Source organism: Alteromonas profundi, assembly GCF_010500865.1.
In the GTDB taxonomy this organism is placed as follows: Bacteria; Pseudomonadota; Gammaproteobacteria; order Enterobacterales; family Alteromonadaceae; genus Alteromonas; species Alteromonas profundi.
Genome location: NZ_JAAAWN010000002.1, coordinates 1 through 230,686, shown reverse-complemented (window position 1 = coordinate 230,686; position 230,686 = coordinate 1). Strand labels below are relative to the sequence as shown.

195 protein-coding genes, 4 tRNA genes and 2 pseudogenes (1 of these 201 cut by a window edge) are annotated in these 230,686 nt (G+C 44.3%); 90 read left to right on the top strand and 111 right to left on the bottom strand.

Annotation, left to right across the window (positions count from 1 at the left end; all coding sequences use genetic code 11):
- Together GTH32_RS02585 and GTH32_RS02580 are read left to right on the top strand one after the other, a co-directional pair.
- On the top strand, positions 1–2,642 hold the 3' portion of the coding sequence (locus tag GTH32_RS02585; protein ID WP_163083664.1) for an efflux RND transporter permease subunit. 670 nt of this gene lie to the left of the window's left edge; only the last 2,642 of its 3,312 coding nucleotides appear in the window; its start codon lies off the left edge, out of view; the stop codon is at positions 2,640–2,642.
- The gene (locus GTH32_RS02580) at positions 2,635–5,700 is read left to right on the top strand and encodes an efflux RND transporter permease subunit (RefSeq protein ID WP_163083663.1); all 3,066 of its coding nucleotides are present in this window, start codon (positions 2,635–2,637) and stop codon (positions 5,698–5,700) included. Before GTH32_RS02585 ends, GTH32_RS02580 begins: the two co-directional genes overlap by 8 nt.
- A 116-nt stretch (positions 5,701–5,816) precedes the next feature.
- Here GTH32_RS02580 and GTH32_RS02575 read toward each other — a convergent pair whose 3' ends face one another.
- Both GTH32_RS02575 and GTH32_RS02570 read right to left on the bottom strand, forming a co-directional pair.
- Positions 5,817–6,137 (bottom strand): DUF3718 domain-containing protein, encoded by a 321-nt coding sequence (locus tag GTH32_RS02575; RefSeq protein WP_163083662.1) that lies wholly within the window; start codon positions 6,135–6,137, stop codon positions 5,817–5,819.
- Between the two features lie 363 nt (positions 6,138–6,500).
- Positions 6,501–7,295, bottom strand: coding sequence for a DUF2189 domain-containing protein (locus GTH32_RS02570; RefSeq protein ID WP_163083661.1), 795 nt, complete (start codon positions 7,293–7,295; stop codon positions 6,501–6,503).
- A gap of 366 nt (positions 7,296–7,661) precedes the next feature.
- Between GTH32_RS02570 and GTH32_RS02565 the strand changes: the two genes are divergently transcribed.
- On the top strand, positions 7,662–8,882 hold the full coding sequence (locus GTH32_RS02565; protein ID WP_163083660.1) for a pyridoxal phosphate-dependent aminotransferase: 1,221 nt from the start codon (positions 7,662–7,664) through the stop codon (positions 8,880–8,882).
- Between the two features lies 1 nt (position 8,883).
- The gene (gene yfbR, locus GTH32_RS02560; protein WP_343033377.1) at positions 8,884–9,504 is read left to right on the top strand and encodes a 5'-deoxynucleotidase; all 621 of its coding nucleotides are present in this window, start codon (positions 8,884–8,886) and stop codon (positions 9,502–9,504) included.
- Between the two features lie 68 nt (positions 9,505–9,572).
- Here yfbR and GTH32_RS02555 read toward each other — a convergent pair whose 3' ends face one another.
- Positions 9,573–12,062: a vitamin K epoxide reductase family protein gene (locus GTH32_RS02555; protein WP_163083659.1), complete on the bottom strand. Its 2,490-nt coding sequence runs from the start codon at positions 12,060–12,062 to the stop codon at positions 9,573–9,575.
- A 370-nt stretch (positions 12,063–12,432) separates the two neighbouring features.
- Between GTH32_RS02555 and coxB the strand changes: the two genes are divergently transcribed.
- The 12 genes from coxB to GTH32_RS02495 all read left to right on the top strand — a co-directional run bounded on the left by coxB (position 12,433) and on the right by GTH32_RS02495 (position 24,631).
- Positions 12,433–13,452, top strand: a complete 1,020-nt coding sequence (gene coxB, locus GTH32_RS02550) for a cytochrome c oxidase subunit II (RefSeq protein WP_163083658.1) — start codon at positions 12,433–12,435, stop codon at positions 13,450–13,452.
- A gap of 68 nt (positions 13,453–13,520) precedes the next feature.
- On the top strand, positions 13,521–15,461 hold the full coding sequence (ctaD, locus tag GTH32_RS02545; protein WP_163083657.1) for a cytochrome c oxidase subunit I: 1,941 nt from the start codon (positions 13,521–13,523) through the stop codon (positions 15,459–15,461).
- Positions 15,461–16,090, top strand: coding sequence for a cytochrome c oxidase subunit 3 (locus GTH32_RS02540; protein WP_163083656.1), 630 nt, complete (start codon positions 15,461–15,463; stop codon positions 16,088–16,090). The genes ctaD and GTH32_RS02540 overlap by 1 nt, the downstream gene beginning before the upstream one ends.
- A 3-nt stretch (positions 16,091–16,093) precedes the next feature.
- Positions 16,094–16,477 carry a hypothetical protein gene (locus tag GTH32_RS02535; RefSeq protein ID WP_163083655.1) on the top strand — a complete coding sequence of 128 codons (384 nt, stop codon included), beginning with the start codon at positions 16,094–16,096 and terminating at the stop codon, positions 16,475–16,477.
- A gap of 2 nt (positions 16,478–16,479) precedes the next feature.
- A complete protein-coding gene (locus GTH32_RS02530; RefSeq protein ID WP_163083654.1) occupies positions 16,480–17,391 on the top strand; it encodes a cytochrome c oxidase assembly protein in 912 nt (303 codons plus the stop codon).
- 66 nt (positions 17,392–17,457) lie between these two features.
- A complete protein-coding gene (locus GTH32_RS02525) occupies positions 17,458–17,823 on the top strand; it encodes a c-type cytochrome (protein ID WP_163083653.1) in 366 nt (121 codons plus the stop codon).
- A 9-nt stretch (positions 17,824–17,832) separates the two neighbouring features.
- Positions 17,833–18,711 (top strand): c-type cytochrome, encoded by an 879-nt coding sequence (locus tag GTH32_RS02520; RefSeq protein WP_163083652.1) that lies wholly within the window; start codon positions 17,833–17,835, stop codon positions 18,709–18,711.
- A gap of 21 nt (positions 18,712–18,732) precedes the next feature.
- Positions 18,733–20,232 (top strand): TonB-dependent receptor domain-containing protein, encoded by a 1,500-nt coding sequence (locus tag GTH32_RS02515; RefSeq protein WP_163083718.1) that lies wholly within the window; start codon positions 18,733–18,735, stop codon positions 20,230–20,232.
- Positions 20,233–20,286: 54 nt separating this feature from the next.
- Positions 20,287–21,234 (top strand): glycerophosphodiester phosphodiesterase family protein, encoded by a 948-nt coding sequence (locus tag GTH32_RS02510; protein WP_163083651.1) that lies wholly within the window; start codon positions 20,287–20,289, stop codon positions 21,232–21,234.
- A gap of 182 nt (positions 21,235–21,416) precedes the next feature.
- The gene (locus GTH32_RS02505) at positions 21,417–22,760 is read left to right on the top strand and encodes an anti-phage deoxyguanosine triphosphatase (protein WP_163083650.1); all 1,344 of its coding nucleotides are present in this window, start codon (positions 21,417–21,419) and stop codon (positions 22,758–22,760) included.
- A gap of 210 nt (positions 22,761–22,970) precedes the next feature.
- Entirely contained in the window at positions 22,971–23,972 is a 1,002-nt protein-coding gene (gene msrP / locus GTH32_RS02500) for a protein-methionine-sulfoxide reductase catalytic subunit MsrP (protein ID WP_163083649.1), read from the top strand.
- Complete coding sequence (locus tag GTH32_RS02495) at positions 23,972–24,631, top strand: protein-methionine-sulfoxide reductase heme-binding subunit MsrQ (protein WP_163083648.1); 660 nt, start codon at positions 23,972–23,974, stop codon at positions 24,629–24,631. The genes msrP and GTH32_RS02495 overlap by 1 nt, the downstream gene beginning before the upstream one ends.
- A gap of 44 nt (positions 24,632–24,675) precedes the next feature.
- Here the strand turns inward: GTH32_RS02495 and GTH32_RS02490 are convergent, their stop codons facing one another.
- Complete coding sequence (locus tag GTH32_RS02490; protein WP_343033376.1) at positions 24,676–25,107, bottom strand: YqaA family protein; 432 nt, start codon at positions 25,105–25,107, stop codon at positions 24,676–24,678.
- A 238-nt stretch (positions 25,108–25,345) separates the two neighbouring features.
- Here GTH32_RS02490 and GTH32_RS02485 point away from each other — a divergent pair, with 238 nt between their 5' ends.
- Together GTH32_RS02485 and GTH32_RS02480 are read left to right on the top strand one after the other, a co-directional pair.
- Positions 25,346–25,738, top strand: coding sequence for a deoxyguanosinetriphosphate triphosphohydrolase (locus tag GTH32_RS02485; protein WP_163083647.1), 393 nt, complete (start codon positions 25,346–25,348; stop codon positions 25,736–25,738).
- Between the two features lie 61 nt (positions 25,739–25,799).
- Positions 25,800–26,348 carry a YchJ family protein gene (locus GTH32_RS02480; RefSeq protein WP_163083646.1) on the top strand — a complete coding sequence of 183 codons (549 nt, stop codon included), beginning with the start codon at positions 25,800–25,802 and terminating at the stop codon, positions 26,346–26,348.
- Positions 26,349–26,452: 104 nt separating this feature from the next.
- Here GTH32_RS02480 and GTH32_RS02475 read toward each other — a convergent pair whose 3' ends face one another.
- The 10 genes from GTH32_RS02475 to GTH32_RS02430 all read right to left on the bottom strand — a co-directional run bounded on the left by GTH32_RS02475 (position 26,453) and on the right by GTH32_RS02430 (position 35,107).
- Positions 26,453–26,773 (bottom strand): hypothetical protein, encoded by a 321-nt coding sequence (locus GTH32_RS02475; protein WP_163083645.1) that lies wholly within the window; start codon positions 26,771–26,773, stop codon positions 26,453–26,455.
- A gap of 185 nt (positions 26,774–26,958) precedes the next feature.
- A complete protein-coding gene (locus GTH32_RS02470) occupies positions 26,959–27,435 on the bottom strand; it encodes a LabA-like NYN domain-containing protein (protein ID WP_163083644.1) in 477 nt (158 codons plus the stop codon).
- A gap of 184 nt (positions 27,436–27,619) precedes the next feature.
- Complete coding sequence (locus GTH32_RS02465) at positions 27,620–28,210, bottom strand: HAD-IB family hydrolase (RefSeq protein ID WP_163083643.1); 591 nt, start codon at positions 28,208–28,210, stop codon at positions 27,620–27,622.
- A gap of 458 nt (positions 28,211–28,668) precedes the next feature.
- A complete protein-coding gene (locus GTH32_RS02460) occupies positions 28,669–29,094 on the bottom strand; it encodes a hypothetical protein (protein WP_163083642.1) in 426 nt (141 codons plus the stop codon).
- A gap of 501 nt (positions 29,095–29,595) precedes the next feature.
- Positions 29,596–30,078, bottom strand: a complete 483-nt coding sequence (locus GTH32_RS02455; protein WP_163083641.1) for a GNAT family N-acetyltransferase — start codon at positions 30,076–30,078, stop codon at positions 29,596–29,598.
- A gap of 198 nt (positions 30,079–30,276) precedes the next feature.
- Positions 30,277–30,810 carry an ankyrin repeat domain-containing protein gene (locus GTH32_RS02450; protein ID WP_246223121.1) on the bottom strand — a complete coding sequence of 178 codons (534 nt, stop codon included), beginning with the start codon at positions 30,808–30,810 and terminating at the stop codon, positions 30,277–30,279.
- A 123-nt stretch (positions 30,811–30,933) separates the two neighbouring features.
- The gene (locus tag GTH32_RS02445; protein WP_281360010.1) at positions 30,934–32,490 is read right to left on the bottom strand and encodes a catalase; all 1,557 of its coding nucleotides are present in this window, start codon (positions 32,488–32,490) and stop codon (positions 30,934–30,936) included.
- Between the two features lie 47 nt (positions 32,491–32,537).
- Positions 32,538–32,714 carry a hypothetical protein gene (locus tag GTH32_RS02440; RefSeq protein ID WP_163083638.1) on the bottom strand — a complete coding sequence of 59 codons (177 nt, stop codon included), beginning with the start codon at positions 32,712–32,714 and terminating at the stop codon, positions 32,538–32,540.
- 289 nt (positions 32,715–33,003) lie between these two features.
- Positions 33,004–34,491, bottom strand: a complete 1,488-nt coding sequence (nhaC, locus tag GTH32_RS02435; RefSeq protein ID WP_163083637.1) for a Na+/H+ antiporter NhaC — start codon at positions 34,489–34,491, stop codon at positions 33,004–33,006.
- 109 nt (positions 34,492–34,600) lie between these two features.
- Positions 34,601–35,107, bottom strand: a complete 507-nt coding sequence (locus GTH32_RS02430) for a M48 metallopeptidase family protein (RefSeq protein ID WP_163083636.1) — start codon at positions 35,105–35,107, stop codon at positions 34,601–34,603.
- A 243-nt stretch (positions 35,108–35,350) separates the two neighbouring features.
- Here GTH32_RS02430 and GTH32_RS02425 point away from each other — a divergent pair, with 243 nt between their 5' ends.
- Positions 35,351–35,986: an SDR family oxidoreductase gene (locus GTH32_RS02425; protein WP_163083635.1), complete on the top strand. Its 636-nt coding sequence runs from the start codon at positions 35,351–35,353 to the stop codon at positions 35,984–35,986.
- Positions 35,987–36,005: 19 nt separating this feature from the next.
- On the opposite strand, the gene GTH32_RS02420 is transcribed toward GTH32_RS02425, so the two are convergent.
- The 14 genes from GTH32_RS02420 to yceD form a co-directional block, all read right to left on the bottom strand.
- Entirely contained in the window at positions 36,006–36,563 is a 558-nt protein-coding gene (locus tag GTH32_RS02420) for a pyridoxamine 5'-phosphate oxidase family protein (RefSeq protein ID WP_163083634.1), read from the bottom strand.
- A 17-nt stretch (positions 36,564–36,580) separates the two neighbouring features.
- Positions 36,581–37,360, bottom strand: coding sequence for a TatD family hydrolase (locus GTH32_RS02415; protein WP_163083633.1), 780 nt, complete (start codon positions 37,358–37,360; stop codon positions 36,581–36,583).
- Positions 37,361–37,399: 39 nt separating this feature from the next.
- On the bottom strand, positions 37,400–38,293 hold the full coding sequence (gene holB / locus GTH32_RS02410; protein WP_246223111.1) for a DNA polymerase III subunit delta': 894 nt from the start codon (positions 38,291–38,293) through the stop codon (positions 37,400–37,402).
- A complete protein-coding gene (gene tmk, locus GTH32_RS02405) occupies positions 38,293–38,910 on the bottom strand; it encodes a dTMP kinase (RefSeq protein WP_163083631.1) in 618 nt (205 codons plus the stop codon). Before tmk ends, holB begins: the two co-directional genes overlap by 1 nt.
- A gap of 16 nt (positions 38,911–38,926) precedes the next feature.
- Positions 38,927–39,940, bottom strand: coding sequence for an endolytic transglycosylase MltG (gene mltG, locus GTH32_RS02400; protein WP_163083630.1), 1,014 nt, complete (start codon positions 39,938–39,940; stop codon positions 38,927–38,929).
- Positions 39,924–40,766, bottom strand: coding sequence for an aminodeoxychorismate lyase (gene pabC, locus GTH32_RS02395; RefSeq protein ID WP_163083629.1), 843 nt, complete (start codon positions 40,764–40,766; stop codon positions 39,924–39,926). Before pabC ends, mltG begins: the two co-directional genes overlap by 17 nt.
- Before the next feature lie 115 nt (positions 40,767–40,881).
- On the bottom strand, positions 40,882–42,120 hold the full coding sequence (gene fabF / locus GTH32_RS02390; protein ID WP_163083628.1) for a beta-ketoacyl-ACP synthase II: 1,239 nt from the start codon (positions 42,118–42,120) through the stop codon (positions 40,882–40,884).
- Between the two features lie 81 nt (positions 42,121–42,201).
- On the bottom strand, positions 42,202–42,441 hold the full coding sequence (gene acpP / locus GTH32_RS02385; RefSeq protein WP_075609221.1) for an acyl carrier protein: 240 nt from the start codon (positions 42,439–42,441) through the stop codon (positions 42,202–42,204).
- A 197-nt stretch (positions 42,442–42,638) separates the two neighbouring features.
- Entirely contained in the window at positions 42,639–43,379 is a 741-nt protein-coding gene (gene fabG, locus GTH32_RS02380) for a 3-oxoacyl-ACP reductase FabG (RefSeq protein WP_163083627.1), read from the bottom strand.
- A gap of 10 nt (positions 43,380–43,389) precedes the next feature.
- Entirely contained in the window at positions 43,390–44,319 is a 930-nt protein-coding gene (gene fabD / locus GTH32_RS02375) for an ACP S-malonyltransferase (RefSeq protein WP_163083626.1), read from the bottom strand.
- Positions 44,320–44,389: 70 nt separating this feature from the next.
- Positions 44,390–45,355 carry a beta-ketoacyl-ACP synthase III gene (locus GTH32_RS02370; RefSeq protein WP_163083625.1) on the bottom strand — a complete coding sequence of 322 codons (966 nt, stop codon included), beginning with the start codon at positions 45,353–45,355 and terminating at the stop codon, positions 44,390–44,392.
- A complete protein-coding gene (plsX, locus tag GTH32_RS02365) occupies positions 45,352–46,377 on the bottom strand; it encodes a phosphate acyltransferase PlsX (RefSeq protein WP_163083624.1) in 1,026 nt (341 codons plus the stop codon). Before plsX ends, GTH32_RS02370 begins: the two co-directional genes overlap by 4 nt.
- A 15-nt stretch (positions 46,378–46,392) precedes the next feature.
- Entirely contained in the window at positions 46,393–46,563 is a 171-nt protein-coding gene (gene rpmF / locus GTH32_RS02360; RefSeq protein ID WP_163083623.1) for a 50S ribosomal protein L32, read from the bottom strand.
- A gap of 3 nt (positions 46,564–46,566) precedes the next feature.
- Complete coding sequence (gene yceD / locus GTH32_RS02355; protein ID WP_163083716.1) at positions 46,567–47,100, bottom strand: 23S rRNA accumulation protein YceD; 534 nt, start codon at positions 47,098–47,100, stop codon at positions 46,567–46,569.
- 379 nt (positions 47,101–47,479) lie between these two features.
- Between yceD and GTH32_RS02350 the strand changes: the two genes are divergently transcribed.
- Positions 47,480–48,115 carry a Maf family protein gene (locus GTH32_RS02350; RefSeq protein ID WP_163083622.1) on the top strand — a complete coding sequence of 212 codons (636 nt, stop codon included), beginning with the start codon at positions 47,480–47,482 and terminating at the stop codon, positions 48,113–48,115.
- Here the strand turns inward: GTH32_RS02350 and GTH32_RS02345 are convergent.
- Together GTH32_RS02345 and rluC are read right to left on the bottom strand one after the other, a co-directional pair.
- Entirely contained in the window at positions 48,101–48,757 is a 657-nt protein-coding gene (locus GTH32_RS02345) for an HAD-IA family hydrolase (protein ID WP_163083621.1), read from the bottom strand. The two genes, GTH32_RS02350 and GTH32_RS02345, sit on opposite strands and share 15 nt — an antisense overlap.
- Positions 48,758–48,775: 18 nt before the next feature.
- Positions 48,776–49,726: a 23S rRNA pseudouridine(955/2504/2580) synthase RluC gene (gene rluC / locus GTH32_RS02340; protein ID WP_163083620.1), complete on the bottom strand. Its 951-nt coding sequence runs from the start codon at positions 49,724–49,726 to the stop codon at positions 48,776–48,778.
- A gap of 753 nt (positions 49,727–50,479) precedes the next feature.
- Here rluC and rne point away from each other — a divergent pair.
- The 3 genes and pseudogenes from rne (at position 50,480) to GTH32_RS02325 (ending at position 55,975) form a co-directional block, all read left to right on the top strand.
- Complete coding sequence (gene rne, locus GTH32_RS02335; RefSeq protein ID WP_203565329.1) at positions 50,480–53,905, top strand: ribonuclease E; 3,426 nt, start codon at positions 50,480–50,482, stop codon at positions 53,903–53,905.
- A 104-nt stretch (positions 53,906–54,009) separates the two neighbouring features.
- Positions 54,010–55,011 carry a phosphotransferase gene (locus tag GTH32_RS02330; RefSeq protein ID WP_163083619.1) on the top strand — a complete coding sequence of 334 codons (1,002 nt, stop codon included), beginning with the start codon at positions 54,010–54,012 and terminating at the stop codon, positions 55,009–55,011.
- A gap of 194 nt (positions 55,012–55,205) precedes the next feature.
- Positions 55,206–55,975, top strand: a pseudogene (locus GTH32_RS02325) (haloacid dehalogenase type II).
- A 47-nt stretch (positions 55,976–56,022) separates the two neighbouring features.
- Here the strand turns inward: GTH32_RS02325 and GTH32_RS02320 are convergent.
- From GTH32_RS02320 to topA, 3 genes are all read right to left on the bottom strand, one after another.
- Entirely contained in the window at positions 56,023–56,481 is a 459-nt protein-coding gene (locus GTH32_RS02320; RefSeq protein ID WP_163083618.1) for a GNAT family N-acetyltransferase, read from the bottom strand.
- Positions 56,482–56,573: 92 nt separating this feature from the next.
- Positions 56,574–57,125 (bottom strand): DUF2058 domain-containing protein, encoded by a 552-nt coding sequence (locus GTH32_RS02315; protein WP_163083617.1) that lies wholly within the window; start codon positions 57,123–57,125, stop codon positions 56,574–56,576.
- Between the two features lie 21 nt (positions 57,126–57,146).
- Positions 57,147–59,807, bottom strand: a complete 2,661-nt coding sequence (gene topA / locus GTH32_RS02310) for a type I DNA topoisomerase (RefSeq protein ID WP_163083616.1) — start codon at positions 59,805–59,807, stop codon at positions 57,147–57,149.
- Between the two features lie 349 nt (positions 59,808–60,156).
- Here topA and astB point away from each other — a divergent pair, with 349 nt between their 5' ends.
- Complete coding sequence (gene astB, locus GTH32_RS02305; protein WP_163083615.1) at positions 60,157–61,497, top strand: N-succinylarginine dihydrolase; 1,341 nt, start codon at positions 60,157–60,159, stop codon at positions 61,495–61,497.
- A gap of 117 nt (positions 61,498–61,614) precedes the next feature.
- On the opposite strand, the gene GTH32_RS02300 is transcribed toward astB, so the two are convergent.
- Positions 61,615–63,888, bottom strand: coding sequence for an Ig-like domain-containing protein (locus tag GTH32_RS02300; protein WP_163083614.1), 2,274 nt, complete (start codon positions 63,886–63,888; stop codon positions 61,615–61,617).
- Between the two features lie 114 nt (positions 63,889–64,002).
- Here GTH32_RS02300 and GTH32_RS02295 point away from each other — a divergent pair, with 114 nt between their 5' ends.
- Positions 64,003–65,349: a dicarboxylate/amino acid:cation symporter gene (locus GTH32_RS02295; RefSeq protein ID WP_163083613.1), complete on the top strand. Its 1,347-nt coding sequence runs from the start codon at positions 64,003–64,005 to the stop codon at positions 65,347–65,349.
- 190 nt (positions 65,350–65,539) lie between these two features.
- Here the strand turns inward: GTH32_RS02295 and GTH32_RS02290 are convergent, their stop codons facing one another.
- From GTH32_RS02290 to dnaQ, 8 genes are all read right to left on the bottom strand, one after another.
- Positions 65,540–66,766, bottom strand: coding sequence for a lipoprotein-releasing ABC transporter permease subunit (locus GTH32_RS02290; protein WP_163083612.1), 1,227 nt, complete (start codon positions 66,764–66,766; stop codon positions 65,540–65,542).
- A gap of 3 nt (positions 66,767–66,769) precedes the next feature.
- Positions 66,770–67,459 carry a lipoprotein-releasing ABC transporter ATP-binding protein LolD gene (gene lolD, locus GTH32_RS02285; RefSeq protein ID WP_163083611.1) on the bottom strand — a complete coding sequence of 230 codons (690 nt, stop codon included), beginning with the start codon at positions 67,457–67,459 and terminating at the stop codon, positions 66,770–66,772.
- 383 nt (positions 67,460–67,842) lie between these two features.
- A tRNA-Asp gene (locus tag GTH32_RS02280) sits at positions 67,843–67,919 on the bottom strand.
- Positions 67,920–67,947: 28 nt separating this feature from the next.
- Positions 67,948–68,024 (bottom strand) — tRNA-Asp (locus GTH32_RS02275).
- Positions 68,025–68,054: 30 nt separating this feature from the next.
- Positions 68,055–68,131 (bottom strand) — tRNA-Asp (locus tag GTH32_RS02270).
- A gap of 28 nt (positions 68,132–68,159) precedes the next feature.
- Positions 68,160–68,236: transfer RNA gene (locus GTH32_RS02265), tRNA-Asp, on the bottom strand.
- A gap of 217 nt (positions 68,237–68,453) precedes the next feature.
- Positions 68,454–69,941, bottom strand: coding sequence for a TIGR03503 family protein (locus GTH32_RS02260; protein WP_163083714.1), 1,488 nt, complete (start codon positions 69,939–69,941; stop codon positions 68,454–68,456).
- Positions 69,942–70,005: 64 nt separating this feature from the next.
- A complete protein-coding gene (gene dnaQ, locus GTH32_RS02255; protein ID WP_163083610.1) occupies positions 70,006–70,725 on the bottom strand; it encodes a DNA polymerase III subunit epsilon in 720 nt (239 codons plus the stop codon).
- Between the two features lie 101 nt (positions 70,726–70,826).
- Between dnaQ and rnhA the strand changes: the two genes are divergently transcribed.
- Positions 70,827–71,297, top strand: coding sequence for a ribonuclease HI (gene rnhA, locus GTH32_RS02250; protein ID WP_163083609.1), 471 nt, complete (start codon positions 70,827–70,829; stop codon positions 71,295–71,297).
- Here rnhA and GTH32_RS02245 read toward each other — a convergent pair.
- Positions 71,294–72,274 (bottom strand): NAD(P)H-quinone oxidoreductase, encoded by a 981-nt coding sequence (locus GTH32_RS02245; RefSeq protein ID WP_163083608.1) that lies wholly within the window; start codon positions 72,272–72,274, stop codon positions 71,294–71,296. The two genes, rnhA and GTH32_RS02245, sit on opposite strands and share 4 nt — an antisense overlap.
- Positions 72,275–72,649: 375 nt before the next feature.
- Between GTH32_RS02245 and GTH32_RS02240 the strand changes: the two genes are divergently transcribed.
- Positions 72,650–73,840 carry a class I SAM-dependent rRNA methyltransferase gene (locus tag GTH32_RS02240; RefSeq protein ID WP_163083607.1) on the top strand — a complete coding sequence of 397 codons (1,191 nt, stop codon included), beginning with the start codon at positions 72,650–72,652 and terminating at the stop codon, positions 73,838–73,840.
- A 27-nt stretch (positions 73,841–73,867) separates the two neighbouring features.
- Here the strand turns inward: GTH32_RS02240 and GTH32_RS02235 are convergent, their stop codons facing one another.
- The 6 genes from GTH32_RS02235 to GTH32_RS02210 form a co-directional block, all read right to left on the bottom strand.
- Positions 73,868–74,089, bottom strand: a complete 222-nt coding sequence (locus GTH32_RS02235) for a DUF2061 domain-containing protein (RefSeq protein ID WP_163083606.1) — start codon at positions 74,087–74,089, stop codon at positions 73,868–73,870.
- 140 nt (positions 74,090–74,229) lie between these two features.
- On the bottom strand, positions 74,230–74,532 hold the full coding sequence (locus GTH32_RS02230; RefSeq protein ID WP_163083713.1) for a PilZ domain-containing protein: 303 nt from the start codon (positions 74,530–74,532) through the stop codon (positions 74,230–74,232).
- 163 nt (positions 74,533–74,695) lie between these two features.
- Positions 74,696–78,601 carry an ATP-dependent RNA helicase HrpA gene (hrpA, locus tag GTH32_RS02225; RefSeq protein ID WP_163083605.1) on the bottom strand — a complete coding sequence of 1,302 codons (3,906 nt, stop codon included), beginning with the start codon at positions 78,599–78,601 and terminating at the stop codon, positions 74,696–74,698.
- A gap of 168 nt (positions 78,602–78,769) precedes the next feature.
- The gene (locus GTH32_RS02220) at positions 78,770–80,128 is read right to left on the bottom strand and encodes a Na+/H+ antiporter NhaC family protein (protein ID WP_163083604.1); all 1,359 of its coding nucleotides are present in this window, start codon (positions 80,126–80,128) and stop codon (positions 78,770–78,772) included.
- A 76-nt stretch (positions 80,129–80,204) separates the two neighbouring features.
- On the bottom strand, positions 80,205–81,260 hold the full coding sequence (locus GTH32_RS02215) for a helix-turn-helix domain-containing protein (RefSeq protein WP_163083603.1): 1,056 nt from the start codon (positions 81,258–81,260) through the stop codon (positions 80,205–80,207).
- The gene (locus GTH32_RS02210; RefSeq protein WP_163083602.1) at positions 81,260–82,171 is read right to left on the bottom strand and encodes a GGDEF domain-containing protein; all 912 of its coding nucleotides are present in this window, start codon (positions 82,169–82,171) and stop codon (positions 81,260–81,262) included. The genes GTH32_RS02215 and GTH32_RS02210 overlap by 1 nt, the downstream gene beginning before the upstream one ends.
- Positions 82,172–82,476: 305 nt before the next feature.
- On the opposite strand from GTH32_RS02210, the gene GTH32_RS02205 reads away from it, so the two are divergent.
- The 3 genes from GTH32_RS02205 (at position 82,477) to GTH32_RS02195 (ending at position 87,995) form a co-directional block, all read left to right on the top strand.
- Positions 82,477–85,176 carry a TonB-dependent receptor gene (locus tag GTH32_RS02205; RefSeq protein WP_163083712.1) on the top strand — a complete coding sequence of 900 codons (2,700 nt, stop codon included), beginning with the start codon at positions 82,477–82,479 and terminating at the stop codon, positions 85,174–85,176.
- A gap of 69 nt (positions 85,177–85,245) precedes the next feature.
- Positions 85,246–86,208, top strand: a complete 963-nt coding sequence (locus GTH32_RS02200; RefSeq protein ID WP_163083601.1) for a metallophosphoesterase — start codon at positions 85,246–85,248, stop codon at positions 86,206–86,208.
- A 2-nt stretch (positions 86,209–86,210) separates the two neighbouring features.
- The gene (locus GTH32_RS02195) at positions 86,211–87,995 is read left to right on the top strand and encodes a phytase (protein WP_163083600.1); all 1,785 of its coding nucleotides are present in this window, start codon (positions 86,211–86,213) and stop codon (positions 87,993–87,995) included.
- A gap of 183 nt (positions 87,996–88,178) precedes the next feature.
- Here GTH32_RS02195 and GTH32_RS02190 read toward each other — a convergent pair whose 3' ends face one another.
- Positions 88,179–88,598 carry a CBS domain-containing protein gene (locus GTH32_RS02190; RefSeq protein WP_163083599.1) on the bottom strand — a complete coding sequence of 140 codons (420 nt, stop codon included), beginning with the start codon at positions 88,596–88,598 and terminating at the stop codon, positions 88,179–88,181.
- A gap of 292 nt (positions 88,599–88,890) precedes the next feature.
- On the opposite strand from GTH32_RS02190, the gene sbcB reads away from it, so the two are divergent.
- Both sbcB and GTH32_RS02180 read left to right on the top strand, forming a co-directional pair.
- Positions 88,891–90,318, top strand: coding sequence for an exodeoxyribonuclease I (gene sbcB / locus GTH32_RS02185; protein ID WP_163083598.1), 1,428 nt, complete (start codon positions 88,891–88,893; stop codon positions 90,316–90,318).
- Between the two features lie 180 nt (positions 90,319–90,498).
- Positions 90,499–92,154 carry a flagellar assembly protein A gene (locus tag GTH32_RS02180; RefSeq protein WP_163083597.1) on the top strand — a complete coding sequence of 552 codons (1,656 nt, stop codon included), beginning with the start codon at positions 90,499–90,501 and terminating at the stop codon, positions 92,152–92,154.
- A 5-nt stretch (positions 92,155–92,159) separates the two neighbouring features.
- Here GTH32_RS02180 and GTH32_RS02175 read toward each other — a convergent pair whose 3' ends face one another.
- The 4 genes from GTH32_RS02175 to GTH32_RS02160 all read right to left on the bottom strand — a co-directional run bounded on the left by GTH32_RS02175 (position 92,160) and on the right by GTH32_RS02160 (position 97,230).
- A complete protein-coding gene (locus tag GTH32_RS02175) occupies positions 92,160–93,614 on the bottom strand; it encodes a diguanylate cyclase (RefSeq protein ID WP_246223110.1) in 1,455 nt (484 codons plus the stop codon).
- A 100-nt stretch (positions 93,615–93,714) separates the two neighbouring features.
- Positions 93,715–94,950 carry a kynureninase gene (gene kynU / locus GTH32_RS02170; protein ID WP_163083596.1) on the bottom strand — a complete coding sequence of 412 codons (1,236 nt, stop codon included), beginning with the start codon at positions 94,948–94,950 and terminating at the stop codon, positions 93,715–93,717.
- A gap of 6 nt (positions 94,951–94,956) precedes the next feature.
- Positions 94,957–95,853: an alpha/beta hydrolase gene (locus tag GTH32_RS02165; protein WP_163083595.1), complete on the bottom strand. Its 897-nt coding sequence runs from the start codon at positions 95,851–95,853 to the stop codon at positions 94,957–94,959.
- Between the two features lie 201 nt (positions 95,854–96,054).
- Positions 96,055–97,230 carry a thiolase family protein gene (locus GTH32_RS02160; protein WP_163083594.1) on the bottom strand — a complete coding sequence of 392 codons (1,176 nt, stop codon included), beginning with the start codon at positions 97,228–97,230 and terminating at the stop codon, positions 96,055–96,057.
- A gap of 254 nt (positions 97,231–97,484) precedes the next feature.
- On the opposite strand from GTH32_RS02160, the gene GTH32_RS02155 reads away from it, so the two are divergent.
- The 6 genes from GTH32_RS02155 (at position 97,485) to GTH32_RS02130 (ending at position 104,528) form a co-directional block, all read left to right on the top strand.
- Positions 97,485–97,892, top strand: a complete 408-nt coding sequence (locus GTH32_RS02155; RefSeq protein ID WP_163083593.1) for a MerR family transcriptional regulator — start codon at positions 97,485–97,487, stop codon at positions 97,890–97,892.
- A complete protein-coding gene (locus tag GTH32_RS02150; RefSeq protein ID WP_163083592.1) occupies positions 97,889–99,058 on the top strand; it encodes an isovaleryl-CoA dehydrogenase in 1,170 nt (389 codons plus the stop codon). The genes GTH32_RS02155 and GTH32_RS02150 overlap by 4 nt, the downstream gene beginning before the upstream one ends.
- Positions 99,059–99,159: 101 nt before the next feature.
- Positions 99,160–100,767 (top strand): carboxyl transferase domain-containing protein, encoded by a 1,608-nt coding sequence (locus GTH32_RS02145; RefSeq protein WP_163083591.1) that lies wholly within the window; start codon positions 99,160–99,162, stop codon positions 100,765–100,767.
- A 15-nt stretch (positions 100,768–100,782) separates the two neighbouring features.
- Complete coding sequence (locus GTH32_RS02140; protein WP_163083590.1) at positions 100,783–101,577, top strand: enoyl-CoA hydratase/isomerase family protein; 795 nt, start codon at positions 100,783–100,785, stop codon at positions 101,575–101,577.
- A complete protein-coding gene (locus tag GTH32_RS02135) occupies positions 101,574–103,610 on the top strand; it encodes an acetyl/propionyl/methylcrotonyl-CoA carboxylase subunit alpha (RefSeq protein ID WP_163083589.1) in 2,037 nt (678 codons plus the stop codon). Before GTH32_RS02140 ends, GTH32_RS02135 begins: the two co-directional genes overlap by 4 nt.
- 12 nt (positions 103,611–103,622) lie before the next feature.
- Entirely contained in the window at positions 103,623–104,528 is a 906-nt protein-coding gene (locus tag GTH32_RS02130) for a hydroxymethylglutaryl-CoA lyase (RefSeq protein WP_163083588.1), read from the top strand.
- A 146-nt stretch (positions 104,529–104,674) separates the two neighbouring features.
- On the opposite strand, the gene GTH32_RS02125 is transcribed toward GTH32_RS02130, so the two are convergent.
- Together GTH32_RS02125 and GTH32_RS02120 are read right to left on the bottom strand one after the other, a co-directional pair.
- Positions 104,675–105,835, bottom strand: a complete 1,161-nt coding sequence (locus GTH32_RS02125) for an MFS transporter (RefSeq protein ID WP_163083587.1) — start codon at positions 105,833–105,835, stop codon at positions 104,675–104,677.
- A gap of 128 nt (positions 105,836–105,963) precedes the next feature.
- Positions 105,964–106,497, bottom strand: a complete 534-nt coding sequence (locus tag GTH32_RS02120) for an SRPBCC family protein (protein WP_163083586.1) — start codon at positions 106,495–106,497, stop codon at positions 105,964–105,966.
- 540 nt (positions 106,498–107,037) lie between these two features.
- Between GTH32_RS02120 and glgC the strand changes: the two genes are divergently transcribed.
- Positions 107,038–108,318 carry a glucose-1-phosphate adenylyltransferase gene (glgC, locus tag GTH32_RS02115; protein WP_163083585.1) on the top strand — a complete coding sequence of 427 codons (1,281 nt, stop codon included), beginning with the start codon at positions 107,038–107,040 and terminating at the stop codon, positions 108,316–108,318.
- A 10-nt stretch (positions 108,319–108,328) separates the two neighbouring features.
- Here glgC and GTH32_RS02110 read toward each other — a convergent pair whose 3' ends face one another.
- Both GTH32_RS02110 and GTH32_RS02105 read right to left on the bottom strand, forming a co-directional pair.
- A complete protein-coding gene (locus GTH32_RS02110) occupies positions 108,329–109,135 on the bottom strand; it encodes an alpha/beta fold hydrolase (protein WP_163083584.1) in 807 nt (268 codons plus the stop codon).
- A gap of 95 nt (positions 109,136–109,230) precedes the next feature.
- Entirely contained in the window at positions 109,231–110,586 is a 1,356-nt protein-coding gene (locus GTH32_RS02105) for a spinster family MFS transporter (RefSeq protein ID WP_163083583.1), read from the bottom strand.
- Positions 110,587–110,757: 171 nt separating this feature from the next.
- On the opposite strand from GTH32_RS02105, the gene GTH32_RS02100 reads away from it, so the two are divergent.
- Positions 110,758–111,573: an acyl-CoA thioesterase gene (locus tag GTH32_RS02100; RefSeq protein ID WP_163083582.1), complete on the top strand. Its 816-nt coding sequence runs from the start codon at positions 110,758–110,760 to the stop codon at positions 111,571–111,573.
- 46 nt (positions 111,574–111,619) lie between these two features.
- Here GTH32_RS02100 and GTH32_RS02095 read toward each other — a convergent pair whose 3' ends face one another.
- The gene (locus GTH32_RS02095) at positions 111,620–112,465 is read right to left on the bottom strand and encodes an HDOD domain-containing protein (protein ID WP_163083581.1); all 846 of its coding nucleotides are present in this window, start codon (positions 112,463–112,465) and stop codon (positions 111,620–111,622) included.
- 211 nt (positions 112,466–112,676) lie between these two features.
- Positions 112,677–113,693: a 2-dehydropantoate 2-reductase gene (locus tag GTH32_RS02090; protein ID WP_163083580.1), complete on the bottom strand. Its 1,017-nt coding sequence runs from the start codon at positions 113,691–113,693 to the stop codon at positions 112,677–112,679.
- A 71-nt stretch (positions 113,694–113,764) separates the two neighbouring features.
- On the opposite strand from GTH32_RS02090, the gene GTH32_RS02085 reads away from it, so the two are divergent.
- On the top strand, positions 113,765–115,009 hold the full coding sequence (locus tag GTH32_RS02085; protein WP_163083710.1) for a glycosyltransferase: 1,245 nt from the start codon (positions 113,765–113,767) through the stop codon (positions 115,007–115,009).
- Positions 115,010–115,056: 47 nt separating this feature from the next.
- On the opposite strand, the gene GTH32_RS02080 is transcribed toward GTH32_RS02085, so the two are convergent.
- Both GTH32_RS02080 and GTH32_RS02075 read right to left on the bottom strand, forming a co-directional pair.
- Entirely contained in the window at positions 115,057–115,509 is a 453-nt protein-coding gene (locus GTH32_RS02080) for a SufE family protein (RefSeq protein WP_163083579.1), read from the bottom strand.
- 10 nt (positions 115,510–115,519) lie between these two features.
- Entirely contained in the window at positions 115,520–115,954 is a 435-nt protein-coding gene (locus tag GTH32_RS02075) for a DUF2750 domain-containing protein (protein ID WP_246223109.1), read from the bottom strand.
- Between the two features lie 180 nt (positions 115,955–116,134).
- Between GTH32_RS02075 and GTH32_RS02070 the strand changes: the two genes are divergently transcribed.
- From GTH32_RS02070 to GTH32_RS02060, 3 genes are all read left to right on the top strand, one after another.
- Positions 116,135–116,863 (top strand): hypothetical protein, encoded by a 729-nt coding sequence (locus tag GTH32_RS02070; RefSeq protein ID WP_163083578.1) that lies wholly within the window; start codon positions 116,135–116,137, stop codon positions 116,861–116,863.
- Between the two features lie 100 nt (positions 116,864–116,963).
- Positions 116,964–117,773: an exodeoxyribonuclease III gene (gene xthA / locus GTH32_RS02065; RefSeq protein WP_163083577.1), complete on the top strand. Its 810-nt coding sequence runs from the start codon at positions 116,964–116,966 to the stop codon at positions 117,771–117,773.
- 19 nt (positions 117,774–117,792) lie between these two features.
- Positions 117,793–118,434, top strand: a complete 642-nt coding sequence (locus tag GTH32_RS02060) for an energy-coupling factor ABC transporter permease (RefSeq protein WP_163083576.1) — start codon at positions 117,793–117,795, stop codon at positions 118,432–118,434.
- Positions 118,435–118,536: 102 nt separating this feature from the next.
- Here the strand turns inward: GTH32_RS02060 and GTH32_RS02055 are convergent, their stop codons facing one another.
- Positions 118,537–119,100: a phosphoribosyltransferase gene (locus GTH32_RS02055; RefSeq protein ID WP_163083575.1), complete on the bottom strand. Its 564-nt coding sequence runs from the start codon at positions 119,098–119,100 to the stop codon at positions 118,537–118,539.
- 76 nt (positions 119,101–119,176) lie between these two features.
- On the bottom strand, positions 119,177–120,391 hold the full coding sequence (locus tag GTH32_RS02050; protein ID WP_163083574.1) for a lipoprotein-releasing ABC transporter permease subunit: 1,215 nt from the start codon (positions 120,389–120,391) through the stop codon (positions 119,177–119,179).
- A 161-nt stretch (positions 120,392–120,552) separates the two neighbouring features.
- On the opposite strand from GTH32_RS02050, the gene GTH32_RS02045 reads away from it, so the two are divergent.
- The 4 genes from GTH32_RS02045 to GTH32_RS02030 are packed head-to-tail and all read left to right on the top strand — an operon-like array spanning position 120,553 to position 126,666.
- Positions 120,553–121,152 carry a PilZ domain-containing protein gene (locus GTH32_RS02045; RefSeq protein ID WP_163083573.1) on the top strand — a complete coding sequence of 200 codons (600 nt, stop codon included), beginning with the start codon at positions 120,553–120,555 and terminating at the stop codon, positions 121,150–121,152.
- Positions 121,153–121,193: 41 nt separating this feature from the next.
- Positions 121,194–124,685 (top strand): transcription-repair coupling factor, encoded by a 3,492-nt coding sequence (gene mfd, locus GTH32_RS02040; RefSeq protein WP_163083572.1) that lies wholly within the window; start codon positions 121,194–121,196, stop codon positions 124,683–124,685.
- A 1-nt stretch (position 124,686) separates the two neighbouring features.
- Positions 124,687–126,105: a CsiV family protein gene (locus GTH32_RS02035; RefSeq protein WP_163083571.1), complete on the top strand. Its 1,419-nt coding sequence runs from the start codon at positions 124,687–124,689 to the stop codon at positions 126,103–126,105.
- Positions 126,106–126,150: 45 nt separating this feature from the next.
- Positions 126,151–126,666 carry a cob(I)yrinic acid a,c-diamide adenosyltransferase gene (locus GTH32_RS02030; protein ID WP_163083570.1) on the top strand — a complete coding sequence of 172 codons (516 nt, stop codon included), beginning with the start codon at positions 126,151–126,153 and terminating at the stop codon, positions 126,664–126,666.
- Between the two features lie 150 nt (positions 126,667–126,816).
- Here GTH32_RS02030 and nagZ read toward each other — a convergent pair whose 3' ends face one another.
- The gene (nagZ, locus tag GTH32_RS02025; protein WP_246223108.1) at positions 126,817–127,848 is read right to left on the bottom strand and encodes a beta-N-acetylhexosaminidase; all 1,032 of its coding nucleotides are present in this window, start codon (positions 127,846–127,848) and stop codon (positions 126,817–126,819) included.
- An 86-nt stretch (positions 127,849–127,934) separates the two neighbouring features.
- On the opposite strand from nagZ, the gene GTH32_RS02020 reads away from it, so the two are divergent.
- Both GTH32_RS02020 and ybaK read left to right on the top strand, forming a co-directional pair.
- Entirely contained in the window at positions 127,935–130,301 is a 2,367-nt protein-coding gene (locus tag GTH32_RS02020) for a penicillin acylase family protein (protein WP_163083569.1), read from the top strand.
- Entirely contained in the window at positions 130,301–130,768 is a 468-nt protein-coding gene (ybaK, locus tag GTH32_RS02015) for a Cys-tRNA(Pro) deacylase (protein WP_163083568.1), read from the top strand. Before GTH32_RS02020 ends, ybaK begins: the two co-directional genes overlap by 1 nt.
- 63 nt (positions 130,769–130,831) lie before the next feature.
- Here the strand turns inward: ybaK and GTH32_RS02010 are convergent, their stop codons facing one another.
- The 4 genes from GTH32_RS02010 to pheS form a co-directional block, all read right to left on the bottom strand.
- The gene (locus tag GTH32_RS02010; RefSeq protein ID WP_246223107.1) at positions 130,832–131,467 is read right to left on the bottom strand and encodes a hypothetical protein; all 636 of its coding nucleotides are present in this window, start codon (positions 131,465–131,467) and stop codon (positions 130,832–130,834) included.
- A 108-nt stretch (positions 131,468–131,575) separates the two neighbouring features.
- Positions 131,576–131,875: an integration host factor subunit alpha gene (ihfA, locus tag GTH32_RS02005; protein ID WP_163083567.1), complete on the bottom strand. Its 300-nt coding sequence runs from the start codon at positions 131,873–131,875 to the stop codon at positions 131,576–131,578.
- A gap of 3 nt (positions 131,876–131,878) precedes the next feature.
- The gene (gene pheT / locus GTH32_RS02000; protein WP_163083566.1) at positions 131,879–134,266 is read right to left on the bottom strand and encodes a phenylalanine--tRNA ligase subunit beta; all 2,388 of its coding nucleotides are present in this window, start codon (positions 134,264–134,266) and stop codon (positions 131,879–131,881) included.
- Positions 134,267–134,280: 14 nt separating this feature from the next.
- Positions 134,281–135,261, bottom strand: a complete 981-nt coding sequence (gene pheS / locus GTH32_RS01995) for a phenylalanine--tRNA ligase subunit alpha (RefSeq protein WP_163083707.1) — start codon at positions 135,259–135,261, stop codon at positions 134,281–134,283.
- 301 nt (positions 135,262–135,562) lie between these two features.
- Here pheS and GTH32_RS01990 point away from each other — a divergent pair, with 301 nt between their 5' ends.
- From GTH32_RS01990 to GTH32_RS01980, 3 genes are all read left to right on the top strand, one after another.
- On the top strand, positions 135,563–137,401 hold the full coding sequence (locus GTH32_RS01990) for an acyltransferase family protein (protein WP_163083565.1): 1,839 nt from the start codon (positions 135,563–135,565) through the stop codon (positions 137,399–137,401).
- A 278-nt stretch (positions 137,402–137,679) separates the two neighbouring features.
- On the top strand, positions 137,680–138,381 hold the full coding sequence (locus tag GTH32_RS01985) for a hypothetical protein (RefSeq protein WP_163083564.1): 702 nt from the start codon (positions 137,680–137,682) through the stop codon (positions 138,379–138,381).
- Between the two features lie 469 nt (positions 138,382–138,850).
- A complete protein-coding gene (locus tag GTH32_RS01980; protein ID WP_163083563.1) occupies positions 138,851–139,555 on the top strand; it encodes a sulfotransferase family 2 domain-containing protein in 705 nt (234 codons plus the stop codon).
- Between the two features lie 156 nt (positions 139,556–139,711).
- On the opposite strand, the gene GTH32_RS01975 is transcribed toward GTH32_RS01980, so the two are convergent.
- From GTH32_RS01975 to GTH32_RS01930, 10 genes are all read right to left on the bottom strand, one after another.
- Entirely contained in the window at positions 139,712–141,172 is a 1,461-nt protein-coding gene (locus GTH32_RS01975; protein ID WP_163083562.1) for a lipopolysaccharide biosynthesis protein, read from the bottom strand.
- Between the two features lie 245 nt (positions 141,173–141,417).
- On the bottom strand, positions 141,418–143,265 hold the full coding sequence (locus GTH32_RS01970) for a hypothetical protein (RefSeq protein WP_163083561.1): 1,848 nt from the start codon (positions 143,263–143,265) through the stop codon (positions 141,418–141,420).
- Positions 143,266–143,355: 90 nt separating this feature from the next.
- Positions 143,356–145,233, bottom strand: coding sequence for an acyltransferase family protein (locus GTH32_RS19700; RefSeq protein ID WP_163083560.1), 1,878 nt, complete (start codon positions 145,231–145,233; stop codon positions 143,356–143,358).
- 65 nt (positions 145,234–145,298) lie between these two features.
- A complete protein-coding gene (locus tag GTH32_RS01960; RefSeq protein WP_163083559.1) occupies positions 145,299–146,378 on the bottom strand; it encodes a glycosyltransferase family 4 protein in 1,080 nt (359 codons plus the stop codon).
- 544 nt (positions 146,379–146,922) lie between these two features.
- Positions 146,923–147,801 carry a glycosyltransferase family 2 protein gene (locus GTH32_RS01955; RefSeq protein WP_163083558.1) on the bottom strand — a complete coding sequence of 293 codons (879 nt, stop codon included), beginning with the start codon at positions 147,799–147,801 and terminating at the stop codon, positions 146,923–146,925.
- Positions 147,802–147,916: 115 nt separating this feature from the next.
- Complete coding sequence (locus GTH32_RS01950) at positions 147,917–149,155, bottom strand: glycosyltransferase (RefSeq protein WP_163083557.1); 1,239 nt, start codon at positions 149,153–149,155, stop codon at positions 147,917–147,919.
- A gap of 40 nt (positions 149,156–149,195) precedes the next feature.
- A complete protein-coding gene (locus tag GTH32_RS01945) occupies positions 149,196–150,299 on the bottom strand; it encodes an acyltransferase family protein (RefSeq protein ID WP_163083556.1) in 1,104 nt (367 codons plus the stop codon).
- 30 nt (positions 150,300–150,329) lie between these two features.
- Positions 150,330–151,556 (bottom strand): hypothetical protein, encoded by a 1,227-nt coding sequence (locus tag GTH32_RS01940; protein ID WP_163083555.1) that lies wholly within the window; start codon positions 151,554–151,556, stop codon positions 150,330–150,332.
- Positions 151,546–152,523 carry a glycosyltransferase gene (locus GTH32_RS01935; protein WP_163083554.1) on the bottom strand — a complete coding sequence of 326 codons (978 nt, stop codon included), beginning with the start codon at positions 152,521–152,523 and terminating at the stop codon, positions 151,546–151,548. The genes GTH32_RS01940 and GTH32_RS01935 overlap by 11 nt, the downstream gene beginning before the upstream one ends.
- A complete protein-coding gene (locus tag GTH32_RS01930) occupies positions 152,516–153,583 on the bottom strand; it encodes a glycosyltransferase (RefSeq protein WP_163083553.1) in 1,068 nt (355 codons plus the stop codon). The genes GTH32_RS01935 and GTH32_RS01930 overlap by 8 nt, the downstream gene beginning before the upstream one ends.
- A gap of 365 nt (positions 153,584–153,948) precedes the next feature.
- Here GTH32_RS01930 and GTH32_RS01925 point away from each other — a divergent pair, with 365 nt between their 5' ends.
- From GTH32_RS01925 to GTH32_RS19455, 4 genes are all read left to right on the top strand, one after another.
- Complete coding sequence (locus GTH32_RS01925) at positions 153,949–154,608, top strand: transglutaminase-like cysteine peptidase (RefSeq protein ID WP_425482353.1); 660 nt, start codon at positions 153,949–153,951, stop codon at positions 154,606–154,608.
- Positions 154,595–156,550 (top strand): bifunctional diguanylate cyclase/phosphodiesterase, encoded by a 1,956-nt coding sequence (locus GTH32_RS01920; protein ID WP_246223106.1) that lies wholly within the window; start codon positions 154,595–154,597, stop codon positions 156,548–156,550. Before GTH32_RS01925 ends, GTH32_RS01920 begins: the two co-directional genes overlap by 14 nt.
- 100 nt (positions 156,551–156,650) lie before the next feature.
- Entirely contained in the window at positions 156,651–157,277 is a 627-nt protein-coding gene (locus GTH32_RS01915) for a hypothetical protein (RefSeq protein WP_163083551.1), read from the top strand.
- Between the two features lie 601 nt (positions 157,278–157,878).
- Positions 157,879–158,691 carry an O-antigen ligase family protein gene (locus tag GTH32_RS19455; protein WP_343033374.1) on the top strand — a complete coding sequence of 271 codons (813 nt, stop codon included), beginning with the start codon at positions 157,879–157,881 and terminating at the stop codon, positions 158,689–158,691.
- A 27-nt stretch (positions 158,692–158,718) separates the two neighbouring features.
- Here GTH32_RS19455 and GTH32_RS01905 read toward each other — a convergent pair whose 3' ends face one another.
- From GTH32_RS01905 to GTH32_RS01885, 5 genes are read right to left on the bottom strand one after another with little or no spacing between them, the layout of a single operon-like run.
- Positions 158,719–159,396, bottom strand: a complete 678-nt coding sequence (locus GTH32_RS01905; protein ID WP_203565327.1) for a VpsP family polysaccharide biosynthesis protein — start codon at positions 159,394–159,396, stop codon at positions 158,719–158,721.
- The gene (locus tag GTH32_RS01900) at positions 159,396–160,124 is read right to left on the bottom strand and encodes a tyrosine-protein phosphatase (protein ID WP_163083549.1); all 729 of its coding nucleotides are present in this window, start codon (positions 160,122–160,124) and stop codon (positions 159,396–159,398) included. The genes GTH32_RS01905 and GTH32_RS01900 overlap by 1 nt, the downstream gene beginning before the upstream one ends.
- Before the next feature lie 14 nt (positions 160,125–160,138).
- Entirely contained in the window at positions 160,139–162,352 is a 2,214-nt protein-coding gene (locus tag GTH32_RS01895) for a GumC family protein (RefSeq protein WP_425482352.1), read from the bottom strand.
- 16 nt (positions 162,353–162,368) lie between these two features.
- Positions 162,369–162,908, bottom strand: coding sequence for a polysaccharide biosynthesis/export family protein (locus GTH32_RS01890; RefSeq protein ID WP_343033378.1), 540 nt, complete (start codon positions 162,906–162,908; stop codon positions 162,369–162,371).
- 2 nt (positions 162,909–162,910) lie between these two features.
- Positions 162,911–164,122 carry an outer membrane beta-barrel protein gene (locus GTH32_RS01885; RefSeq protein ID WP_163083547.1) on the bottom strand — a complete coding sequence of 404 codons (1,212 nt, stop codon included), beginning with the start codon at positions 164,120–164,122 and terminating at the stop codon, positions 162,911–162,913.
- Positions 164,123–164,700: 578 nt separating this feature from the next.
- Here GTH32_RS01885 and GTH32_RS01880 point away from each other — a divergent pair.
- Positions 164,701–166,152 (top strand): undecaprenyl-phosphate glucose phosphotransferase, encoded by a 1,452-nt coding sequence (locus GTH32_RS01880; protein WP_163083546.1) that lies wholly within the window; start codon positions 164,701–164,703, stop codon positions 166,150–166,152.
- Between the two features lie 133 nt (positions 166,153–166,285).
- On the opposite strand, the gene rplT is transcribed toward GTH32_RS01880, so the two are convergent.
- From rplT to thrS, 4 genes are all read right to left on the bottom strand, one after another.
- Positions 166,286–166,642 carry a 50S ribosomal protein L20 gene (rplT, locus tag GTH32_RS01875; protein ID WP_012518092.1) on the bottom strand — a complete coding sequence of 119 codons (357 nt, stop codon included), beginning with the start codon at positions 166,640–166,642 and terminating at the stop codon, positions 166,286–166,288.
- Positions 166,643–166,660: 18 nt separating this feature from the next.
- Positions 166,661–166,858, bottom strand: a complete 198-nt coding sequence (gene rpmI / locus GTH32_RS01870; protein WP_044056810.1) for a 50S ribosomal protein L35 — start codon at positions 166,856–166,858, stop codon at positions 166,661–166,663.
- Between the two features lie 117 nt (positions 166,859–166,975).
- Complete coding sequence (gene infC, locus GTH32_RS01865; protein WP_163083703.1) at positions 166,976–167,515, bottom strand: translation initiation factor IF-3; 540 nt, start codon at positions 167,513–167,515, stop codon at positions 166,976–166,978.
- A gap of 96 nt (positions 167,516–167,611) precedes the next feature.
- Positions 167,612–169,528: a threonine--tRNA ligase gene (thrS, locus tag GTH32_RS01860; protein WP_163083545.1), complete on the bottom strand. Its 1,917-nt coding sequence runs from the start codon at positions 169,526–169,528 to the stop codon at positions 167,612–167,614.
- A gap of 275 nt (positions 169,529–169,803) precedes the next feature.
- Here thrS and GTH32_RS01855 point away from each other — a divergent pair, with 275 nt between their 5' ends.
- The 4 genes from GTH32_RS01855 (at position 169,804) to zapE (ending at position 173,917) form a co-directional block, all read left to right on the top strand.
- A complete protein-coding gene (locus GTH32_RS01855) occupies positions 169,804–170,679 on the top strand; it encodes a fructosamine kinase family protein (RefSeq protein WP_163083544.1) in 876 nt (291 codons plus the stop codon).
- 17 nt (positions 170,680–170,696) lie between these two features.
- Positions 170,697–171,452 carry a pteridine reductase gene (locus GTH32_RS01850; RefSeq protein WP_163083543.1) on the top strand — a complete coding sequence of 252 codons (756 nt, stop codon included), beginning with the start codon at positions 170,697–170,699 and terminating at the stop codon, positions 171,450–171,452.
- Positions 171,453–171,578: 126 nt separating this feature from the next.
- Complete coding sequence (locus GTH32_RS01845; protein ID WP_163083542.1) at positions 171,579–172,646, top strand: DUF3080 family protein; 1,068 nt, start codon at positions 171,579–171,581, stop codon at positions 172,644–172,646.
- 50 nt (positions 172,647–172,696) lie between these two features.
- Positions 172,697–173,917, top strand: a complete 1,221-nt coding sequence (zapE, locus tag GTH32_RS01840) for a cell division protein ZapE (protein WP_163083541.1) — start codon at positions 172,697–172,699, stop codon at positions 173,915–173,917.
- Between the two features lie 59 nt (positions 173,918–173,976).
- Here the strand turns inward: zapE and GTH32_RS01835 are convergent, their stop codons facing one another.
- From GTH32_RS01835 to GTH32_RS01825, 3 genes are all read right to left on the bottom strand, one after another.
- On the bottom strand, positions 173,977–175,005 hold the full coding sequence (locus GTH32_RS01835; RefSeq protein WP_163083540.1) for a GGDEF domain-containing protein: 1,029 nt from the start codon (positions 175,003–175,005) through the stop codon (positions 173,977–173,979).
- A 281-nt stretch (positions 175,006–175,286) separates the two neighbouring features.
- Positions 175,287–176,471, bottom strand: coding sequence for a mechanosensitive ion channel family protein (locus tag GTH32_RS01830; RefSeq protein ID WP_163083539.1), 1,185 nt, complete (start codon positions 176,469–176,471; stop codon positions 175,287–175,289).
- Positions 176,472–176,513: 42 nt separating this feature from the next.
- Positions 176,514–177,155, bottom strand: a complete 642-nt coding sequence (locus tag GTH32_RS01825) for a CPBP family glutamic-type intramembrane protease (RefSeq protein WP_163083538.1) — start codon at positions 177,153–177,155, stop codon at positions 176,514–176,516.
- Between the two features lie 300 nt (positions 177,156–177,455).
- Between GTH32_RS01825 and GTH32_RS01820 the strand changes: the two genes are divergently transcribed.
- The 11 genes from GTH32_RS01820 to GTH32_RS01770 all read left to right on the top strand — a co-directional run bounded on the left by GTH32_RS01820 (position 177,456) and on the right by GTH32_RS01770 (position 191,878).
- Entirely contained in the window at positions 177,456–178,286 is an 831-nt protein-coding gene (locus tag GTH32_RS01820) for a MurR/RpiR family transcriptional regulator (RefSeq protein WP_163083537.1), read from the top strand.
- Between the two features lie 109 nt (positions 178,287–178,395).
- Positions 178,396–179,583: an amidase gene (locus GTH32_RS01815; RefSeq protein ID WP_163083536.1), complete on the top strand. Its 1,188-nt coding sequence runs from the start codon at positions 178,396–178,398 to the stop codon at positions 179,581–179,583.
- 60 nt (positions 179,584–179,643) lie between these two features.
- Positions 179,644–181,230 carry a gamma-glutamyltransferase family protein gene (locus tag GTH32_RS01810; RefSeq protein ID WP_163083535.1) on the top strand — a complete coding sequence of 529 codons (1,587 nt, stop codon included), beginning with the start codon at positions 179,644–179,646 and terminating at the stop codon, positions 181,228–181,230.
- A gap of 28 nt (positions 181,231–181,258) precedes the next feature.
- The gene (locus GTH32_RS01805; RefSeq protein WP_163083534.1) at positions 181,259–182,077 is read left to right on the top strand and encodes a sulfite exporter TauE/SafE family protein; all 819 of its coding nucleotides are present in this window, start codon (positions 181,259–181,261) and stop codon (positions 182,075–182,077) included.
- A gap of 10 nt (positions 182,078–182,087) precedes the next feature.
- Positions 182,088–183,323, top strand: coding sequence for a pyridoxal-phosphate-dependent aminotransferase family protein (locus tag GTH32_RS01800; protein ID WP_163083533.1), 1,236 nt, complete (start codon positions 182,088–182,090; stop codon positions 183,321–183,323).
- Complete coding sequence (locus GTH32_RS01795; RefSeq protein WP_163083532.1) at positions 183,316–184,551, top strand: allantoate amidohydrolase; 1,236 nt, start codon at positions 183,316–183,318, stop codon at positions 184,549–184,551. The genes GTH32_RS01800 and GTH32_RS01795 overlap by 8 nt, the downstream gene beginning before the upstream one ends.
- Before the next feature lie 29 nt (positions 184,552–184,580).
- Positions 184,581–184,946 (top strand): cupin domain-containing protein, encoded by a 366-nt coding sequence (locus GTH32_RS01790; RefSeq protein WP_163083531.1) that lies wholly within the window; start codon positions 184,581–184,583, stop codon positions 184,944–184,946.
- Between the two features lie 216 nt (positions 184,947–185,162).
- On the top strand, positions 185,163–186,617 hold the full coding sequence (locus GTH32_RS01785; protein ID WP_163083530.1) for an amidohydrolase family protein: 1,455 nt from the start codon (positions 185,163–185,165) through the stop codon (positions 186,615–186,617).
- 2 nt (positions 186,618–186,619) lie between these two features.
- The gene (locus GTH32_RS01780; protein ID WP_163083529.1) at positions 186,620–188,023 is read left to right on the top strand and encodes a uracil-xanthine permease family protein; all 1,404 of its coding nucleotides are present in this window, start codon (positions 186,620–186,622) and stop codon (positions 188,021–188,023) included.
- A 260-nt stretch (positions 188,024–188,283) separates the two neighbouring features.
- On the top strand, positions 188,284–190,704 hold the full coding sequence (locus GTH32_RS01775; RefSeq protein WP_163083528.1) for a TonB-dependent siderophore receptor: 2,421 nt from the start codon (positions 188,284–188,286) through the stop codon (positions 190,702–190,704).
- An 82-nt stretch (positions 190,705–190,786) separates the two neighbouring features.
- Complete coding sequence (locus GTH32_RS01770; RefSeq protein WP_163083527.1) at positions 190,787–191,878, top strand: purine nucleoside permease; 1,092 nt, start codon at positions 190,787–190,789, stop codon at positions 191,876–191,878.
- 17 nt (positions 191,879–191,895) lie between these two features.
- Here the strand turns inward: GTH32_RS01770 and GTH32_RS01765 are convergent, their stop codons facing one another.
- Together GTH32_RS01765 and GTH32_RS01760 are read right to left on the bottom strand one after the other, a co-directional pair.
- A complete protein-coding gene (locus GTH32_RS01765; RefSeq protein WP_163083526.1) occupies positions 191,896–193,908 on the bottom strand; it encodes an ATP-binding protein in 2,013 nt (670 codons plus the stop codon).
- A 122-nt stretch (positions 193,909–194,030) separates the two neighbouring features.
- Entirely contained in the window at positions 194,031–194,948 is a 918-nt protein-coding gene (locus GTH32_RS01760) for a GGDEF domain-containing response regulator (protein WP_163083525.1), read from the bottom strand.
- A gap of 421 nt (positions 194,949–195,369) precedes the next feature.
- Between GTH32_RS01760 and GTH32_RS01755 the strand changes: the two genes are divergently transcribed.
- On the top strand, positions 195,370–195,759 hold the full coding sequence (locus GTH32_RS01755) for an Hpt domain-containing protein (RefSeq protein WP_163083524.1): 390 nt from the start codon (positions 195,370–195,372) through the stop codon (positions 195,757–195,759).
- Positions 195,760–195,785: 26 nt separating this feature from the next.
- On the opposite strand, the gene GTH32_RS01750 is transcribed toward GTH32_RS01755, so the two are convergent.
- Positions 195,786–196,784, bottom strand: a complete 999-nt coding sequence (locus tag GTH32_RS01750) for an adenosine deaminase (protein WP_163083523.1) — start codon at positions 196,782–196,784, stop codon at positions 195,786–195,788.
- A gap of 358 nt (positions 196,785–197,142) precedes the next feature.
- On the opposite strand from GTH32_RS01750, the gene GTH32_RS01745 reads away from it, so the two are divergent.
- A complete protein-coding gene (locus tag GTH32_RS01745) occupies positions 197,143–198,474 on the top strand; it encodes an NCS2 family permease (protein WP_163083522.1) in 1,332 nt (443 codons plus the stop codon).
- Between the two features lie 111 nt (positions 198,475–198,585).
- On the opposite strand, the gene GTH32_RS01740 is transcribed toward GTH32_RS01745, so the two are convergent.
- The 3 genes from GTH32_RS01740 to GTH32_RS01730 are packed head-to-tail and all read right to left on the bottom strand — an operon-like array spanning position 198,586 to position 200,430.
- Positions 198,586–198,843: a DUF3862 domain-containing protein gene (locus GTH32_RS01740; protein WP_163083521.1), complete on the bottom strand. Its 258-nt coding sequence runs from the start codon at positions 198,841–198,843 to the stop codon at positions 198,586–198,588.
- Positions 198,844–198,845: 2 nt separating this feature from the next.
- Positions 198,846–199,781, bottom strand: coding sequence for an allantoinase PuuE (gene puuE, locus GTH32_RS01735; RefSeq protein ID WP_163083520.1), 936 nt, complete (start codon positions 199,779–199,781; stop codon positions 198,846–198,848).
- Complete coding sequence (locus GTH32_RS01730; protein ID WP_163083519.1) at positions 199,768–200,430, bottom strand: TetR family transcriptional regulator C-terminal domain-containing protein; 663 nt, start codon at positions 200,428–200,430, stop codon at positions 199,768–199,770. Before GTH32_RS01730 ends, puuE begins: the two co-directional genes overlap by 14 nt.
- A gap of 364 nt (positions 200,431–200,794) precedes the next feature.
- On the opposite strand from GTH32_RS01730, the gene xdhA reads away from it, so the two are divergent.
- Genes xdhA through GTH32_RS01695 form a run of 7 tightly spaced genes read left to right on the top strand, consistent with a single transcriptional unit; the run spans position 200,795 to position 208,820 of the window.
- Positions 200,795–202,243 carry a xanthine dehydrogenase small subunit gene (gene xdhA / locus GTH32_RS01725; RefSeq protein ID WP_163083518.1) on the top strand — a complete coding sequence of 483 codons (1,449 nt, stop codon included), beginning with the start codon at positions 200,795–200,797 and terminating at the stop codon, positions 202,241–202,243.
- Complete coding sequence (xdhB, locus tag GTH32_RS01720) at positions 202,236–204,590, top strand: xanthine dehydrogenase molybdopterin binding subunit (protein ID WP_163083517.1); 2,355 nt, start codon at positions 202,236–202,238, stop codon at positions 204,588–204,590. Before xdhA ends, xdhB begins: the two co-directional genes overlap by 8 nt.
- Complete coding sequence (xdhC, locus tag GTH32_RS01715) at positions 204,590–205,450, top strand: xanthine dehydrogenase accessory protein XdhC (RefSeq protein WP_163083516.1); 861 nt, start codon at positions 204,590–204,592, stop codon at positions 205,448–205,450. Before xdhB ends, xdhC begins: the two co-directional genes overlap by 1 nt.
- Positions 205,451–205,455: 5 nt before the next feature.
- Positions 205,456–205,995 carry a 2-oxo-4-hydroxy-4-carboxy-5-ureidoimidazoline decarboxylase gene (gene uraD, locus GTH32_RS01710; RefSeq protein ID WP_163083515.1) on the top strand — a complete coding sequence of 180 codons (540 nt, stop codon included), beginning with the start codon at positions 205,456–205,458 and terminating at the stop codon, positions 205,993–205,995.
- Positions 205,992–206,312, top strand: coding sequence for a hydroxyisourate hydrolase (uraH, locus tag GTH32_RS01705; RefSeq protein WP_163083514.1), 321 nt, complete (start codon positions 205,992–205,994; stop codon positions 206,310–206,312). The genes uraD and uraH overlap by 4 nt, the downstream gene beginning before the upstream one ends.
- 5 nt (positions 206,313–206,317) lie before the next feature.
- Entirely contained in the window at positions 206,318–207,625 is a 1,308-nt protein-coding gene (gene guaD / locus GTH32_RS01700) for a guanine deaminase (RefSeq protein WP_163083513.1), read from the top strand.
- Positions 207,612–208,820, top strand: coding sequence for a urate hydroxylase PuuD (locus GTH32_RS01695; RefSeq protein WP_163083512.1), 1,209 nt, complete (start codon positions 207,612–207,614; stop codon positions 208,818–208,820). Before guaD ends, GTH32_RS01695 begins: the two co-directional genes overlap by 14 nt.
- 45 nt (positions 208,821–208,865) lie before the next feature.
- Here GTH32_RS01695 and GTH32_RS01690 read toward each other — a convergent pair whose 3' ends face one another.
- Both GTH32_RS01690 and GTH32_RS19340 read right to left on the bottom strand, forming a co-directional pair.
- Positions 208,866–210,170, bottom strand: coding sequence for a diguanylate cyclase domain-containing protein (locus GTH32_RS01690; RefSeq protein WP_246223105.1), 1,305 nt, complete (start codon positions 210,168–210,170; stop codon positions 208,866–208,868).
- Between the two features lie 326 nt (positions 210,171–210,496).
- Entirely contained in the window at positions 210,497–210,661 is a 165-nt protein-coding gene (locus GTH32_RS19340; protein ID WP_203565325.1) for a hypothetical protein, read from the bottom strand.
- Positions 210,662–211,245: 584 nt separating this feature from the next.
- Here GTH32_RS19340 and gntA point away from each other — a divergent pair.
- Positions 211,246–211,914, top strand: coding sequence for a guanitoxin biosynthesis heme-dependent pre-guanitoxin N-hydroxylase GntA (gene gntA, locus GTH32_RS01685; RefSeq protein WP_163083511.1), 669 nt, complete (start codon positions 211,246–211,248; stop codon positions 211,912–211,914).
- 7 nt (positions 211,915–211,921) lie between these two features.
- Positions 211,922–212,524 carry a DUF1989 domain-containing protein gene (locus tag GTH32_RS01680; protein ID WP_163083510.1) on the top strand — a complete coding sequence of 201 codons (603 nt, stop codon included), beginning with the start codon at positions 211,922–211,924 and terminating at the stop codon, positions 212,522–212,524.
- Positions 212,525–212,579: 55 nt separating this feature from the next.
- Here the strand turns inward: GTH32_RS01680 and GTH32_RS01675 are convergent, their stop codons facing one another.
- The 4 genes from GTH32_RS01675 to GTH32_RS01660 are packed head-to-tail and all read right to left on the bottom strand — an operon-like array spanning position 212,580 to position 214,620.
- Positions 212,580–212,873: an ArsR/SmtB family transcription factor gene (locus GTH32_RS01675; RefSeq protein WP_163083509.1), complete on the bottom strand. Its 294-nt coding sequence runs from the start codon at positions 212,871–212,873 to the stop codon at positions 212,580–212,582.
- Between the two features lie 12 nt (positions 212,874–212,885).
- On the bottom strand, positions 212,886–213,305 hold the full coding sequence (locus tag GTH32_RS01670) for a YeeE/YedE family protein (protein WP_163083508.1): 420 nt from the start codon (positions 213,303–213,305) through the stop codon (positions 212,886–212,888).
- An 11-nt stretch (positions 213,306–213,316) separates the two neighbouring features.
- On the bottom strand, positions 213,317–213,730 hold the full coding sequence (locus GTH32_RS01665; protein ID WP_163083507.1) for a YeeE/YedE family protein: 414 nt from the start codon (positions 213,728–213,730) through the stop codon (positions 213,317–213,319).
- A 2-nt stretch (positions 213,731–213,732) separates the two neighbouring features.
- Positions 213,733–214,620: an MBL fold metallo-hydrolase gene (locus tag GTH32_RS01660; RefSeq protein ID WP_246223104.1), complete on the bottom strand. Its 888-nt coding sequence runs from the start codon at positions 214,618–214,620 to the stop codon at positions 213,733–213,735.
- A 57-nt stretch (positions 214,621–214,677) separates the two neighbouring features.
- Between GTH32_RS01660 and GTH32_RS01655 the strand changes: the two genes are divergently transcribed.
- The 3 genes from GTH32_RS01655 to GTH32_RS01645 all read left to right on the top strand — a co-directional run bounded on the left by GTH32_RS01655 (position 214,678) and on the right by GTH32_RS01645 (position 217,232).
- Positions 214,678–215,418 (top strand): sulfite exporter TauE/SafE family protein, encoded by a 741-nt coding sequence (locus GTH32_RS01655; RefSeq protein ID WP_163083506.1) that lies wholly within the window; start codon positions 214,678–214,680, stop codon positions 215,416–215,418.
- A gap of 10 nt (positions 215,419–215,428) precedes the next feature.
- Positions 215,429–215,791: a rhodanese-like domain-containing protein gene (locus GTH32_RS01650; RefSeq protein WP_163083505.1), complete on the top strand. Its 363-nt coding sequence runs from the start codon at positions 215,429–215,431 to the stop codon at positions 215,789–215,791.
- Between the two features lie 427 nt (positions 215,792–216,218).
- Entirely contained in the window at positions 216,219–217,232 is a 1,014-nt protein-coding gene (locus GTH32_RS01645; RefSeq protein ID WP_163083504.1) for a helix-turn-helix transcriptional regulator, read from the top strand.
- A gap of 165 nt (positions 217,233–217,397) precedes the next feature.
- Here the strand turns inward: GTH32_RS01645 and GTH32_RS01640 are convergent, their stop codons facing one another.
- The 7 genes from GTH32_RS01640 to GTH32_RS01610 form a co-directional block, all read right to left on the bottom strand.
- Entirely contained in the window at positions 217,398–218,477 is a 1,080-nt protein-coding gene (locus GTH32_RS01640) for a cell division protein FtsZ (protein WP_163083503.1), read from the bottom strand.
- Between the two features lie 145 nt (positions 218,478–218,622).
- Positions 218,623–219,435, bottom strand: a complete 813-nt coding sequence (locus GTH32_RS01635) for a DUF3307 domain-containing protein (RefSeq protein ID WP_163083502.1) — start codon at positions 219,433–219,435, stop codon at positions 218,623–218,625.
- 2 nt (positions 219,436–219,437) lie between these two features.
- Positions 219,438–220,076, bottom strand: coding sequence for a hypothetical protein (locus GTH32_RS01630; RefSeq protein WP_163083501.1), 639 nt, complete (start codon positions 220,074–220,076; stop codon positions 219,438–219,440).
- A gap of 509 nt (positions 220,077–220,585) precedes the next feature.
- Complete coding sequence (locus tag GTH32_RS01625) at positions 220,586–221,767, bottom strand: ROK family transcriptional regulator (RefSeq protein WP_163083500.1); 1,182 nt, start codon at positions 221,765–221,767, stop codon at positions 220,586–220,588.
- 74 nt (positions 221,768–221,841) lie between these two features.
- Positions 221,842–223,071, bottom strand: a complete 1,230-nt coding sequence (locus tag GTH32_RS01620) for a glycerate kinase type-2 family protein (RefSeq protein ID WP_163083499.1) — start codon at positions 223,069–223,071, stop codon at positions 221,842–221,844.
- 11 nt (positions 223,072–223,082) lie between these two features.
- Positions 223,083–224,657 (bottom strand): sodium:solute symporter family protein, encoded by a 1,575-nt coding sequence (locus GTH32_RS01615; RefSeq protein ID WP_163083498.1) that lies wholly within the window; start codon positions 224,655–224,657, stop codon positions 223,083–223,085.
- Positions 224,658–224,741: 84 nt separating this feature from the next.
- Positions 224,742–227,195: a TonB-dependent receptor domain-containing protein gene (locus GTH32_RS01610; RefSeq protein ID WP_163083497.1), complete on the bottom strand. Its 2,454-nt coding sequence runs from the start codon at positions 227,193–227,195 to the stop codon at positions 224,742–224,744.
- A 189-nt stretch (positions 227,196–227,384) separates the two neighbouring features.
- Here GTH32_RS01610 and GTH32_RS01605 point away from each other — a divergent pair, with 189 nt between their 5' ends.
- On the top strand, positions 227,385–228,692 hold the full coding sequence (locus tag GTH32_RS01605; protein ID WP_246223103.1) for an MGH1-like glycoside hydrolase domain-containing protein: 1,308 nt from the start codon (positions 227,385–227,387) through the stop codon (positions 228,690–228,692).
- A gap of 16 nt (positions 228,693–228,708) precedes the next feature.
- Positions 228,709–229,938: an AGE family epimerase/isomerase gene (locus GTH32_RS01600; RefSeq protein WP_163083495.1), complete on the top strand. Its 1,230-nt coding sequence runs from the start codon at positions 228,709–228,711 to the stop codon at positions 229,936–229,938.
- 132 nt (positions 229,939–230,070) lie between these two features.
- Here the strand turns inward: GTH32_RS01600 and GTH32_RS01595 are convergent, their stop codons facing one another.
- The gene (locus GTH32_RS01595) at positions 230,071–230,388 is read right to left on the bottom strand and encodes a hypothetical protein (RefSeq protein ID WP_163083494.1); all 318 of its coding nucleotides are present in this window, start codon (positions 230,386–230,388) and stop codon (positions 230,071–230,073) included.
- Positions 230,389–230,583: 195 nt separating this feature from the next.
- Here GTH32_RS01595 and GTH32_RS19450 point away from each other — a divergent pair.
- A pseudogene (locus tag GTH32_RS19450) lies at positions 230,584–230,686 on the top strand (transposase); the annotation flags it as partial.

Sequence of the window (230,686 nt, the reverse complement as noted above, 5' to 3'; positions counted from 1 at the left end):
CCAGTGATGAACACGCGTATTTGGTAAGAACACTCAACCAGTTTGAAAGCCTTGAAGACATAGAAACCCTATTTATTGGTCGTTTCGAAGGTAAGAACATTCAATTAAAAGACGTTGCTGAAATTCGAAACGCATACAAAGATCGTGATGTGGTTACCCGCTTTGACAACGAAGAAGGTATCGAAATCGCCCTCTATAAGGAAGGCGATGCCAACGCGGTAGATGTGGCGCGAAAAATAGATATTCGCTTACAAGAAATACAACAAAATCTGCCCGCCCAATACCGTTTAAGCCAAATTTATGACCAAAGCGTTTTTATTAAACAGGCAATTGATAATGTAACCTCGGCAGCTGCCATTGGCGGTCTATTGGCCATGTTCATATTGTATCTATTTTTGCGGGACTTTCGGGCGACTCTAATTATTTCAGTGTCTATCCCCGTTTCGGTCATCGCCACCTTTAATCTTATGTACGCTAATAATATCAGTCTTAATATGATGAGCTTAGGGGGTATTGCCTTAGCGGTAGGTTTGCTGGTGGATAACAGTATCGTGGTCCTCGAAAATATAGACCGACATAAAAGACGTCAGGGCGGAAACCTGGCACTTTCTGACACCAATATATCTGCCTCTTCATCACCGGCAGCCACAGGGACCCGTGAGGTTTCAGGCGCCATAATTGCGTCCACGTTAACCACCATGGCGGTGTTTGTTCCCCTCATTTTCGTGGAAGGCATAGCTGGCCAACTTTTCCGTGACCAAGCATTAACTGTTTCCTTCGCACTTGCGGCGTCGTTAATAGTAGCACTTACCCTTATCCCAGCAATGGCGCGCACTAAAACGAGTAAGCAACGTCAGCATTACAGCGCTTTTGAACATGCCCCGTCAACAAAGCCGAATAGCCGTTGGCAGTGGGCCTTGTACTATCTCAGTTGGCCGATAAAAATGCTACTGCGAACCCTATTTGTCTATCTCCCTGCGGCACTTATTACGCTTATAGTCGGAGGCTGGCACATAATGGCTAAAACATTACTGTTATTTTTCCGCCCGCTAACGCGCATGTTCAACGCAGGGTTTACCCTTCTTGCCAACGGGTACCAAGCCCTCTTAGTACTTAGTTTAAAGGCCCGTACAGTGGTGATAGCGTTAACCCTTGCAGCCAGCGCTGGCGCGGTAGTCTTAGTACCTAAGCTTGGCATGGAACTCATTCCAGTATTATCTCAAGGCGAGTTTTCAGTAGACGTAACACTGCCAGCGGGTACCCCGCTTTCAACAACCGATGCCACCATTAGCGCACTTGCACATGTCGCCCACGGAGACACCACGGTTAAACGTACGTATGCCATGGCGGGAACAGGCAGCTTAATTAGCGCTTCGCCTAATCAGGGGGGCGACCATTGGGGCCGGTTAAACATTGTAACCCGTGTCGGAACCAGCGACGCGCAAATAGATGCGTTAAAACAGCAGATCCGCGAGGCGCTTAAGCAATTTCCTGAAGCACAAGCACAGTTTTCTGAACCCGCCTTATTCACCTTTGCAGCGCCTTTGCAAATAGAGCTTAGAGGCTATGACCTTACTGACCTGCGTAGAAGTGGTGAACAGGTGGCCGGGGCATTAAAGAAATCAGCCCGTTTTACTGACATTACGACGAGTATCCGTGAAGGTAACCCTGAATTAAAGATTGCATTCCATCACGGCAAACTGGCGCGACTGGGTTTAAGCGCCGCTGATGTGTCAGCCCTGGTTACCGCCAAAATAGGCGGGCAAGTCGCAACGCAATACAGCTTACAAGACCGCAAAATTGATGTGTTGGTACGCAGCCAAGACAGTCAGCGCAATAATGCCGCCGATGTGCGCGGTATTATCATAAACCCAGGTGGTTCCCAGCCTATTCCCTTAAGCGCCGTGGCCGATGTTTACATGAGTGTGGGTCCAAGCGAAATTACCCGCATTGGCCAGCAGCGGGTAGCAATTATTACCACCAATATCGCCACCGGAAATTTAGATGAAGCGGTGGCTGAAGCATCGCGATTACTTAGCAATATTGATCTGCCAATAACGATTAGGGCGAACATCAGTGGACAAAGTGAAGATATGCAGCATAGCTTTCGGTCACTACAACTTGCGTTGGCCTTAGCTGTATTTATGGTGTATCTCGTCATGGCTTCGCAGTTTGAATCTTTGCTACATCCGCTGTTAATTCTATTTGCTGTGCCCCTAGCCGGAGCGGGGTCGATCTATGGCCTTTGGATAACAAATACGCCTCTTAATGTGGTGGTATTTATAGGGCTTATCATGCTTTGCGGCATAGTGGTGAATAATGCGATCGTCTTGGTGGATAGAATAAATCAGATGCGCAGACAGGGCATGGAAAAAACTGATGCTATTTTTGATGCGTGCCAGTCCCGTTTACGTCCTATCACTATGACAACCCTTACCACCATTTTAGGTTTAGCGCCCATGGCTATGGGAGTAGGCGAAGGCGCCGAAATTAGAACCCCTATGGCTATCACCGTAATTTTTGGCCTACTGTTCGCAAGCTTACTCACCTTAGTATTGCTTCCTGTGCTTTATAGCTTATTAGACACCAAGGTTATGACCACGGCGGTAAATGATGCCGCTTGGGAGGCCCCCCATGAATAAGGTTCAAGGAATAGGCGCCGCGCTTGCTCGTTTTGCGCTTAACCGCCCTACTACCATTGGTATGTTATTCTTTTCACTGCTGATATTTGGCATTGCAGCAGGACGTCTGCTCCCGTTGGAGAAATTTCCTGGTATTGATATTCCCGAAATGGTCATTGAGATCCCCTACCCTGACGCCACGCCAGTAGAAATTGAGACTATGATCACCCGGCCTGTTGAAGAGACCATCGCAACGATGTCGGGGATAAAGCACTTACGGGCCAGAAGTTTCGATAATAGAGCAGAGATTGTGGTGGAGTTTGATTGGAATGAGAACTTAAAAGCCAAAAGTATTGAAGCACGAGAGAAAATAGACGCCATCCGTCATTTACTGCCAGACGATGTAGAACGTATTCTCGTGTACAAGTTTAATACCAGTGACATGCCTATCTTTCAGCTTAGAGTTTCAAGCGATAGAGATTTATCGAACGCCTATGACTTACTTGAACGTAATTTAAAGCGCCCATTAGAGCGGGTGGAAGGCGTTTCGAAAGTAGAATTGTATGGCACCATGAAACGCCAAATCACCGTGCGTTTAGACGCAAAGAAGCTAGCTGCCCACCGTGTAGATGTCGCAGCGCTTCGCGCGCGGTTAAAAGCAGCTAATTTTTCTCAAACTGCTGGCTATATGTATGGCGATAGTCAAAAGACGCTAGTGAATCCGCAAGGTGAGTTCACACACCTTGCCGACTTTAAAGATATGCCAGTGGGCCCCAATCTGCGCTTATCGGATATCGCAGAGGTGAGATATGAACTCCCTAAGCGCAGTGAAGGCCGACATCTTGACAGAACATTTGCGGTAGGCTTCAACGTATTTCGAGAATCTAACAGCAACTTAGTTGAAGTATCAGCTGCGGTAATGAAGGTTATCGAGTCAGCAAAATCAGATCCTGCGTTCCAAGGGATCAGTTTATTTGTTATGGACGACACCGCCGAAAGTGTTACATCGTCATTATCTGATCTGTTAAACGCGGGCTTATTAGGCGCGTTGCTATCTTTAGTTGTGCTTTATCTATTCTTGCGCCAGTTTACCACCACCTTAATCGTCGTATTATCCGTGCCTTTTTCTATTTGCATTACTTTAGGGGTAATGTACATGCTGGGGTACACACTTAACATTCTTTCGCTAATGGGTCTTATGCTGGCTGTTGGCATGCTGGTGGATAACGCCGTAGTGGTAACAGAAAGTATCGCGCAGGAACGCGCTACCAACCCACACATTACTACGGCCACACTACAAGGCGTAAATAAGGTGAGTCTGGCGGTCATCGCTGGCACAGCCACCACCGCCATCGTATTTTTACCCAATATTGTGGGGGTAAAAATAGATGTCACCGTATTTTTAGAGCACGTGGCCATTGCTATTTGTATTTCGCTTTTTGCATCACTCCTTATCGCCAAAACCCTTATTCCGCTGCTCACCACAAAGATAGCAATTGGCCAGCGTAGCCCCTTGAAGCCATCAGGCTATCTGCGCAGATATGAAAAAGCACTCACTTGGGTGACCAAGAACCAAGGTAAGACCAGCATCGTGGCTATCCTTGTCTTGTTGTCTACCGCTATCCCTATGCAGGTTGTAAGTTCAGATGATGAAGGCAATAACAATGAGGAAAGGGTATGGCTTAACTATCATATGACCCAGAATTTCAGCTTAGATGAAGTTGAACAAACGGTAAATAAGATGGAAGCTTTCTTATACGAAAACCAACAACGTTTCCACATTAAACAAGTTTACAGTTACTTTAGACCCGGCTATGCAGTAAGCGGCATTACCCTTAATGAAGACCTTCCTATTAGTATTTCAGCCCTTAAGGAAGATATACGAAACGCCATGCCCGCGTTTGTGCGCGCCCGTCCCTCGTTCGAGTGGGACAGTGGAAATGGCGGCGGTGTGCGACTCACCTTACTTGGCGAATCATCGGCACAATTGAATACCTTATCCAAACAGCTTATCCCTATTTTACAAAACATCGATGGTTTAACTGATGTTAAAGCCGACACCGGCGCTACCCGCGACGAAGTGCAAGTAAAAATAGACAGAGAAAAAGCGAATAGGTTGGGTATTAGCATCGATGCTATAAGTGAATTGGTTGCAACCGCATTGCGAGGCGATAACCTTCGCTCGTTTCGCTATGGGGCTGCAGGTGAAATTAACGTACAACTTAAATATAGCGATGCCCTTCAGGCTTCACTTAACGAACTGAAAAATCTCACTATTGGGATAAATAATAATCGCACTATAACCTTATCAATGGTGGCAAGCTTTAAGACCGTTCAGCAGCTGTCACAAATTAACCGGCGTTATCGCCAAACGGCCCTTGAAATTGGCGCCAATTTAAATGAAGACACGACTATAGGACAAGCACGGGAACGTATCGAACAAGCCTTAGCTCATGTAAGTCTACCGGCTGGCTATAGTTGGACCTTAGACGGTAGTTTTACCCGTCAAGATGAAGCGAGCAGCGTGATGCAAATGAACATGTTATTAGCGGTATGTATGATTTATGTGGTTATGGCGGCCCTATTTGAGTCTTTGATATTACCCACCTCTGTTATTACGTCGTTGTTATTTTCATTTACGGGGGTCTTTTGGGCCTTCATGATAACTGGTACGCCGATGTCAGTTATGGGCATGATTGGCATGCTGGTGCTTATGGGAATTGTGGTGAATAACGGCATTGTATTGGTCGATAGAATCAACCAATTTGTCGATCAAGGATTTGATTTATATACCGCGGTGGTACAAGGGTCAGTTTCAAGAATTCGACCTATTCTAATGACAGTGGCAACCACCGTCTTAGGCTTAGTGCCACTTGCTATGGGGGCAACTAGAATAGGCGGTGATGGCCCGCCATATGCGCCTATGGCCATTGCTATTATCGGCGGCTTACTTTTTTCTACGTTGACGAGTTTATTTTTAGTTCCGCTTGCCTATATATTGCTGCTTAAGCTGCGGTTTCATACGCAAGGGATGGTGTTACGAAGTCGTGCTCGGGTACAGAGGTGGGCAAAAATATAACGAGCGTGTAATGGGTTAACGCTGTTCTTTTAATACGTATTCTAAGATAAACAGGCTAAAGCGGGGGGTTGTGTTGAACACACGATACCGCCCGCTTGTTTAGGCAACCCATTAAACTAACTACGTGAAGTTAGGTATTCACGCACTTCATTGGCTTCTCGTTTTACTGCGAAGTCCAATAGATTAACGCCGTTACACGTTAAACCGTCTTCAGACGTTACCATACGAAGTACTTCACGTTGGCTACTACCAATTCGGCCTACACCTCGTGAAAGACTAGAGCGAAGCACTTTAATATCATCAAGTACAATAGCCTTACAAAAACCCGCATATTGAGTGTCGCCAACAAAGCGAACATTCTTTTGTGGACCAGCAGCATTTGCGTTTAGTGCGCAAGCAATAGTTGCAGTAGCAAAAAGCGTTTTAAGCAGTTTCATTTTTCAATCCCCATGAGTGGAACAAGCAAAGGTTTCGCGCTCTGATTAATTCAGAACGCCCTTTAGTTATGCACCAAACATAAGAATTTTTCTGTTGAAAGATTGTATCGGCAAGGTAAATTAGCGGTAAAGGGAGATGTTACTAACTTCTTAACACGCCAAGCTACTGATTTGTAAAGATAATGCAAATCTTATTATTACTTACAGGTATAGAACAATCAGTTTTAAAGAAAAGTTGTTCTAATACTTTAGTCGAAATGGCGGTTAAAAATGCTGCCATTAATGAAAGTTTTACAAAAAAATTATTATCCTTCACCATATTTGACATTAAAAATGTCAAATATGGTGTAATAAAACTACAGTTTAAACGAACTTTCTTGCCCGTTTCGTTGAAATTGCGTCTATATAGGCGTGCCACGAAGCATAGCCAATTAGGGGCATTAGCACAATAAAGCCTACAAAGCCGGTGATGTAACCAATGGCTACCGCACTAAATATAATTGCCCCCCAAATAAGCATAGGTACCTTGTTTACCCATACTGCATTAACACTAGTAAGCACAGCGGTGGCTAGGTCTACTTTTCGCTCCATTAGTATTGGTTGTGTAAAGGCGGTAATAAATAACATACCTATACTAAACACCGCCCCTACTATTGAACCTAAAAACAAGAAAGGTAATAAGGTTTCTAAAGTGTTTTCAGAGTACGGGGGATAGAGCGCATGGATAAGCGAGGCCACCCGCAGCCAAAAAATCATCATCACCATAAGTAAAATACCAAACCCCCATTCATTTACAGCGTTTCGGCGCATGGCACGAAGCGAGTGCATAAAAGTAGGCTTGTGCCCTTTTTCGAGTTCCCAGCTTATATCGTAAAGACCGGCAGCGAGAAATGGCCCTAACAGCATAAAACACACTATGGCGGGTAAAATAACCAGATGCCACCCTGTCATTTCTACAAGATACATAATAAACCACGGAATGATAGCGAATATAACTCCATAAATAGCGGTAAGTACGGGGGTACGTAACGCATCTCGCAGCGCTAAGGAAAGCCACTTAATTGGATCCCCTACTTCTAGCTCTTTGCAAGGTATTACACGGGCAATACCGCTTTGGGTAATTGCATTTTCGGGGGTTTCTTTAAATTGGTGCGACATATCTCTATGACCTCTAATCCTAAACCGTAAATAGTGGGCGTAAAAACATTACGCCTTATTATTACGATAGGCACAGAATGCCAACTTCACAAATTTTTAACAGCAATTTTAAACTTTAGTAGCATAGATGGCGGGTAGATAGCGTGACGTCACGGAAAAACCGTTAACGCTAAAAAATATAAATCGATATTTGGCCCCATTTTACGCAATAATTTTGCACTAGATGCCTGGTTGAGGTCATATTCTGCACGAAAGTGTTGATATATTATACAAGTGGGGAATTTTTCTCTTTTAGCGGCAAATAAGGCTTAGCAACCCTATACACTTTGCGATACTCTCATGGTACGTAAATCAACCAGATAGACCATGAAAACTGTATCACGCTCTCACAAATTAGATAACGTTTGTTATGACATTCGCGGCCCTATTGCGGCACAAGCGAGAAAAATGGAAGATGAAGGCCATCGTATTTTAAAGCTTAACATAGGCAACCCTGCCCCGTTTGGCTTTGAAGCCCCCGATGACATAGTAAAAGACGTTATTCATAACTTACCCACGTCACAAGGTTACTCGGATTCAACGGGTATATACGCGGCGCGAGTAGCAGTGATGCAGTACTACCAACAGCAGAACATCAGCGATATCCGAGTGGACGATGTTTATATCGGCAACGGCGTAAGCGAAATGATTATGATGGCGATGCAAGCCTTACTTAATCATGGTGACGAAGTGCTTATACCTAGCCCAGACTACCCGCTTTGGACTGCGGCTGTTAGCCTATCCTCTGGCTCTCCTGTTCATTACCGCTGCGACGAACAAGCAGGATGGTTTCCTGACTTAGATGACATAAAAAGTAAAATCACCAGTAAAACACGTGCAATTGTGCTTATAAACCCGAATAACCCCACTGGCGCAGTTTACGACAAAGCGCTGTTACAAGGTGTGGTAGAAATAGCGCGGGAACACGGGTTGGTGGTATTTAGCGACGAGATATACGATAAAATTTTGTACGATGATGCTAAGCACACCTGCATTGCATCGCTTGCCGATGATGTATTCTTTGTTACTTTTGGTGGTTTATCTAAAAATTACCGTATCGCCGGATTTCGTTCTGGTTGGCTAGTGGTCAGCGGCAATAAACGGCTTGCTAATGACTATATTGAAGGGCTAAATATTCTTTCCTCCATGCGTATGTGCGCGAACGTACCTTGCCAAAGTGCCATTCAAACTGCTTTAGGGGGATACCAGAGTATTAACGATTTAGTACAAGAAAATGGCAGACTTCGCATTCAGCGTGACGTGGCCACCAATATGCTAAACGGAATTGAAGGGATCCACTGTGTAAAACCAAAAGGAGCTATGTATTGCTTCGCCCGGGTAGATGAAAAGAAATTTAATATTCATAACGATGAGCAAATGATTTTAGACTTACTCAGTGAGGAAAAAATTCTACTGGTTCATGGGCGCGCGTTTAATTTAACCGATGGCGTATATTTTAGGTTGGTATTTTTACCTCATAGCGATGTGCTAGTTCCCGCGCTTCACCGTATTGGTAACTTCTTCCATCATTACCAACAGGGAGCATAAGGTGTCGGAAAACCAAGAGCCTCGTCAACAAACCAGTACATTTTTAGCATGGATAACGAGAATGCCGTTGTTAGAACGATGGGCATTAATGCATTGCTTTCAAGAAGAAAATGTATCGGAGCATTGCCATCAAGTGGCAGTTATTGCGCATTTGCTTACGGTGATTAGAAATAAACGCTTCAATGGCAATTTAAACCCTGAAAGGGCGGCAACCTTGGCGTTATATCATGAAGTGTCAGAAACCAAACTCCAGGATATTAATACTAACACCAAGTACCATAACCCTGAGTTTACCAAAGCGTTTAAGACCCTTGAGAATTTAGCTGAGAAAGAGTGCTTGGCTACCTTGCCTGAAGATTTACGCGATGAAATGGAATCGCTGATTGTACAGTCGAAAGTAGACCCCGAATACAAGGCTATTGTCAAAGCTGCCGATCTTCTTCAAGCTTATGTGAAAACAAAAAACGAACTGCGCTTCAATAACGATGAATTTTGTCATGTTGAAGAGCACCTTACCAGCAAGCTAAAAGCGTTAGAAACGAGTATGCCAGAGGTAAAGTGCTTTATGGATATATTTCTCGACAGTTGCACAACAACATTGGACAAATTGTCGGAAACCTAACCACCGTCAATATGACTGCCATAGCGCCTTTAGGTTGTTAATTGACTAAAGGCGCTAATTGTTATTGTTTAAACTATGGCTTTATCCCATAAGCCATAACTGTTGTGTATATTCCCCTTACGTAGGCTTAACCCGATAAGTAACGCACTACAAATAATACTGGCGGCAATAGAAATACCGCCCGCCCCATAAACAAACGGTGTTACCAGAAGTGCCGCGCCTAAAGGCATTAACGCAAACCTTGCCGCACGCCCTGTTTCGGCTAGCGCGATAACCACCACCGTAATGACTAACGAGCCAATGATATGATCGGCATTCGCCATGCCCCCCTCGGCCCCAAGAGTAATTCGGGTAAACATTAACCATATACCTATGGGTAAACATAAAATCAAATTAACTGGGAAGGTTACCCCACCACCCACTACGTCTTTTATTATGGTGCCCACAGGACGCTCAAACTCTGTCGTATTCAACTTTTCTGCAGCGCCTTCATCAGTATCGCCGGTAAAGAAAATTCTCAGTAGAGGCCGCCCTTGTTTTTTGCGTCTATATAAGAATGCTGATGTCGCTACCAGTTCATCTAATGAATAAGGAATTTGAATTAGCATGGCCGCCGCGGCAATGAGGCATAACGTACACCAGGTGCCCATTAAAATAGGCTGAATGATAATAAAGAAAATAGAAATAGCCCCTAAGGGCACTATCATAATGCCAAATAGCATAACTAGCCAAGGCATAGTGCGCCAGCGGCGGGTAGAGCCGATAAGACCTGTAAGAATTTCCAACGCATAGGTCATTGCGCCTAACCCAGCATCAGGGACTGGCCACGCCTTTGAAAACGACGAAGTAATAATTTCCTCGGTGCCATTTTGTGGGTCTGATGCTAAGCCACTAAAAAAAGGGTCCCAGACAGCGTCGATATGACCAAGTTGATAAGCGCACAAATAACGAGAAATAAAGAACCCAACGAAAGCTAATACAATAATGGGTATTCGCTGCACCCACTCAGAAGGGTTGAAATCCCAACCGTCCGGTATAGCCGGCCCTGTTTCTGCGGCCACATTCGACACCCCAGGTGTCGGTCTAGTACATACGGCGAAGCCAATTATTAGCATACCTACCAACGTATCGTTTAAGTACCCCGCAGCGCTTGAAGTCCAAAAGAAAAGAGGTGCGCATAGAAGCCAGATACCTACTAACGCGGCGCCCCATCGCGCCCATCCCATACGCCAAGATAACGCTAAACTTGAAAAGACAAATAGTGCAATTGCGCTTATATAATTACTCACACTCATGGCTTGAGACACATAGCCTAAAATGGTGGGTGCACTTAAAAGCCAAAAAGCAATTCCCATATTTAAAAAGTGCGCCCACAAAGAGCCTTGATGCTGGGAACGATAATGTTTCTCGTATTGTTTTCGTATCTTGTGAGAATTTTTATTCTTTTCACTACTAATTTCTACCCAGTCAGGCCGCGTAATGCCGTTCTTCTTATACCAAGTAGAAGGGTCTGATTTCAGGTTACTGGTTAGTGTTTTTAATTTGTCATATATTCTATGCTTTGGTTGCCAATCTAACTGTGCTTTCGCTCGGGAAATATCAAGGTGGTAATGTTGTGATGCCAAATCGATCATAAAAGGTTTAATAAAGGGCTTTTCACCATGGTCGATAGCATCTGGCACCGCGGGTTCTGCTTTAACTTGCATCCACGCACCTGCTTTAGCAAAAGCGTCTGGAACATTAATAGTATTCCATTCTGATTCTTTGAATAATAACTTGCCCAAACGGTTTTGAAGCGCCTGATAGCTCATTACCTCTTCTTCACCGGCAAGCAGGGTATGGGCTTTGGGTAGTGCGCTACGAAGGGCAATAACTTTATCGAATACGTCTATCATATCTTCTTGATGGATAAACGCTTGGCCGGCCATAAGATCCCCTGCGTACACATGACTTTTAAAGTCTCGTTCGTACACTCTTGCCATTTGATGCGATAAGGTGGGCACAGCGGTTTCATCATCATACAAACCCGCTAACCGGAGTATACTGTAAGGCATATCCCCGCTGTTTTCTTTTATCACCTGTTCTGTTTTTGCTTTCGATTTAGGGTATTCCCATGCGGGAGCTATGGGGGAGTTTTCATCAACTTTTTGGCCTGGTACGCCAGCTTCATGCACCAACATGGTCGAAGAATAAATAAATCGCTCTACGCTAAACTTTGATAGGCCTTTTAAAAGCCGTTTAGTACCTTGAACATTCACCTCGTCATACAAGGGGTTAGGCTCACCTGTAAAGTCAAAGTACGCGGCTAAATGCACCACCGCCGCAATCCGCTTGCCGTGATTTTCGCGGATCTTATACATCGCGAGTTCGATAGAATCATCTGAGGTTAAATCGCAACTGTAACTTTCATCTGCGCTCTCACTCTTTTCTCTGTCTAGCCCAATAGTGGTGTACTTTTCACTAAGACGCCGGCAAATCTGCGTACCTATATTTCCAGAGGCACCTGTGATTAACACGATAGGACGGCCACTTTCATCAGAGTTTATTTCATTATCCATTACGAAATTCCCGCGACATGCCAAAATAGAACTGTAGTTCTATCAGTGCTTGCAGTTACTCTGCCAGTTGCGCTATCTCTTTGCGCCTATCCAGCCTTACGCCCCTGTGAAATACAGAAAAATTTCGTAACACCGTAATATTTGGCGAGAATCATGCAGCGTGCAGATTGCGAAGCCAAGCCCAGCGCTATACACAGGTATTGAAGGTAACGTGGGTAATTATTACAAGGCGCTTGGGTAAGTTTTACCGAAGCGTATAACGCGAATTTACGTGGCGTAGGGTCAGAACGACGAATCGAAAACACTAAGACAAGATACCAATGTGGTATCAAACTAGGATAGAGCCCCCAATGGAAATAGGTTAGTAAACATGAATTTAGGGATAAAACTTCGTGATAAAGCCATTTACATAGGAATGCTGTTAACAGTCAACTTTCCTATGGCGTATGCCCAAAGCCAGTCGGCCATCCAGCCCGCCAGCGACCAAGCGCGAGGTATCAGCTATATTTGGTGGAGCATGTTTTGGGTGGCGCTTATTGTGTTTGTTGCGGTAATGATCCTCTTGGCATGGGGACTATGGCGCGGAAAATCGAACAACCCCTCTCAATTAAGCTACTTAGCCAGTCGAAATTTAGTCATCATTGCGGGTATCGCAGTGCCTCTTATCACCGTTATATGTTTGGTGGGAGGTAGTTTGTTTTTAGGCCGTTCTTTATCACAACAGTCCCCTGACAACGCCCTTGAAGTGCGCGTTACTGGATGGATGTGGTGGTGGCAAATAGAATATCTTGATGACAACGGCAATACCATCGCTACCACCGCTAACGAGCTACATGTACCGGTAGACCGGCCGGTCATGCTTTATTTAGAAAGTGGTGATGTTATTCACAGCTTCTGGGTACCTCAATTACACGGTAAAACTGACTTAATTCCGGGGCGCACCAATACCAGTTGGTTTCAGGTGGATGGGCCGGGAGCGTTTCGTGGACAGTGCGCCGAGTTTTGTGGGTTGCAGCATGCGCTAATGGGCTTTTTGGTCGTATCTGAACCTAAAGCCAAATTTGACGCTTGGTTGGCAAACCAACAAGCCCCCGCACCTTCACCCTCTGATAGTAAAACGTTAGCAGGACAACAGGTGTTTTTTGAATCGGGCTGCCAACAGTGCCATACCATTAGAGGTACAGAAGCAAGGGGTACAGCCGGGCCTGATTTAACGCACCTTGCATCTCGACAATCAATCGCCTCGGTAACGAGAAAAAATAGTCGGGCCCATTTAGGCGGCTGGGTTGCCGATCCTAACGGGATAAAGCCCGGTGCGAAAATGCCCATGGCACAGTTAAGTCCAAAGCAGCTTTCTAACCTGCTCGATTATTTGCAAAGTCTTCAATGACCGAACTGAAGCAGAAAAGACAAACCACTAAGTCGTGTGTATGAACCCAAGATAAAAAGGAATTAGGCTTGAAAAACCATTCACAAACTGAACAAGCTATGTTTGATGACCAAGAAGGTTCAGAACCTATATTGGATAAAACCTGGTTGTCCCCTCCCGGTTTCTTTGGGTGGTTTACCCATGTTAACCAACGGCAAATTGGCTTTCGCTTTGTAGTTACCTCCTTAATCTTTTTTGCCCTAGGTGGCCTGTTAGCGCTACTAATGCGCTTACAATTAGTACAGCCAGAAAATACCCTCATGGGGGCTGACTTTTACCACCAAATAATGACCATGCATGGTACCACGATGATGTTTTTCTTCGCAGTTCCCGCGATGGAAGGTTTGGGCATTTATTTGGTTCCCTTGATGCTAGGTACCCGGGACATGTCATTTCCACGGCTAAATGCCTTTGGTTACTATGTTTACCTAATAGCGGGGATCACCCTTTATATAGCGCTGTTTTTAGGAATGGCCCCTGACACGGGATGGTTTAGCTATGTCCCGTTGGCGGGTATCGACTATTCACCCGGACAAGGGGTGAGCTTTTGGACCACCATGATCACGTTCATCGAAATTTCGGCGCTTACCGCTGCGGTTGAGTTAATTGTAACCATACTTAAGCAACGCGCACCGGGGATGACATTAGATCGAATGCCTATCTTTGTATGGTCCATTTTAGTTATGTCTTTTATGATCGTTTTTGCCATGCCCACGGTCATGGTAGGAAGCGTACTGCTTGCCCTAGATCGCACGTTCGAAACCCAGTTTTTCGTTGCCGCTGGTGGCGGTGATCCCCTGCTATGGCAACACTTGTTTTGGTTTTTCGGACACCCTGAAGTGTACATTATTGTGGTACCTGCCCTTGGTATTGTGTCTACGGTTATTTCCACCTTCTGCCAGCGTGAAGTATTTGGTTACACCGCCGTTGTGCTTTCTATGGTAACTATCGGCTTCGTGTCATTCGGCTTGTGGGTACACCATATGTTTACTACAGGTTTACCCCATCTTGGGTTGAGCTTTTTTACCGCGGCCAGCGCTATGATAGCGATCCCCAGTGGCGTACAAATTTTCTGCTGGATAGCCACGCTATGGGGCGCGAAAATCAAATTCAACACACCCATGCTATTTATAATGGGCTTTTTTGCAGTGTTCGTAATTGGCGGTTTAACGGGTGTAATGGCCGCCTCTATCCCATTTGATATGCAAGCCCACGATAGCTACTTTGTGGTGGCGCACTTGCACTACGTATTAATTGGTGGCGCCGTATTGCCCTTTTTTGCGGGACTGTATTATTGGTACCCGAAAATGACAGGTTCTATGCTCAGTGAACGGCTGGGGCGTTGGAGCTTTTGGCTTATATTCATTGGGTTAAATTTAACGTTTTTCCCGATGCATCAATTAGGGCTCGATGGCATGCCCAGACGGGTTTATACCTATTTACATAATATGGGTTGGGGTGAAATTAATTTCTTTGTCACCTGCGCCGCCTTTTTAATGGCCTTTGGTTTCCTACTCACTTTTATCAATGCATTGATAAGCCCTTATCAATCTAGATCGGCTGGGAATAACCCCTGGCATGCCGATACCCTGGAATGGTGGGCAGAATCGCCCCCTCGTAACTTTAATTTTAGACATCTTCCGGTTATCAACAGCCGCACACCGCTTTGGCAAAAAGCGCCATTGCAAAAAGTAACGGGGATCCGCGCAGATAGACGGGAAATCATTATCACGACCCTTCTTGATGCTAAGCCTCAAGGGGTATGTATTATGCCTACTCCCACCTACTGGCCGTTCATTCTTGCACTCACCGTGGGGTTTGGCTTTTTAGGCTTTATGTTTAAACCTATCTTATTTGTGGTTGGTTTCTTTTTAAGCTTTTTTGCAATTGTTGGTTGGCTATGGCCGGCGCGTCCTTGGTTGCACGAGCAGCCGCCCGAAGACGGACATCCAGTAAGGGGGCTACAGTAATGCGCTCACCGAGGAATAATGAACGTAAAACCGCCTATGAAGATGTGGACGTATCTAATTATTCGCGCCATTTAAATGGCCACAATGCGCCAATTTGGTGGGGAATAATTGGGTTGATTTTAATTGAACTGAGTGTGGTTTCCGCATTTACCGTTACCTATCTGTATTTGTATATGCAACATGGCCAATGGCCTCCTGCAGATATCCCGGCTCCCCCCTTGCTTATACCTACCTGGTCCATGCTTTTAATGTTGTTTAGTTGCGTGACTATGTATCTTGCAGGCAAATCAATTGAGAAAAACCAATCTTGGCACTTTGTCATCTATACCTTCGCTTCTGTCATTATGGCGTCGTCAGTACTTTGGATACGCTGGCTACAGTTCGACAACTTTGATATGCGCTGGGATGAACATGTCTATGGGTCTTTATTATGGACCATCTCAGGTTTCCACTTTATCCATATCGTGTCGGCAGCTATCGGAACAGCCGCCATTGGTTGTTTCGGTATGGCGGGTTTTTACACCAAGCAACGACAAATTGGCGTGGTGGTCGATACCATGTATTGGAATTTTGTCGCGTTTGCATGGTTGCCGTTTTATTTAGTGCTCTATTTCTTCCCTAGGTTATAAATAATGACGAAACATGTTTCTGTTAACAAAACGGGTTCTGGTTACCTATGGCGATTTTGGTTTGTGGCTATTGCGGCGTGGGCAGTACAGCTATTTATAAGCTATGCGTTAGTAGAATGGTACTGCGCCCGACCCCACGCGTTTAGCGAGCAAACTGTGCAGTGGATTGTGGGATTGATTACTGTGGCGTGTTTAGCCACCGCACTGATCAACTTGTTCTATGCTCTCCTTTACTATCGTGGCCTTAAGCAACATAAAAGCGATCAATCTCGTCAAATTTTTATGGCCGCGGGCGCATGTTTAATGAGCGGCTTTCTTGCCGTAACAATTGTGATGCAAGGCTTACCAAGCTTACTCCTTGCAGCGTGTAGCAGTGCAGGAGGTTAGTTATGACAATTAGGTTAGTATGTTTGTTGTTAACAGTGGTGCCCTATAGCGCTTTTGCCCACGTAGTTAACATGCCTTTATCTTCACAATACGGCTTTCTAGCGATCGATCCCGTATCTGCGTTGTTATTGCTGATTATTGCCATCTGCTATTTTCGGGGCAGTCGAAAAATAGGTAAGCGTTTAGTATCAAAACAGCAGCAGTACCGTCGACAAACGCGTTGGTTTTGGGGGGGCTGGCTAACCCTTGCCATCGCGCTAGTCTCACCTATCGATACTATCGGAGAGCAGCTTTTTTCAGTCCACATGGTGCAGCATGAAATGCTTATGATGATTGCGGCACCTTTGTTGGTTTTATCCCGGCCAGAACAAACCATATTGCTAGGTGGGCAAGGGTTTATCACGCCTATTATTCACGCTTTTACCGGGCGTTCGTCTCGTATGCTCGGGTTCTACCGAAAATTAGCCAGCCCATTGTGGGGTTGGCTGATACATTTTTTCGGCCTTTGGTTGTGGCATCTGCCCTTTTTATTAAACGCCAGCTTAACTAACTCTTGGGTTCACAGCCTACAACATGCAACGTTCCTACTGATTGCTTGGGTCTTTTGGTATTCCATATTCAGACTTGATAAGTCAAATTCCATGTCGGCAGTTATTTCACTCTTTACCACGGGTATACACGCAAGCTTATTAGGGGCTTTGCTGACATTTTCACCCTCAATTTGGTATAGCCCCTATGCTCACACTACTCAGCAGTGGGGGCTATCTCCTATTGAAGATCAGCAATTAGGTGGACTTATTATGTGGATGCCTGCCGGTATTATTTTCATCCTTGCTGCGCTTGTTACCTTAGCGCGGTTATTACAGTCAACAACTGAGAGAAGTGGAATGCGTGAGGGGGTAAGCGATGAGTAAGGGCCAAACATACCCCACTGCTACTATGCCACGGTTAATCAAGGTAACCGTTAAAGGAGCCGTGAAATGAACAATAAGAATATTTCAAAGGCAGTATTCATCGCCTTAATCGGTATAGGCTTAGCCTCTACCCCTAGCTATGGACGTGCGCTAACTGCGTTCGAAAAAGACGGCAAAAAACTCATGATTACCAAGGGCTGTAGTAGTTGCCATCAACTTACTAAGTTACCTGCAGCCAAAGGCCTTGTAGGGCCGCCCTTAGATAATATGGCCGCGCAAAATTATATTGCTGGCGTGTTACCCAATTCGCGGGAAAATTTAATTCAATTTTTGCTCAACCCGCAAGCGTTTCACCCCGACACAGCGATGCCAACGCCTAACCTTTCAAAGCAAGAGGCTCAACGCATCACGGATTATCTGTGGAAAGAGTAACTTATACCCATGACTAAAAAGATTATTATTAAGCTCAACAAGCGTTTCTACTCTATTGCAGCATTAGTATTGCTTCTAATTAGCGCAGGTGCATTTAGTTTGGTTTATTTTGGTGTTTATAACGTTTCTGCTTTAACCGGCCACACAACGCTGGTGTACAAATTCTTAGAGCATGCACGTATTCAGGCAGTAGACGCACGCATAGACAAAAAGGTGCCGGAACTTTCTGGCTTTGACTGGAAAAATTCCGCGCTAGAAAATTACCAAAGACACTGTATTTCATGTCATGGCGCCCCTGGCGTGGCGCCCGAACCTTTTTCCCTTGGAATGATGCCGCCGCCCAGTGCCATTGTTCGTGTTGCCCGCCAGCGTTCACCCGCGGAACTCTATTGGGTAATAGAAAACGGTATAAAAATGTCGGGAATGCCCGCCTGGAAATATCGACTAAGTAAAGCTGAGATATGGGAGTTAGTTGCACTTATTAAAGTACTCCCTACCCTGTCGAAAGCGCAATACGCTCAGTTAACCGAAAGCCATAGAGACCTTGAGGCAAATGTTACTCAAACGCCACTAGAAAAAAGATTTTCACAGCCAAGAGCAAGACAGGAAATATCGGGGCGGGTGGCGCTGCAACAGTATAATTGTTCAAGTTGCCATGTCATCGATGGTATTGCTTCAGCGAGTTATCACGTAGGCCCACCATTAAATAATATGGTAAACCGACGTTATATAGCGGGTACGTTGCCCACTACACGTGAAAACCTTGTTAAGTGGATCATGAACCCCACCCAATATAAACCGCAAAGCCTAATGCCAGACTTAAACGTAACACGGCCACATGCCGAAGCAATGGTAGATTACTTATACGAAATTTCTGATGCAAGGTAGCTATAGCGCCGTTTTTAGGGTATAACAACGCGCGTTCAATCTCGTCCATTTACACAAATTAACGCGCTAGCATCAGGCGGAACATTTAGTTATGACCTTAGTGAAGGCTTAGGTTACAGTTCTAGCGCCGCTAACTTTTACAACCAAGCCGATGCGTTCACCATTGCTAATGTTTATCAGTCAGACAATACTGGCAAAAGTGATCAACTCGACACTGAGCTGAATTTTGTGGGCTCTTACTATTCAGAATATGTAAATCAGATTAGATTTGGTGTACGTTACTCCCAACGTGATTCTGAAGTATCCGAGCCGTTTTTCGGCATGCTTAACTTTAGTGCCTCCCCCCTACTATCAGATTTCGATATAGGCGTTAACGAAGGCTTCTACTTCACTAATATTCCTGCGTTAGCTAGCACGCTTTTAAATGGCCAGTATCTTCTTGATAGCAACTTTGACCCGGCGGATACTCAGTTTGCCAGTGGCCTGAAAATTGGTTCAGATGACAGCAATCGCCTTGCAGAGTCCAGTGTGGGTGAAGATACCACGGCATTTTATGTAGAAGGTGATTTTGTTTATAGAAATATTGATATCAACGCTGGCGTACGATACGTAAAAACAGATGTAACAGCAGAAGGCGCAGCAAACGTAGATGGCGTCGTCAATGGGGTATCAGAACGTAACAGTTATCATTATTTCTTACCTGCTATCAATATAAAGTATCACTTCACCGATGATCTTTTCTTGCGCGGCGCCTACTCTAAAGCGCTAAGTCGCCCATCGCTCGCAGCCCTTGCACCACGTGAAACGTTTAACTTCACTACCTTAGAAGGTTCTCGAGGTAACCCATCACTAGATCCGTTCCGTGTGGACCAATATGATATCGGCGTTGAATGGTACTTCCACGAACAGGGCTTGATCGCATTAACTTATTTCAATAAAGACTTCTCGAGTTTAGTTGGCTCTGAACGTGTATTTTTATCACGTGAAGTAAGTAACGAGACGGGTACGAGTATGGAGGAGGTCGAATTTACTCAACCTTTTAATACCGGGGAAGGCAGTGTAGATGGCTATGAGCTAACTTTACAGTCGTCACTTTACTTTCTTGGCGAAGAGTTTGAAAATTTTGGATTCACTGTTAACTACACTGACCTCGACTCAGAAGCAGAACTTACTACTCAAAACAGTACGCAGGCGCAACCGTTTCCTAACCTGTCACCCTCAAGCTACAACGCCAGTTTGTACTATGATAACGGTGTTTTTGATGCCAAGCTTAGCTACGCGTGGCGAGATGGTTTCCTTCAAGACGGACTTGATCCTGAAGATAACTTTCCCTTTCAAGAGGATTACGGTCAACTTGATATGACAATGAATTACAACATAACATCGGCAATAAGCCTACAAATGCAAGTGTCTAACTTAACAGATGAAGCGTTGGAATATTCCAGTAGCGTGGTTGACGCCCTCTCATCAAGTATAGATACAGAGCGACGTGTGCTCGTTGGCGTGCGTTATAAATACTAATGTACTAACAAGAAGGCGCACGGCATTTGCTGTGCGCTAAACTGATGGAAAGTCATGACAAATACACGTACTCTTTTGCCAGAATGCAAAAAACACTTATCAATAATCATCTTGTTGTGTATGAATATTATACCCTTCTCTCTTACCGCTGAGCCCCTACAAAACACTTCGCCACTGAGCGAAGTATTTAGTTGTCTAAAGGAGCAAAGAAAGGGGTTATATAGTGCTCACCGGGGCGGAGGGCTAGACCTTAAACTACCCGAAAATTCGTTGAATGCATTTACTCAGATTGATAGCAACAGCATTTATATGGCAGAAACGGATATCGCGCAATCAAAAGAGGGTGTGTTATTCCTTCATCACGACGATACGTTAGACAGAACCACCACTGCAAAAGGTGTCGTCGCTGATGTCTCATGGAGTGAAATTAAACGCAGTTACCTGAAGCTCGATAATGGCGAAGTAACATCATATTCCCCTGTAACATTAGATGAACTGCTTTCTTCTTTACCTAGCAATATCATCATGCAGTTGGATATTAAAAAGGGCGTAGATCTTCATCGTGTCATTGAAAAGGTAATAACGCACAATGTTGAGAAACAGGTTGTTTTTTTGTTGTTTAACAATCGCGATATTGAAAAGCTGTTAACGCGTTTACCTAACGCTACTATAACCACTGTTATCGATTCACGCGCTCGCCTAGCCGAATTACAAAGATTAGGCGCTAAACCGCAACAGCTACACGCTATTTCATATGCCTCCGACACCCCGCCAGCAATGTGGAAAACCCTTAAGCAAAAAGGGATCACTATCGTGGCATCAGTGTTTCCTTTTGAAGAGGCAGAAATGAAAAATTCAGGTCAATTAAGTAAGGTACCCTATGAGGCGCTATTTAATGCTGGCGCTACAATTATTGTGACAAACTACCCGAAGCAGGCTAAAAAAATCTATTCGCCTGACGCCGCGTGTGACTGTACTTGTATAGATAATAACAGCCTTTAAGTTTAGATTGACTTAGCATCTCCGTTCAAAGCTGTACCTTAAGAGCTATACCTTAAAAGCTATGCCTTATGCACTATCCGTTAAAACCTTGCAATTACCAGTGAGTTTAGTAATTATTGATGAAGTTACAATAGTTTATGTAATACAGCCATACATAACAAAAAGGTATTAGGAATAGTACAATGCCCTTACCTGAGTGGGAACAAGCATTACACGTTCGTCGTTTACCTCGCAGTGTTGCTAGAGATGGCGACCACAGAAACCCTTATCAACGTGACAAAGCGCGGGTGCTTCATAGTGCCGCCTTTCGTCGATTACAAGCAAAGACGCAGGTATTAGGCGTAGGGCTGAGTGACTTCTACAGAACACGGCTCACCCACTCCTTAGAAGCTGCGCAAATTGGCACAGGTATAACAGCACAACTGTGTGGCAAATTCTCATCTATTACTGATGCTTTGTGTTTGGATGCTACGTTAATCGAGACCTTATGTTTAGCTCACGACATCGGCCACCCACCCTTTGGTCATGGTGGCGAAGTGGCACTTAATTATATGATGCATGAACATGGTGGTTTCGAAGGCAATGGTCAAACCTTTAGGATCATTACCCAACTTGAACCCTATACTGCTCAGCATGGCATGAACCTTTGCCGCCGAAGTATTCTAGGTTTGGTAAAATACCCCAACTTTTTAGATACCCTTAGTGTCCCACACGTAAATGGATCACGCCCACCATCGCTACGCCAAGTGAAAGCATCACAATGGCACCCTCCTAAAGGGCTATTTCGCTGCGATGAGTCTTTATTTGATTGGCTGCTAGCGCCTTTCAATGCGCATGACAAAGCAATGTTCATGTCTTATAACGAAGTGAACGACAAGCACCATAAAACTCAGTATAAATCATTTGATTGCTCGATAATGGAGTTAGCCGATGATATTGCCTATGGTATTCATGACTTAGAAGATGCCATTGTAATGGATATGGTTAATAAAGCTGATTTTATACACTCGGTAACCACCCCCCTTATTGATTTACAAATACACTGGCTTTCCGAGCATATCGAAGAATTAACCCAGAAGTTATTCAGTTCTGCTCATCATGAGCGAAAAAATGCCATCGGCGCGCTGGTGAATAGCTTTATTACCGCTATTGAAATTGTGCCGGTAGAAGGGTTCTCCCACCCGCTGCTAGCCTACAACGCTAAAATGCCTGATGATTTTCATGAAGCATTAGAACTGTTCAAACGTTTTGTATTGAACAAGGTTATCTGCCGTCCTGATGTGCAGCTTTTAGAGTATAAAGGTCAATTAGTAGTCATGGAGTTATTCGAAGCCTTTAGCTCTGACCCCGAACGATTATTACCTGAAAACACGCAGGAGCGCTGGGTTAAAGCTGCCGAGAATGGCAATGGTATGCGAGTGCTGGCCGACTATATTTCGGGTATGACCGATGAATTTGCTTCACGCTTATACGCCACTATGTTTGCGCCAAAACATGGCGGTATACAAGACGGATTCCACATTTAATTGATAGTTATTTCATCTACCGTGCACTACTTTAGCCTGCGCCCGGGTACTTGACCTCGCCTATTTAATATCACGTACTGAAATTATTATTGGCATAGCGCGGTCTTGTGTTATTACCAAGATACCGCATTACAACGAACTAACACGCGATACCAAGCGTATTACGTAGTTATAATCGGTATTACGATAATATTTTGTCTAGGTCATGTTATGTCTAAACCTTTTAAGCCTTCGGTATCACTTACCGATAATGATGTCACCGCCCAGTCGGTATACCTTAACCGTAGGCAATTACTGAAAACAATGGGATTTTTAGGTGCTTCCACGTTACTTGCACCCTCTGCCTCTGCGTCAATATGGCCGTGGAGCGATGACAAGCCACACGCAAAACGCACTGCCTTGTCGTATTCCCAACCCAGCCAATATCAACTTGCCGACACCAAAACACCAGAGCAAAAGGTGGTGTCGTATAATAATTTTTATGAATTTGGTACATCTAAAGACGCTCCGGTTGAAAACGCATCAACGTTTAAAACCAACCCTTGGACATTAAAAATTGATGGGTTAGTTAACAAGCCTATCGAACTCGACCATGATGCTCTTACCCAACGATTTCCGCTGGAAGAGCGAATTTACCGCCTTCGCTGTGTAGAAGCCTGGTCGATGGTAGTACCTTGGATTGGTTTTGAACTGGCCAGTTTATTGAAATTAGCTGAGCCTTTGTCGTCGGCCAAATATGTGGCATTTGAAACTCTCTACGACCCAGAAGAAATGCCGGGGCAAAAGAATCGATTTGTGGGGGGTGGTATAGCATACCCGTATGTAGAAGGGCTAAGGCTAGATGAGGCCATGCACCCTCTTACATTAATGTCGGTGGGACTTTATGGGAAAACGCTTCCCCCGCAAAATGGCGCGCCTATACGCTTAGTTGTACCGTGGAAATATGGCTTTAAGAGCATTAAGTCAATTGTGCGTATTCGCCTTACCAATAAACAACCTCCTACTACGTGGAATAGGCTAGCAGCGAATGAATATGGTTTTTATGCAAATGTGAATCCAAAGGTCGCCCATCCCCGTTGGAGCCAAGCCAGTGAACGTAGGATCACCACTGGGGGTTTATTAGCAAAAAACCGGATACCTACCCAAATGTTCAATGGGTATAGCGAAGTGGCTTCACTATACAAAGATATGAACTTAACAAGATTCTACTGATGACAGTACGCCGTACCCCACCTCTTCGCTTTTCTACTTTCACCCGCCGTGGGCTGAAAGCCATGATACACCTTTTAGCCAGTGGCTATTTAGGGTTACTTTTTTATGCTGGCATTAAGGGGCAGTTAGGCCCAGATCCTGTTGAAACCTTACTCAATGAAACTGGCATATGGGCCATCCATATACTTATTATTACTTTGTTTCTCAGCCCACTAGCCAAATGGTTACCCAGTCCTGAGCCAATAAAATTCAGGCGTATGCTAGGCATTTATGTGTTTGTTTATGCTTTGGCGCATTTTTCTACTTACATATTATTTGAGCTACAGCTAGATATGGCACTAGTAGTAGGTGAACTAACTAAGCGCCCTTATATAATGGTGGGAATGGTTGCGCTACTTTTACTGCTAGCGCTTACCCTAACCTCAATACAGGCTTTACGGCGCAAGATGGGCAAAAACTGGCAACGTCTACACAACCTTATCTATTTAATATTACCCTTAGCGGTACTCCATTTTACCTGGTCCCAAAAGACCTTCTGGCAAGAGCCCGTTTTCTATTGGATAGTAACGGCTATTATTCTTAGCATGCGCTTAAAAGAGAAAAGGATATTCCAACGCGTCCGAGTGCCCCCCCGCACGGAGGGGAGTAGGACAAGATGAGGTTGTAGACGAGCCAAAAAGTAAAGCGAAACCTAGCGGGTATTTTATGTAAGCCAATAAATAATCGCTGCGTAGCGAAGGGTCTTTACGATGCTCACCACACAGACAAAAAACACTTTATTTATACGTAATACACCACTTAATAAGGTTAACGGGTCGCCAATTACAGGCACCCAGCACAAAATTAAGCTCCACTTACCCCATCTTTCAAATATCGTTTGGCTACGCGCAAACTGCTTTGGCGACATTCGAAGTACAGACAAGGCGATGCTTTTTCCAAAGCGATAACCTAGCAAGTAATTAATAATAGCGCCTAAAATGTTTCCTATGCTGGCATAAAGAAGTAAAAGCGATGGCATCATCCCGATGGTTAATAAGCCCGCTAACACCACCTCTGAGCTAAAAGGTAATATTGTTGCGGCAAGCATCGCCGCCAAAAACATTCCCCAATAACCCCATTCGATAAAGTAAGACACAAGAATCACGCTCGTTTAGTACGGCTTTTTGACAGCGACCAATAGTACGCAATTTGTCGACAAAAGAAACACTTGCCCAGTTCATAGGCAATAACAAAGCAATATCTGCTGCGTATTGCTTGAAAAAAACACAATTTATACTTGCAATAGCAGCCAACTCAAACTACTGTATATGCATACATACTGTATGTGAAAACAGTTACCCGGCACTTTTGTTTAAAGATAAAGAGGCAAACCAATGAATATATCATCACTTGAAAGGCTTAACGCATTGCGCGCTTGCGCGTCTAATCTAGTGCAGTTGCCCTTACCGTTTGAAGGCTATCCAGGTGAAGGAAATAGTCATGGCGGCAAAGGCTGGAGTTATTTATTGTCTAGTTCTGTTTCTTTTAAAAAAGATGTCCATCACGCTATACGTATCCAAAAGCCAGAAAAAGAAAAGATGCCAGAGTGGATAAGTCGCTTAATCACTGGGGGCCAGTGCAAAACCCTCTATGTTGAGGATCTCGACCTTGACTTGCAGCCCACAGATAGTGAAATGATCAGAAAACTATGTACGCTGTATTCGGTTTCACTTATTAACGTACGTATTGAATCTGACAGTGCAAAAGTAGCCGTAGGGCCGTGGTAATTTGAATAATTTCTCGTTAGCATAGCCGCCCTCAAAAGCGTTGTTAACTAGGTCTTATTATATGCGTTGTTATTGTTGTTCTGCGTTGCCCTATTCGGCATGTTGCGAGCCCTTTCTAACTAACCGTGAGCTTCCCAGCACACCTGAGCAACTTATGCGCAGTCGATTTTCTGCTTATGCGGTACGCAATTTTGGGTATGTACTTGCTACCTATAGTCGAGAAAAACGAGGCGGATTAACTATTGATCAGTTAACGAAGAGTGCGGGAGAGGCAAAATGGTTTGCCTTGCAGGTTGTAGATAGCACATATGTTCAGCCTACATCGTCTGAAAGCAGCAGACTTTCTACCTTGCCAGGCAGTGTAGAAGCCAACGCTCAAAAAAACACCCCCATGCAAGGTACAGTGGAGTTCACTGCCTATTACTTTGAAGAGAGAAGTCTATTTCAACTTCATGAGACATCAAACTTCGTAATGGAAAATGGCCAATGGTACTATCACGATGGTTTACTTCATGGTGATTGCGGTAAATTAAAATATGGCAGAAACCTTCCCTGTTTATGTAATAGCGGCAAAAAATTTAAACAATGTTGCGCAACTAAATTACGCTAATTTAGGCAAAAGCGCTTTTAAAACATAGCTTTTAAATACATAGAATGTAAACATAAAGTATTTAGAAGCGGAGAAAATACTGCGCATAGATTCACACTAAAATGCTATTGCGGCTGGGGATATACCGGTATATTCAATGCTGCGCCAATGCTATCTACCACGCGAGCAATGCCTACGACTTCGCCCTGCACGTTCTTTCTCCAAATACAGGAAAGTACTGTACTTCCTTTTCTTAATTTGCACTGCCACTTGCTGCATTCAGGTTTGAGTGGATGATAGTCGCTTTCTATTTCCCAGCCGTTTTCAACGTAATCATTAATAAGAGTTTCAAACGCATTAAAAGGAATATGTTGAATTATATGCCAATCTTTTGAACGGAATTTACGGGCAATAAAGCGGCATTTAAGTGTTATAAAAAAGTCCATTTCTCACAACCTAGTGTAGTGCATAGAGCGCGTAGTTATTGAAAGTAAGCACGATAGCGGTGCGCCGTATAAATTATAGCTTAGCACAAGGCTTGGCAGAAGGTATGTAATAGGATGGGGAAAATATGCTCCATAAATTGCACGTTGCATAGTGCGGCCCTTCCACGTTACCCGCCGAGCCTGCTTTATGCGAGTAGCAATGACTCATCTATGGGGTAGTAGAAAGAAGCGGCATTTACCAATGACGCCGCGGTAAGTGCGGGTACTCCATACACCTCCACCCGCTTCTTTTTATCTTGCACGAGTTTATTCACCAGAATATCGAAGTCGCCGTCCCCTGATACAAGAATAATAACATCGGCGTTAGGGGCTGTATCCATGATATCTATGGTAATGCCCACGTCCCAATCTCCTTTCGCAGACCCATCTGCGCGTTGAATAAAGGGTTTTAATTTCACATTGAAACCAATCGCTCGAAGGATATTCTGAAACTCTAATTGTTTTTTATCGCCCCTATCGGTGGCATAGGCATTAGCGCAAATTACTTCTCTTTCGTGGGTAGCCTTACGCCAGAAGTGGTTGTAATCAAAATTTTTCTTGTAGGTTTGACGAGAGGTGTAATAAACGTTTTGGATATCGACAAAAATAGCGACCTTTTCCATAGCACTAGAGACTCTTGGGGGCGTTTAAAGTAGCAATAGTACCATGGGATGCTCGTACCCTTCACTTTTCTCGCTTATGTATTTTGCATATGACCGCCATAGGAGCTTATTGCAAAGGCCCGTCATAGTGCAGACTCGTTTAGTTCATTACCAACGCCTAAACTGTAATTGTGCTACACAGTAGTTAAAAAGGTTTACCTTTATAGAAGCGCGTGGTGGCAATATTAAGCATTGGATAATCTTCTTCTGTATCGCCATAGGCAATAATATTGTGATAGTGCTGGAGATTTAGCCGCTGTTTGATATGGATGACTTTTCTTATTCCGCTGCAATCGCCCTTTACGTAAGAGCCGGTTAGCTTCCCCTTACGCACTGCTAATTCACTACAAATTACTTCTACACCCAAACCCTGGCACCAAATATTCAGGTACGGTGAAAGTGACGCCGATACCACGATAACGCGATCTCCCTTTTCTTTGTGCTGCGCTATTTTATCGAGAACCGGCTTGCGCATAACAGTGGGAAGGTAGTGGCAAACAAACCCTTGTGCTTTGGCGTTTATATGCTTTTCACAAACCCCGGCAAACGCCACTTTTGAAACTAGAGGCCGCATACGCGACGCCGGTAACACGCCCAACTTATATAGTATAAAAGCGGGTAGAATAAATATCCCCCCCACAATTAGCCTTGCGGGGCTTGCGCTTGACACTATAAATTTAGTAAACGTATCTTTATTTGTAATGGTTCCGTCAAAATCAAAAAGTACAAGGTTCATAATAAAACGCCACTTTCAAAAAAGTTAACTATTATTCTGTTTCATTTTCTAAGTAAATTAGCTTTTCGCGTTTTAAATGCGTTGTTTTTAACGTTTTCTTACACGCTCACTTCAAGCACTATACTTCGCATTTTATAGAGCTTTTTCTAGCTGTTCATTGGCTTCGCGCTCATCGGCTACACTATCATACGTATCCGCTTTATTCGGGTAATTTTTACCATTTAATGTAAAGGTTTCGAGGATCGATTCAACGTCCCTTTTTTGTCAAGCGAACCTGTTAGCAATGAGAACGCAGCATTTGCGTGTATAGACGTAGTAAATAGCCGTATTTGTTTAGCAATTGAGAAGCGAGATTATCTATAGAGGTAAGAATATAACCCGCTACCGCATCGCTATTGATGATATGTATGTATAAGACCGTTAATTTTATATAGCGGATAAGTGAAGAGGCGTCTATTTCATGAACGTACTAGCCAACGTCTATCTTCAATGATACCCAGGATAGCAGTAGCAACCGTTTCGTTTTCATAGTCCTTCTTTTTTCGATGAGCCATTGCTGCCATCTCAGCACGGGTATTAAGTTGCTGTACTAAGGTTTCACTTAATAGCTTAAGTTGCACATCATTGAGCTCGTTCAACGGAAGCTTACCGTGGGTGTATAAAGCGAGTATAACTTCACTGCAGGCTTCTCGTTTCGCCTGAAACGAGGCCTTTTGCCACGCTTGCATATTGGCCTCGTGCAATGGGCTTGTATAACCCTCTCCGTTAAATACTAAAGTAGCAGAACGCCCTTCGTTTGTAGAAGCATGGGCAGTAGCCACCGCGTTATCATTGCCACATGCCGATAGCACAGCAACAACGCTAAACAGAATACAATATTTCATTATCAGTCCTTGATAAAGTTACTTAAAAGTAAAGGATAGAACGAACCTATAGCAATGCGTAATTTCTTCTGTTCACTCTGTAGGTAAATGGGTAAACCAATAACAACCATCCCATTGACGTCAAACACGTTGACGTTAAAGAAAATGCATAGATTATACCAATGGAGGCCCAAGCGAGGGCATTAAGACAACAGGTTCTAGTTCTCAAGTTATTCTTGAATGCCTACCCCCTTATTCTCACTTCCCGAATATACAGTTTTCGCCCTTGCGCCTAAGGCTAATTGCGGATGTTTTCGGGGGACCTACGGGACGCTTCTCATGTTTGCGTTAATTGATTGTACGCAGCAACATTAATGGCAATATTAGTTTAGATAATGCCATTAATGGCATGTTTCGATGCAGTTTGTACAGTACTCTGCTCACTCATAGTGCATGTGACTGCATTGATAGTGGCAAAAGCTTCCTTATTTTCAGACCCTGTGAAGATTTTTCACAAAGCGATTATAATTTTTTTTGCCAAAAGACTGCACTTCCGGCGCTAGGATCGAGTTCATAGTCAGAAAAACCAAACTTTTGATACGCCGCTTTTGCAACGTGATTACAGGTTAAAACTTCCAAGGTGATTTTGCAACACCCTTTCCCATTAGCAATTTCTTCAACTTTTTCAAGTAGTTTTTGACTTAAGCCCATTCCCCTATAGCTTGCTATTACACCCATATCGTGAATATTCACCAGCGGTTTACATGCAAAGGTAGAAAAGCCTTCAAAGCAATTGGCGAGGCCCGCTGGTTTACCATCAACGTAGGCTAAAACCGTGAATGCGTGGGGTAGTTTTGCCAAATGTGACACCAGATTGCTGTATACCTCGGTATCTAATGCGCTATTCCCTCCCATGGGATCTTTCGCATATTCATTCAATAAAAAAGGAATATCTTGCTGATGATGACTATTTTGGTAGTCGGCTTGAATAATATCTATCTTCATTGCTATTGCTTATCGTGATCATCTTGGCGTTACACACTAGCGAAGTGGTGGGAGTATTTCAATTTCAAAGTAAAAAGAAGACGTTGGCAAGAACGGTAAAAAAAGGCGCAAGTGTTAACGATTACACCAGCGCATCTTGTATACCTACGCGTTAACCTTATGGCCTAAACCGGATTCTAACAGCGTGATTCGTCGTACCTAGTTTGCTTTAGTGAGCGTCTCGGCAAGCGCATAATTACCTTGCGACAACGCGATATCGGCCACGGAATTTCCCGATTTATCTTTATGTAGAGGGTTAGCGCCTTTAGCAAGTAGGGACTGTACAATATCAGTACGGTCAAACAAACTGGCAAACATTAAGGCTGTTTGGCCTTGCGCGTTAGTTTCGTCAACGTCGCAATCGGCAAACACAAGTTGCTTTGCTACCTGCACATGCCCTTTGAATATGGCCCCCATCAGCGCCGTATTACCACGGGCATCTTCTTGGCATGGGTTCGCGTGAGCGTGTTTTATTAAATATGTTACCGTATCGTTATGGCCATGATAAGCAGCAAGGATAAGCGCTGTATAGCCTTTTTCATCGGCTACGTTTACATTTAACCCCGCCTCATAGAATGTTTGCAATACTGCTTGATTACCGGTTCGAGCGGCATCGAAATAGCGCGTTTTTAGGCTATCTAGCGTGCTATCAGCGTAGCTATGGAAGCTGATAATTAACATTGCACCTAGCATCGAAATCGTTTTCATTAACCCCATCTTTAGTTCTCTCCTGCTGGATGACTTACATAAAATGATAAAACTACGTAATTAAGAGGAAAGCGTGTTCAGATTGAACACGCCTTCGTTTTACATCGGTTATTGCATTAGCGCTGTAAGGCTTTCAGCTACTTTTTTAGCTTTTGCCGCACGTTCAGCTTGTTGCTGCATTAATGCTTTGGCTGTTTCACGTACTCGCGACATAGGTGCCTTAGCTATCTTTGCAACACCTTTTCCGTAGTCTTTATCCGCGTTGTACATAAAGGCACTGATAATGACACGAATTTCTTCTTCAGGTACGGAAGCTAATGCGCCCCCTAAGTTACTTATTAAATGTTGCTGTCCTTCCCTCGACAGGCCTCTGAAAAACTCGCCCGCTTGTTTGAAGTTTTGCTCTTTGTAATAAGGTATTTGTTGCGTCATACCCGCTAGTGGTTTGCTTGAATAACGAAACGCTGGGTCTTCATTAAGATCAAGACGACGGCTTGGTTGATAGTTAACGTCGCGCGCCGAACTTGTAGTACGTAGCTTTCCGTGTTGCTCATGATTGTCTATCTGGGCGTTTTTCGGTGAGTTAACCGGGATCCGATAGGCATTCACACCAAGACGATAACGCTGTGTATCAGCATACGAGAACAAACGCCCCTGCAACATACGATCTTCAGATGGCTCAATACCAGGTATCAAGTTACTTGGTGCAAATGCTGCTTGCTCTGTTTCCTCAAAGAAATTATCCGGTACACGGTTTAATACTAAGCGACCAATTTTACGCGCTGGCACAAGTGATTCAGGCCAAATTTTCGTGGTATCAAGGGGATTAAACTCAAAATCGTCTAGCTGCTCAGGCGCTAATTCTTGTAAATAGAGATCCCATGATGCTGTTTCACCTTTCTCACCAATACGTGTATAAACATCCGTGGTGTGAGGCTGCATATCTACGCCCTGCATCTTCATCGCTTCTTCATTAGTAAAGTTCTTAATAGGCTGATTAGCTTTCCAAGTAAACTTCACATACTTGTAGTTACCCTCTTCATCCACAAACTTAAAGGCATGCACCCCTGAACCATCCATATTTAAGTAACTTGCCGGCGTACCGTAATCAGAAAACAACATACTTAGCGTATGCGTCGACTCTGGAACATGAGAAAAGAAATCGAAAATACGTTTTGCTTCTTGCTTATTTGTAACCGGTGAAGGTTTAAATGCGTGAACCATATCTGGGAATTTAATCGCATCGCGAATAAAGAACACAGGGAAATTATTACCCACCAGATCCCAGTTGCCTTGTTCAGTATAAAACTTCACCGCAAATCCACGTGGATCTCGTAATGTCTCAGGAGACAAGTGACCGTGAACAACGGATGAGAAACGTACAAACACTTCTGTTTTTTTGCCTTCGGATTGAAAAGGTGCAGCAACAGTATCGTCAGACAAATCTACGTAGTTTTCATAATAACCATGAATACCAACACCGCGAGCATGAACCACCCTCTCCGGGATACGCTCACGGTCAAACGCTGCCAGCTTTTCAATTAAATGTGAGTCTTGCAGTAAAACAGGGCCCCAAGGGCCTGCAGTTTGTGAATTTTGGTTGTCGCCTACTGGCGCTCCATTTTGTCGTGTAAGGGTATCGGCGCCTGCGCCCATAGACAACATTCCCGCGGTAACGCAGCCTAATATAATTTTAGATAAGGTGGTTTTCATTATGCAGCTCCTAACTGACTAGACAGACTATTTACTTCACTATTAGGGGTGGTTTTCACCGCAACGCAGACCTGATCGCCATAATAATTGTTGGCGTAGTTGCATTTCGTTTGAATGGGGGTCGTGGACGCACTATGGCCATTTGGCATTGTTAGCTTTTTAAGTAGTGTGCTCATTTCATTCTCCTTTTTAGATTGTGTGCATTATTCACAATTCACAAAAGCTATTAAAACGAGTAAATCTGATATAGGTGATAGCTTTTATAGATGGTAAAAACTCTAGCTAATAGGAAAAAAGTATGTTTGAAAGAGGACGGTATTTAATTCCCTCCACCCTGCTGATAGTTGAAAAGAATTAATGTGGGAACTGCGAGTTTAATCAAGCGATAAGTGTGGGCATTGGGGCGGTCAGTAAAGGGCTAACGCCAAACGAGGCTCAACATTTCTGCCAAGCCTCCTGTTCTAATTAGTCGATTTTTGGCGAGCCATCTTTATTAAACTTAGCGATAGTCTCGCCCGATTCTTTCCACCTTGCACGTTCTTCGTCGCTGGCCTTAGGCGAATACAGCCCAGTGAACGCATAGAAAATACCGATAAGAGGCGCCGTCCAGCAGGCAAAGGCAAGAGGTATGTATAATAGATTTTGTAAGTTATCCCCAGAGACCCCAAGACCAAGCGCCGAAATAACAAACGCGCCCCCAGCATTCCACGGGATAAGGGGCGACATAAGCGTTCCTCCTTCTTCAATACCGCGAGAAAGATTTAACGTAGAGTACCCCATCCCCCTATATACAGGGGAGTACATACGCCCAGGTAAGGCTACAGATAAATAGGGGTCGCCGGCCACCAAGTTAGTGGCGAAAGCCGTTCCAACGGCAGCCGTCTGGGTACCGGCAAATGTGGTTGCTTTGCTCTTTATAGCATTAATAATACTTCTCAAGCAGCCTGTGGTTTCTAGCGCGCCACCAAAACCTAATGCAATTAATACTAACGAAATGGTCCACATCATAGACTGGATACCGCCTCGATTTAGCAAGCTGTCTATCTCTGCTATTCCTGTTTCAATCGCATAGCCGTTATTCGCAAAATCAAATACCGACTGTAAGCTTTGACCTTGTGTAACCATCGCCATTGCGCTACCCACTACTACGCCAGCAAAAAGAGAAGGTAGCGGCGGGCACTTTTTAAGCGCCAGTGCCATAACTACTAATGCGGGCACAAGGGCCCATGGGGAAATATAGAAGTTATTTTCTAACGCCGTGGTAATACCTGAAATTTTCGCAAACGAAACGCTTTGTGTATCTATAACGAAGAACCCCACCGCGATGTAGATAACCAGCGCAATTACCATAGCTGGAATCGTTGTGGCCATCATATTTTTAATGTGAGAAAACACATCTGTACCCGTAACCGCAGGCGCTAAGTTAGTCGTATCAGACAGCGGCGATACTTTATCCCCGAAAAATGCACCTGAAACCACCGCCCCGGCAGTCCAATACATAGGAATATCGAACCCCTCGCCAATGCCCATTAACGCTAACCCTACCGTGCCAACGCTACCCCAACTTGTGCCCAAAGAAACCGAAACAACGGCACATATCACCATACCTGCGGCTAAGAATATTTGCGGAGAAAGCGCGTTGAGCCCATAGTAAATAATTGTAGGCACCGTGCCACTAGCAATCCAAACACCAATAATCATGCCTACTGTTATAAGTACCGAAACCGAGGGGAGTGCAACATGAATAACGTGGAAAATTCCTTCACGAATATCCTCCCACGTTAACCCTAAATACACCCCCAACAGGCTGGTTAGCGCTAAGCCGATTACAAGGGGAATATGGGGCTCAAACACCCCAAAATAAAAAATCTGGGTACCTAAAATAAGCAGCGTTAACACCACAGGCGTAAGCGCAACGGCTAGGCCAGGGGTGACAAGTTCCTTTTTTTCCATGTTAGTGCCCGAAGTCCATAGTTATACTTATGAAAAAGATACGTGCACTAATGCTCAACAGATCGGTTTATAGGAATGGAACTGCTCTTGTTAAGAAACGTTGATTCGGTTATTTTTTCCGGCTGTAAGGGTTATCCCCTAACGAGAGAGAGGCACAAAAGAGTCGTAAGTCTAGCTCTAACTGGTGATAGTCAGGCGCCATGTAGCAGCAAAGTCGATAGAAGCCTTTATTGTGCTCTTTCTCCCTAAAATGTGCCAGTTCATGCACTACCAACGCTCTTAATAAGGGTTCTGGCGCATACATCAAATCGCTACTTATTGCTAAATCGTGCTTGCGCGTTTTCCCCTGCATACGGTACGTATGAGTACCGAGGGCATTGGTGATCATATCGCCTTGCTTTTTAAACCCTGCACGTCCAAAAGGAGGTTCGTTTTTCAAATACTGCTTTTTTAACGAAGTCGCGTACGTATAAAGTAGTTTATCAGAGGTAACATCGTGGGCATTGGGGTACTTGCTAATAAGATAATCCCTTACTTTGTTATTCTCAATCAAACGAAGTGCTTGTTCAACGATGTCTTTGGGGTAGCCGGTAAAGTACCGCGCATAATGGCTCATGGTGCATTCTCTATACAGTGTAAAACATAGCCTTGTTACTACGATTGGGCCGATGCAGTAGTAAATACTACCACAGAGTATATTGTTGCTAACCTTGCCTCTTAGCAACAACATACGTTTACCCTGCTTTATTACTATTCACCGCATAAACATGTAATTTACCCTGCCCTGACCAGCCCCCCGTGATCTAAATACTGGTTTAACACTATCTACCAATACATTCATTTCAAGGAGTAGTTACATATGTCTACTATTTTAGTTATAGGCGCCACCGGGCAAATTGGTAAACAAGCTACTAAAAAATTGCTCGATGCCGGGCACAAAGTCGTTGCTTTGACTAAAAGCCCTGAAAAGTTGAGTGACGTTGAAAATGCCAACCTTACCATTGCCGAACAAAACCTTGAGGGCGATTTTTCGTCTGCATTTGAAGGCGTTGATAATGTGGTATTTGCAGCAGGAAGCGGCGGCAACACGGGGGCTGACAAGACACTGCTTATCGACTTATGGGGAGCGAGAAACGCGGTAAACTATGCTAAGCAGGCGAACGTTTCGCAATTTATTATGGTTAGCTCTATTGGCGCGGGCAACCCTGACGAGGTTGACGGTGATATTAAGCCTTATCTAGTAGCAAAACATATGGCAGATGAACACCTAATAAATAGCGGCGTACCTTACGTTATTTTACGCCCCGGCAGCTTGCTCAATGAACCAGGGACGCACTTAGTTACCACAGATATGCCCAATAATAGAGATGATGCAGTTATTCCACGGGAAGATGTGGCAACAACGATTGTTGAAAGCCTAAATCGCTCGAGTGATGACAATCTAATTGTGCATTTATTTAAAGGCGATACGCCTATCTCTAAGGTGTTTGAATAACCCGCTTAAAGCGGCGCCATCAAGGTACAACTGATTGGCTTAGCCAATTCCCTTGCCCGTCGAGATAGTGTAATTCTCGGTACTGTGGGCTACCGCGTAAATTTAGGTAGTCCACTTTTGTTACATTCAATAGCAACACGCAAAAATGCGCGGGTACCTCATCGAAACTACCGGTAACGCTTAAGGCTGCACCGTCATTTCTAGGGGTGGTTGGCTCTCCCCACAAGAACTGCTTTTTCCCCGCATCAGATAATCGTTCCCAATGCGATCTTACTAACACAGGCGCGTGCGCTGTGGTTACCGAATGGGCCGTTACCGAAAAGCGGTACTGCTCACGGGTCTTCGCGAAATACCAACAGACTTGTGCTTTATTTTGCTCGCACAGTTGCGCGTACTTACCCGTTCGCGTATCGGATATTACGACTAAGTCGTTGTCTTCGGTTAACCCACGATACACCACCGTTCTACAGTAAGGCGTACCCTCTTCATCTGCGGTAGCTAGCTGAAAATAACGACTTTCCGGTACACTACGGGTTTTATGTAAACTTTTGGTCAATCCTTGTCGCCATTGAGGCATAAGGTACTCCTGCTATTTTAGTTACCTTTACGTGCAGTTAGCGAAAAAAGGTTATAAAAGTTTTCAGTAGTACAGCGGGCTAACTCTTCTACGGTGACCCCCTTTAACTCAGCAATAAATTCTGCCACTTCAACCACATAGCCGGGCTGATTTTGTTTACCACGGTGAGGAACTGGCGCCAGCCAAGGCGAATCCGTTTCTATTAATAAACGTGATAATGGAATGGCTTTTACTACCTCACGTAACTCATCAGCGGAATTAAAGGTAACGATGCCGGATATAGAAATATAAAAATCCATTTCTATCGCAGCTTGCGCCATTTCAAATGTTTCGGTAAAGCAATGCAAAACACCCTTGGTATGAGGTGCTTTATGCGCTTTCAGTAAGTTAATGGTGTCTTCGCGTGCATCACGGGTGTGAATGATAAGCGGCTTGCGCGTTTCGTTCGCCACTTTAATATGATCAACAAAGGAGGTAAGTTGTACTTCTTTACTTTCTGGGCTGTAAAAATAATCTAAGCCCGTTTCCCCTATTGCCACCACTTCGTCACGTTGCGCTTTTTCAAGCAGCTCAGCGTAGCTACATGCTTCATCTTGATGAAGCGGATGTACCCCACAGGAAACAGATACATCGCTAAAACCTTTCACTGTTTCAAGCATGCTATCGTAGTCGTTTACCGACACACACACGCAAAGAAAATGTTCTACCCCTCGGGTTCGCGCGAACTGTAAGGTTTCTGCCAACGCTTCGGGCGACTGCTTTAATCTATCTAGATGACAATGAGAATCTACGAACAAAATACACCTGTTTCGTTTAGGTTAACGCGACCTTGCGCATTAACATTGAAATTGTTGCAATACACCTACCAGCACGAGAGATTTATTCACGCCTGGGTGTTGCAGCGTTCTAAGCGCATCCACACAATGTTGATAGCGCGCATAGTCTCGTGGTTGGCCACCATTACGATACGCTTTTTGCGCTTCTTGCTGGCACCACTGAGTTACTTGTATCGCGTGAGCTTGCCACTTGCTAGCCAAACTTAATACCTGCTGCTTTTGCCCTCCATTATTTGAACTTGCAAGGAGAGCGCCAAAGCCGTCAGAAAAACGTCTGTATGAGAATTCATCTTCACTTTTCATCGCCGCCTCTACTCTAAGGGGCGCGTGTCCATAAGCTTGTAATAGCGCTTCACTGGCATCGTCGATACCCTTTGAATTAAGGTACTGCAAGCTACTTTGAGTATCGGGAAGCGACAACGTATGTTTCTCACACCGGCTTAAAATGGTCGGCATCAATCGGTTAAGACTGTCGCTTATCAATAACAAGTAGGTGTTATTTGTGGGCTCTTCTAATGTTTTCAACAAGGCATTGGCCGCGGCCTCAGTCATACTGTCGGCTTGCGGAATAATAAGTACTTTACTGCCCCCCATTTGTGCCGTGCCACTAAGCTTTGTAATGCCCGTTCGAATAGCATCTACCCCTAACTGCTTCTCGCTCTCAAGTACATGATAATCAGGGTGGTTACCCGCTTGGCGCAAGTGACAACTTTGACATTGCCCGCATGCCCCGCCATGGGTAGGCTGTTTGCACAGCATATCGAATGCAAGCGTCTCTGCTAGCTGCTGCTTTCCAATACCCGCTGGACCGCTAAATAACAACGCATGATGTAGCGTTTTATTGATATAGCGATTAACCAACTGGGTATACGTTGCCTGCAACCAAGGAAGCATTAGGACAAGTACTCCTTTAATACATTGCATACATCATCATGAACGATAGCCATCTCGTTCATCGCATTGACAACAACAATGCTGTCGTCTTGGCTGGCAAGGGCCAAATAGCGCGCCCGTGTTCGCTCAAAAAACGCCAAGCCAGCCTGCTCTATTCTGTCTAGTTCGCCACGCCCTCGGGCACGTTGTAAGCCAACAGCTGGCTCTACATCAAGATAAATAGTGAGGTCGGGCTTAAAGCCATTTAGGGCGATGGCACTGATTTCTTTCATCGTGTTAGCGTTCATTTGTCGACCGCCACCTTGATATGCTTGTGAGGATAAGTCGTGTCTATCTCCCACTACCCATATGCCCTTTTCTAAAGCGGGAAGTATTTTATTTTTTAGAAGCTGAACTCGCGCCGCATACATAAGAAGTAGTTCGGTCTCTTGTGCTACCGTTTCTTCCCAATCGTGTTTTACACACTCTCGAATTGCTTCGGCCATAGGTGTGCCGCCGGGCTCACGGGTTTGTTCTACACCTATCCCGGCCTTTTCAATATACGCCTTAATCAGCCCAATGACTGAACTTTTCCCAGCCCCTTCAAGGCCTTCTACAACAATAAATTTTCCGTTCATAATGTGCTGCGTTTATCTATCTCTTGTTTAGCTGGTATTTTCGTACCGCGTTATTGTGCGCTTCTAGTGTGGTTGAAAACGCATGGCTTCCATCCCCCCGTGCGACGAAATAAAGTGCCTCTGTCGTTTGAGGGTGCAGTGCAGCCATAATGGCCTCTTTTCCTGCCATGGCGATAGGTGTTGGAGGCAGACCTTTAATTACATAAGTATTGTACGCGGTGGCTGTACGTAAATGCTTGCGCGTAATATTGCCATCGAAGTCCTCACCAATGCCGTATATAACTGTGGGGTCGGTTTGCAGGCGCATATTTTTACGCAATCTATTCACAAACACCCCCGCTATTAGGCTTCGTTCTGCTGGTACTGCTGTTTCTTTTTCAATAATGCTGGCTAATATTAGCGCTTCAAAGGGACTATCTATAGGCAAATCGTCTTGTCTTTTTTGCCATTCTACACTGATAAATTCATGCATGGCGGAAAGCGCGCGGGATAAAATAACGCTGGCCTTGGTATTTGCGGTATAAAAATAAGTGTCTGCGAGAAATAAACCTTCTGGTTGATCGTGATACTTTGCCCATGGGGAATTTTTTACTAATTCACTAATACGATTAGCATCAATATCAAAAACAAGGTGCTCTTGGTGTTGGCGTAGTGTATCTAGCCACTGGGTTAAGGTTAACCCCTCTACCAAGCTCACAGAAAAATAATGCTCTTCACCGCGGGTTAACTTCGCCATTAAAGAGGTTAACGTCATGCCTTCGTCAAGCGCATAAGTGCCCGACTTAATATCGGTATCAGTAGCAAATACCCGTAACCATACTTTTGCAACAAAAGGCGAAATGCGGGTAAGTGACCGTTGACGAAGATCTTTCACAACCCTATATGCACTGCTCCCCCGCTCAACGGTATACAGTTGCGGTTCTGTAATCATAAGTGGTTGTTCAACACGTTGTTTTATGTAAATTATTCCAGCCCCTATGGCACCTATAAATAACGCGAGTACCACGCCTATACTAAGTAAAATTCGCATTCTCTTCCTGATACTTCTTTAATAGTAAGCTGTCTAACCATTGCCCATCGGTGCCGTTAAATGACAGCTGACCTGCATCGCCAAGGTGTATTATAGTTACTGGCATAACGCCCATTAACGCATTGGTAATAACTAAGGCGTGAGCAGACGCAATATCTTCGATTGTGTAACTCCCCTGCTCAATCGGCTTTTCCGCTTTGTTTGCAGCATCAAGTAAATATTGACGCACCACACCGTTTACACCACATCCACCTAATTCAGGGGTACACCAATGTACGCCGTTATGAAAAAACACATTTCCTGCACTGGCTTCGATAACATGATTGTTGGTGTCGAACACGAGTGCATCGTCGGCATCACGGTTTATCACCTCTTGCTTAATTAGCACCTGCTCTAAACGGTTCATATGCTTTATACCCGCAAGGGCAGGCTGAATGGCTAACCGCGTGTCGGCACAAATAAGTTTTGCCCCACGCTGTTTTACATTGGCGTAGTGCACAGGGTAATCGTGAACAGAAAAGCGAACGAGGGAAGGCTTTTTAGGATCGCGGGCATAGCCCCGGCCGCCTTCACCAGCGCAAACATGCACTTTTAGTACATATTGCTCGCTCCCGTGGCCTGCGACAAATTGGTTAATGGCAGTGGCAAGCTCAACACAATTAAGTGCGATACCGAGTGCTTGTGCGTCATGATTTACCCGTCGAAGATGATAGTCGAGTAATCGCACCTGCCTACCTACCACATGCATAGTGGTAAAAACCCCATCACCATAATTAAATGCTCTATCAGACGGCGATATGGCGGCATTATTGGCTAGTATGTACACAAAACACCCACGGTTACTTAAACAGCGCTAAAGTATACCAAGTTAGTATGTGTAAACAAGAAAAGGCAGCCATTAGGCTGCCTTGATAAACGTACATATTCTTTTTGCTGGTACGCTAAGGTCGCTTGAATATCAGCGAGCCATTCGTTCCGCCAAAGCCAAATGAATTACACAGCGCATAATCTGAGGTAAACATTTTCGCTTTGTTTGCTACAAAGTCTAAGTCGCACCCTTCACCTGGCGTATCTAAGTTAATGGTAGGCGGCGCCATTCTATCTCGCAAAGCAAGAATAGTGAATATTGCTTCTACCGAACCCGCCGCGCCAAGAAGGTGACCTGTCATCGATTTCGTGGAGCTAACCAACACCTCGTAAGCATGCTCATTGAAAACACGTTTAACCGCCGCAACTTCCGCCACATCTCCCGCCGGGGTAGACGTTCCGTGAGCGTTTATATAGCCGATGTCTTTACCTTCAATATTGGCATCGCGTAATGCGTTTTCCATCGACGCTGCAGCACCTTCACCATCAGCTGGCGGTGACGTCATGTGATAAGCATCACCGCTCATACCAAAGCCGACTAATTCGGCATAGATAGTTGCACCACGGGCTTGCGCTGCTTCATACTCTTCAAGCATTACAACGCCAGCACCTTCGCCCATTACAAACCCGTCACGATCCTTGTCCCATGGGCGGCTAGCCGCTTGAGGATCATCGTTGCGCGCAGAGAGAGCACGAGCAGCTGCAAAACCGGCAATACCTAGAGGGGTAATAGAGGCTTCCGCCCCCCCTGCCAGCATTGCGTCGGCATCGCCATAAGCAATGGTACGCGCCGCTATCCCTATATTGTGTACACCCGTAGTACAGGCTGTAACAACATTAATATTTGGCCCTTTCAACCCTTCCATGATAGACAGGAAACCTGAGATCATATTGGTAATGGTTGAGGGTACAAAAAAGGGTGATACACGCTTAGGACTGCCATTTAACAGCTTAAGGTGGTTTTGCTCAATTTGTTCTAAACCTCCAATACCCGAACCAATTGCCACACCTACACGATGTGCATTGTCTTCAGTAATACTAAGGCCTGAGTTCACTAAGGCTTGTTTACCCGCCGCTATACCTAGCTGGATAAACCGGTCCATTTTTTTCGTTTCTTTTTTCTCAATATATTCCAACGGATCAAAATCATTGATTTGACCAGCGAAACGAGTGGAATAATTACTGCTGTCGAAATGAGTGATTTCACCAATGCCACTTTCGCCTGCAAGCAGCCGGCGCCAAGTCTCATCACTATTGAGACCTAAAGGTGAAAGCATTCCAAGACCAGTAACCACGACGCGACGTTTTGTCACAATAAGTCCTCGCATTGGAACCAAAGGGGGAGATACAGAAAACGGCTCTAAAAAGAGCCGTTTTTACATATAACGAAAGACTTAAGCGTCTTTGTTTGCGTTGATGTAATCAACAGCTGACTGAACAGTAGTAATTTTTTCTGCTTCTTCGTCAGGAATTTCTGTATCGAACTCTTCTTCTAACGCCATTACCAATTCAACGGTGTCAAGTGAGTCAGCGCCTAAGTCGTCAACGAATGAAGCTTCTGATTTTACTTCTTCTTCTTTCACGCCAAGCTGTTCAACGATGATTTTCTTAACGCGTTCTTCAATGTTACTCATATTCTAGGTTTCCCTTAAACGTCACTAGATAGTAAAAGTGTCGCTAGTTTATTTTGCAAGGTGCGCCCTTGCAAGCACCAGTTTAAACTTATTGTCTGGTCAAACCAGCGACATCCCAAATTCTTAATACTCTATTTTTACATCCTAGTTGGGGGAAATACTACCCCTAACTAAGTTAAATTCGCAAAAAATGCGAATTAGCCCATATACATACCGCCATTCACATGAATGGTTTCGCCTGTAATATAAGCAGCACCGTTACTCACTAAAAAGGCAACAGTGGCGGCAATTTCATCAGGATCACCCAAGCGATTAGCCGGAATATCTTTAAAAATTGCCTCACGCTGATCGTCACTCAGCGCCTTGGTCATGTCTGTATCGATGAAGCCGGGTGCGACCACATTTACAGTGATCCCCCGAGAGGCGACTTCACGCGCCATTGATTTAGAAAAACCAATAACACCCGCTTTTGCCGCTGCATAATTCGCTTGTCCAGCGTTACCTGCACACCCTACAACAGAACCAATATTAACGATACGTCCAAAACGCTTCTTCATCATACCGCGAAGTACCGCTTTTGACAGCGTAAATATTGCGGTTAAGTTCGTATCTATAATATCCTGCCATTCGTCATCTTTCATACGCATAAGCAGATTATCACGAGTAATACCGGCATTATTGACTAAAATATCAATGCCTCCGAAATCACTAGTAATTGCTTTAAGTGAAGCTTCAACACTCGCTTTGTCAGTTACATTAAGCGCAAGCCCTTTACCACCTTGTGCTGACAAATAATCAGTAATGGCAGTGGCGCCAGTATCACTTGTAGCCGTGCCGATTACCGTAGCACCCTGCGAAGCCAACTCGGTAGCGATTGCTTTACCAATCCCCCTGGTTGCTCCCGTTACCAGTGCTACTTTGCCTTCTAATTGACTCATAGCCTTTCCTTTATTGTTTTAGTGCTTCCACACCTTCAGGTGTATTAACCGAAAGATAGGTTAATCCCTTACTAATACGTTTATTTAAGCCTGTTAATACCTTACCAGGCCCAACTTCAATTATTCGTTCAACCCCTGCGTCAGCGAGATATTGAACCGTACGCGTCCACTGAACAGGGCAATGCAATTGGCGAACTAGCGCATTTTTTATGCTTTGCTCATCTGTCTCTATGGTGACATCGACATTATTAACAATATTAATTTTTGGCGTTTCTACCTTTAGGGTAGCCAGCATTTCTTCAAGCTTGTCAGCAGCTGGACGCATTAGTTCACAATGAGAAGGTACACTTACCGCTAATGGCAGCGCACGTTTTGCGCCCGCTTCTTTACAAGCTTCACCGGCTTTCTCGGTTGCATTTTTCTCACCGGCGATGACAACCTGACCAGGCGAATTAAAATTAACCGGCGCAACAACATCACCCGTGGCAATCGCCGTTTGGTGGCAAATATCAGCAATAGTATTATCGTCTAAACCAATAATGGCATACATAGCACCGGCACCCGCAGGCACGGCTTGTTGCATATATTGACCCCGGGCTTCAACAAGCTTTACCGCATCAGTAAAGCTTAACGCACCGCCGCATACTAGCGCAGAATACTCTCCTAAGCTATGACCGGCCAAATAATCAACATCAATACCCTGCTCTCGCATTACTCGCCACACTGCCACACTTGCAGTAAGTAACGCAGGCTGGGTTACATGGGTTTCGTTTAGCTTGCCATTGGCATCATTTTGTACCAACTCCCACAAATCGTACCCTAGCGCCTCTGACGCCTCTTTAAAGGTATCGATGACAGCTGGGTAGCTGTCGGCTAACTCATTAAGCATACCCACTGCTTGTGAGCCCTGACCTGGGAATACGCAGGCTGTTTTTGTCATATTTATTCCTTATTATTCTTAAATACTTGTTATTAGCCAGAAAAGGAAGACAAGTTTAGTGGCGTACTCATTAATAGCGTACTAGGGCTGATGCCCAAGCGAAGCCGCCACCAAAGGCTTCTAACAATAAGTGTTGCCCACGCTTAATACGGCCATCTCGAATAGCGGTATCTAACGCAGTAGGTACAGTTGCTGCCGAGGTGTTGCCATACTTTTCAAGAGTAAGCACCACTTGGTCAAGCGACATATCGAGCTTCTTGGCTGTCGCTTTAATAATTCTGAAATTTGCTTGATGAGGTACTAACCAGTCTAGATCAGACTTTTCCATATCATTGGCAGCTAAGGTTTGCTCCACCACTTCTGAAAGCTTATTTACCGCAACTTTGAATACTTCATTGCCACGCATCACCCCCCAATTTTCGTGGACAGATTGCTCGTCACCACGGGTGGGATTACCTACGTACAATAAGTCGCCGTATGAACCTGCTGCATGAATATGTGTGGATAAAATGCCCGGCTCGTCGCTCGCTTCAATAATGGTCGCCCCTGCCGCATCACCGAAAAGAATAACCATGGTGCGATCAGCGGGATCGATAAGGCGGCTTAAACAGTCGGTGCCAATAACCAATATGCGTTTGGCCATGCCCGACTTTATATATTGATCGGCAACGCTAAGCGCGTAACAGTAACCAGCGCACGCTGCGGCTACGTCAAACGCAGGAATACCATCTATGTCTAATAAGCGCTGAATTTCGCAGGCGGTACTTGGCAATGCGTATCGCCCACTGGTCGTGGCACAGACAATCATATCGATGGATTTCGGGTCGATACCAGCCATCTCTATCGCTTTTTTACTGGCTTCATACCCCATAGTTGCAGCGGTTTCATCTGCACCTATGATACGTCTTTCTTTTATTCCTGTACGGTCGGTGATCCATTCGTCACTGGTATCTACCATAACCTCAAGGTCGGCATTGGTACGCACATCCGTTGGATAATAACTGCCCGTACCAATAAATCGTGAATATTTGCTCAAAGCTGCTCCAACAATACCGTTTCTATTTTGGTTTTTATTTTGTCTGGAACTTGCATACGTGCTTCCGTAATCGCCTGTACAATGGCGTAATAAAAAGCGTCTTTAGATGCGTTTCCATGACTCTTAATAACAATGCCGCGCAATCCTATCAGACTCGCGCCGTTATACTGGTCGGGGTTCACACTGTTATAGATAGATTTCAGTAGCGGAAAGGCTATTTTAGCCATCAGGCGGCTATAAAAATTACGTTGAGAGTGGCGTTTTACTTCGTTTATCACAAGCTTAGCCAAGCCTTCACTCGATTTTAACGCTACATTCCCAGTAAAACCGTCAGTGACCACCACATCAGCGTGGTCGGTAAATATATCATCGCCTTCTACATAACCAATATAGTTTATACCTGGCGCGTCTTTAAAAAGCTGGTCAGCTGATTTAACTTGCGCATTACCTTTAATGTCTTCTTCACCCACGTTTAGTAGGGCTACGCGGGGGCGTTCGATGTCTGCCAGTTGTTGCGCTAGTACAGAGCCCATTACCCCATACTGAAATAAAATATCGGGTGTGCAGTTAACATTAGCACCCAAATCGAGCAAGACTACTTTATGGTGGCTAGCCGTAGGCATCATGCCAACTAAGGCCGGCCTATCTATACCCGATAAAGTTTTAAGTAGATACAAAGATAAGGTAAGAAGTGCCCCTGTATTTCCGGCACTCACGCATGCATCAGCCTGCTTTTGTTCGACTAATTCAATAACACGGCGCATGGATGAACGTTTTTTATGACGTAAGGCCGAGGTAGGCGCTTCGCCCATCTCAACGACTTGCTCGCAATGGGTTATTTCCACACGATCTCGCGCACTTGGCGTTAATCGGCTAAGAATAGGAGAAATAACGGCTTCATCGCCGCACAAATTGAAATTTACGTCGGGGTAATTTTGGATAGCCTTTACGGCTGCAGATAGGATAACAGGGGGACCATGATCGCCCCCCATGATATCTAACGCGATGGTTAGCTTAGACAAAATGTAGTCGCCGTGTTACTCGCCGATTACTTTTTTGCCTTTATAGTAACCGTCTGCGGTTACGTGGTGACGACGGTGTGTTTCACCCGACGTTGAATCGACAGACAAAGTCGCGCCTGTCAATGCATCGTGTGAACGACGCATACCACGCTTTGAACGCGTTTTACGATTTTGTTGTACTGCCATAACTTACTCCTGGTCTCGCTTAAGTTCTTTCAAAACCGCGAATGGGTTTTTTCGCTCTTGTTCCGGTTCAATCTTTCCGAACGTCATATCGTCCCGTTTAACCGTACACTCCGACTCTGCATGACGGGGCGCAATAGGCAGGGATAACAAAATTTCGTCTTCAAAAATTTGAAGCAGACTGACTTCTCCGTGGTCGTTGACCTCTACCGGTTCGTAAGCCTCGGGAATGCTGTCCTCATTTTCCTGTCTTTCTCCCTGCACTGGAGTAAAACAGAAATCCACATCAACTGGATAATCAAGTTCACCATTACACCGCTGACAGATAAGTGTCACCTGCATGCCTAAATGACCGTGAAAAACAGTAAGACCCTGCGCGTCTTTTTCAAACTGTACTTCAACGTCCACGTCGTCGCTGCATTTGACCACTGCCTCGCTCAATCGTTCCATATCTTTAGACGCCATGATGCCCCGATAATCGGAACGTTTCATAGCACTTTTAGTCGGTTCAACCGAATGAGGGAGTTTCACTTTCTGCATAGGGCGCGCATGATATAGCCTCATCCCGCGAGTGTCAAAGCATTAATCACTATTACCGGTAAATTTTAAGCTAAAAAACTAACTAAGAAAAATAAATTTAGTCCCTTTATTGGTAAACCAGCGGGTTGTCGTAAATACTGTACAATGGGAAACGCAATAATCACTCTCGATGTACTGGTGATGTTATAAGGAAAATGACCAAAGGAAAACACGTATTAGTAGTGTACTATTGCGTGATATTATTAGACCAGATTTAGGGTGACTTAGTGTAAGTCGTGAGTCCTTTGAATGACGGGTCTTTATGTATTTGGCTATGGATATTCTGGTGCGGGGAGGTCTCTCGTGTTGCGTATTCATAGTGTTGTAGAAGGGTTGTAGTATGACCAAACTTGTTTTAGCTTCATCCTCTGCTTATCGTAAGCAGTTACTCGCCAATATAGGCATACCCGTTGAAACCTATGCCCCCGCTATTGATGAAACACCCCTACCCGACGAATCGCCTATTGATCTCGCCACCCGGTTAGCGTCTGCTAAGGCACAAAAAGTTGCCCATCGTTATCCTGAGCATATTGTTATTGGAAGCGATCAGGTCGCTTTAGTTGAAACATCTACCGGAAAACATTTGTTAGGCAAACCCGGTACGGTAGAAAACGCAGTAGCGCAGCTTAAGATGTGCCAAAATAAAACCGTTTCATTTTATACTGCGTTAACCGTATGTCGTTTTGCACAAACTGATAGCGAAGCGAGGTGTGTAACTCAAGTAGAAGAAACCAGCGTATTCTTTCGTCAACACAGCGAAGCCCAACTGCGGGCCTATGTAGAAGCCGAACGGCCTTTAGACTGTGCGGGCAGCTTTAAATGTGAAGGAATGGGGGTACTTTTATTCGAGCGCATAACCAGTCGCGATCCTAACACCCTGATTGGTTTGCCCATCATGTTGTTACACAACCTACTGGACAAACACTTTGATATCGATTTACTGGATATCGCAACCTCAAGGTTAGCGTGCGTTTAGGTAATCTTGTAATTCAATAATGCTGTGGACAATGGTTTTTGGCGATAGCGCCTCTAAGTGAACTTGGGCGTGTACGCCATAAGACACACCGATACGATCCATGCCTATAGATTTTGCCATTTGCATGTCGTAGGTAGTGTCGCCTACCATTACCGCGTCAGAAGCACGAATGTTTAGCTCATCAAGAATCTGCAACAACATATCCGGTGAGGGTTTCGACTCAGCATCGTCAGCGCATCGTGAGGTGGTAAAAAAGTGCCCAGTGTCGGTTTGCTGCCATGCACGGTTTAATCCCCGTCTGGCTTTTCCCGTTGCAACAGCAAGCACACACCCTTGTTCTTTCAGCGAGGTCAATAAACCATTTACACCTTCAAACAAGGGACAAGGCGTATCGTCTTTTGAAACAAATGCTTCTTTGTACGCCAATACTAGCCGCTCGGCCAACCCTTCATCTTGTATATTAAATAGCTGTTTAATGGCAGGCTTTAAGCTTATTCCTATTATATGCCCTACTTCGGCGGCTGTGGGAACAGGCATAGCGCACTCACGTGCCGCTATTTGCATACAGCTAATAATTTTCGCTGCTGAGTCCATTAAGGTGCCGTCCCAGTCAAAAATAACAAGTTTGTACTTGGGTTGCATAACTGCTTTGTCTATCCTTTATTTTACCGTCAACGCATTTAGCGTTGCGGTTAATGTTGCATCTAGCGGTGCGCTAAACTTTATTCGTTCTTCGCTGCCCGGATGAATTAGCGAAATGCTATGAGCATGAAGAAACAAGCGACTAAGACCTATTTGACGCATTTTATTGTCAAACTCGGCATCACCGTATTTAGGATCACCGCCAATAGGATGTCCTGCATGTAAACAGTGAACGCGAATTTGATGGGTACGCCCGGTAATAGGTGAAGCTTCAACGAGGCTTGCACCATTATATTCTTGTAATATGCGGTAGCGCGTTTCTGAGGGTTTGCCGTCGTCGGAAACACTGACCATACGCTCACCAGACTGCAGTACATTTTTTCGTAACGGCGCCTTTACCTTAAAGCGTGTACTAGGCCACTGCCCTGCGACCAACGCCTGGTACCGTTTATCCATTTTCCCAGTACGTAACTGCTCATGCATATGCCGCAAAGCAGAACGTTTTTTGGCTATAAGGATACACCCGGAAGTTTCACGGTCTAAACGATGCACTAACTCCATAAATTTAGCCTGTGGGCGCAGCGCCCTTAGCCCTTCAATTAAGCCGAAGCTTAGTCCGCTCCCTCCGTGTACGGCAATACCAGAAGGCTTGTTGATAACAATCAAACGCTCATCTTCAAATAAAATTTGCGACTCTAAGGCCGCTATTTTATCTAGTTTTGGAGATGGCGCAGGGGCGCCTTCAGAAACACGAACCGGCGGAATACGAACGATATCCTCAGCGGCGAGTTTATATTCAGGCTTAACCCTGCCTTTGTTGACCCGTACTTCACCTTTGCGCAAAATACGATAAATCATGCTTTTGGGCACACCTTTTAACTGGGTGCGCAGAAAATTGTCTATTCGTTGCCCTGCCATGTCGGCATCTATGGTAACAAATTGTACTTTTTGAGATGTTTGTTCTTTCATAGCGGCCAGTATAACGCATAGCAAAAGGCCACTGATACAGAAAACTGAGGACAAACGAAAAATAATTTAAAACGTGATAATTTTGGCAAAATTTTGCTTAAACTGAGCGTAGACTGCAAAACCTAGCAATAAAAGCACCAATTAGGGGGCTTATTTAAGTTACAAACCTTGCTTAAATGCAACCATTGGTGCGATAATCAGGTGTGTTTTTGGCGGGCTACAACCCCGTAAAAACAAAAATCCCGTAGGGTTGCACACATCATTCGGTTTAAAAATACCGCTTTTACGCCTCCCTACGATCAAAGGAGCGTCGTCACTTTCCGGTTGCGTTTTTCAATGGATAAGCTCAATAAACAAGCTCAACGAACACGCAATTATATATCGGAAAATCGAGTTATAGAGGCAACGACTACACTGCCGTTAGATAACTCAAGTGCCGCTCGCGAGCACATAATAAGTTCGCCGTTTAGCAAACAGAATTGAATTGACAAAACAAGCACTACGCCAATGCGATGCTTGTTAACAGTAAGTAAGAAATAAGGGCATGTCGCTCCCGACATCCATTTGAACATTTAGATGCGTGAAGCCTTTGGGCTGTCTATTATAATGGCAACCTATCAGCGCCGAAAGTTCGAGGATAATGCGACGTTACAACAAGGTCCCCGTCCAGCCGTGAGGTTGCGCGGTGAGGGTTTGCACATGTCACTTTAATTTTGTGTCTAAATGGCTGTATATAAAACAGAGTTAGATACAATGAAAAGAATGTTAATTAATGCAACTCAACAAGAAGAGTTGCGTGTTGCCCTCGTTGATGGGCAACGTTTATACGATTTAGATATTGAAAGTCCTGGGCACGAACAAAAGAAAGCAAACATATACAAAGGTAAAATTACCCGCGTAGAACCAAGCCTAGAAGCTGCGTTCGTTGACTATGGCGCAGAGCGTCACGGCTTCCTTCCTCTTAAAGAAATAGCACGCACATACTTCCCTAAAGGTTACAGATTTGAAGGCCGCCCTAACATCAAAGATGTTATTAAAGAAGGCCAAGAAGTCATTATCCAAATAGATAAAGAAGAACGTGGCCAAAAGGGTGCAGCGCTAACAACGTTTCTTTCGTTAGCGGGAAGTTATTTAGTACTTATGCCGAATAACCCTCGTGCAGGCGGTATTTCTCGCCGCATCGAAGGTGATGAGCGTACAGAGCTTAAAGAATCATTAAGCAAACTTGATCTTCCTGATGGCATGGGCTTAATCGTTCGTACTGCGGGTGTAGGCAAGTCTTTTGAAGAACTTGAGTGGGATCTTAAAGTGCTATTGAAGCACTGGGATGCCATTTCTGGTGTGGCAGCTGAGCGTGAAGCTCCCTTCCTTATTCACCAAGAAAGTAATGTTATTGTCCGTGCTATTCGTGACTACTTACGTCGCGACATTGGCGAAATCCTTATCGACAAAACCAGCATATATGAACAAGCATTACAGCACATTCAATTGGTACGTCCTGACTTCGCAAACCGCGTAAAACTTTACCGTGGTGAAGTCCCTCTATTCAGCCACTATCAAATTGAAAGCCAAATTGAGTCGGCCTTCCAACGTGAAGTACGCTTACCTTCAGGTGGCTCAATTGTTATCGACCCTACCGAAGCATTAACGTCTATCGACATTAACTCGGCCCGCGCGACTAAGGGCGGCGATATTGAAGAAACGGCACTTAATACAAACCTTGAAGCGGCCGATGAAATTGCTCGACAGTTGCGTCTGCGCGACCTCGGTGGCTTAGTCGTTATCGACTTTATTGATATGACGCCAGTGCGCCATCAGCGTGAAGTTGAAAACCGAATGAAAGACGCGGTACGCAGTGATAGAGCGCGTGTTCAACTTGGTCGAATTTCACGCTTTGGGCTACTGGAAATGTCGCGCCAACGCCTACGTCCATCTCTTGGTGAGTCAGCGCATCATGTTTGCCCTCGCTGTTCAGGCCATGGCACCATTCGCGGTACTGAATCACTTGCATTGTCTATCTTGCGTATACTTGAAGAAGAAAGCATTAAAGAAAATACAGGCCAGATAGAAGCGCAGCTTCCAGTTCCTGTAGCAACGTATTTGCTTAATGAAAAACGTAAATCAATTCAAACGCTAGAAAAACGTCATGGCGTTGACCTTATACTTATTCCTAACGCGAATTTAGAAACGCCGCACTATCAAGTAATGCGCCGTCGCCCAGATGATGCGTTAACAGATGCAAGCTACGAAGTTGAGCTTATGCCTGCTGTAGAAGCTGAAACCGAAGCCGCTACTATGGCGCCGGTTAAACGAGAAGAACCCGCTCTTAAAGGTTTAGTGGCACCAACAGCGGCGCCTGTAGTAGCACCTAAAGAAGAGAAAGAATCAGCCGATGCGGTTTCCTTGTTCAGCCGCATAGGAAAATGGCTAAGTAACCTTTTCGCTTCTGAAGATGAAACATCACAAGAGCAGCAAAAACAACAGCAAGATGCTCAGCGCAAAGGAAATCAATCGCGTAACCGCAACAACGATGATCGTCGTCGCAAACCGCGTAGAAATAACCGTCGTAACAACCAAGCTCAAGGCAAAGATGGCGAGCAAGAACAACGCAAGCCACGCCAAGAGCAAGATGAGAAGCGGAACAATCGCAATCGTAAGCCGCGTAAAGCACAACAGCCCCGCGATGAGCAGCAAAAAGCAAAACCAGCTGCGCCTGCTGAGACCAAAGACAATCAAGGTCAAGAAACTCAGACGCAGAAAAAACGTGAAGTTGCAGAACGTCGTAAGCGCAGAGATACGCGTCGAAGCGTTCGCGTAAGCAAAGACGAAACGAGCAATAAGGCTGACGCGCCAGCGAAAACGCAAAAGCAACAAAAGCCAGTAAAAGCAATGGCGGCTAAAGACGATGCTAAGCGTGATAGCAGCAAAACTGAAACCCAGTCTGATAAGCCTATTGAGTCGAACAAGGCACCAAAAACCAAGCCTGAGACTAAACCTGCAACTAAATCAGAAACTAAGCCAGTAGTGACACAGGCGCCAGATACGGCTAATGATGCAGCGCAAAATGTTGAGCAGCAGACAAGCCCGGTTAGTCATGGCGAGAACACGGTCAGCGAACAAGACGACAATGGCCAGAAACGTGAAAGCCGTGGTCGCTCTCGTCGTTCTCCACGTCATGTGCGTGCTGCTGGTCAGCGTCGTAAAAAGGAGTCTCAGAACCAAGGTGATGAGCCTACTACTGCGCAAACCCAAGCAGAGATGCCTGGAAAACTAGAGCCAGAGAATACATCTGAGGCAAACGTGGAAACCAAGGTTGAAACGAACGCTGACGCCGCTGTAGCGAATACAGCGAAGCCAGCCCCTGTTGAGGTATCTGATGCGCCACAAGCGACAGCAGATAACGCTAATGTGCAAAGCGATGCAAGTCAAAGCGATGATGCACAAAGCACTGGGGTTAACGTGGAAGAAACTCAGGCAGCCAAGCCTGGTCCACTCGAAGCTGAAGATGCGCCAGCAGAAACCACGCCTAAAATTAACGCTGAAGCTAAAACCGAAGTTAAGAGTGAAGATACGTCTAGTGAGAAGGCAGAGCCGGCCTCAGATAAGCCTGAGCAAAGTGCACCAGCTGCGGTACAAGATGAGCTTCAGTTTGACGCTGCTTCACATAGCGATACAGACACTGAAACTGCTAAGGCCCCTGTTGATACATCTGCTCCAAAGGCAGAGGCGTCGCCAGAACAAGTTGAGATTGACTTAGGCGATAGTGAGCCATCTAGTGATGATGAACCATCAACTGGCAAGGAAGTAGAAACGGCTAAAGAAGCGGCTAACGCGGAAGAAACTACCCCTGCACCAGTAGAGACAAACGTTAAGCCTACGGTAATTGCTGAGACGCCTGTTGCCAATAAGCCGCTAAATACGGCACTAGCAGCAACGAGCCGCGGTAAAATTCGTGCATCTCATCCTATGGCCACACCGGCCTCTGTAGATGATGTATTTGCAGAATTGAGCCTACAGGCAAAAACCAATGACGCTCGCCCTGCTCTTGCTAATTGCGGTAAGTCAGCGGTAATAAGTCAGGCTTCAGCTAGAGCGTCTGCGCCAGCAACACTCCCAGAGAGTGTCGATGATGCAGCAGCGGATCATGAAGCATCACAGGACGGTTCAGCGAATAGTTAACCGATACGTCTGCTTCTCCCGTGAAGTCAACACCTTAAAAAGCCGCTTGTTAGCGGCTTTTTTGTCTGAAAAAACAGCATTTAAAACTATGTGTAAGGCACGCTATGATTTCTCAGGTTAATCCCCAGTTTATCGCTTGGGTGGAACAATGTTGTAACCAGAAGGTAGCAAGTACCTCGCTTATCCAGGAGCTTTGGAGCGGTTACGGGGCCTGCTTTCGGGCTTGTTTCGGTGAAACAAAACAAGCCGTAGTAGTTAAGTGTGCTAAGCCAGAGGCGCGCTCAACCCACCCCCGTGGGTGGCACACAAAAGTGAGTCATGCAAGAAAGTGCGCCTCCTTTGCTATCGAACGCGACTTTTACCTAAATTTGCAACCTTTGAGTAATAACCATTGTTTTATCCCTCGGTGTATCGCTACTGATAGTGACGGCGATAACACATTATTGGTAATGGAAGATCTCATGCATTACGGCTTTTCTGCTACCGCGAGTTCGTTGAGTGTGGAGCATGCCCAAACAGTACTAAAATGGTTAGCCGCCTTTCATGCCTGCTTTTTTCAAACCAATAGTGACTATGTATGGCGTCAAGGTACCTATTGGCATCTTGCTACGCGCCAAGAAGAACTAAATGTCATGGCAGATAGCCCGTTAAAGCGAAAAGCCGCAGAAATTGATGAAAAGTTACGTAATGCAAACTATCAAACCTTAGTACATGGCGATGCAAAAGTAGCAAATTTTTGTTTCAGCGAAAATTTTGCGCGCTGCGCAGCTATTGATTTTCAATATGTGGGCCATGGTGTGGGTATAAAAGACGTTGCATATTTCTTAGGTAGCGCGATAAATGAAGCTGAACAAAGCCGTTACCGCGAATCGCTACTCACTGTGTACTTCAATGAACTCGAGCGACACCTTTACGCAGTTAAAGACATCAAGTCGCTGAGCTGCCGCGACATTGCCAATGTTGTGCAAGAGTGGCGTGCCCTCTATCCTTTTGCTTGCGCTGATTTTCATCGTTTTTTAGCCGGCTGGAGCCCGTCTCACTGGAAGATAAATAAAGAACTCTGCGCCCAAACCCATATTGCTCTTAGCACGCTATCGGCGCTATAGAGTATTTTCACCATCACCTTAACCTCCTATTAAACCATTCGCCTAAAACCTTGCTTATTACCCACAAAGCGGCCCCTCGTTCATGGGCGGTTATATGTTGTTTATCGCGCTATAACGCTGTTAGCCGAAGCGGTATTGGCAGTTAGAAGAAAGCAGCATACCTTGAACACTCGTTCAAAATTTAAAGGTCTTTTATGAAAAGGTTACTGGTTATCTTATGTAGTTTTTTAACGCTGACAGTGTCGGCGCACGAGCATGAGAGCGCAGCTAAGCCTGCTTCCTCGTTGGTTGCCCCTAAAGTTATTTTTTCGATGTTAATGAAACATTGCTCGATTTAAGTGCTATGCGCACATCGGTAGGCGAAGCACTAGGCGGTCGCAACGACTTACTCCCACTGTGGTTTTCCACCATGTTACATCACTCACTGGTAGACTCCACAACCCAACGTTTTCATACCTTCGGAGAAATTGGGGTGGCGTCGTTGATGATGGTTGCAGAGATAGAAGACATTGCGCTGACTACAGAGGAGGCAAAAAAAGCTATCGTAACGCCTCTGCGCAGTTTACCGCCCCATTCTGATGTGGTTGAAGGGCTTAAAGCCCTAAAAGCCAAAGGCTATACTTTGGTAAGTTTAACTAACTCTTCAAATAAAGGGGTATACACGCAATTTAAGAATGCAAACTTGTTGGATTATTTTGATCAACGCTTAAGCGTGGAAGATATTGATTTGTACAAACCCGATTTACGCACCTACGCATGGGCTGCTGAGAAAATGGGGATTGAGCCTAAGGATGCCATGCTGGTAGCTGCCCACGGCTGGGATATTGCGGGTGCTAAGCAAGCCGGATGGCAAGCGGCCTTTATTAAGCGCCCCGGTAAAGTACTTTACCCCCTCGCACTTGCGCCAGATACAGTGGTTTCGGGGTTGGATGAATTGGTTAAGCAGCTACCTAATGCCCACTAACCCCTTTCTCCTATTAACTAACTAAAAACAACGATCAAAAAGAGCGCCTACTGAGTAGGCGCTCTTTTCATATCTACATGGGGGATACCGTCTTCTAAGTACATCGATGACGTTGTCTCAAACCCAAAGGCCTGATAAAAATCGAGCAAATACGCCTGTGCACCAATTTCGATAGCCTGATTAGGCCATAATAGGGCGCATTTTGCGATAGCCTGCGCTATCAGCGCCTTCCCTGCTCCTTTCTTACGATTTGCACCACTAATGACAACCCGCCCTATACTCACTGACGGATAGCTCAGGCCGGGGGGCAGTAACCTTGCATAGGCCACCAGTTTGTCATTCTCCCAGCCCAACAAATGGTGGGTATCGCTGTGACGATCTTTTTCGTCCAGCTCAGGGTAAGCACATTCTTGCTCTACCACAAACACATCCACCCGAAGCTTGAGTAACTCAAACAATTGATGGGTATTTAACGCTTCAAATCTCAGCGACTGCCAAGTGATCATGTATTCTCTCAAACGATAGCTATTGCACAATGGAAACAAAAAGAGGGGCCGATAGGTTTACGGTACGTAATGTACCCTAGGCCCCTGCATTTTTACCACGTTAAATCGTCTGGAATTTCGTAATCAGCATACCAGTCATCTTCGTCTTGATCTTTACCATCATTGCCGCTTTTGTCTAAATCGGCACGATAGACAATCACACTTTCATCACGTTGCGCAATTTTGTCTGCCACGGGGGTAGGCACAAGTTCGTAAGCGTCATCAAGTAACACCACCGTTAAGCGCCCTTTTGTTACTTGTTTGTGTATTTCATCACTTACGTACATACGCTTAACCACATTGTCGTGGGTAAAATTCAATACGGTATCGCCCTTGCGCGCTTGCTTATTCGTAATAATAAGCTGACGAACTTGAGCGACAATTGAGCGCTTTTCCCGTTCTTGTTGCTGCAACTGATTTAACTCACGAGAACGTGCTTTTTTCTCTTCAGCGGCTTTCTGCGCCGCAATGGTAGCTTCATCTACCACTGGTTGCTTTTGCTTCGTTTTCTGCTTTTGCTTTTTACGCTTGTCCGCGCGCGCCTGCTTAGCCGACGCTTTGTCTGCTAAGCCTGCTTTTAGTAATTGATCCTGTAACGAGGCCATTATCTATACTCTTACCTTATGTTACTTCTTTTTGGCTTTTGCTTTCGCAGCTGGTTTTTTGGCGGCTTGCTCTTGCCATTTACCATTTTCGTACCACGCTGACCAACCCGTTGCTTTGCCACTTTCGTTTTCTGACATCACATATTGCTGCTTAGTCTTACGGCTGTAACGCACTATAGCTAAGTTACCGTCAGGATCTTTTTGTGGTGCATCGGCAAGATAATAGAATTTCGGCGAAATTCTATCTCTAAAACGAGCAAGTTCTTCAACTTTCGGCGCACGCGTCTCCCTTGACTTAGGGAAATTGTGGGCGGCTAAGAAGATACCCGAAGCCCCATCACGCAACATAAAGTGGGCGTCAGATTTTTCACACGGTAACTCTGGTAAGTCTACCGGATCTTCTTTGGGTGGCGCAGCTTCGCCATTGCGTAATAGCTTACGGGTATTTTTGCATTCTTCGTTCGTGCACCCGAAATATTTACCGAAGCGGCCGTTTTTCAGTTCCATATCGCTGCCACACTTGTCGCACTCGATAATAGGACCATCGTAACCTTTAATTTTAAAGGTACCGGTTTCAATCAGCGTACCATCGCAGGTTGGCGTGTTACCGCACACATGAAGTTTGCGAGTTTCATCCACCAAATAGCTGTCCATGGCAGTGCTGCAAACCGGGCAACGTTTTTTAGACCTTAAGGCTTCGGTTTCCATTTCATCATCATCATCCACCTTAACTACGTCTTCACCGGGCACCAAATTCATGGTGTTGGTGCAACGTTCTTTAGGCGGAAGATTATAACCTGAACACCCTAAGAATACGCCGGTAGACGCGGTGCGCACGTTCATTTCACGGCCACACTTATCGCACTCGATACCCGCAGGTATAGCTTGGTTAGGGCGCATACCCCCTTCTTCAGGGGCTTTTTCTGCGTTTAATAGTTTGCCGTAAAAACCACTATAAAACTCGTTAAGTACATCCTTCCAGTTTTTATTTCCTTCGGCAATGTCATCGAGCTGTTGTTCCATATTGGCGGTAAAATCGAAGCTCATTAGATCATCGAAATTCTCTAGCAACCTATCGTTAACTATCTCACCCATTTTTTCAGCATAAAAACGTTTATTCTCTAAACGAACGTAGCCTCTATCTTGAATGGTAGAGATGATACTGGCGTAGGTAGAAGGGCGACCAATACCGCGTTTCTCAAGTTCTTTTACCAGTGACGCTTCATTAAAACGCGCCACCGGCTTGGTAAAGTGTTGCTTAGGCTCGAGAGCTTTAAGATTTAACACATCGCCTTTTTGTACGTCGGGCAACATTAACTCTTCGTCGCCTTTCTTACGCAATTGTTGTTGTACTCGTGTCCAACCGTCAAATTTTAACACGCGGCCTTTCGCAGTGAGCTCATAGTCACCTGCAGCCACTTTTATCGTAGTGGCATCATATTTAGCCGGAGTCATCTGACACGCTAAGAACTGGCGCCAAATAAGCTCATACAGGCGCTGTGCATCGCGTTCCATATCCCCGAGTGTTGCTGCACTCACTTTTACGTTTGAAGGTCTTATGGCTTCGTGCGCTTCTTGTGCGCCTTCTTTGCTACCATAGCGAATGGCAGAATCGGGGAGATATTTGTCGCCAAAGTTTTCAGCAATATAGTTACGCGCACTGTCTACGGCTTCTTGGCTCAAGTTTGTAGAGTCGGTACGCATATACGTTATGTAACCGGCTTCGTACAAGCGTTGTGCCATCATCATGGTTTTCTTTACCCCAAAGCCCAAGCGGGTACTCGCCGCTTGCTGCAAGGTTGAGGTGATAAAAGGCGCAGAAGGACGACTTTGCGTTGGTTTCGACTCGCGGCTTTCAACCACATAAGAGGCATCGTTTAACTGTGCTAATGCTTTGTCGGTATCGGCCTTGTTTTTGGGTTTAAACGCGCTGCCGTTATGTTTTGCCACCAACATGCGAAGCGCATCTTTTTGGGCGCTGGTTAAATCGGCATGTACATCCCAAAACTCTTCTGGCACAAACGCTTTAATCTCGCGTTCACGCTCCACCACAAGACGCACCGCAACCGACTGTACACGGCCCGCTGATAAGCCACGGGCTATTTTTTTCCACAATAGAGGTGACACCATAAAGCCAACAACACGATCAAGAAAACGACGTGCTTGCTGAGCGTTCACTCGTGCTATATTCAACTCTCCAGGATGGGAAAAGGCATCTTGAATCGCGTTTTTGGTAATTTCGTTAAACACCACCCGTTGATAGGTTTTGCCCTTACTGCCTAGCAGTTCTTGCAAATGCCAAGCAATGGCCTCTCCTTCGCGGTCCAAATCCGTCGCGAGATAGATAGTGTCGGCGTCTTTAGCAAGCTTTTTTAGCTCATTAACCACCTTTTCTTTGCCCTGTAACACCTGATAATGTGCTTTCCAGTCTTGTTCTGGGTCGACACCCATACGGTCTACAAGTTTTAAATATTCATGGCGACGAAGGTATTCTTGTTTCTCTTCATCGCTCAGCGTTTTGAGTTCCTTAGCTGGCTTTTTTGGTTCGACTTTGCCCAATGCCTTAGTGGGCAGATCGCGAACATGGCCTACCGAACTTTTTACGATAAAATCTTTACCAAGATATTTATTTATCGTTTTCGCTTTAGCTGGTGACTCGACTATGACTAGAGATTTTGCCATATAATTGAATTAAACCTATTGATTTTAATAGACTATTTTAGTCATTTTCAAAATAAAAGGGCGACCTAACTGTGCCCTTACGACGCCCGTGCTTTTTTAACATATATCTACAAAGTGAATGGAAAACAAGATCTTCTTCATAGTTATTCTTTCTATTGCGCTAATCACGAGCAAAACCCGCTCACTTTTTAACCGCCCGCATTGGCAACCGGTATAAAAGCCGTATAATGCCAGCCATTCCACACCTAACTGCCGTGTTAGACACGCATTTAACGTGGGGCGAGTTAACTACCTACTATTTACTCATAGGGTAGCGTTCAACCGCCCAAATACCAAATAGAGGGAAAGTATGAAGCAATTTGAAGTGAATTTTGATGGCCTTGTTGGCCCCACCCACAACTATGCCGGTTTGTCTTTCGGTAATGTTGCTTCCCTAAATAATGCTAATGCAGTAAGCAGCCCCAAAGAGGCGGCCAAACAAGGCCTAGCAAAAATGAAGGCTTTGTCAGACATGGGAATGATGCAAGGCGTACTTGCTCCACAAGAACGCCCCGACATTGCCGCCTTACGTCGTCTTGGCTTTACTGGTTCTGACGCGAGAGTGCTAGAAAGCGCTGCAAAGCAATCTCGCGAGATTTTCTTAGCCTGTTGCTCTGCCAGTAGCATGTGGACGGCAAATGCCGCCACCGTATCTCCAAGCGCCGATACAGCCGACGGCCGCGTGCATTTTACACCTGCTAATCTAACAAACAAGTTCCATCGTTCATTAGAGCCGCAAGTTACCGGTAGAATACTCAAAGGCACCTTTGCCAACGACAAGCATTTTGCCCACCATACCCATTTACCTGACAACGACCATTTTGGCGATGAAGGCGCCGCGAACCATACCCGCCTATGCAGCGATTATGGCCACGCGGGTATCGAGCTGTTTGTTTATGGTCGCCATGCGTTTGACCCAAGCAAGCCAGCGCCAACGAAGTACCCAGCGCGCCAAACGTTAGAGGCCTGTCAGGCCGTCGCGCGTTTACACGGGCTAAGTGACGAAAGCGTGGTGTATATTCAACAAAACCCCGATGTTATCGACCAGGGTGTATTTCATAACGACGTAATTGCCGTGGGCAACCAAAACGTTTTATTTTTTCATCAACAAGCGTTCTTCGATACACAGCGGGTGTTAGATGAAGTACAGGCGAAATATGGCGACTCACCGCTGCATTTTATCGAAGTGCCAACCAATGAAGTCTCTGTTCAAGATGCGGTGAAAACCTACTTGTTCAACACCCAAATCATTACTCTACCTAGTGGCGAAATGACCATAATTGCCCCTACCGATTGTCAAGAAAACGACGCCGTAAAACGCTATCTTGATAAGCTTGTTACCCTTGGTACACCTATTAAGTCAGTAAACTATTTCGACGTTAAACAAAGTATGCGAAATGGCGGCGGTCCTGCATGTTTGCGCTTACGGGTTGCAATGAACGACCAAGAATTAGCTGCCCTAAACCAGGCTACACTTATCAATGATACCCAGTTCGCACGCTTAAATGCGTGGGTCGATAAACATTATCGCGATCAATTAAGCGAAGACGATTTGCGCGACCCTCAATTATTAATTGAATCACGCACCGCCTTAGATGAACTAACCCAACTGCTTAAAATCGGCTCAGTTTACCCCTTCCAGCAAGGCTAAGGAGGCTCGGTAACGGCTTGCCGCCCTCTACCAAGCCCTCGTGCGCAGTAGTGCGTACTTTGCGCTGATGTCTATTTTGCCGTAACGCCTGCTACAGGGCGCTACGGCATCTTATTATTAGTATTGCGTTCTACAGTGTAAGTATGGGTCAGCAGCCGTCCTCTCGGTATCTACCCCGAAAGGGCTTGCCGGCGGTTTAACCGCCTCTTCGGTTAAGTCGTCGCTTAATACACCTAGCCCATAAATCATTTTCGCTGAAGCCTCGCTCCCCGTAGATTGACCATATATTTCGATGACCATAGACACCCACCCGCCGTAATTTTTCGGATAGCGATAGGCCAGTGTAGCTTGGCCATTTTCATCGCTCACAGAACTCGATAAAAAGTTAAGGGCACCGATTATGCCTGGCGTTAGCTCATTGTCGTTATTCGTGTCTTCATTATAATCATCTGGGTCGACCGCGATATCTAAAATGCCATTGTCGTTCTGATCTTCATTTTCGCAAAATGCGCGGTTGCCTGAATTAGTATAGATAGTGCCATTCCAACTCCAATCGCCCTTGTAATAGCCTCCATTTTCAGCGTATTTTACGGGGCTTAGTGAAGCAGTGAGCTCGACACCACTGACCGGCTGACCAGCACTGTCAGAGACAAATACGGCAAACTCTTTAAGGTAACTGCTGTCATCGGCATCGGTAATAATATTTCCTGTACCAATTGAAATATCAAACGCCCGGTTTGCCACAGTAACAAGCACTTGATCCTGTACTGCCGGGGCATTTACCGATTGTGCCGTAATGACTACCGATTCATGACTGGATACCGCCCCTGATGTATACACAGTTGATGCTACACCATTGCTATTGGTGGTTGCCTGTGAGGGTGAAATTGTGCCGGTAGACGGATCGTCAACGCTAAAGGAAACCACAGTATCTTTGACTAAATTGTCGTTTTCATCCCGTACAATGGCGGTAATAGTGCTAGTTTGTCCGTCGGGCCCCAAAATATCTTGCGATGCATCGGCCTGTAAATAGTAAGGGGTGGTAGCGATAAACTCTAACGCTTCAGTAATGACTACTTCTTCTTCGCCCTCGGCGTTTAAGCCAGATGCGGTAATCGATGAGAAACCTGCATTATTTGAGCTTATGCTGAACGTAAACTCACCGTTTTGGTTCGTAATAATCGGGTCTGCTGTTACTAGGGTCCCCCGTGATGCCGTAACCCTTATTGTATTTCCAACTACCGGGGCATTATCTTTTCTCCATCTACCGGTAATTTGCGCTACGTCTAATAAAGCAACTTCCTCGGCGGGAAAAGCCGTAAATTCAAATTCATCTTGTTGGACTTGTATGTTTTTCGCTAAGCTATCGCCTAGCGCTTCGGCGATAAAAGTATCTTCGCCGGAAGCGGTAGCGGTATATTGCACCGCAATTTGACCATCAGCTGCTGTGGTCACTTCAAGTGTACCGTCAGCGCCCGGAACTGAATTATCCGCGCTTAAAGTTCCAACGCCTGGCGTTAACGTTATAGCTTGGTTGGGTATAGCATTACCGTCTGAGTCTTGTACCCTTAACGTATACTCTACTGTGTCATTAATGGTTACCGAAGAAGGGCCGTTAATAGTCACCTCAGTTCCAGAAACCTCAATAGTCACCTTTTCAGTTAACGCACCTGTTTGCGCGGTTACCGTTACAAAACGATTCGAGGCGTCGTTCACCGTAGACACCAACGCCCGCGCCGTTCCGTCTGCGGCCGTGATGGCTTGAGTTATTTGTAACTCTACGCCGGCGTTATTGTTTGCCGAGAAGCTTACATCGACCCCTTCCATTAACACGCTTTGCTCATTTTTTACGAGTGCTATCAATTCCACTTCATCAGAGCCGCTTGACGCCAATTGAACCGCACCGGTATACAACTGCAACGAGGCTGGCTGTACACTTGCGCTACCGCTACCTGTCGATGTAAAAGTGGTAGTGCCGCTTTCCCCGGAGGAAAGGCTTGCCGTTATTTCACCATCGCCTGACGCTGAACCTACAGTAAGGGTTATAGTAGCAATGCCTTGTGAGTTGGTGCGGGCAGTGGCAGTATCATTCCCGAAGTTGGCCAAGCTGGGTTCACTAATAGCAAACGTAAGTAAACGATCGGCTTGTGCTTCGCCAGAGGTATTTTGAACACTCGCGACTAAGGTAAGTGGATTATCGATGGTGAGGTTTTTATCTGCTTCGCCACTGCTATTTTGTAATGACAAAGACACTTCTACGGTTGCAGTGGTTCCACTTCCTGTGTCGCCTGTATCAGTGCTATCGTCTCGAGAGACAGAACCGCCTCCACCGCATGCCATTAGCACAAAAATTGTGCTAAATAGACAAAATGTCTTGATCATTGATTGCATAATCCGTTCCTGAACCTCTATAAATGACAATTGTGTCGTTTTTTACGTTTAAAAATCAAAAGAATCTGGCACACTAACTATGACTAAAAATATAAAAATGCACAGGGAATATAGATGTCTCAATCCGCACATAAATATAGTTTAACCGCTCGAATATTTTTCGGTATGGCGGCAGGCTTCATCGTTGGCTTGCTTCTTCAGTTCTTATTCGATGATAGCGGAGATTTTCAATTTTCGATATTCGGTTTCGAATTCTCCACGTATGACATTTTTGTCGAAGGTATATTTTCTACTCTAGGCCAAATTTTCATCGCCAGTTTAAAGATGCTTGTGGTGCCGCTGGTATTCGTTTCCTTAGTATGCGGAACCAGCACCCTATCCGACCCCAGTAAGCTAGGGCGCCTAGGTTTAAAGTCTGTCGGGCTTTACATTGTCACAACCGCAATCGCAATAACACTGGCTATGAGTATGGCTTTGCTGGTCTCGCCAGGTGAAGGGATAAACCTCGCCACCGAAACCACCTACCAAGCAAAAGAAGCGCCTAGCCTTTCCGATGTTATTGTAAATATGGTGCCTAGCAACCCTGTTAATTCGATGGCGCAGGGTAATATGCTACAAATCATTGTTTTCGCTGTTTTATTCGGTATCGCAATGGCAATGACAGGCGAGGCTGGGAAAAGAGTAAGCGCCTTTTTTGAAGATATTAATACCGTTATAATGCGTTTAGTCACGATTATTATGAATCTGGCACCCTATGGCGTATTCGTATTAATGGCAAAGCTTTTCGCTTCTATCGGCGCCGACACCATATTAAGTCTTGCGAAGTATTTCTTCTTAGTATTTGGTGTCCTTATCTTACATGGCCTTCTAACTTACTCTGTGCTACTTAAAGCGCTGAGTGGTTTAAGCCCACTCATGTTATTGAGAAAAATGCGTGATGCAGCAATTTTCGCCTTTAGTACCTCAAGCAGCAGTGCCACTTTACCTGTCACTATGGAAACGGCGCGTAATAAACTGGGCATTGGTAACTCTGTATCGTCGTTCACCTTACCGTTAGGTGCAACCATTAACATGGACGGTACTGCCATTATGCAGGGCGTTGCCACGGTATTTATCGCGCAAGTTTACGGCGTAGATTTAAGCTTAAGCGATTATATGATGGTCGTTCTCACAGCAACACTGGCATCTATTGGTACCGCTGGCGTACCCGGCGTAGGGCTTATTATGCTGGCAATGGTGTTGCAACAGGTGAACCTACCAGTAGAAGGTATTGCACTGATTATCGGTGTTGACCGCCTATTAGACATGACACGTACCGCTGTTAACATTACCGGTGACTGTATGGTGTCATGTGTGGTGGCAAAAAGTGAAGGAGCCTTAGATGAAACGGTTTACAACGACCCTAATGCAGGGCAAAAAGAAGAAGATGTAGACTTCGAACACTTCGACAGAAACAGCTAGTTAGCGCACTGTTATGCCTTACACCACCATAAAAAGGGGATATTAATCCCCTTTTTCGTGTCTTATCGAAGCCTTGTAGCTGCCTTGCCCCTAGATAACGAACAAATTGTACTGGGTAATACGGGCAGTTTCTCGCCAGCTAAAAGGCTGTCTCAAACTCATTGTCTATATTGAATTCAACTAGCATGAACTAATGAAGCGACTGAGACGGTGACACTTTTGCCGCCTTGTAGGCAGGGTAAATAGTCGCAAGTACAGATAGCACAATAGCCATCACTACGGTTACCGCCACGTCTTGCCACATAAGTTCAGAGGGTAAAAAATCAATAAAATAAATATCTCCAGAGAGTAAGTGAATACCTAAGATATTTTCAATACTTTGCACTATGCGCGAGAGATTGGGCGCAATCAACAATGCAAGCCCTACCCCCACACTCATGCCTATTACACCGTTTAGTGCGCCTTGCAGCATAAACGTGTGACGAATAAGGCTGTCTGTTGCCCCCATGGTTTTTAAAATAGCAATGGCGGGCTGTTTTTCTCTTACCGACATTACTAATGAGGACACAATATTAAAACATGCCACTGCAATAACGAGCGCTAAGGCGATATACACCACAGTGCGCACTAATTGAATATCGTTATACAAATGCCCTTGCGTGCGGGTCCAGTCTGACATATAAACCGCTTGCGGATAAGTGTAGCCAATATCACGCATAGTAGCGTAAGCGGAAAAGGGATCCTCTAGGGTGAATCTTAGCCCCATGGCCTGCCCTGTGATGCCTGAGGCTGCAGAGGCTTTGCTTAAATGCAACAAGCCAAGTTGATTATCAAGTTCGCCGCCTACACTAATTAACCCAGCGACAGTTAAGGTTATTGTAGTGGGCGCGGAAAAACGTAAATCTTTGGTCGTCACCGGGATAAGGGCTCGGACAGTGTCGCCAATCTGTAAACCTAAGTTCTTCGCAATGGCTTTACCAATTAGCACACTGTCTTCATCACGGCTAAATCTTTGCCAGTCTGCGTTGCTCACTTGCTCAGCAAAGCGCGGGTTATCGTCAATGAGGATCCCCGTTAAGGCAACGGCTTTTAGCGTGCCTTTATACTGCAACATGCCGGTAAGTTCTGTATAGGGCTCTACTTTTTTAACCCTAGGATCAGCATTAAGGCGATACAGCTGCGCATCGAGGTTTTCAATGCCCCGATTATCTACACTGTAAATCTCCCCATGGGGCACAATAGCTAAAATACGGTGGGTTAATTCACGCTCAAAACCATTCATAACACTTAATAGAATAATAAGAACGAAGCACCCCAGTGCGATCCCTACTGTGGATGATAGCGATATAAATGAGATAAAACGGTTTTGCGCCTTCGTAGTTCTAAAGCGTCTGGCTAATTGCCAAGAAAGCGACATGGGCTACCTACCTGTTTGATTGGCAAGCAACTCGCCATCTTTAATACTAAGAACGCGATCCATACGCGCAGCCAAAGAGGTATCATGAGTTACCACAACAAATGCGGTTTGCTTCTCTTTACTAAGCTTTTTCAATAATTGGTAAATTTGCTCACCGGTAGAATCGTCAAGATTACCCGTAGGTTCGTCTGCAAGTACAACCGTAGGGTTATTTACCAATGCACGTGCAATGGCCACCCTTTGGCGCTCGCCGCCTGAAAGCGCACTTGGCATATGTTCCCTACGATGTGATAAACCTACATCGTTTAGCAACTGCGCGGCTTTCTCGTTGGCTTTCTCGGCAGACATACCACCAATACGTAATGGCATAGCAACGTTTTCTAAGGCGGTAAACTCAGCTAACAAGTGGTGGAACTGATAAATAAAGCCCATTTTTTTATTTCTAAGTTCAGCAAGTTGGCTGGGCGAAAGCGATGCCAAATTTTCACCTAAAAAATAAACGTCTCCCTCGCTTGGGCTATCAAGCCCGGCAAGTAAATGCAGCAAGGTACTTTTCCCCGACCCCGAACTTCCTAGAATAGCAACATGTTCACCGCCATGAATGGCCAACGAAATATCATGTAATACGGGGGTGGTGTTTCCAGCGTCGTTATAAGTTTTACTGATATGTTGGCAATATAGTACGTCTTGCATGATACCTGTCTATTAAACATATTTTGGCTTCGCATGTTAGCGCGTAATTTCTTCCGCGCCAATAGCTTATCTACAATCGCGCTTTGCTTTTCCGCAGACAGGAAAAAGAGCGGTTAAAAATGAGAATTAGCCGTGCAAAATAGTAGTGGCCTATAAGGCGCATAAGCGTTAATGCTAGCGGCCTAAAAGCATAACAATGAATATTTAAATACGCCATAGTAAATAGCATAGCGCAATACGAAAACACATTGGCTAAAAGGCATTACTACAAGACAAAAGGAGACTTAACGATGATTTAAAAATACTGCAGGTGTGCTGTGGTAAGGCTAAACGCCGAAATTACATTTCGAACATCTAACTAGCACAAGGACTGTAAACATAAATGGCGGAGCGGACGGGACTCGAACCCGCGACCCCCGGCGTGACAGGCCGGTATTCTAACCAACTGAACTACCGCTCCGCATTATGGGAACACGCTTTTCGATTAGTGGCGGAGCGGACGGGACTCGAACCCGCGACCCCCGGCGTGACAGGCCGGTATTCTAACCAACTGAACTACCGCTCCACATAATCGAGATTGCGTTGTATAACTAAATGGCGGAGCGGACGGGACTCGAACCCGCGACCCCCGGCGTGACAGGCCGGTATTCTAACCAACTGAACTACCGCTCCGAAGACATTTTAGTTATACCATTGAAAGTGGCGGAGCGGACGGGACTCGAACCCGCGACCCCCGGCGTGACAGGCCGGTATTCTAACCAACTGAACTACCGCTCCACATTTTCAATGTTATCAGTGAGTTGATTGGGTTGCTGTAACCCCGTGCCCTCACTGCGGCGCAGATAATACGTATTCCCCAATGTGGAGTCAACGCTTTTTATTAATAAAATTGTCATCTGCGCACTGTTTGGCTGTTAAATAAACATAATGACGAAATAAAATTCAGTAGTGAACAACAAAGCATCATATTGCTGGCGCTACGATTAACTCTCGCTCACTTCTTTTTAAACACGCTAAGCCACTTTTTCAAACCACTTGGTTCATTGTCTAAAGACAAGTCTTCTTCTGTGATGGCTTTTTTGGGCCGCTTAGTTGGCGTAGGTGCTGTCTTTAGCGATATCGCGCGTTTTTTGCGCATTACAATAATGATAACCGCAGCTATAAGGCCTAAAAGTAAAATACTACCGTTTGCCACAATAAGTATTGTGGTGAAGGTATCTGCATCTATTGCCTCTTGTCGCTTCGTTTCGCCCACATCAGTATCACTAAAACCTGGCTTCGAAGCGGCGTTTTCACCGTCTACACCAAAGCGTAAGGTAGGTTCGCTGCCATCAACAATGGGGTCTTCACCGTTTATAAGCGGGTCAATAACTTCAGGCTCTGGCGCCGTGGCGACAAAGTTAAACTCTGGAACATCTAAAATAAAGTCGCGCCCGTCCATCGTTGTACCATACGCGGTAAGTTTTACCCGATACACGCCTTCCTCATAGGCAACAATCAAATGTTCTCTCGCGTCACTTGTACTTTCGGTAATAGAAAAATTCTGCACGTCTGTATTGGGAAACCGTATTTTCCCGTCTACGATGAGGGAATTAATGTCCACAAGTTCACGGTCAACGTCAATGGTTATCTTATGGTAGCCCTCTCCACCGCCATCTACCTCTGCAGAAATCGTCACTGGGTTAGGATGAAGAATAATAGGGTCGCCTCGTTGCTCCCGGCTAAACAAGGGTGTCGTCACACTAAATACTGGCAACCATTCTCCTGGTGCTATATTTAAATTGAACTGGCCGGTGAAAACGCCATCATAGGGCTGTTCGTCCATTCCCCGGCCATTGTCTTCAAAACGGGCAATTTCTTGATCAGGCGTGCCGAAATTATCGAAGTTTGAATCGTTGGTGCTAATAAAATCGATACGTAGGTCAACAACATCACTAAATAGGTTGATGTCTATAGCCTCGTTGCCGTTGGTAAGATAAGCCGACGACTTGAGAATTTCACCAGAAAAAAGCGTTGTAGGAAGCGGCTCAGCAATAAGCTGTAAATCTGAAACCACCATCAACCGACTTTCGGGGAGAACCTGCCCCACCGCTTGCCAAGGCCCTGGCATAGGGTTTTTAATCCTCACCATGTCGTAGGTTGCATCATCGTGCCATTCAACCTTTTCTTCGTTGTGGCGGCCCTGAAATATTTTGGAACCATCGGGGCGCACTAACACCACAGGTGAGGAGCCGTATTCGCGAAAGAACACCATGGTAAGTTCTTTGACGTTATAATCTACGCGAAAACGGTTTTGCAGTAGCTTTATAGAGTTCTCATACGCATCGCCTAACTCGGTGAGTGGCGACGCTGAAGGTTCTGATCGCGCTGAAAGCTCTGATTCCGCTGAAGGCTCTGATTCCGCTTGCGGCGAAGACGTTGCAGGCGGCTGATTATTCTCCGCCGACGTTTGAGCAGTAACGGGCGCGGCTAACAGCACCATGATATAGGCTAAAAACCACACTATTCCCTTCCCCTTCACGCACATTACTCCCGTTGATTATTTTTTAAGAGGCATCGCTGTTATCTGCCCGCCATAAACACGTGCCCCCTGCATTTTGCACAATATCCAAACGGGCCTCATGTTGTTGTAATTCATCGGCGGTAGCTTTGATAACCTTTAATTTATTTATGGTACGCTGAATAGGTCTTACTGCATTTGCGTCGGCGTCGGTACTGCCGCTTGAGGCCAACTTTAATTTAGTCTGACCACCTGTCATCAACAAATAAACATCGGCGAGAATTTCTGCATCGAGCAAAGCGCCGTGTAATTCACGGTGACTGTTATCTATACCATAGCGTTTACACAACGCATCTAGGTTATTTTTCTGCCCTGGGTGCATTTGGCGCGCTAGCACCAAAGTATCAAGAACGTCACACATATTCTTAGTAACCACAGACGACGTAGACGCATTCATGGCAAATTCGTGATCCATAAAGCCCACATCGAATGGCGCGTTATGAATAACCAGTTGTGCACCCCGAATAAAGTTGACGAAATCTTGCGCGACATCGGCGAAAATAGGCTTATCTTGTAAGAACTCATTGGTAATGCCGTGTACTTCAATCGCCTCTTGCTCTATCTGGCGGCCCGGATTGATATAAACATGGAAGTGGTTGCCGGTAAGTTTTCGGTTGACCACTTCTACACACCCTATCTCGATGATTCGATGGCCTTCTTTAGGATCGATACCGGTAGTTTCTGTATCTAAAACAATCTGACGCATGATACTCCTGCTGTTGCGGCTGTTTTTTGGTAGTATATCAACCCCTTCGCCCTAGGCTAAGAGAAAAGCGGTTCAAGTATAAAATTAATTAAGGATAGGTAGTGTCTAAGAAAACCATACAAATATATACCGATGGATCATGTTTAGGAAATCCAGGTCCTGGCGGGTATGGTGCAGTGTTAATTTACAAAGGTCACCGAAAAGAACTTAGTGGTGGTTTCGCCCATACCACCAATAATCGTATGGAACTACTTGCGCCTATCGAAGCATTAAATAGTTTAACTGAGTCCTGCCAGGTTGATTTAACCACAGATAGCCAATACGTAAAGAACGGCATCAACCAGTGGATCCATAATTGGCGCAAAAATGGCTGGCGCACGGCCAGTAAAAAACCCGTGAAAAACGCTGACTTATGGCGACGGCTAGACGAAGCTGTTAAAGCCCATCAAGTGCAATGGCACTGGGTGAAAGGCCATTCAGGCCACCCAGAGAACGAACGCTGTGATGAATTAGCCCGTACCGCCGCTGAGGCAAAACCTAAAACGGTGGATGAGGGCTTTAAAGAGAGCTAGCGCCAAGTAACGACTATCTTTCCTTGTGTGTCGTTAGCTTCTAACCGCGCATGGGATTGTGCCACCTCGTCAATAGTATAAACCGTATCAATATTGACCTTCAGTTCACCACGTGCAAAAGCAGGCAAACATGTGGTGGCAAAGTCTTCAATTAACGTGCTTTTATACGCATCACTACGGCTACGCAACGTAGTACCTTGAATAGTCGCTCGCTTTCCAATCAGTAAAGCCATGTCAAGTTTATCTGCGTAGCGCCCTGCTAGCATGGCTAAGTACACCACTATGCCGTCTTGTTTGAGTACCTTTAAATTCCGATTAAGATAATCTCCGCCCACCATATCAAGTACCATATCCACGCCTTCTGGCCATGCTTGTTTTACTTCCTCAGCAAAATCTTGGTGACGATAATTGATCCCCAGTTTCGCCCCTTGTTGGGCACAGTAATCTAGCTTTGCTTCACTTGACGCTGTCACCGCCGCCTCTACCCCCCAATAGCGACATAGTTGGGTTGCTGCAAGGCCGACACCGCTCGCTCCGCCATGAAGTAATACACGCTGCGCCGGTTTTACGTGGCTTATGGTACGTAAACACTGAAATGCAGTAAGAAACACCTCGGCGAGACCCGCCGCTTCTGTGTCGCTTAAACTATCGGGGATAGCCATTAAATGCGAGGCTAATACGGCAACTTCTTCTGCATAGCCACCTCCCGCTACCAGCCCAAACACACGGTCGCCCACCTGCCATTGGGAAACATCCTCGGCAACACCAATTACTTCTCCCGCCATTTCAAGACCAAGAATTTCACTTTCTCCTGCAGGCGCAGGATAATGCCCTTGCCTTTGCAAGGTATCGGCCCGGTTTACACCAAAGGCATGAACTTTAACTAACACTTTGCCTTGTGTAAGTTGGGGAGACGACGTTTGCGCAATAACGAGCTCTGTGGGTTTACACCCTTCTGTGAAGTCTACAAATCGCATTAATATTCCTTTGTGTTACACTTTTTCAACATGGCTACAGGCCTACTATCGCTTTTATCTGGTTGGTACATAAACGCCGTATGCTAAGCCAAACTAGTGCCTATTATTGTACAAATAAGTTTTTCTTTTACTCACATAAATAGCATACGATGAGAGCGTTAATTAGGGGCATTTTTTCATATTTTTCGAGGCATTCAAAAGCCAAAGGTTCGCATCGCCCTGCAATAGTCGTTATACTTTACCCACTGCAAAAGCGAATTAATTTCTCGAATTCGCTTTTTACGTTGAGTTTTTAATTGCCTAGACGTTAACAAAAACCACTACCCTAACCGAATACGGCCTTTTTACACAAATTTCCCAGATACAGAGTACCTCATGTCAGCACAAGTCGTTTTAAATAGTAATCGTGACAAATCACTTCGCCGTCGACACCCCTGGGTGTTCGCCAGTACTATCGCCGAAGTAAAAGGTAGAGCCAAAAGTGGTGATACTGTGGATGTGATAGACGATAAGGGCGACTGGCTAGGTAGAGGGGCGTATTCGCCTGAATCTCAAATGCGTGTTCGTATTTGGACATTTGAAAAAGAAGAAAGTATAGATAACGGTTTTTTCCTGCGCAAAATGGCCTCGGCCCTTGCCCTACGCCAACGGTTATTTGATCCGCAGCAAACGAATGCGTTTCGCTGGGTGGCGTCGGAAAGCGATGGCTTACCCGGCGTAACTATCGACTTATACGACAATGTGGCCGTTGTACAGTTGTTAAGCGCAGGCGCAGAAAAGCATCGAAGTAAAATTGTTTGGGCAATTACTAAATTGCTGCCCGGTACTCACGTCTATGAACGCAGCGACGTCGATGTACGTAAAAAAGAGGGGTTAGAACCCGTTACCGGCGTTTTAGCGGGTGACCCTCCAAGCCAGGTGACAATAAAAGAAAACGGCTTATCCATTGTGGTAGATATAGTAAATGGCCATAAAACCGGTTTTTACCTCGACCAAAGAGATAGCCGAGCGGCTGCAGGGCATTTCGCCAAAGATGCCCACGTGCTTAATTGCTTTAGCTACACGGGCACATTTTCTTGCTATGCCCTTGCCGGAGGCGCAGCATCCGTCACCAATGTCGATGTATCTCAACCCGCCCTTGATTTAGCAAAACACCATATTCAGCTAAATGGGCTTGATGAAAGCAAGAGCCATTACGTAAATAAAGATGTATTTAAAGCACTACGTGCCTACCACGACGACCGCCAGCAATTTGATATGGTCATTCTCGACCCACCTAAATTTGTTGACAGCAAAGCCTCATTAAATCGCGCTTCTCGGGGCTATAAAGACATTAACATGTACGGCATTCATGCTGTTAAGTCAGGGGGCTTGCTACTTACCTTTAGCTGTTCTGGCCTTATGCCTGCCGATTTATTCCAAAAGATAGTCGCCGATGCAGCACTTGATGCCAAAAGAACCATTAAAATTATTGGGCGACTAAGCCAAGCGTCAGATCACCCAATTATCGGCAGCTACCCCGAAGGCTACTATCTGAAAGGGCTTATTTGCGAAGTAACCGATTAGCCTTTTTAGGTATCCCCCTCTTTAACGCTAAGACAGAAGCGCCATTTCCTGCCCTGCAGTAGGCGCTTCATTTTCCTTGCGCGCTTCTAGCTTTTTCCATATTAGTTCGTGGAAATAAAATGCCACCGTGTTTATAGCGGGCTCTACAAGGGCTACCGCGCCACCTACTACTAAGCTACCGGTAAGCAGATAGGCCACAGTAAAGGCTACAGAAAAGTGCATAACTGCGAAGGTAATTGTCTTTTTCATGATCTCTCTTCCAATAACTCAAAAACGATAATGAGAATTATTATCAATAACGAGGTAAAAAGACAATGTTTTTTTTCAATGAGGGTGATTAATTTTCTCGATGAAGCGGTATGGGGCTATACCGCTTTATCTCAATACCGCTACTTCATTTCAGAGATTTCTACCCCGATAATACAATTAGCGTCAGATTCTGGCACACACCGAACAACCGTAGCAATAGCAGATAACGAAGGTACCTGAGAGCTTGGTGAGTCGATTGAAACGTTTACCTGAGTACCAATCTCAATGGAAGGTTCGTCTACTTCTAACGACATTCCCGTCGCACTTATATCTTTACACATGGCCTGCATAGTACGACTAGACTCGTCGTCCGTCACCTGTATCTGACAAGGCGAATTAACCATCATTCGGAAAAAATTGCGCTTATCGTCGTATCCCAACATCTCTACTTCTCCTGCTACTTCACTGTAAAACCACAATCGCTTTCATTGTTATAGGGCGATGGGATGCCATTGTCAATCAAGGGGGCTAACTATTCACTAGCAATTCCGGCATTTTCATTAGCCTGTAGCCATAAAGCTACTTGTATTCATAGAGTTATCTGGGTCAAAAATCCGCTAAAAAATTTGTTATCCGTTTTGCAGAAATCGGATAAGCCGTGCCGAGTTGTTGAGCGAATAGAGAAATACGCAGTTCCTCTATCATCCATCGTGCGTCAAGTAAGGCATCAGGAACTTTCCCTTTTGGGTACTTGGCACAGGCTTTTTGCCACTCTGCACTCGCTTTTTCTACTGTCATTTGGTGCATTCTGTCTTTATTTGGATCGATAGGTAACTTCTCTAAGCGGCGGAACAGCCCTTTAATATACCGGTTCCAGTCGCTTAATCTGGCCTCACCTATAGCAGAAACAAAACCAGGAAAGACGAGCGAGGCCAAATGTGCTTTACAATCACCCAACGCATTTATCATGGTAAGGGGGACATTTCCTTTCATTTGTTTTTGGCACTGATGGGCTAAGGTTAAGCCCTGCTCTACTTGCTGGGCAATTTCAAGCACCTTCTCGTTAATATTGCCGCGTACGTAATCAACACATAATTCAAAGGTTTGCTTGCTACGGATATCGGTTTTATTATGGGCTGAAAAGTCAGCGACAAGGGCATCGATACCAGCGAAAATGCAATCATCTATCAATGCTTTAATCTGACCAAATGGGTTAAAATATAAGCCAAGTTTTGCTTTGTTCGGTAATTTACTTTGCAAGTAATTTAGCGGTGAAGGCATGGCATTTTTGATCAGCACATTTACCCCCTGACGGTGTAATTGCTGCGCCTTTTCGTGTTCATCTACCAACACAATATCCACGGTATCACCACGTTCCACAAGAGCCGGGAACGCTTGCACCTCAAAGCCTCCCACTTTTTGGGTAAACGTATTTGGCAAGCTATCAAAGTCCCATTGGGCAATATCACTGCGCTCTAAGTCAGGAGTAGCCGCCTTTTCGAAAGTTTGTTTTACTTGCCCAGCGCATTGCTGTTTAAGCGTATGCAAATCGTCATTCAGCGCTATCACTTTTCCGTTATCGTTTACCACCGCAAAGTGCATAATCAAATGTCTATCAAGTAACGCAACATTCCACTCTTCTGGCTCTACACGAATGCCTGTCATTTTTAGAAGCTTGTTTGCTATTGCGTCTATCAGGGCGACCGGCCGCCCGTTTTTATCCGTTTCGCTAATATCTGCTAAGCAGGCATCGGCAAAGTTGGGGGCTGGGACAAAGTTTCGACGCAACCGTTTCGGCAAAGACTTTATCATCGCCACTATAAGCTCGTGGCGTAAACCTGGCACCTGCCAGTCAAAGCCCACGCTTTCAACTTGATTGAGCACAGGTAAAGGTATTAGCACCGTAACCCCATCATCATCGGCGTTAGGTTCAAAATGATATTGAAGTGGTAAGGTAATATTGCCCTGTCGCCATACATCGGGGAACGCATTTTCGATAGCTTGGCCTGGCTGCTGACGATAAACATCCTCTTCGGTAAAGGTAAGTGCCTCATTACTACCGTACTGCTTAAACCATTTTTTAAACGCCGCTTCGTTATTTGCTTCAGCGGGGATGCGCGTAGCGTAGAAGCTTTCTAGCGCCTCATCATCTACCATTAAATCCCGTCGCCGGGTCTTTTGTTCAAATTCGTCCGCTTGGGCTAATAGCGCGTTATTCTCTTCTAAAAACGTATAATTTAGCTTGGTATTACCCGCTACTAAGGCTTCACGAATAAATAATTCGTGACACACTACAGGGTCAATCTGACTATACACTTTCGCCCTTTTCATGACGATGGGTAAACCAAATAGGGTAACTTTTTCAAACGCAATAACAGCCCCTCGTTTTTTCGACCAATGGGGCTCTGAATAACTCTGCTGAGTTACGTGTTTCGCTAACGGCTCTATCCATGTGGGGTCAATGCGCGCCACCATACGGGCAAATAACTTAGAGGTTTCCACTAATTCCGCCGCCATTACCCATTTGGGTTGTTTCTTGGCTAATCCTGAACCGGGGAAAATCATAAAGCGGGTATTACGAGAACCTAAATATTCCCGCTCTTTATCTTTAAAGCCAATATGCGAAAGCAAGCCTGCGGCGATTGCTTCATGAATGGCCTGATAATCGGCTGCATTTTTAACGATACCAAAACCTAATTCAGCAATAGATTTTTTCAACTGACTAACGATGTCTTGCCACTCACGCATGCGCAAATAATTTATAAACTGGCCTTTACACCACTTACGCAACTGGTTTTGGCTAAGCGCATTTTGCTGTTCGCGAAACGCACTCCATAGATTGAAAAGGCTTATAAAATCGGAATCAGGATCAGCATATTCACGGTGTTTTTCGTCGGCCTGCTGGCGCTTCTCTTGGGGCCGCTCGCGAGGATCTTGAATAGATAAACCGGCAGCGATCACCATCACTTCATTCACCGCATTGGTACGCTGTGCTTCAACCACCATACGGGCATAGCGCGGATCAATAGGGAGCCTTGCAATTTGACGCCCTAAGGGGGTAAGTTGCATGCGCCCTTTTTGCTTCTTAATAGCCTGAATTTCTTCTAACAGCCTAAAACCATCATTGATATTGCGGTTATCTGGCGGCTGTACGAAGGGAAAGGCAGCAATATCGCCTAACCCGAGTGCCAACATCTGTAAGATTACTGAGGCTAAGTTGGTGCGTAAAATTTCAGGGTCGGTAAACGCCGGCCGCCCTAGATAATCTTCCTCGCTGTACAATCGAATACAAATACCGTCAGACACACGACCGCAACGCCCGGCACGCTGATTTGCCGAGGCTTGTGAGATAGCTTCAATAGGCAAACGTTGTACTTTACTGCGCGCACTGTAGCGAGAAATTCGCGCTGTACCTGGGTCGATAACGTATTTGATACCAGGAACAGTGAGCGAGGTTTCTGCAACGTTAGTGGCCAACACAATCCTACGGCCACTGTGTGTTTGAAATATGCGATTTTGCTCTGTAGCTGAAAGCCTAGCGTAAAGGGGCACTATTTCCGTGTTACGGTATTGCTGGCGGCTCAAAGCCTCTTGAGTATCTCTAATTTCCCGCTCACCACTTAAAAACACCAATATGTCGCCAGGTGCTTCACCCATAAGCTCATCTACGGCCTCTACAATGGCGTCACTTTGATCTTGGTCATTTTCTTTGTCTTCTACCCCTCGGTAACGAATTTCAACCGGATAGGTTCTCCCGCTTACTTCGATAATAGGGGCGTAGTTAAAATGACGAGAAAAGCGCTGGGGATCTATCGTAGCAGAGGTAATAATAAGCTTTAAGTCGGGTCGTTTGCTTAACAGCTGCGTTAAGTAGCCAAGTAAAAAGTCGATATTTAGGCTGCGTTCATGCGCTTCGTCAATAATGATGGTGTCGTATTGATTCAAGAACTTGTCTTGCTGCATCTCGGCTAACAACATACCGTCGGTCATGAGCTTGACATAACTACGCTCACTTACCTGATCGCTGAAGCGTATTTTAAAACCCACCTTTTCACCTAAAGGCGTATCGAGTTCTTCTGCTATTCGCGTTGCCACACTTCGCGCAGCTAATCTTCTTGGTTGTGTATGCGCAATGAGACCTTTAACCCCACGTCCCAGCTCAAGACAGATTTTAGGGATTTGCGTGGTTTTGCCTGAGCCCGTTTCACCCGCAATTATAACCACTTGGTTATTTGCAATGGCTTCTTTTATATCGTCTTTTTTGTCACTTACAGGAAGCGCAGGATAATCGACAGACGGCAGGTTCTCTCTACGCCACTGGCATTTCGCCACTGAGGCGTCAATATGCTCTTCTAGGGTAAGATATTTGTTTACCGTATTCTCATCAATCTCCTTTTTGCCCTGCACCTGCTTAGACAACTGCTGAATTCGGCGTTTAAGCCTAAATTTATCGGCCAACAAACAATGGTCGAGTTTTTCATAAAGCGGTTTAATCGCGATGGTTGCAGACAAAATAACTTCCTAATGACTATAAAAACAGAAACCCAATGAGGGCATTGCAATTTGGGGCGTTGATCCTAGAAGAAGCGAATCAAAATTTCCAGCGTAATTGCGGCAGAATAAAACAGCGCCCTGCATGTGCAGGGCGCGTCACAAAAGTACCAATACGTAAACCTAAACCTATTGGGTTAAACCGTCCTGACTCTTTTGCCTAAATTTAGGGACATTTAGCGCTATCGCAATAAGGCCAAATACAAAAATGAGCATGGGGTACCAACAATAAGGGGTAATGGCCAAAGGTGATATACCGACTACAGCCGCAGCACTTAAAAGCTGGGCTCCGTAAGGCACCAGCCCTTGAAAGCTACAGGAAAAAATATCTAACAAGGAGGCGGTACGACGGGGATCTACGCCATACTTCTCATTCAAATCCTTTGCGATGGGTCCGGCGGTAACAATGGCTATTGTGTTGTTCGCGGTAGTAATATCAAGAAAGCTAACCAGGCCTGCAATACTAAATTCAGCCCCTTTTTTCGTGCTGACTTTTCGGGTTAAACGATGGATTAACCATGCTATCCCTCCATTGGCATGCATTAGCGCCACAATGCCACCAATGGTAATAGCTATCATGGCCAAATCCTGCATCCAGCCCATACCTTTTTGAATGCTATGCATCATAGATAGCAGTGTGAAACTGTCCTGCCAAAGGCCTACGGCGCAGGCGGTTACTATTCCCACAGCAAGCACCGCAATAACGTTAAACCCGCTAAGTGAAAAGCCGATAATAAACAGATAAGGAAGTATACGCCACGCATTGTAATCGCCCCCCTCGACTAAATCCGAGGTATCCACGTCGATGCCTAACAACAGTAACATAGTCACTAAGCAAGCCGGCAAGGCCACCACGAGGTTTGCTTTGAATTTATCCTTTAGTTGTACACCTTGAGTTCGGGTAGCGGCAATTGTCGTATCTGATACAAAAGATAAGTTATCGCCAAACATGGCCCCCCCCACCACAATGCCCAACGCCATTTCTACCGGTAAGCCAAGGCTTTCGGCCAGCCCCGCCCCAATAGGCGAAAGGGCAGTAATGGTGCCCATAGAGGTGCCCATTGCAAAAGAAATAAAACAGCATATGAGGAAAAGCCCCGGTAAAATCATGGCACTAGGTACAAACTGCAGCGCCATATTAACCGTGGCATCACGAGCACCTATATCTATTGTAACGGCATAAAATGCCCCCGCTAATAAGAAAATAAGCACCAATAGAATAATGTTACTGTCGCCCCCGCCTCTACAGAAAATCTGAATTTTATCTGCAAAGCTTTGCTTATGATGTTTGGGGTTTAAACACAATCCATACCCCGCACTAATAAAAAACGCCACCAAGATTGGCATAGCCGTAATATCATTAGTAAGTAGGCCTGTTACTACTACCAGCACTACAAACAACAAAATGGGGGTTAAGCCCAGTAAATTAGGGGCTAAAGGCGTAGTATTTTGAGAGGACAAATCGTTAGGTGACGTAGATGACTGCACAGCGCTCACTTAGGTAGTTTATGGTTTGCAAAATAAGCCTAAGAGGATAAAAGGTTTTTTGGCTAAAGCAAAGTAATTAAAGCGCCCTTAGTTCACTTGGCGTATGGCCCGTCAGTCGCTTAACTGCCCGCCTAAAGTTAGTCAAATCGGAAAATGCCATTTGTGAGGCACTTTGTTCATTATTGAGCTTTTTCATTGCCAACAATACGATTGCCTGCTCTCGCCTTACTTCTTCTGTAAGCGCACGATAACTGTATTCGTGCTCTTTTAGTTTACGCTTAAAGGTAGCAGCACTCATTGAAAACTCGGCGGCCGCATCGGGCAAGCTGGCGTGCAAATTATGCGCAGTAAGTAATCTCACCTTATCGAGTATACTCAGTGTAGCGTCACTGCTGGTTTGGGTGTCAATTCGAAGGTCTATTTGAGGGAAAGTTTGAGGCTCAACGAGAGAGCCATGCTGGGCTTCCCCACCCACATTCCCGCGTTCAATGGGGGCCAGCACACTTCCTTTAGGCAGCATCAACGACATAAAAGGGGCATTAAAATTTAATCGCAGCCCTAAATAGGTTTCAAAATCTTCAATATTACGTGGCCGAGATGCCGTCATGCCAAAATGAAACGGCAGGCGGGTTTTACTGCTCGCTTTCGCAAATGCCACTAACATAGATAGGCTAATTTGCATTACAAATGGCCAAATTTTGCTGCACCCCATGGCATCCCTTGCTACCCACAGGCTATTCTCATTCACTTCATAGCGCGCAAAAGACACTAACGGTAAACACAGCCAACGCTGTGTGGAGACCAGCCGTATCACCTGATTTAGGCTGCCCGCGTCTTTGATGGACGAAAATTCACGGTTTAGCAAGGCATTGGCCAAATGCTTACCAATAAGAAAACTGGCGTCTTTCGCTTTACAATAGCTTTGTACATTGCCTATTAAGGCGATAAGTTGTTTACCACTTACCCGTAAATTAGGGGTTATCGCATCGTCAAATATCCCTGTGCCTCTCAATAACTTATGCACAGACACGCCCCGAGGTTCAGCAATAGCTAACACGGCGCACACAAAGTGATAACCGGGGATCACCTTATCGTGTTTGCTAATTGGCAACGGTGGCGACGTCCATGCCATTAGGCAGCAGTCCTCTGGCCTTTCTCTAATTTACCCAACATACCTTTAAGAATTTTAGGTAAATGGGATACTGGCGTAAGCTGAGCCACTTCGGCGCGGGCACTGGTATAAATTGCCTCTGCACTTGCTTGATGTCTATAGGCGACATGCTCAATGCTGATGCAAATTTGTTTTACAATATTATAGGCTTGGGTTTCACAGACGTCGGGCAATAAAAGCGCGAATCTGTCTCCTGCATACCGACAGGCCAAATCTTGCTGCCGTAAATTCATAATAAGTAATTGTGCCACTTCATGCAGGTATCGGTCACCTTCAGCTTGCCCGTAGCGCTCGTTAAAGTAAGAAAAATCATTGATATCTATAATCGCAACATAACCGTTCCCCCCACTTTCCTGAAACGCTGCCGCGCGGGCTTGCCAATACTCCCCGCGATAAAGCTGCGTAATGGGGTCTATTTCACCATGATCGCGATAATCCCATTCTCTTCGTCGCAGCTGAATATTAATCGCCCGCTGTTCGTGGTGCCATAAATACAAGGCTGTGGTCATCACCAACATTCCAAATACAGCAGGAAAAGATTCAATCATACTGAGCCAATGGGACGCAGGGGGATAACGCAGAAATTCATCGAGTAAATCGAGGCTGGCCGAAAATAAAATACACCCTAGGCCAATCACAATATAGCGCGTCACTTTGCCCGGCGGCCGGCTTGCTAACGCAGATAAGATCCACGCCAACGTCAGTAAAACAATGCTGCCTTCCCCGAGTATGTCTAACCATGAAATGTCGGAAAATGGCTTAGGGTTACCCGCATTAAGACTTAACACCAGTGCCAGGGATAACACGGCGACGGTAAATGCTAGCCACCCTTTATGGTGGCCAAATTGGGTGTGATTACGTAATTTAAACATGTAGAACTCACGGTTTAATTTTTTGTGAAATATCCCACTTTCACAGGTATTGTCGAGGGTCACTTTGGCTCACGAATATGACATGCGGATGTCAACATGAGGAAAACCTGCGGAAAAAAACAATTATTTCATTTAAATTCATAAGCTTAATAACGGGTCATTTTAGCTCACTGTTTTTTATCTAAAGCTGAAATCCATCTTTCCTTGGTTTTTTATCTCCCCTACGTCACAGAAATGTCACATGCGCTTTCTACTTTAGCCGTGCATCGCACTCTTCATACTTAGAAAATGGATAAATAATGAAAATGAATAATCGTCTTAAACCGTTAACGATTGCTTGTATCGCTGCGTTAGGCATGTCTATTTCTCAGCAAGCCCTTGCTGGGGATGGCGCTATTGCCGGACAAATTAATGACAGCGCCGAAGCGCGGGTTTACGTTGGCGCAAAAATTAAAATCAAAGAATTAAATTTGGTGACAGAGTCTCGTCGCGACGGTTCATTCCGTTTTCCTTCTGTCCCTGCGGGCAACTATACCCTTGAAGTGAGTTACCTTGGTGAGCAAACCAAGCGTATTCCTATTACGGTTTCTGATGACCAAACCATTACGCCGGTTGTCGTATTAGGTGAAGACGATACGTTAGAAGAGCTACTGGTGCTGGGCCAACGTAGTAGTCAAGCCAGCGCAATCAACCAGCAACGTGTGTCAAATAGAATTTCAAATGTGGTTTCTGCTGACGCCATTGGTCAATTCCCCGATCAAAATGCTGCAGAGTCCCTCCAACGTTTGCCTGGCCTCACCATAGAACGGGATCAAGGTGAAGGACGCTTTGTTGGCATTCGCGGTATCGATCCTAACCTGAATAATGTGGTAATTAACGGGTTAAACATTCCATCACCAGAATCTGGCGTGCGTTCTGTGGCGCTAGACGTTATTCCTTCAGAACTCATTCAAACGCTAGAAGTGTCTAAATCTGTCACGCCAGATATGGACGGTGATGCCATTGGCGGCTCTGTGTCTGTAAAGAGCGTTAGCGCATTTGATAAGCAGCAAGACACCGCCAGCGTGACCGTTCAAGCCAGTCAAAATGACCTGCGCGACGAAACTAGCCCTAAAATCTCTGGCACGTTTACGCAAAAAATCACCCCCGACTTTGGCGTGGCCGCGGCCCTGTCCTACTTCGACCGTGAGTTTGGGTCTGACAACATAGAAAGCAATGGCGATGATGAAGTTGAACAACGTCATTATTCTATTACCCGCGAACGTTTGGGTGCAGCGGTAAACTTTGATTACCGTCCCGATTTTAATAACCAATACTTCTTGCGCACTTTGTACAGTGAGTTTTCAGACGATGAGTACCGTATGGCGAATGCCTTTACCTTCGACGGTGAAGACTCAGAAATTGTTCGTTCAAGCAAAGACAGATACGAAAGCCAAAGTATATTTACTGTAGCCTTAGGCGGTGAGCATCAACTCGACACGTGGCAGGCAGATTGGCAAGTTGGCTATGCAATGTCGGATGAAGATGAACCTAATGCGCTCTATTACGATTTCGTCACCGAAAACGACAGCATTGAAAGTAACTTGGAAACCATGATCCCACAGGTCACCCAAGATGCTGACGCCATGGATTTGTCTACCTATGAACTGGATGAAATCGCGTTTGAAGATAACTACACAAAAGATACGGAAACCAGCTTCAAACTTGATTTAACTCGCCCTATCACCTTAGGTGACTATAAAGGTGAGTTAAAAATGGGGACTAAGTATCGCACCAGAGAAAAAGACAGAGATAGCCAAATCTTCATTTATGATGGTGATTTTGACGATATTGCCCCCGCTGATTTTGCGGGTGCGTCGCCAGACTACAGCCTAGGTGACTTTGGCCCAAGTTTAGATCGTACTGGACTGCGGGATTTCTTTAACACTAACCGCAGTAACCTAGAGTTGGCTGAACTCGATTCAGAAATTGAATCTAATGGCGCAACCTATGTTAACCAAGAAGATATTTTTGCCGCCTACGTCATGGGCAGTGTGGATATTAACAACTGGCACATTGTGGCAGGTGTACGCTATGAAAGCACAGATTTTTCCACCGAGGGAATGCGTGTTGAGCTAATCGAAAATGAAGAAACTGATGTTGAAGAAGTGGTTAACACCCCTTGGGCTTCTGACAAAGATTACGACCATTGGCTGCCAAGCATCAACGTGCGTTACAGCTTTTCTGAAAAGCTTCAACTTAGAGGCGCCTATACACAAACCATTTCTCGCCCTAAATTCGAAGATGTGGCGGCCTTTCAAATCATTGAAAGTAAAACCGAAGAAGATGATGGCGAATTTGTTACTGAGCGCGAAGCTGAAGTGGGTAATCCTGAGCTAAATCCGTATGAAGCACAGAACATCGACATTGCATTGGAATACTACCCAGGCGACATTGGCGTATTATCAGCAGGTTACTTCTACAAAGATATCGACAACTTTGTTGTATTTGCCGATGTAGCGGGCACAGAAGGCTGGGAAGGTTACGACGAGGTAATACAAGCTATTAATGGTGACACCGCCACCTTACACGGCTTAGAGCTATCGTGGGTGAAGGCATTTAATAACGGTTTCTTAGTGGCCGCCAATGCCACCTTTACCGACTCAGAAGCCACCACTTATCTGGAAGGTGAAACCTACGAAACGCAATTGCCGAACCAGTCAGATCGGGTGGGTAACCTCACGTTCGGCTACGAAGCTAACGCCTTTAGTTTACGCTTAGCCATGACCTATAAGAGCGAAAACTTTGAAGAAATTGACGGCGATATGCTGCGCTTTGAAGATGATCACACCCAGGTAGACTTCATGGCTAAGTACTTTATCAACGACGACATGCAATTGTACTTCAATGCCGTTAACCTCACCGATGAACCATTCTACAATTACTTCGATACGCGCAACAAAAATGCGCAATATGAAGAATATGGCCGCACTTTCCAAGTTGGCTTTACGTGGCAGCTACGCTAATTATTTGCCCTATACCAAGCTAAGCGGGTGCGCGTGAGCGCACCCTATCGATACAACAGAGACAACTTCATGCGACTATTTTTACTAGGTTGGTTATTGGCCTGTTCACTATGTTCAGCGCAAACCACTTCATTAGACTATTACAAACAACATGCTATTAAAGGCGTACCCACAGAAGCCCAAGGGGTTTCCTTTCTGGTACTGGGCGATTGGGGCAGAAATGGCCATTTTTATCAAAAAGAGGTGGCGAAATGGTTAGATATCGCCAGTTATCAGTTGGATGCCGAGTTTATTGTGACCACGGGCGACAATTTCTACGACAATGGTGTTGCATCAATACACGACCCCTATTGGATAACCTCCTTTGAAAACATCTATCACTATCCACATTTGTTTATTGACTGGTACCCAGTGCTAGGCAACCATGATTATCGAGGAAATTGGCAAGCGCAAATCGATTACAGCCAGGTTAGCCGTCGCTGGCAAATGCCTTCGCAGTATTATGAAAAGTACATCACATTGGACAACCAGCAACAGGTTCAGTTGCTGTTTATCGACACCAGCCCGCTAAACCCTGACTATGCGTTTGAAGAAAAATATCGCAACGCCTATTCACAGGGGCATGAAGAACAATTGGCGTGGATTAACGACAAATTGTCTAACAGCCAGGCCACATGGAAAATTGTTATAGGGCACCATCCTCTTTATTCCAGCGGTAAGCGCTATGGAAAAACGGATGCCATTAAAGACGTGCTTGAACCTATTTTTGAAAAATATCAGGTGAATGCCTATATCGCAGGGCATGAGCACGATTTACAACATAATCAAATTGCGGGCAGCGAACTGGTGCATATTGTCTCTGGCGGCGGCTCTGAAGTGCGCCCTGTGGGGCAATACGACTTTACCCAATTTGCAAAATCTACCGGTGGCTTCGTTGCCGTAAGCCTTAATAATGCGTTATTAACCTTTCGCTTTATTGACCACAACGGCCAACTTATTTATACCCACCACATCAAGAAATTAGAGAAATAATAATGACAGCGCTATCCATACCCACGCTTCTTCCTACTCCCCTTCGTTGGGCTTTATCCCTTTTCGTTGCACTCGGTTGCAGTGCCTGCGCCACCAACATAGAAAACGCAACGCCCCCACTTGCGCTGCAAGCCGTTGAACATGAGTTGGCGGAATACCCGCTGCCTAGCGACATACGTTCAGCGTCACATTCACATGTAGACACACTGTTTAGCAAGGGCGTTGAAGCGCTTTGTGCAGGAAAAATCGGCGCCTATTATCACATGATTAATGTTGATGCCGAAAACATGCTGCACCACTACGAATGGCGGGGCAATACCCCCACTCTATTGCGTTCTTTCGCCATCGGCCCTGGCATAAAAAGCTGTGCGATAACGGAAGCAGAAAACACGCAGCTAAAAAGCGCCACCTTCTACCTTGCCGATGAATTTTCGGGTCTTTGGGCCATGCCATTGCACCCAGAACATGAAGTATCGAAATCATTGCAATTCTATCAGCCTGACACCCCAGTAGAAGGGGTGGCAACAGGCTATTCACCCGCTACTGGCCCGTTAGTGGCGTGGGTAAGCCCAGCGCACAGCGGTGTGTGGCTGCAAACCCAATGTGCCCGTCATTACGTTTCTTTTGATAAGGACATTGCTCCTGAATTAGTCCGTTTTTCATCACCAGATTCGCCCGATACCCCAGTGCCCATGCTGTATGTTAACGATGACGAAACGGGCGCGGTTTATGCGGCAAGCCTTACCGATAAACTCAGCGCCTGTGATGCCCCACCAGCGTCTTCGCAACCTAAAGCAATACCTTTACTCGCCGTGTACGAAACCACACCCGTGGATAACTATGGCGACGCGGCTGACGACCCCGCTATTTGGTATAACAATCAGTCTCCAGCGCAAAGCCTGATTATTGGCACCGACAAAAAAGGCGCGCTAAACACGTATAGCCTGCAAGGAAAGCGCATGGCTAGCCACCCCATTGGTAAGGTGAATAATGTGGAAGTCGTCGCCATATCGTCAGGGGGCGTAACGCCTACTGGTACGCCCATTAACGCGCTCGCTATTGCGAGTAATAGAACCCACAATAGCCTGTCTGTTTTATCTGTGGCACAAGGCAGCGGCGAATTGGCTTTATTGTCAGATATACCCACACCACTTTCAGACATATACGGCCTCTGTGCGTTTAATCACAACGGCAATATTGATGTGTTGGTGAACAGTACCAGTGGCGAATATTTACGTTATCAGCTTAGTTTGAACCCTGATAGCGGTAACATTGATGCAAGCATGGTGCACGCCTTCACCTTGCCTTCGCAACCAGAAGGCTGTGTGGTTGATACACAAAAGGGGGTGGCATACCTTGGGGAAGAAAGCACCGGTGTATGGACACTAGATGTAAATCAAACACAGGCCAGCCCACAGCTTGCCATCACCATTGCTGCGCCCGTAGAAAGTGATGTTGAAGGGTTAAGTTTGTTTGATGTGGATGGTGTGCGCTATTTGATTGCATCCAGCCAAGGAAACAATCAATACGCTGTCTATTCCACCGATCACACCTTTTCGTTGATTGGCATGGTTGAAGTTGCCGCGAATCGAGAAAAAAGCATTGATGGCGCATCGGAAACCGATGGCTTAGCGACCTCTAATTATAATTTTGGTGGCGAATTTAGTGAGGGAATATTCGTGGTTCAGGATGGCAGAAACATTATGCCCAGTGAAAGACAAAATTTTAAAATAGTAACCGGGGCATCACTGGCTAACGCCATACGTAGCCTAAATGCCGCTAACTAAGGGTTTCAAGCAATGTAGACCTACACGCCGTGGGCAGAATAATGACAAAAATAAAAACTAAAACGTAAAAGTGCACAAATAAAAAATAAGGTAAATTAGGCCGCGTAAAGCGGCCTTTTTATTGATAACGTTTATAGCGTATAAGCACGGTTTACAACTTTTGGCATAACATACCAAGGCACGCTAGCTGGCCCATTGATAGCCTGACCGCAATTGAATATCAATGGCCTTTAACACAGCTGTGCGGTTAATGGTGCCTAGTAACACACCGTCGTCATCAACAACCGGATAAACCCTTGGTTTATTTTTAATTAATAATTCAGCAAGTTCAATCACCGACATATAAGGCTTAATAGATAATACAGGCGTTCGCATGATTTCAACTACCCGACAAATTTGCTCACGGTAATAACTCGAAGCAATCATATTCGCGATACAATCTTGTTCAGAGAGAAAGCCAACTACCTTCCCCTTATTGTCAATAACAGGGCTACCGCTTTGACCGCTAATTAACAGCGCTTCAACCGCTTCGGCCACCGTCATCTCTGTCGTTAGCTTTACCGGATGAGTATTCATATAGTCACTGACTTGCAACGATTCCATGGTGTTCTCCTCGTCACTACGCTCGGTATGTACTTACAGCAAGTGGTAGGGCATTTACGGCGCGGCGACTTAACTAAGCAGGCTGTAAGTGATATTTTTGCCCCTTAATTAATAGCGTAGTCTTAGAACCCAAAATCAGCTACTTTTGCGGCAATAAATTTCGCCAAACACCATCCATTGGTTTTCAAAAACAACATTTGAAGGCGGGTTGGCGGGCTAGGTTTGGTATTCAAACCTAGCCAGTGTACACTGCGCCCAACACTGATTCCTTTACTAGTGAAGTTTACCCATAATGCACGAACCTTCTTTTCTTTGGTACGACTTTGAGACTTTCGGCACGCGCCCGCAAAAAGACCTTCCCTGTCAGTTTGCCGCCATAAGAACAGACGCCGATTTAAATATCATTGGCAAGCCAATAAATATCATGAGCGCTATTGCGAATGACTACCTCCCCCACCCCGAAGCCTGTTTGATAACGGGGATCACGCCACAGCAAACCCTGCGTGATGGGATGAATGAAGCTGATTTTGCCAAACGTATTTTTGAGGAAATGGCGACGCCAAATACGTGCAGTGTCGGGTTTAATAGTATTCGTTTCGATGACGAGGTGGCCCGCTACCTGTTTTACCGCAATTTCTTCGACCCATACGCTCGCGAGTGGCGTAACGGTAATAGTCGCTGGGATATTATTGATTTAGCGAGAGCCTGTTATGCACTGCGTCCAGAAGGCATAAACTGGCCTACCAAAAGCGACGGTTCCCCTAGTTTTAAACTTGAAGACCTTGCAAAAGCCAACAATATAATTCATGAAAACGCCCACGATGCGCTTAGTGACGTGTACGCCACCATAGGGCTTGCTAAGTTAATTAAACAAAAGCAACCCAAGTTATTTAACTATGCCTATTCGCTACGTAGTAAACATGCGGTATCGCAGCAGATAGATTTAACAAAGCCGTCGGTGATACTCCATATTTCTTCAAAACTACCGGCCAGTCAGGGGTGTTGTACGTGGGTTATGCCTATTGCCAAGCACCCTAGCAACCCTAACGCTGTTATAGCCATCGACTTATCTAAACCCATCGATAGCGTGCTAAATGACAACGTTGAAGAGATCCAAAGAAAACTCTATGCAAAACAAGATGAGTTAAATGGTGAGTCCCGTCCGGGGCTTAAGTTGCTGCACATAAATAAGTCGCCTTTTGTTACCACAGCTAAGGCAATGACAGAAGAAAATGCCCTACGTTTAGGGCTTGATAGAGAGACATGTTTAGACAATTACCGGGTTTTGTCGCAACAATCTAACTTGGCATTAAAACTCTCAAACGTATATGAAGCAAAAGACTACGACGAAGAAGTAGACATTGACCATGCACTCTACAGCGGGGGCTTTCTTAATAACGAAGAGCGTTCATGGTGTGACCGCGTTATCGCCGCTGATGCTGAAAATTTAGCTTCGTTAAGCGATGAAATTCAACATCCAGGCTTAAAAAGCCTTCTGTTTCGCTATCGCGCCAGAAACTATCCACAAACCCTAACCCATGATGAAACGATGCGTTGGCAACGCCACCGCCAAGCAAGGCTTTCTGATCCAACATCGCCCGCACCGCTCACCCTTGAACCTTTTATGCTTAAGTTGGAGCAGTTGGCCCACGAAAATGCAGACAATCCTGAAAAACAGGCGATTTTACGGGCCCTTTACCAATATGCACAAAATCTTTGACCTATAGCCTCTAGCCGATTAAATTAAACTTTCGTCTAACAAGGAAGTGGTATTCGGTGAATTCGCTTTACAGATTTTAATGAAAAAGTAGCAATATTAACCTATATTGTTCAGCGAATAGATTTTCAGCCGATAATAAAATAATAACAGACGTATGCTGCGCAGAGGAATCAAGTAGTCATGAACGGCGTTAAAATTAGCTTTGATAATACAAGAACTTACATAAACCTTACGCTTTCGCCCGCCGAATTCGACAAAGAAATCGATATGCGTGAAATTCAGTCTGAATTAAATAAGGGCGAAACAAAACGCGTATACATATCTGAATCTGCCTTAAAATCCGCCTGTGATACCGCCAATCATTATTTTAAAACTGCCGATGATAGCGTAGTAACAGAACGCATCGGTGAGCGCAAAAATGCTGAAGTAACCTTTCGCGTTAGTGAAGATGCTATGTCAGCGCAGCTTGTACTTACTACACCCTACGGCGGCAAAATGCCCAGTAAAAGTACAATTGCATCCTTAGCGGCGAAAAATAACATCCAACGTGGGTTAAGCAGCAAAGTTATAACCCAAGTAATAAAAGAAGCGAAAACTGCCCCGCCCGGTACAACGATAGAACGGGTGGTAGCGAAAGGCTTACCACCAAGAAATGGCCGTTCATCTCGCTTCATCCCTCTTGTTCCTAATGCGCTAGAACGGGTACTTAAGCCCCAGTCTGATGACGGCGAAAGGGTTGATATGCGTAACCTTGGCGAAGTGGTGTGTGTAAAAGCCAATGTGCCTGTATTACGCAGAACGGAACCTACTCGGGGGCGAACAGGTTTTACGGTTCGCGGCACAATAATTCCACCTATAGCCGGAGATTGGGTAGAGTTTAAAAAAGGCCACGGTACTGTTATCTCAGATTACGACCAAAATATTTTAGTTTCTAAAATTGCCGGTATGCCCAAGTACCAAAACCAAATTATGAACATTGACGATACTTATATTTGTAGTGGCGTTAATGTGGGTACTGGGCACGTTAACTACGAAGGCGCGGTATTGGTAAACGGTGATGTTACCGAAAAAATGGAAATTAAGGCGGCCGGCGATATAACCATTAACGGTTTTGTTGAGTCGGCCCGCATTGAGTCTGATGGGGATATTATTATTACCGAAGGCGCAATGGGTAAAGTCTTCGATAAGGGAAACGAGTTCAATTGTCAGCTTATTGCTGGTGGCAGTATCCATATACAACATGGTCAGGGTATCGATATACACTGTTCGGGTAACATCACCATAGGTAGACAATTGGCCTATAGTCGCCTGCGCTGTGGCGGAACAGTTACCGTTGGAAAGCTTGATAATCCAATGGGGAATTTGTTCGCATGTGAAATTATAAGCCATGGAAAAGTAGAAGCAGGCACCCTTGGGGCTATCTCAGGAAGCACCTTAAAGGTAGACTTCAGTCAGGGCTTCAACTTGTTGTTAGAACGAAAAGATAGCTTAGATGAATTATTAAAACAGTTGCGTGAAAACAACTCAAAGCACAAAGAAAAAATTGATATTTTAAAAAGTAAAAAGATACCTAAAGAACTCAGGCCAAAATTAGCCGATGCATTAGAGATGTTTAACAACGAAAATGCATTGCTACAGTGGATTGAAGCAAAAGTATCGGAAGTGAAACAGGCAAAAGTAGATTATCAGAATGAAATTAGACTGGTAGCCAATAAACGCCTTTATTCTGGCGTATCTGCGAAGCTTAATACCCGAACCTGGCGCTCAGAAAGAGAGTACGATCGCGCCATGGTTTACTTTGCCGAGCATCAATGGCACTACAACCCCATTACCTGATGGGGTTAGTCGGCAACCGCCACACGGTTCGCTCTTTGGCGTTTTGCCTGATATAACGCTTTGGTGGCACGCTCAATCCAATCAGAGAAGTTTTCTCCCTCTTTTAATTGCGCCAAGCCGATAGAGGCAACCATTTGCATGTCCGCCAATTCAGTATTTTTGTCAATGGCAGATAACAAACGATCGGCTAAAATTTGGCCTTCATCAAGATTGGTTTGCGGACATAACACCACTATTTGCCCCTCGGTATAACGGGAAACCACGTCAACTTCACGCACCGTTGCTAAGCATACCGATGCTAACGCTTTAAGGTACTGTTTTTTATGCGCATCATGGTTGTCTAGTCGGGGGTCTATACCTTGATACAGCTCTACTATAATCATAGAGGGCACTGTATGAAAGCGACGAAAGCGATATATCTCTTCTTCCGACTTTTGAATCATATGATTGCGATTGTACAGCCCGGTTAGCGTATCGTGGGCAGATAAAAATTCCAGTGTTCTATTCCGATCTAATAGGCTGGTTTGCAGCGATTCTATTTCGGCATTTTTTTGCCCCATTAACCGACCATGCGTATGCAAGGTGCGGTGTCGCCATACGAGAGTAAGAATAACGAAAATAATAAATAACAGCGTTACCGTTAACTTAAAATAGTCTTTGTGATAACGCACCTTAACGTTGTTCCATTGCCGATATATTTCCACCCTTTTCGACTCAGGTATTTGGTTAATGGCTTCATTTAAAATCGGAATGAGATGAGAGAAAGATTTTCTCACCCCAAAACTAAGGGAATCAAAAGGCTCTGCATAGCCTACAATATTCAAATTATTGATTTGTTGGTTGTTTAGGTGCGTGTTTACACTAAGTAGCGAGCCTACCATAACATCGAATTCACCCCGGGCTAATTGGGCTAAACCCTCACGCTCTGAGCGGATAAGTTTTAACCTTACGTCGGGGTAGTAACGACGGATATACTCAATCTGTCGATACCCCTTAACGATACCCACCAGGCGATTGCCTATACCCGCATAACCTTGCAATATAGGTGTACCCTCACGCGCCACTAAAATATTCGGCGCTGCAAAGTAAGGGATACTGAAATCAAGAAATTGCTTGCGGTAGTCAGATACGTTTAGCATAGATATCATCTGACACTTACCCGCTTGCACGTACTCCAAACTTTGTTGCCAACTTTCTGTGGGCACTAACTGGAAAGTTAACCCGGTTAGTTCTGCGACAATCTGCATATAATCGGCAGATATGCCTACGTGACTGCCGTTTCGAATAGCTTCATAAGGGGTCCATAGTGGGTCAATGCAATAGGTTATCGGAGCGTCGGTAGTATCTGCGTGGTGCGGGGTCTCCGTTTGGGCGCTCATTTGTGGATGTGCAGATGCCACACCCACTGAAAGAGCGAAAATGGCACTCACCAAAAAACCCAAATGCTTGAAAAAGTTCAAAAAAGTACCACCTGAAGCAATTATTAACCAAAAAACACTAAACCGTGTAGCAGTATCTTTGGTTATCCTTAAAAAAGCAATATGAACGGCCCTCAAATACTCATGTTACTTGCAATTTACTTTGGAATTCAGTGTTTAAGTACTGCTTTCCCGTCATAATCGCTGCAAGTTTTTCTACCGCTTGTTGCATATCAGTAAAACTAAGGTAAAGAGGCGCAAAACCAACTCTTAAAATATCTGGCGCTCTAAAGTCTGCTATAACGCCTTCACTGATCCACGCTTGGCAAATGGCATAAGCTTCATTGTGCCTAAATGCTAATTGGCTACCGCGCTCATCCTCTAAAGGACTAGCAAGGGGCAGAAGGTGCGCAATCTCACTACTCTCCAGTAAACTCAAAAACACCTGTTGCAACTTTTTCGACTTTATATCTAGCTCGCTCATAGACACATTATCAAATACACTCAGTGCCGCATCTAACACACTCATCGCAATAACACTGGGCGTACCACACAAGTTTTGCGCTACCGACGGATGTGGCTCATAGTCTGGCGTAAAGGCAAAGGGTGTCTTATGCCCCATCCAGCCAGATAAAGGTTGAGTGTAGTTGGCTTGATGGCGTTGGGCCACATAAATAAATGCGGGCGCCCCTGGCCCACCATTTAGGTATTTGTATGAGCACCCTACCGCAAAATCTACCTCGCACTCATCGAGCTTGACCTCAAACGCACCAGCACTGTGGGCGAGGTCCCACACTGTAAGTATGTCTTTTTCATGGGCAGCTGCGGTAATTGCTTGCATGTCTAGTTTACGCCCTGTACGAAAATTAACTTGGGTGAGCATCAAAGCCGCAATATCGTCAGTTAATTGACCTGCGATATTTTCTTCATCTAGGTAGCGAATTTCATATTCGCCCCCTAACTGCTTAACTAGCCCTTGGGCCATATAAATATCTGTGGGGAAGTTATCTTGCGTGGTGGCAATGACGAACCGTGAAGGTCGCATTGCTAACGCACCACTGAGTAACTTAAATACGTTCACCGATATAGTGTCACAGCACACCACTTGGTTTTCTTTTGCTCCTACTAGCCTTGCTATTTTATCACCCACACGGGCAGGCAAACTTATCCAATCATGTTGGTTCCAACTCGTTATAAGCCCTTTACCCCATTGCTGTTCTACCACTTCTCCGGCTCGTCGTTGCGCAACTTTAGGTAAAGGACCCAGTGAGTTACCGTCTAAATAAATGGTATTTTCAGGTAGCAAAAAAGCTTCACGGTACGACGCTAGCGTATCTTGTGAATCAAGGCGGGAAATAGTAGATTTTATTTGGTTCATAGCACACTAGTCTGTAAAAATTTGGTTTAAAAATACGGCAAAAGAAGGCGTTTGTGGGTGCAGCCAGTCAAAGTGACCGCCGCCGTTCACAATAATAATGGCCCCATCATAGCTTGCAGCCTGAGACACCGGCACTATCGCGTCTGTATCGCCTTGCAATAAAGTGATATTCAATGTATTAACCGCGTTTGCGGCCCGTGGCGTAGCGTCTTGATAAGCGTGTCTAATCTCTTTTGGCATTCCCCCCATAAAGCGCAAAGTGGCGGTTTGACAGCTATTGTCGCCAGCGGCATAGGCAGTAACATCGGTAATAGCTGCAAGACCAACGACCTTGTCTATGTTCGTCATGGCGGTGCTATCTTGCGCTGCCAATAGTGCTAGGTGGCCGCCGGCCGAATGTCCTACCAAGCTCACCTGAGTGGGGCTATTGTGCTGTTGCCAATAGGTATTTAACCGCGTAAGCGCTTGTTTTACGTCCTGCAAGCTGCCTGGCCACCCTCCTCCTAATTCTCCCACTCGCCTGTATTCAATAACATACGTATCAATACCTTGTTCTGCTAATGCCAAATAAAGCCCATTACCATGGGTATAATCATAGGCGTCGAGCCAACAACCGCCATGTATGTACACCACCGCTTTTTGACTATGGTTTGCTTTATTCTCCTGTAAATCAGCGGCGCTCTTTACATGGGCGGAGCTAGCGGCGCCTTTAGCGGGCATAGCTACCGCCTTCCATACAGAAATAAACTGTGACGGATGGGCGCCGTAGGTTAACGAGAAATTTGCCTTTTTAGAAGGCAGTGAAAGAAGATCTTGATAAGCGATGTTAGCAGGTGGTGAGGTTTCACTTGCCATCACAGGAAAAACTAAAGCCATTAAGCACAAACGAACCAGCGCAATCATTGAATAAGTAAACCTTGCTTGGGGTTGGGGTATTTAACCATAAATGGCACCCTTGCAGGTGCCATTTTTTTGTAGTGCTATTTTTCTACGACCTACTTTAATCATGCCATTTGTAACTAGAGGCCGTTATTTCGTCTATATCGTTCATTTTGTGCGCTAACTTTTTTTCGCGCTCGCTTTAAGAATATAAACACGTTGCCATTAGGCTAATTCAACCGCTAAGGCAACGCCTTCGCCGCCCCCAATACATAATGACGCAATACCTTTTTTACCCCCTTGCTGCTTCAAAGCGTGAAGCAAGGTGACTAAGATCCTGGCGCCCGATGCTCCAATAGGATGGCCAAGGGCGCAGGCTCCCCCTTTAACATTCACCTTTTTCTCATCAAGGCCCAAGTGGCGAATGGCCATCATAGTAACCATGGCAAACGCCTCATTAATCTCAAATAAATCGACTTCATCTTTGTCCCAGCCGGCTTTTTCTAGCACTTTTTGCATAGCCCCTACTGGGGCAACCGTAAAGTTTTCAGGCTCTATTGAATGTGTAGCGTGAGCAACTACCTTCGCTAGTGGCGTCAACCCTAATGACGAAGCCTTAGACTCACTCATCACCAATAAGGCAGCGGCACCATCAGAGATTGAGCTAGAATTTGCGGCTGTAACCGTGCCATCTTTTTTAAATGCTGGGCGAAGAGAAGGTATTTTTTCCGGTCGGGCGTTACTTGGGCCTTCATCGGTATCAACAATAACGTCACCTTTACGGGTTGTTATTTTTACTTCTACAATTTCGTCGCTAAACCCGCCACTATTTATTGCTTCATTCGCTTTTGACAAAGAGCTAAGTGCAAAATCATCCATTTCGCCACGGCTAATATTTTGTTCATCTGCCGTAGCTTGGGCAAAACAGCCCATAGCCTTTCCGTCATAGGCATTTTCAAGCCCATCTAGCATCATGTGATCAAGTACTTGCCCATGGCCCATACGGTATCCGCTGCGTGCCTTAGGTAACAAATAAGGCGCATTACTCATACTTTCCATACCCCCAGCTACAACGGCTTGTGCGCTACCTGCCTTAATTAGATCGCTGGCGAGCATGACAGCTTTTAAGCCTGAGCCGCACACTTTATTGATAGTGGTTACACCTGCACCTAGCGGCAACCCAGCGGCTAGCGATGCCTGACGCGCGGGCGATTGACCGAGCCCCGCGGGTAAAACGCAGCCCATGATAACTTCATCGATGTGCTCGCCCTCAACACCTTCGCAGCAAGATTTTATAGCAGAAGCCCCTAAGTCTGTGGCTGAAACCGCCGCAAGGCTACCGTTAAACCCACCCATAGGGGTGCGTTTCGCTGACACTATAACAATTGATTCATTACTCATACCGTATCCCTTAACTATCAAAAACAATGATTTAGAACCCGTAAACCCGCTTCGCGTATACAAAAGTAGACACCCATTTACCGGCAAAACTTTTACCATCAACGTGAAAAATTGACGTTAGCAAAATGTTACTTTACCTTAACGTAAAATGTAATTAACGTTAACGTAAACCTCTATGTTACGAGTGTCAACATTCGCTGCCAGCCGAGTTCAAAAACGGCGCTGTGGTGAAAAACAACAATAAGGTAGGTGTAATGAGTACCCCCAATAACGATCCCACCTATGCAATTGGTGAATTAGCTCGCGAGTTCGATATTACTCCTCGTACCATTCGATTTTACGAGGAACAAGGTTTATTAAGCCCCACCCGTACTGGACAAAACCGCGTTTACGATAATAAAGATCGCGTACGGTTAAAACTTATTTTACGGGGCAAACGCTTAGGCTTTTCGTTAGCAGAAGTAAAAACCCTTTTCGACATGTATGACAGCAACCCAAATTCTGCCGTACAGCTTGAGGCCATGCTGGCTATGACCGAGCAAAAGCGTGCCGTGCTAAACCAACAACTCGAAGATATAAAAATGCTAATGACAGAGTTAGACGACGTTGAGGCACGCTGTATTGAGGAACTAGAACAACTAAAACGAGGAACTATTGCATGAACACGTCTTACCCTACATTAAATTTTGGTCTTGGCGAAGACATCGATATGTTGCGCGACCAAGTGTATCAATTTGCCCAAAACGAAATAGCGCCGCTGGCCGAGCACGCCGACAATGACAATCAGTTTCCCAATGCCCTTTGGCCGAAATTAGGTGAAATGGGCCTATTAGGGGTAACAGTGTCAGAACAGTATGGGGGGTCAGACATGGGCTACCTTGCCCATACAGTGGCAATGGAAGAAGTAAGCCGCGCGTCTGCCGGTATCGGTTTAAGCTACGGTGCTCACTCTAATTTATGTGTGAATCAAATTTACAGTAACGGTAATGACGCTCAGCGGGAAAAGTACCTCCCTAAACTGGTATCAGGGGAACATATCGGTGCGCTTGCCATGAGCGAACCGAACGCCGGTTCAGATGTGGTTAGTATGAAGTTGCGCGCAGAAAAACGTGGCGATAAATACATTTTAAACGGCAACAAAATGTGGATCACAAACGGCCCGGACGCACACACTTTTGTCATTTACGCGAAAACCGCCCCCTCAGCAGGTGCTCGTGGCATTACCGCCTTTATTGTAGAGCATGATTTTCCCGGCTTTAGTCGTGCTCAAAAGCTCGACAAACTCGGCATGCGTTCATCAAATACCTGCGAACTGGTATTTGAAGACTGTGAAGTGCCCGTTGAAAACATTCTTGGCCGAGAAGGCGAAGGCGTACGCGTTCTTATGAGCGGGCTCGACTACGAACGTCTTGTACTTTCTGGCGGGCCTTTAGGCATTATGCAAGCCTGTATGGATGTGGTAGTGCCTTATATCCATGACCGTGAACAGTTTGGACAGTCAATTGGGCAATTCCAGTTAGTACAAGGCAAAGTAGCCGATATGTATACCCAAATGAATGCCGCTCGTGCTTACGTTTATACGGTGGCTAAGTCGTGCGATCGCGGTGAAACCACACGCAAGGATGCTGCCGGTGCAATTTTGTACTCTGCTGAACTGGCCACAAAAATGGCGCTTGATGCGATACAACTATTAGGCGGCAACGGGTATATCAATGAATACCCTACCGGTCGACTACTGCGCGATGCCAAGTTGTACGAAATTGGCGCAGGCACCTCGGAAATTCGCCGGATGCTCATTGGCCGCGAGCTATTTAACGAGTCAAAGTAGGCGCTTCAATTTTAGCGGCGCAAAAGGTAGCCATTAGTGGCCACCCAAACGACAGAAATTATCAAAGGCGCCTAAATGGTGCTGAACATTCAGGAGGGGGTATGCCCGTTCTACGTTCGAAAATAAATACCAAAGCAGAGGCGTTCGAAGTAAACGCTAAGCACATGCAATCGTTGGTAGATGACCTAGCCGAAAAAGTAAAACAAATTGCATTAGGCGGCGGTGAAAAAGCAGCCCAGCGCCATGTTTCGCGGGGAAAACTTCTCCCCCGTGATCGTATTAATGCGTTACTTGACGCAGATACCCCGTTTTTAGAAATTGGCCAGTTGGCGGCACTCGATGTGTACGATGATTATGTTCCCTGTGCAGGGGTTATCGCTGGTATCGGCCGCGTTTCTGGCATTGAATGTATGATTGTGGCGAACGATGCCACAGTGAAAGGGGGCACCTATTATCCCCTTACGGTTAAAAAGCACCTGCGTGCTCAAACCATCGCCGAACAAAACCACTTACCATGTATCTATTTAGTCGATTCTGGGGGGGCTAACCTCCCCCGCCAAGATGACGTTTTCCCAGATAGAGAACATTTCGGCCGCATCTTTTTTAACCAAGCGAATATGTCGGCCAAAAATATTCCGCAGATTGCCGTGGTTATGGGCTCATGTACAGCCGGTGGTGCCTATGTTCCGGCCATGGCCGATGAAAGTATTATCGTAAAAGAACAAGCAACTATCTTTTTAGGGGGGCCACCGTTAGTAAAAGCGGCCACGGGGGAAGTGGTTTCAGCAGAAGACCTAGGAGGCGGAGATGTCCATACCCGTATTTCGGGTGTTGCCGATCATCTTGCGAATAATGATCACCATGCCCTATCGCTGGCACGCAATGCTGTATCCCGCCTTAACCGCCCAACAATAAACAAAGTTGCAGCCCAAGAGATAAAACCTCCGCGCTATGCCAGTGAAGAAATTTACGGCATTGTTCCGGCTGACAGCAAACAAACCTACGATGTGCGTGAAATTATCGCACGTATTGTTGATGACTCTGATTTTGACGAGTTTAAGTCATTATATGGCACCACCTTGGTATGTGGGTTTGCCAAAATTTTTGGTTACCCGGTAGGTATCGTGGCTAACAACGGTATCTTATTTGGCGAGAGCGCGCTAAAAGGCGCCCATTTCGTTGAGCTTTGTGCAAAACGCAAAATTCCTTTGGTGTTCCTGCAAAATATTACTGGCTTTATGGTGGGTAAACAGTATGAACACGGAGGTATTGCTAAACACGGTGCTAAAATGGTGACTGCCGTAGCGTGTGCCAACGTCCCTAAACTTACTGTTCTTATCGGGGGCAGTTTTGGCGCAGGTAACTATGGTATGTGTGGTCGTGCTTACGACCCTAGGTTCTTATTTATGTGGCCCAATGCGCGTATTTCGGTAATGGGCGGCGAACAAGCGGCAGGCGTACTTGCCCAAGTGAAACGCGACCAAAAAAACCGCGCGGGTGAAAGCTGGAACGAAGCCGAAGAACAAGCGTTTAAGCAACCGGTTATCGATACCTACGAAAAACAAGGCCACCCTTATTATGCCTCGGCCCGCTTATGGGACGATGGCGTCATCGACCCCGCTGACACCCGTTTAGTGTTAGGACTTTCCCTTTCTGCCTCACTTAATAAACCAATTGAAGACACCACCTTTGGTGTGTTCCGCATGTAAACAAGGAGTTGAATAATGGAACAAGCCGTAACCTATAATGTGGACCATCGGGGTGTGGCGTTTGTCACACTAAGTCGTGCTGATAAACATAACGCCTTTAATGACGACATGATAAATACGTTAAGTACGTATTTTAACCAAGCGGGCAACGATAGCAACGTTCGTGCTGTGGTACTTCAGGCCGAAGGAAAAAGCTTTAGTGCCGGCGCCGATCTTAACTGGATGAAACAAATGGCCAGTTTTAGTGAAACGCAGAATCATCGTGATGCAATGAACCTTGCCACTATGCTGAACACCTTGTACACCTTGCCTAAACCGACGATAGCGCGGGTACAAGGTGCCGCGTTTGGCGGTGCGGTGGGTCTTATCGCCTGCTGTGACATTGCCATTGGTAGTAAGCTAAGTAAGTTTTGTCTTAGCGAAGTACGAATTGGTCTTATCCCCGCCACAATCAGCCCGTATGTTATTGAAGCAATGGGCGCTCGGGTATGTCGTCGCTACTTCCAAACAGCAGAGGTATTTTCTGCTCGACGAGCGCGCCGCTTAGGTCTACTCAGTGAAGCCGTAACTGAGGACGAACTGGACAGTACTATTGATGAGATACTTACTCAAATACTTAAAAATGGCCCGCAGGCTGTCGCGCAAGCAAAATCCTTAGTGCAAGAGGTGGCAGCCAAACCTATCACTGCTACCTTACTTGATGAAACAAGCCGCAGTATTGCGCAAATTCGCGTATCGCCCGAAGGCCAAGAAGGCTTGTCAGCCTTTTTGGAGCGACGGTTAGCGAAGTGGCAGGAGACGACCCAATGATTTCAAAACTTTTAATTGCTAATCGCGGCGAAATAGCCTGCCGAGTTATTGAAACGGCAAAAAAGTTAGGTATACAAACCGTTGCCGTGTATTCCGAGGCTGACGCTAATGCCCGTCATGTGGCCATGGCCGATGAAGCCGTGTTACTTGGCCCTGCGCCGTCAAAAGACAGTTATTTAAAAGGCGATAAAATTTTAGCCAAAGCAAAAGCATTAAACGTAGATGCCATTCACCCTGGCTATGGATTTTTATCAGAAAATGCGGAATTCGCGAAAGCATGCCAACAACAGGGCGTTATTTTTGTCGGCCCCCCTGCCAGTGCTATTGAAGCTATGGGGTCTAAATCTGCTGCCAAACGGATTATGCAAGAGGCAGGTGTTCCCTTAGTTCCTGGCTATCATGGTGACGACCAAGACGAAGCCACACTTAAAGCATCTGCAGATGAAATGGGCTACCCCGTATTGTTGAAAGCCGCCGCGGGCGGTGGTGGTAAAGGTATGCGCCAGGTGTGGAGTGAAAAAGCGTTTACGCAAGCCTTAAATGCGGCGAAGCGCGAGTCTATGGCGAGTTTTGGTGATGACCATATGTTGGTTGAAAAGTACCTTACCCGCCCCCGACATGTGGAAATTCAAGTATTCTGCGACAGCCTGGGGAATGGGGTGTATTTATTTGAACGAGATTGTTCCGTTCAGCGTCGCCATCAAAAAATTATAGAAGAAGCCCCTGCTCCAAATATGCCCGAAGGCACCCGAGAAAAGATGGGGGAAGCCGCCTTAAAAGCCGCCAAGGCAATTAATTACGAAGGTGCAGGTACGGTTGAATTTTTACTGGATGAAGATGGTTCATTCTATTTCATGGAAATGAATACTCGCCTTCAGGTAGAGCACCCTGTAACTGAAATGATTACCGGTGAAGATTTAGTAGAGTGGCAACTCGCCGTAGCCGAAGGCAAGCCCTTACCCAAACAGCAAAATGAACTTAAACTCAAAGGACATGCCTTTGAAGCGCGTATTTATGCCGAAGATCCGGACAATGACTTTCTTCCGTCTACCGGTAATTTAGCCCTACTTAGCCCTCCGCCCACCAGCAACCTAGTGCGGGTAGATACCGGCGTTCTACAAGGTGACGATGTAACGGTTTACTACGACCCTATGATTGCCAAGCTTGTGGTTTGGGGTGAACACCGAGATAGTGCGCTACAGCGGCTTTATCGCGCATTGGGCGATTATCACATTAGTGGGGTAACCACGAATATCAATTTCCTAAAAAAAGTGGCCAACTGTGAGCCGTTTAAGCGCGCGCAGTTAACCACCACCTTTATTGAGCAAAATAGCCAAGTACTCAATATGAATGTGGGCGTTGATGTTTCAGCACAGCTACCGGCAATGGCACTACTTAGTGTGCTTTCCCGCCGTGAAGGTCACAACAACACGATAGCAACTAATGCCGCAGACACACACCAAGATACGGTGTCTGTATGGGATTTAGCGGGTTCATGGCGAGTAAATAGTTACTACAGTGAGACGCTTAACTTTTTAGTTGAAGAGCGCGAATACACGGTGGTCGTTACTCACCTTGTAGCTAAAAACAGCCATGAGAGCCCCCGCTATCGCGTTTCTACCGCTACCGGCGAATACACAGTAAGTGGCAGCTTAAATAACCATGTACTTATTGCCTACATTAACGACGAACGAAGCCGCTTTAGTGTGTCTCATGTTGGCAATGAATATGGCCTATATAGCCAAAACACCCAAGTTAGCTATAGCTTACAGCATCCCGATTTAGGAGGCGATCATAGCGCTCATGGCGATAGCGAATTAACTGCGCCCATGAACGGTACTATTGTTGCGCATTTAGTGGCTAAGGGCGACAAGGTTGGTGCAGGCGATCCGCTTTTGGTTATGGAGGCGATGAAGATGGAGCACAGTATTTGCGCACCGTCTAATGGCTCGGTAACTGAGTTCTTCTATCAACCTGGCGAACTGGTTGATGGCGGCGCTGTGTTATTTGAGTTTGAACCCGATAGCGAATAACAGGTAAAAACGATGGCATTACCGAAAAAAGTCAGGCTGGTTGAAGTAGGGCCTAGAGACGGCTTACAAAACGAAAAGGCCGTGTTGTCAGTCGATAACAAGGTAACCTTGGTGGAGCTGCTTGCTAAAAGCGGCTTAAGCTATATCGAAGCAGGCAGCTTCGTGTCGCCCAAATGGGTTCCACAAATGGCAAATTCCAACGAGGTATTTGACAAAATAGAACGCCAGCCGCATACCACGTACACAGCGCTTACGCCTAATATGAAGGGGCTTGAGGCCGCGCTAGAAAGTGGCGTAGATGAAGTGGCCATTTTTGGTTCGGCTTCTGAATCGTTTTCACAGAAAAACATTAACTGCTCAATTGATGAGAGCTTAGCCCGGTTTGACGATGTTACGCGGGCGGCGCTAGAAAAAGGCATGAAAGTGCGAGGGTATGTATCCTGCGTAATGGGGTGCCCTTATGAAGGGCAAATAGCCCCCCAAGCTGTGCTTAATGTATCGCGTAAGCTTTTAGATATGGGCTGTTATGAAGTTTCTTTAGGTGACACCATAGGAGTGGGAACGCCCTATCATACCAAACAGCTACTTGAGGTTATTACCCCTCATATCGATGCTAATGCCATAGGTGTGCACTTCCATGATACCTATGGGCAAGCGCTGGCCAATATTTACGCCGCATTAGAATTTGGTATTGCCAGTATCGATAGTGCTATTGCCGGGCTTGGCGGCTGCCCTTATGCTAAAGGCGCGAGTGGCAATGTAGCCAGCGAAGATGTACTTTACATGCTTGACGGTATGGGCATCGAAACGGGGGTGGACATGCAAGGGCTGCTGCGCGCTAGCCACTACATTACAAAGGTCATTGGCCGCCCACCTATGTCAAAAGTGGCTAATGCGCTGATGGTAAAAAATCCATAGCGAAGGAATAATATCCCCCCTATAGGCCTGCTTGAAACATATGAATTTTGATAGCGTTTATGTGTGTGGTAGGCAGGCCTATCATTGCGCCCTGCCTGCGCCTTCGTTAATAAGCTTATTTATAGGCGTATGTGCTCTAAATACGGTTACTTTTCCTTTGGTAACAGTAATGTCGCAGCTATAGCAACCACCAGCATAGTGGTCATTACGTAGACCACCGAAAAATTAATGAACGATGAAAGTACAGCGTATAAGCTACCAAAGCCAAGTAAAATTACGCCAATCGCCGTATTTGAAAAGCCTACTAGTTCAGTTCTATCTTGCCCTTCTTTAACATCTAAGCTATAGGTTTGCCGGCCTGTACGTACCCCCGCATGCGCGATAGAAAGTAATAAAAATAGCCCAGATGAGAGCCACAAAGAGTGTTGACTAAAGGTTAATAACCCCACGCAGGCACTAAGTGCTATAGCACCGGCAATTTGCAGGGTAAGCCGCGCACTTTTATCAGCAACCGCCCCCCACAAAAAAGAAGATAACAAGGTAGCTGTTGCCTGAGCGGCTAAATACATAGGCAGCAATGCCTTCGCATCTTCGCCACTTTCTAACATAAAATAGGGCGCGACAAGCGCGGTATGTACATAAAGCCCGCGCACGAAAACAAAGGTGTAGACTGTCCTGTCGAATCGCCAATGCAGCAAGCCTTTTGCTTCGCTGGTGTCAGAATCTACATAGGTTTTTTGCGGCCATAGACAAACTAACGTGATGATAAATGCGAGCGCGGCGGCGGCAATTAATCCATAAACGGCATATTCTTGTTGCTCTGGTTTAAAATAACTAAGGGGAACCGCTATACCCAGAGTCATTAACCCTGAGGCAGTAGACGCCATACCCACAAGCCGCCCTCGTTCGCCCTTTTGTGCAACATCAGCTTGTATATCTTTTACCGTAAGCGAACAGGCAGAACGTCCTAGGCTCAATAAAACAAGGGCAGCTATTACAACCGCGCCTGCTGCCACTGGGGGAGATATAAACGCGGCGGCCAATATGCTACATACTGCGGCTATTTGCACAGCCATGCCCAAACGCCACACGTTATGACGGCTTCGTTGTTTGCGTAAATAAGCGCTGATTAATACTTGAGGAAGGAGCGCGCCTGATTCTCGAATGGGTACTAACCAAGCAATCATCCAAGCCGGCGCACCTAAGGTAATTAATAACGCAGGTAAGGTGGTTTTTGCCGATGCGAGTATATCTGCGAGCTTGTTAAATGCCAGTGCTGCAATAAGTCTACGTTTGTTGTTCGCCATCTAGGTGGTTTTACTCTACGAATTCGCTCTAAACGCAGGCCTTAGCCTGCGCATCAATAAACCTAAAAAGCATAGCATTAGTGCTAGGTTTGGGAAATATTTCCCCTGTTACCCGCGATTAGAAGGCGTTAGTGCTGATTCTCCACAACGGTTTTCAGGTTTTCTAATCCCAATTCGAAATCTGGGCCAATAAGATCATCCATAAAGAGCACAAAATAGCGATCAATGGGGTTATTGCCTACACCACCCTCATCTTTCCACGAAACTACAGTGCCATTTTGATCTGGCGTAAGCGTTAGCGTTCCCGTTGAACCCATATCAAATTCGGGAAAATAGAGGCGATAGACAACTTGTTTATTATGGTCAAGTTGAGTAATCTCCATTTCACCACTGCCTTCACTCACACTTTGCCATTGAGAACGCATTCCTATGGCTCTATCAGGGCCCTGATAACTAATAACCATGTCTGGGTCTCGGGTGAACCACACGCCCCATTGCTGCCATGCCTTAAGGTCAACAATATGAGGGTAAATGTCTTTAGGGTGGGCGTCTATAACCACAGTACGTTCTACACTAAATTCTTTAGGGAGAAAAAAACCTGCGATAATCACTAGCGCAATTAACACACCTATACCTGCCAATAGCTTCTTTAAAACACCCATCTTCACCTCCATTTTTTATGCACATGGCGTTATGTACATGGTTTTATGTATTTGGCTATATCTATCTGAATCTATCTATTTGGCTTTATCTCTTTGAGCAAGATAACATTTATTTAACAATTCGTGCTAGTGTTATCATCTCTTACGCCAACTCATTCACCAATGGAATAAAATATTTCTGTTTAGGCTAAGAACATAAAATGTGCAAAAATTACCCTATAGGCCCCCCTCGATTTCCGGCACATTGGCTACAATAAGCATAAAAATACCCCTCTTTCGCTGCAAAATTAATAAAAAGCAAAGAATTAACTTTATTCGCTAATGTTGATCTAAACTAACAAATATTACTATTTTTTAACAAGCTTGCTTAAATCCTCGTGGCAATCTATTTATTCTTGTGTAATATGGACTTAGGTGATTACACAAATCGTTTTTCTTAGCCTAGAAATACGATTTCTGCCCCTTTATCGGATTACTTTAGTCCTTAATATACACTCACCGACACTGCAGTTTTGTGTCTCACTTACGGAGAAATAAGATATGGCAGATAACAGTTCACGCTATATCAGTAACCTGACTCGCGATACCTATGCACTTATTCTTGCTGGCGGTAAAGGGTCTAGACTGCATGAACTGACAACATGGCGCGCAAAACCTGCGCTTTATTTTGGCGGTAAATTTCGCATCATCGACTTCCCCCTTTCAAATTGTATTAATTCAGGTATAAGGCGGGTTGGCGTAGTTACTCAGTATAAATCTCACTCACTCATTCGTCATTTAGTTCGTGGTTGGGGACACTTTAGAAAAGAACTAGGCGAATCCATCGAAATTCTTCCCGCGTCACAGCGCTTTTCAGACAATTGGTATGAAGGGACAGCAGACGCCGTATTCCAAAATATAGATATCATCCGTGATGAGCTTCCCAAGTACGTCATGATCTTATCTGGCGATCATATTTATCGAATGGATTACGGTACCATGCTAGCTCACCATAAAGAGTCTGGCGCGAAGATGACAGTGTCGTGCATGTCAGTTCCCATTGAAGAAGCGGCAGGCGCCTTTGGCGTAATGTCCGTAGATGAAGACTACCGAATTAAGGGGTTCGAAGAAAAGCCTGAGCACCCTACCCCATTGCCCAATGACAGCACACGCTGCTTAGCATCGATGGGGAATTATGTATTTGATACCGAGTTCTTATTCGAACAATTGCGCCGTGATGCTGAGCAGTCGGGTTCACAGCGCGATTTCGGTAAAGATATTATCCCTTCAATTATCGAAGAACATCCGGTGTATGCGTTTCCGTTTGAAAGTGGCGAAAACGAAGAAAAAGTTTATTGGCGTGATGTGGGCACAATAGACTCTTTTTGGGAAGCTAACATGGAAATGGTAGCCCCGGTGCCACAGTTAAATCTTTACGACCAAAAATGGCCAATTTGGACGTATCAGGAACAACTCCCCCCCGCTAAATTTGTATGGGAAGATAACGATAGGCGGGGTGAAGCCATTAACTCTGTTGTCTCTGGTGGCTGTATTATTTCTGGGTCCACGTTACGTCGTTCAATTTGTTTTTCTAATGTAAGAGTTCACTCTTTTGGTACAGTAGAGGACGCAGTACTGCTTCCCGATGTTGAAATTAAACGCAACTGCAAACTGCGCAAAGTGGTGATAGATCGCGGCTGCGTCGTGCCCGAAGGGTCAATCATTGGTTTTAACCACGATGAAGATAGAGCACGTGGTTTTAGGGTATCAGAGAAAGGAGTAGTGCTAGTTACCCGAGAAATGTTAGGGCAACCGGTAGGTGGCCTAAATCCGAGCGCTTGAAGCAAGGCAACTAGCCATTACTCCATGATGACAAGGTGGTTGTGATCAATTCAGCCACTTTGTCAGGGTGCTCTAAGGGAAACATATGGCCCCCAGCAACCGTTTGATGGGTCATTTTATTCTGCTTCATTAGTCTTTTATACATAGCAGGTTTACATACCAAACTTTGCTGTCCGGTAGCAATAACGGCAGGGCACTGTAACTTGCCCGCAAACTTGCCTAGGTTATGCGGTACATTCCTAAATAGCGCAGCTTCTACATCGGCCTTAAAGGTCAGCGATGCTACCTCTCCTTTTTGTTGTATTACCGCATTCACATAGTCGCGTATGCAACGTTTATCCATACTACGAAAAAGGCCTTTGTTTTTAAAATAAGCATCCATATCCGTACCCGCTGGCCATTGGGTTTTTCGTCCTTCTGCCAACTTTGCTGGCGTAAGTTTATCTATGAGCGGGGTTTTCTTAGCAAACCTGAAAAAGTGACTCATTGGCCCTACCACTAATGGCGGGTCGAGCATTATAAGCCCACGAAATAAATGCGGCGCTTCACACGCTGCCATATAGGATATGACGGCACCAAAAGAGTGGCCCACCGCAAACACGCCTTTCGGGTCGGTATTGGTGCGTTCCACATGCTCAATTAACTCGTTCACCTGATTACGCCAGTTTTTATTCACCGGTAACCGGGGATCATGCCCAAACTTCTCTACGTGTATACGATGAAACGATTCAGGCAAATAAGAAAATAGCGTGTTATAGCTGGCAGCTGGAAACCCGTTTGCATGGGCAAAATGAAAACTCAACGATGGGGTGGACAAGGGTGAACTCCTTTCACTGACGTGAACCGCCTTTAAAATAAAATAACAAAAAAGGGCCGTTCAACCAGCCCTTTTACCACTGTGCGAAGATAATACTACAGGCCTCGAGACTCTGCCATTTTCCAATCTTTCACTATTTTAGTACTCGTCCATAAAAACACCGCGATGGATAAACCATAGGGAATTAACAAATAAAGTAGCGCAGTGCGCAGTGCTTCAACTTCCCCTAACGAGGGCACCAACGCTTGGCTAATAATGCCAGTAAGAGTAGGCCCGCCACCAAGCGCAATAATATTTAGCACGAAAAAGAACAGCGCAGTAGACATAGCCCTTACGTTAATGGGAGCAAGGGTTTGTGCCATTGCAAAACTAGGCCCTAAATAAGAACCGCTGGTAAACAGTAAAAAGCCCATAAGCCCTACTGATAACCATAGCTCTTCTACTTGTAACGAGAAGTAGAATGCCGGCATGCCAATAATTAATGCGAAAGCCGGCAGTAAGGCATAGGCTTTTTTATTCACTTTGCCCCATCTATCGGCAATATACCCACCTAACCATACACCCAAGGCATAAGCGGTACCGTTGATAATACCAAATACAATAAGTAGCAAGGTAATATCTAAGCCAGCAAAAGCACGTACATAATAATCGATGATCCAGGTGGAAATAGCATAGTTACCAAAAGAGCCAAATGAAATGCCTAGCGCCATTCCCCACCACGTGGGTATTTTAAGTAACGACTTCAATGACGAGGTTACACTAGGCTTATTTTTTTCAGCAACGCCGAGCGCTGCGCCAGGCTCTGTAGCAGGGGCTATGGATGTTGTACGCGTAGGTTCCTTAATAGTAAATTTAAGCAAAAGTGCTAACAGCACCCCAGGTAAGCCAACGCTTAACATTACCGTGCGCCAATCGGCGGAGCCTCCTTGTAGAAAGAATGCCGAGGCGAAAAACGCCAACATAACGCCAAACGGAATGCCCAGCGAATAAATAGCCAAGGCCCCTGCCCGTTTCTCTTTAGGGAACAGGTCTGAAATAATGCTGTGCGAAGGAGGGCTACCGCCTGCTTCACCAATACCTACGCCTATGCGGGCAATGGCTAATTGTAAGTAGTTTCCTGCCAAACCCGACGCTGCGGTAAACCCACTCCATAGGGTTAATGATATGGCGATGATATTTACTCTACTGTAGCGGTCGGCAAGCCACGCGATAGGAATACCCATCACGGTATACAGTAGCGCAAAATAAATGCCTTTAAGCCAGCCTAACTGGGCATCGTCTAACCCTAAGTCTGCTTTAATGAATGGCGATAAAATACCGATGATTTGCCTATCAATAAAGTTAAAGGCGTACACCAGCGTAAGCACAAACAATACGTAGTTTCTGTAACCGCGCGAAGGGCTGCTGCTGTGCTGCGCTATTTCAATCGCGTCAACCTGAGTTTGAGCCATACCAATCCCTTTTAAGTGTAATGAATCATCAGTTTACGCAGCAGGTTAATCGAATAACAACTTATTGTTAGTTATTTGTTAACATAAAGAGAAGTGTTAACCCACGCTTTGTGTTCACTTTGGGATGCGGTAGGATAGAGTCACCCTAACTGATCAGACCAGAAGAATGTAATGACCGTAGATGAGCTTTTAAATTTACCTGAACTTAAGGCCAATTCAGACAATAGCTGGAACATAGACAATCTAATTATTCCTAAGCAATGGGGTCAGGGACGCACTGCCTTTGGCGGCATATCAGCGGGTATGCTCTACAGTGCTATTAGGCAGCATGTTGAAGACGTGCGTGTGTTGCGATCTTACACCACTAACTTCGTAGGCCCCTTGGCCCTTGATGAGCCTTTCTCTATAGAAGTAACTAAGTTGCGCGAAGGCAAAAACGTTTCGCAGTACATTGCCCACGCCACGCAAAACGGTAAAAGTTGTGTTTTTGTACAAGCCTGTTTTGGGGTAGGAAGAAAATCGGGCATTCGCGTGGAAAATAACGAAACCCACACTATGCCTGAACCAACAAAAGGCAAGTTCATCCCGCAAATTCCTAAAGTAACGCCTAAATTTCTGCGTCATTTCGATTTAGCTATTGATGCTGGCGGTATCCCTTTTACCCGCAAAAAAGAAAGTATCTACCATGGATTCATGCGGTTTAAGCGTGCGCCCGAAAAAATCAACGATGCCCACATCATTACGTTAATCGACGCCTGGCCACCTACGCTATTGCAAATGATGAAACTACCAGCGCCCGCCAGCACGGTAAGTTGGAACATTGAGTTTCTTCATCCGCATAAACCTGTATCACCAACCGATTGGTTTGCCTATCAGGCCCACACGCGACAGGCGGCCGATGGCTATGGGCACGTAGAAGCAACAATTTGGGACAAGCATAAAGAAGTTATTGCGATTAGCCGTCAAACGGTAGCTGTTTTCGACTAACCCTAGCCCTTATCTTATAAAAGTGGGTACACAGCTACCCACCTTTTTAAAACAGCATAAAGGCGCTTGGGTTAAACAAAGAAATAACAGAAATACATTGGAGATTGGTGATATCTAGCGCGTCTTCTAAATCTGTTTGTTCTAATGAGAGGGCTTGGGGCAAGTGTGCCTCTAAGTTATTATAACTAGGATAAATTTCGGGGTTTACGTTATCTAATGCCAACACATAGGAAAGCTGAAGAATATTAATCTCAACATTGTTTACCGCAGTATCTGTTTGGTGAATGTGCGCAATGGGTTCGGCGATACCATCAGGTATTCCCCACTTTCTAATAAGTGCGGCACTCAGTTCAGTATAAGTAAAGCCCAGTACACTTCGCTGCAATTGAGCAGGCGATACACGCACATTAAACTCTTGGCAGCGGGTTGCGGCATCTGGGTATAAACTTACCACCGCTAATTCGCCAATATTGTGCAATAGGCCTGCCACAAAAAGACGTTCAGGCTCTTTTATTTTACGCATTTCGGTAAAATATTTGGCCAATAGCCCGCACGACACGCTCTGCTCCCAAAACTTATCTAAGTCGATAATTTTTGCATCTATATCGTTAAAGGCGTGACTTACCCCGTAGGCAAGCGCTAAGTCGTAAGTGGCGCGGGTTCCTACTACCTGTAATGCTTTGGTAATAGTATCAATTCGATTGGGAAAGCGGTATAGCGCCGAGTTAGCTATACGCAATAATTGAGTAGCCAAGGCGGGATCATAAGCAATAATTTCTGCAACATCATCAATGCTAGATGAACCATCGTCCATGCACGCTTTTAGGCGCGTGACGGCGTCAGGAAGAACAAAAAGTTCATTTGCCTGCTCTACTACTTCTTGTAAATTCATACCTGTGATTACTCCCACTGTAACCGCATTAGTAAAAAGAATGCCTTGTAGGCCTTTTACTTCGCCATTAGTTCCACTGACGCGCAATTAAACTTACATTGCGCACCGCGGTAACGTTATGTCAATTGCGTTACCGTTTTAAGAATATAGTCGCTAACCACAAAAACACCTACTGTGAAGGTCATAACATCGAAAAATTATGCAACATTTGTCACATTTGTTCTCGTACACGCGCCTCCAGCGTTTCGGGGCTTAAAGCCCGATAACGATGTTGTTTGTTGCCCTGCTCTTCTGCTTCGCGCAGTAATGAAATTATAGCGCGGTTATAGGGAACCGCGACATTCAATTCCTCGGCCTTACTTACTACCGCCCCATATAAAAAGGTTTTTTCTGTGGTTTTCCCGTTATTTAGATCCCACCACATCGACGTTTTTACACTTGGGTCTATGGCTAGCATTTGTTTGGCGAGCAGGGTAAACAACCCGTTGGGCAATCGAAGTACACGTGGGATCCATCGCCCGTGAATATTGGCCACCTTTGGCAAGGCGATACCCGCAGCCCCAGTTACGTTTAGTAATTCGTCCATTAAAGAGGCGATAACCCGACGGTATGGACGTTGTTGCAGCATAGCTTTAACCGGCATATCTGCCAGGGCGTTTACCCCATTTCCCAAGTTAAGCTGCAGCTTGGCCCACTGCACAGGTTCAATATCATCACTTATGTGAGCTTCAAGTAAATTGTGCCTTACAGTGGACAACAGCCGTTGATTAAGCGTTTTATCCCCACTGTCTTCAATAACCAATTCGCCTTGCGATCCCTTGTGTAAGTGTTGCCCCTGCACCACTACGTTAAACGGCACCATGGCTCTTAACACTTGATGATGGGGAAAAGCCCGTAACATAATATGGTGGCTACCCACCCCATTTTGACAGCATATTATTATCGACCTAGGGTGTAGCAAAGGTGAAAGTACGTTGGCCATATCTTTTAGTGCGGTACATTTCACCGTAAGCCAAATTACATCATATTTTTCTGTAACGTTGGGGGAGTGAATATTCGCCGCAGGTACGTTAGCTTTATGACCTTTATAATCGGTTAAGGTAAGGGGTTGTTGTAATCGCGCCAACCATTCGCCCCGCGCAACAAACTTAATATCGCCGCCATTTAGCGCAATAACCGAGCCTAAAAAACTCCCAATTAAACCACTGCCTACAATACACTGTTTCATTATTTTTATTGTCCACTGTGCTACTATCTCACCCGCTAACTCACCATCTTACCCTTGTTATGTCAAATAAGCTGCTTCACATTGTTGTTATTGGTTATGTCTGGCCTGAGCCAAATTCATCGGCGGCGGGTCAAAATATGCTGTCTATTATAAAACGCTTCGTTAATAAAAATCATAAAGTTACATTTGTTACCGCTGCTACCGACAGTGTGCATAAAGCTGATTTAGATAACCTTGGCGTAAGTTGCGAGTCGATTGAATTAAATAGCAATAGTTTTGACCATAGAATTGCAGCGCTAGCCCCCGACATTGTCATATTCGACCGCTACATGAGTGAAGAGCAATTTGCTTGGCGAGTGAAAGAAAACTGCCCGAACGCGCTGCGCGTGCTTAATACCGAAGATTTGCACAGTTTACGACAAGCACGCCACGAGGCCGTTAAACGAACCGGAGATGCCGCCGACGCAGACTTATCTTCGCTATTGGCACAACGAGAAGTGGCGGCTATATTACGCAGCGATATTACCCTTATTCTTTCCAAAGCAGAAATGCGGCTACTTACCGACTTTTATCGGGTACCCAAACAACAACTTTACTATCTCCCCCTTGATGTAGGTGAGGTTCTTGCGAACACGCCCTCATTCCATCAGCGTCAAGATATCGTAACCATAGGTAACTTTAGACACGCGCCTAATTGGGATGCAGTTTTACAGTTAAAGCAAACCATTTGGCCTAAAATTAGACAGGCACTACCCCATGTAAATCTTCGTATTTATGGTGCGTATCCGCCCAAAAAAGCCACTCAGTTGCACAACCCTAAACAAGGATTTTTTGTAGAAGGATGGGCTGAAGAAGCAACCACAGTAATCAGTAATGCTAAAATTCTTATTGCGCCAGTGCGCTTTGGCGCAGGAATTAAAGGGAAGTTACTTGATGCGATGCGCTGTGCTACCCCAAGCCTTACCACTTGGATTGGCGCAGAAGGACTGGGTGAACTAATTGCCGAAGAAAACGCGCAAAACCTATGGGGCGGCGCCATATGCGCAACCCCAGAAGAATTCGCCCACCACGCTAAACATCTTTACACCAATGAAGAAGCGTGGACACAGGCGGCTAGTCAGGGCATGCAGATTTTTTCTGCCTATCAAAAAGAAACGAATAGTGGCCATGTTATTAACACTTTAGAGCAGTTGGTAACCACGCGCGATGCCCATCGCCAAGGCTTGTTTTTACAAAGCCTGCTATGGCACCAAACACTTAATGCCAGTAAGTATATGTCGCAATGGATTGAAGCAAAAAACAAGCACCCTTCTTAACCTTTGCATTGGCCACTACAACTGCCGGCAAGTCTCGCCTGAAACAGTTAGAGCGTAGACAAACGCGTAAGAACACCGGCGATACCATTACTGCGTGATTGACTAAGGTGTCGCTCTAGCTTGTTATCTTTTAAATAGCGCTGGAAATCGAAGCTCTCTCGCTCCTCTTCCGTTAACGTATTCGCCTTTTCTAACAATACTGCCAATACACCACGAATTATTTTACTCGGTGAATAAGCGGCAAGGCTCTCACTACTGTCAGGGCACTGGCTATCTTGCGCTAAACGCACGTGGGAGTCTGACTCATATGCGATACGGGCAAGCCATACAGGGCTTTCACAACCCGGTACTTGAGTATCATCTTTGCGCAAGTGCTCAGGTAAAACGGGCAGATGCTTACCGGCCAACATTATTGCTCTTGTGGCGCCATCCCAACCATTCGCCTTAGCCACCGATGCGGCCAATGGCAAAGCCTTGTTTGATGAAGAGGTCGAGTTCATATATCGGTACTTACCCTTTAGCCAGCGCGGCCAGCTCGTTAGCAAACTCTTGTGCCGTCATCACTAAGTTTTCTTCATCACTTTTACTAGGGAACATTACAAGCTCAACGCTATTTTTGGTTAGCCCGGGTAGCCAGGTATCGGTGAATTCACTGAGTGTTATATCAACACACTCACTGTTAAGTTCGTTTTCATTGATCCAATCTTGCGCTAAGTCGTGGTGAGGAAATACCGGTAATCTAACCTGTTCATTATCTTCTAACATGACAAAGCCATCTTGCCCTTTAACCAACCAAATTTGCTTGGCCTTAGGAACATAGCTAATCACCAGCATTTGTCTGTCTTCTGCTGACAGTGTTTTCGCTTGCGCCAATGTAGCCTCGTTTAATTCTTTTGTAACCGTATCTGGAAACACCTGTTCTACCTCACCAATAATTTGCCGCAAGTATACCTGCTGAAACTGCCATCGCAATCTTGTGCGGGCAAAATACCCTCAAAAATAGCGTTAAACGCCCATCTAACCCGGCTTTTAGCAAATATAGTAAACAGGACGTTGGTCATCCTAACCTTCCCTGTTACCATGCTCGACTCACAATGCTTAGGGTCTTTTTACTGTTGGTATGGCATGGATAACTTATTTACTCAATTAAAATCGGGCACCTTTCAGCAACACCGAAAATTAGAACATAGTGCGCCTTTTGCTGTGTTTCATAACGAGGCCCCTATACCGCTTACAAGCTACAAAACGATACTTACAACAATGTATGGTTTTCACCGACAAGTAAGTAACGTAGCACACCTATGTATAAATGAGATGGAAATAAACAATAGCGCAGACATAGAAGATATGAAGGCCTTAATAGCGCTATTAAATATTGAAGGCGTGGTTAGCGCTTTAAAAGCCGATATGACAGCGCTTGAGGATTCTGCATCTAATTTTCACGTTGCCAAGCCCTGTGAAGCTAAGTGCTATTCAGCCAAATACGGCATAACTAATTCTGCGCTGGCCACCGCAGACTTCACTAAGTTAGTAGCGCCGCCCCCTACTTTTAGCGGCATGACATCATCGTGTATTGCAGGGCTTTATGTGTGGATGGGGTCTTCAATGGGCGCCAACCTAATCTCACGGCGTTTGCATAAGCAGAAAAGCTTTTGTGATACGTCGTTAACATTGCCAACCTATTACTACGACACAATGGCGTTAATCGCCAAGGATTGGGTAACCTTCAAACAGCAAACCATAATAGCAATCGATGCATTTACAAAGGATGCCAACGCCTTGTGTGATGCCACCGTAAAAGACGCAAACCTCTGGTTTAGCTATTTAATCGGTCTTAACAGCAACGCGACCTAAACGGGGTACGTGTATACATATTTTGTGTATAAGGGAAGCGTTAAGTTCGCCGCTACATTCTGATAAACTAGCGCCACGTTTATATTCTTAAGATTCGCAAATGAAAGTTATCTCTTTTAACATCAACGGTATCCGCGCGCGCCTACATCAATTGCAAGCGCTTATTGATACCCACCAGCCCGACATCATAGGCCTACAGGAAATTAAAGTTCATGACGAACAATTCCCTGTTGCGGCCGTAGAAGCCATGGGGTACAAGGTGTATTTTCATGGGCAAAAAAGCCATTACGGCGTTGCTTTCCTCGCTAAAAATGAACCTATCGAGGTGCAAAAAGGCTTCCCTACCGATGATGACGATGCTCAGCGTCGAATGATCATGCTAAAAACCCTTAACGCTAAGGGTGAACCTGTAACCATCTTAAATGGCTATTTCCCGCAAGGTGAAAACGAAAAGCACGAAACCAAGTATCCTGCCAAGCGCAAATTTTACAAAGATTTGATGCATTATTTAGATACCCACCACACGCCTGACGACAATATCATTGTTATGGGCGATGTGAATATTTCGCACACCGATTTAGATATAGGTATTGGCGAAGAAAACAAAAAACGTTGGTTGCGCACCGGAAAATGTAGCTTCTTGCCCGAAGAAAGAGAATGGCTAAATACGCTGTTTAACTGGGGGTTTGAAGATAGTTTCCGCACGCTCTACCCCGAAGTATACGATAAATATTCGTGGTTCGACTACCGTTCGAAGGGGTTCAACGATAACCGCGGCTTACGCATCGACTTGATTTTAGCCACGGCTAACATGCATGCGCAATTAACCGATGCGGGGATTGATTACGACTTACGTGGAATAGAAAAGCCCTCTGACCATGCGCCAATTTGGGCCACGTATAGCAAGTAATAAATAGGGGCAGCAGTTAATGACGTCACTTCAATGGGTAGGGCTAATAGGCTTTGTGGGCGTTTTGGCCATAGCCATAAAAAACATTTCACTTAGCGGACTCTCTAAAGATAGGCATCAACAGCATTTAGTGTTTGGCAGTGCTGCCACCCTTTTTACCTTGTGGATGTTGCGTGTTGGAATATACGATGACTTGTACGTGCACGTAATGGGCTTAAGTGCCCTTACGCTTATGTTGGGTTTTCGCTACGCCATAATTACTGGCGCCCTTGCATTGCTTGGCGCTACAGCCGCAGGCTACAGTAGTTGGCAAAGTTTCGGCATTCAGGGGTTGCTTGGCATCGTATTACCGATAGGGTTAACGTACCTTATTTTTATGCTTGCCTTCCACCGTATCTCACGCCACCTTTTCGTGTATATCTTTATCTGTGCGTTTTTCCCAGGCGCCTTAACTGCTGCTGTGAAAACCTTTGCCCTTGGTGGTTACTTTTATCTCGACGGAATCTATCAATGGGACATTATCGTTGATAATTACCTTTTGCTTATTCCACTACTGGTGTTTCCAGAGGCTTTCTTCAATGGCTTGGCGATTACCATGTTAGTAATTTACCAGCCCTCTTGGGTATACACCTTTCACGATAAATTTTATTTAGATAAATAATAAATGTCTGCCACGCACGTTATTTTAAACAACAAGCTTACAAAAAACAGGCATAAAAAAGCCGCGTCAATTTGAAGCGGCTTTTTTCAACAATACTCAGGCTTACTTATCGAACAAGATGTCCATAACATCAGAAAGTTCGCTTTTGCCTTCACGAATTTCTTGTTCCGATAAGCCAGCAATTTCGTGAGGAAATACTAACCATTCGTCACTTTCGTTCACATAATAATCTGGCACAATATCGGTAGTATTGTTTTGTGGTTTGTACCACGGGCACGCTATGCGAATGTCTTTAGGCATATTCAAACGCATAAGCTTATTAATTTGATTAATTAGCGCATCTACACTGCGACCGGAATCAAATACGTCGTCCACAATAAGTAACTTGTCGTTAGCGTTAGCGTTCTCAACTAAGTAATGCAAGCCGTGCACGCGAATTTCTTTCGACTGCTTATTAATACCGTAATAAGACGAGGTACGAACAGCAATGTGATCGGTAGAAGTATCTTTAAACTCAAAAAACTCTTGTACCGCGATACCTATGGGTGCGCCGCCACGCCAAATACCGATGATAAAGTCGGGACGAAACCCATCTTCATAAACCTTTGCGGCTAAGCGAAAGGAATCCTGTAACAGCGATTGCGAGGTAATAAAATTCTTGTTCATGACGTCCACTGACCCAAGTTGAAAAGACCGCGAGTATAGAGAATTTCGCCGCTATTTGCACGGCATATTCGTTCACTTATTCATTTTGTAAGGCGTGAGATGGGTGTACTTTCATAGCTTTACGCGCAGGATACAAACTTGCACAAAGGCACAATAGTAGCGATAAACAGGCCACTACCACAATTTGCACCGCATCCATTTCTATCGGCAACCCCTGCCCACCAGCGGCTAGCGCGATAGGCGAACCTATTAGTGATAAAAGTGTGTTTAACTGCAGCGTAAGTATAACACCAGCAACTAAGCCAATACTGGCCCCTTTCATGCCATTGAATAACCCGTTAAACACAAATATCCACATAATACTGCTAGGTGTCATACCTTGGGTTTGCAGTACCGCAATGTCGCCTTGTTTTTCAGACACCACCATCACCAACGCAGAAACAATATTAAACGCCGCCACAGCAATAATAAGCAACAGCATAAGAAACATCATGTTCTTTTCCATTTTGACTGCATCAAACAAGGGGCCTTTTTTATCTCGCCACGTTATATAGTTTACGCCTAAAGGCGCTAGAGCGGCTTCGGTAGATGCATAGGCAAAGGCGTCATCCAGAAATAACCGAGTAGCTTGCCCCTCGCCCTTAATATCTCGTAGCAAACGGTTACTATCGTCCAAATGCATATAGATAACTTTATCATCCATTTGCGAGCCCATATCAAACACGCCACTTACCGTAACAAGGCGTTGACTAGGCATTCTGCCAAAGGGCGTATAAACACTGGCGCCCGCAACCATCACCCTAAGGTTATCGCCTACCCTAACATCTAACTGCAGCGCCAAAGCTCTACCTATTATTACGTTGAAGCTGCCGCTTTTAAGGTTTTCAAAACGGCCTTGGGTCATTTGCTTAGCCACCATGGCGTGTGCGATCATCGCATCGGGGGCTACGCCGTGAACTTGTACGCCCCGTAAATCGGTAAACGATTGCACCACGGCTTCTGCCTCTCTAAAAGGCATGCTTGCTACCACGTGAGGAAGCGCTTTTACGCTACTTTCTTGTATAGGGTCTATAATTTCAATATGTGGCACTATGCCCAAAATTCGTTGCTTTAGTTGTGCTTCAAAACCATTCATCACCGACAACACAACAATTAACGCAGTAAGGCCTAAGGCTATGCCCGCCACTGAAAACCGATTTATAAATGAAATAAAGCTATTGCCACCGGCAGATTTACCGACAGACGACTTCGCATAGCGATAAGCGATAAAGGCAGAAAGAGGATAAAACAAAACTGCGCCCTATTTGTGGTGCTGAATTCATCCTTCGTCTATCACCTAGCTAAGCATAAGCAGAGAATGACGCAAAGATGACGAGTTAATTGCAAAATAGTAAAGTGAGTAGTCTACGTGTAAGCTACTGGCTGTACAAGAATAAGTGGTGGGAGAAAAAAGTGGAAAACCTAAGTCTGGAACAAAAAAAGACGCAGTTCGACGAGTATTTTTCGATTGCCCATGAGATTAATATAAATGTAACGCCAGTAAGTAAGGGCGCGGTGCCCGCCACAGAAGCGCAGCTAGAAAGTGCGATGCCTTATGCGTTTCGCATAGCCAGCGAAATGGCCAGTTTAGAAGCGCAAGCGCTACGCCCCTTACGTCATTTAAGTGATCACGCTGAATCGCTTACTGAATACCTTAACCATCAAGCAAAAAAAATTGACTTGATGATGTCGTTTATTTTACATCAGCAAGATGAACCAAATGCGCGTTTTAAGACAATAAAGTTTGGTGGTGGTGGCATTATTATACAAAGTGACACGCCTATGGATATTGGGACATATGCTGAACTTAAGCTGTTTTTAGACTCGGAAGCTGCCGCCATATTTTGTTTCGGTGAAGTTATTACTTGCGAGAATGTTGAGGATGATTACCATATAGCCTTTATATTCAGTACCATCAGAGAACAAGATCAAGAGCTTCTTGTACGCGCCAGTTTGCATTTGCAAACACAACAGCTGCGTAAACGTGCTCAACAGAAGAAATCAGGCGACTAATACCGCCTCATCGCGAACGTATTGTTAGTTAACAGGACACCATGACTGCCAGCCTCTTATCACTGCCCATACCAGCGCAGAAAAAATCTACCACATCTCAAGATCACAAGCATTGGGGGCAGCTGCAAGGCAGTAGCCCTGCGTTGTGTATCACCCAAGCACAGGCTCAGTATGCTGGCCCTATCGTGCTGGTCACGGCAGATACTCCTTCGGCACTAAAGTTGGAAAAAGAGCTGGCATTTTTCATGTCAGAGAAACCCATTCCTATTACCCTATTTCCCGACTGGGAAACCTTGCCGTACGATACCTTTTCTCCTCATCAAGATATTGTTTCTCAGCGTTTAGAAACCTTGTATCGGTTTACCCAACAACGGGACGGCATATTTATTGTTCCTGTTAACACGCTAATGCAACGCTTAGCGCCCACCAATTATTTAGCCAAGTATTTGTTAATGCTAAATAAAGGCGACACGATTGACCGAGACCAATTTAGGCGAAATTTAGAGCAAGCTGGTTATCTGCATGTAAGTCAGGTAATGAGTCACAGCGAATTTTCGGTACGCGGCAGCATTATCGATTTGTTCCCAATGGGCAGCGATAAGCCGTTTCGTATTGACCTGTTCGATGATGAAGTTGACTCAATTCGCTTTTTCGACACAGATACCCAGCGCTCGGGAGAGTCGGTAAATAAAATTCGCTTACTCCCCGCGCGCGAGTTTCCCACCGACAAGGCGGCAATCACGTTATTTAGGCAGCAATTTTTAGAAAAATTCGATGCCAGCAACGCGTCTGAATCTGTTTTTGCGCAAGTAAGCAAGGGTACTATGCCAAGCGGTGTAGAGTATTACTTACCGCTATTTTTCGAAACCTCGGCAACACTTTTTGACTACCTACATCCCGACTCGTTGTTATTGATGCATGGCGATGTAAAAGATGCCAGTGAATTCTTCTGGGCCGATGTGCAAGAACGCTATGAACAATATCGCTACAACCCAGCACGCCCTTTATTGCCACCGGAAGATTTGTTTCTTCCCATCAATGAGTTATTTGGGTCGATTAAACAGTGGCCAAGAGTGTCGCTTAGCCCACAAACGCTAGAAGATAGCGCGGGGGCGTTTAACCTAGGCTGCGAAAAGCTTGATGATATTGCTATTAACTCTCAGAAAAAAGTGCCTGCCCAGCAGCTTATAAACACCGTTAAAGACGCAAAGAAGCGCGGCGCTAAAGTACTGTTTTGTGCTGAGACACAAGGCCGTAAAGAAGGCTTGTTAACCTTACTTAAAAAGGCTGACATTAAACCCGCTGCCACAGAATCATTTGCCACTTTCTTAACCGCCCACGACGACATTGGCATTACGGTTGGCATGGTTGAACACAGCTTTCGCTGGCATAGCCCTGAAGGCGAGTTATTGTTTATTACCGAAACTGAGTTACTTGGTCACAAAGTAAGTCAGCGTAGGCGTAGAGATAAGCGAACCGCCACCGATGAAAGTGCCATTATTCGAAACTTGGCGGAATTGTCTATTGGGCAGCCAGTGGTACACCTTGACCATGGTGTGGGGCGTTACCTCGGGTTGCAAACCTTAGACGCAGGCGGGGTTACCACAGAGTACTTGTGTATTGAATATGCCAAGCAGTCTAAGCTGTATGTGCCCGTTGCTTCATTACACCTTATTTCACGCTATACAGGTGGAGATGCGGATACTGCACCGGTTAATGCACTTGGTTCCGATGCATGGAGCAAAGCGAAACAAAAAGCGGCTGAAAAAGTGCGTGATGTGGCAGCCGAATTACTGGATGTTTACGCAAGACGAGCAGCTAAACCGGGCTTTGCCTATCCCATTAACTGGGAAGATTATCAAGCCTTTGCTGATAGCTTTCCGTTTGAAGAAACCCCCGATCAGGCACAAGCCATCGCTGCTGTTATTCATGACATGGGCCGCCCCCAAGCGATGGATAGGCTGGTGTGCGGTGACGTAGGCTTTGGTAAAACCGAAGTGGCCATGCGGGCAGCCTTTTTAGCCGCGAATCAAGGTAAACAGGTTGCGATTTTAGTGCCTACCACCCTGTTAGCCCAGCAGCACTACGAAAACTTTAAAGATCGCTTTGCCGCGTGGCCGTTTGAAATTGAAGTAATGAGCCGCTTTGTTAGTGGCAAAATGCAAAAAGACGTAATAGAACGCATTAGTGAAGGTAAAGTAGATATTGTGGTTGGCACCCATAAACTGCTTTCCAGCGACATTAAATTTAGCGATCTGGGTTTGGTTATTATTGATGAAGAACATCGCTTCGGTGTGCGTCAAAAAGAAAAGCTGAAGTCGCTTCGCGCCGATGTGGATATTCTTACTTTAACCGCAACGCCAATTCCGCGCACCTTAAATATGGCGTTATCCGGCATGCGCGACCTGTCAATTATAGCCACGGCGCCAGCGCGACGCTTGTCTATTAAAACCTTTGTACAACAACGTAACAAAGCGGTTATTCGAGAAGCCATCATGCGTGAAATATTACGCGGAGGCCAAGTATATTTTCTGCATAACGAAGTAAGCACCATTGCCCGAACCGTAGAAGAAATTGCTGAAATTGTGCCCGAAGCGCGTATTGCTATGGGTCATGGGCAAATGCGCGAACGTGAACTAGAAAGCGTAATGAGCGATTTCTATCATCAACGCTATAATGTGTTGGTTTGCACCACTATTATTGAAACGGGCATAGATGTGCCCACCGCTAACACCATAATAATGGACCGTGCCGATCATTTAGGCCTGGCGCAGTTACACCAACTTCGGGGGCGCGTTGGCCGCTCTCATCATCAAGCTTATGCTTACTTACTAACGCCACATCCAAAACGCATGACTAAAGATGCGGCGAAACGACTGGACGCTATTTCTCAGTTAGAAGACTTGGGCGCCGGGTTTGCCCTTGCTACCCACGATTTAGAAATACGGGGTGCTGGGGAATTATTAGGTGATGATCAATCGGGACAAATTGCGAGTATTGGCTTTAGTTTGTATATGGATATGTTAGATAAAGCCGTAACGGCCCTTAAAAATGGAAAAGAGCCATCTTTAGATGACGCTATGGCTGGGCATACCGAAATTGAACTGCGCATCCCGGCATTGCTTCCTGAGGATTATATAAGCGATGTAAATACACGATTATCTTTATACAAACGCCTTGCGGGTTGCAGTTCTCAAGAAGATATTGATGAATTCCAAGTAGAGTGCATCGACCGCTTTGGGTTGTTACCAGATGCTGCGAAGAATTTAGTGCAAGTGGCTGAACTAAAATTAAAAGCACAAGAATTAGGTATCCTAAAAGTAGACTTGTCTGCCCAAGGCGGTACCATAGAATTTAAAGAAACCACCAAAGTTGACCCTGGCTTTATTATTCAACTAGTCCAAAGCAAGCCGGATAAATTTAAGTTTGAAGGCAGCCAAAAACTAAGAGTGGTTAACACAACAGAGACCGCCGAGCAGCGTATTGCGCTAATTAGCGGTATCATTGCCGATTTTGCAAAGGAGTCGCGATAACATGAAGGTTTCTCGCTGGTGCCCGCTTTTGTCGTTAACCATGGTTTGTTTACTTACCGCGGCACCAACTAAGGCAAATGATGACTGGTGGTTTGACGTAGAAGTTATTGTTTTTGAAAGAAAGCTCGATTTGACAGAGCTTGACGAGCAGTTTGAATTTGCAGATTCTTTAGCCCCGCCCTTGGTGGAAGCGGATGTTATCGGCGATGCCATTGTTCCTAATATTAGTTGGCTAAAGCAAGGGCTTCCTAACTGTAACCAAGCGCTTACCCCCCAGTGGCCTGAAGATATTGCCTATGTAAGCGATACCGCGTTATTCGATGGTGAGACAGCGGATGCTACCGTGGACGCGTTAGATGCAGTAAAAACAATGGATGTAGTAGAAGCAGTAGACACAGTGAAAAGTGCCGGCGCTGCTGATACCGACCCCCTCGCTCACGTTGATTCCCTCCCCCTTGAAAATGAGCAAGCGGCACGTAGTTTTGCCCTTGAGATGTTATTAAAAGACAGTGAATTAACAGAAGAAATTTCGGTTCCTGAAGTCACAGCCTGTAAAACTGTGCAACCATGGATGACCTATCAAAGGGGACAATGGCACACCCATAGGCCCGATAACCGCATTCCAGCCCCTAACGAATTACCCATAACGCCGGAAGGCTTCGACTGGCCTCGCGCCGGCCATGCGCATTTATTGCCGGCCTCTTCGCAGCAATTAACCAGCTTGTCTCGGCAAATACGTCAAAATCGCGATTTAACTCGATTGCTACATGTAACATGGCGTCAGCCAGTGTTATTCGGCAAAGACAACGCCTTTAATGTTCGCTTATTTGCAGGCCAAAATTTTGCTGATCGTTTTACTTTATCCGGCGATCCAATAGTAACACCGGCGGTTAATGACGATGAGTTATTACCCAGTTTATCGAATTTAAGTGGCCAAAGTGATAACCCAAACACCTCTGCTGATCAGTTTTTTGACCACTTAGAACAAAAACTCTCGGCCCCAGCCCCGGTAGATTTTTCGTATTTTAGTGACACCATTATAAATAAACTGGGTACGCCTTTACCGAACGATGAAAGTGAAATAGTTCAACAAGCGCCTACTACTCCTATATGGCAATTAGACGGTAGCCTTAAGGTATTTTTAAAATACATTAATCGCGTACCTTACCTACATATAGACAGTGCGCTTTTTTACCGCCAACCTATACCGCTTAAAGCGCTAAAGCCCATAGATGAAATCGCGGGTATGGATAGCGCAATGTCGCCATCAGAGGCGCAGGCTGATTATCGTCTGGTATCTGTACCCTTTAGTGAGCAGCGCCGCGTGATCAGTAAGCAACTGCATTATTTTGACCACCCCTTATTCGGTATGGTGGTAGAAATTCGCCGTTATAAGCGCCCCGCTCCGGCTGAGCAGTAGTTAACCGTTAGCAGGTTAGCGGAATAAGGTTTACAGGAAAGCACAATGAAAATTTACACACGTACCGGCGATAAAGGCACTACGCAGGTTTACGCAGATAAGCCGTTACGGGTAGACAAAGACGATGCGGTAGTAAATAGCTACGGTGACATTGACGAACTAAACAGCCAACTAGGACTGCTGGCTGCCGTAGCCGCTGCAGAGTTTCGCCCGCATTTACATAGTATTCAGCGTAACTTGTTTCAAGCAGGGTTCGCAATTTCCGCAAACACGTCTTTATCTGAGGCAGATATTAAAGCGCTGGAAGATGAGATTGATGCGCTTAGTAAAGTAATGCCGCCTCAAACACAGTTTGTATTACCCGGAGGTTGTACAGCTGCTGCGCAAAGCCATGTGTGTAGAGCGGTGTGTAGACGGGCAGAGCGTGCGGTTATATCGCTACGTCGTCATTACGATGTGCCTGAGGTTGTACCAGCATACCTTAATCGTTTATCAGATTATTTGTTTACCCTAGCCCGCTACCTTAATTTTCAAGCTAAGGTTAATGACGTAACAGTTTAACCTTAGCCTGAACTTTCTTATTTACCATAGCCACATGTTTCTTGTGGCTAACGCTTTGTTTAGCGCTCTTTATCGGGCCCTTTCATTAAAGCCTACGAACAAACATGGCCATTATCTACGCCGATTAATTAGCGTAAATAATAAAAACAATTACGTAATCTGGTAGTTTTGCAGCAAGGCTTTCCCGTCTTTATAGGCTTGATGAGCATGACCAGGTAATGGCCGAGCGTATAAATTGGTAAGGGCGCTATTGGTATTGTTAGTATGTTTGGCTGCCTTCTTTTTTTGCTCTACATAGTGAACTAAGCTGTCTAATATTGCCTCTGCGCCTTGGGTATTGTTACACGCAAGTACCATGTCACAGCCCGCGTCTAGCGCAGCTTGTGCTCGTTCTGGATACCCGCCTGCCACACTGGCACCATGCATTGACAGATCGTCAGAGAACACCACGCCGTTAAACCCTAGTGTCTGCTTTAACTGTGTTTGCAGCCACGTGGAAGAAAAACCAGCAGGGCTGTCGTCTACCTGTGAGTAAATAACATGGGCTGGCATTACCCCGTCCAGTAATCCCGCCTCAATAAGTGTTTTAAATACCACCATATCCGTCGCCAAAATTTCTTCAAATTCCCGTGAATCAACAGGAAGCGCAACATGAGAATCGGGGGCCACGCTACCATGACCCGGAAAGTGCTTGCCAATAGCGGGCATAGCACATTGAGCTAACCCCGTTATTAACCCCGTAGCCAAAGCAATAACATCGCTACTATCGGGGGCGAATGCCCTGTCGCCTATTACCTCAGAAACCCCATTTATATCCAGCACAGGGGCAAAGCTAAAATCGATGTTATGTTGCTTTAATTCATAGGCAAACACACTACCGCAGGCTTGCGCCAATTCAATGGCTTGCTCGAAGGTAGGGGCAATCTCGGTAAGTTTGCCCATTGCCGGAATAGCCGTAAAACCTTCACGAAACCGTTGCACATGCCCGCCTTCATGATCTACTGCGATAAGCAAAGGCTTGTTTGCCGCATCTCGTATTTCTTTTATTAGTTGGTTTAGCTGCGCTTTATCATAATAATTGCGACTAAATAAAATAACCCCGCCGGTTACCGGGTGCGCTAACTTTTCTTTTTCTTCAGCCAACAAACGTTCAGCACAACAATCTAGCATTAGTGGGCCCATAACTGCCCCTTTTTACTCTTCATAAAACATCACTTCAATTTTACGGTATCTGTGGTTAGGATAGAGAAAAAAAGGGAGTAATTCACGTGTTAACTTGGATCAAGTGGTTGGTGTTAGGTGCGGTAGTGCTCGTGCTTGTGAGTGTAGGTGCTATTTACGCCACTCTCTTTATGAGTTTACCCACCCTTGATGGAAACGATGTTAGCCAATATATCGACGCTCCCTCTTCGCTAGAGCGCGACGAACTAGGTCACGCTATAGTAACCACACAGTCGAAATTTGATGCTGCGTTTGTATTGGGCTTTGCTCATGCCCAAGACCGTTACTTTCAAATGGACTTACAACGAAGAACCGCCGCCGGCGAATTAGCACAATGGGTAGGCGAGCCTGCCCTAGCCCTTGATAAACGCCATCGCTTTCATCAGTTTTCGCAGCGAGCAAAAAAAGTATTTGAAAACTTGCCCGTTGAGCAGCAAGAGATGTTAGTGCGATACGCCCACGGGGTAAATACAGCACTTAGCGAAAATAGTGTGCCACCGTTTGAGTATATTGCAGCAGGCGTAACCTTAAAACCCTGGCGCCCTACCGACAGTATACTGGTAGCCTACAGCATGTATCTTGACTTACAGGGCACACAAATAGAGCTAGACTTGGCGCGCACTGCGTTAAAAGATAACTTTGGTGAGCAGGTATACCGCTTTATTACCCAGCCAAGTAACTACCAAGCCGCCTTAGATGGCAGCGAAATTCCCCTTTCAGATGCAGACATTCCCACCTACCCCCATGAGGCGACCATAAAGAACACCGGCACAAATGAGGCTAGCTCTAACAATATTAGTAGTAATAACGCTAGCGCAGGCGAAACAGCCCGTAATTACAACGCAGTGCCACCCGCCGACATAGGCAGTAACAATTACGCGGTGACAGGCGAACTAACCCCTACCGGTAGTGGGTTATTAGCCAATGATATGCATCTAGGTTTACGGGTACCTATTATTTGGTATCGCACCCAATTAAACTACCTAGATAAAGGCGAGAATATACAGGTTACCGGCGTTTCTTTGCCTGGGTTACCCGGTGTTATAGTAGGTACTAATAATCATATTGCCTGGGGTTTCACCAACGCTAACCTAGATAACGTAGACTGGATAGCGCTAAAGGATGATGTTGTAACAACCCAAATAGAAAGCACCATAACCGTAGGTGAAGAAGCGGTTACCTATTCGTTTGAACACAGCGACTACGGGCCAGTAACTACATTAGGTGAACAGCGCTATGCCCTTAACTGGGTAGCACATCACCCGTTCGCCGTTAATTTGTCGGTAATAGATTTAGCCAGCGCACGCACAATTGATGACGCTATACGTAGCGCAAGACGTATTGCCATGCCCGTGCAAAACCTAGTAATAGTAGATAAAGAAGGCAGCGCAGCATGGACGCCAGCAGGCGCGGTTATGGCACGTAACAAAGCCACTGAAACAGCTATTACTCAAACGGCTCTGCCGTTACAAAAGAGTAGAAAGACCAGTAACTTACCTGTTGTTAAAAACCCCGACAGTAAGCGAATTTGGACTGCAAACGCCCGTGTGATAACGGCCAGCGACATGCCAAGGCTGGGTGACGGTGGCTATGCCCTCGGCGCTCGCGCACGGCAAATTCGCGACCGTTTATTTGAAAAAGATACCTTTACCGAAGAAGATTTTTACGCTATTCAGCTAGACAACCACGCCCAATTTCTCATTCCTTGGCATCATTTGTTAAGTGGCTTACTCACCGCCCACGACGTAGAGTTTAAAGTAGACCTTGCGTATTTGGGGCAATGGCAGGAATGCGCGTGTGAAGATTCGGTAGGCTACACACTTGTTAAACACTTTAGACGCCATGTAATACAAAAGCTATTCGGACGGTTATTACACTCGCTAGACGAAAAAGGTGTGAATAGCCGTACATTATTACGGGGGATTGAACCTGCCACGTGGGAGCTTATACACACGCAACCTAATGATTGGCTACCGCCAAATACAGAAACATTTGATGAATTATTGGTGGATGCATATCGCGAAGCTAAGCACGAATTGTTAAACCGCTACTCGCCACAAGAAGCCGATATGGCAACCCTGCGTTGGGGAGAGGTAAACAAGCTAACTATTACCCATCCATTCGCCGCACAAATACCAGGGGTTGGACACTTATTGAATATGGATACAGTAGAAGGGTTTGGTGATACCTTCATGCCCTCGGTACAAGCCCCTAACTTTGGTGCATCACAACGCTTTTTTGTAAGCCCCGGACATTTAGATAGGGCTATATTAACCCTTCCAGGCGGGCAATCGGGTCATCCGCTATCTCCGTTTTATGCCAAAGGATTTAACGATTACGCAAGTCATGGTGCTACTCCCCTGCTTCCAGGGCAGAGTGTTCATAAGCGGCAATGGTACAAACAGGAAGAATAATGACACCCGCTATAACCTTACTGAAAAAACATAAAATACCCTATGAGTTACTTCAATATGACCACGATAGCCGGGCAGCGTCGTATGGCGCCGAAGCGGCCGAAAAGCTATCGTTAGACGCAAACGATGTTTTTAAAACTTTGGTGGTACGTGATGAAAGCGCTACATTAGCCGTGGCTATTGTGCCGGTAAACGCGCGCTTAAGTGAAAAGAAAATAGCAAAAGCGCTAAAGGTAAAAAAGGTGTCGATGGCCGATGCCGAGCAAGTTATCGCCTCTACCGGATATGTACTTGGCGGGGTAAGCCCCTTAGGGCAAAAGAAAAGATTACGCACGGTAATTCATGAAAGCGCTACGAACAAAAACTGTATATATGTAAGCGCCGGAAAACGCGGCCTAGAAGTGGCGATAGCGCCTAACGCGCTCGCCAAATTACTTGGTGCTACCTTTGCCGATATCCACGCTTAGTAAACGCCTATATTGACATGGCGCATGCTACATAAACAGGTTAATCGGTAACCAATGCTGCCGTTAGTTGCCTTGACTGGCATCGCGGGTATCGCTATCTCGCGCTTCGCCACGGGGGCTGGATAATTCGCCACGGGGACTGGATAACTCGCCACGGGCGTTTGCTTGTGCTAACCACTGCGCCTGTGCCTCTTTTATAGCAGCCTCACTTGGCGAGCTATCACCTGAAATAGCCACGGCTATCTGGCGTATAATATTATCGCGCTTTTCAAGCAATGCATCAGCGCGAGGGAATAAGTCGTTAGCTTCAGGATATTGCGCTTTTAACCCTTGTATGTCTTTTAACGCATAATAACGTGCTTCAAATGCTTCATTAAACAACTGCCGTTTAGCATTGAAGATCACATACTCTCTCGCGTGTTGCGAATCTAAGTAAGCTTTATCTTGTGAAGACAACGACGCGGCTTCTGCCACCGATTTCGCCTGCGACATCCACTCGTCTATAGCTGCATCATCATCAGTTGCCACGGCCTGTTTTACACCCGCTTGCAAATCTGACGCATGGAGTATTTCCATTACCGTGATAACAGGAGCTTGAGCGGCCTCATCGGCTTTTTCAGCAGCATCATAAGAAAGAAAAACAAACCATCCTGCCACAGCAATAACCACTATGGAAAGAACCACTAGCGCTTTCTTCACACTTTCCTCCAAACACAATAAAAAGTTAGCGCCTTTAAAAAGGGCTAACTTAAAAACATACAAAAAGAGCGAGTTACCCCGCTCTTTTTCATGCTAACAACAAGTTTATTACTCGTCGATAGGTGAAGAGTTCTCTACCCGGCTCTTCAATTTCTGACCCGGGCGAAAAGTCACTACACGACGCGCTTTAATTGGAATGTCTTCACCGGTTTTAGGGTTTCGGCCCGGACGTTCGTTCTTATCACGCAAGTCAAAGTTGCCAAAACCTGACAGTTTTACTTGCTCACCAGCTTCTAGTGCACTTTTAATTTCTTCAAAGAAAAGTTCCACTAAATCTTTTGCATCACGTTTGTTAATGCCAAGTTTTTCAAAAAGGTGTTCAGCCATCTCGGCTTTGGTCAATGCCATAGTTTACTCTCTTAACGCGGCCCCAAATTCAGTCTCCAGACCCTTAACTACAGTATCTACAGCCTGCTGAATTTCAGCCTCTTCCAAGGTTTTGTCCGGATCTTGTAAGTGAAGTGACAATGCAAGGCTCTTGTAACCAGGTTCAATACCCTTGCCTTTGTACTCGTCAAACAAGTTTAGGCCAACTAGTTGATTTACGCCAATTTTTTCTATGTAGGAAAGGATATTCCCTACCCGCACATCATCTTTAACCGTAATAGCTATATCACGACGGTTTGATGGGAAGCGCGAAACCGGTACCGCTGACGGTAGCTTGCGTGCCGTTATTGCTTCAACTTCAAGCTCGAACACAAATACACGACCGTTCACACCCAGCATTTTAGTAAATTGCGGGTGTATAGCACCAATATAGCCAACTTCTTCATCATTAAGCAAAATTTTTGCCGTCATACCGGGATGCAGAGCATGATGCGTAGCAGTTTCAAAACTAAACTCGCCGACTTTACCCGTAAGAGCCAGTAATGCCTCTACATCAGCTTTTGCATCAAAGAAGTCTACTGGGCTGTCTTCTCTGTCCCAATGTTCTTCATGACGACGTCCTGCTACTACACCACCTATTACCTGCTGTTGCAATACACCATTAGGCGTATCTGCTTGAGGAATAAAGCGTAATCCAGTTTCAAACATGCGAATACGACTTTGCTGACGTTTCTGGTTATACGCAGTAGCGCCTAACAAACCAGGCCACAAACTCACGCGCATAATCGACATATCAGAGGATATTGGATGCGGTAGTACTAAGCCCTTCGACTCAGGGAATAGCGCGTTTTGCACCTTAGGATCGACAAAAGAATACGTAATGGCTTCGTTATAGCCACGACTTACCAGCAGCGATTTCAAGCTATTCACGTTTAGCTTTGCTTCTTGAGAAGGCAGCATCGCTAACGTTGCTTTAGGAGCAACATTAGGAATGTTGTTGTAACCGTAAACGCGAGCGATCTCTTCTATCAAATCTTCTTCTATTGCAATATCAAAACGATAGCTTGGTGCTACTGCACTCCAGCCTTCGCTTACCTCAGAAACTGTCAGCCCTAAGCGTGTTAGCATTTCAGTCACTTTAGCGTCTTCGATACTGATACCTAATACACGGCGTAATCGATCACGACGAAGTACAACGGTAGCTTGTTTGGGTAATTTATCTTCTGATACAGCTTCAACCACCGGGCCTGCTTCCCCGCCACAAATCTCAAGCACTAGTGCACTAGCACGTTCCATGGCTTTGCGTTGTAGCTTAGGGTCGACACCGCGTTCGTAGCGGTGGGAAGCATCGGTATGCAAACCGTATTGACGCGCACGCCCCATGATCGCATCGCGGCTAAAAAACGCACTTTCTAGTAAAATATCTTTCGTGTCGGTATTTACACCCGAGTGCAACCCACCGAAAATTCCCGCCATCGCCAAGGCTTTTTCATCATCAGCAATAACAAGGGTATTGTCATGAAGTTTAGCTTCGCTTTCATCAAGCAACGTAAGAGTTTCACCCTCATTCGCCATACGTACGTTAATGTTGCCCTTAATCGCAGCAAGATTAAACGCATGCATAGGTTGGCCAAGTTCCAACAATACAAAGTTGGTAACATCTACGATGGGGTCTATGCTGCGAATACCGCTACGGCGAAGCTTTTCAACCAGCCAAAGTGGCGAGGTTGCAGTAACATCAACACCTTTTATTACGCGGCCTAAATAACGTGGACACGCACTATCCGCGCTAAGGGTAATAGTAAGGGCATCTTCTATTGTAGGCTGAACATCGTCAATTGAAGGTTCATTTACATCAAGATTGTTAAGCACACCCACTTCGCGAGCAATACCACGAATACCCAAACAGTCCGCTCGGTTAGGGGTTAAATCTACTTCAACGCTGGTATCATCTAAACTTAAGTAGTTGCGAATATCGGCGCCCACAGGCGCATCAGACGGCAACTCGATAATGCCATCGTGATCATCACTAATGCCTAGTTCAGAAAAACTACACAGCATGCCAAAGGAAGGCTCACCACGAAGTTTCGCTTTTTTGATTTTAAAGTTACCCGGCAGTACAGCACCAACACACGCCACCGCCACTTTAATACCTTGACGACAATTCGGCGCACCACAAACGATATCTAGTAGCTCATCACTACCTACATTAATTTTGGTAACGCGAAGTTTATCGGCATTAGGATGCTGACCGCACTCAACGACCTCACCCACTAGCACGCCAGAAAACTCGCCCGCCACAGGTTCTACACCGTCAACTTCAAGGCCAGCCATACTCAACTGTTCAGACAGCTCATGTGCCGACAGCGATGGGTTAACCCACTCTCTTAACCATTTTTCACTGAATTTCATGTGTACTCTCTGCCTTAGTTGAACTGCTTAAGGAAACGTAAATCGTTCTCAAAGAACGCACGTAAGTCATTCACGCCATAGCGCAACATGGTCAAACGCTCTACGCCCATACCAAAGGCAAAGCCAGTATACTGTTCAGGATCGATACCCACCGACTTCAATACATTAGGGTGAACCATGCCACAACCCAGTACTTCCAGCCACTGACCGTTTTTACCCATCACATCCACTTCAGCAGAAGGTTCAGTAAACGGGAAATACGAAGGACGGAAGCGAATTTCTAACGATTCTTCGAAGAAGTGATGAAGGAAGTCGTGCAAAATACCTTTTAAATCGGTAAAGCTAACATCTTTATCAACCATTAAGCCTTCCACTTGGTGGAACATAGGCGTATGGGTTTGGTCGTAATCATTACGATAAACACGCCCTGGCGAAATGATACGTAGCGGCGGTTGCTCAGCTTCCATGGTGCGAATTTGCACACCAGAGGTTTGCGTACGAAGCATCATATCAGGGTTGAAATAGAAGGTATCGTGATCAGCACGCGCAGGGTGATTCGCAGGAATATTCAACGCGTCGAAGTTATGAAAACCATCTTCAATTTCAGGGCCTGTTTTAACCGCGAAGCCAAGCTCGCCAAAAAACGACTCAATACGCGCAATAGTGCGACTAACTGGGTGCAAGTTGCCCGGTTGTTCTACCCTACCCGGTTTAGTGACATCTACAGCTTCTTCAGACAACTTTCGGTTCAATTCTTCAGTACGTAAAAAATCGCCTTTTGCTGAAATAGCTTGTTGAATAACCTGTTTCGCTTGGTTAATTTTTTGACCGGCAGCAGGACGTTCTTGTGCTGACAACTTGCCGAGCCCTTTTAATAAGTCGGTAAGTTTACCTTTCTTACCCATGAATTCGACCCTAACTTGGTCTAGAGTGGCTGCATCTTGTGCAGCGTCAATCTGGCTTTGTGCCTGATTGATAATAGCGTCAAGCTCCATGTTTTCCTCAATTGACATGATGACTGGATAACCACGGCGAAACGGCACACAGCCAAAAAAGCGCCTGAATATGTGGTTTGCCTAGTATAAAGGCGTTAGTTTACACGAGAGTACGATGAAACCGCTACCCTATATGGCTGATATTGGCAGAATTTTCATGGGTGAAATATAACTTTTAAAGGCTTCCGCCACTTTTGCAGCGTCAAAATAGCGAAAATACTGACAGAGTACTATGCACACCCATGATTTCTGTGTATAAAAATAAATACATTTAGTAAAAGCACCACAGGTTATTAAAGAGATGAAATTCAGGGAAGACATCCAAGGTTTACGCGCACTAGCCGTATTAAGTGTAGTGATATATCACATAAGCCCTTTCCATCTTCCCGGTGGGTTTATTGGCGTAGACATTTTCTTCGTTATATCCGGCTACCTTATTATGGGCCAAATATACGGTAAGATACACGCTAACAACTTCAGTTTTTCAGATTTTTATGTGAGACGCTTTAAACGGTTATTCCCAGCCTATATAGCTACAGTAGCAATAACGTCAATCTTTGCTTTTGTTTATTTTCTTCCTGGGGAATTTAACAAATATGCTTGGAGTCTAGTAGCTTCATGCCTATATGTTTCTAACTTTTATTTTTATACTAAATCAGGATATTTTGACAGTGAATTGCAGGGGTCCCCCCTATTGCACACGTGGTCACTTTCTGTAGAAGAACAATTCTACGCTATAATGCCTGTTTTTTTAATATTTGCGTACGGCATGTGTAAAAAATACTCAGCACTAATGCTTGGGTGTATTTTTACTGTAAGCTTTATACTTTGTATCTACCTAACTAACAACGATCTAAGCTTTGCATTTTTCGCTTCCTTTACTCGCTTTTGGCAATTTATTGCGGGAGGCATAATCGCTATTTACGGTTTACATGTTAAAAAGACCCGCATCACATCCGAGATACTTTCTAGTATGGGGGTATTGATTTTGTTAGCGAGTTGCGTGTTACTAACACATGACGAGTTCCCGGGTATTAAAGCCCTCATACCTACATTAGCCACGGTAGTCGTTCTTTCGTTTTCTAGCTCAGGGCTTATTCTTTATAAATTACTATCTTTAAAACCAGCGATATTCGTAGGCAATATTTCTTACTCCCTTTATTTGTGGCATTGGCCTGTAATCATATTTTACCAACTTCACTTTGAAACTGAGTTGCGAGCTACAGATAAAGTAATTGTATTCCTACTCTCATTTATTTTAGGTACAGCATCATATTATCTAATTGAAGAAAAGTTTAGAAAACACTCTAAGATTCTCGAAAGACCTGGCCGGAAAGTATACCTTAGCGTAGTAGCAACAAGTACCGCACTATGTGCCATAGTATTTTTCCTTACCTTTCTAATGCCCTCAAGATTTTCAGAAAAGCAAATAGCGTATGAGCAATTCATGGAAATTCATGAAGCGGACTATTTTAGGCCCGGAGTGTGTTTTCTAACAAGTAAGCACCCGGATATTTCTTATTTCAATCAAGAGCAATGCTTAATAGCGGAGAAAGGGAAGGAAAATATCTTGTTAGTAGGTGATAGTCACGCTGCGCATTGGTATATCGGACTTAACGCTAATAAAAAACCTAACCAAACAGTAAGTCAAGTCACGGCAAGCGGATGTAAGCCTACAATAAGCTATAAAGGCGAAAGACGCTGTACAGAACTAATGCGCTATGCGTTTGAACAAGTCATTCCAACAGAGAAATACGATAAAATTATTATTTCAGCTAGATGGAAAATGAATGACCTGCCATGGTTATTAAAAACCTTGCAGATACTTGAGGAATTTAACACAGAGGTGACTATCTTTGGTCCGATTATTGAGTATACACAACCGCTACCACGTATCCTTGCCCACGCCGATTTTGATGAAAAATTACTACGGACTCGCAAGTATGATTTCATAGAATCGATTGATACTGAGTTTAACAAAGAGCTAAGTGAAAAAGAGATTCGTTATATTTCTATCCTACATAATGTTTGCGCTACAAAAGAAGATTGCACCATTTTAGTAGAAGATGAGCCTCTTCAGTTCGATTATGGCCATGTAACTGAAAAAGCTTCAGTAATGTTATTGAAGGACCATACCTAATTATTCGTTTAATAACTAGAAAGGTCACGTTCACATTATACACAACGGATAAATCAATAACATGGAACCCGATAGACTAATGCTTTTATGAAAATATGGTAAAAATTTCTTCATAGTTAGAAAAAATAGCAAAGGCATTCCGGATGTCAGTTTTTTTTACAAAAATGAGAACGCTCATTGTGAAAAAGCTACAAGCTATTGATTTAGATGAACTTTAAATTGTGGCGCACTTTGTGCTTATTTTAGTTAGACTAGAAATCCAACTCTTAGGAGCTGTTATGTTAAAAAATTTCTTCAAGGTTTCACTCGCAGTAATGGCGCTGTCTTCTGCGTTACCTTCCAGTGCAAGCGTTATTTTATCGTCTGATTTTACTGGCACATCTGGCGACCCAGCAAATGTAACCTGGACAGAAAATGATGTTAGCGTGACGAACACGCTAGATCCTAAAGATCTCAGCCTTTCGTCTTTAGATTTGTTTACCAACTCAACTAACATGTTCGCAGTTGATCACAACATCCACAAACAGGGGAGTTGGTTTGTCGATATATTGGTTTCTGCAAGCTCGTTGATTGCAGGTATAGATCTAGACGTTTTGTCACTAGATGCCTCCATCTATAATAAAAATGGTGTCCTGCAACCTGCGCAGCGTGATCTTAGTTTCTCTCTTGAATTATTAGATGGACTAAGTTCGATATTTTCTGACACTGTGAATGTGTTTGCGGGCGACAACAATGACCCAGGCTTTACTCCTACAGAAACAATTGAATTCGACCTTAGTGGTATTTTTCTGGACGGTGGTGATGATTACACGTTTCGCCTAACGGTATCGGGAACTGGTGGCGGTAATAACGCAGGGTTCGATAATTTACTACTAACGGGAACATCCAACTCGTTAACACCTTTAAGTGTTTCTGCTCCGGGTACCTTAATTATTTTGATAATGTCGCTATCTATGTTGATTTTTCGATCTCGAAAATAGATCTCTTGCATACGAATGCTTAAAGGCTCTTTTTATCAAAGAGCCTTTTTTATGCTTCATCTATTAATCTACAATTACAAGACATTTCCCAATTCTAATGAGACGGGGCAAACTTAGCGTTTCCTAGCTTGGCCTTGTGTATTGGCGTTAATTCGTTTAACGAGTAAATTAAATATTAGACCTGCTTCACTTATGGGCTCAATACAAACGACTATACGGCTTGGTTTCTCCAGCACTTACTATCAAGATTTTTTATTAAATGCTTTACTATTGATATCTTGAGAACTTTAATAGAAAAAGTAAGCCAAATACTTTTATTTAGAAGTAAACCTTGTGATACTCCTATTATTTATTTAGCATTAATACTTCCACTCTCTAGACCATTAATTCAATGACTTAGTAGAACTTTTATGCCTACTCTGATCAATAAAGTCACTCATTTAAATACCTTAATAAAATAGGTCTCTATATGCCTCTATACTTAAATGAACAACAATCTGTATTATTTTTACACATACCAAAAACAGGTGGTACGACTATAGAGTCATGGTTAGCCGATTCAGGAAAATATGAACAACTACTATTTTCACAAAAGAAACTAGATGATTTAAAGGTAACACCCCAACACTTTGGCTATGAAACGTTAATTAAAATCACGAACGGTTTAGTTCGTCCACACGAATATAAATTTGCGATAGTGAGAAATCCATTCGATAGAATAGTTAGTGAGTTTTTCTATAGAGTAAAATTGAACAATATTGACCTTGGTAGAAAACCAGAGGAATTATTCTCTTCGTGGGTCATTCACAACCTAACCAAATACAAAAGGAATAATGCAATTTTCGATAATCATCTACGCCCCCAATCGTACTTTGTTAGTAAAGGGGTTGAAGTGTTTAGGTTCGAAGACGGAATACAGAATGCTATTAACACTATCGGTGAAAAATTAGGAATTGAAGTTATAGGGGAAGTTAAAGCAAAGAAGGTCAGTTGTAGAAAAGAAATCCTATGGAGCGAAGCATCGGCTAAGTTAGTCTTAGAAATTTATGCAGAGGATTTTAAAAAATTCAAATATCCACGCGACACCTATAAAAATCATTTAAACTGTTCATATCTAAAAAATATAAAAAACAATGCTATATATATATATCATGGCTTAAAGCGTAAGATTTGAGGAAGTTATAAACCATTTTACCTATTCAGAATTTGAATACGCTGGCATTTTCTGATTTGGTTCCATTAGTTACAGTCTCATTAATTTTTTTGATATATTTTTATATGAATAAAAATCACCACATATCAATCGTTACTTTTTATATCTATCTTAAAATTAGCAATTTCTAAACTTAATTTTCTTCAATAGTAAGCTTTCCAGTTCTAAGTAGGAAGCATCTTTAAAAAGACGCATAAATAGTAGGTAAGAAATTGCACCTGTAGCACCAAAAAAGAAAATAGACATAAATGGACTATTTAAATCCATCCAGATTTTGGATAGTACCAATATGGCGTACATGAGAACACTTGCTAATAAAGGTTTAAATAAAGCAAGAAAAACAGAGCTTATGTTGCTCTTCAAAACTACTCTAGTGAGTATCAAAAGAGGGGTAAAAAAGCTTACAAGAGTAGAAAAAATGTATGCAAGTAAGATCCCTTCGATCCCCCATTGTATACCGATAATTAATAATAAAATTCTTGCGGGCTGCGTGAATAAGTTAATTTTAAGTAGCAGGTCTGCTCGACCTTGGGATAGAAAGAATGAACTACAAAGCTGACCAATAGTTGAAAATATATTCACTAGGCTAAATACTACAAAGAACTTTGTCATCGGCAACCATCTTTCACCTAGCAGAAGCAAAATTATATCTTCAGCTAAAAAAGCCATGCCAATCAAAATCGGAAATGTTAAGACAGCAATCATTCCAACTAACCGGAAATATACCTCCTTAACTTTACTTATGTCCTCTTTGAACTGACTAAGCACTGGAAACATTACATCGCTAACTACTCTAGTAATATTTGTAATTGGAAAGGCAGTCAGATAGTAAGCTCTCGAGTAAAACCCGAGGGTAGCTGCCCCAGCAAATTTCCCGACCAGAACTTTATCTGTTTGTTGGGCCACTTGTTGAATAACTTTTGTAGTAAACACACTAGCGCTAAATCTTAAAAGTGGCTTAACTGATGATAGCCGAAACGCTGAAACCTTAAAATTCGATACTTTTAAAAGTAACATAGCTCTAAGAAGTGCTGTTACATACTGTTGAACTACAAGGCTCCAAACACCAAACTCCAATATCGCGCACACTATTGCAAACAGTGAACCCAACAATACTGAAGAGAGTTGTATTACTGAAATTTTCTTATGCGATAGCTCGCGTGACAATAGTGCTGTTGGCACACTACAGGTACTGTTAATGAGAAATAAAGGCGCAATAGCTAACGCAAGCACTTCAACAAATGGCTCCCCATAGAACTGAGCTAAGGATGAGTTGGCTAAAATCAGGCAAATAGCGAATATCGTTCCTATTAAACAGTTAACAACAAAACAAGAGAAGGACTCTTCGCTAGTGACTTCTTTTTTCTGAATTAAACTAGCACTAAAACCGAAGTCGCTCAGTAATTGAGAAACAATTGAGAATACTAGTAACATTGCCATCAGACCAAATACTTCCGGAGCAAGTAGCCGAGCGAGTACAATACCAAAAACGAAATTCAGGACTTGTGAGGAAATTTGTATTGAGCCGGACCAAGCGATCGAAGACAATGCCTTTTTTTTCAGTGAACTTCTATTCATTAGGTATTATAATTTCCTTTTATTAAAACATTGATTTTAAACGCTGTCCGCGTTTCTGATTATTGAATAAACAGCTATACAATTGCAAAAAAAATAACTTTTTATTGTCGCGTAGATGGTTTGAGTACGCCTCCCCTCCCCCCTAAAAATAGATTTTTAAATACTCGAAAGATTATACTTTGCTTTAGTTCGAGCCGAGTATATTCCACCTAGTTTTTTATGTAAGATTATATTCAACCTATCTGCTATATTAAGTTAACGATTGAAGAGTCGATAGAGGCAGCAACGTTATTTGCTCCTATAGTGCCATTTGAATTGAGCAATAATCTTATCAACACATTATTTGCGCCTGCCGGAACAATCTTATAAATATGGGCCATATTCCAGTTCATTGTTTTCCCATCAGTGTGATCGCTTAAACCTTTCAATTTACGGCGTGAACTAATAACCTCAGATGAATCTCTCTCTCTAAACTCAACTTCAATAGAAATAAATGAGTTCGCGGCGTCATGTGGTTCGGTTTCCCAACGATACTTCATAGTAAGCATAAGTAAACTGCTAGCTCTGCAGTCTATTTCTTGATAAACGCCATTAGTTCTAAACATTTCACTGTCGCAATCAATTCTGAGAGTTTTATTGTTCCCGATATTTACGATACGAACTTTTCCAGCGTCCTCTAACACCCTCCATCCTGAAAGAACATTAGATTGGTTTAATTGGCTAAAGTCACTGTTGATCAAACTCCTACCGACTAGATTTCTCGATATAGGAATCGGACTATTGGAGTAAAAAAGCGAATTAATATGTGCGCCCCCTTCTAAATAAACGCGTCCCCCTCCGCCTACGAGTTCTAGATATCCATCACTTTCATATTCGATGTCGTCATCTTGAAAGGGGGCTAAATCAGGTCGGTAGTTAGAAGCTGCATTATAGCTAGGAGAGATAAACACTAATCCGCCCGCATAAGGGTGACGGTTTTTAGTTGTTCCTGCTTTACAGTAAAACAAGTTGCTATATATAGGCGTATCTCTAATAACTATCTGAGGCTTATCTAATACACAGTATGCATGTGAACCTACCACTTCCAGAAATCGCTTATTTTTGGCCTTTGATTGAGGATTTTCGAAATGGGGACAATTCATCTTAACAACGGCATCACCGTTTACAACAACACGCATGTTATTAAATGAGCTACCGTATACGATAAATTCACCTGTATTGAAGTTTACCTTTCCGAGTTCGTTATCAACCACTCTTCGGTGATTATCGGCTATGAAGCAATTGGTTAGTTTTATACTTTCGCCAAAATCTAACCCATTAAAATAGAAAGGTGTTTGCCACGAGCCCCCCATAGTATTAACTTGATGTAACTCGCAAGCCCACACCCCTGGGTAAAAAACGATAACATCATCAAAGTCGAATACGGAAACTCGCTTGATAGTAAACTTACTCGTTACCACAGCTGAATTCATTGAGCTTAGAGACACAGAACTCCCAATGCATAAGCCAATACCAGACAGCATCTGGTTGTAATTACCAATATTGAAACCCTCTAACGGGCAGTAATTTGAGTTATTGACCAAGGATGCGTAGTGATGCCCGTAAGCAAAGCGACCCAACACCTTAATGGCATATCCGGCTTTTGGAGCTCCTTTCCATACGAGCCTACAGTTGCCGCTACAATACCAGCCACCGGATTCGACGTAAATATTGAACGAAGTGTCGTGAGAAAATTCGTAGGTAATATCTGCATCAAAAACTAAGCGATTCCCTGTACTCTGTGCCATACAAAAATCATTCGCTAGGGATACATATTCCGATTGGCTCATCTTGCCGTCATTAAAGTCTTCTACAAATACGTCGCCAATAGCTTTTAAATAAAGGCTATTGTTTACTTCAAAAGGAGTTGGTTCGGTACAAACAATCCACTGTGTTCTTCCTGTCGAAAGTACATCACCTACCCGATGCTTACGAAAGGTGAGCAAACTAGAAACGTTTTTGAAATTCACTAAATTAAAAGCTTGTAAAAGTGTTTGAGCCAGTTCTTCGATACTAGAAATTTTGTTCTGTAAAAGCACCTTAAGGTCGATCATTCAGCCCCCTTATTTTAGCTTCCTGAAACTAGACATATATTGCAGTGTGCCATTAAGCTAATTTGTTGCCGCTATCTATAGCTTGATAACTCAGGGTAACTCACTAGCTATATATTCCCACATTACTTGAGAACCAAACTGAGACAAATGTCCTTCATCGAAAAATAAATTTTTATCGTTGATTACCGTTGTACAGACTGGCTGGTCATTACAAACTGCTTGAAATGGGTCAATAAAGTGCACATTTGAAAAACGTGTAGAAAAGTTTTCAAGCAATCTGTTTATTTCGATGCGCTCTGGTGAAAATGCGCTTGATTTTCGTTCGCAGTCAGAATTGAAAATTTTCTTCATACAAGTTACTACTGAGTTAGCTGGAGCGGGTACAAAACCTACAATATAAAGATTTCTATTAGTCCCTACTATAGACACTAATTTTTCTAGTTGGTTGAGGAGAAAATCATTGTAGGTAACAAGGCTCAAATTTAAGCTACACTCTTCTGAAACACAGATTACTCCATTTTTCTTGTACCAATGCTGCGCTAAAATCACATCCAGCTCGTCATAGTCATAAAGCGTTTTGTAATTGTTTTGGCATTGTTTCAACCACTTTTTGTCCATCCAGTCAGCATACGGCTTTGTAGTATAATCGGGGAAATTTAAACAAGATGATATCCATGAAAGTAGATAGTGTCGGTCATCTACTTCAGCCATTCCGTAAGCGTAGTGAGCTGCGTTACTGTCTCCTATCATCAGGTAGCTAGGGGCATTGTCGTTAGCCTTGTTTATATGAACTACTTTTCCTTTATCCGGATACCGTTGTATTCCATTCTCGTAAAAATGTAGTCCCATAATATAAGGTTTAACTTTTTCAGGATAAAGTTTTGAATAGTGCTTACCTGATACATAGGCTCCAACAATAACTACACATAGACTAATTGTGACAATAGGCGCTGTTAATTTATTCGTTATAAAAAATATTGAGTATGAAAATATATCTTTTTTTTCTACAAAGGTATAGCTAAGCCACCCTAGTATAACTGACACTATCAATCCAAAAAAAGTCCAATAGGGTACATCAAAAAATTGTCCTAGAACCACAACTGGCCAATGCCATAAATATATAGAATAAGACCAAAGACCCATTCGTTGAAATATTCTATTTCCTGTTATATGGCTTGTATAACGCTGAGAAAAAAGGACTAAACAGGTTCCTAGTACAGGTAAAATTGCCATATAGCCGGGCCAGGGAGTTGCTTCGTTAACAAAGAAAACAGATCCTAAAATTAGTAATAGACCTAAATACTCCGTAAATTTTGATCTTTCTTCGCTATTTTTAAGACTTAGAAAGTAGACGACCCCTCCTGCAAGTAACTCCCAAGCGCGAGTTACTAACATAAAGTATCCAAAGCTACTATTGGTATACGAATAAAAAATGCCAAGCGCGAAACTTGCGATTATCGCTATTAAAAAGCACCAAATAAATTTGTTCGTGGTCATAAATCTATTTAAGGCTACAACGATAATGGGGAATAATAAATAAAACTGCCACTCTACAGACAAAGACCATGTATGAAGCAACCAGTTAAACTGCGAGTTAGCTTCAAAGTACCCTCCCTGACTATAGAAATAGTTGTTAGAAACAAATAAGACGGCAGATACTGCACGTTTTGTAAACTCTAAGTAATCTGGGATGGGGATAACCAATGGCAATACTATTGTCAATAGAAGCACTAATACTAGTAGCGCTGGGATTATCCGGTTAGCACGGGATACGTAAAATGAGGTGATACTGAACGTTTTTGCGTCTAGTTTAGTAAGTACTATTCTGGTCATAAGAAAGCCAGAAATAACAAAAAAAATATCTACCCCTACGAACCCTCCTTGAATAAGTTCAGGCTCAAAGTGAAAAAGCACCACCGCCAAAACAGCTATAGCTCTTAGTCCGTTAATATCTTGTCTAAATTTCACTGACTATTCCTTTATTAATTATAGTTCGCCAAGGCTAATTCATTAAATTGTAATTTCAGAGACACTTAATTTTTATATATTTCGTTCAGCTCCTCAGCTAGGTTCTTTACCGTATAGGTAAGCTTAAAAACCTTACTGAGTTGCCTTTTCCTTTCGACGAGCATTCTTTTACTCGTTCTATCAAATAGCTTTTGAATCGACTCAACCATTGGCGCAGCTAACTGAGTAGAGTATTCGCTATTAGGTAAAATCTCTGGTAAGCCCCCTGCCCCACTATGAAAAACGGGACACCCGCAAACTAAAGCTTCCAGTGCCACTAAGCCGAACCCTTCCCATCTTGAGGGCACAATAAGTGCTTCGCAACCTTTCATGTACCGCAATACTTCGTTCTTTGGTTTCCAACCTAACGCTATGAGGCGAGGGTCTTCAAAGCACTGGGCTGTATCTGTACTAGACACTACAGCTCCGCCTATACAATAAACACGAAAATTTCTATTTTCGCTTGCGTGAACTGCATCTGATAAAATATCAAAACCTTTTTGCTCATCGAACCTACCAACATACAAGTAATTAATAAGGTTAGGATCTAAGTCCACCGGAGTAATTTTCTTATCTGCGAGTTCAACTGTATTTTTAACTACTTTTAACTTTTTTGTGCTGATTCCGAAGGACGCCGCAAGCTTTTTATCATGCTCGCTTATACACACTACGTTATCAGTACAATGCAAAAGTGCCTTTTCAGCGAAGGCAAATATATGCTTAATCCACATAGGCTTTTGCATATCAAATGCCCACCCGTGACTACAGTAAACTACTTTGTAGGGCTTCTTCTTTTTCCACAGTAACGGCAATCTAAACCAAAGCCCGGCAAACGTACTATGAACGTGAACCACAGAAGGCTGGAAATCTTTAACCTGTTTAAAGTACGTTTGCGACATTCGATATTGGGCAACCAAACTAGATCTACTAAGTTGTTCGAACGTAACAATAACTCTACTGGGTAAGATGATTTCCTTCGCCTGCTCTCTCGCAACTATCAACCTAACGTTTTCTATACCATACAGACTAATTTGATGAGGTATGAGTTCATTCAGGTAAGTGGCTATGCCGCCGGTAACAGATTCGCAAACGTGCAGAACTTTCATTGTATTACATACTCAGGAGAAATTAATTTGAATTAAGCAAGGTTAGTGCCGCGCACTAACATTTTTTAATTAGTTAGACAACATAACATTTCCAATAGGATACCTCTCTACTTATACAGAAAAGTGACACCTGAATATCTATCGATAAAGTTCTGAAGCTAAAACGAAAAGAAGCGTTCGAGCATTGCTACCAAAACTTCAACGAAAGTACGTTTATTAATCGCTTTATAACAGTCTATGATAAATAGAGACGTTATCACTTCAGATGCTAGAGTGTTAAATACACAACCGATAAAAACATAGAAACCTTATGAATAGAATAAGTAGGCGAACCTTTCTGAAGGCATTTTTTGCATCTACCTTGTGTCATGGTTGTGCAGGTGTGCCCTTTAATAATGCATATAACTCTTTAAAAGTATCAAGCAGTCAATTTTCAGGAACTATAAATTTTGGCGCTCATTACTTAAATTGGGCTGGCGATATAATAGTTTGGGCACACCCATGAGCAAGTGTTCTCATCTCTATATATTTTCTGATATAAACCCTACTTTCTTGACGGTTGAGCTAAATTGAGAGCCAGTAACCAAATATTTATGGATGTGTAAACTTTGAGCATATAAAATAACAGGAAAAGGATAATAGCACTTTTCGTGCTGTTCAATCTCGCTTGGACAATGGTCTTATAGGCTCCTGTGGGTGGCAATATACCTCGAGTAAATGACCACTTTATTGCTTGAAACCTTTCCTTTTTATACCGCCCACCGGCCACCCTTTTGGCCTTAACTAATAACTCGTTAAGCGTATCTCGGGCGGGATGTTGAACGACAACATTCGAGCAATATCGCATCAAAAAGCCAGCTTCTGTGGCTTTTAAATTCCACTCAACATCCCCTCCAGACATTAAATCAGCGTTAAATATCCCTACATTTTCAAAGCATCGTCTACGGACGGCTAAGTTTGCAGTTACTGCGAAACCACTCTTGACGTAATCACACTGCTGAAAAGCGAATACGGAATCGTATAACTCAATCAGCTTAAAATTTTCATGTGCAGAAAATACTTTTACTCTACCGGCCACGCGTTCAACATCTGGTTTCTCTTTAAATACGGCTACTGCGTTTTCAATCCAGTCATTTGCTGGTTTGCAATCGGAGTCGGTAAAAAAGATAATTTCACCAGTTGATTTAGCAAGACCTAAATTTCTAGCAGCATAAGAACCAGGCTTACTCTCAGCCAAAATAGTTACATTTTCCGCTAACGATAATGCGGGTGGAACATCGCATGGATCATTATTAACGACTAATATCTCAACTAAATGTGCGTCATAAGTTTGAAGTTTTAGGGCATCTAAGCATGCTGTGAGCCGTTCCCAATCATGATAAGTAGGAATGATCACAGTAACTCGAGGGTCATTTTCAATCATAGTGCTTTCCGTAGTATGATTCACAGAATTAATCGCAAATAGCTTCAACTTTATATCTATATAATAACCACCGTTGACATTTTTCTATCTGCATCGTTTGTTTATTTAAATGCTACTACTGTTCTATGAAATTTATAAGCTGTTTGGTTAAGTTATCAGAATTGAACTCATCTTCAACTTTCTTTCTAGCCTTCAACTGAATATCGCTAATATTGTCACTAGTGAACACTTCATTAAGAATACGATTGAGTGCAGAAGCATCTTTCTCTGGAGCGAGAAAACCCGTGACGCCATCTTCAATTAGTTCAGGTATACCGCTATGGCGCGTTGAAATAACTAGTATTCCAGCAGCCATTGCTTCCATAAGCGAAACTGGGATACCCTCCATATCGCCAAGTGAGTCTGTTACTGAGGGAAGTAAAAAGATATCCGCGTTATTGAGATAGCTTTTTACTTCTGAGTGTGAACGAGCGCCGAGGAAATTGATTTTATCTACATTATCGTAGTATGAGACTTGTTCTTTAAGTTCATCTTCAAGTTCACCTCCCCCTATATAATTATAGGTAAAGTCAAACCCCAAGCCCAAAGATACCGCTTTAAACGCGTATGAAAGCCCTTTCTTTTCAGTAGCTCTAGCAACAGTGAGAATATTAACTTTTTCTTGTAAAGGTTGAGGTGTAAAAGGTATAGAAGATATATCCACCCCCATATGTAGTACATCAATATATTCTGGAGTTCCCCCCCATGCTATAAGACGTTCTCGCCAGAAATCACTAATTGGCAGTAGTCTGTTTTCTCCTTTGCATAGCTGAATATATCTATCTTTCCATATCTCGATTTGTTTATATTCACTCATTTCATAACCATGAAAAACCGTAAGAAGCTTTCCGGATAACGTCTCTGCGTCGATCATAGCCTGTGTTATTACCCCAAACTGGCCAAAATGTGCGACAAATACGCCGTTTCTGTGCTGCTCAGAAAGCGAACTACTGGTCTTTAGATAATGGTATAAACGGACTATAGTCAGACCGCTTTTTAAATCACCGCTCTTTACTAAGTGCATAAAGAGCTCTAATACAGGCCTAGTTTTTACTATATTTTTTAGACAAGTAAAGGACGCGTTTAACAATGAAATAATTTTCGAAATCTTAGAGCCTTTTGCGCACACATAATCCGTTCTCGACAGAAGATCATACTTTGCTACGCTGCTTTCCAATTTTGAATCTATTTTTTCGGGAAATAACGAAACTATTTGAACATCATACCCATTCTCAATAAGGTTATTTATCTGATCTATTACAAATGTCTGTGATAGCACTGGGAACGACTTTAAAATATATGTAACCTTTTTCATTTAAAAACCTCTAACCCCAAAATCTACGTATTTATTACTTTTATTTTCTTCTTCGTTTACCTAGAGCAATTCCTTTGAGTTCTACGTAACGATAGGTAATAGAAGATATTCCAACGACAACGATAATGATAGCGATAGCAAGTGTATTATTTAACGCAGGCTTACCGAGGTCAATATACCTAATCGAATCAACCATTGGGGCAATAGGATGTCCTAATATCTTTTGAAAAATAATGCCGATAGATATAACTACAAATAAAATGGCAGCATGAGTCATATATATAGAATAAGAAAGCATACCTAGCCATTGAAACCCGTGCCACCTAAAAAATTTAGAAAAAAACCCTGATTCAAAAGAATAAAAAAACAAAACAAGAGAAAATAAAAAAGGAACGATTAAAGGCTTAAGTGCGAAGTTCATGGAAATTGCAACTATCGTTAGAAAAAGTACTGTAAACTCTAACACCGATGAAAATAAAAAATTGAATTTCACCCTTCTATTATATGTAACATAAACTTTGTATATTAAAGCGCCGGTAAAAAAGCAAAATATTCCTTTTAAAGCCGGAATAGGTAGGTAAAGGCTAGATCCTATCAACATCCCAATAGCACCTAGTGATAAAACTATCCAACTTGCCGTTTTATACTTTACAAACCCAGAAATTGTCACAAAAAATATAGCATATACGTAAAACTCGACGCTAATACTCCAAGAGGGATAATTGAACGACAAGTGATCGAATTGCGGAAACCATGACTGAATAAGTAAAACATTCGGAATTAACTCATCAGGCGATGAAGCGCCAGAGAAAGGAGTATTTGTGAACGAAAAACCAATGAAACGAAAAGCAAAGTACTTACCAGTTTCAATTATTAGAAAAATTCCCAGCATTAAAATATGAAGGGGGTACAATCGATAGAAACGGATTTTCATAAATGAGAAGAAATCTATATCTTTTTTCGAAGCATAGCCGTGCGCCAAAACAAAGCCGCTTAAGAAAAAGAAAAACTCAACGAAATATTCACTACTTCTGAAAAAGGTAAATTCTGTAAAAGAGCCCGCAAATCTCATATGGAAAACTACTACGCACAGAGCACAGAGACCTCTAAATGAATCTAAAACTTCAAACCTTTTCTTTTCCATATCTTAATTCACTTTCATTTAAGGTTAATATTATTTAACTTTTCCAATCGTTCTTGATGCCTTAATAATAAAAGCTAAAGAAATTGGCGCTATATACCTACCGTCTAGTGGCATATAGAAAAAAGTAGCGATAACTAAGAATAGAAATATTGTGTATAAATAAAAATCCTTACTTTTATTTAGAGTTTTTATTAATCCTTTTATTGATTTTGCATAAAAGTACAAGAAAACCATTCCCCCAATAATGAGCCAATCCATAAAAAACGTTTTTGTACCTACGCCTTTTACTTGCCCTACAACAAAATATTTCATCACTTCGCTGTAGTTAAATGTATTAGGGAAGAGGCTGTCTAATATCTCCATGGCAATTGGTCCACAGTTATAGATGCTTGGTAAGAAACCAAAAAATCCAGCTCCAATAGGGTAATGGAACAACGAAACTATTGCCGTAAGCGATATGGTAGAGCGCGTTGCTACACTAGTATATTTTTGAATATCAGTAGCAAACATTGCTGCTATTGAATCTTGCGACGCTAACAATATTAATGGAATTAGCAACGCGGAGCTTAGATATTTCACTTTGGTCGAAACTTTAAATAAACAAATAATATAAGAAAGTAGAAAAGCGGCTATAAAACCTAGAGCTCCCCCCTTTGATGTGGTCAAAAATGCAAGAATGCTTATCACAATAAAACTATAAAGCGGTCTTATACTCTTTATTCTAGCGAATAATAAGCATGCTAAAACAAACTGAAAAGCAAAAGTACTTGCTTCTAATGTGAACCCCCTCATACGATGAGGCGAAAAGGCTGCGTTATACTGTAAGAAAGAAGGGTTATTTACTATACTGGGGGCTATAAAATTAATGATATAGGATGCAGCAACTATAGTAAAAATAATTAAACAGCCTGTATTTATTGTTTGCATACTTTGCCGCATAGTGAACAGAAAAACCGTAAAAGTAGGTATAACAATTAGGATAAATCTCGACCCCCTATCAATAAGAAAAAGCGTATCGAAATCTACAAAGAAAACTAGACTAACAAAAGATAAACCTAACGTTAAAAAGAAAAATTTTATTACTTTAACGTCAAGGGCTGATAACCGTCTAATATCAATAAGTATTAGCACAAGCATTAGGGGCAACAATATGATAGCTAAAGGCGCAGTAAAAACACCTCCTATAGCTGCTAGCGAAGAGTTTTCAAACGGCGCTAATAAACATAGCAAATAAAAAACTGCTTTTTTAATATTCATGGCGTCTTAAACAAACTTTCGACAATAATAACTTCAAAAAAGAAGATGGAAGATAACTAACCAATTTAAAACCTAACGTTACAGCGTACCTTATAGAAAATTTACTTTTTAAACTTTCTTGTAAAAAATTTCTATTTCTTATTGTTTTTACTATTACTTTCTCACTACTCGTTTTATTGGAAATTAGCTTTAATAGAAAATTGAGATACATAGTGGCAATAAAGTAGTTTCTATATGGAATTATGTCATAAGGTACACCAACGTTATTAATCACTTTGAAAGCTTCGAAATGATTAAGTACTTTTTCAGTCGCGACAACATTTGTAACCGACCCCTTATGAATGACGTAGCTGAAATAACTACGCCGTTCCACGTGAACCCGCGGCGCATAATAGATACATTCAATCGCAAAAAGAACATCTTCTGAAAGTGCTAAGTTTTGATTAAAGAGGATAGCGTTTTTTATCAAAAATTTCCGATTTATAACGATACTGCAAATGTGGCTAAATATTTGTTTTTCAAAGTAATATTTAAGTGCATCACTACCACTGTATAAGCCCGAGCCACATTTATGTGTTTGATAAAATATCTTATTATTTATTCTATCGCATATTCTATATTCAAATACGAATACTGATGCATCAGTACTTTGCTTTGTGACTTCATCCCAAACGTTTAGCACTTTTGTATCATAGCTATCGTCTGAATCAAGAAATGAAACGTAGGTACCTTTTGCTGCTTTAATACCATGGTTTCTTGCGCCAGAAACCCCTGTATTGGGTTGGCGAATCAGCCTGACCCAATCGGATTCATTCACAGCTATCGGTATGGTGGACCCATCATCTACAATTATAAGTTCTGCTTTTTCGCCAAAGCCCTCTATCGAATGCAAAGCTTCAATTATCTGGTCAACACCTGACTGGTTGTTAAATACTGGTACAATTATGGAATATTTGATGCTACTCATACGTTAATGCACTCGACCAAATTCTATTAATGTTTTCTTTTTCTGTCTCTTTCGCGTAACGCAATGCGTTTGTTGCCATACTCTCAAATATCGCGTCACTTTCTAAAATGTTCACAATAGCATCAGCGAATGCACTAGTATCATAAGCGCTTATAATTTTGCCGTTACTATCTTCTTTTATAATCCAAGACAGAGCATCAAATGTCCGAAATGCAACAATCGGGAGCCCCTGACTTCGCGCTTCAATCAGGGTTTGACCAAACCCTTCATAATGAGACGACATTACGAATAGCGAATGTTCGCGGAGAGCTTCTGTAACGTCAGAAGTAGAGCCGTGGAACTTTATATTTGGTACCGTTTTAATTAAATGTTTAAGATTGTTAACTTCCTCTGTAGGCCCGTCTCCATAAATTGAAAGCGTGTAGTCAGATGGAAGTTTTTTTACCACCTCTACAAGCCCCTTAAAGTTTTTCTGATGCTCGTGAATACGCGCTATTGTAATAAGCTTTTTTTTCCTAGAGGGAATTGATTTTGCAGTTTTTAATTTACAACCCCTAGGGATGACCGATATTGCGCGAAACCATTTTCCATAAAATTCATCTACAGCATGCTTATCCGCAACTGTATATACTGTAAATAGGTCTACGTACCTAGCGAGTAGGTGCATCACCAGCGTTTCCAGCTTTGCAAAATAGATATCTAACCTATTGGTTTGCACAAGTATTATTCTTGCGCTTTTACGCACTTTATGGGGCATATAAAGCAGATCATTTGGATGGAAAATTACAATGGTATTGGCATCATATTTTTCGTTTACTGAAGATATTTTATCCCGCTGGTTAAGCTTCGTTAACACTTTATAGAAAATAGAAGGGCTTCCCGCTCTTCCATAACTTAGGTAGTCTACTTTTGGGTTTTCAGGGAATTTCTCCTCACGGGGGGAATCTTGGTATAACTCAATAACGTCTACTTCGCGATAGCTAGACTGAATTTCACGTATGAGTGTTTCTACGCCACCTATCGTTGTAGACTTCATAGGGTTTATTGTAATCAGCGCCATATTCAAAATCCCTTTGGGTTGTCATTACTACACCCGCCTTGAAAATAGGTTAGCAAATGAATGAGTCTTTAACTTAGGGTTGGTGAGGGCGGGTCGCCCATACTTCAAATGTATTGCGAACAATCGTTACTGTATATACCTTATACTCTCTTGGCTTTCACTTAAACAAAATTATCATTTACTTTTTATTGCAAAGGTCGCACGAGTAAGTTGTTTATATACGTCGAAAAGTTTTGTGATAACCGCTCTACTCATTTCATTTTATGATACATTTCAAACTAAACGCGTTTCGTACAAAGACACAGAGTTTGACTCGACCACTTAACCACCCTGTAAAAACCCGTAAATTATATCCGCGATTCAATATTGCGGCATATTGGGTATGGTTGGTTGCCATAGTAGGTGTTGCGTTCCTTCCAGTTTCATTTGCCTCATTAAAAGATATTTTCACTCAGGAAATATATGCACTCATTTCTGAGCGATATGGTGAACCCGCTAGAAGAGATATTTTGAAGTGGAATAAACTTTTAGTCGAGTTAGAGAGCGAAGATGTAGACGAGAAACTCTTTGAGGTAAATCGTTTCTTTAATCGTTTTGAATTTGTAAGCGACATACAACACTGGCGTAAAGCTGACTATTGGGCCACGCCCATAGAATTTATAGCCACTGGTGCTGGAGACTGCGAAGACTACGTAATAGCTAAATATTTTTCTTTGCTAGAACTTGGTGTACCCGAGTCGAAGCTGCGCCTTATGTATGTAACGGCGTTAAAGTTAAAGCAACCGCATATGGTATTAGCTTACTACAATACGCCAACCTCTGTACCTTTAGTACTCGATAATATAAACAAACGAATTCTCCCTGCCAGCAAGAGGCGTGATTTAGCGCCAATATATAGCTTTAACGGCCAAGGGTTGTGGACAGCAAAGTCAATGGGTAAAGGTCGCAAACTTAGGGGTAAAGGTTCTATGAAAATGTGGGATGATATGATTGCCCGATTAGATGAAGTGATTGAAGGGAAATAAAACAAATATGAAACTCTCAAGTCAACTTAGTGTAAGCCTTCTTGTTTTTTTGATAGCTGTATTTTTAGGCTCCTTCCTTATAAATATAAAGCTTACGCAAGAATATGTTCATGAACAGTTAGCAACGCATGCGCAAGATACTGCTACATCATTGGGCTTATCAATTACTCCGTACGTTTCGGAAGACGGCGGCCTACCAATCGCGGAAACTATGATTAATGCCATATTTGATAGGGGATATTATCAAAGCATCCTTCTATCAGACCTGGACGGTAATCAGTTGGTTATTAGAGAAAACCCTAACAAAATAGACACTGTCCCAGAATGGTTTACCGATATCATTGAAGTAGATCCTCCTGTTAAAGAAACAGAGTTGTCTAACGGCTGGAATATGGCGGGGTATTTAGCGGTTAAGAGTCACCCAGGTCTCGCGAATGAAAAGCTCTGGGAGAGTATAAAACAAAGCGCAGCAATGTTTTCTTTCGCATTCGCTATTGCCTATGTAGCTCTATTTTTTATCATACGCGCCATAACGAAACCACTTAGCATTGTAACTACGAAAATATCCGATATTCAGCGACTTGAATTTTCCCAAATTGAATATAAGCCCTTTACGAAGGAGCTTTCGTTCATCGTTTTGGCGATAAACAAACTCTCGGCTTCGGTAGAAGCTATGTTTAAAGAACTATCTGAAAAAGCAGAACAATTTAAGTCAATAGCATTTGAAGATAATGTTACAGGCCTTATGAACCGAAACGCCTTCAAACGACATTTAAATGCCCTACTCAGTTCATCAGCGGCTGGCGAGCGCGGCTATTTAATTATTGTCCGGCTTGCCCAGCTTTCTCACGTAAACAACATGCAGGGGGCTGCTCAAGGCGATGAATATTTAAAGCGTGCCGTAAGCGTTCTTCAGAGCTTAGTTTCCGATTACCATGATAAAGCAAATTGTTTTAGAGTATCCGGAGCAGATTTTGCAATTTGTATGGAAGGTATTCCGCAGAATGAATGCGCATTACGCGTAGAAGAGTTGGCCCAAAAACTGTCGACTGTAGACATGCTAAAAGATGGGAGCAAAGTTGTCTGGGTCGGAGGAACCGAATTTACCAGTGGAGATTCTTTTTCTGAGGTTATGGAGAAAGCTGATAGTGCTTTACTTGCATCCACACGACTTGATAGATGCTGGCAATTGGCTTCGAAACTTTCATACATTCAAAGCAATACTGAATGGAGAACTAGATTAAATCGTATTATTTCCCATCAGCATGCAGATATATTTCTACAGCCTATTATAAACGTGGAAACCTCTTCTGCAATTTATCATGAAGGGTTTGCAAGGTTTAAAGACGTTGCTACCAATGAGTACATCCCAATGTCTCAACTTATCCCAGCATCAGAACGCTTAAACCTTATCCCCAAAGTAGATACCCTTGTTACAACGCTAATTTCTCGAAAGTTGCACGGTAGCAACCTTTCAATCGCAGTCAACTTGTCTACTGCATCTATTTGTGACCCAGAGTTTACTTCGTGGCTAAGCGCCTTTTTAAACGATAATAAAGAGATAGGACCACAATTGGTTTTTGAGATTGAGGATGATTCACTCATTCACAATAAACAAAGCGTAATCGCATTCACAAACCTAGTACGTTCATTCAAAGCGAGGATAACTATAGAACACTTTGGCGCTAACCTAGCTTCTCTTACTGGTTTACGCGCAATACATCCGGACTATGTCAAGATTTCCGGAAATTTAACCAAGGACATAAATGAAAGCGGCGACAACCAACTATTTATAAGCAGTCTCGTAAGTATAGCAACCAGTCTTCAAATATCGGTTATAAGTGAACTAGTCGAAAGTGAAGAGGAAAGCTCAACGTTAAAGAACCTCAAAGTGATAAACCAGCAAGGCTATTATCATGCGCGTCCGGAATTATGGAAATGATATACCTAAACCGCCCATTTATTTTGTCTGTTGCGTATACAATTATCATAGATTGGGATAACATTCAGGCTTATAAAGCAATATTTTTAGGGATGCTTTTATGAAAAATTCGCGCGTAGTACTTTTATTCACTTGCCTGATGTTAGCGGTAGCGCCATCGTTTGCCCAGGTAGACAATGATTCAGGTGAAAGTGTCGTTGCTGCAGGTGGTGTGCCAGGCGAGCAGGCTAAAGATTTACTTGCTAGGCTTCAGTTAGATAGCACGACTGATGATGGTGTTAGTATTGATACCATCAATGAGGTAGTTCGTGCACTATTGGCCGGTGAGATAACAGGCCTATCGATCGAATCTAGAAATTTTTTAGAAGCTAATGAATCTCTTTTAACCCAACTTGTTACTCTTTTTGATGAGAGCACAAATGGTTTTGATTTAACGATAGCGGGTATGTCTCTTTACCCCGATCAAGCAGACTCTGTAGCAATTATTGCGATTATTCTATTCCCAGGTGAGAGCCAAGAAATATATAATGTCGCTCTTCAAACTGGTGCCTTTTCGTCTCAAGACGATGCTTTATTAGCACTGGCTAATGCCGGTGTTGACGTTTCGGAGTTGAGTGCTACCGCTGCTGGTGGGGACGATACTCTCGTCGCTGGAGCTCCTGATTTACCTGTAACTACTAATGATACAACCCCCGGGGGCGGCGGCGATACAGTTTCAGGTAACTAATTTAATTGGAGTCCCCTCTTTTAAACCGCAGATGTTTAACCTAAAGATCAAAGCAGCTGAAGCGCCCATCTTTGGCTGCTTTCTTTTCTTACTAGTGTGGCTCCCCATTCCTCTGGGATCAAATAGGCCATGGGCGTGGGCTTTAGTTGAGTTCATTACATTTGCATTGCTTCTTGCACTACTAACCTTTAACGCTAGCGGCATATATAACTGCCTTAAACAGTACAAGCTTGCTTTTATATTGGCTACTTTGTTTTGTGTATTCCAACTTCTTTTGATAATTCCTCTGCCCTATGAAGTAATAGCAGTTATTAGGCCCGATAGGTTAATGTCTATTAATTCCGAAGAAGGCCCCCTTATGGCTTTGAGCTATGATGCAGCTCAAAGCAAAATTACACTTTTAAAAACCCTAGCGTACGTGTCGCTGTTTCTAATTACCCTAACGCTAGTAAAAACGTCGAAACGTATTAGGTTACTACTTTTAACAATATGTTTAGCAGGCAGTATTCAGGCTATATATGGCGCATTCGAAGTATTGCTAAACATTCAAAAAAGCATAATTTTCAAATACAACGTTACACACATAGCTACTGGTAGTTTCGTGTACAAAAATCACTTCGCTAACTATTTAGTATTAACATTGAGTGCTGCTTTGGGGTATTTAATTGCTTGCCGTAATCCACAGAGGAAACTAGTAAGACGTCGGGACATATTGAGGTACTGTTTAGACTTTCTATTAAGCAAAAAAGCGCTGGTGCGTATAAGTATTATTATTATGGTGATCGCATTAATTATGTCGCGTTCTCGCATGGGTAATACAGCCTTTTTTGCTGCAATGACTATAACCTCAATGCTAGGTTTAGTTTTATTTAAAACTAAAACAAAATCGTTTACCGCTTTATTTATAAGCTTGTTAGTAATAGACCTCTTTTTGGTAAGCAGTGTATTCGGTCTATCGGAGGTCAAGCAGAGAATTGAACAAACGAATTTTGAAAAAGAGACTAGAGATGAAGTAATTCAAGATACATTACCACTCCTCAGTAGATTTAAGCTACTTGGTAGCGGCGGAGGAACTTTCTATACACTTTATCCTCACGTGCAGAGCGATAAAGTACAGCACTTCTACGACCACGCCCACAACGAATATCTGCAATTCACTTTAGAGTTTGGATGGATCGCTACCTTCATTTTATCAATCCTAGGTATGACTTGCTTTATTGCCGCGGTAATATCGTTGCGAACCAGAGAACGGCCCGCATATTTAGGTGCAGCCTTTGCAAGTGTTATGGCATTCATTGGAATGGGTATGCACAGCACCGTAGATTTTCCGCTGCAAGCGCCGGCGAATGCCGCCACTTTTGTTGTTATATTGGCTCTCGGCCTTATAAGCAAGAAGCGTAAAAGTTCACAGTAATATTTCACTTTTATATCAAATAGATGTTTACCTGCATCCTGGTATCTTTTTACGCAGCCTTAAAGGTTCGCTTTTTAAGAGTCGGCAAGCTAGTTCAGACGCGTTTCTCTCTTTAATTGCTTTTAAAACGTTTCTTTCACTCAGCGGATTTTGTAGCCCCATTTTGAGGTGCAAAGGTAATAGTTTATATACTAATAAGTATTTGGCAGACTTTAGATTGTACTGAGCAAATGCAAAATCTACTATAAAATAATGAACTGACGCTTGTTGAGCCCCTGTTTTTAATGCATTGGCTAAGTATAATTCGAAGTCTTCGTCCAACTCATTTAATCGCCACTTCACCCACGCCAAATTTATCCATGTGGGAGCCCAATAAGGGCGGTAGACCAAGCTTTTCTTATATTCTGAAGTGGCGTTTTTTAAGTGAAAGCGTTTATCTAACGGTGAAATATAACTTTTCCACTCGTGAAGTTGCCCTCTAAGCTGGTAGTAAAGCGCGTTATCTGAAGATAGTGATATCGCCTTATCTATGCGCACCATACTTTTTTCAATACTTTCTAAATCAGCGCTAGTAGGATCTTTTCTCCAACGTTCTACATTATTTTTCACATTATAATAATGCAAGTCGGCAATATAGAATTTAAACGTGAAAAACAGAGCCACAATTACTATGCTTGCCAAACCTAAAATACGTAGCTGTCTCATTAATAGATATTATCTGATCTAATAACAATTGATGCAGGACGGGAATAAAACACTTCCTTGGCATAATCTTCATTTAACATAGCAACAACTTCGTAAGCCTTCGCCATATCGTTTGGACGTTTAGTTAAATTATGCGTATCGGAAGCCACAACTTGAATTTTTCGCTCTTGAATTAACTTTAACGCAAACTCATTCACTTTGGCCCCAAATCGGCCTACCAAAGCCCCAGCAGTTAGTTGGAAAATAACATTTGTTCTGCGCAGCCATTCAAACTTTCCGTTGTCGGCTAATAGCTCTCTATTTCTCTCGGGGTGGGCAATCAAAGGCTGTATGTTATTTTCTAATAGCCACTTTATCAGCATTTCTATACCCACTGGAACGTGGCTATGAGGCATTTCAAGTAGGAGAACCTTACGTGAGGCAAACTTTCCAATAAATGGAATTTCATTGTGTAAAATCCAAGAGGGAATTTGTTCAGATACTCTAACTTCAGCACCAAAAGATAGCTGAAGTGGTATCTGCTCAGAGTCCAACCGAGCTTTTAGCAATATATACGATTGCTCTATCGCCTTAAAGGTATTATCAAAATATCCCGCGTGTATATGAGGGGTACACACCATGTGCGTGATCCCGTTTTCCACGGCCTGCCTAGCCATATCGAGAGACATGTCCATTGAACGAGCACCATCATCGATATCAGGCAAAATATGGCTATGTAAATCAATCAACGTTAAACAACCTGCTATGAGTTCTCGCTAGTATAGCCATATTGATCATAAAAACCGGCATATTTTTGAGATACATCAGACTTGCGTAAATCGACTTGATTTAATACCACACCGTCAACCCTGTGGCCGACCTGTAATAATCTGCCTATACCACTATTAATTACCTTGTCGCTTGTTGCGTCTGCCCGAACTACATACACGATTGAATCTGCACATTCTGCTACTATCATAGAATCACTTACAGCTTGTGTGGGCGCTGTATCCAATACTACAAAATCGTATGTCTTTTTTAACTTTTCGATTAATGTCGCAAATTCGGTATCGGCCAATAATTCCTGTGGGTTAGATGGGACAGTGCCGGCGGTAATTACGTCAATGCCTGATTCCTCATCTGTTACAACGCACTCGTCTACCGTGTGTGTTTTGAGGATTAAATTAGCTACTCCTGGCTGGTATACGGGTATATTGAACATTTTTCCTATACTGGGCCTCCGAAGGTCTGCATCTACCACAACAGTCTTTTTCAATTGGCCAAAAGCGAAAGCCAAATTAAGTGAAACGGTAGTTTTACCTTCTTTTGGTACGCTAGAGGTAACCATTACTGCCTGCTTTTCTTTATTTAGGTTCAATAAAGAAAGGCTTGTTCTCAGCGTTCTTAATGCTTCAGAAAACTGATGCTTTGAAGAATCAAAATAGGACCTAACCGGCAAGTCCGTCTTTTTCTTGTGGGGAAGCCAAGGAATTAAGCCCAGCATCCTTTGTCCTAACTTTTTCTCAACATCATCAACTGAGTTTATACCACTATTTAGGGTGTCCATAAGGATTGCTACAAACACACCGAAGCCTATACTAAAAATAAATGCCATAGCTATTAATAGCTTTTTGTTTGGTTTAGAAGGGACCGAGGGCACTATAGCTTTATCAAGAATTCTAGCATTGGCCGTTTCAAAACCGCCTAGCTCATCTGTTTCTTTTAATCTTGTAAAGAAGGAATCATACAATTGCTGGTTTATATCAACTTCTCTTTGTAAAGTAAGGCGTTCATTTTCAAGGGTAGAGAGCCTGCGATAATTAGCTTTCGCTTGCTCCACTTGCGCTTTAAGTAGCTCTACTCGTTCCTTAGAGAGCAAATATTGTTTGTTTATACTCGACACCAAATCGCGGGTTTGAGTTGCTAAGGTTTCGCGTATTGAATTTAATTCAGCATTGGCTGCAATCATATTAGGGTGTTTGGGGCCATACACCTTACTAAGCTCAGACACCCGAGTCATAGCTTTTGCTTCGTCCCTTCTCACGCCTTGGATAGTAGGGTGATTCAATACTTCGGGCAGGCTAGCAATACCTTCAATCGAATTGTTAGTTTGCGTTTGTCTATAAATCGTTTCGTTTAGTTTTAACGCATTTTGAGCATCTAGTAGCTGCTCGCTTAAACCTTCTAACTCGTCGGCAGCAAGGCCAACAACACCATGAAGATTAACTACTTGGTTTCGCTCAAAGAAGTCTGCTAGTCTATTTTCAGAAATGATAAGCTTGCGCTTAAGTCCATCTAAGCTTTCCGTTAAAAACTCTGTGGCCTTAGATGTCATCTCTAACTTCGATAGTAAATAGTTATCAATGTACTCATCTGCAACTGCGTTCGCTATCATAGCCGATAACTTAGGGATGTCAGAATTAACTGTTACAACCATAACCTGTGTTTTGCTAATTAAGGATAAATTTAGCGACCTCATCAGCTTATTGGTTGCAATACGCACATCTAATTCTTCTTGCTCCTCCTCCGTACGCTCTATTTCTTTTTCTTGAGGGAAAAAAGGAAGTGCATCTTTTAACGCTTCTTTTAAAAGCGTAATCCCGTCTTTATCATTCTCATCGGGCATAAAACTAGCGTTCTTATGCAGCGCTAATTTCCGTACCGTACGCTCTGCGATTTGACGAGAACGCAATATCTCAAATTGCGTTTGCATATAGTCTTTTCGATTGCTGTCGAAACCATAAACTTCTTCAATAGAAACTAGGTTTGTATTTTCAGAATCGACTAAAATTGTGGCCGATGATGAGTATATCGGCGTCATTCTAAAAACAAATAACGCGACTAAAATAGTGAATGCGACCGCTAAAAGTAATATCCTTAAGGAGTTGCGCTTTACGATTGTAAAGTAATGGGCAACATCTATCGTATCCATATCTGTTGCTTTTGATTTAGTTTCGTCCATTTTTTCTACTGCCACCTTTACTCTCGTATTCTCAAAAGAAACGCTGCTTAATAGTGATTATATCTCCCGGCTGTATCATATCCGACACATTCACGTTTAGCTCTCGAGTTACACCATCTTTTTCTCGAACTACTATCACCTCATCCTTAGACGCTCTGTCAGTATATCCTCCCGCTAGGGCAGCCGCTTTATTCACTGACAAACCTGGCTGGTAGGGATACCCCCCTGGCCTTTTAACCTCGCCGTCTATAAAAAAGGGCCTATACTCTAGAAAGGTTACGGAGACGGAAGGCTCAACCAAATAATCTCCTTTCAGCCCGTTGTAAATCAATTCTTCAACTTGAGCAGTTGTCAAACCTACAATTTTTATCTCGCCTAAAAAAGGGTAGTTCACCGTTCCTACGTCGGGTAGTCTTATTTCCATAGACAAATCTTCTTGCCCAAAAACGGTAATGTTAATCTTGTCGCCAGAGCCCAACTGATATTGACTCATACTCAGGTTTCCTTGTTGAGCCCAGCTAGACTGAAAATAAAACAATAAAACAACGCATAATGCCAATTTTGCTAGTATTCTCACAAAGTAACCTCAAATGCCACACCCACAGTATTTGTATCGTAACCTAGTGTATCGCGGTTGCTTGCAAGATCTGTGTACTCATAAAAGACTGATATATTTAGCCAACGCCGTGCACTATAGTCTGCAGATAAGCTCAAAATAGTGAAGTCATCATTACGTTCAGCGACATCTTGGCCACTCAAAGTATATGTATTATCTTGAAAAGTTACCCCGGCAGATGTTGACAAGTAGTCGTACCAATCGTGATTCCATGAAGCCGAATAATTCCGGCTTCTTATGAAGTTCCCCTCGCCGTTTGTTTCTCTAGTGTCGGCACTTGTGGACAAGCGGAAGGTTGTATATTCCAAAGGTCGCCAGTCTACACCGACTTCCCAATCAGTTCCGTAAAAATTATCTCTATCTTGAGATTCAAAATCCTTTTCCTGGTACCCCACTTTGGCAAAACCTGTAGTGGCGGCTGTACTTTCCCACCTAGCACCTACTAGAATACGGATACCATCACTATCTCGACTGGCGTCATCTGCTGGTTGGTAATCATAGCGAACGTATGATTTAGCCACGTCGAATACCAAAAAAGTAGATGGAGCAACCCTATAGCTAAATTCACCGCCAAATTTATTAATAAAGCGGTCTCTAATTAGGTAACTCTCTTCTTCTCGGTCGTAATCCAGTGTATTTCTTGAAACTGAAAACGTAAGCATGCCATCTGAAGTCAGGCTTCCATAGCTATAATTCACATCAATCAAGCTACTCTTATATGTATCGGGAGAACTGAGATTTTCACCCGTACCTATAGATAAGCCGGTACCACGAGCTTCATGGCCATCCTCATACAGCGCAGAGGCATCTAAGCGATGACGACTGTTTAATTCAAAATCACCGCTTGCTGTAATAAAATGATCAGTATAGTCATCATCTGTACTTGTTAAAAATTCACCACGCGCGATACGATAGCCAATTTCAACGGGGTTATTGTTTACTTGGGTAGCTAATACAACCTTTGGTGCAAATACCGCTCTCCAACTGTTAATCTTGGCGTCTTCATCGGTAGTTCTGGTAATATTGTCTAAATAACTAAGTGAAGTATTGAAAGTCGGTATAATGTCGAAACTTCCATATTCAATCCGCCCTGCTTCTTGTTGCGCTGATGCGCTAAACATTACAAAAGTTGCTGAAACAGCCAAGTAAATTTTCTTCCGTATAAACATTTTCTCTCCTTCGATTAACATCAAAGTCATTAAGTCTATCGCAAAATAACATGCGATGATGACTTCAGAAATAAGGTTGACTCCCAAACATACTTCTTAATTTGCAATATAGCTTATAGTTACATTACAAATGCTGCTAAAGAAAATTGAAGAAGACCCGCTCTTGTTGTGGTTTCTTACCATGCTTGAATGCGATTAATGTGCCAAACATAGCGATAGATAACTCTTAACCTACCGCTAGATTATTTCAAGTTTGTGTACATGGTCGCAAAATGTCTCACAAAATAAAAGCTCGTACACATACTACAAGGAATTAGCTATTTTACTATAACGAATTATCTAAATTACGGCTTCTTCGTGTAATAAAATTACAACAATAGTGCATTATCGTTTAACACTTAACCAATTCTCTTAAAGCGATTGGGTGGCGAAGTCAATAGTTTAGACTAAAGGATAACAAGGGTATATTTCTTGCTTTAGTAAATCTGCGTTTCGCATACTATCGCTCCAACTCTTATATGTCTAATCAAAGGGTGAATAGTAACTTATTCCCATATTTACACTTAGAGATACATAAAATGGACAATCGAATAGAATCGAGCAAAGTTATCAAATCACACCCTATTGAGTCGAAACGAAGTGGGTTGGCGGTAAAAAATAAAACCGGTTTTTCAACACTTTACCGATTAACTGACCTTTCGCTTGTTACCCTTCTTTACTATTCATGCGCAATGATTTTCGGAGCCTTAATAGACACTACAAGCCTAGTATTTCTGCTGGTTAATGTTATCTGCTTTCTTATAGCTGCAGAGGGTATGGAGCTCTATCGGTCATGGCGGGGATATGCGACATTTGAAATGCTACGAGCGGCAGCGGTTACTTGGGTGCTAAGTGCATTTGGTACGCTAACCATAGGCTACTTTTTCGTAGAAGAAATTACAACCCCACCCTTGGTTGTACTGGTTTGGTTAGCGACATCCTTTGTTGCCTTATTAGCCTGGCGCTTTGTAATGCGTAAGTTTCTCTTTTTAATTAGAAAAAGCGGGTTAAATTCGCGACGTTCTATTGTTATAGGTGCTACCGCGCTAGGGTCTAACGTGGCCACGCAAATTTGCGAAAATGAACATTTGGGTATTCGCTTTAATGGTATGTTTGATGATAGAGAGCCGAGTCGCTTAAATCATAAATTCCAAAATTCCGTACTAGGAAATATTGAAGCAGCCATTGAAATGGCCAAGCGAAATGAAGTGGATTACATATATATTGCACTACCTATGAGCGCAGAAAACAGAATTCGCTCGATTTTAGAGCAATGCAGCGACACAACAGCCAACGTTTACGTTGTTCCAAACTTCTTTATGTTTAATTTATTAAACGCGCGCTGGCAAACCATTGGAAATATGCAAACCCTGAGCGTTTACGATACACCATTTCAGGGTGCTAACGATATTCTCAAGCGTTTCGAAGATATTATATTAAGCAGTTTAATTCTTACAATGATTTCAATTCCAATGCTGTGTATTGCCGCAGCGGTCAAAATGACCTCGAGGGGGCCGGTAATTTTTAAACAAAAGCGCTATGGTCTAGATGGTAAGCAAATTACTATTTATAAATTTCGTAGTATGACTACTCAAGATAACGGCGCCATTGTAAAGCAAGCGACGAAGAACGACGCTCGCTTAACGAAAATTGGTGGCTTTCTTCGACGTACTTCCCTCGATGAGTTACCCCAATTTATAAATGTTCTCCAAGGGCGAATGTCTATAGTTGGCCCCCGCCCTCACGCCGTTGCGCATAACGAAGAATATAGAAAAATTATTACCGGCTACATGCTACGCCATAAAGTAAAGCCCGGTATTACCGGCTGGGCTCAGGTTAACGGTTTGCGGGGTGAAACTGAAACTACGAACAAGATGGTAAAACGTGTAGAGTACGATCTCGACTACATACATCAATGGTCGCTTTGGTTCGACCTAAAGATTGTGTTTATGACCATTTTTAACGGATTTATAAACAAGAACGCATATTAAATTTTGAATACGGGACGCCTTCTGTCCGACGGGAAGGCAATTTCCAATAGCGTTTATTGAGCATTAAAAACGAAAAAAGGCGAGCATCCTGCTCGCCTTTTTCCGAAAGAACTTAAACTTAATTAGTTAATAATTAAGCTAATGCGCCTTTAGCCGCTTCGACTAGTGCGCTGAAAGCTGCTTTGTCATGTACTGCGATGTCGGCAAGGATCTTACGATCGATTTCAACAGACGCTTTTTTCAAACCGTTAATGAAACGGCTGTATGACATACCATTTTGACGTGCCGCAGCGTTAATACGTGCAATCCATAGTTGACGGAATTGACGTTTACGTTGACGACGGTCACGGTAAGCATATTGACCAGCTTTAGTTACGGCTTGTACCGCTACGCGATAAACACGTGAACGAGCACCGTAATAACCTTTTGCCTGCTTGAGGACTTTTTTGTGACGAGCACGTGCGATAGTGCCGCGTTTTACTCTAGCCATTTATCAGTCTCCTAAGTCTTAAACGTAAGGCAACATGCGCTGAACTAATTTAGTATCAGAGTCATGAACCAATTTTTTGCCACGTAGGTGACGTTTACGCTTAGTGCTCTTCTTAGTCAGAATGTGACGTAAGTGAGACTGTTTGCTTTTAAAGCGGCCAGAACCCGTTTTCTTGAAACGTTTGGCGGCACCGCTTACAGTTTTCATTTTAGGCATTGCTAAAACTCCGCATTGTTAAGTATCGACATAATTAGCGTGCAGTTGCTTAATGTCGGTTAATGTTTAGCAGCAAGGTGTTTCAGGGTGCAGATTCCTGAAAACTTTAGACCGTTACTACTTCTTGTTTGGGGCGAGCACCATGATCATTTGGCGACCTTCCACACGACGAGGGAATGATTCGCAAGTTGCAATTTCTTCCAAATCGTTCTTAACGCGGGTAAGTAGGTCTATACCAATGTCTTGGTGCGCCATTTCACGTCCGCGGAAACGGATTGTGACTTTGGCTTTATCACCACCTTCTAGAAAGCGACGCAGGTTGCGCAGTTTGACCTGGTAATCGCCTTCATCAGTGCCAGGGCGAAATTTAATCTCCTTGACCTGAATTTGCTTTTGTTTTTTCTTCTGCTCTTTTTGAGCTTTACTTTTTTCGAAGAGGAACTTGCCATAGTCCATAACTTTACAGACTGGCGGCTCGGCATTCGGACTGATTTCCACAAGATCCAGGCTCGCTTCTTCAGCGTGTCGGGTTGCTTCAGCAAGTGAAACCACACCAACCTGTTCCCCATCTTTGCCAATTAATCGTACTTCTCTGGCTTTAATCTCATCGTTTATGCGGGCTTTGTCGCCCTGAGCCTTGTTATTAGCGCCTTTAATGTGCTATTCCTCCAAACATTTAATTCTTCTGCTTGTCCCTGCTGTTATTTCGTCAGCGACAAGCACCGCCGTGTAGTATACACGAAAACCCTCAAATTACTTAATGGTCTTTTCTGCCACTTCCGCATTGGCCATTGCGATAAAGTCTTCTAGGCTCATTTTACCTAGGTCATCGCCACGACGTGAACGTACTGCCACTTCGCCAGCTTCCATTTCTTTATCGCCCACAACCAACATATACGGAACACGTTTGAGAGTGTGCTCGCGGATTTTAAAGCCTATCTTCTCATTTCTCAAGTCAGACTTTGCTCTAAATCCACTTTCTTGCAGTTTTTTTACACATTTTTGCGCATATTCGCCTTGGCTGTCAGTAATATTCATAATTACCACTTGCTGTGGGGCAAGCCAAAGCGGATAAAAACCTGCAAATTCTTCAGTCAAAATACCAATGAAACGTTCTAACGAGCCCAAAATGGCACGGTGAATCATAACAGGTACTTTGCGCTCGCCATCTTCTGCCACGTAGGTAGAACCTAAACGTCCCGGCATTGAAAAGTCGAGCTGTACTGTACCGCACTGCCACGCACGATCTAAACAGTCATGTAAAGTAAACTCAATTTTAGGGCCATAGAAGGCGCCTTCGCCTGGCTGGTACTCAAAATCAATATCGTTGGCTTTAAGTGCTTCAGCTAGTGCGGCTTCCGATTTATCCCAAATTTCGTCTGCGCCTACACGTTTTTCAGGTCGTGTAGACAATTTTACCGCTATTTTTTCAAACCCAAACGCGGCATAGGTTTCATACACCATCTTTATACAGCCGCTAACCTCTTCTAGGATCTGCTCTTCTGTACAAAAAATGTGGGCGTCGTCTTGGGTAAACCCACGTACTCGCATTAACCCGTGTAGCGCGCCAGAAGGCTCATTACGGTGACAGCAACCAAACTCGGCCATACGTAGCGGTAGGTCGCGGTATGATTTTAGCCCTTGATTGAAAATTTGTACGTGGCCTGGGCAGTTCATGGGTTTCACTGCATATTCACGCTTCTCAGACTCTGTGGTGAACATGTTTTCAGCGTATTTGTCCCAATGCCCCGATTTTTCCCACAACGAACGGTCCATCATTAATGGGCCTTTTACTTCGTCATATCCGTATTCACGCAATTTTTTACGAATAAAGCTTTCTAGCTCGGTATAAATAGACCAACCGTCGTTGTGCCAGAACACCATGCCAGGCGCTTCTTCTTGCCAATGGAACAGGTTTAATGCTTTACCAATTTTGCGATGGTCACGCTTTTCTGCTTCTTCAAGTCTTTGAAGGTACGCTTTTAGCTGCTTTTTATCTGCCCAAGCGGTGCCATAAATACGTTGCAACATTTTATTGTCGCTATCGCCGCGCCAGTACGCGCCGGCAACTTTCATAAGCTTGAAGTGGTGGCAGAACTTCATGTTAGGTACGTGTGGACCACGACACATATCAGTGTATTCTTCGTGGTGATAAAGCGCGGGCTTATCGTCTTTACTGATGTTTTCATCAAGAATTTCGATTTTATAGCTTTCGCCGCGCGCTTCAAACGCATCGCGTGCTTCTTGCCAGCTTACTTTGTTTTTAACCACTTGGTAGTTGGTTTTCGCCAGCTCTAGCATACGCTTTTCTAGCTTGGCTAAGTCTTCCTGAGTGAGGCTTTGTTCCATATCAACGTCATAGTAAAAACCATTGTCGATAACAGGGCCGATAGCCATTTTCGTATTCGGCCATAATTGCTTAATTGCATGGCCTAATAAGTGAGCGCAGCTATGGCGAAGAATTTCTAAGCCCGCTTCGTCTTTTGCGGTAATTATTTGTAGTTGCGCATCTGACTCAATTAGGTCGACTGCGTCAACTAGCTCACCATTCACTTTTCCCGCGATGGTTGCCTTGGCTAAACCAGGGCCAATATCATTTGCAACATCGAGTACGGAAACAGCATTATCGAAAGCGCGTTGGCTTCCATCAGGAAGGGTAATAACAGGCATTTGAATTCCTTGACAGTGGTGACGCCTACTCTGCGCCACTTGCGTATTTATAAAATAAATGAGTGCATTAATTGCACTTCAACGGCAGTTTTTAACACCTTTAAGGCGTTTTAAGATAAATAAAACTGAAGCGGATTATAACGGCTCAAAAGCCAACTGCAATGGGCAAAGGCGGAAATTGCGTTGGCTAATAGCGACATTTTCACTTTTTTAGGCGTTTTCACCATTTTCGCCCATACTTATCAGTGAATTAACCCTACGGAGCGCGTCTACGTATGTGGCATTTTATTAGCGAGCATATTTCTGAAACCATTGGCGAGTTATTTGTTTGTGAACACGTGCACATGGCGCAAGGGGGCGACTCTCATACTTGCTATGTGATGCGCGACCATAAACATCGGTATTTCGTAAAAACTCGTCAGTATGACGATACTCAACAATTAAACCACGAAGCCGAAGGGCTTGTAGAGCTTGAAAAAACGAACACAGTACATACCCCAAAGGTTATATGCCATGGCATGACAAAGGGGGAACACCCTGTAATGGAATATCTGGTATTGCATTACATCCACTTTGTAGAAGGCAGCACGTCTGACTATTTTAAACTGGGTGAACAGTTAGCTGCGCTACACAATGTAAACGCCTATACAAGTTACGGCTGGTCTCACGACAATTATATAGGTCGTAGTATTCAGTCAAACGGTCGAAGCGCTGATTGGAGTTCATTTTTTGCCGAGTACCGTATCGGCAGTATGCTGGAAAGATTAGCGGAAAACGGAGTGATAGTTACTGATATCGACCAATTTGTTCACATTGTGCAGCAGGCGCTGCATTTGCATCAGCCTCACCCTTCGTTGCTGCACGGCGATTTATGGCACGGCAATATAGGTTTTAGCAAAAAAAGTCCTATGGTTTTCGACCCTGCTGTTTATGTGGGCGACCGAGAAACCGATATCGCCATGGCAGAACTCTTTGGCGGCTTCCCGCCCTCATTTTATAAAGGTTACACTAGCCTATTACCGCAAAATAGCGAATATCCGCAAAGAAAACTGATTTATCAGTTGTACCATATCCTCAATCACGCGTTATTATTTGGGGCGCACTATGAGGCGCAAGCCAAAGATATGATAGCAAGGGTTAAATCCCAGTAACGGAGTTTTCTTTTTAAATGCCTTCATCAATTCATCCTCCTGTGGCCCTAGTTACGGGCGCGGCTAAACGTATTGGTTTAGCAATGGCAACACATTTACATCGGCTGGGCTATAACCTCATTATTCACTATGGTCAATCTGAAGCCTTGGCCACCAGCCAAGTAACGCGGTTTAACCACCTACGCGCTAATAGCGCTGTAGCTATCAGCGCCAACCTTACAGATATTGAAGACGTACACCGCCTAGCGAAGCAAAGCATCAAAGAATGGGGGCAAATTGATGTACTCATTAATAACGCCTCTAGCTTTTACCCCACCCCATTTGGCCACATTCAGCAAGAAGACTGGACATCGTTGGTGGGAAGTAATGTGCAAGGCCCCTTATTTCTTTCTCAAGCCCTAGCTGACACGCTTAAAAAGCAGCAAGGCTGTATTATTAATATGGTTGATATGCATATTGACCGACCTCTTCCTAAACATAGTGTATATAGCTTGGCGAAAGGGGCGCTTGCCACGCTAACTAAATCGCTTGCTATTGAAATGGCACCGGATGTGAGGGTAAATGGTATAGCCCCTGGGGCAATTTTGTGGCCCGAACGCCCGTTAAGCGAACAGGACAAACTCACGATGCTAGATAGCATTCCAATGGGTACTTTAGGCAGTTGCGAGGACATCACACATGCCATGGAATACTTATTAGGGGCATCTTACGTAACTGGCCAAATTCTGTACGTGGATGGTGGCCGAGGTTTACATACGGGTACACCGGCTTAATAGGCTATGTATAATAAAGGTAGGGGTATTTTAGCGCTTTAAATAATCCGTAGAGGGGGTGAAAATTTTAACCGCTACAATTATAACGGCTACAATTTTAACGGCTAAGGAAAAGGGTGAAACTACATGGTAGCGCCACATAGTAAGCGGCTTCAATTTCAATGGAAAGCCAGCGTGGTGCTGATGGGCCTTGTTTTGCTTTCGGGGTGCTTTGGTCACACAGGGCTAAAGGCGAATATTAACGAATACCGAACTCGACTGGCGCGCGTGCTCGATTCCCCTATTGCTCCTGCTGATGCTGATAAACATACGCTTCGTTACCCTAGCGTATCTGAGCGTGTGGTTAATGTAACACCGGTAAATATTAACCTACGTAATTTTTATGCTATTCAAGATTGTGAACTAGGCCGCATAGTTGCCCAGCGCAATACAGTGCTAGGTAAAACACAACTTCCTTCACAACGGTTCGCGTATGAGCAAAAGCTAGGTACCGTATTAGCTAATTGTGAAGAAAAAGTGAGCAAAAATAATAAACAACTCGCTGCCCTGATAAACAATTGGCGCGAACAAAAACGCGCCCAATGGCCGCAAATTTGGGCGCAGCTTATCCAAAATAGCAGCGAAATGAAGCAGGGGCTAAGCCTCGCTAGCTCGCTCCTAGAGGTAGAATCATCTTCACAAATAAGTAGCAGTGTAAACGCACTATATTACTTAGATAGCCTTGCTCATCGAAGCGATAAGGTAGGTGCGTTTAACAGTAACCATTTAGAAGCGCAGCTACGTACACTCTCAAACTCGCGCTTACCCGCAAAACTATGGCTTACCCAACAGCTGTTAACCAATGAATTAACCACACTTACTGGCGCGCTTAAACGCCCCTTAGCCTCAGTTAATTGCCCCAAGGGTAGAGCCAGTGAGAAAGCGAAGGTGCTGCGAAATGTATTTTATTTGTTTTTTATTGAAAAAATTCAGCCGGTGGGCAGTAAGCTAAACCAAATTCATTACCAGCTAGCGCCATTATGGCAACGCTGGGTTGCCTCAGATGCCCTAAGCCCCGCATTCAAACAATTTATTGCAACCCACGCGCATGAAGGTTTTAGCGAATACCAAGATGCTATGCACGAGCACGTGCGCTTATGGCAAGACTTTCTCGGGCGCTGTAATTTAGCGCCCGTAGCGGTTTCACGCCTCTAGACGCCACTAAATTTTTGGCTAAATTATTATTTATATTGAGGTTATTTACCATGCCTAACGGGCAAAACCTGGGTACCACTTTGGCGTCACCAATGGCTGTTTATCAGTCTCAAATAGGTAAAACCCTATGTGAAGACGCCTGTCAGCTAGAAGCGATCAAAGCACTAGACCGGCTTTACCACCAACTCATCGCATCAAATCTCGCTCCCTCTACGCCTGTAAAAGGGCTTTATTTTTGGGGCGATGTAGGCCGTGGAAAAACGTTTTTAATGGATTTGTTTTACGATTGCTTAGGCAGAAAAGGCAAAATGCGGCTACATTTCCATCGTTTTATGGCGCAAATACATCAGTCGCTCAACGCGTATAGTGGGCAGCAAAACCCTTTACCTAAGATAGCAAAAGAACTGGCTGCATCATTAGGCGATGGGTATCGTGTACTATGTTTTGATGAATTTTTCGTATCAGATATTGGCGATGCTATGCTTTTATCGGGCTTGTTTGAATGTTTGTTTGAAGAAGGGGTAGTGTTGGTTGCTACTTCCAATATCCCCATCGAACGCTTGTATGAAAATGGCTTGGCCCGACATAAGTTTTTACCTTGTATAGAATTATTGCAGCGCCACACACAGATGATTCATCTAAACGGCCAGGTGGACCATCGCTTACACGATATGGGGCACGCGAACAATACCGCTTGCACTGAACCTTCTACATATATCGGGCTCAGTGCCCAGGTGAATATTGCCAAGCAATTTAATCAACTTACCTGCAAGCACGCTTTAACGTGGCAAAGCGATACGCAAATTAAAATATGTCAGCGTCACATTGATGTGATCAAGGTTACCCTCGCAAGCGAAAAATCTCTTCACAGTATTGTCTGGTTCGATTTTCATGCTCTGTGCGATGGGCCGCGCTCTCAGTTAGATTACATGGAAATAGCCCAACGTTTTGCCATCGTGATGATAAGCAATGTGCCAGCGCTTGGCGCCGAGCCACGCAATTGGATAAAAGCAAGAGGCACGGAAGACGGTGTGGGTAACGATCAAGCAACAACAACTGGGGAGCGGGTTGTGAATTACTCAATAAACGATAATAAAGCCAGGCGTTTCATAAGTCTTATTGATGAGCTTTATGATCAAAATGTTACGCTGTATTTAAGTTGCGATGTGCCTCTGGAAAAGTTGTATTTAGACGGCGCATTGACCTTTGAATTTCGGCGAACCTATAGCCGTTTAATTGAAATGAGCCGAGCAAAAAACGAAATGTATTAATGAAAGCATGGGTTAAAATACAGAAGAATTAACCACACTAAACCCTCCCGTCCCCATCTTTACTCGGGATCGCGAGCAATTACTTTATTTCGGCCGTTTTTCTTGCCTTCGTATAAGCGATTGTCTGCCACTTTATACAGTTGGTTTAACGTCTTCCCATCTGCAGGCCAATGAGAAACACCGATAGTCACGGTAATATTGATGGCAACGCCATCAATCGGTATAGTTTTTTCTATTGCCGAGCGAATGCGCTCAGCAATTTGTATGCCTTGACACTCGCTCGTATCTGGAATGAGCATGCAAAATTCTTCTCCCCCTAGCCGAAACGCCCAGTCGTTGCGTCTACGCACATCGTTAATAAGGCTAGACACGTTTATCAGTACCTTATCGCCAACATCGTGCCCGTATTTGTCGTTTACCGTTTTAAAGTGGTCTAAATCGATAAGTAACATAGAAACGCTTTTTTGTTTTTCAGGCAAACTCTCACAAAGCATGTCGAAAATAGACTCAAGCAGCAAGCGGTTATTTAAGCCGGTTAGTGGGTCGATAGCGGCCATTTGCTGTAGGCGTTTAACTACGGCTGCACGCTTATATTCATAGGTGTACGACAACGCCCAGATGGCCGATAAACATAGGCCAATGTTGGCCACTGAGATGGGGGGCATAGCAGGAGAAGCAGAAAACTGATCGTTGAAAAGAATAGCGACACCTGCCACAACAAACACACTGGTAAACACATTACCCAAAGCAATACCAAGAAGCAGGTATGAGAGTACAGGAATTAAGAATAACCATGTAAAAAGCGCGGCAATAAATGGTACTAAATATATACCAACCAAAATAACCGCATATACAGAAAATAAAAACACTGAAGCCCAAAAGGTTAAATGAGGCGTTTTTCTGTGGATACAAAGAATACCAATTGAAAGTAGCACTACTGCTAGCTCAATCAACGCTAAAACTTTTAAGCCTTCGAACCAGTTATTAATTACAAAGACGGAGCCTGAGAATATGATGACCCGCAACACAACGTTTAACACTGTGCGACGATATTCAAGCTCCTTCGCCCACAGGTGAGATTTGCTCATTAAATGAATATTCCTCTGCCACTTTCTCAATGATAAAAATGGATTAATATTTCATTTTTAATAAATGAGCTTGGTACCGGTTATTATTATTTTCGGTCGCTATACGAATAAAAATGATAGCTTACCGAATGCCATTAGGTGCAATGAAATGGGGTAGAAGATTTTATACTATTGCAGAAAGCCTGATGCAGCAACCCCCTATTGTTTTTTGAATATCTATTAAATATTGGTAGGAGGCGAAGTGCAATTTCGTTAGGTTCGGAAGTGATTGTTTTCGTTGACTACATTATGTTTTCGCCGCTTTCAGGATCTCTTGCTCGTTGAGCCTGCTCTCTAATTTCATTAGCCTCGCTAGAAACGTCATCGTTGGCGTGTTCCTGTTTTGATGCGCTATTAAGAGAAAACGCACTTTCGTTATCCGTTTGCGCTTTGTTGATTTCCCGTTCGCTGGGCTGCTTCTCCTTAGCATTCGACGCTGGCTGTTGTTCCTGTTTAGCAGGCGTCTGCTTTTCTTGCTCTGCCATAGGCTCCTGCGAAGGCGTAATTAACGGTAAGCCTTGGGGAAATACGCGCTCTCTTGCATCGTCAGGCATACTAATTCCGTTTTCTGTATATTTGCGTACCAGCTCCCTCATTAATACCGATGACATTTTAAGTACACTGGTTTCTTCCACGTTTACCCAAAAATAAACCTTCACGTTGTAGGTAGAAGCACCGAGATTATCAATTAATACCTGCGGCTCAGGGTCTTCAAGTACATTAGGGTGGGCGTTAACTAACGCTAACGCTAGCGTTTGCGCATGTTGAATATTGGCGTCATAACCCACCCCTAACACAAAATGTCCGCGCATAAGTGGGTTTGCGGTTAGGTTTTTAATTACCCCTTTATAAATAGTGGCGTTGGGAATTTGTATATGATTACCGTCAAAGTCCACAATAGTGGTAGCACGTGCGGTAACTTTCTGAATAATGCCTGTGAAATCGTTAATTTGTACTATGTCACCAATTCTAAAAGGGCGTTGTACTGTAAGCAGTAAGCTCGAAATAAAGTTCTCTGCAATATCGCGAAATGCAAAGCCTAGTATTAACCCTACTACGCCGGTTCCGCTTACTACAGCCACGGCAAACCCCGTTAGGCCTGCCAAGTATAAAAATAGGTAAATGCCCAATAAAATGATGAACAAGCTTACACTTCGTTGGGCAACAGACTTTATTAAAGGCGTTAACGATGATGCGGCCGTCGGCTTTAATAGCAACCTAGATACAGGTCCGGCGAGCAGAATAAATACCAACATAACCACCAGCCCTATGGCCAGCCCAGGTAAGCGGTATAGAAAATTATGCCAAAGCTCTACCACCAAAGATTGTGCTTCTGTGATGCTTTCAACGCCCCCAACATCTTGCTGTAGCGCAAAGGATGTGGGCAATGTATTAAGCCCTTCAATTGCTGCTGTAATCAAAAACATACCGTGAAGTTCTCCTTGGCCAGCGGCCACCTCATATAAACATTAACCTGCAATAACCAAATACGACCCTAGCCCAACGGTAAACAGAAAACTGCCCCATAACGCGTGCTCTATAACTACTACAGGCGTTGAGTTAGTTTGCATGTATCGGTAACCAAAAATGGCTCCGCCTATCCAAGAAATAATAACTGCTACCCAATTACCATACACCAAATGTGCTAATCCAAACACGAAGGTACTCGCGCCCCAGCGGGCATAGCGAGATGGTAAAATGCGTTTATAGCGATGAAAGAAAAACGTTCTAAAAATAATTTCTTGAGGGATAACCGACACAATAGGATAAATTAGTAAGGTTAACACCCACATCCAAGGTTGGTTCAACGGCCAATGTAAAAACAAATCAGGCTTAACCAGGTAAACCACAAGCGCTAGCAAACTCGCCCAAGGCACAAATAGCTTCAAGGCCTGCTTAAGATGGGTTTTACCGTCTTGCCAATGCCATAACCGCACGCGATGAAACTGTTTATCGGCCAAAAGTACAGCCAAGCACCCTAAGCCTAACATGCCTAAAATTGGCATTAACCAATCAGCAAAATGATTAATCCAGTAAAATATTGCAAAGGGAAGCGCAACAAATAACAAGACTAACTCAGACCACAGCTTTAAAACGGTAGACTTCGACACTATTACCAACCGATGACAGTTTGATGAATTTAACGATGAATGTAACTATGAAAGTGTAGTGCCAAATTTGACAATATAGACATATTTCTGTGTTACTCTTTTTCACTAATGCTAAGTCATTGGATACACTTATGTTTTTAGTTAAGTGTAAAAATGAGTAAACTAGCTAACATTCATATATGCTTAGCCAAAATGGCGTACAAACATAAAAATGTGTAGGTCTAACAGAGTTAAGGCAATTTTTACTGGCCTTTTTACGTCCTAAATTGGCGTTTTTTAAGCGAAGAGCACCTGATCACTATGACGAGTGAAAAAACGAATAATGTGTTAAAACAAATTGAAAAACACTATGCCTCGTTATCCCCGGCAGGAAAGCGTATAGCTCAATATCTGCAACAAGCACCCTTGGCAGTAATTTCTCAATCTACCGCACAAATTGCTGAAAAAACGCACACATCCAAAGCCACCGTCAGTCGTTTTTTTCGCCAGCTGGGGTTTAACTCGCATCAGCAAGCAAAAGACACCCATTTGTCGTTGCGTGAGCAAGGTGTACCCGTACACACCCCTACTTCATTCACTAGCCATCAAGAGCACGAATTTAATAATTTATCGCAAACTTTTGCCCACGTACAAGAAGAGGTACTGCACGATATTGCTACGCGTTTAGCGAACGCCAAGCAGGTAACCCTTATCGGTTTTCGAAACGCTTATCCCTTAGCATTGCATTTCAGGCAACAGTTAAAGCAAATTAGAACGTCGGTACGACTGCTCCCCCAACCCGGCCAAACCTTGGGAGAGGACATTGTCGATTTAGGTGAGGATGATGTGGTGGTGCTGCTAGGGTTTCGAAGGCGTACTCGGCAGTTTAAATTTGTCTTGGATACCATACAACACGCGCAGGTAATTTTAATCACCGACCCTACCGGACAAGTGTACCGCAACCAAGTCACACAATTATTAGTGTGTCACTTAGGTAATAACGCGCCTTTTGATAGTTACGCAGCGCCGATGAGTTTAATATCTGCTATATGCAACCATACATACGCGTTACTAGGGAATGAAGCGAGCGAACGGGTTAGTGCTATTACCCGCACTTATGCCTCGCTTGATGAGCTTGAAAAGAGCAAATAAAAGACACCGATGAAACGGCAAACCCCAACAAGAAACAAACGTTTCACTTGACAAACAATAGAAACGATTGTTTCATGGTAGCATTAATAACTTAACCAATTAGTCTACTGTGTCTTCTCCATTTGTAAGCGTACCTACATCCGATGCTTTTACGTCAGCCAGTACATCTACTGCGCCCGTTGAATCTGCCCCGTTGACGGGCTATACCCTTGCGGTAAAAGATCTTTTTCATATGGCAGGCTTACCTACCGCTGCGGGTAACCCCGACTGGTTAGCAAGCCATTCTACACCCACGACAACGAATTCCACCGTAACTGCCCTACTTGATGCAGGGGCACAATTTGTCGGCAAAACCATTACCGACGAATTAGCGTACAGCTTAAATGGCAAAAACAAGCACTACAATACTCTGGTAAACCCAGCAGCGCCCGAGCATATACCTGGCGGCTCTTCATCAGGGTCGGCTGTTGCGGTAAGTACTGACCAAGCGGATGTCGGGCTAGGTACTGATACCGGCGGCTCTATTCGAGTACCTGCTAGCTATCAGGGTTTATGGGGTATTCGCACCACCCATGGGGCTATTCCTTGCGACAATATGGTAGCGTTAGCGCCTTCTTTTGACACCGTTGGCTGGATGACAAAAGAAATAGATACCCTCTTAGCAGTAGCCAAGGTGTGTTTAGCTAAAAATAGCCAACAACGCGCCTACAACACCCCTACGTTTGCTATAGCTAGAAGCTTGTTTGAGACGGTGGCGCACAAAAAGGCATGTGATGAATGGTTAGCGCAACTCGCACTCACGTACCATTGTATAGAACTGGCGCCAGATCAGCTTGATATTAAGCAATTAGCCACCGCCGACACCTTTAGAGTATTACAAGGGGGCGAAATTTGGCAGCAACATGGCCATTGGCTAAATCAACAACAACCGGATATCGCAGACGATATTATGCTGCGGTTGAATTGGTGTAAAACCATTACCACAGCACAAATTGATGCCGCAAAAGCGCAACAATCCAATGTTATAAAGCACATTGAAACGCTATTTGAGAACGCGGATATTTTGGTAATACCAACCACGCCGGGTGTCGCACCTCGCTGCGATGCCGACGACGAAACGCTGGCAAATGATAGAAATGCTTTGCTCGCGTTAACCGCGATAGCAGGTCTAACTGGCCTTCCACAATTACATTTGCCGTTATTTTCCCTACACAATGCCCCATGTGGATTATCTCTGGTGGGCATAAAAGGCAGCGATCTTGCTTTAATAACGTTGGCGCAAACACTTGTAAAATAATCAGCCAGCGTATTTAGCACGGACCAACAAATCGCAGTCTACACAAGAAGTGAAACTACAATGAGTGAAAAACCGAACATCGCATTTACTGCACCCCATTTTGCAGCCTCACAAGTAGGCTTAGGTATCTTAGAAAAAGGCGGAACAGCCATTGAAGCCATGGTTGCTGCTGCGGCCTCTATTGCGGTTGAATACCCGCATATGAATGGCTTAGGCGGCGACGGGTTTTGGCTAATTAGTGAACCTGGCAAAGCGCCTATTGGCATCGACGCATCCGGTGTTGCCGCTAAAGCTGCCACCGCAGATTTTTATGCGGCCGATAACGCGATACCAAGCCGTGGAGGGAAAGCAGCCCTCACTATGGCCGGCGCGGTAGCTGGATGGAGTGAAGCACTCAAGATAAGCCATGAATGGCAAACCGGTCTATCGCTTAATACATTGCTTGATACCGCAATTAGCCAAGCAAACTGGGGAATAGAAGTTACCCAAAGTTTAACCGATGCCAGTAATAAAACCTTCGATGATTTGGCGAGCGATGAGAACTTTGCACCGTTTTTGATCAAAGGAAAAGCGCTTAAAAAGGGCAAAATTTTAAAGCTAACTGCACTTTCAAAAACCCTCGCTCACCTTGCTGATAAAGGCCTTGATGACTTTTATCGCGGCGAACTGGCAGAAAAGCTTGCTACCGACCTAGCCGCGGCAGGCTCCCCTATACGGTTGGCAGATTTTAACGATTATCACGCGCAGCGTGTTACGCCGTTACAGGTTAATACCAGCAAAGGAACCTTGTACAACTTACCTGCACCGACACAAGGGGTAGCCTCGCTTATTATTTTAGCCTTATATGACAGGGTTCAACACCTAGGTACTAGCGATGCTGACATGGTACACCTTCTTATTGAATGTACTAAACAGGCGTTTATCGCGCGTAACGAATACGTAACCGACCCATCTCGCTGTGACATCGATTTGCAAAGCCTTCTTACTGATGACGCACTTGATGCAATGGCGGCAAAAATATCTTTGGAAAACGCCCTAGCTTGGCCCCATGTAGCGAAACCTGGTGACACAATCTGGATGGGCTGCTGCGACAGTGAAGGCAGAATGGTGAGCTATATCCAGTCACTATATTGGGAGTTTGGTTCCGGCGTGGTAAGCCCAAGTACAGGTATTGTTTGGAATAATCGGGGTACCTCGTTTTCGCTAGACCCCAGTAGCAAGCAGTACTTAACCCCAGGTTTAAGGCCGTTTCATACACTAAACCCTGCCTTCGCCGAACTTACCGATGGCAGAAGAATGAGCTACGGCACAATGGGCGGGGAAGGACAACCGCAAACGCAAGCCGCTGTATTTGCGCGCCATGTGTATCACCAGCAGCCTATCGATAAAGCGATTGCGCTGGGACGCTGGTTACTTGGCCGTACATGGGGCGACGAAAGCCATAACTTAAAAGCGGAACGGGACTTGGTTGAATATGTTGGCGAAAGTCTTCTGGCACGAGGCCACGACATGGTTACCGTAGATCCGTGCAACGAACTTATGGGTCACGCTGGCGCGATTATTCGACAGGCAGACGGCGTGGTTAGCGGTGCTAGCGACCCGCGAAGCGACGGCAAAGCCATTGTTGGCCGCCCCAAAAAAGACTGAGTCATCACCCTAACAAAAGCGAGATTTCATGCAATTTCTTATAGATAACTTAACGGTAATTTTATCGTTAATTGGTACCGGCGTGTTTGCTGGTTTGCTGGCGGGCCTACTTGGTGTAGGTGGCGGTATTGTTATTGTACCCGTACTATTTTTTCTATTCCAAGCGCTTGGTGTATCGCCTGAAAGTGCAATGGTTATTGCCACCGCTACTTCGTTGGCCACCATTGTCCCTACATCGGTAAGCTCTATTAACGCGCATCGAAAAAAAGGTAACGTAGACTTCGCACTGCTAAAAGCCTGGGCGCCGTTTATTTTAATCGGTGTTTTAGTAGGCAGCTATTTGGTCACCGTAGTAAATGCTAAATTTTTAACCCTGCTATTCGGCGTCATCGCTACGCTATCGGCTATCAATATGTTAGTGGGTAAAAAAGATGCGTTAGTAAATAGCCTACCCGGCCGTGTGGGCCAGTCTATTATGGGCGCATGCATAGGCTTATTTAGCGCTATGGTGGGCATTGGCGGCGGAACCCTCACGGTACCTACGCTTACTTTTTGCAACTACCCGGCTCACCGCGCTGTGGGTACTGCTGCTGCAGTGGGCCTTATTATTTCACTACCCGCCGCCCTTACGCTGTTATTTGTAGGCAACACGCCTACCGATGCACCGTTTGCTACCTACGGTTACGTTAACCTTTTAGGTTTTGTATGCATTGTGCCGCTTACCGTGTTGTTTGCCCCCATAGGCGCAAGTATCGCAAGCAAGCTAGATGCAGGCCTACTTAAAAAGGTCTTCGCCGTCGTTCTCATCATTACTGGTTTGCGCATGTTAGCGCAAGTCTTCCTATAGGAGTGTTTTCATGACCCGCTATTCTCCCCTTACCCCTCCCCCAAGATTACTTATGGGGCCGGGGCCGATTAACTGCTACCCCCGCGTACTATCGGCCATGTCTACACAATTAGTGGGTCAATACGACCCCGTAATGACCGGTTATATGAACGAAGTTATGGCGTTGTATCGCGAGGTTTTTAATACCAAAAACCAACAAACGTTCCTGGTGGACGGTACATCTCGCGCCGGAATCGAAGCAGTATTGGTTTCAGCTATCGAGCCTGGCGACAAGGTCTTAGTGCCTATCTTCGGACGCTTTGGTCATTTGCTAGCCGAAATAGCGGAACGCGCTGATGCCGAGGTGCATACCATTGAAGTACCTTGGGGCGAAGTATTCACAGCTGAACAAATTGAGACAGCAATAAAAGAAGTACAACCCAAAATGCTTGCCATTGTACAGGGCGACACATCAACCACTATGTTGCAACCATTAGCCGATATTGGTGCTATTTGTGAAGCGCATGATGTACTTTTCTACTGCGATGCCACCGCTTCGGTAGCGGGAAACCCATTAGAAGTAGATGCGTGGAAATTAGATGCAGTATCAGTAGGGCTTCAAAAATGTCTTGGCGGGCCATCAGGCAGTGCGCCCATCACGTTAAGCGATAAGTTTGTTAAAACGGTGCGTACCCGCCATCATGTAGAAGCGGGTATACGCGATGAACATCATCAGTCGGCACGGGGCCCAAGAATTCGCTCTAATTATTTCGACCTACCTATGATTATGGATTATTGGGGTGATGAGCGGTTGAACCATCACACCGAAGCCGCAACCATGCTGTACTGTGCTAGAGAATGCGCTCGCGTGCATTTAGAAGAAGGCCAAGAGCAGGTTATCGCACGCCATAAAGTGGCGGGTGATGCCATGTTAGCAGGCATTCAAGCCATGGGATTGCGTCCTTTTGGCGATCTTAAACACAAAATGAATAACGTTGTGGGTGTGTACATTCCAGATGAAGTAGATGGAGAAGCGGTACGCGAAACCCTTCTACTGCAATTTAATATTGAAATTGGCACCAGCTTTGGCCCCTTAAAAGGCAAAATCTGGCGTATCGGCACAATGGGTTACAACGCCCGCCAAGATGCAGTATTAAATACCTTGCAATCTCTGGAAACCGTGCTTCGGATGCAGGGTATGACGCTGCCCGCAGGCGCCGGCGTAGATGCCGCACTAAGCACATATGCGGAGGCGGCGAATGCATGAATTTGCGGATGCCGCTGCGCAAGTTATGGCGCGTTGTGAAACTTTAGGTACGTTAACACAAGACCCAAGCTGCCTAGACAGGCGCTATCTTACCGAACAGCACAAAATGGCTAACCAGTTAACCTCTGGGTGGATGATTGAAGCCGGAATGACTACGTGGCAAGACGCCGCTGGGAATATTTGGGGAAGATACCTCTCTACTGTGCCCAATGCCCCAAGGCTCATATTAGGCAGCCATTTAGATACCGTACCTAATGGCGGAAAGTACGATGGCATGCTGGGTGTCGTGGCCGCAATTTCCCTGGTGGCCTTGTTTAATGGTGAACGCAAACACTTCCCATACCACATTGATATTGTTGGTTTTTGTGACGAAGAAGGCACACGGTTTGGTACCACTTTATTAGGCAGTCGAGCACTAACTGGCAAATGGCAAGACTCGTGGCGCAGATTAAAAGATAATCAGGGAGTTTCGCTAGAGCAGGCCATGGCCGACTTCGGATTAAGCTTTGATGACATTAACAGCGCGACTATCTCAGCTACCGATGTATTGGCGTATTTAGAGCTACATATCGAACAAGGCCCTGTTCTAGAACAGGAAAACTTACCGGTGGGCGTAGTGAGCGCCATAGCTGGAGCTAAACGCTTCAACATTACGGTAAAAGGGATGGCGGGCCATGCCGGAACAGTACCTATGTCCATGCGTCATGATGCGCTTTGTGCCAGTGCTGAAATGCTGTTAGCGGTAGAGTCAATAAGTCAGCAGCGCGCCGGCGTAGTGGCCACAGTGGGTAAAATAGAAAACGCGCCTAATGGGGTTAACGTAATTTCTGGCCGAACCCTGTTTTCGTTAGATATTCGTAGCGAAGACGATAACTTACGAGATGCGGTGTTGGCCGAGATTTTGCAAAAATTTGATGACATTGCCACCTTGCGCAATGTCACATTAGAAATAGAACAAACCCATAGTGCACCTGCGGTACATTGTGATGGTGCGCTTCAAAACGCATTGATTGCGGGGGTTGAAGCCAGCGGGATCCCAACCAAAGTATTGGCCTCGGGCGCAGGTCATGATGCTATGGCCATGGCAGATATCTGTCCAGTCGCTATGCTGTTTACGCGTTGCAAAGGCGGCATTAGCCACCACCCGGCTGAGTCTATAACCACAGATGATGTGGCAGCGAGTTTAAGTGTTTTGCACCACACAATTAGTACATTGCACCATGATTGATAGGTAATAATTAATAGGTAAAACAAACAATGAAAATCAAAAGGATATACAACGATGAAGAGGGTAAGAGCCATTTTGGTGAAGTAGAGATTCCTTTAGCCGATGGCGGCCCTATCGGGTTATTATCTGAGAAATACGCAGCCGGTAAAGTAATTTTCCGTGAAACCCCGGCTGATTATGATTTTAAATGGCATCCTGCGCCGGCGCGCCAATTATTATTTATCCTCAAGGGCCGAGCTGAATTTACGGTATCTGACGGTGAACGCCACGTGCTCGGTGCAGGTGATGTATTGCTGCTTGAAGATACCGAAGGTGAAGGACATTGCTCTAAAGCCATGTACAACGAAGTCAGGCATTCTATTTTTGTTACCCTTGACGATAGCGTGCAATTTTAATTTCAGCATGAACACGCGCCCGATTAGCGCACCATAATGGTGCGCTTTTTTATGCTTTTCGCTTTATTCTAATGCATTGATGGGTCTCCCCACCAATCGAGCCCCTAGGCAACCCTGCATTTATCAATAGTTTCAATAAGTTACATTTTTACTCACCCACTAACCAAGTGGTCAATAAATTGCAGGCTGTGGGTTTTCCCTTAACACTGAGTTTGTATGTTGTTTGCCCGTAGCTACCGGTTGCTTTTCATTCTTTTATTCACCAGCTTTATTGCCCCTGTATGGGCAAAATCTTCGTCGCAATCTATGGATGATTGGTTTCGTAACTTTAAACAAACCGCTTCCCCGCAGGCTCTCTATCAATTTTTGTATCAGATGCCAAAAGGCGGTGATTTGCATCATCACCTGTCTGGTTCAGGCTATGGTAAATGGTGGTTTGAGCTAGCGGCCGATAGCGAAAAAAACGGGGGCTATAGCTATTATACCCGAGTAAAAAACAACAACTGTGAGCCATATGGTGTCAATACGTTTAGCATTAACGCTGTAACCTTTTTATTTCACACCATATCGCAACACACCTGGTCTGAACTTTCGGCGTGTAGACAACAAGAGTACCGAGCGCTTTCGCAATTAAATGAAGCGCAAATACAGGGGTTTATTCAAAGCTTAGAGCTAGATAAACCTTACGAGGGGCAGGATGAATTTTTTGAACGTCACTGGCAACGATTAAACGAGCTTATCGCTAATCCTCATATCATGGCCAACATCCTGCTCCGAAATATGCAGGAATACCAGCAAGAAAACTTACTCTACTTAGAGACCCAACAAAACCTTCGCTTCATGAAGCGCCCTGATGGTAGTTTTTATTCAGAAGATGAGGCGCTGGCTATTTTCACCACTATGCTATCAAGTGCCGAAGCAAAGCTAACCGGTGTGACGGTTAAGTTTCAATATGCCCTTGTACGGTTTACTCCCAATACCGATGCGCAGCTTAAATGGATATATGCCTTTGTCGATAACCATAGAGATTATTACGTAGGTATAAACCTTGTGGGCAGAGAAGATGATCCAAAGGGACACCCACTTAATTTTTTATCTACCCTTCGTTCTCTACGCACGCGTTACCCAAAGATTAACCTAGCCTTTCATGCAGGGGAATCGGTGTCGCCAAGTGAAAATATTAGAGATACCTTGCTTTTAGGGGTCGATCGTATTGGTCACGGTATCAACCTTTTATCAGATCCCGATACCTATCTACTTATGCGCAACAATCGCTATCTGATTGAAACTAACCTTATCTCTAATTTTAAACTCGAATATATCCAAGATTTTAGCCAACACCCTTTCCCCCAGTATTTACGTACCGGTATTCCTACTGCGCTATCCACTGACGATAGAGGTATGTGGGATGCAAGACTAACCGATGAATTCTATGTGGCGGTTACCCAGTTTAACCTTAGCTGGCAAGAGCTTAAGTTACTTAGTCGTAACAGTTTAGCGTTTAGCTTTCTAGCCAAGGACGATAAACAGCGTTTACTGCAAACCCTTGAAGATAACTTCGACCGTTTTGAGCAAGGGTATTTAAATAACACGGCGCAGAAAAAGGTAATTTCATACAGCGGGTTTATGTGTAGCTACGAACCACTACTGTGCGCCCAAGGGGGGCAATAATTATGCAAGGAAAGCAACAGGATATTATTTACGGCTTACACGATAAACCGGGAACCGTGGCGTGCCTTACCGCCGCGGGCCAACATATGCTCGCCAGCTTTGTGGGTGTTATCACCCCCACCCTTATTATTAGCGCAACCCTTGGGCTGTTAGCGTATACGCCTTACCTAATAAGTATGGCTTTGTTCGTCAGCGGTGTAGGTACGTTAATTCAAACCAAACGTATAGGCCCGGTTGGAAGCGGCCTAGTGGCTATTCAGGGAACCAGTTTCGCCTTTATCAGCGCGCTTTTGTTAGCAGGCACAAAAGTGCAAAACGAGGGGGGCAGTAATGAGGATGTGTTAGCCATGCTATTCGGTCTAACCATTGCTGGTGCGTTCGTTGAAGTTATATTTAGTTTATTTATCACCCACCTTAAACGTATTATTACGCCATTGACCACCGGCATCGTGATTACCTCCATTGGTCTTTCGCTTATTAATGTAGGTATGACTGACTTAGCAGGCGGATTTAATGCAGAAGGCTTTGGCAGTCTCAGTAACCTTGGTATTGGCGTTAGCGTATTACTTGCCATCGTGTTTTTAAATGCGTCAAATAACCACTGGTTACGCCTATCGGCCATTTTTATTGGTATGATCTTAGGTACACTGTATGTGTTTTTCACCCAAGGGATAAGCTTTACTCACCTTACATCGCTACCCATAGTTGCTATACCCCGCCCGTTTGCTTTCGGCATCGATTTTGACATTCATCTGTTTTTACCCATCGCACTCATTTATCTATTCAGTGCCATTGAGACAGCAGGAGACCTTACTGCCAACAGTTTGTTTTGCAAAGAGCCTGTTACTGGGCCGCTTTATCTTTCTCGTATACGCGGTGGCATACTTGGCGACGGCACCAACTCTATTTTAGCTGGCGTATTCAACACCTTTCCAAATACGACTTTCGGGCAAAACAATGGCGTTATTCAACTCACCGGTATCGCAAGTCGGAAAGTGGGCTGCTATGTGGGTGCTATGTTTGTTCTTATTAGTTTATTTCCCGTAATTGGTGGAATACTGCAAGCTATTCCTAAGCCTGTTCTTGGCGGCGCTACCTTAGTAATGTTTGCCATGGTAGCCGTAGGTGGTTTGAAACTACTTGCTAGCTATGCGTTAGATAGAAGAAGCAGTCTTATTACTGCCTGCGCATTGGGTATGGCTATTGGGGTAATGATGGTTCCTGAAGCGTTAGCACTATTACCTGTATGGCTTAAAAATATCTTACTTTCACCGGTTACTTCGGCGGGGTTAACCGCCGTGCTTCTCGACCTAACCCTTCCTGGAACTCACCCTGCTAAGGAAAACGCAGCACAAGAACCTATAAATTCTCCTACGAGTTCAAAGCCAAGTAACGTTTTACCGTGAGCCATGGTGGTGCAGCGTGCCCCATTAGGCACCATCGACGAGTGGCGGAATAAAAAAGTTGAATAACATTTTACACAATTGCAACAAACGTAAAGTTGCGCTCAAAAAATTTTCATTAAAAACAGCCGCTTACAAAAATAAAATAACTGACCACTTGGACAGGAACATGGCATTCATTGTGCTAAATACTGGTATGCACTACGGGTGAACACCTGCATAGAACAACAGTTTCAACAGTATATAAAAATAACGAGGAAACCATGACCAACACACCATTTAAATTAACGCCACTTGCGCGAGCCCTAACTGCGGGCATAGCGTTATCAGCGTCTACTTTTGCTATAGCAGAAGAACCCGTCTCTGTACCCGATGACGCAGATGTAGAAAAAATAGAAATTAAAGGCTCATTAGGCAGTCTGCCTGGGCAGGACGTAGAATCTGTGTTTGGTTTTGGTAAGTCTATTTTAGAAACCCCTCGTTCCGCTTCTACCATTTCGCAAGAGCAGATGGAGCGTTTTAATGTCTCTGATATTGACGAACTAGTGGCTTTTGCACCGGGTACGTTTACCCAGTCATTCTTTGGTGTGGCTGGCTCCCTCGATGTGCGTGGTACACCAGGTGAAAACTACTTCAGAGGCGTGAAACGCCTAGATAACCCAGGTAACTACCCAACACCAATTGGGGCCTCTAGCCGTATTGATATTGTACGCGGCCCGGCCTCTCCTATTTACGGCCCATCGAAAATAGGCGGCTACTTAAACTTTAACCCTAAATCGGCGCGCGCATCCTCTGGTCAATATCTCGACGAACCTACGGGTGCGATGTCGTATACAACAGGGTCGTGGGACAAAAGTGTACTAACCGCAGAAGTGGGCGGCCCCGCTACTGTTGGTGACAAAGAACTAGGTTACTACCTGTATGGTGAAGTAGAGAATTCAGGTAGCTATTATGATAATTCTGCTACCGACCAAAGTGTGATACAAGCCTCCTTTAATATAGACGCTTCAGACAGCCTTCGTTTTGAATTCGGTGGTATGTACCACGATTACGACGGGAACCAAATAGCCGGTTGGAACCGTTTAACTCAAGATCTTGTTGATGACGGTACGTATATTACAGGTACAGCGCAACCGCTAGATACTGACGGTGATGGTGTTATCAGCCATGAAGAATATGGCGCAGTCAATATTGGCGGGGCGAGCTATTTTTATGGTGATCCGTCGGATTTCGTCGATAGTGAAGTGACTGAACTGATGTCATTGGAAAACGTTGGAACAGCCACGTTAAGTGGAAACCAAGTTCTCGTTGCGCCTGAAGATCAGTTAGTTAATGAAGCTATCACGCTTTATTTTGACACTATTTTTTACACTGATAATTGGGAAATCAAAAACCAGTTATTCTACGATGCGTACGACAACCTAAATGAAAACGCTTACGGCTTTTCTCAATTCCACGATAGCTGGGTAGTAGAAGATAAGCTTATATTCGCGACTGAATATGAAAAAGACAGCTTGTTGGCGCAGTTCCAGTTTTCACCCTCAATTCGCTACACTGACTTCACCCATGGTGATGACTACACCTTCGAGTACTTTAACCGTCGCGACCTTACTATGGCGTCCTCAGCCTTAGACAAACGTCTACTTTCTACCCGTTCAGGAAAGAACTTCGATAACTATGATGTAGGTAACTACCTCGACTTAGGTTTCGGAGCCATGACAGACTTAACCTGGGATTGGGGGTTAAATGTAGTACTTGGTTTGCGCTACGACACTATCGACATTGAAAGCACATCACGCACAGACTTATTGCTAGGCGCTAGCGGTGATGAAACACCGGTTTATGCAGAAAACACCGTAGATGGGTGGTCGTGGAATACCAGCATTTCCTTTGACACAGAATGGGGCCTTATTCCCTATGTTACTGCAGCCGAACAAGCAACACTGGTGGCAGGCCAAGGCGCTGAAATCGGTGTGGCTCAAGTAACCAGTGGCGGTGCATTCGACACCTCAGAATTGTTGGAGTTTGGTATTAAAGGTTCATTGCTCGACGATACGCTTTATTTTGCGCTATCTTCGTTTGAGCAAGAGCGTACAGACTTTAATGCGCAAAACGCTATCACCAACAACACCACGAACAATAAAGGCACCGAGTTCGAACTTCGCTGGGTCGTTAACGAAAACCTTCTTGTGTCAGCAGGCTACACCAACATAAAAGTTGTTAACCTTACGGCATTAGAGGGAGGTAGCCAGTTCGGTTTCCTTGGTGCTGAAGATTTAATTAACCTTTCCGATCCTTCGTTAATCTTCGGAGGCAACGTAATTGGTAACAACGCTGTTGGCGCTGACACAAATAACACTGATGCACAAAAAGCAGGTATTCCTGAAAACATCTTCACCGTTACCGCAACTTACGATTTCCAGAACGGTTATGCCGCGAACGTGAGTGTGGTTGATGTAGAAGAAGTTGCATCTGGATTCTCAAACTCAGTAATGCTGCCAGCTTACACATTAGTTAACGCCGGATTTTCGTATCAAAGTGACGACTGGAGCGTTAATGTAACGGTGAAAAACTTAACCGACGAGCGCTATTTCCGTTCTAACTTCCCCGATCTTTTCGGTAGTCAGATTGTATTACCTGAATTACCTCGTCACTGGAGTGCAAAATTCGCTTATAAATTTTAAGCTACTTACACTTTATAGCTAATACTAAAGGTAAACCTGTTGCTACAGGTTTACCTTTTTTTCAACTTACCAGAGGAATACCATGCAGTTTTTTTCACGTTCCCTTTTATTAATTTCCACAGCCTTTATGATCAGTACTAACGCAATGGCAAACTCGCCTGAGCCTATTGAGATAAAGGCTGTTGTTGTTTCTATGTTCGAAATTGGTGAAGATGAAGGCGATAAGGCCGGCGAATTTCAGTTATGGAAGAAGGGACAGAAGTTAACTACCCGTTACCCATTGCCCCATGGGCACCATGACATTTATGTAAACCAAGAAACGGGGGTTTTAGGTATAGTGACAGGCATGGGTATTGCCCGTGCATCAGCGGCCATAATGGCGTTAGGTTTAGACCCTAGGTTTGATTTATCAAACGCCTATTGGCTAGTGGCAGGTATTGCGGGTATGGACCCTCAAGACGGTACTATCGGTTCAGCTGTGTGGACTGACTATGTAGTAGATGGCGATCTTGCTCATCAAATTGATGCCAGAGAAATACCGGATGATTGGTCTACGGGTTATTTTCCGTTATTTACGCACAGCCCTTATGCGAATGCGCAAAACGTTGACCCTGATAACGCACCTAACGGTGAAGTGTATGTGCTTAATCGTTCGCTAAAGAAATGGGCGTTTGAGTTAACTAAAGACATTACACTGCCTAATAACCTTGCTATGGATAATTTGCGTAAAAAGTACCAGGGGTTTCCACTGGCGCAGCAGCCACCCCGTATAATGACGGGTTCTCATCTATCGGCGTCTACCTTTTGGCACGGCAAATTACTAAATGACTGGGCCAACGATTGGGTTTCTTATTGGACAAAACAGCAAGGCAATTTTGTTACCTCTGGCATGGAGGACTCAGCTACCCTGCAAGCACTCTCCTACTTAGATGCCGCCAACTTGGCTGACAAGGACAGGGTACTTATTTTACGCACTGCGAGTAATTTCACTATGCAACCCAACGGCTTAACCGCGGCTCAAAACTTAGAAATGGAAAGTTCAGGTGAAGGTTATGCCGCGCTACAATCAGCGGTTGAATCTGCTTATTTGGTAGGCGCTGTGGTAATTGAAGATATTATAGGTAATTGGGGTGAACGCAAATCTACGCTTCCTACCCCGCCCGTGTCTAAGTAGCGAGGTTTTATCTTGCATTAAAACTGTTGGACAAGCCCTTCTTTGTTCAACAGTACTTCTTTTAAAATGCTAGAAATTGCACTTTGATCTAACGGTTTACTAAGAAAGGCCGCCATACCCGCGTTTTCGCACGCTGCTTTGTCAGCGTCTGTAGTATTGGCAGTGACAGCCACAATTTTACCGTGTTCAGCCAAGTATCCCTTTTCTAATATCTCTTTGGTCGCCGACACACCATCGAGCACAGGCATGGCACAATCCATAAAAATGATGTCGTATCGGCGATTTTTCGCTTTATCAATAGCCACCTGCCCGTCCTCCGCTTGATCTGCGTAGTAGTTATATTGTTCCAGCATACTTTTCAATACCATTCGATTGATATCGTTGTCATCTACCACCAGCAGCGATAAAGGCACCTTGAGTAATCTTTTAGGTATGCAACTAACCGCATTAGACGATTCCTCGGTACAAGACGCATATTCAACCGGAAGCGAGGCTTCAAATACAGAGCCGTTTCCAAGCGCCGTATTCACGTTAATCTTACCGCCCATTTTATCCACTATTTGCTTTACAATAGTTAAGCCTAAACCACTGCCTGTATTGCGCGATACAGATGTTTTGTCGCCATGGATTAGTGGGGTAAATATGCTTTTCACCGTGTCTTTCGACATGCCTTCGCCGGTATCTTCCACCCTAATATGAATAGCAGGGCAGGCTTCAGATTTATCGAGGGATAGATGTACGCGTACGTGTCCTTGGTGCGTGTATTTAACCGCATTACTTATTAAATTATCGATAACTTGCCCTATTCTAGCTGCGTCGCCCTTTAGGTAAGTATTTTTAGGCACATCTACTTGTGTATAAAGGGTTAGCCCTTTTTCTTCACTCAGCGGTTTAAATACGTCAATTATGTCTTCCACAAGGGCGAGCGCGCAAAAGTCACTAGGGCTCAATGTAAAGCGCCCATTCGATATCTCGGTATAATCAAGCACATCATTGATAAGTTGGAGTAATTTATTGGCGCTGCGTAACGCAAGTTCAGCCTTCTTCTTACGAATTTTTTCTCGCTGTTCAAAGCGTAAGGCCTGCAACATACCTGTAATGCCATTTAGAGGGGTTCTTAGTTCATGGCTAATACGCGAAAGCAACTCTCCCCTCGCGTTATAGGCTTCAACCGCTTCTGCGCGCTGCTTATCTAGCGCTAAGCGCAGCTCCATCGATTTGCTCACGTTCTGAAAAGTACCAAACAGCCGCACGCACACACCGTCTATCATTTCGGCCATGCCATGGCTTTCTACCCACACTTCATTGCCCTTCGCCGTAACCAGTTTCAATATTGAAGACCACGGGGCGCCTGTTTCAATAGTGCACTTAATGTGTCGTGAGATCTCGTCTCGATCAAAGCCTTCTTTGTAAAAGTAAATGGCGGTTTCCATATCTGGTTGGTAACTGTCCTCAACCTCGTGGATCACGCGGGTCTGCGACGACCAGCTTATTGTATCGTTCACCAAGTCAACTTCCCATGTTCCAATATTGGCAACACTTTGTAATTTTTCATAAAGCGCTTGGTTACGCATAGAGTCGTTACGTGCATCATGAAAAAGAAGGCTTTCCATCCAGCCATCAATAAGTTCAAGTTTCGTGGTATCTAAGTGTTCAACCGACAGATCAGAAGGTGGTACAAAAAACAATACTAGGGTGTGACCCGCACAGGTATGTAGCCTCCCGCGTACAAACTCCCGGGTTCCCAAATAAAGATGGGTCCAATGTTTAAATTCTTCAGATGCATCAAAATGGCGTTGCGGGAGGGCCATCACATTGACGAGAGGGAAATCGGGAATTAACGTAAGTTGCGGTGGCAAGCTTGCGTTGGCGCGAGCAATCACTTCGGTGAAATCATCAGAAATACGTAAGAGCACGCCCTGGAGCGTACCTAAAGAGGCGCAACCTAACTGTAATAAATGTTCAATTCGCTCAGACTGAGAGCGCTTAACAGCGCTTTCAACGCCCGATATACCCACAGAGTCTGACATGGGTTTCCACCTTAGGTTTGTTCAGCAAAACAACATCAAAATATTTTGTTAGCTACTATTCTATAAGGGGTTAGTTTAGCGATTTTCAGTCAGATGAAAATTAAACAATAGGCTATATTTATTTACCCTTCGCAGCGGTTACGGCCCAATTTCTTGGCTTTATAAAGCGGTACGTCAGCATGCTCAATAAACGAAATCATACCTTGGTCAATGACTTCTGCTGCCGGTAAAGCAGTGAAACCCGCGCTCAAGCTCACTTTCCCTTCTACTCCTTTTGCGTGAGGAAGGTCAGCTGCAAATACGGCAGCAATAAGGTCTTTTGCCACCTTTTCAGTGCCCTCTTTATCGGTATAAGGCAAAATAACTAAAAACTCTTCTCCACCAAAACGGATGGCAGCATCTTTAGGTCGCAATGCATGGCATTTAATAATAGAGGCTACACGTTGGAGACATTCATCGCCTTGTAGATGTCCGTAATGATCGTTGTAAAGCTTAAAGTGATCAATATCGGCCATAATTAAACCTATGTTATCGCCGTCTCGCGCTACCTGTTTAATCATAAGGGGAATTTCTTGGTTCAAGTACATTCGATTGTACAAGCCGGTAAGCTGATCGTGAAACGTCATCCGTTCTAGCAACGCTGTACGCAGTGTAATTTGGAGATGATTTTTCACCCTATGCACAAGGGTGGACGCAGTAATAGGTTTTAGTACGTAGTCAGACGCCCCTACTTCCCAGCAAGCATTTTCTATTTCTGCATCTATCGATGCAGTAACAAATATAACTGGAATATTTTGACTATGCGCTTGAGATTTTAGTTTTTTACATACTGTAAGGCCGTCGATATCCGGCATATTCATATCAAGAAGAATGATATCGGGGCTATGGTTTTGACAATAATCAATAGCCGCTTGCCCACTATCACAGGTTTCGCAATGAAAGTGCGGTGCTAGTACGCTAGAGAGTAGCATTCTGCTCATTGTCTCATCGTCAACAATAAGAACATTACATGCTTGATATGGTTGTAGGTCTAACTGCATAAAATTTTATCAACACTGGAAAAATGGTGAGTGTGGTTTCTTTGTGCTGTCCAGATCTTGACGACCTAAACCCTAATACTGTATCAGTATTGCATAGCATATGCCTAATTTTCAGTTCAGCCACTATACTTTCGACTAAGATATACCCAAATACTCCGCCGAGGGATCTTGTTAAGGATTAAATTGCTACATATCAAATAAATACCTTCGAAACACGGGCGGCTCTTGTGCTATTGCACGGTGACAAATAATTATTCTTTAGTATAAACTGGCCAGTTATTCGTGACTTTTCCTATCGCAAAGTGATACACCATCACATACGCCTGATGACGCTTTGCATTTTATTCGGCGAAAGTGAAAAGTGTACCGAGAACTACGATAGAATTATTTAATACCCAGCGAATGAAGGATTACCATGGGCATGAAAACAGCACAGACAGGAAGCGACCTCTCTTTTAGTCTTTGGGATTCAGAAGAAGCGCTTCAGCGCCTTGGGGGAAACCGTTCGCTATTAGTAACCATAGCGAACATGTTTCTCGCGCAAATAGAGCCAAAACGCACTGCTTTAACCACTGCGGTAAGCCAGCAAGACGTAGAATCTATTCGTTTTACAAGCCACACCATTAAAGGTGCTGCGGGGGATATTGGGGCCACGGCATTACATAGAGTGGCTGCCAAAATAGAACAACTCGCCAAAGCGAGCGAACTTGATAGCATAGACGAGCAATTGGCGATTTTTGACAAAACGGTAACTGCCACTGTCGAAACGATTGAACAAGAACTCCCGAAGCTTGCTCCTACATCGGCGTAATAAACATCGGCGCAGGCTGATTTTGTCTACGCGGCATCAATAAGTCGAATATAGTGTTGCTTTTTATCTTCAGGTAAAAAGCTTGCAGTGAAACTATTTTTAGCCAGTTGCTTTATGTGCGTTTCGGTAATAGGAAGCGCGTTAGCAAGTGCCGCAAAGTTCGCATTCAAAAAGCCACCAAAATAGGTGGGGTCATCAGAGTTTACTGTAACGAGCAAACCTCTTTCCATTAGCGTTAGAATATTGTGTTTCTGCATATCATCAATAACGCAAAGTTTTAAGTTACTCAACGGGCATACTGTAAGAGGAACTTGCGTCTCTGTAAGATACTGCATAAGCGATTCATCTTCCTGACACTTAACGCCGTGATCGATACGGTCTACGTGCAGTAAATTTATTGCCTGCCATATATATTCAGCAGGGCCTTCTTCTCCAGCATGGGCTACCACTTTAAAACCTAACTCTCTTACTTTTTCAAACACCTGCTCAAATTTTTCAGGCGGATGACCTAACTCAGAACTATCTAAACCTACTGCAGTAATGGCTGAATAATAAGGCTCTGCCTCCCGTAACGTAGTAAACGCATCTTCTTGGGATAAGTGGCGCAGAAACGACATTATCAATAAGCAGCTTATCCCATACTTCTCTTTCGCCTCTTCAATGGCGCGTAGAAAACCCGGCATAAAAATATCAAAGCTAATACCTCGGGCCGTATGAGTTTGAGGGTCGAACATAATTTCAGTATGAAGAATATTTTCTTCGTAGCAGCGCGTTAGGTAGGCCCACATCAGGGCATAAAAGTCATCTTGGTCGCGCAAAACATCTGCCCCAGCGTAGTAAATATCCAAAAAGCTTTGCAAATCAGAAAACTGGTATGCCGCTTGTATCTCAGCCACGCTGTTATATGGAATTGTGATATTATGCTTACTTGCCAGCTGCCACATAAGTTCGGGGGTTAAGCTGCCTTCAATATGTAAATGCAATTCAGCCTTTGGGAGTTGTTGGATGAGTGTTGTTAAAGACATTGCCCCTCTCTCTTACGGTATTATATTGCACCAAAAAAATACATTTGAATCATAACGGTGCATATTTTTTGTTTCTATCGCTATGGTACTGATAACAGTAGCGATACTAACTTATTATGAATGCGGTAAATCTTCTGCGGCTTCACCGCTGTTTTTATTCGCTCGCGCTGACTTTTGGGTCGTCTGGCTATATTAACGTAGCACAAAACGAACCAAATAACTGACTAAGTGGTCAGGTTATTGCAAGTTATTGTAATAAATTGTCCATAGTAAGTTTTGCTACACGCGCTGTAACCTGTTTATTTTCATCTCACAGCAGGTTAATAACAATAAATGATTCAACGTAAGAGAAATCTGCATGTCCAACAATCTACTCGAACGCCTTTTTAAACTGCAGGAGCACGGCACCACCTTGAAAACAGAATTGGTGGCGGGTTTAACCACATTTGCGGCTATGTCCTACATTTTAGTGGTAAACCCAGGAATATTAGGGCTTAGTGGGATGCCAGTAGAGGGGCTTATCACAGTCACCGCGTTGGCAGCGTGTTTAGGCACACTTTTAATGGCGTTAATGACCAACTACCCTATTGCACTTGCGCCTGGCATGGGGCTAAACGCCTTTTTCGCGTTTACTATCTGTATGTCACGTGAAATTCCTTGGGAAGCTGGGCTGGGCATTGTATTTTGGAATGGTGTGCTTTTTTTACTGCTCTCATTAACCGGAGTGCGTTCTAAAGTGGCAGATGCCATACCGCCTACCCTAAAAATTGGTGTACAGTGCGGCATTGGTCTATTTATCGCCTTTATTGGGCTTAAAAATGCCGGCCTTATTGTGGATAATCCGGCCACGTTCGTACAATTAGGTGATTTATCCGATCCCGCGGTAATGTTAGCTCTCGCCGGCATTATTTTTACCATCGTAATGATGATAAAAAAGGTGACCGGGGGTATTTTACTTTCCATCATTCTGCTTACCGTAATAGGCGCCTTCATTCCCACTGAAAATGGCACGCTAACCGCGACGCCCGAGGCGATAATAGGGTTGCCAGAGCCCATATCAGATACCTTTCTCGCCATGGACTTTTGGTATCCAATTGAACATTTTGCCGAAACCTGGGACCTTATCTTTGCCCTTATGTTTGTGAACATGTTCGACACTATAGGCACGCTAATCGGCGTATCTCGCCGGGCGAACTTACTTACCGAGTCTGGCAAGTTGCCTAAAATAGGGCCCGCTATGACCGCAGATGCCTCAGCCAGTGTAGTTGGCGCTATGATTGGTACCTCGCCGGTAACCAGTTATGTTGAGTCGGCAACGGGGGTTTCGGCCGGCGGGCGAACAGGGCTTACTGCTGTGGTTGTGGCGCTATGCTTTGTACTTGCGTTATTTTTAACCCCGCTAATGAAAGTTATACCCCTTATGGCAACCACACCTGCGCTTCTCATGGTGGGGATATTAATGATGGAGTCTATTCGCCAACTCGACTTCGACGATTTAGGTGCCCTAGCCACTGCTACTGTGGCGTTATTAGCCATGCCACTCACGTTTAGTATTAGTGAAGGTATAGCGCTTGGCTTTATTACTTACGTAGGCATCAAAGTCAGCACTGGTAAGTTTCGTGAGGTTAGCGGGCTTACCTACGCCTTAGCGATAATTTTTATTCTTAGGTACGCGTTTAACTTAAAATAAAATTTTCACAGGCTAGCTTTATGGCTTAGGTTAAAGGCCACAAAAAAGCCGCGTTTACGGTAAAGGTAAACGCGGCTTTTTATTACGAGTAAGAAAGTTTAACGTGGCGTCCTATTCAAGCCCATCGTAATTAAAGGTAACTGCCTTATTGCCCATAAAGACTATTTTAATATGCTTAGCGTCTTCGTTGCCCCACGTACATGCTAGTGTACCAAGGGTTTTACCGCAGTTATCAGCATTCCCAATAATAGACTCTACCTCTTTTTGCGACATCCCCATTTCTAATTTATCGTAGTTTTCTTTAGTAAGCTTAGAGCACGCCGTTAATGCTAATGCACCAAAGAATACGGCTAATAGTTTGACTTTCATTTTTATTCTCCTACCCCTTTCTCATTGTCATAAGGGTGTGTATCTAACCAATGCTGAGCGATATCAGCACGGGTTGCTAACCATACTTTATCATGCGACTTCACATATTTAATAAAGCGTTTCAACGCAGCCATGCGCGCTGGTCTTCCAATAATTCTACAGTGTAGCCCAATAGATAACATTTTGGGCGCCTCAGCCCCTTCTTCGTAAAGAACGTCAAACGCATCTTTTAAATACTGAAAAAACTGCTCTCCACTGTTAAAGCCCTGCGGCGAAGCAAAGCGCATATCATTGGTATCAAGGGTATAAGGCACCATGAGCAATGGCTTACTGTAATGACAATCGTAATAAGGTAAATCATCGGCATAAGAATCGGCGCAATATACAATGTCGTCACGCTCTGCGATAAGCTTTAATGTATTAGGGCTGGTTCTTCCGGTGTACCAACCAATAGGCTTACTGCCTGTTAACTGCTCATGAAGCATAATAGCGTCGTCGATTTGCTTACGCTCTGTGTCTTCATCCATATCCTGATAGTGCACCCACCGCATAGCATGGCTGGCAATTTCCCAGCCGGCGCTTAGCATAGCTTTAACCGCATCTGGGTGGCGTTGCATTGCCATAGTAACGCCAAATACGGTAACTGGAATCTCGTTGTCGGTAAGTAAGCGGTGAAGCCGCCAGAAGCCAGCGCGACTGCCATATTCATAAATCGACTCCATACTTAAATGACGATCTGGGTATGCTTGTGCGCCAATAATTTCCGACAAAAACGTTTCAGATGCCTCGTCACCATGCAAAACGCAGTTTTCGCCGCCCTCTTCATAATTTAATACAAAATTCACCGCAATCTTGGCACCATTTGGCCATTGAGCCTGCGGTACGTCTTGCCCATAGCCGATTAGATCGCGAGGGTATGAAGTGTTATTCAGTGACATCAGATGTTCCTTGATAAAATTCTGGGACAGTGAGTTTGCAGCCGCCTAACACTAATTGAATAAGTTGGCGTTTTGCTTGCTCAAAATCGGCTTTCACCATTTTGCGCCCACGTAAACGGGTTATCTGAGCGGAAAAATCCGCATAGTGCTGGGTACTGGCCCAAATAGTGTAAAGTAAGTATTCAGGGTCGATGGGGGCGAGTTTTCCAACTTCAATCCAGCTATTGATTAAAGCTACACGCCCTTTCATCCAAAGCGCGTGCTCTTCGTCAAAATAGCCATTTAAGTTAGGCGCGCCGTTTATTATTTCCATTGCGAATATTTTCGACGCTAAGGGGTGGGTTCGCGACACCTCAATTTTTTCAGCAATGTAGTCAGCCAATACCTTTGCAGGATCGTCCTCAACGGTAGCGCGGTCAAAATGTGAGTTCCATAGCGACAAGGTTTCTTCTAGTACGGCCACATAGAGTTCTTGTTTGGTCTTAAAATAGTAAAGTACATTGGTTTTAGGCAACCCTGCTTCATCTGCAATTTTTTGTACGGCGGTACCTTTAAAGCCGTATTGCGCAAAACACTTCTCGGCGGCTTGTAGTATTTTTCGTCTGTTCATTGCGCCAACGCTTGCGTCAGCCCCTTTTGCTTTTAACATTTTATTTTATATCCCTTTTGAGACCATTGCGCGGGAACCCCCATGCAGCGTCAGCCTATTTTTGGTGCAAGTCTGCGTATCAAATTAACCATTCAACTTATCACTGACCCTGCGTTTTACCCGTTAATAGAACAATAATAAACTGATTTTAGTCATATTTTTAAGCGTTAAGGCGAATGATTGAAACCTTGCACGAATCTTGCCTAGTTTATTCGTAAATGGTGCTTGGCAGCACCGTAATGTAAGGCCTACCTTAACGTGGCCTTTTTTTATAAGCAAATAATTGACCACATGGTCTACTTTTATAATTAAAATACAGCTATATTAGTGGATAATATAATGAACTTAGTAACAAGGTGCGGGTATGATTCGCTTTCTAATTAACCAAGAGTTGGTCACGTTAAGTGATTCCCGGGCCGATCTCACTTTACTCCAATTCATTCGCGAGCATCGCAAACTTACGGGTACCAAAGAGGGTTGTGCAGCAGGCGATTGTGGCGCATGTACGTTAGTTCTTGCTGAACTAAGCGAAGACGGCACCGCCATGCATTATCGTACCGTGAACAGTTGCATCACCTTGATGTCGGCGGTTCAAGGTAAACAGCTTATCGCAGTTGAACATTTAAGTACTGACGGACAACTTCATCCAGTACAACAAGCATTGGTAGATCACCATGGCTCTCAGTGTGGCTTTTGTACTCCCGGCTTTATCATGTCTATGTTCGCCCTTTATCATAATGCGCAAAGCCCTAATAGGGACGATGTATTACACGCACTTTCAGGAAACCTGTGTCGCTGTACCGGCTACCGCCCTATTATTGATGCGACACTCGCCGCCTGTGAAGGCGAACCCAATGATATATTCAAGCAACGTGAAGAAGAGACAATTACGCGTTTAAAAGCGTTAAACGAGCAAACTGAAGGTCCTCTTGGCTCCTCACAACTGCTTATGCCTACAAGCCGTGAAGCGCTGGCCACGGCCATTGCACAGAACCCACACGCCCCTTTAGTGGCGGGGTGCACTGACTTAGGCCTAACCATTACCCAACAGTTAAAAGATACCGATACGTTAATAAGCTTAAGCGGCATAAATGCACTTAAAGGATGCACCACATTGGAGCATTCGCTTCTTATTGGTGCAGCAACCGCCTTAAGTGATCTTACCCACCCCTTGCTAACTCAGTTTCCCCAATTAGCGGAAATCATAACTCGCTTTGCTTCATTGCCTATTCGCAACCAGGCCACATTGGGCGGTAATGTTGCTAATGCCTCGCCTATTGGCGATATGCCCCCTGTACTTATCGCACTTGGGGCTCAATTACATATCGACAATGGCAGCGATGTTCGAATAGTGCCGATAAAAGAATTCTTCACTGGCTACCGCACTACCACACTAAAACAAGGTGAATGGATAAGCGCGATCGAAATTCCGTTTTTGGCACCACACAATAAGTTGGCTGCTTACAAAATATCTAAGCGCATGGAAGATGATATTTCTGCGGTGTGCGCGGTGTTTAATATTACCGTGGTAGACGGGATAGTTACCCGCGTACAAAGTGGCTTTGGCGGCGTAGCCGCCACACCGGCCACAAGCGATGAACTCGAACACGCTTTAGTGGGTAAAACATGGTGCGATGCAGAATGCTTAACCATAGGCAAGCAAATATTAGCCAATGCATTTACGCCTATAGATGATGTGCGCGCCAGTGCCGAATACCGAAATACGGTGCTCAGTAATTTATGGCATAGGTTCTACTTAGAACACCAAGCTAAAGGAACAATTGAAACTCGGGTGGTAGCACAACATGCGTAAACTTATTGAAGCGAATAATCAGCAAAGCACCCAAAAAGTTGTACATACATCGGTCAAGCACGAAAGTGCGATACGCCAAGTTCAGGGTAAAGCCAACTACATTGACGATATCGTTGAGCCTCAGGGCACCTTGTACGCAGCGGTAGGATTAAGTAGCTGTGCAGCGGGCGATCTCGAGCACCTTGACTTATCCCGGGTACGTGAGTCTGAAGGGGTGGTAGATGTAATAACCATTGACGATGTGCCAGGCCACAAAGATATAGGCCCAGTCTTTAAAGGCGATCCGCTTTTAGCCGATAAAGAAATTAAGTTTTACGGTCAACCTGTATTTGCGGTGCTCGCCACGTCATTGACACTGGCAAGAAAGGCTGCATCAAAAGGTGAGATTAAGGTAAACGCCCAGCCCCCTACACTTAGTGTAGATGATGCGCACACCAAGCAGAGTTTCGTACGCCCCACTCACCGCTTTGGACAAGGCGATGTAGAAAAGCAAATGCAAGAGGCGACTCATACCGCTACGGGCAGGCTTTCTATTGGCGGCCAAGAACACATGTATCTGGAAGGCCAAGTGTCTCTTGCCATCCCTGATGAAGAGTCACGTATGAAAATTTTCACCTCTAGCCAGCATCCAAGTGAGGTGCAAAAGCTAGTGGCTGAAGTGTTAAATATTAAGCTTCACCATGTGATGGTAGATATGCGCCGAATGGGGGGTGGTTTTGGTGGTAAGGAAACCCAGGCAGCGCAGTGGGCCTGTATTGCCGCCCTTTTTGCTTCTCGCACCCAGCGCGCCGTAAAACTAAGGCTTCCTCGTCAAACGGATATGCACGTAACAGGTAAGCGCCACCCCTTTGAGAACGAGTTTGAAGTGGGCTTTGACGACACTGGGCGTATTCAGGCTACCCGCATGAGGATTAATGGCAACTGCGGGCATTCCCCAGACTTGTCAGACGCTATTGTAGATAGAGCCATGTTTCATGCCGACAACGGTTACTTTTTAGGTGCTAGCGATATTGTTGGCCACCGACTAAAAACCAACATGGTATCGCATACCGCTTATCGCGGCTTCGGTGGGCCTCAAGGCATGATTATGGCCGAAGCCCTGGTAGATAAGATTGCGCGAGCGGTAAGTGAAGATCCCCTCACCATTCGAAAACGCAACCTTTACGGAGAAAGCACCGGTACTAAAACCCCCTATGGCATGGACGTAGAGCACAATCTGCTTCCCGAAATTATCGCGAAGTTGGAACAAGACGGTCGCTATTGGCAACGTCGCAAAGAGATAACCGACTTTAATAGTACAAGCCCCGTGGTTAAAAAAGGGCTGGCGTTAACGCCAGTCAAATTCGGTATTTCATTTACCGCCAAACACCTTAACCAAGCGGGTGCCCTTGTACATATATATACCGATGGTAGCATTCAAGTAAACCACGGTGGCACAGAAATGGGCCAAGGGTTACATACCAAAATTGCGCAAATTGCAGCCAACGAATTCGGTGTTTCTCTCGATATGATTGAAGTTACCGCCACCCGCACCGATAAAGTTCCTAACACCTCACCTACGGCGGCCTCAAGCGGTACCGACCTAAACGGTAAGGCAGTACAAAATGCCTGCCTAACGTTGAAAGACCGCCTCGCTGAATGCTTTGCCACGTTGCAAAATTGCAAAGAAAAAAGCAGCGAAGTACGTTTTGAAGCGGGCAACGTAGTGCTGGGTGAAAACAAGATGGCATTTGCCGATGTCATTCAAGCTGCTTATTTTAATCGGGTGTCGTTATCTTCCAGTGGTTTTTATCAAACGCCGAAACTTCACTACAATCGAGACACCGGTGAAGGCCGCCCATTCTTTTACTTTGCTTATGGCGCAGCATTAACTGAAGTGTCTATTGATACCCTAAGTGGAGAATATTCAGTAGACAGTGTTGATGTTATCCATGATGTAGGAGATAGCCTTAACCCCGCCATTGATATTGGCCAAATTGAAGGTGCATTTATTCAAGGCATGGGCTGGCTAACCACCGAAGACTTGCGCTGGAACGACGAGGGTAAATTAATCAGTGAAAACATGGCCACATACAAAATACCTGCCATTGGCGATACCCCTAAGCACTTTAACGTAAGCTTATTTGGTCGCAAGAACGCAGAAGATAGTATTTATCATTCAAAAGCCGTTGGTGAACCGCCCTTTATGCTTGCCATTTCGGTATGGTGTGCGTTAAAAGATGCGATAGCGAGTTTGGCTAACTACCGCGTCGACCCTCAACTTGATACCCCAGCTACCCCAGAGCGAGTGCTTCACGCAGTAATGGCGCTTCAATCAAAGGTGGCGAAGGATGAGGAGCTCGCCTAATGCGCCCTACAACTTGGTATGAAGGCGTTGCTGCGTGCGAGCAGCAAGGCGAAGCCTATGTACTTATTACGGTAGTGAGTATTGCAGGCTCTACACCACGAGAAGCTGGCAGTAAAATGGTGGTAACCAGCACCAGTAGTATCGACACTATTGGTGGCGGCCATCTAGAGTTCGACGCTATAAAAACCGCAAGAGATATGCTTGCTCATGGCCAAACGGTGTCTCAAGAAGCAAAAGATACTCGCTCAACAATGCTTCGTTCCTATCCGCTAAGTAGCTCACTTGGGCAATGCTGTGGGGGTGCGGTTAAAGTACTGTTCGACGTGTGTAACCTTCATGCCCAGCACCTGGCTATTTTTGGCGCCGGACATGTAGCCCAAGCGTTAATTCCTATTATTGCTCAATTACCCCTTCGCATTCGTTGGATAGACAGCCGGGAGTCGGTTTTTCCTGCCTCTATGCCCGCCAACGTTACCCCAATAGTAGAGCAAGAACCAGAAACAGAGGTAAGCCAACTGCCGCATAACGCATGGCTCGTTATACTTACCCACGATCACCAGCTAGACTACCGCATTGTGGAGCGCGCGTTGAAATACCCTTCTCTACCTTTTGTCGGCCTTATAGGGTCGGATACCAAGGCCAAACGATTTATCACTAAATTACATAATCGTGGCTTTACTGACAAAGACTTGCTACGTCTTTACACCCCTATTGGCAACCCAGACATACCCGGCAAGCGCCCTATTGAGGTGGCAGTATCTATAGCCGCTCAAATTATCGCGCGTCTACATAATGCTGAGAGTGCGGGTCAAAGTAAGCATGTACCCGTTACTGCCGCCCACGATGCGATTAAGGAATAAGCTTTATGACATTAAACAATCTCAATAGCCTGTCTTATCACGAGGCATATAGTTGGTTTGAGCAAACCTGCGCAGCGAAGCATTGGATAGAGGCAATGGTAAACGCGCGTCCTTATAGCGACTTAGACAGCCTGACAGAACACGCCGCAAAGGCATGGCAAGGCTGTGAGCAAGAAGACTTTCTTGAAGCCTTTACCGCGCACCCCATGATAGGCGATGTCGCCACCTTGCGCGCGAAGTTTGCAAACACAAAAGCGGTAGCTTCTGGGGAACAATCGGGTACAGCTGGTGCATCAGAAGAAACATTGCACGCGCTAAAAGCACTTAACGAAGCCTATTTAGATAAGCATGGTTTCATCTTTATTATATGCGCTACAGGGCTGTCGGCAGACACCATGTTGAACGCACTTAAAGCGCGCTTACCAAATAGTACCGAACAGGAAATTCGTATCGCCGCCCAAGAGCAAATTAAAATTACGCTTTTGCGTATTAATAAAGCGCTAAATAACAACGAAGCGCAAAACAACCCGGAGCGTAAAAAATGAATACTCTCTCAAGCCATGTATTAGACACCACTAACGGTAAACCGGTAGCAGGTATGCAATTAACCCTTCAACTACCCGATGGCAGCACGCGCGAAGGCGTTACCGACAGTGACGGGCGCTTCAAAGACTGGGGTACAACATTTTCAGAAGGCATTTATACGTTAAGGTTTCATTGCCAGCGTTACTTAGTAGATACTCACGGTAAAAGCTTTTACCCCCATATCGACATTACATTTGAACTAGAAGCGCAAGGGGGTCACTATCATGTGCCCTTGCTTATTTCACCGTTTGGTTTTAGCAGTTACAGAGGCAGCTAATCAGTATGCAGCTTATTCGTGCCAATATTGCGCATTTCCCCCATGCAACAACGCAGTTTTCTGAAGATATCACCATAATTCGCGATGGCGGCGTGGTGATAGATGAGGGTAAAATTATCGCCGTAGATAGCTTTACTGACGTGCTTGCGCGCTACCCAAAGGCCAATGTGATAGATAGACAAGGCCAGTGGTTACTGCCCGGTTTTATCGACAGCCACTTGCACTATCCTCAAACCCAAAGCATTGCCAGCTATGGCGATCAGCTACTTAGTTGGCTAGAAAACTATACTTTTCCTACAGAAAAGCAGTTTGCCGATGAACCTCATGCCCAGCAAATTGCCCAGGTATTTCTTCGTCAGTTACTAAAAAATGGTACTACGACGGGGTTTGTTTTCTGCTCAGTGCATCAACAGAGTTGTGAAGCCTTGTTTAGCGCCGCTAGCGAATTAAACATGGCGATAGTGGCGGGCAAAGTGTGCATGGACAGAAACTGCCCACAAGAGCTAGAAGACTGCCCTACTACAGCGCAAGTGCATTCGGCCGCTTTAATTGATAAGTGGCACAACCATGGCCGCAACAAATACGCCATTACACCCCGTTTTGCGCCGACCAGTAGCGAAGCACAATTAGCCAGCCTAGGCGAGCTAGCCAGCCAGTATCCCGATGTTTTCGTACAAACCCATTTATCTGAAAACCTAGACGAAATTGCGTGGGTTAAGCGCCTGTTTCCAACCGCAATAGGGTACTTAGATGTTTATGATAAATATAACATGGTGCGCCCGCGTGCAGTGTTTGGCCACGGCATCCATTTAAATGAAGATGAATGGCAGCGTTTGCATGAAGCTGGTTCGACAATTGCTTTTTGCCCCACGTCTAATTTGTTCTTAGGCAGTGGTTTATTTGATATAGCCAGTGCCAAAAAGCACGACGTGCATGTTGCCTTGGCCACCGATGTGGGCGCGGGCACCAGCTTTAGTATGCTTAAAACCTATGCCGATGCGTATAAGGTTAGCCAATTGCGTCACACGCCTATCAGCCCATTTGAAGGCTTCTATTTAATGACCCAAGGCGCAGCCGTTGCACACCAAATGGAAAGCGACATAGGCAACTTAAACCCAGGTTCAAGCGCCGATTTTGTGGTGCTAGACCACCAATTTGACGAATTGACGTCGTTAAGAATTCAACCTAATGCGGAGTTTGACGATGTCTTCTTTGCACTAAGTATATTAGGGGATGATCGTGCCATAAGGGAGACTTGGGTAAACGGTCGTCGCTGCTACGAGAAAAAGGAGTCGTCCCATGCCATGGTTTGATTGGTTTAGTTTATTTATACGTTGGTTTCACGTTATCGCTGGAGTGGCATGGATTGGCGCATCGTTTTACTTCATTTGGTTAGACAATAACCTACGTACACCCCCTCAATGGAAACAAGATAAAGGTATTAAGGGCGACCTATGGGCGATTCACGGCGGCGGCTTCTACGAAGTAGCAAAATACGCCTATGGTCCTGAAAAAATGCCTGAGACCCTTCATTGGTTTAAGTGGGAGGCGTACACAACCTGGCTTTCAGGGTTTGCACTTTTAGTGCTGGTGTATTACTTCGGGGCTTCAGCCTATCTTATTGACCCAAGTGTTAACGATATGAGCCCTACACTTGCAATTAGTTTGGGCCTTGGACTTATTTTCGGCGGCCTATTTATTTATGAAATAGCCTGTCGTAGCCCGTTAGCGAAACACCCCTTGGCGTTCGGATTATTATTGGTGGCACTTATTTGCGTGGTGTGCTTCTTATCCACCCAGTGGTTTAGTGGCCGTGGCGCTTATATTCACGTAGGTGCACTTATTGGCTCTATTATGGCCGGTAACGTATTTTTTAATATTATGCCTAATCAGCGCAAAATGGTTGCTGCGGTAGCCGCGAAGGGAGATATAGATCCGGCATGGGGTGCAGGCGCAAAACTTCGCTCTGTGCACAATAACTACTTTACGCTGCCTTTATTGTTCATCATGATTTCAAATCATTACCCTATGACCTATCAACATTCTTACAACTGGTTGATACTCATTGCTATTATGGCGAACGCAGCGTGGATACGGCATTTCTTTAACTTGCGTCACGTGGGTAAAACTAAGCCGTCGATATTAGTTTCTGGTGCAATAGGTATGCTCGCTATCGCGCTTGCGGTGTCTTGGCCAAGTGAGCAGCAAACACTTACTACCGCCTCTGACCAAGCTCCATCTTCACATGTCACTATTGGTGATTCGCGTATTCAGGAACTGGTAAATACTCACTGCATAAGCTGTCACTCGAGTACGCCTACAGATGACATTTTCAAAGTGGCACCCCTTGGTGTGGTATTTGACACATGGGAAGATATTGAACGCCAATCTGCGCAATTTGTTAGGCGCACCACAGTAACCAAAGACATGCCGTTTTTAAATAAAACCGGTATGACTGACAGCGAACGAGCTGAAATTGCTCAGTGGTATGCCCAGCAACACAAGTAGTTTATTGGGGGCGCGGGCGCTTAGTGCACAAACGTTAAACCAGCATTAACACACATCTGTATAGCCAGCATCTTCATGATGCTGGCGTTTTTGGCTAAACATCGCCTTATCAGCAGCATCAAGCCATGCCTGCGCACTGGTTATATCCGAGCGCCATTCAGCCCACCCTAAACTAAACGAAAGCTGAATTTCTTCGCCGCTGTCAAACCTAACTTTAAAGGGCATCGACAATAAACGCTCAAAGAACACTTCAGCTTCTTCGGTATTGCTACCTGATAGCAATAGCACAAATTCATCGCCACCTATACGCGCTAACTTATCGGTTTCCCGTAACGTATCGGCTAACATATTTGCAAAGGCCACCAGGGCTTCATCTCCGGCCTGATGACCGTACGTGTCATTAATATTTTTAAAATTGTCTAAATCAAGGTACACCAACGTAGATACTGGGGTGTCTCGCTTCATCATTTTTATGGTTTGCTCAATTTGCAGAAATATTTCTCTTCGATTGGCAATGCCGGTTAATACGTCGGTTTTGGTGAGTCTATCAAGTTCGGCAATGGCGTCCACCAAGGCTTCTTCTTGATGTTTCACCTTGGTTATATCGTCGGCGGTACCGGCAATTAAAGACAATTTTTTATCTTCGTCATAAAGAGGAATGCCACGGTCATGAATATGTTTAACCTCACCTTCTGGGCAAATAATTCGATACTGCATATCCCACGAATGAGGCCTTTTCCTATTAAAAAATTTGCTCACGCGTTTGAAGTCTTCTGGGTGAACAAAGTTTACAAAGGCTAATGGCGACTCACTTAATACCGACAAATCTCGGCCAAATATATTTTGAAACCCTTCATTTGCAAAATAAAGGCGGCTAAAATCAGGCGGGGCAACCCAAATGTAGGTGCGTGATGAGAAAGCGGAGACTATTTCACTAAATAGTGCTTCTGCTTGGAATAACTCCATTTCTACCTTTTTCATTTTGTCGATATCCTCGACAACAGAAATAAAGTAATCAGGCTCTCCCGCTTCGTCACGTACTAAAGAGACGGTCAGTTTCCCCCACACCTCGTGGCCCGCGGCATGGTGGTACTTTTTTTCTAGGCTGTAGTTATCGAGTTCCCCACTTAATACCTTGGCGACGAGTTTGTTGTCTTTCTCTAAGTGGGTGTCTACGGTTATATCTTGGTACGACATGTTTGTTAACGTATTTACGTCATAACCAAGAAATTCAGATAGTTTTTTATTTACGCGAATAAAGTTACCGTTCGGGCTCACATGAGCCAAACCTACCGCACAATGTTCAAACGTGGCTTCAAACATTCCTTGCTGCTCCCAGCTTTGTTTCATCAATCCTTCGCGAGCACTTAATACCTCAGTACAGCTTTGCTCAATTAGCGTTTAGTGTAGGCGAAATAACATACCAATAGCGCAAATAATAGTCGACTTTTGTCTAACTGGATATAGCTAATCTTACCTTGACGGTAAGATTTAATGTTTAGCATTGTAAAGATACACCCCTGCGCTTAGATGATTTGGACGCTTGTCCCCCACACCCAAGCACATGCCTGTTGAAATAATAGCCTTTCTAGCTTGCCCTAACGCATGCTAATGACACAGGCTAAAACCATTAAAAGCGCTTAGTTTCAACTAGCGCCTTAAAAAACATAGATGAATTAGATAACTTTGTGTTCTAAGAGAAATTGCTTCAACTTTTCTGGCGAGTCAAAAGCGCCTAACAACATTTCTTGCGCATGAGCTTTCACTTTCTCATCCTCAGCATGACATAGAAGGTGGTACCAGGTTTTTACAAGTGAAACTGGTGGGGCGTGATTTTGCATTGCCAAAATCTCCATCTAGTTAGTTAAAAACCCGCTATTGTGGCTTATCGTGGAGCTTAAGAAAACCCACAGCTACTGGGCTCTACACTATCTTTACGTTTATGAATATAGGGTTATAAAAATTTTGGCATTAAATCAGGAGGATACTTTTTTCGATTACCCCTACATAACAAAACTGACGTTTTCTCTTTAGCGTCAAATTAGGGTAAGCCCTACCGACGGTGTACAAAGTATATACAATAACGCTAAATAGTGCGCTATACCACTGGCGATTAGTATTTGCTGTTTAAGCTAGCAATGTGCTCGGCTTCCTCACCAAGTAAGGGGAAGAAATGCCCAACGTGAAGGCGAATAAGGTGCAAAATAAGTTGCCATAGCCCAGTTTACTAAAGCTAGGGTTTAACATTAGGGTATGAAGCCCTTTCACAGTGCATGAAATAGTTTCCCAACTGAGCCTTAAACCCCTCCTAACACGATAATAATACACTTTAAAATCAATCACTTAAAATAACTCCCTTTGGCCTTCTTATTGCAATCTATCGGCTAGATTGATTCCGTATAACGGGTAAGCAAAGGAGGTTGCGATGTCAATAGCCCCTATGAACGCTACAGAGAGTGTTAAGCAGTTTATAGCACAACCACAATTCCCCTGTGCTGGGGCGAAAACCGCACTGGCTAAAGATCAGATTACCGTGAAACGGTACGATGATATGCGCTGCGAAGGGAATAACGTAGATTTACTCGCAGATATTTATGAATTCGCCGAAAACTTTGACCTTGAAGAACATATGTATTCCTCGTTCGTGTGCGTATTTGACCAACCTGAAACGTTTAGCGAAATTGAGTTTGAAGATGCCCTTTGGGCCAAATTACAGCAGCTCCACGATATCGACTGTAGGCTAAATCCTTGGGATGAAACCGTAAGCAGTGATCCAGCAAGTACCAATTTTAGTTATAGTTTAGGAAGTAAGGCGTTTTTTATTATTGGCCTTCACCCAAATGCTACCAGACGGAGTCGGAAATTCCATCGCCCTGCTATCGTGTTTAACCTTCACGCCCAATTTGAGCATTTGCGTGAACAGGGTAAATTTGAGGTTTTTCGCGACCATATTAGGGAAAAAGATGCTGCGTTTTGCGGCGATAAAAATGCATCACTGTCTAACCATGGTGATGAATCTGAGGCACGACAGTACAGTGGACGTAAAGTCGAAGCAGACTGGCAATGCCCATTTCATAAAGTAAACAACAACTGAGAGTAATATGATCCATACTATCCAACCGAGAAGTGGTACGGCATTTGTCGTAAATAAAGGACAACGATTAAAGGTTATCGATCCGGAAGGCGAACAAGTTGCTGATTTATATGCGTTTAACGCCAACGATAAAACAGAGTTTATGTCATCAGGGCGCTCGCTAGACTATAACGAAAGTCTGCATTTTAAAACCGGCGCGAAACTATACTCGAACCTTAGCCAGGTGATGTTCGAAATTGTTGAAGATACTGTGGAAGATCATGATTTTTTATTAACCCCTTGCAGCGTAGATACCTTTAAACATTTCTACCCTGATGAAACGCCCGTGCCGGGGTGTTATGGTAACCTTGTCGCCGCATTCGCAGACTATGATATTCCCGCGCATCATGTTGGCACTACTTTTAATACTTTTATGAATGTAGATGTAGATGAAACGGGGAAAATTGCTGTGCTGCCACCGAAAAGTAAAGCCGGCGACTACACCGTTTTCGAGGCCAAGATGGATATGATAGTTGGGTTGACGGCGTGTTCAGCAGGTGAGTCGAATAACTTTCGTTATAAGCCTATTCAGTACGAAATTATTGATGCCCCCGGTGAAGTAACCCGCTAAATTGATAGCTGGCACTTCACCGTATAGGCGTTGGCGCGCGAAAATGCATGATTTATCACGTGCAATAAAGCTCGTATAAGGTAGATATAATACCTTTTACTTCCTTGCTGGCTAGCGCGTAGTATATTGTTTGCGCGTCGCGTCGGGTGGTTACCAGTTCGTCTTTACGCAACACGCTTAAGTGCTGAGAAAGCGTAGATTGAGGTATGTCTAATGCCTCATTTATCTCGCTTACCGATAGTTCATTGCCGTTTAATAAGCAAAGAATAACAAGGCGATGTTGATTAGCCATCGCTTTTAATACTGCTGCGGCGCGTGACGCATTCGCCTGCATATCGTGTAATTCCATCAACAATACACTTTACTTCAATGTTGAAACCCTAGGTGCCATTATCATACCAAGTAACATGGTAGCCACAAAGAGTAGAATTGCAGGGAGCCCCCCTGTAATGTTCGCAAGCGCCGGCCCTGGACAAATACCGCTTAACCCCCAACCGATGCCAAACAGAGCGGCCCCTACTATAAGTTTAGCATCTATCGTTTTTGTTTGTGGTAGCGAACACGGCTCACCAAACAGCGTGGTTTTGTTAGGTTTTATAAATAAATAAAACAGCGGCAAATATACGGCTAATCCCCCGCCCATAACAAAGGCTAAAGTGGGGTCCCAATCGCCAAAAACATCAAGAAATGCAAGAACTCGCGCAGGGTCGACCATAGTTGAAATAGTGAGACCTAGCCCAAACAATAAGCCTGCAATTAAAGCAAAAATACAATTACGCATTGTTTAACCTTTTATAGTAGATGACGAACGACGGTGACGGTAATAACGGCCGTAAGCATAAAGGTGCAAGTAGCCACAATAGAACGTTTAGACAATCGGCCAATTCCGCAAATGCCGTGACCACTTGTGCAGCCAGAGCCTATACGCGTACCGACTCCCACTAAAAGCCCGGCAATGGCCAAGGTGGTATAAGAAACTGGAACGTCTTCAGGTAGCGTAAACCCAAAAGGTGCGCTTAATAAAGGCGCGGCAATAAGGCCTATTAAAAACGCCCAACGCCAGTAATTCTCTTTTGATAACGAGGTTATTGCAGAGTGAGTAATGCCCGAGATACCCGCAATTTTACCCAGAGTGAGCATTAATAAGATGGCACCTAAACCCAGTAAGGCGCCTCCAATTAACGCTTGAAGATAAATTTCATTCATGGTTAATCCTTTCGCTGTTGAGATAAGGGAATTTTAATATAGCGTTGCCCGTTTTGTTCTTTTTGCGGCAGTGCCCCACCCCATAAGTTCACTTGCAGCGAAGGGTATAGCAAAGCCGGAGCATTTAACGTGCTATCTCGACTATTACGTAGGTTAACGTAATCTTGTTTACTTACATGCGCCACATGAATATTGCTTCGTTTACTTTCAGCCACAGTAGTATTTAGCTTAAGTTCGCGGCCATTAGGTTGGTAGTCGTGACAGACCCAGATTGTTGTTGCAGCGGGTAAGCGATGAATTTTTTCAATGCTGTGCCACAACACAGCTGCGTCGCCGCCGGGGAAATCGCAACGAGCAGTACCTGCATCGGGCATAAAAAGTGTATCGCCTACAAAGACATTGGCACCTATAAGGTAACTCACACTATCGGGCGTATGGCCAGGGGTGGCCAATACTTGTACGCTCTCCTCTCCAAAAGGTAGCACTGCCCCATCGTCTAATAATATATCGAAACCGGCGTGCTTTCCCCCGCCAACGCCATGGTGGTAAAACGTAGTTTCAAAGTGTGCTTGTGATTTCGCAATACCGCTTCCAATGGCAGTGGGAACCCCCGTCTTTTGGTGTAAATAGTGGGCAGCGGTTAAATGATCGGCATGGGCATGGGTATCTAATATCCACACTAAATTGAGATCCTGTGCCTGCAAATACGCTAACAATTCATCGGCAAAAGTATAGGATAATTCACCTGACGCTACGTCAAAGCCGAGCACGCTATCAATAATAACCGCTGACTTTGTAGCAGGCTCTACCACTAGGTAACTGGCTGTGCCAGAGGGAGCGTGATAAAAACTTTTCACTGTTACATTCATTTGCATATTCCAAATAGACATAAATTATAATATCGTATATACATAATATACGATACAAACAAAGGATCATTCAAGTTAATGTTTACCATGTTGATTATTGCTGCCTTATTAGTGGGCCTTAGCCTAGGTTTGATGGGAGCCGGAGGCTCAATATTGGCAGTACCTCTGCTTATGTTGCTATTGAATATGAGCGAAAAGGTGGCCATCAAACACGCTTTGCTTATTGTGGGTTTGATTGCTTTAGTAGGTGTAGTTAACGGGGCGAGAGCAAAACTTTTAAAGTTAAACACCCTTGTTTGGTTTGCCCTTGCAAGTATACCGAGCGCCAGCGTAGGGGCTTACGTTGGTTATACATTGGTACCGGGTTTACAGACCTTGTTGCTGATCATCATGATGCTGATATCAGCGATAAAAATGTTAAAGCATGGCGCAATCACGCCTCACGAACAGCAAAACAAGCGACGGATATTTCTCGCTGGCGCAGTAGCTGGTTTTGCCACCGGTATCGTGGGGATAGGCGGAGGTTTTCTTATTGTTCCCGCCCTAGTGCTCTTTGCGGGTTTATCCATGCAGCAAGCAGTAGCGAATAGCCTTTTGTTGATATTTATCAACGCCCTTGTTGCCTACGCCACATTAGGGGCAGTAGCCCAATCTGTAGAAATGAACTATCTGGTGATAGTTGTAATGACTGCTACTGGCATGCTAGCCGTTGTAGGAGGACAGCATATCGCCGCTAAAATCCCCCAGAAAAACCTTAAAAAAGTGTTTGCTTATTGCCTTATAGGCGTAGCAGCACTATTGGCTTTGAATACCTTTTAGGAGCACTAGCATGCTTACGTGTAGTGACTATGTTGCACAAATACAGCAAAAGATTAACCAAATAGATGTAGCAGACTTAGACAGGCTGAACAGCAAAATTATTGTCGACATTCGCGAACCTGAGGAGACGGAGAAAGGAACCATCCCACAGGCCATCTTTATACCGCGCGGCGTGTTAGAATCTAAATTAGACAGTCTTGTTACAGATGAATACAAAGCTACTCCAACGCAATTTTTTGCGCGTCATACCTTGGTACTTTATTGTCGCTCTGGGGCGCGCTCTGCTTTGGCTGCCCACTCGCTATCGCAAATGGGTATCCCTAACGTAGTGTCATTACGAGGCGGAATTTTAGCGTGGCAAGCTAAACGCTAAACAACTTAGCTTCATCGGCGTGAGTTCAGCAGGCGGCACGAAAGGTCTAGGCCGCAGGCATGCCTGTCTGAATACGCCACTCTCATGACTGTCTAAATACGTCACTCCCATGACTGTCTAAATACGTCACTCGCGTGACTGTCTAAATACGTCACTCGCGTGACTGTCTAAAAACGTCCTCACATGACTGTCTAAAAACGTCCTCACGTGACTGTCTAAATACGCCACTCCCATGACTGTCTAAATGCGTCATTCGCGTGACTGTCTAAAAACGTCCTCACATGACTGTCTAAATACGTCCTCACATGACTGTCTAAATACGCTAACGGTAACTAGAAAATTAATCGATACACTAGTGCGACAGTTTTTGTCGCACCTATTAAGTAGTATAATCTTACACCCCGACTAAGGTATTCCATAAGCCACTATGACTGCATTTCAGCGTAAACTGGATATTTTGCAATTTGTACCTGCTGCCCCGCGCAAAGTGTCAAGCCGACAAATATTTGAGAACCTTCAAAACTGTGGTCACGACAATATCGATATGCGAACAATTCAGCGTGACTTAGTTAACTTAGAGAAAGTAGGCTTATTTGGGCTGGAGGTGGATAAACGGTCTAAGCCCTATGGCTGGTTTATTAATGCTAGTTTTAAAAAACTAAACTTAAGCTTGATGGACGGCAATACCGCATTAGCGTTTAAGGTACTTGAACAATCAGGCGCAACCCTACCTAACTCAACAGTTAAAGAATTACAGCCCTATTTCATCAAAGCCGGTCAAATACTTGAACAAAATAACGACTCGTTGTTAACCCATTGGCTTAAGACGGTAACCGACGCCCATGTTTCCCAGCCCCTATTATCCCCGGAAATAGACGCGGCATCTTTTGAAAGGCTTAAGAACGCCATTTTCTTCAAAAAACAAATTTCGGCTGATATTAAACGCATTTTTAATGGCGGGAATAAGGTGGTTTGGAAGCATTACGATAGAGTTAACCCCATGGGATTAATTAAACAAGGTGGACGTCAGTTGTTTGTGTGTACTTTCGGATCGCTGCATAAAAGACGCTACGCGCTACCTTTACAATTTATAAAAAATGTCACCGTTACCGACAACGAATGCCAACAACGCTATGAAAATATTGAAGATGCTCAGTTGATCCCGTTATATCAAAAGCAGGAAATAACGCTAACCTTGTTGGTAAAAAATAATGCGTTGTTTCTTTTGCACGGCTATAAACTGGCTGAAGATCAAACTATTTGCCAATCTTCTCACCCCGATAAGTCGGTTTTAACGGCTACGGTGAGCGACACCAACAAACTGCGCGCTTTTTTGCGTGGCTTAGGCGATAACATTGAAGTTATTGAGCCACCGAAATTAAGAGCTTACTTTTGTGATTTATCGGAACGCTTATACATGGCCTACAAAACAGCCCACTAAGTAGCACTATAAGCGTACTATTTAGACTTAGCTACGCAAAATCCACTATTGTCTAATTAAATATTACTCGCTTAACTATTACTGGGCGACAGAAATTCGCGCCTGTGTTAGGCGAGTTTAGCTTACTCCCTTGTACTTAGGACAAGTATCCAGCCGTTTTTTGTTCTACCCCTTACCCTGCAGACGAACGAAGGTGGGAATATCCAAATATCCGGTATCTTTTGCACGATGCACATCTGAGGATGATAGTTTCATTGGCACAACCTTCTCTTCACTTGTATCGTGCGGATGCTGCGTAGGGATCCCTGTGGCAATAATAAGCACTTCAGCAAAATGCGGTAATTCGGGCGATACAGTTACACCGCTTATCACTAGGGCAGAAGCGCCATCAATTAATACTTGTAGCCTTGCTAACATCTCTTCGTACATGGCTAGGCTTGGTTCTTCCTGACACGAAAGTTGGACGATAACGCCTTTTGTTCCGGCAATACTTTGCGCTTCAACTAGCGGGTTTTCTAACGCATGGGTAAGGGCCTCGCACAGTGAATTATTATCCTCAGCAATACCCACCCCTAAGGCGGTATCTCCTTCAAGGGAGAGAATATGACTAAAATCGTTTATATCAACATTGATATAGCCTGTGCTGGTTAGCATAGTAATTATGGCTTCAACTATTCTATGCATTTGTGTATCGCAATGACGAAAAGCAGACAGCAAACCCACAGTTTCGTCTAATGCAGCGATAAGCGAATCGTTAGAGAGTATAAGCGTGGCATTCGCTTTTTGTTTTATCTGTTCTAGCGCGTGAAAGGCGATGTCCTTTCGCTTCCCTCCTTCTGAGTTAAACGGTAAAGTAACAAAGCACATTACGTTAATATCACTTTCTTTAGCGATATCCAGCAACACGGGCGCAGCGCCGCTACCAGTACCTCCGCCCAATCCCGCCACGATTATTATTAGCGTATCGCCTTCAATAAGCGTTCGTAATGCATCTTCACTTTGTTCAGCGGCTTCACGTGCCACAACAGGGTCGGCCCCTGCCCCAAAGCCTTTTGTGGTATTTTCGCCAATCAGCAAAACTTCGTGATTATTGCACTGTTGTAACGCCGATATATCGGTATTAATTGAGCTAAACCGTAAATTTTTATGTTGGCATATCTGTGCCATGTTAGTAATAGCGTTACCTCCGCAACCGCCTATACCAATGACGTGAATATTAATTTCCGCTTTTTCTAAATTATGCATGCAACTCCCCAACCTGTGACCGGGGTTAAGCATGCCTTATTCGTGCGGCAAAAATTGACGCATACGGGTTGACCAACTTAGCAATAGCACCTCGGCACTTACTGGTACAAAGAAGAATTACCTCTCTACAAGGGCTAAAACGTGTTTACGTAATAAACCACCGGGCGCTAAGCCCTATAGCTATAGTAATGACTACACTACTTAATGTACCTAGCAATACATATTCGGTAAGCTTTTTGTCTACGCTTTTGGTTAAATCGCCAAATCTGAAAATAGACTTGGCTGCCACTAAAAAACCTATTGCCGCGAACTGATCAACCAATACAAACGTGAGAATGAGAAGGCGCTCTAAATAACCAATTCTCTGCCCTGCCATTGCCAAGGTGTTGTGAACAGGCAGCTGCACTAATGCGTTAGATTGCGAGGTTTTACTTGGCAACTCAAGGTCTTTCGACCACGGCGATAGCAGTTGCTTTATAAATATCGAAGTGGGTTTTAGTACAATTAGGTAGGCCAACGCTGCGACAAAATGTTTATGGTTAAGCAGCAGTACTTTGTTTAATAGCGAAGACAGTTGGTCAGTAAGCAAGGCCCATAACACTATAATAACCGTTATGTGGGCAATTTGATCGAAGACAAACGCCCAGACTGTTGGTTTTGCATAGGATTTTGCTGCATCAATAACAAAGTGGCTTACTGCTATTCCAGCTGCTACCAACAATAGCGAAGGGAGTGCGATATCTGCAAAACCTAATTTCGGGTGTGCAAACGATGTGATTACCGATGTAACAAGCAGCGTAAAAAACGCCAGTGCGCCGTGCAACAGAGCGTGGTAATACAACGAGGGGGAACGCAGGTGTCGCGCGTTACGACTTTCCACCCAGGCTGTTGGCTGCAGATAGAAATCGCCCAATAGGTGAGCAATAACTAAACATACTACTGTGCCAAGTTGCTCCATGCTTATTGCTCCATTTTCGTTTCAGATGCCATATAAGCTAAGTAGTCACTGATTAAATGATATTGACTGGCATTTAAAATGCGGGTGACATTACTGCGGGTTTTGGCCAGTATTTTTGCTATGTTTTCGTGGCCTTTGTCTTTAGCACAAAGGTAAGCAAGTAGGGTTTGTGCCTGCGTTTGGGTTAATGACGTAATATGATTATCAACAAATGCCGTTAATAAACTGGCGTGTTTATTAAAGCCATCATCGTCACTGGTAAACGCTAAATACTGAGACTTAAGTTTATCTAGCGCCCTGCCCGAACGCACAAAGGCCTCGCCGTTGCCGGTTTTCACTTTATCATGGTCAAAACTTACTTCCCCAAGGCCAACACTGATGCGAACGTCGGTAGAGGGAGTCGTGGCCTTTAAAGCCAGACGGATACAAATGGCTACTTGCATAGAATATTGCGCGCTGGGTATTACTGCTTGAAAAGCGTCGCCACGAAATACGTCGAATTGGCCGTTAAAAAGTGCCACCTGTTTTTCAAGCTCACGTGTTAAAACGTGTAGTACATGGTTTAAGTCGCTTCCACTTAGGTGTTGGGAGTTCGCTATATCTCCCGTAATAACAGCCGCGTATCTCTTTGTGATGTCCATAGCATCCTTTGTTGCATATCGCGCGTGTTTCGTGCGCTTTCTATGTTCTATGCGGTACCGCTTCAATACATACATTGCCTGTATTTTTATACAGATGCAATATCCTTGGCGCCCATTTTTCAATCACCTTTCATAAGAGCGTTACGTTACTATTAGTGCTCACTTAACAAAATGTGACTCAAAACAATCACATTAACTAAAGTTACCATTAATAATCACAATAGCAACTTATTGGCGTAATTTCACGTAATTAGACTAAAGCGCCTGTGCCTGTCTTTACGTTTTTCGGCTATTAGTTGCTAGGGTAGTACGATTGTTCAACCCCTTGCGCCAATACTAGGCTGTACAATACTGTCAGATAGCGTGTTTAAAACTTGCTGAAACGCAGAGAAAGTGAGGATATCGGCACGTTTGGACAGAAAAGGGGTCAGAGTACTTTTTCAACGCTCATTACAAATAATACATTAAAAATCAGATAGATAGATAAAATGTACTCTGACCTCATTAATTTATAAAAACCATTCTCGGAAGGGGAGTGTAGCCGCACCTACTGCCACCGGGCTTCTGGTTACTTCGGCGCTGACAATTTCCGGTAACGGCCGCTTTGCACCGCGTCGAAATTGGGCATACACATCGATGCGAGGGATCACTTTCTCTGCCAACTTTGTGGGAATATGGCCCCCGATAATAATGGCCTGACTGTCTAACAAGGCAGAGCTCGCGGTGGCAACCAAATCAAAAGAGTCTTGTACTTTATATATCCATTCATCTACCCCAGGCCAATTAGGGTCAAAGTTTTCATTTAATCGGTATATAGAGGGCACATCGATACCATGTTTGGATAATATACGCTGCAACAACTGTAGGTTTGGGTGGCTATATAACTTAGCGGGTAGCATATCTCCTAATTCGCCGGCATTGCCGTGGGTGCCTCGGATCATATCGCCATTATTCACTAAACCACCGCCAAATGCGCTAGACACAAATAAATAAACGAAGTTTTTGTACCGCCGCCCTACTCCAGCAATCCCTTCTCCCGCCGCTGCACCTGTACCGTCATTTACTACCCAGGTTGGAAGCTGGAATGCCTCAGCAACCGTATCAGCTATGTTAATATCGGCCCACTCTTCAATGGCATGGTGGGTATTCATTTTTCCGTCGGTGGAACTGAAAAAGCCAGAAATCCCCACCCCCATTCCTAAAATTCGCTCTTGCGGAATAGCGTGGGTGTCTATTAGATCTTTCGCCATAGCGACGGCTTTGCGCAATACAGATTCAATACCCATATCGTCTAATTCAAGCACCCGTGTATCCACTATTTGGCCGGTAAAGTCTAGAACAGCCACTGATATAGCGTCGAGTAACACAGATAATCCAAACGAATACGCAAAAGCAGGGTTTGGCACTATTCCCGAAGCACTTTTTCCCTTTGTGGGTGCGCTCTTACTGGCCCCCACACCTTCTTTTTCGTCACTAACTTTAAGCACACCTTGCTCTATTAGGCCTTTAACAAGCCGCGACACGGTTTGTTGAGGAATTTGCGTATGCTCCGCTATTTTGCTCTGAGAGATATTCATATTCCAAAATACCTCTCGCACAATAGCACGGGGGTTATCAGGCAATAGTTTATCGCCTTTGCTAATGCTGAAAGCCGATCGTAAAAGCTGATTATTTTTAGTAGACGCAAGCATAATTAGCACTTCTTTAACGTAGGATGGCAAGGTTCAATATCGAATTATACCTTTACCATCACACAGTTACAGGTTTAAAAAACACAAATTACGCGAAAATCGTTTACGTTGGTTCGAGTAGGTCCAATAACGATGTGATCACCCAATCCGTCGAAAAACGCAAAGCTATTGTGCTGTGCAATAAGCGACTTTATATCAAGCCCTTCGCTAACTGCACGGGTTAACGTAGTGGCGTCTATATAACCTCCCGCCACTTCCTTACTGCCGTCCACGCCATCGGTATCAGCGGCGAGTGCGCATATGCCCGCTTCGCCATTTAACGTGTTAGCTAACACCATAAGGTATTCCTGATTGGGCCCTCCTTCACCTTCGGTATCGCCAAGGGTTACTGTGAGTTCGCCGCCTGAGAATAGTAAACAGCGCTCTCCCTTTGCTTTGCAATCAAGGGCAAGCTTAGCATGGCGTTTTGCCACTTCACTGGCTTCCCCCGTTTCTTCGTAACTAATTACGTGGGTTTTCCAGCCTTCTTCTTGTGCACGAGTAACCGCTACATCTATAGCGGTATTGGCATTTGCCACAATATGATAATCACCAGCAACCTTTGGTAGAGGCGGTGCATGCTCAAGGTGTTTGGTAATACTATTGGTTTCGCCAAAGCCATATTTTTGCAATATAGCAAGGGCGTCTTTCGGCGACGAGTTATCTTCTACGGTTAACCCTGATGCAATCATCGCAGGGTTGTCGCCTACCACATCAGAGATAACTAGCGAGGTATTGTTACCCTTACTGGCCGCCGCCAAACGCCCACCTTTAATTAATGATACATGCTTGCGCACGGTATTCATTTCTTCAATACTGGCGCCGCTTCTTAATAAGAATTTATGTAACCCTAGTTTTTCCTCTAACGTTACGCCCTTAGCGGGCGCACAAGCAAGGGCTGAACCACCGCCCGAGATAAGGAAAATCACCTGTTCGCCTTGAGGCACTTCGCTGGCAATATTCATTAACGTATTGGCAGCTATTACGCTATTTTCATCAGGCACCGGGTGTGAAGCGGTAAGTACGCGAATATTCCCCGTGGCCCCTTCTGCTTCATATCCATAACGGGTTACTACCGCACCGTAGGCATTGTTACCAAAATAACGATACGCTTCTTGCGCCATATCAGCGGCCGCTTTACCTGCGCCTAGAATACATACACGCTCGCTAGGCGAAAAAGCAGTAAAGTATTCGCCAAGACACGCATTAGGTTTGCTTACTTCTACCCCAGAAAGATAAAGTGACGTTAAAAAATCTCTATTCATAGCACATCCTGTTAGCTAAAAAGTGACGGTAAAATAATGCAGGTGACTACCATGATAACGAAGAACGCCATAAGCAATAAGGTGTCTTTCCACGTTAAAATTGAGTGGAAAGTTAGCTTTTGTAGCGCAACGCCTTTTGGATGATGGGTTGGCCACACAATGCTGGTAAGCGTCGCCACAAAACATGTCATTAAGAAACCAATAACATTCCACCAGAACCAAAATACTTCTGGTACAAATAACCAGACAACGATATTAGTGCCTACGCCTGCAATTAGTCCTAGGTTCACGTGACGACCTTTAAGCTTTTGACTTAATACCGCCAACAAGAAGAGCGCTAAAATAGGACCATAAAATACCGATCCCACCTTATTAATGGCCTCGATAATAGTAGGCGCTATGTTACCGGCGAACAGCGACAGAACTAAGGTAATAACACCCCAAACAAGGCCGGTAATCTTAGCCAATCGCAAGTAGTTTGAATGCTCTAAGTCTTTATTGGTAATACGACAGTAATCTTCTACCGTTACCGCAGACAAGGAGTTAATGGCAGAGCTTAACGACGACATGGCAGCTGACAATATGGCCACGATAAGCAGGCCTATTAAACCATGTGGCAAATAGTTAAGAATAAAGGTAGGCATTAACCAGTCAGGGTTGTCTGCCGGAATTTTGTCGAAGAAGTCTAAGTTCGTTAACGCGAGTGTGCCAACAATAAGACCAGAAAAGCAGTACAGTAAAGTAATTGGAAAGCGTACGATACCGTTTGCCACTATCATTTTTCGAAGGTCGTTTTCATTGCGCGCTGATAGCGCACGCTGCGCCTGCGTTTGGTCACACCCATAGTAAGATGCATATAAAACAAGACCGCCGAATAACATAGGCAAAAAGCCAAACCCATCACCGTTAAAACCCAATGAGCTAAAGTTAATTGCCACCAGACGTTCTTTGGGTACTTCTGCAATTAGCACATCTAGCCCGCCTAACGCATTAAGCCCTATAACAATACACGCGATGGTACCAAGAACAATAATCACCATTTGAATGGCATCGGCATAAACCACCGCTTTCATCCCCCCTTGAAGGGAGTAAAGCACCGTGATGATGCCGGTTAATATTACCGCTTGCCAGGCTTCAATACCCATAGTGCCTTGCAGAATAATTGACACGGCATAAATCATAATACCGGTGGCGAAAGCTCGGCTAAACTGGAACACCACACTGATCAATACTCGTGTGCCACGGCCAAAACGCTGCTCTAAATAATCATAAATACTGACCACGCCAGATTTATATAAAGTGGGTAGCACGGTACCTAGCAACAATATCATAGCGATTGGAATAGCTAACTCGTAAGAGAGCCAAATCATACCGCCCCCTTCACGAAGCCCGACGAAAGCGGGCGCAGAGATAAAGCTAATGGCAGAAAGTTGAGTAGCCATTACTGATAGCGTTAGCGGCTTCCAACCTAGCGAACGACCGCCTAAAAAGTAATCACCCTTGCTTTCTTGTTGGCGCATGGAAAAACCCATTACAAGTAAAGCACCCAAATAGCCAACCACGACAATATAATCTAGTAAATTCATATGCGGTTCTTATTATGCGTTATTAATAAAAAATGCTGATAGCACCCGAAGGAGCTATCAGCTACGGGGGAGCGTCAACATCGACTAAAAATCATACCGTACACGCAGCGTTACGCGGCGTGGTAAAATGGGGCGACCCACAAAGTAAGACTCACCCGCAGTTTGGCTATTGCCAAGACGGGGAGAACCTTCGGTAATACCATCAGAATCAAACAAATTCCATACGGCAATACTGGTACGAATACGTTCACCTTGCCCGAGTTCCCACGTGTACCCGGTATCTAAACGGAAAACGTGAAAATCGTCTAGCTCAACGGTATTCGCATCATTGGTGTAATTTTTACCATGGTAGTTGTGGTAAAAAGAGATATCCCAGTCATCTAGCGTATAACGAAGTGAGGAGTTAAACATGACTTTTGGCTTTCTACGAAGCTCGTTGCCCACCACGCTAGGGTCCGATTCATACTCAGTGAACTCATGATCGGTATAGGTGAAATTCGCATCGAAAATAAGATCATCAGTAATGTTATAGCTTCCTACTACTTCTATCCCTTGGGCCTCGGTAGATTGAAAAACCGGTACTTCTACTGCAACACCATTTTCATCGTTTACGAAATCAACCGAGCGGCGATCTTCAAGATCGGTTTTAAATAAGGCTACCGTACCAACAAAATCGTCGAAGAAAAACTTGGCGCCCAACTCGGCTTGCTTAACAATTTCGCTTTCGTACGTACCGGGTTGACCGTTCGGATCGAACGCTACGCCCCGTAGCTCAGGAAAGAAGAAGCCTCTTGAATAGTTCGCATAAACGTTAAAGTTGTCTGCCAGTTTATAAAGCGCTGCAATAGAGTAAGCAACTTCAGAGTTAGTGACATTGCCGTGCGTTAGCGCCCCATTACCGGTTACGTTTTGTTGTAGGTCGGTATAAAGTGAAGGGTCGTCGTTTACGATAACCGTTTGGCTGCCTTCGCGGGTGATAGTGCCGTCAATCTCTTCCCAGCGCAGACCCACATCAATGATCCAATCATCGCTTTGCATCTGGTCGGCAATATAAAAGGCGGTTCTACGGGCTGAGATGGTGGCGTCAGAGTAGCTAATTCCAGGGCCTGTTACCCCATTTTGGCTAACAATAATTTCGTTGTTGTCGCTATCGGTAATGGTTAAATCAACTAAGCGAGCCTTGTTGTTAAATTCGCCTAAATAGCGGGTAATAACGTTGTTATCTTCAGCTTCTGAACTTGAAAAGAACGTTCCTACCGTAATGCTATGCGAAAAATCACCTATATCAAGGTACTTCACAATGTTTAATTCAGAAGAGAAATCGTCTACCGGACGGTCTCTATCTAAAATACGGTTGGCAAATAACAAGTCACCTTCTGGTAGCACAATATCGGTACCAGCATAGGTAAATTGTGCGTCTTGTACATCACCTAAGCCTCTGTTAGCTAAATACTCACTTTGCGTTTCAGGTACGTTGATAATACCGTCACCGTCTAAAAATAAGTTAAACTGGTGATCGTAGCTGGCGTATTTGGCGCGGGCCAATACGCTAAAATCGTTGCCCAATTCTTTTTGAAATTCCATTGAGATTGAGCCGCCTCTCGTTGCCACGCCTTCTTCAATGGGGGTGGTATAGCGCCCGTTAGCGGTATCATAAGATAACCCTGAGGCGTAAAAAGTTTGGGTAGATTCAACTTCACGACCATCGTTCCCCGCCACTCTGTCACGGCTTTGTGAATCAAGAGGAATGGGTAGAAAGAACTGCACTTCATCGTCGATAGCTTGGCCATAAATAGTGAAATAGCCACTACCATCGTCAAGTTCTTTGTGTATGTTACCGCGAAGTTGATATCCTTCGGTAGGTAACCCTGTATCTATTGGGCCCTCATCATAGCGATAAAAACCAGATAACGCATAGAACATGCCTTTTTCGTTAAGCGGCCCGCTAGTGGCAAAATCAATACGCTTACGATTGTTATCAGACAGCTCTAATTGGACAGTACTTTCCGCTTCTTCGGTGCCCTTTTTGGAAAGGTAGTTGATAACACCAGCTACAGAGCCTTGGCCGAATAAGTTTGATACCCCGCCGCGAACAAATTCAACACGCTCGATGCCTAAATCGTTACGATAGTAGACATCATAAGCTGATGAATTTAAGCCAAACGCACTTAATGTAGGCGACCCATCGTATAATAAGGGCGTAAACTGAAACTGACCGGAAGAAGGTAAACCTCTTACCTGCAAGTTGGTTGCTACTTCACCGCCGCCCCCTTCTACCTTAACCCCTGGAACATAACGTAGAACGTCAGCTTGGCTGCTCATTGCAAGCTTTGCTACTTCAGCTTCACCAAGAGAGGTTGTGGACTGTGGTGTCTCAGCAATAAGACGGGCACGACTCGTTCCTGTTACTACTATTTGTTCGTAATCAACTTTTTTATTTTGGGCGCTTTCTTCATCTGCTGATTGGCTTGTGTCCTGCGCTAACGCATTACCTGCTAGTAGCGAAGAAATGGTCGTGGCTAGAAGTAGTTTGTTCACGGTGTATCTCCAATGTGTTTAGGCATTTGGTGTTGCTAACGGCTTCCCACTTTGCCGTACATCACCCATTTATAATTAACTTCACATTTACAATAAAACACATTTTTCTTACTTTCAACCCAAAATGGGTTTATTTTTTAAAATATTGTGTAATAATCGTGGTAGTTCAAACTCAATATGGGTATTAAGATGACACTAACTATGGCACTAGATGACGAACAGCTAATTGCTGATGCAAAAGCGACACTAATTAAAAACGACTTAGGTGGGTACACAGTACCTACACACGGGCTTTACCCTTTTCAATGGAATTGGGATTCAGCTATTGTGGCCCTAGGTTGGCTTCCGTTCGACGAGCCTCGCGCGTGGGAAGAAGCCACTTCATTGCTAAGCGCGCAGTGGAAAAGCGGCATGGTTCCTCACGTGGTTTTTCACAAACATTCTGATACCTATTTTCCTGGCCCGGATATTTGGGGGGTAAAAAACACCCCTGACAGCACGTCTATAACCCAACCTCCGGTGTTAGCTACTGTTATTCGCCAATTATTTGAACAAACAAAAGATAGAGTATTGGTGGACTCGCAGATTGAGCAAATTGTTAAGCAACTTATTGACTATCACTTGTGGTGGTATAAGCAACGGGACCCTGAATACACAGGATTAGTAGTAAGCTACCATCCTTGGGAGTCGGGTATGGACAACAGCCCTGCCTGGGATGAAGCGCTGCGCGCTGTACCCAAAGTGGGTTGGGAATACACCCGCCGAGATATTAATCATATTGATGCCTCTGAGCGCCCTCATAAAGAAGAGTATGACCGCTTTTTATACCTCGTCGACTTCTTCCGTAAGATGAACTTTGATGACACGCTTATTTATCAAGACTGTCCATACAGAGTGAACGATGTAAGCATAATCTCTATTTTGCATCGCGGTACTAAAGATCTTCTCGCGCTTTGCAAAGCGCTTAATATTGATAATAAACAAACCGAATACCTTGCTCACCGTATGGACTTAACCGAAGCGGCGATAGGCAAATTATGGTCGGCAGAAACAAACATGTTTCATAGCTTTGACACCCGCAGCAACAAACTGTGTTCAGCAAGAACCAATGCGGGCCTATTACCCTTGTTTGCCGGGCTAGTAAACGAAAAATTTACCCCTAAATTAATTGAGGTGCTTGACGACTGGTTACTCGATCGCCCCTTCGCTATATCGTCAACACACCATGATGATCCTTGCTATGAACCACAACGTTACTGGCGCGGACCTATTTGGCTTCATATTAATTGGATGATTGTATTAGGTTTAGAAGACTACGGTTTCTTAAAACAAGCTAAACAAGTTACCGACGCGAGCAGGAACCTTATCTACACCAGTGGTTTTAACGAGTCATTTCATGCAGAGACTGGAGCGAGAAGTGGCGGTGCTGACTTTTCGTGGACAGCCGCAATGGCACTTTATTGGCTACTGCCTAATCAAGCAGCGAACGGCGAGTAAGTGATAGGGGGAAATTATGACTTCAGTGACAACAGATAAAACGTCTGATGATATTGCGTTTTCTTCACCGGAATTTCTTAGCCAGCATATTAAAAGCATACTGGCGTTTTATGAACCTAATGTGGACGCACTATCAGGCGGGTTTCATCAAAACTTTTCCGACGATGGCAGTGTCTATGATGAAAAAACACGCCATCTGGTAAGCTCCACCCGCTTCATATTTAACTATGCCCGCGCGTATTTAAAATTTGGCGATACCCGTTATTTAAACCGTGTTGAGTCAGGCATTAAATTTCTACGGGACTATCATTTAAACCCAGAAACACAAGGCTACGCATGGGTGATAAATGTAGAAGGCGTAGACTATAGCGTTAGCGATGCTACCAACCATTGCTACGGGTTAGCCTTTGTTATGCTTGCCTATAGCTGGGCGTATCGCGCTGGGATTAGCGAAGCCAAAACGTATCTTGATGAGACGTTTACGTTAATGGACAGGCACTTTTGGGACGAAAAATACGGGCTATATAAAGACGAGTTCAACGCTGACTTCAGCGAATGCAGTAGCTATCGAGGCCAAAATGCAAACATGCACAGTTGTGAAGCATTGATAGCCGCGTATGAAGCGACCCAGGACGTGCGTTTTCTCGATCGCGCCCTTCTTCTGGCCGAAAATATTACCTTACGCCAAGCAGCGAAAGCTGATAATTGGATATGGGAACATTATACGGCTAGTTGGGAAGTAGACTGGGAATACAATAAGGACGACCCTAAAAATCTGTTTCGTCCTTGGGGTTTTCAGCCAGGTCATCATACTGAATGGTCGAAGTTGTTACTCCAGTTAAATCAATACCGCCCGTTACCGTGGTTGGTAGAGCGAGCACAAAGTCTGTTTGACTCTGTGATAGATATTAGCTGGGACAGTAAAAATGGCGGTATAGCCTATGGATTCGCCCCCGATAGCAGCATATGTGATAACGAGAAGTACTTTTGGGTGCAGGCCGAAAGTTTTGCCTGTGCGGCACGTTTAGCAATTGTTACGGAAGACGCGAAATATTGGCAATGGTACAACCGTATTTGGCAGTATGCTTGGGCGCATTTTGTCGATCACACATACGGTGCCTGGTTTAGAATTCTAGCGCCCGACAATGGCAAACTAGAAACCACCAAAAGCCCCGTAGGGAAAACCGATTATCATACAATGGGCGCCTGTTACGATGTAATGGATGCACTCGCCTTCAAAAGCTAACCCTTTGGCAGCCGACACATTTATTCGCGGACCAATCACTGCCTACTTTCGTTGTGCTCTTAGCGTATTTATTGACAATACGTATAGGGCACAGCGCTTACACCTTGGCATATGCTCATCCACAGATGCCGCTTAGGCTATCGCTTTAAAGTGCCCAAGGTATGCTTCATAAATTGAAGGCTTGGATTCTTTTAACGCTAAAAAACCCTCTGTAATAGCATTCATAGTAGGTAAGTTTAGTGCGTCTATTGAACTTATTGTTTTTAGCAAATAACTATTCATACCCTGCGTTTGTACCGCTTGGAAAAGTTGCCGTTTTATTCGTATTAGCCTGAAAACACAGGGGTAATAATACTCATCGAAACTATCCGGCACACATGAGCGACTGTTACAACAAAGCGTATAAATCTCGCCTAATAACCTTAGCAGAAAATCAATATCTGCGTTCATTTCCAGCGCATGCACAGTGTATAGCTTGTGTGGTACCTAACCAAGACAGGCATAAAACACGGTGGTACCTAACCAAGACGGTACCTAACCAAGACAGGCATAAAGCAGGGCAGAAAAACTGTACTTCAGTACACTTTCTTTAACCTTGTTAGCTATTCACACTGTTAAAGAAGTAAATTAACGTTTGAACGCCCCATGCCTAAAGCCAGAAAGTCGCAAATTAGTTTATTGGATACACCGTATTATCACTGCGTTTCGCGCTGTGTACGCCGCGCGTTTTTATGTGGAGAGGAAAACG

Excerpts from the sequence above, each read along its gene's own strand:
- GTH32_RS02580 (WP_163083663.1), top strand. The coding sequence starts at position 2,635 with ATGAATAAGGTTCAAGGAATAGGCGCCGCGCTTGCTCGTTTTGCGCTT.
- GTH32_RS02575 (WP_163083662.1), bottom strand. The coding sequence starts at position 6,137 with ATGAAACTGCTTAAAACGCTTTTTGCTACTGCAACTATTGCTTGCGCA.
- GTH32_RS02570 (WP_163083661.1), bottom strand. The coding sequence starts at position 7,295 with ATGTCGCACCAATTTAAAGAAACCCCCGAAAATGCAATTACCCAAAGC.
- GTH32_RS02565 (WP_163083660.1), top strand. The coding sequence starts at position 7,662 with ATGAAAACTGTATCACGCTCTCACAAATTAGATAACGTTTGTTATGAC.
- GTH32_RS02555 (WP_163083659.1), bottom strand. The coding sequence starts at position 12,062 with ATGGATAATGAAATAAACTCTGATGAAAGTGGCCGTCCTATCGTGTTA.
- coxB (WP_163083658.1), top strand. The coding sequence starts at position 12,433 with ATGAATTTAGGGATAAAACTTCGTGATAAAGCCATTTACATAGGAATG.
- GTH32_RS02540 (WP_163083656.1), top strand. The coding sequence starts at position 15,461 with ATGCGCTCACCGAGGAATAATGAACGTAAAACCGCCTATGAAGATGTG.
- GTH32_RS02535 (WP_163083655.1), top strand. The coding sequence starts at position 16,094 with ATGACGAAACATGTTTCTGTTAACAAAACGGGTTCTGGTTACCTATGG.
- GTH32_RS02530 (WP_163083654.1), top strand. The coding sequence starts at position 16,480 with ATGACAATTAGGTTAGTATGTTTGTTGTTAACAGTGGTGCCCTATAGC.
- GTH32_RS02525 (WP_163083653.1), top strand. The coding sequence starts at position 17,458 with ATGAACAATAAGAATATTTCAAAGGCAGTATTCATCGCCTTAATCGGT.
- GTH32_RS02520 (WP_163083652.1), top strand. The coding sequence starts at position 17,833 with ATGACTAAAAAGATTATTATTAAGCTCAACAAGCGTTTCTACTCTATT.
- GTH32_RS02510 (WP_163083651.1), top strand. The coding sequence starts at position 20,287 with ATGACAAATACACGTACTCTTTTGCCAGAATGCAAAAAACACTTATCA.
- GTH32_RS02505 (WP_163083650.1), top strand. The coding sequence starts at position 21,417 with ATGCCCTTACCTGAGTGGGAACAAGCATTACACGTTCGTCGTTTACCT.
- msrP (WP_163083649.1), top strand. The coding sequence starts at position 22,971 with ATGTCTAAACCTTTTAAGCCTTCGGTATCACTTACCGATAATGATGTC.
- GTH32_RS02495 (WP_163083648.1), top strand. The coding sequence starts at position 23,972 with ATGACAGTACGCCGTACCCCACCTCTTCGCTTTTCTACTTTCACCCGC.
- GTH32_RS02485 (WP_163083647.1), top strand. The coding sequence starts at position 25,346 with ATGAATATATCATCACTTGAAAGGCTTAACGCATTGCGCGCTTGCGCG.
- GTH32_RS02480 (WP_163083646.1), top strand. The coding sequence starts at position 25,800 with ATGCGTTGTTATTGTTGTTCTGCGTTGCCCTATTCGGCATGTTGCGAG.
- GTH32_RS02475 (WP_163083645.1), bottom strand. The coding sequence starts at position 26,773 with ATGGACTTTTTTATAACACTTAAATGCCGCTTTATTGCCCGTAAATTC.
- GTH32_RS02470 (WP_163083644.1), bottom strand. The coding sequence starts at position 27,435 with ATGGAAAAGGTCGCTATTTTTGTCGATATCCAAAACGTTTATTACACC.
- GTH32_RS02465 (WP_163083643.1), bottom strand. The coding sequence starts at position 28,210 with ATGAACCTTGTACTTTTTGATTTTGACGGAACCATTACAAATAAAGAT.
- GTH32_RS02460 (WP_163083642.1), bottom strand. The coding sequence starts at position 29,094 with ATGAAATATTGTATTCTGTTTAGCGTTGTTGCTGTGCTATCGGCATGT.
- GTH32_RS02455 (WP_163083641.1), bottom strand. The coding sequence starts at position 30,078 with ATGAAGATAGATATTATTCAAGCCGACTACCAAAATAGTCATCATCAG.
- GTH32_RS02450 (WP_246223121.1), bottom strand. The coding sequence starts at position 30,810 with ATGCTAGGTGCAATGTTAATTATCAGCTTCCATAGCTACGCTGATAGC.
- GTH32_RS02445 (WP_281360010.1), bottom strand. The coding sequence starts at position 32,490 with ATGTTGTCTATGGGCGCAGGCGCCGATACCCTTACACGACAAAATGGA.
- GTH32_RS02440 (WP_163083638.1), bottom strand. The coding sequence starts at position 32,714 with ATGAGCACACTACTTAAAAAGCTAACAATGCCAAATGGCCATAGTGCG.
- nhaC (WP_163083637.1), bottom strand. The coding sequence starts at position 34,491 with ATGGAAAAAAAGGAACTTGTCACCCCTGGCCTAGCCGTTGCGCTTACG.
- GTH32_RS02430 (WP_163083636.1), bottom strand. The coding sequence starts at position 35,107 with ATGAGCCATTATGCGCGGTACTTTACCGGCTACCCCAAAGACATCGTT.
- GTH32_RS02425 (WP_163083635.1), top strand. The coding sequence starts at position 35,351 with ATGTCTACTATTTTAGTTATAGGCGCCACCGGGCAAATTGGTAAACAA.
- GTH32_RS02420 (WP_163083634.1), bottom strand. The coding sequence starts at position 36,563 with ATGCCTCAATGGCGACAAGGATTGACCAAAAGTTTACATAAAACCCGT.
- holB (WP_246223111.1), bottom strand. The coding sequence starts at position 38,293 with ATGCTTCCTTGGTTGCAGGCAACGTATACCCAGTTGGTTAATCGCTAT.
- tmk (WP_163083631.1), bottom strand. The coding sequence starts at position 38,910 with ATGAACGGAAAATTTATTGTTGTAGAAGGCCTTGAAGGGGCTGGGAAA.
- mltG (WP_163083630.1), bottom strand. The coding sequence starts at position 39,940 with ATGCGAATTTTACTTAGTATAGGCGTGGTACTCGCGTTATTTATAGGT.
- acpP (WP_075609221.1), bottom strand. The coding sequence starts at position 42,441 with ATGAGTAACATTGAAGAACGCGTTAAGAAAATCATCGTTGAACAGCTT.
- fabG (WP_163083627.1), bottom strand. The coding sequence starts at position 43,379 with ATGAGTCAATTAGAAGGCAAAGTAGCACTGGTAACGGGAGCAACCAGG.
- fabD (WP_163083626.1), bottom strand. The coding sequence starts at position 44,319 with ATGACAAAAACAGCCTGCGTATTCCCAGGTCAGGGCTCACAAGCAGTG.
- rpmF (WP_163083623.1), bottom strand. The coding sequence starts at position 46,563 with ATGGCAGTACAACAAAATCGTAAAACGCGTTCAAAGCGTGGTATGCGT.
- yceD (WP_163083716.1), bottom strand. The coding sequence starts at position 47,100 with ATGCAGAAAGTGAAACTCCCTCATTCGGTTGAACCGACTAAAAGTGCT.
- GTH32_RS02350 (WP_163083622.1), top strand. The coding sequence starts at position 47,480 with ATGACCAAACTTGTTTTAGCTTCATCCTCTGCTTATCGTAAGCAGTTA.
- GTH32_RS02345 (WP_163083621.1), bottom strand. The coding sequence starts at position 48,757 with ATGCAACCCAAGTACAAACTTGTTATTTTTGACTGGGACGGCACCTTA.
- rluC (WP_163083620.1), bottom strand. The coding sequence starts at position 49,726 with ATGAAAGAACAAACATCTCAAAAAGTACAATTTGTTACCATAGATGCC.
- rne (WP_203565329.1), top strand. The coding sequence starts at position 50,480 with ATGAAAAGAATGTTAATTAATGCAACTCAACAAGAAGAGTTGCGTGTT.
- GTH32_RS02330 (WP_163083619.1), top strand. The coding sequence starts at position 54,010 with ATGATTTCTCAGGTTAATCCCCAGTTTATCGCTTGGGTGGAACAATGT.
- GTH32_RS02320 (WP_163083618.1), bottom strand. The coding sequence starts at position 56,481 with ATGATCACTTGGCAGTCGCTGAGATTTGAAGCGTTAAATACCCATCAA.
- GTH32_RS02315 (WP_163083617.1), bottom strand. The coding sequence starts at position 57,125 with ATGGCCTCGTTACAGGATCAATTACTAAAAGCAGGCTTAGCAGACAAA.
- topA (WP_163083616.1), bottom strand. The coding sequence starts at position 59,807 with ATGGCAAAATCTCTAGTCATAGTCGAGTCACCAGCTAAAGCGAAAACG.
- astB (WP_163083615.1), top strand. The coding sequence starts at position 60,157 with ATGAAGCAATTTGAAGTGAATTTTGATGGCCTTGTTGGCCCCACCCAC.
- GTH32_RS02300 (WP_163083614.1), bottom strand. The coding sequence starts at position 63,888 with ATGCAATCAATGATCAAGACATTTTGTCTATTTAGCACAATTTTTGTG.
- GTH32_RS02295 (WP_163083613.1), top strand. The coding sequence starts at position 64,003 with ATGTCTCAATCCGCACATAAATATAGTTTAACCGCTCGAATATTTTTC.
- GTH32_RS02290 (WP_163083612.1), bottom strand. The coding sequence starts at position 66,766 with ATGTCGCTTTCTTGGCAATTAGCCAGACGCTTTAGAACTACGAAGGCG.
- lolD (WP_163083611.1), bottom strand. The coding sequence starts at position 67,459 with ATGCAAGACGTACTATATTGCCAACATATCAGTAAAACTTATAACGAC.
- GTH32_RS02260 (WP_163083714.1), bottom strand. The coding sequence starts at position 69,941 with ATGGTGCTGTTAGCCGCGCCCGTTACTGCTCAAACGTCGGCGGAGAAT.
- dnaQ (WP_163083610.1), bottom strand. The coding sequence starts at position 70,725 with ATGCGTCAGATTGTTTTAGATACAGAAACTACCGGTATCGATCCTAAA.
- GTH32_RS02245 (WP_163083608.1), bottom strand. The coding sequence starts at position 72,274 with ATGCGATTTGTAGACTTCACAGAAGGGTGTAAACCCACAGAGCTCGTT.
- GTH32_RS02240 (WP_163083607.1), top strand. The coding sequence starts at position 72,650 with ATGTCAGCACAAGTCGTTTTAAATAGTAATCGTGACAAATCACTTCGC.
- GTH32_RS02235 (WP_163083606.1), bottom strand. The coding sequence starts at position 74,089 with ATGAAAAAGACAATTACCTTCGCAGTTATGCACTTTTCTGTAGCCTTT.
- GTH32_RS02230 (WP_163083713.1), bottom strand. The coding sequence starts at position 74,532 with ATGTTGGGATACGACGATAAGCGCAATTTTTTCCGAATGATGGTTAAT.
- GTH32_RS02215 (WP_163083603.1), bottom strand. The coding sequence starts at position 81,260 with ATGGCATGGACGTCGCCACCGTTGCCAATTAGCAAACACGATAAGGTG.
- GTH32_RS02210 (WP_163083602.1), bottom strand. The coding sequence starts at position 82,171 with ATGTTTAAATTACGTAATCACACCCAATTTGGCCACCATAAAGGGTGG.
- GTH32_RS02205 (WP_163083712.1), top strand. The coding sequence starts at position 82,477 with ATGAATAATCGTCTTAAACCGTTAACGATTGCTTGTATCGCTGCGTTA.
- GTH32_RS02200 (WP_163083601.1), top strand. The coding sequence starts at position 85,246 with ATGCGACTATTTTTACTAGGTTGGTTATTGGCCTGTTCACTATGTTCA.
- GTH32_RS02195 (WP_163083600.1), top strand. The coding sequence starts at position 86,211 with ATGACAGCGCTATCCATACCCACGCTTCTTCCTACTCCCCTTCGTTGG.
- GTH32_RS02190 (WP_163083599.1), bottom strand. The coding sequence starts at position 88,598 with ATGGAATCGTTGCAAGTCAGTGACTATATGAATACTCATCCGGTAAAG.
- sbcB (WP_163083598.1), top strand. The coding sequence starts at position 88,891 with ATGCACGAACCTTCTTTTCTTTGGTACGACTTTGAGACTTTCGGCACG.
- GTH32_RS02180 (WP_163083597.1), top strand. The coding sequence starts at position 90,499 with ATGAACGGCGTTAAAATTAGCTTTGATAATACAAGAACTTACATAAAC.
- kynU (WP_163083596.1), bottom strand. The coding sequence starts at position 94,950 with ATGAACCAAATAAAATCTACTATTTCCCGCCTTGATTCACAAGATACG.
- GTH32_RS02165 (WP_163083595.1), bottom strand. The coding sequence starts at position 95,853 with ATGATTGCGCTGGTTCGTTTGTGCTTAATGGCTTTAGTTTTTCCTGTG.
- GTH32_RS02160 (WP_163083594.1), bottom strand. The coding sequence starts at position 97,230 with ATGAGTAATGAATCAATTGTTATAGTGTCAGCGAAACGCACCCCTATG.
- GTH32_RS02155 (WP_163083593.1), top strand. The coding sequence starts at position 97,485 with ATGAGTACCCCCAATAACGATCCCACCTATGCAATTGGTGAATTAGCT.
- GTH32_RS02150 (WP_163083592.1), top strand. The coding sequence starts at position 97,889 with ATGAACACGTCTTACCCTACATTAAATTTTGGTCTTGGCGAAGACATC.
- GTH32_RS02145 (WP_163083591.1), top strand. The coding sequence starts at position 99,160 with ATGCCCGTTCTACGTTCGAAAATAAATACCAAAGCAGAGGCGTTCGAA.
- GTH32_RS02140 (WP_163083590.1), top strand. The coding sequence starts at position 100,783 with ATGGAACAAGCCGTAACCTATAATGTGGACCATCGGGGTGTGGCGTTT.
- GTH32_RS02135 (WP_163083589.1), top strand. The coding sequence starts at position 101,574 with ATGATTTCAAAACTTTTAATTGCTAATCGCGGCGAAATAGCCTGCCGA.
- GTH32_RS02130 (WP_163083588.1), top strand. The coding sequence starts at position 103,623 with ATGGCATTACCGAAAAAAGTCAGGCTGGTTGAAGTAGGGCCTAGAGAC.
- GTH32_RS02125 (WP_163083587.1), bottom strand. The coding sequence starts at position 105,835 with ATGGCGAACAACAAACGTAGACTTATTGCAGCACTGGCATTTAACAAG.
- GTH32_RS02120 (WP_163083586.1), bottom strand. The coding sequence starts at position 106,497 with ATGGGTGTTTTAAAGAAGCTATTGGCAGGTATAGGTGTGTTAATTGCG.
- glgC (WP_163083585.1), top strand. The coding sequence starts at position 107,038 with ATGGCAGATAACAGTTCACGCTATATCAGTAACCTGACTCGCGATACC.
- GTH32_RS02105 (WP_163083583.1), bottom strand. The coding sequence starts at position 110,586 with ATGGCTCAAACTCAGGTTGACGCGATTGAAATAGCGCAGCACAGCAGC.
- GTH32_RS02100 (WP_163083582.1), top strand. The coding sequence starts at position 110,758 with ATGACCGTAGATGAGCTTTTAAATTTACCTGAACTTAAGGCCAATTCA.
- GTH32_RS02095 (WP_163083581.1), bottom strand. The coding sequence starts at position 112,465 with ATGAATTTACAAGAAGTAGTAGAGCAGGCAAATGAACTTTTTGTTCTT.
- GTH32_RS02090 (WP_163083580.1), bottom strand. The coding sequence starts at position 113,693 with ATGAAACAGTGTATTGTAGGCAGTGGTTTAATTGGGAGTTTTTTAGGC.
- GTH32_RS02080 (WP_163083579.1), bottom strand. The coding sequence starts at position 115,509 with ATGAACTCGACCTCTTCATCAAACAAGGCTTTGCCATTGGCCGCATCG.
- GTH32_RS02070 (WP_163083578.1), top strand. The coding sequence starts at position 116,135 with ATGGATAACTTATTTACTCAATTAAAATCGGGCACCTTTCAGCAACAC.
- xthA (WP_163083577.1), top strand. The coding sequence starts at position 116,964 with ATGAAAGTTATCTCTTTTAACATCAACGGTATCCGCGCGCGCCTACAT.
- GTH32_RS02060 (WP_163083576.1), top strand. The coding sequence starts at position 117,793 with ATGACGTCACTTCAATGGGTAGGGCTAATAGGCTTTGTGGGCGTTTTG.
- GTH32_RS02055 (WP_163083575.1), bottom strand. The coding sequence starts at position 119,100 with ATGAACAAGAATTTTATTACCTCGCAATCGCTGTTACAGGATTCCTTT.
- mfd (WP_163083572.1), top strand. The coding sequence starts at position 121,194 with ATGACTGCCAGCCTCTTATCACTGCCCATACCAGCGCAGAAAAAATCT.
- GTH32_RS02035 (WP_163083571.1), top strand. The coding sequence starts at position 124,687 with ATGAAGGTTTCTCGCTGGTGCCCGCTTTTGTCGTTAACCATGGTTTGT.
- GTH32_RS02030 (WP_163083570.1), top strand. The coding sequence starts at position 126,151 with ATGAAAATTTACACACGTACCGGCGATAAAGGCACTACGCAGGTTTAC.
- nagZ (WP_246223108.1), bottom strand. The coding sequence starts at position 127,848 with ATGGGCCCACTAATGCTAGATTGTTGTGCTGAACGTTTGTTGGCTGAA.
- ybaK (WP_163083568.1), top strand. The coding sequence starts at position 130,301 with ATGACACCCGCTATAACCTTACTGAAAAAACATAAAATACCCTATGAG.
- ihfA (WP_163083567.1), bottom strand. The coding sequence starts at position 131,875 with ATGGCATTGACCAAAGCCGAGATGGCTGAACACCTTTTTGAAAAACTT.
- pheT (WP_163083566.1), bottom strand. The coding sequence starts at position 134,266 with ATGAAATTCAGTGAAAAATGGTTAAGAGAGTGGGTTAACCCATCGCTG.
- pheS (WP_163083707.1), bottom strand. The coding sequence starts at position 135,261 with ATGGAGCTTGACGCTATTATCAATCAGGCACAAAGCCAGATTGACGCT.
- GTH32_RS01990 (WP_163083565.1), top strand. The coding sequence starts at position 135,563 with ATGAAATTCAGGGAAGACATCCAAGGTTTACGCGCACTAGCCGTATTA.
- GTH32_RS01985 (WP_163083564.1), top strand. The coding sequence starts at position 137,680 with ATGTTAAAAAATTTCTTCAAGGTTTCACTCGCAGTAATGGCGCTGTCT.
- GTH32_RS01980 (WP_163083563.1), top strand. The coding sequence starts at position 138,851 with ATGCCTCTATACTTAAATGAACAACAATCTGTATTATTTTTACACATA.
- GTH32_RS01975 (WP_163083562.1), bottom strand. The coding sequence starts at position 141,172 with ATGAATAGAAGTTCACTGAAAAAAAAGGCATTGTCTTCGATCGCTTGG.
- GTH32_RS01970 (WP_163083561.1), bottom strand. The coding sequence starts at position 143,265 with ATGATCGACCTTAAGGTGCTTTTACAGAACAAAATTTCTAGTATCGAA.
- GTH32_RS01960 (WP_163083559.1), bottom strand. The coding sequence starts at position 146,378 with ATGAAAGTTCTGCACGTTTGCGAATCTGTTACCGGCGGCATAGCCACT.
- GTH32_RS01955 (WP_163083558.1), bottom strand. The coding sequence starts at position 147,801 with ATGATTGAAAATGACCCTCGAGTTACTGTGATCATTCCTACTTATCAT.
- GTH32_RS01950 (WP_163083557.1), bottom strand. The coding sequence starts at position 149,155 with ATGAAAAAGGTTACATATATTTTAAAGTCGTTCCCAGTGCTATCACAG.
- GTH32_RS01945 (WP_163083556.1), bottom strand. The coding sequence starts at position 150,299 with ATGGAAAAGAAAAGGTTTGAAGTTTTAGATTCATTTAGAGGTCTCTGT.
- GTH32_RS01940 (WP_163083555.1), bottom strand. The coding sequence starts at position 151,556 with ATGAATATTAAAAAAGCAGTTTTTTATTTGCTATGTTTATTAGCGCCG.
- GTH32_RS01935 (WP_163083554.1), bottom strand. The coding sequence starts at position 152,523 with ATGAGTAGCATCAAATATTCCATAATTGTACCAGTATTTAACAACCAG.
- GTH32_RS01930 (WP_163083553.1), bottom strand. The coding sequence starts at position 153,583 with ATGGCGCTGATTACAATAAACCCTATGAAGTCTACAACGATAGGTGGC.
- GTH32_RS01915 (WP_163083551.1), top strand. The coding sequence starts at position 156,651 with ATGAAAAATTCGCGCGTAGTACTTTTATTCACTTGCCTGATGTTAGCG.
- GTH32_RS01905 (WP_203565327.1), bottom strand. The coding sequence starts at position 159,396 with ATGAGACAGCTACGTATTTTAGGTTTGGCAAGCATAGTAATTGTGGCT.
- GTH32_RS01885 (WP_163083547.1), bottom strand. The coding sequence starts at position 164,122 with ATGTTTATACGGAAGAAAATTTACTTGGCTGTTTCAGCAACTTTTGTA.
- GTH32_RS01880 (WP_163083546.1), top strand. The coding sequence starts at position 164,701 with ATGGACAATCGAATAGAATCGAGCAAAGTTATCAAATCACACCCTATT.
- rplT (WP_012518092.1), bottom strand. The coding sequence starts at position 166,642 with ATGGCTAGAGTAAAACGCGGCACTATCGCACGTGCTCGTCACAAAAAA.
- rpmI (WP_044056810.1), bottom strand. The coding sequence starts at position 166,858 with ATGCCTAAAATGAAAACTGTAAGCGGTGCCGCCAAACGTTTCAAGAAA.
- thrS (WP_163083545.1), bottom strand. The coding sequence starts at position 169,528 with ATGCCTGTTATTACCCTTCCTGATGGAAGCCAACGCGCTTTCGATAAT.
- GTH32_RS01855 (WP_163083544.1), top strand. The coding sequence starts at position 169,804 with ATGTGGCATTTTATTAGCGAGCATATTTCTGAAACCATTGGCGAGTTA.
- GTH32_RS01850 (WP_163083543.1), top strand. The coding sequence starts at position 170,697 with ATGCCTTCATCAATTCATCCTCCTGTGGCCCTAGTTACGGGCGCGGCT.
- GTH32_RS01845 (WP_163083542.1), top strand. The coding sequence starts at position 171,579 with ATGGTAGCGCCACATAGTAAGCGGCTTCAATTTCAATGGAAAGCCAGC.
- zapE (WP_163083541.1), top strand. The coding sequence starts at position 172,697 with ATGCCTAACGGGCAAAACCTGGGTACCACTTTGGCGTCACCAATGGCT.
- GTH32_RS01835 (WP_163083540.1), bottom strand. The coding sequence starts at position 175,005 with ATGAGCAAATCTCACCTGTGGGCGAAGGAGCTTGAATATCGTCGCACA.
- GTH32_RS01830 (WP_163083539.1), bottom strand. The coding sequence starts at position 176,471 with ATGTTTTTGATTACAGCAGCAATTGAAGGGCTTAATACATTGCCCACA.
- GTH32_RS01820 (WP_163083537.1), top strand. The coding sequence starts at position 177,456 with ATGACGAGTGAAAAAACGAATAATGTGTTAAAACAAATTGAAAAACAC.
- GTH32_RS01810 (WP_163083535.1), top strand. The coding sequence starts at position 179,644 with ATGAGTGAAAAACCGAACATCGCATTTACTGCACCCCATTTTGCAGCC.
- GTH32_RS01805 (WP_163083534.1), top strand. The coding sequence starts at position 181,259 with ATGCAATTTCTTATAGATAACTTAACGGTAATTTTATCGTTAATTGGT.
- GTH32_RS01800 (WP_163083533.1), top strand. The coding sequence starts at position 182,088 with ATGACCCGCTATTCTCCCCTTACCCCTCCCCCAAGATTACTTATGGGG.
- GTH32_RS01795 (WP_163083532.1), top strand. The coding sequence starts at position 183,316 with ATGCATGAATTTGCGGATGCCGCTGCGCAAGTTATGGCGCGTTGTGAA.
- GTH32_RS01790 (WP_163083531.1), top strand. The coding sequence starts at position 184,581 with ATGAAAATCAAAAGGATATACAACGATGAAGAGGGTAAGAGCCATTTT.
- GTH32_RS01785 (WP_163083530.1), top strand. The coding sequence starts at position 185,163 with ATGTTGTTTGCCCGTAGCTACCGGTTGCTTTTCATTCTTTTATTCACC.
- GTH32_RS01780 (WP_163083529.1), top strand. The coding sequence starts at position 186,620 with ATGCAAGGAAAGCAACAGGATATTATTTACGGCTTACACGATAAACCG.
- GTH32_RS01775 (WP_163083528.1), top strand. The coding sequence starts at position 188,284 with ATGACCAACACACCATTTAAATTAACGCCACTTGCGCGAGCCCTAACT.
- GTH32_RS01770 (WP_163083527.1), top strand. The coding sequence starts at position 190,787 with ATGCAGTTTTTTTCACGTTCCCTTTTATTAATTTCCACAGCCTTTATG.
- GTH32_RS01765 (WP_163083526.1), bottom strand. The coding sequence starts at position 193,908 with ATGTCAGACTCTGTGGGTATATCGGGCGTTGAAAGCGCTGTTAAGCGC.
- GTH32_RS01760 (WP_163083525.1), bottom strand. The coding sequence starts at position 194,948 with ATGCAGTTAGACCTACAACCATATCAAGCATGTAATGTTCTTATTGTT.
- GTH32_RS01755 (WP_163083524.1), top strand. The coding sequence starts at position 195,370 with ATGAAAACAGCACAGACAGGAAGCGACCTCTCTTTTAGTCTTTGGGAT.
- GTH32_RS01750 (WP_163083523.1), bottom strand. The coding sequence starts at position 196,784 with ATGTCTTTAACAACACTCATCCAACAACTCCCAAAGGCTGAATTGCAT.
- GTH32_RS01745 (WP_163083522.1), top strand. The coding sequence starts at position 197,143 with ATGTCCAACAATCTACTCGAACGCCTTTTTAAACTGCAGGAGCACGGC.
- GTH32_RS01740 (WP_163083521.1), bottom strand. The coding sequence starts at position 198,843 with ATGAAAGTCAAACTATTAGCCGTATTCTTTGGTGCATTAGCATTAACG.
- puuE (WP_163083520.1), bottom strand. The coding sequence starts at position 199,781 with ATGTCACTGAATAACACTTCATACCCTCGCGATCTAATCGGCTATGGG.
- GTH32_RS01730 (WP_163083519.1), bottom strand. The coding sequence starts at position 200,430 with ATGTTAAAAGCAAAAGGGGCTGACGCAAGCGTTGGCGCAATGAACAGA.
- xdhA (WP_163083518.1), top strand. The coding sequence starts at position 200,795 with ATGATTCGCTTTCTAATTAACCAAGAGTTGGTCACGTTAAGTGATTCC.
- xdhB (WP_163083517.1), top strand. The coding sequence starts at position 202,236 with ATGCGTAAACTTATTGAAGCGAATAATCAGCAAAGCACCCAAAAAGTT.
- xdhC (WP_163083516.1), top strand. The coding sequence starts at position 204,590 with ATGCGCCCTACAACTTGGTATGAAGGCGTTGCTGCGTGCGAGCAGCAA.
- uraD (WP_163083515.1), top strand. The coding sequence starts at position 205,456 with ATGACATTAAACAATCTCAATAGCCTGTCTTATCACGAGGCATATAGT.
- uraH (WP_163083514.1), top strand. The coding sequence starts at position 205,992 with ATGAATACTCTCTCAAGCCATGTATTAGACACCACTAACGGTAAACCG.
- guaD (WP_163083513.1), top strand. The coding sequence starts at position 206,318 with ATGCAGCTTATTCGTGCCAATATTGCGCATTTCCCCCATGCAACAACG.
- GTH32_RS01695 (WP_163083512.1), top strand. The coding sequence starts at position 207,612 with ATGCCATGGTTTGATTGGTTTAGTTTATTTATACGTTGGTTTCACGTT.
- GTH32_RS01690 (WP_246223105.1), bottom strand. The coding sequence starts at position 210,170 with ATGAAACAAAGCTGGGAGCAGCAAGGAATGTTTGAAGCCACGTTTGAA.
- GTH32_RS19340 (WP_203565325.1), bottom strand. The coding sequence starts at position 210,661 with ATGCAAAATCACGCCCCACCAGTTTCACTTGTAAAAACCTGGTACCAC.
- gntA (WP_163083511.1), top strand. The coding sequence starts at position 211,246 with ATGTCAATAGCCCCTATGAACGCTACAGAGAGTGTTAAGCAGTTTATA.
- GTH32_RS01680 (WP_163083510.1), top strand. The coding sequence starts at position 211,922 with ATGATCCATACTATCCAACCGAGAAGTGGTACGGCATTTGTCGTAAAT.
- GTH32_RS01675 (WP_163083509.1), bottom strand. The coding sequence starts at position 212,873 with ATGGAATTACACGATATGCAGGCGAATGCGTCACGCGCCGCAGCAGTA.
- GTH32_RS01670 (WP_163083508.1), bottom strand. The coding sequence starts at position 213,305 with ATGCGTAATTGTATTTTTGCTTTAATTGCAGGCTTATTGTTTGGGCTA.
- GTH32_RS01665 (WP_163083507.1), bottom strand. The coding sequence starts at position 213,730 with ATGAATGAAATTTATCTTCAAGCGTTAATTGGAGGCGCCTTACTGGGT.
- GTH32_RS01660 (WP_246223104.1), bottom strand. The coding sequence starts at position 214,620 with ATGTCTATTTGGAATATGCAAATGAATGTAACAGTGAAAAGTTTTTAT.
- GTH32_RS01655 (WP_163083506.1), top strand. The coding sequence starts at position 214,678 with ATGTTTACCATGTTGATTATTGCTGCCTTATTAGTGGGCCTTAGCCTA.
- GTH32_RS01650 (WP_163083505.1), top strand. The coding sequence starts at position 215,429 with ATGCTTACGTGTAGTGACTATGTTGCACAAATACAGCAAAAGATTAAC.
- GTH32_RS01645 (WP_163083504.1), top strand. The coding sequence starts at position 216,219 with ATGACTGCATTTCAGCGTAAACTGGATATTTTGCAATTTGTACCTGCT.
- GTH32_RS01640 (WP_163083503.1), bottom strand. The coding sequence starts at position 218,477 with ATGCATAATTTAGAAAAAGCGGAAATTAATATTCACGTCATTGGTATA.
- GTH32_RS01635 (WP_163083502.1), bottom strand. The coding sequence starts at position 219,435 with ATGGAGCAACTTGGCACAGTAGTATGTTTAGTTATTGCTCACCTATTG.
- GTH32_RS01630 (WP_163083501.1), bottom strand. The coding sequence starts at position 220,076 with ATGGACATCACAAAGAGATACGCGGCTGTTATTACGGGAGATATAGCG.
- GTH32_RS01625 (WP_163083500.1), bottom strand. The coding sequence starts at position 221,767 with ATGCTTGCGTCTACTAAAAATAATCAGCTTTTACGATCGGCTTTCAGC.
- GTH32_RS01620 (WP_163083499.1), bottom strand. The coding sequence starts at position 223,071 with ATGAATAGAGATTTTTTAACGTCACTTTATCTTTCTGGGGTAGAAGTA.
- GTH32_RS01615 (WP_163083498.1), bottom strand. The coding sequence starts at position 224,657 with ATGAATTTACTAGATTATATTGTCGTGGTTGGCTATTTGGGTGCTTTA.
- GTH32_RS01605 (WP_246223103.1), top strand. The coding sequence starts at position 227,385 with ATGACACTAACTATGGCACTAGATGACGAACAGCTAATTGCTGATGCA.
- GTH32_RS01600 (WP_163083495.1), top strand. The coding sequence starts at position 228,709 with ATGACTTCAGTGACAACAGATAAAACGTCTGATGATATTGCGTTTTCT.
- GTH32_RS01595 (WP_163083494.1), bottom strand. The coding sequence starts at position 230,388 with ATGAACGCAGATATTGATTTTCTGCTAAGGTTATTAGGCGAGATTTAT.